210 protein-coding genes, 3 tRNA genes, 2 other RNA genes and 1 pseudogene (2 of these 216 only partly in view) are annotated in these 229,403 nt (G+C 61.9%); 153 read left to right on the top strand and 63 right to left on the bottom strand.

The window, feature by feature from the left end; genetic code table 11:
- Positions 1-565, top strand: the 3' portion of a protein-coding gene (locus ACYU81_RS11160) for an outer membrane protein (protein ID WP_460987673.1). Its footprint begins 89 nt before the window's first position; the window shows 565 of its 654 coding nt (coding positions 90-654); its start codon lies off the left edge, out of view; the stop codon is at positions 563-565.
- 50 nt (positions 566-615) lie between these two features.
- Here the strand turns inward: ACYU81_RS11160 and pyrF are convergent, their stop codons facing one another.
- Entirely contained in the window at positions 616-1,290 is a 675-nt protein-coding gene (gene pyrF, locus ACYU81_RS11165) for an orotidine-5'-phosphate decarboxylase (protein ID WP_196225707.1), read from the bottom strand.
- Entirely contained in the window at positions 1,287-1,622 is a 336-nt protein-coding gene (locus ACYU81_RS11170) for a hypothetical protein (protein WP_449471517.1), read from the bottom strand. Before ACYU81_RS11170 ends, pyrF begins: the two co-directional genes overlap by 4 nt.
- 167 nt (positions 1,623-1,789) lie before the next feature.
- Here ACYU81_RS11170 and ku point away from each other — a divergent pair, with 167 nt between their 5' ends.
- The 3 genes from ku to ACYU81_RS11185 are packed head-to-tail and all read left to right on the top strand — an operon-like array spanning position 1,790 to position 5,400.
- Positions 1,790-2,656: a non-homologous end joining protein Ku gene (gene ku, locus ACYU81_RS11175; protein WP_460987674.1), complete on the top strand. Its 867-nt coding sequence runs from the start codon at positions 1,790-1,792 to the stop codon at positions 2,654-2,656.
- 3 nt (positions 2,657-2,659) lie between these two features.
- Complete coding sequence (gene ligD, locus ACYU81_RS11180; protein ID WP_460987675.1) at positions 2,660-5,155, top strand: DNA ligase D; 2,496 nt, start codon at positions 2,660-2,662, stop codon at positions 5,153-5,155.
- 59 nt (positions 5,156-5,214) lie between these two features.
- A complete protein-coding gene (locus tag ACYU81_RS11185) occupies positions 5,215-5,400 on the top strand; it encodes a hypothetical protein (RefSeq protein ID WP_449471522.1) in 186 nt (61 codons plus the stop codon).
- A 103-nt stretch (positions 5,401-5,503) separates the two neighbouring features.
- Here the strand turns inward: ACYU81_RS11185 and ACYU81_RS11190 are convergent, their stop codons facing one another.
- Positions 5,504-5,890: an EF-hand domain-containing protein gene (locus tag ACYU81_RS11190; protein ID WP_460987676.1), complete on the bottom strand. Its 387-nt coding sequence runs from the start codon at positions 5,888-5,890 to the stop codon at positions 5,504-5,506.
- A gap of 267 nt (positions 5,891-6,157) precedes the next feature.
- Here ACYU81_RS11190 and purB point away from each other — a divergent pair, with 267 nt between their 5' ends.
- On the top strand, positions 6,158-7,474 hold the full coding sequence (gene purB / locus ACYU81_RS11195; protein ID WP_460987677.1) for an adenylosuccinate lyase: 1,317 nt from the start codon (positions 6,158-6,160) through the stop codon (positions 7,472-7,474).
- A gap of 120 nt (positions 7,475-7,594) precedes the next feature.
- Here purB and ACYU81_RS11200 read toward each other — a convergent pair whose 3' ends face one another.
- From ACYU81_RS11200 to ACYU81_RS11210, 3 genes are all read right to left on the bottom strand, one after another.
- Complete coding sequence (locus ACYU81_RS11200) at positions 7,595-8,629, bottom strand: SDR family oxidoreductase (RefSeq protein WP_460987678.1); 1,035 nt, start codon at positions 8,627-8,629, stop codon at positions 7,595-7,597.
- Positions 8,630-9,303: 674 nt separating this feature from the next.
- Positions 9,304-9,380 (bottom strand) — tRNA-Pro (locus ACYU81_RS11205).
- Positions 9,381-9,479: 99 nt separating this feature from the next.
- Entirely contained in the window at positions 9,480-9,761 is a 282-nt protein-coding gene (locus ACYU81_RS11210) for a JAB domain-containing protein (RefSeq protein ID WP_460987679.1), read from the bottom strand.
- A gap of 187 nt (positions 9,762-9,948) precedes the next feature.
- On the opposite strand from ACYU81_RS11210, the gene thyA reads away from it, so the two are divergent.
- From thyA to ACYU81_RS11230, 4 genes are all read left to right on the top strand, one after another.
- A complete protein-coding gene (gene thyA / locus ACYU81_RS11215; protein ID WP_460987680.1) occupies positions 9,949-10,896 on the top strand; it encodes a thymidylate synthase in 948 nt (315 codons plus the stop codon).
- A 105-nt stretch (positions 10,897-11,001) separates the two neighbouring features.
- Positions 11,002-12,354 (top strand): thiamine pyrophosphate-dependent enzyme, encoded by a 1,353-nt coding sequence (locus ACYU81_RS11220; protein WP_460987681.1) that lies wholly within the window; start codon positions 11,002-11,004, stop codon positions 12,352-12,354.
- Positions 12,355-12,598: 244 nt separating this feature from the next.
- Positions 12,599-13,603 carry an alpha-ketoacid dehydrogenase subunit beta gene (locus ACYU81_RS11225; protein WP_460988177.1) on the top strand — a complete coding sequence of 335 codons (1,005 nt, stop codon included), beginning with the start codon at positions 12,599-12,601 and terminating at the stop codon, positions 13,601-13,603.
- Positions 13,604-13,606: 3 nt separating this feature from the next.
- Positions 13,607-15,106 carry a dihydrolipoamide acetyltransferase family protein gene (locus ACYU81_RS11230; RefSeq protein WP_460987682.1) on the top strand — a complete coding sequence of 500 codons (1,500 nt, stop codon included), beginning with the start codon at positions 13,607-13,609 and terminating at the stop codon, positions 15,104-15,106.
- A gap of 144 nt (positions 15,107-15,250) precedes the next feature.
- On the opposite strand, the gene ACYU81_RS11235 is transcribed toward ACYU81_RS11230, so the two are convergent.
- Positions 15,251-15,718 carry a hypothetical protein gene (locus ACYU81_RS11235; protein ID WP_449474600.1) on the bottom strand — a complete coding sequence of 156 codons (468 nt, stop codon included), beginning with the start codon at positions 15,716-15,718 and terminating at the stop codon, positions 15,251-15,253.
- 159 nt (positions 15,719-15,877) lie between these two features.
- Here ACYU81_RS11235 and ACYU81_RS11240 point away from each other — a divergent pair, with 159 nt between their 5' ends.
- Together ACYU81_RS11240 and ACYU81_RS11245 are read left to right on the top strand one after the other, a co-directional pair.
- Complete coding sequence (locus tag ACYU81_RS11240; RefSeq protein WP_460987683.1) at positions 15,878-17,032, top strand: AI-2E family transporter; 1,155 nt, start codon at positions 15,878-15,880, stop codon at positions 17,030-17,032.
- Positions 17,033-17,073: 41 nt separating this feature from the next.
- Positions 17,074-17,150 (top strand) — tRNA-Asp (locus ACYU81_RS11245).
- Between the two features lie 196 nt (positions 17,151-17,346).
- On the opposite strand, the gene ACYU81_RS11250 is transcribed toward ACYU81_RS11245, so the two are convergent.
- The 5 genes from ACYU81_RS11250 to ACYU81_RS11270 form a co-directional block, all read right to left on the bottom strand.
- Positions 17,347-17,586 carry a DUF2842 domain-containing protein gene (locus ACYU81_RS11250; RefSeq protein ID WP_460987684.1) on the bottom strand — a complete coding sequence of 80 codons (240 nt, stop codon included), beginning with the start codon at positions 17,584-17,586 and terminating at the stop codon, positions 17,347-17,349.
- Positions 17,583-18,161, bottom strand: a complete 579-nt coding sequence (locus ACYU81_RS11255; protein WP_449471533.1) for a 5-formyltetrahydrofolate cyclo-ligase — start codon at positions 18,159-18,161, stop codon at positions 17,583-17,585. Before ACYU81_RS11255 ends, ACYU81_RS11250 begins: the two co-directional genes overlap by 4 nt.
- An 88-nt stretch (positions 18,162-18,249) precedes the next feature.
- Positions 18,250-18,406, bottom strand: a non-coding RNA gene (gene ssrS / locus ACYU81_RS11260) — 6S RNA.
- A gap of 11 nt (positions 18,407-18,417) precedes the next feature.
- Positions 18,418-18,753, bottom strand: coding sequence for a cell division protein ZapA (locus ACYU81_RS11265; protein WP_460987685.1), 336 nt, complete (start codon positions 18,751-18,753; stop codon positions 18,418-18,420).
- Entirely contained in the window at positions 18,746-18,943 is a 198-nt protein-coding gene (locus tag ACYU81_RS11270) for a hypothetical protein (protein WP_460987686.1), read from the bottom strand. Before ACYU81_RS11270 ends, ACYU81_RS11265 begins: the two co-directional genes overlap by 8 nt.
- Positions 18,944-19,117: 174 nt before the next feature.
- Between ACYU81_RS11270 and tkt the strand changes: the two genes are divergently transcribed.
- The 4 genes from tkt (at position 19,118) to ACYU81_RS11290 (ending at position 24,460) form a co-directional block, all read left to right on the top strand.
- The gene (gene tkt, locus ACYU81_RS11275) at positions 19,118-21,085 is read left to right on the top strand and encodes a transketolase (protein ID WP_460987687.1); all 1,968 of its coding nucleotides are present in this window, start codon (positions 19,118-19,120) and stop codon (positions 21,083-21,085) included.
- A 29-nt stretch (positions 21,086-21,114) separates the two neighbouring features.
- Positions 21,115-22,125 carry a type I glyceraldehyde-3-phosphate dehydrogenase gene (gene gap / locus ACYU81_RS11280; RefSeq protein ID WP_460987688.1) on the top strand — a complete coding sequence of 337 codons (1,011 nt, stop codon included), beginning with the start codon at positions 21,115-21,117 and terminating at the stop codon, positions 22,123-22,125.
- A 138-nt stretch (positions 22,126-22,263) separates the two neighbouring features.
- Positions 22,264-23,469, top strand: coding sequence for a phosphoglycerate kinase (locus ACYU81_RS11285; RefSeq protein WP_460987689.1), 1,206 nt, complete (start codon positions 22,264-22,266; stop codon positions 23,467-23,469).
- Positions 23,470-23,563: 94 nt separating this feature from the next.
- Positions 23,564-24,460, top strand: a complete 897-nt coding sequence (locus ACYU81_RS11290; RefSeq protein ID WP_460988179.1) for a fructose bisphosphate aldolase — start codon at positions 23,564-23,566, stop codon at positions 24,458-24,460.
- Positions 24,461-24,752: 292 nt separating this feature from the next.
- Here the strand turns inward: ACYU81_RS11290 and hisC are convergent, their stop codons facing one another.
- Together hisC and ACYU81_RS11300 are read right to left on the bottom strand one after the other, a co-directional pair.
- The gene (gene hisC, locus ACYU81_RS11295; protein ID WP_460987690.1) at positions 24,753-25,808 is read right to left on the bottom strand and encodes a histidinol-phosphate transaminase; all 1,056 of its coding nucleotides are present in this window, start codon (positions 25,806-25,808) and stop codon (positions 24,753-24,755) included.
- Positions 25,809-26,052: 244 nt separating this feature from the next.
- Complete coding sequence (locus ACYU81_RS11300) at positions 26,053-26,340, bottom strand: hypothetical protein (RefSeq protein ID WP_460987691.1); 288 nt, start codon at positions 26,338-26,340, stop codon at positions 26,053-26,055.
- A 231-nt stretch (positions 26,341-26,571) separates the two neighbouring features.
- Here ACYU81_RS11300 and thiE point away from each other — a divergent pair, with 231 nt between their 5' ends.
- From thiE to ACYU81_RS11420, 24 genes are all read left to right on the top strand, one after another.
- Positions 26,572-27,264 carry a thiamine phosphate synthase gene (gene thiE / locus ACYU81_RS11305; RefSeq protein WP_449471544.1) on the top strand — a complete coding sequence of 231 codons (693 nt, stop codon included), beginning with the start codon at positions 26,572-26,574 and terminating at the stop codon, positions 27,262-27,264.
- Between the two features lie 178 nt (positions 27,265-27,442).
- Positions 27,443-28,540 (top strand): L,D-transpeptidase family protein, encoded by a 1,098-nt coding sequence (locus ACYU81_RS11310; protein ID WP_460987692.1) that lies wholly within the window; start codon positions 27,443-27,445, stop codon positions 28,538-28,540.
- Positions 28,537-29,121 carry a M23 family metallopeptidase gene (locus tag ACYU81_RS11315; protein WP_460987693.1) on the top strand — a complete coding sequence of 195 codons (585 nt, stop codon included), beginning with the start codon at positions 28,537-28,539 and terminating at the stop codon, positions 29,119-29,121. The genes ACYU81_RS11310 and ACYU81_RS11315 overlap by 4 nt, the downstream gene beginning before the upstream one ends.
- Positions 29,122-29,219: 98 nt before the next feature.
- Positions 29,220-29,783: an elongation factor P gene (gene efp, locus ACYU81_RS11320; protein WP_449471547.1), complete on the top strand. Its 564-nt coding sequence runs from the start codon at positions 29,220-29,222 to the stop codon at positions 29,781-29,783.
- A gap of 137 nt (positions 29,784-29,920) precedes the next feature.
- Complete coding sequence (locus ACYU81_RS11325; RefSeq protein WP_460987694.1) at positions 29,921-30,736, top strand: inositol monophosphatase family protein; 816 nt, start codon at positions 29,921-29,923, stop codon at positions 30,734-30,736.
- Between the two features lie 126 nt (positions 30,737-30,862).
- The gene (locus ACYU81_RS11330; RefSeq protein WP_097091191.1) at positions 30,863-31,237 is read left to right on the top strand and encodes an NADH-quinone oxidoreductase subunit A; all 375 of its coding nucleotides are present in this window, start codon (positions 30,863-30,865) and stop codon (positions 31,235-31,237) included.
- Positions 31,228-31,782: a NuoB/complex I 20 kDa subunit family protein gene (locus ACYU81_RS11335; protein ID WP_380800685.1), complete on the top strand. Its 555-nt coding sequence runs from the start codon at positions 31,228-31,230 to the stop codon at positions 31,780-31,782. Before ACYU81_RS11330 ends, ACYU81_RS11335 begins: the two co-directional genes overlap by 10 nt.
- 1 nt (position 31,783) lies before the next feature.
- A complete protein-coding gene (locus tag ACYU81_RS11340; RefSeq protein WP_460987695.1) occupies positions 31,784-32,695 on the top strand; it encodes an NADH-quinone oxidoreductase subunit C in 912 nt (303 codons plus the stop codon).
- Positions 32,695-33,930, top strand: a complete 1,236-nt coding sequence (locus tag ACYU81_RS11345) for an NADH-quinone oxidoreductase subunit D (protein WP_449471551.1) — start codon at positions 32,695-32,697, stop codon at positions 33,928-33,930. Before ACYU81_RS11340 ends, ACYU81_RS11345 begins: the two co-directional genes overlap by 1 nt.
- Positions 33,930-34,598, top strand: coding sequence for an NADH-quinone oxidoreductase subunit NuoE (gene nuoE, locus ACYU81_RS11350; protein WP_460987696.1), 669 nt, complete (start codon positions 33,930-33,932; stop codon positions 34,596-34,598). Before ACYU81_RS11345 ends, nuoE begins: the two co-directional genes overlap by 1 nt.
- A gap of 109 nt (positions 34,599-34,707) precedes the next feature.
- Positions 34,708-36,024: an NADH-quinone oxidoreductase subunit NuoF gene (gene nuoF, locus ACYU81_RS11355; protein ID WP_460987697.1), complete on the top strand. Its 1,317-nt coding sequence runs from the start codon at positions 34,708-34,710 to the stop codon at positions 36,022-36,024.
- Positions 36,025-36,026: 2 nt separating this feature from the next.
- Positions 36,027-38,033 (top strand): NADH-quinone oxidoreductase subunit NuoG, encoded by a 2,007-nt coding sequence (gene nuoG, locus ACYU81_RS11360; RefSeq protein WP_460987698.1) that lies wholly within the window; start codon positions 36,027-36,029, stop codon positions 38,031-38,033.
- Positions 38,030-39,073, top strand: a complete 1,044-nt coding sequence (gene nuoH, locus ACYU81_RS11365) for an NADH-quinone oxidoreductase subunit NuoH (RefSeq protein WP_449471556.1) — start codon at positions 38,030-38,032, stop codon at positions 39,071-39,073. Before nuoG ends, nuoH begins: the two co-directional genes overlap by 4 nt.
- A 1-nt stretch (position 39,074) precedes the next feature.
- Positions 39,075-39,578 (top strand): hypothetical protein, encoded by a 504-nt coding sequence (locus ACYU81_RS11370; protein WP_460987699.1) that lies wholly within the window; start codon positions 39,075-39,077, stop codon positions 39,576-39,578.
- Positions 39,575-40,057 (top strand): NADH-quinone oxidoreductase subunit NuoI, encoded by a 483-nt coding sequence (nuoI, locus tag ACYU81_RS11375; RefSeq protein WP_449471558.1) that lies wholly within the window; start codon positions 39,575-39,577, stop codon positions 40,055-40,057. Before ACYU81_RS11370 ends, nuoI begins: the two co-directional genes overlap by 4 nt.
- 33 nt (positions 40,058-40,090) lie before the next feature.
- On the top strand, positions 40,091-40,702 hold the full coding sequence (locus ACYU81_RS11380) for an NADH-quinone oxidoreductase subunit J (protein ID WP_460987700.1): 612 nt from the start codon (positions 40,091-40,093) through the stop codon (positions 40,700-40,702).
- Positions 40,699-41,004 carry an NADH-quinone oxidoreductase subunit NuoK gene (nuoK, locus tag ACYU81_RS11385; protein WP_004211745.1) on the top strand — a complete coding sequence of 102 codons (306 nt, stop codon included), beginning with the start codon at positions 40,699-40,701 and terminating at the stop codon, positions 41,002-41,004. The genes ACYU81_RS11380 and nuoK overlap by 4 nt, the downstream gene beginning before the upstream one ends.
- 6 nt (positions 41,005-41,010) lie before the next feature.
- Positions 41,011-43,047, top strand: a complete 2,037-nt coding sequence (gene nuoL, locus ACYU81_RS11390; RefSeq protein WP_460987701.1) for an NADH-quinone oxidoreductase subunit L — start codon at positions 41,011-41,013, stop codon at positions 43,045-43,047.
- Positions 43,047-44,621: an NADH-quinone oxidoreductase subunit M gene (locus ACYU81_RS11395; RefSeq protein WP_449471562.1), complete on the top strand. Its 1,575-nt coding sequence runs from the start codon at positions 43,047-43,049 to the stop codon at positions 44,619-44,621. Before nuoL ends, ACYU81_RS11395 begins: the two co-directional genes overlap by 1 nt.
- Entirely contained in the window at positions 44,621-46,057 is a 1,437-nt protein-coding gene (gene nuoN, locus ACYU81_RS11400; protein ID WP_460987702.1) for an NADH-quinone oxidoreductase subunit NuoN, read from the top strand. The genes ACYU81_RS11395 and nuoN overlap by 1 nt, the downstream gene beginning before the upstream one ends.
- A 5-nt stretch (positions 46,058-46,062) precedes the next feature.
- Positions 46,063-46,761 carry a biotin--[acetyl-CoA-carboxylase] ligase gene (locus ACYU81_RS11405; RefSeq protein WP_460988181.1) on the top strand — a complete coding sequence of 233 codons (699 nt, stop codon included), beginning with the start codon at positions 46,063-46,065 and terminating at the stop codon, positions 46,759-46,761.
- 16 nt (positions 46,762-46,777) lie between these two features.
- Positions 46,778-47,557 carry a type III pantothenate kinase gene (locus tag ACYU81_RS11410; RefSeq protein WP_460987703.1) on the top strand — a complete coding sequence of 260 codons (780 nt, stop codon included), beginning with the start codon at positions 46,778-46,780 and terminating at the stop codon, positions 47,555-47,557.
- Positions 47,557-49,194, top strand: a complete 1,638-nt coding sequence (locus tag ACYU81_RS11415; protein ID WP_460987704.1) for a ribonuclease J — start codon at positions 47,557-47,559, stop codon at positions 49,192-49,194. Before ACYU81_RS11410 ends, ACYU81_RS11415 begins: the two co-directional genes overlap by 1 nt.
- Before the next feature lie 11 nt (positions 49,195-49,205).
- A complete protein-coding gene (locus ACYU81_RS11420) occupies positions 49,206-49,466 on the top strand; it encodes a DUF1467 family protein (RefSeq protein WP_460987705.1) in 261 nt (86 codons plus the stop codon).
- Positions 49,467-49,580: 114 nt separating this feature from the next.
- Here the strand turns inward: ACYU81_RS11420 and ACYU81_RS11425 are convergent, their stop codons facing one another.
- Entirely contained in the window at positions 49,581-50,234 is a 654-nt protein-coding gene (locus tag ACYU81_RS11425) for a response regulator (RefSeq protein WP_460987706.1), read from the bottom strand.
- Positions 50,234-51,943 (bottom strand): sensor histidine kinase, encoded by a 1,710-nt coding sequence (locus ACYU81_RS11430; RefSeq protein WP_460987707.1) that lies wholly within the window; start codon positions 51,941-51,943, stop codon positions 50,234-50,236. The genes ACYU81_RS11425 and ACYU81_RS11430 overlap by 1 nt, the downstream gene beginning before the upstream one ends.
- A gap of 131 nt (positions 51,944-52,074) precedes the next feature.
- On the opposite strand from ACYU81_RS11430, the gene recO reads away from it, so the two are divergent.
- From recO to ACYU81_RS11490, 12 genes are all read left to right on the top strand, one after another.
- The gene (recO, locus tag ACYU81_RS11435; protein WP_460987708.1) at positions 52,075-52,809 is read left to right on the top strand and encodes a DNA repair protein RecO; all 735 of its coding nucleotides are present in this window, start codon (positions 52,075-52,077) and stop codon (positions 52,807-52,809) included.
- Between the two features lie 52 nt (positions 52,810-52,861).
- The gene (leuB, locus tag ACYU81_RS11440; protein ID WP_460987709.1) at positions 52,862-53,908 is read left to right on the top strand and encodes a 3-isopropylmalate dehydrogenase; all 1,047 of its coding nucleotides are present in this window, start codon (positions 52,862-52,864) and stop codon (positions 53,906-53,908) included.
- 10 nt (positions 53,909-53,918) lie between these two features.
- Positions 53,919-55,127 carry an O-succinylhomoserine sulfhydrylase gene (gene metZ, locus ACYU81_RS11445; RefSeq protein ID WP_460987710.1) on the top strand — a complete coding sequence of 403 codons (1,209 nt, stop codon included), beginning with the start codon at positions 53,919-53,921 and terminating at the stop codon, positions 55,125-55,127.
- 33 nt (positions 55,128-55,160) lie between these two features.
- Entirely contained in the window at positions 55,161-55,559 is a 399-nt protein-coding gene (apaG, locus tag ACYU81_RS11450) for a Co2+/Mg2+ efflux protein ApaG (RefSeq protein WP_449471576.1), read from the top strand.
- Positions 55,556-56,347, top strand: a complete 792-nt coding sequence (locus ACYU81_RS11455; protein WP_460987711.1) for a LysR family transcriptional regulator — start codon at positions 55,556-55,558, stop codon at positions 56,345-56,347. The genes apaG and ACYU81_RS11455 overlap by 4 nt, the downstream gene beginning before the upstream one ends.
- A 65-nt stretch (positions 56,348-56,412) precedes the next feature.
- Positions 56,413-56,970: a tetratricopeptide repeat protein gene (locus ACYU81_RS11460; RefSeq protein ID WP_460987712.1), complete on the top strand. Its 558-nt coding sequence runs from the start codon at positions 56,413-56,415 to the stop codon at positions 56,968-56,970.
- Positions 56,971-57,689: 719 nt separating this feature from the next.
- Positions 57,690-65,906, top strand: coding sequence for a VCBS domain-containing protein (locus tag ACYU81_RS11465; protein WP_460987713.1), 8,217 nt, complete (start codon positions 57,690-57,692; stop codon positions 65,904-65,906).
- A 47-nt stretch (positions 65,907-65,953) separates the two neighbouring features.
- Positions 65,954-66,661: an OmpA family protein gene (locus ACYU81_RS11470; protein ID WP_460987714.1), complete on the top strand. Its 708-nt coding sequence runs from the start codon at positions 65,954-65,956 to the stop codon at positions 66,659-66,661.
- A gap of 13 nt (positions 66,662-66,674) precedes the next feature.
- Complete coding sequence (locus ACYU81_RS11475) at positions 66,675-68,069, top strand: TolC family protein (RefSeq protein ID WP_460987715.1); 1,395 nt, start codon at positions 66,675-66,677, stop codon at positions 68,067-68,069.
- Positions 68,070-68,122: 53 nt separating this feature from the next.
- Complete coding sequence (locus ACYU81_RS11480) at positions 68,123-70,282, top strand: type I secretion system permease/ATPase (RefSeq protein WP_460987716.1); 2,160 nt, start codon at positions 68,123-68,125, stop codon at positions 70,280-70,282.
- Between the two features lie 71 nt (positions 70,283-70,353).
- Positions 70,354-71,298 carry a cell wall hydrolase gene (locus tag ACYU81_RS11485; protein ID WP_460987717.1) on the top strand — a complete coding sequence of 315 codons (945 nt, stop codon included), beginning with the start codon at positions 70,354-70,356 and terminating at the stop codon, positions 71,296-71,298.
- On the top strand, positions 71,295-72,569 hold the full coding sequence (locus ACYU81_RS11490; RefSeq protein WP_196225756.1) for an HlyD family type I secretion periplasmic adaptor subunit: 1,275 nt from the start codon (positions 71,295-71,297) through the stop codon (positions 72,567-72,569). Before ACYU81_RS11485 ends, ACYU81_RS11490 begins: the two co-directional genes overlap by 4 nt.
- Before the next feature lie 9 nt (positions 72,570-72,578).
- On the opposite strand, the gene ACYU81_RS11495 is transcribed toward ACYU81_RS11490, so the two are convergent.
- From ACYU81_RS11495 to ACYU81_RS11505, 3 genes are all read right to left on the bottom strand, one after another.
- The gene (locus tag ACYU81_RS11495) at positions 72,579-73,604 is read right to left on the bottom strand and encodes a transglutaminase-like cysteine peptidase (RefSeq protein WP_460987718.1); all 1,026 of its coding nucleotides are present in this window, start codon (positions 73,602-73,604) and stop codon (positions 72,579-72,581) included.
- Positions 73,605-73,720: 116 nt separating this feature from the next.
- Positions 73,721-75,694 (bottom strand): DNA topoisomerase IV subunit B, encoded by a 1,974-nt coding sequence (parE, locus tag ACYU81_RS11500; RefSeq protein ID WP_460987719.1) that lies wholly within the window; start codon positions 75,692-75,694, stop codon positions 73,721-73,723.
- A gap of 104 nt (positions 75,695-75,798) precedes the next feature.
- Positions 75,799-76,479: a GcrA family cell cycle regulator gene (locus ACYU81_RS11505; protein ID WP_449471591.1), complete on the bottom strand. Its 681-nt coding sequence runs from the start codon at positions 76,477-76,479 to the stop codon at positions 75,799-75,801.
- 115 nt (positions 76,480-76,594) lie between these two features.
- Here ACYU81_RS11505 and ACYU81_RS11510 point away from each other — a divergent pair, with 115 nt between their 5' ends.
- Complete coding sequence (locus ACYU81_RS11510; protein WP_460987720.1) at positions 76,595-77,443, top strand: ABC transporter permease; 849 nt, start codon at positions 76,595-76,597, stop codon at positions 77,441-77,443.
- A 21-nt stretch (positions 77,444-77,464) separates the two neighbouring features.
- Here ACYU81_RS11510 and ACYU81_RS11515 read toward each other — a convergent pair whose 3' ends face one another.
- Together ACYU81_RS11515 and ACYU81_RS11520 are read right to left on the bottom strand one after the other, a co-directional pair.
- On the bottom strand, positions 77,465-77,590 hold the full coding sequence (locus ACYU81_RS11515) for a hypothetical protein (protein ID WP_460987722.1): 126 nt from the start codon (positions 77,588-77,590) through the stop codon (positions 77,465-77,467).
- Entirely contained in the window at positions 77,590-78,906 is a 1,317-nt protein-coding gene (locus tag ACYU81_RS11520; RefSeq protein ID WP_460987723.1) for a UDP-glucose dehydrogenase family protein, read from the bottom strand. The genes ACYU81_RS11515 and ACYU81_RS11520 overlap by 1 nt, the downstream gene beginning before the upstream one ends.
- Positions 78,907-79,066: 160 nt before the next feature.
- On the opposite strand from ACYU81_RS11520, the gene wecB reads away from it, so the two are divergent.
- The 4 genes from wecB to ACYU81_RS11540 all read left to right on the top strand — a co-directional run bounded on the left by wecB (position 79,067) and on the right by ACYU81_RS11540 (position 84,588).
- Complete coding sequence (gene wecB / locus ACYU81_RS11525; RefSeq protein ID WP_449471597.1) at positions 79,067-80,212, top strand: non-hydrolyzing UDP-N-acetylglucosamine 2-epimerase; 1,146 nt, start codon at positions 79,067-79,069, stop codon at positions 80,210-80,212.
- 136 nt (positions 80,213-80,348) lie between these two features.
- Complete coding sequence (gene wecC / locus ACYU81_RS11530) at positions 80,349-81,644, top strand: UDP-N-acetyl-D-mannosamine dehydrogenase (protein WP_460987724.1); 1,296 nt, start codon at positions 80,349-80,351, stop codon at positions 81,642-81,644.
- Between the two features lie 122 nt (positions 81,645-81,766).
- Positions 81,767-82,477 carry a polysaccharide biosynthesis/export family protein gene (locus ACYU81_RS11535; RefSeq protein WP_460987725.1) on the top strand — a complete coding sequence of 237 codons (711 nt, stop codon included), beginning with the start codon at positions 81,767-81,769 and terminating at the stop codon, positions 82,475-82,477.
- On the top strand, positions 82,477-84,588 hold the full coding sequence (locus ACYU81_RS11540; protein WP_460987726.1) for a GumC family protein: 2,112 nt from the start codon (positions 82,477-82,479) through the stop codon (positions 84,586-84,588). The genes ACYU81_RS11535 and ACYU81_RS11540 overlap by 1 nt, the downstream gene beginning before the upstream one ends.
- A 135-nt stretch (positions 84,589-84,723) precedes the next feature.
- Here the strand turns inward: ACYU81_RS11540 and ACYU81_RS11545 are convergent, their stop codons facing one another.
- Entirely contained in the window at positions 84,724-87,396 is a 2,673-nt protein-coding gene (locus tag ACYU81_RS11545; protein ID WP_460987727.1) for a coiled-coil domain-containing protein, read from the bottom strand.
- Positions 87,397-87,475: 79 nt separating this feature from the next.
- On the opposite strand from ACYU81_RS11545, the gene ACYU81_RS11550 reads away from it, so the two are divergent.
- The 4 genes from ACYU81_RS11550 (at position 87,476) to ACYU81_RS11565 (ending at position 91,542) form a co-directional block, all read left to right on the top strand.
- Positions 87,476-87,778, top strand: a complete 303-nt coding sequence (locus ACYU81_RS11550; protein ID WP_449471605.1) for an Hpt domain-containing protein — start codon at positions 87,476-87,478, stop codon at positions 87,776-87,778.
- Positions 87,779-87,856: 78 nt separating this feature from the next.
- Positions 87,857-89,023 carry a hypothetical protein gene (locus tag ACYU81_RS11555; RefSeq protein WP_460987728.1) on the top strand — a complete coding sequence of 389 codons (1,167 nt, stop codon included), beginning with the start codon at positions 87,857-87,859 and terminating at the stop codon, positions 89,021-89,023.
- Between the two features lie 45 nt (positions 89,024-89,068).
- Positions 89,069-90,160, top strand: coding sequence for a DUF2336 domain-containing protein (locus ACYU81_RS11560; RefSeq protein ID WP_460987729.1), 1,092 nt, complete (start codon positions 89,069-89,071; stop codon positions 90,158-90,160).
- Positions 90,160-91,542 carry a sensor histidine kinase gene (locus ACYU81_RS11565; protein ID WP_460987730.1) on the top strand — a complete coding sequence of 461 codons (1,383 nt, stop codon included), beginning with the start codon at positions 90,160-90,162 and terminating at the stop codon, positions 91,540-91,542. The genes ACYU81_RS11560 and ACYU81_RS11565 overlap by 1 nt, the downstream gene beginning before the upstream one ends.
- A 53-nt stretch (positions 91,543-91,595) precedes the next feature.
- Here ACYU81_RS11565 and ACYU81_RS11570 read toward each other — a convergent pair whose 3' ends face one another.
- On the bottom strand, positions 91,596-92,882 hold the full coding sequence (locus ACYU81_RS11570) for a citrate synthase (protein ID WP_449471612.1): 1,287 nt from the start codon (positions 92,880-92,882) through the stop codon (positions 91,596-91,598).
- A 10-nt stretch (positions 92,883-92,892) separates the two neighbouring features.
- On the bottom strand, positions 92,893-94,356 hold the full coding sequence (gene gltX / locus ACYU81_RS11575) for a glutamate--tRNA ligase (RefSeq protein WP_460987731.1): 1,464 nt from the start codon (positions 94,354-94,356) through the stop codon (positions 92,893-92,895).
- Between the two features lie 36 nt (positions 94,357-94,392).
- Between gltX and ACYU81_RS11580 the strand changes: the two genes are divergently transcribed.
- Positions 94,393-96,567 carry a ComEC/Rec2 family competence protein gene (locus tag ACYU81_RS11580; RefSeq protein ID WP_460987732.1) on the top strand — a complete coding sequence of 725 codons (2,175 nt, stop codon included), beginning with the start codon at positions 94,393-94,395 and terminating at the stop codon, positions 96,565-96,567.
- Here ACYU81_RS11580 and lexA read toward each other — a convergent pair.
- Positions 96,528-97,199, bottom strand: a complete 672-nt coding sequence (gene lexA / locus ACYU81_RS11585; RefSeq protein ID WP_460987733.1) for a transcriptional repressor LexA — start codon at positions 97,197-97,199, stop codon at positions 96,528-96,530. The two genes, ACYU81_RS11580 and lexA, sit on opposite strands and share 40 nt — an antisense overlap.
- A 152-nt stretch (positions 97,200-97,351) precedes the next feature.
- Between lexA and ACYU81_RS11590 the strand changes: the two genes are divergently transcribed.
- Complete coding sequence (locus tag ACYU81_RS11590; RefSeq protein ID WP_196225777.1) at positions 97,352-97,504, top strand: hypothetical protein; 153 nt, start codon at positions 97,352-97,354, stop codon at positions 97,502-97,504.
- 54 nt (positions 97,505-97,558) lie between these two features.
- Here the strand turns inward: ACYU81_RS11590 and ACYU81_RS11595 are convergent, their stop codons facing one another.
- The 5 genes from ACYU81_RS11595 to ACYU81_RS11615 form a co-directional block, all read right to left on the bottom strand.
- Positions 97,559-98,737 (bottom strand): molybdopterin molybdotransferase MoeA, encoded by a 1,179-nt coding sequence (locus ACYU81_RS11595; RefSeq protein ID WP_460987734.1) that lies wholly within the window; start codon positions 98,735-98,737, stop codon positions 97,559-97,561.
- Positions 98,734-99,204: a cyclic pyranopterin monophosphate synthase MoaC gene (gene moaC / locus ACYU81_RS11600; RefSeq protein ID WP_460987735.1), complete on the bottom strand. Its 471-nt coding sequence runs from the start codon at positions 99,202-99,204 to the stop codon at positions 98,734-98,736. Before moaC ends, ACYU81_RS11595 begins: the two co-directional genes overlap by 4 nt.
- The gene (gene trpC / locus ACYU81_RS11605) at positions 99,201-99,992 is read right to left on the bottom strand and encodes an indole-3-glycerol phosphate synthase TrpC (RefSeq protein ID WP_460987736.1); all 792 of its coding nucleotides are present in this window, start codon (positions 99,990-99,992) and stop codon (positions 99,201-99,203) included. The genes moaC and trpC overlap by 4 nt, the downstream gene beginning before the upstream one ends.
- On the bottom strand, positions 99,989-100,981 hold the full coding sequence (trpD, locus tag ACYU81_RS11610) for an anthranilate phosphoribosyltransferase (RefSeq protein ID WP_449474603.1): 993 nt from the start codon (positions 100,979-100,981) through the stop codon (positions 99,989-99,991). The genes trpC and trpD overlap by 4 nt, the downstream gene beginning before the upstream one ends.
- 114 nt (positions 100,982-101,095) lie before the next feature.
- Positions 101,096-101,686, bottom strand: coding sequence for an anthranilate synthase component II (locus ACYU81_RS11615; protein ID WP_460987737.1), 591 nt, complete (start codon positions 101,684-101,686; stop codon positions 101,096-101,098).
- Between the two features lie 103 nt (positions 101,687-101,789).
- Here ACYU81_RS11615 and ACYU81_RS11620 point away from each other — a divergent pair, with 103 nt between their 5' ends.
- The 7 genes from ACYU81_RS11620 (at position 101,790) to ACYU81_RS11650 (ending at position 110,035) form a co-directional block, all read left to right on the top strand.
- Entirely contained in the window at positions 101,790-102,206 is a 417-nt protein-coding gene (locus tag ACYU81_RS11620; RefSeq protein ID WP_460987738.1) for a DUF6766 family protein, read from the top strand.
- A gap of 67 nt (positions 102,207-102,273) precedes the next feature.
- Positions 102,274-102,786 (top strand): hemerythrin domain-containing protein, encoded by a 513-nt coding sequence (locus ACYU81_RS11625; protein WP_460987739.1) that lies wholly within the window; start codon positions 102,274-102,276, stop codon positions 102,784-102,786.
- A 5-nt stretch (positions 102,787-102,791) separates the two neighbouring features.
- Positions 102,792-103,136, top strand: a transfer-messenger RNA (tmRNA) gene (ssrA, locus tag ACYU81_RS11630).
- Between the two features lie 306 nt (positions 103,137-103,442).
- Complete coding sequence (locus ACYU81_RS11635; protein ID WP_449471698.1) at positions 103,443-103,826, top strand: tetratricopeptide repeat protein; 384 nt, start codon at positions 103,443-103,445, stop codon at positions 103,824-103,826.
- Between the two features lie 269 nt (positions 103,827-104,095).
- Positions 104,096-105,688: a hypothetical protein gene (locus tag ACYU81_RS11640; RefSeq protein WP_460987740.1), complete on the top strand. Its 1,593-nt coding sequence runs from the start codon at positions 104,096-104,098 to the stop codon at positions 105,686-105,688.
- 91 nt (positions 105,689-105,779) lie between these two features.
- The gene (locus tag ACYU81_RS11645; RefSeq protein WP_460987741.1) at positions 105,780-108,458 is read left to right on the top strand and encodes a TonB-dependent receptor domain-containing protein; all 2,679 of its coding nucleotides are present in this window, start codon (positions 105,780-105,782) and stop codon (positions 108,456-108,458) included.
- Positions 108,459-108,547: 89 nt separating this feature from the next.
- Positions 108,548-110,035, top strand: coding sequence for a CYTH and CHAD domain-containing protein (locus tag ACYU81_RS11650; protein WP_460987742.1), 1,488 nt, complete (start codon positions 108,548-108,550; stop codon positions 110,033-110,035).
- Between the two features lie 3 nt (positions 110,036-110,038).
- Here ACYU81_RS11650 and ACYU81_RS11655 read toward each other — a convergent pair whose 3' ends face one another.
- A complete protein-coding gene (locus tag ACYU81_RS11655) occupies positions 110,039-110,686 on the bottom strand; it encodes a prolyl hydroxylase family protein (RefSeq protein ID WP_460987743.1) in 648 nt (215 codons plus the stop codon).
- A 168-nt stretch (positions 110,687-110,854) separates the two neighbouring features.
- Between ACYU81_RS11655 and ACYU81_RS11660 the strand changes: the two genes are divergently transcribed.
- From ACYU81_RS11660 to ACYU81_RS11720, 13 genes and pseudogenes are all read left to right on the top strand, one after another.
- Positions 110,855-111,679: a type II secretion system protein N gene (locus tag ACYU81_RS11660; protein WP_460987744.1), complete on the top strand. Its 825-nt coding sequence runs from the start codon at positions 110,855-110,857 to the stop codon at positions 111,677-111,679.
- Positions 111,676-113,856: a type II secretion system secretin GspD gene (gene gspD / locus ACYU81_RS11665; protein WP_460987745.1), complete on the top strand. Its 2,181-nt coding sequence runs from the start codon at positions 111,676-111,678 to the stop codon at positions 113,854-113,856. The genes ACYU81_RS11660 and gspD overlap by 4 nt, the downstream gene beginning before the upstream one ends.
- A gap of 103 nt (positions 113,857-113,959) precedes the next feature.
- Positions 113,960-115,498: a type II secretion system ATPase GspE gene (gene gspE, locus ACYU81_RS11670; protein ID WP_449471706.1), complete on the top strand. Its 1,539-nt coding sequence runs from the start codon at positions 113,960-113,962 to the stop codon at positions 115,496-115,498.
- Positions 115,491-116,708 carry a type II secretion system inner membrane protein GspF gene (gene gspF / locus ACYU81_RS11675; protein ID WP_460987746.1) on the top strand — a complete coding sequence of 406 codons (1,218 nt, stop codon included), beginning with the start codon at positions 115,491-115,493 and terminating at the stop codon, positions 116,706-116,708. Before gspE ends, gspF begins: the two co-directional genes overlap by 8 nt.
- Positions 116,709-116,717: 9 nt before the next feature.
- The gene (gene gspG / locus ACYU81_RS11680; RefSeq protein WP_460987747.1) at positions 116,718-117,254 is read left to right on the top strand and encodes a type II secretion system major pseudopilin GspG; all 537 of its coding nucleotides are present in this window, start codon (positions 116,718-116,720) and stop codon (positions 117,252-117,254) included.
- Positions 117,255-117,321: 67 nt separating this feature from the next.
- Positions 117,322-117,780: a GspH/FimT family pseudopilin gene (locus ACYU81_RS11685; protein WP_460988184.1), complete on the top strand. Its 459-nt coding sequence runs from the start codon at positions 117,322-117,324 to the stop codon at positions 117,778-117,780.
- An 85-nt stretch (positions 117,781-117,865) separates the two neighbouring features.
- Positions 117,866-118,219: pseudogene (gspI, locus tag ACYU81_RS11690) on the top strand (type II secretion system minor pseudopilin GspI); the annotation flags it as partial.
- Positions 118,216-118,941 carry a type II secretion system minor pseudopilin GspJ gene (gene gspJ / locus ACYU81_RS11695; RefSeq protein WP_460987748.1) on the top strand — a complete coding sequence of 242 codons (726 nt, stop codon included), beginning with the start codon at positions 118,216-118,218 and terminating at the stop codon, positions 118,939-118,941. The pseudogene gspI and the gene gspJ, both read left to right, overlap by 4 nt.
- Positions 118,934-119,923 carry a type II secretion system minor pseudopilin GspK gene (gene gspK / locus ACYU81_RS11700; protein WP_460987749.1) on the top strand — a complete coding sequence of 330 codons (990 nt, stop codon included), beginning with the start codon at positions 118,934-118,936 and terminating at the stop codon, positions 119,921-119,923. The genes gspJ and gspK overlap by 8 nt, the downstream gene beginning before the upstream one ends.
- Entirely contained in the window at positions 119,920-121,029 is a 1,110-nt protein-coding gene (gene gspL, locus ACYU81_RS11705; protein WP_460987750.1) for a type II secretion system protein GspL, read from the top strand. Before gspK ends, gspL begins: the two co-directional genes overlap by 4 nt.
- Entirely contained in the window at positions 121,026-121,511 is a 486-nt protein-coding gene (gspM, locus tag ACYU81_RS11710) for a type II secretion system protein GspM (protein ID WP_460987751.1), read from the top strand. Before gspL ends, gspM begins: the two co-directional genes overlap by 4 nt.
- Positions 121,508-122,230, top strand: coding sequence for a type II secretion system protein N (gspN, locus tag ACYU81_RS11715; protein ID WP_449471713.1), 723 nt, complete (start codon positions 121,508-121,510; stop codon positions 122,228-122,230). The genes gspM and gspN overlap by 4 nt, the downstream gene beginning before the upstream one ends.
- The gene (locus ACYU81_RS11720) at positions 122,227-122,976 is read left to right on the top strand and encodes a prepilin peptidase (protein WP_460987752.1); all 750 of its coding nucleotides are present in this window, start codon (positions 122,227-122,229) and stop codon (positions 122,974-122,976) included. The genes gspN and ACYU81_RS11720 overlap by 4 nt, the downstream gene beginning before the upstream one ends.
- 12 nt (positions 122,977-122,988) lie before the next feature.
- Here the strand turns inward: ACYU81_RS11720 and ACYU81_RS11725 are convergent, their stop codons facing one another.
- The 7 genes from ACYU81_RS11725 to ACYU81_RS11755 all read right to left on the bottom strand — a co-directional run bounded on the left by ACYU81_RS11725 (position 122,989) and on the right by ACYU81_RS11755 (position 131,824).
- Entirely contained in the window at positions 122,989-123,375 is a 387-nt protein-coding gene (locus tag ACYU81_RS11725; RefSeq protein WP_460987753.1) for an energy transducer TonB, read from the bottom strand.
- A gap of 407 nt (positions 123,376-123,782) precedes the next feature.
- A complete protein-coding gene (locus ACYU81_RS11730; RefSeq protein ID WP_449471718.1) occupies positions 123,783-124,073 on the bottom strand; it encodes a hypothetical protein in 291 nt (96 codons plus the stop codon).
- Positions 124,074-124,469: 396 nt separating this feature from the next.
- Positions 124,470-125,723 (bottom strand): cytochrome b/b6 domain-containing protein, encoded by a 1,254-nt coding sequence (locus ACYU81_RS11735; protein ID WP_460987754.1) that lies wholly within the window; start codon positions 125,721-125,723, stop codon positions 124,470-124,472.
- Between the two features lie 72 nt (positions 125,724-125,795).
- Complete coding sequence (locus ACYU81_RS11740; protein ID WP_460987755.1) at positions 125,796-127,130, bottom strand: MFS transporter; 1,335 nt, start codon at positions 127,128-127,130, stop codon at positions 125,796-125,798.
- A gap of 47 nt (positions 127,131-127,177) precedes the next feature.
- Positions 127,178-129,328 (bottom strand): acetate--CoA ligase family protein, encoded by a 2,151-nt coding sequence (locus ACYU81_RS11745; RefSeq protein ID WP_460987756.1) that lies wholly within the window; start codon positions 129,326-129,328, stop codon positions 127,178-127,180.
- A 69-nt stretch (positions 129,329-129,397) separates the two neighbouring features.
- Positions 129,398-130,258 (bottom strand): p-hydroxycinnamoyl CoA hydratase/lyase, encoded by an 861-nt coding sequence (locus ACYU81_RS11750; RefSeq protein ID WP_449471723.1) that lies wholly within the window; start codon positions 130,256-130,258, stop codon positions 129,398-129,400.
- Positions 130,259-130,372: 114 nt separating this feature from the next.
- Positions 130,373-131,824: an aldehyde dehydrogenase gene (locus ACYU81_RS11755; protein WP_460987757.1), complete on the bottom strand. Its 1,452-nt coding sequence runs from the start codon at positions 131,822-131,824 to the stop codon at positions 130,373-130,375.
- A gap of 74 nt (positions 131,825-131,898) precedes the next feature.
- Here ACYU81_RS11755 and ACYU81_RS11760 point away from each other — a divergent pair, with 74 nt between their 5' ends.
- The 4 genes from ACYU81_RS11760 to ACYU81_RS11775 all read left to right on the top strand — a co-directional run bounded on the left by ACYU81_RS11760 (position 131,899) and on the right by ACYU81_RS11775 (position 137,181).
- A complete protein-coding gene (locus tag ACYU81_RS11760; RefSeq protein WP_449471726.1) occupies positions 131,899-132,378 on the top strand; it encodes a MarR family winged helix-turn-helix transcriptional regulator in 480 nt (159 codons plus the stop codon).
- Positions 132,379-132,461: 83 nt separating this feature from the next.
- Positions 132,462-133,610, top strand: a complete 1,149-nt coding sequence (locus ACYU81_RS11765; RefSeq protein WP_460987758.1) for a helix-turn-helix transcriptional regulator — start codon at positions 132,462-132,464, stop codon at positions 133,608-133,610.
- Positions 133,594-134,970 carry a serine hydrolase domain-containing protein gene (locus tag ACYU81_RS11770; protein WP_460987759.1) on the top strand — a complete coding sequence of 459 codons (1,377 nt, stop codon included), beginning with the start codon at positions 133,594-133,596 and terminating at the stop codon, positions 134,968-134,970. Before ACYU81_RS11765 ends, ACYU81_RS11770 begins: the two co-directional genes overlap by 17 nt.
- A gap of 33 nt (positions 134,971-135,003) precedes the next feature.
- Positions 135,004-137,181, top strand: coding sequence for a TonB-dependent receptor (locus tag ACYU81_RS11775; RefSeq protein WP_460987760.1), 2,178 nt, complete (start codon positions 135,004-135,006; stop codon positions 137,179-137,181).
- A 222-nt stretch (positions 137,182-137,403) separates the two neighbouring features.
- On the opposite strand, the gene pabB is transcribed toward ACYU81_RS11775, so the two are convergent.
- A complete protein-coding gene (pabB, locus tag ACYU81_RS11780) occupies positions 137,404-138,612 on the bottom strand; it encodes an aminodeoxychorismate synthase component I (RefSeq protein ID WP_460987761.1) in 1,209 nt (402 codons plus the stop codon).
- A 310-nt stretch (positions 138,613-138,922) separates the two neighbouring features.
- On the opposite strand from pabB, the gene ACYU81_RS11785 reads away from it, so the two are divergent.
- The 6 genes from ACYU81_RS11785 to ACYU81_RS11810 all read left to right on the top strand — a co-directional run bounded on the left by ACYU81_RS11785 (position 138,923) and on the right by ACYU81_RS11810 (position 145,315).
- Entirely contained in the window at positions 138,923-139,855 is a 933-nt protein-coding gene (locus ACYU81_RS11785) for an AraC family transcriptional regulator (RefSeq protein ID WP_449471735.1), read from the top strand.
- A gap of 82 nt (positions 139,856-139,937) precedes the next feature.
- Positions 139,938-140,696 carry an SDR family NAD(P)-dependent oxidoreductase gene (locus tag ACYU81_RS11790; RefSeq protein WP_460987762.1) on the top strand — a complete coding sequence of 253 codons (759 nt, stop codon included), beginning with the start codon at positions 139,938-139,940 and terminating at the stop codon, positions 140,694-140,696.
- A gap of 154 nt (positions 140,697-140,850) precedes the next feature.
- Positions 140,851-143,448: a TonB-dependent receptor gene (locus tag ACYU81_RS11795; RefSeq protein WP_460987763.1), complete on the top strand. Its 2,598-nt coding sequence runs from the start codon at positions 140,851-140,853 to the stop codon at positions 143,446-143,448.
- A gap of 35 nt (positions 143,449-143,483) precedes the next feature.
- A complete protein-coding gene (locus ACYU81_RS11800) occupies positions 143,484-144,020 on the top strand; it encodes a 2,4'-dihydroxyacetophenone dioxygenase family protein (protein WP_460987764.1) in 537 nt (178 codons plus the stop codon).
- Between the two features lie 103 nt (positions 144,021-144,123).
- Positions 144,124-144,528, top strand: coding sequence for a nuclear transport factor 2 family protein (locus ACYU81_RS11805; protein WP_449471742.1), 405 nt, complete (start codon positions 144,124-144,126; stop codon positions 144,526-144,528).
- A gap of 37 nt (positions 144,529-144,565) precedes the next feature.
- Entirely contained in the window at positions 144,566-145,315 is a 750-nt protein-coding gene (locus ACYU81_RS11810) for an IclR family transcriptional regulator (protein ID WP_449471744.1), read from the top strand.
- 190 nt (positions 145,316-145,505) lie between these two features.
- On the opposite strand, the gene desA is transcribed toward ACYU81_RS11810, so the two are convergent.
- Both desA and ACYU81_RS11820 read right to left on the bottom strand, forming a co-directional pair.
- Positions 145,506-146,900 carry a syringate O-demethylase gene (desA, locus tag ACYU81_RS11815; RefSeq protein WP_460987765.1) on the bottom strand — a complete coding sequence of 465 codons (1,395 nt, stop codon included), beginning with the start codon at positions 146,898-146,900 and terminating at the stop codon, positions 145,506-145,508.
- Positions 146,897-147,631 carry an alpha/beta fold hydrolase gene (locus tag ACYU81_RS11820; protein ID WP_460987766.1) on the bottom strand — a complete coding sequence of 245 codons (735 nt, stop codon included), beginning with the start codon at positions 147,629-147,631 and terminating at the stop codon, positions 146,897-146,899. Before ACYU81_RS11820 ends, desA begins: the two co-directional genes overlap by 4 nt.
- 134 nt (positions 147,632-147,765) lie before the next feature.
- Between ACYU81_RS11820 and ACYU81_RS11825 the strand changes: the two genes are divergently transcribed.
- Genes ACYU81_RS11825 through ACYU81_RS11840 form a run of 4 tightly spaced genes read left to right on the top strand, consistent with a single transcriptional unit; the run spans position 147,766 to position 150,750 of the window.
- Positions 147,766-148,644 carry a methylenetetrahydrofolate reductase gene (locus ACYU81_RS11825; RefSeq protein ID WP_460987767.1) on the top strand — a complete coding sequence of 293 codons (879 nt, stop codon included), beginning with the start codon at positions 147,766-147,768 and terminating at the stop codon, positions 148,642-148,644.
- A gap of 25 nt (positions 148,645-148,669) precedes the next feature.
- A complete protein-coding gene (purU, locus tag ACYU81_RS11830) occupies positions 148,670-149,530 on the top strand; it encodes a formyltetrahydrofolate deformylase (protein ID WP_460987768.1) in 861 nt (286 codons plus the stop codon).
- A complete protein-coding gene (locus ACYU81_RS11835; protein WP_460987769.1) occupies positions 149,499-150,404 on the top strand; it encodes a bifunctional 5,10-methylenetetrahydrofolate dehydrogenase/5,10-methenyltetrahydrofolate cyclohydrolase in 906 nt (301 codons plus the stop codon). Before purU ends, ACYU81_RS11835 begins: the two co-directional genes overlap by 32 nt.
- 25 nt (positions 150,405-150,429) lie before the next feature.
- Entirely contained in the window at positions 150,430-150,750 is a 321-nt protein-coding gene (locus tag ACYU81_RS11840; protein ID WP_460987771.1) for a dihydroneopterin aldolase, read from the top strand.
- A 175-nt stretch (positions 150,751-150,925) separates the two neighbouring features.
- On the opposite strand, the gene ACYU81_RS11845 is transcribed toward ACYU81_RS11840, so the two are convergent.
- Both ACYU81_RS11845 and ACYU81_RS11850 read right to left on the bottom strand, forming a co-directional pair.
- A complete protein-coding gene (locus tag ACYU81_RS11845) occupies positions 150,926-152,539 on the bottom strand; it encodes a GNAT family N-acetyltransferase (protein ID WP_460987772.1) in 1,614 nt (537 codons plus the stop codon).
- A gap of 85 nt (positions 152,540-152,624) precedes the next feature.
- Complete coding sequence (locus ACYU81_RS11850; RefSeq protein WP_460987773.1) at positions 152,625-153,845, bottom strand: NADP-dependent isocitrate dehydrogenase; 1,221 nt, start codon at positions 153,843-153,845, stop codon at positions 152,625-152,627.
- 165 nt (positions 153,846-154,010) lie between these two features.
- Here ACYU81_RS11850 and ACYU81_RS11855 point away from each other — a divergent pair, with 165 nt between their 5' ends.
- The gene (locus tag ACYU81_RS11855) at positions 154,011-154,745 is read left to right on the top strand and encodes a phosphatidylserine decarboxylase (RefSeq protein ID WP_449471760.1); all 735 of its coding nucleotides are present in this window, start codon (positions 154,011-154,013) and stop codon (positions 154,743-154,745) included.
- Complete coding sequence (locus tag ACYU81_RS11860; RefSeq protein ID WP_460987774.1) at positions 154,742-155,521, top strand: CDP-alcohol phosphatidyltransferase family protein; 780 nt, start codon at positions 154,742-154,744, stop codon at positions 155,519-155,521. The genes ACYU81_RS11855 and ACYU81_RS11860 overlap by 4 nt, the downstream gene beginning before the upstream one ends.
- 9 nt (positions 155,522-155,530) lie before the next feature.
- On the opposite strand, the gene ACYU81_RS11865 is transcribed toward ACYU81_RS11860, so the two are convergent.
- Positions 155,531-155,758, bottom strand: a complete 228-nt coding sequence (locus ACYU81_RS11865; protein ID WP_196226556.1) for a hypothetical protein — start codon at positions 155,756-155,758, stop codon at positions 155,531-155,533.
- 245 nt (positions 155,759-156,003) lie between these two features.
- Here ACYU81_RS11865 and rpsB point away from each other — a divergent pair, with 245 nt between their 5' ends.
- The 12 genes from rpsB to rpmE all read left to right on the top strand — a co-directional run bounded on the left by rpsB (position 156,004) and on the right by rpmE (position 167,337).
- Positions 156,004-156,762 carry a 30S ribosomal protein S2 gene (gene rpsB / locus ACYU81_RS11870; RefSeq protein ID WP_196224072.1) on the top strand — a complete coding sequence of 253 codons (759 nt, stop codon included), beginning with the start codon at positions 156,004-156,006 and terminating at the stop codon, positions 156,760-156,762.
- A 116-nt stretch (positions 156,763-156,878) separates the two neighbouring features.
- Positions 156,879-157,805: a translation elongation factor Ts gene (tsf, locus tag ACYU81_RS11875; protein WP_460987775.1), complete on the top strand. Its 927-nt coding sequence runs from the start codon at positions 156,879-156,881 to the stop codon at positions 157,803-157,805.
- A 160-nt stretch (positions 157,806-157,965) separates the two neighbouring features.
- Positions 157,966-158,691: a UMP kinase gene (gene pyrH, locus ACYU81_RS11880; protein ID WP_196224070.1), complete on the top strand. Its 726-nt coding sequence runs from the start codon at positions 157,966-157,968 to the stop codon at positions 158,689-158,691.
- Between the two features lie 6 nt (positions 158,692-158,697).
- Positions 158,698-159,255 carry a ribosome recycling factor gene (gene frr / locus ACYU81_RS11885; protein WP_460987776.1) on the top strand — a complete coding sequence of 186 codons (558 nt, stop codon included), beginning with the start codon at positions 158,698-158,700 and terminating at the stop codon, positions 159,253-159,255.
- 43 nt (positions 159,256-159,298) lie between these two features.
- Positions 159,299-160,042, top strand: coding sequence for an isoprenyl transferase (locus ACYU81_RS11890; protein ID WP_460987777.1), 744 nt, complete (start codon positions 159,299-159,301; stop codon positions 160,040-160,042).
- Positions 160,043-160,045: 3 nt separating this feature from the next.
- Positions 160,046-160,816, top strand: coding sequence for a phosphatidate cytidylyltransferase (locus tag ACYU81_RS11895; RefSeq protein WP_460987778.1), 771 nt, complete (start codon positions 160,046-160,048; stop codon positions 160,814-160,816).
- Positions 160,813-161,973, top strand: coding sequence for a 1-deoxy-D-xylulose-5-phosphate reductoisomerase (locus ACYU81_RS11900; protein ID WP_460987779.1), 1,161 nt, complete (start codon positions 160,813-160,815; stop codon positions 161,971-161,973). Before ACYU81_RS11895 ends, ACYU81_RS11900 begins: the two co-directional genes overlap by 4 nt.
- Positions 161,970-163,103 carry an RIP metalloprotease RseP gene (gene rseP / locus ACYU81_RS11905; protein WP_460987780.1) on the top strand — a complete coding sequence of 378 codons (1,134 nt, stop codon included), beginning with the start codon at positions 161,970-161,972 and terminating at the stop codon, positions 163,101-163,103. The genes ACYU81_RS11900 and rseP overlap by 4 nt, the downstream gene beginning before the upstream one ends.
- A 91-nt stretch (positions 163,104-163,194) precedes the next feature.
- A complete protein-coding gene (gene bamA / locus ACYU81_RS11910) occupies positions 163,195-165,855 on the top strand; it encodes an outer membrane protein assembly factor BamA (protein WP_460987781.1) in 2,661 nt (886 codons plus the stop codon).
- Positions 165,855-166,517 (top strand): OmpH/Skp family outer membrane protein, encoded by a 663-nt coding sequence (locus ACYU81_RS11915; protein ID WP_196224063.1) that lies wholly within the window; start codon positions 165,855-165,857, stop codon positions 166,515-166,517. The genes bamA and ACYU81_RS11915 overlap by 1 nt, the downstream gene beginning before the upstream one ends.
- Before the next feature lie 8 nt (positions 166,518-166,525).
- Complete coding sequence (fabZ, locus tag ACYU81_RS11920; protein WP_460987782.1) at positions 166,526-167,008, top strand: 3-hydroxyacyl-ACP dehydratase FabZ; 483 nt, start codon at positions 166,526-166,528, stop codon at positions 167,006-167,008.
- 104 nt (positions 167,009-167,112) lie between these two features.
- A complete protein-coding gene (gene rpmE / locus ACYU81_RS11925; RefSeq protein ID WP_066861944.1) occupies positions 167,113-167,337 on the top strand; it encodes a 50S ribosomal protein L31 in 225 nt (74 codons plus the stop codon).
- A gap of 210 nt (positions 167,338-167,547) precedes the next feature.
- Here rpmE and aroB read toward each other — a convergent pair whose 3' ends face one another.
- Together aroB and ACYU81_RS11935 are read right to left on the bottom strand one after the other, a co-directional pair.
- Entirely contained in the window at positions 167,548-168,657 is a 1,110-nt protein-coding gene (gene aroB / locus ACYU81_RS11930; protein ID WP_460987783.1) for a 3-dehydroquinate synthase, read from the bottom strand.
- Complete coding sequence (locus tag ACYU81_RS11935; protein WP_460987784.1) at positions 168,648-169,196, bottom strand: shikimate kinase; 549 nt, start codon at positions 169,194-169,196, stop codon at positions 168,648-168,650. Before ACYU81_RS11935 ends, aroB begins: the two co-directional genes overlap by 10 nt.
- Before the next feature lie 82 nt (positions 169,197-169,278).
- On the opposite strand from ACYU81_RS11935, the gene ACYU81_RS11940 reads away from it, so the two are divergent.
- From ACYU81_RS11940 to ACYU81_RS11955, 4 genes are read left to right on the top strand one after another with little or no spacing between them, the layout of a single operon-like run.
- Complete coding sequence (locus tag ACYU81_RS11940; protein ID WP_460987785.1) at positions 169,279-169,467, top strand: hypothetical protein; 189 nt, start codon at positions 169,279-169,281, stop codon at positions 169,465-169,467.
- Between the two features lie 4 nt (positions 169,468-169,471).
- Positions 169,472-171,274, top strand: coding sequence for a hypothetical protein (locus tag ACYU81_RS11945; RefSeq protein WP_460987786.1), 1,803 nt, complete (start codon positions 169,472-169,474; stop codon positions 171,272-171,274).
- A 4-nt stretch (positions 171,275-171,278) separates the two neighbouring features.
- Positions 171,279-172,196, top strand: a complete 918-nt coding sequence (locus tag ACYU81_RS11950) for a tyrosine recombinase (protein ID WP_460987787.1) — start codon at positions 171,279-171,281, stop codon at positions 172,194-172,196.
- Between the two features lie 11 nt (positions 172,197-172,207).
- Complete coding sequence (locus ACYU81_RS11955) at positions 172,208-173,152, top strand: acetyl-CoA carboxylase carboxyltransferase subunit alpha (protein WP_460987788.1); 945 nt, start codon at positions 172,208-172,210, stop codon at positions 173,150-173,152.
- 374 nt (positions 173,153-173,526) lie between these two features.
- Here ACYU81_RS11955 and ACYU81_RS11960 read toward each other — a convergent pair whose 3' ends face one another.
- Together ACYU81_RS11960 and ACYU81_RS11965 are read right to left on the bottom strand one after the other, a co-directional pair.
- Positions 173,527-173,688, bottom strand: coding sequence for a Flp family type IVb pilin (locus ACYU81_RS11960; RefSeq protein ID WP_196224054.1), 162 nt, complete (start codon positions 173,686-173,688; stop codon positions 173,527-173,529).
- Positions 173,689-173,824: 136 nt separating this feature from the next.
- Complete coding sequence (locus ACYU81_RS11965) at positions 173,825-174,010, bottom strand: Flp family type IVb pilin (RefSeq protein WP_460987789.1); 186 nt, start codon at positions 174,008-174,010, stop codon at positions 173,825-173,827.
- Positions 174,011-174,090: 80 nt separating this feature from the next.
- On the opposite strand from ACYU81_RS11965, the gene ACYU81_RS11970 reads away from it, so the two are divergent.
- Positions 174,091-174,498 (top strand): (deoxy)nucleoside triphosphate pyrophosphohydrolase, encoded by a 408-nt coding sequence (locus ACYU81_RS11970; RefSeq protein ID WP_449471791.1) that lies wholly within the window; start codon positions 174,091-174,093, stop codon positions 174,496-174,498.
- 36 nt (positions 174,499-174,534) lie between these two features.
- On the opposite strand, the gene bfr is transcribed toward ACYU81_RS11970, so the two are convergent.
- The 3 genes from bfr to ACYU81_RS11985 form a co-directional block, all read right to left on the bottom strand.
- A complete protein-coding gene (gene bfr / locus ACYU81_RS11975) occupies positions 174,535-175,014 on the bottom strand; it encodes a bacterioferritin (RefSeq protein ID WP_196224051.1) in 480 nt (159 codons plus the stop codon).
- 158 nt (positions 175,015-175,172) lie between these two features.
- Positions 175,173-175,343, bottom strand: coding sequence for a (2Fe-2S)-binding protein (locus ACYU81_RS11980; RefSeq protein ID WP_460987790.1), 171 nt, complete (start codon positions 175,341-175,343; stop codon positions 175,173-175,175).
- A 55-nt stretch (positions 175,344-175,398) separates the two neighbouring features.
- Complete coding sequence (locus tag ACYU81_RS11985; RefSeq protein ID WP_460987791.1) at positions 175,399-176,643, bottom strand: DUF418 domain-containing protein; 1,245 nt, start codon at positions 176,641-176,643, stop codon at positions 175,399-175,401.
- A 59-nt stretch (positions 176,644-176,702) separates the two neighbouring features.
- Between ACYU81_RS11985 and ACYU81_RS11990 the strand changes: the two genes are divergently transcribed.
- Entirely contained in the window at positions 176,703-177,470 is a 768-nt protein-coding gene (locus tag ACYU81_RS11990; protein ID WP_460987792.1) for a methyltransferase domain-containing protein, read from the top strand.
- Positions 177,471-177,508: 38 nt separating this feature from the next.
- Here the strand turns inward: ACYU81_RS11990 and purL are convergent, their stop codons facing one another.
- Positions 177,509-179,686: a phosphoribosylformylglycinamidine synthase subunit PurL gene (purL, locus tag ACYU81_RS11995; RefSeq protein WP_460987793.1), complete on the bottom strand. Its 2,178-nt coding sequence runs from the start codon at positions 179,684-179,686 to the stop codon at positions 177,509-177,511.
- A gap of 107 nt (positions 179,687-179,793) precedes the next feature.
- Between purL and ACYU81_RS12000 the strand changes: the two genes are divergently transcribed.
- Positions 179,794-180,237 (top strand): DUF805 domain-containing protein, encoded by a 444-nt coding sequence (locus tag ACYU81_RS12000; RefSeq protein ID WP_460987794.1) that lies wholly within the window; start codon positions 179,794-179,796, stop codon positions 180,235-180,237.
- A 49-nt stretch (positions 180,238-180,286) separates the two neighbouring features.
- Here ACYU81_RS12000 and ACYU81_RS12005 read toward each other — a convergent pair whose 3' ends face one another.
- Positions 180,287-180,670 carry a hypothetical protein gene (locus ACYU81_RS12005; protein WP_460987795.1) on the bottom strand — a complete coding sequence of 128 codons (384 nt, stop codon included), beginning with the start codon at positions 180,668-180,670 and terminating at the stop codon, positions 180,287-180,289.
- A gap of 170 nt (positions 180,671-180,840) precedes the next feature.
- Here ACYU81_RS12005 and ACYU81_RS12010 point away from each other — a divergent pair, with 170 nt between their 5' ends.
- The 5 genes from ACYU81_RS12010 (at position 180,841) to queA (ending at position 184,488) form a co-directional block, all read left to right on the top strand.
- Positions 180,841-181,101, top strand: coding sequence for an exodeoxyribonuclease VII small subunit (locus tag ACYU81_RS12010; RefSeq protein WP_196224044.1), 261 nt, complete (start codon positions 180,841-180,843; stop codon positions 181,099-181,101).
- Between the two features lie 11 nt (positions 181,102-181,112).
- Complete coding sequence (locus ACYU81_RS12015) at positions 181,113-182,021, top strand: polyprenyl synthetase family protein (RefSeq protein WP_460987796.1); 909 nt, start codon at positions 181,113-181,115, stop codon at positions 182,019-182,021.
- A gap of 3 nt (positions 182,022-182,024) precedes the next feature.
- Entirely contained in the window at positions 182,025-182,537 is a 513-nt protein-coding gene (gene coaD / locus ACYU81_RS12020; protein ID WP_460987797.1) for a pantetheine-phosphate adenylyltransferase, read from the top strand.
- Positions 182,538-182,631: 94 nt separating this feature from the next.
- Positions 182,632-183,390, top strand: coding sequence for a peptidylprolyl isomerase (locus ACYU81_RS12025; protein WP_460987798.1), 759 nt, complete (start codon positions 182,632-182,634; stop codon positions 183,388-183,390).
- A 69-nt stretch (positions 183,391-183,459) separates the two neighbouring features.
- Complete coding sequence (gene queA, locus ACYU81_RS12030) at positions 183,460-184,488, top strand: tRNA preQ1(34) S-adenosylmethionine ribosyltransferase-isomerase QueA (protein ID WP_460987799.1); 1,029 nt, start codon at positions 183,460-183,462, stop codon at positions 184,486-184,488.
- A 14-nt stretch (positions 184,489-184,502) separates the two neighbouring features.
- Here the strand turns inward: queA and ACYU81_RS12035 are convergent, their stop codons facing one another.
- Together ACYU81_RS12035 and ACYU81_RS12040 are read right to left on the bottom strand one after the other, a co-directional pair.
- Positions 184,503-184,841 carry a DMT family protein gene (locus ACYU81_RS12035; protein ID WP_460987801.1) on the bottom strand — a complete coding sequence of 113 codons (339 nt, stop codon included), beginning with the start codon at positions 184,839-184,841 and terminating at the stop codon, positions 184,503-184,505.
- Between the two features lie 199 nt (positions 184,842-185,040).
- Positions 185,041-185,961, bottom strand: a complete 921-nt coding sequence (locus tag ACYU81_RS12040) for a DUF2171 domain-containing protein (protein ID WP_460987802.1) — start codon at positions 185,959-185,961, stop codon at positions 185,041-185,043.
- Between the two features lie 199 nt (positions 185,962-186,160).
- Here ACYU81_RS12040 and ACYU81_RS12045 point away from each other — a divergent pair.
- The 3 genes from ACYU81_RS12045 (at position 186,161) to ACYU81_RS12055 (ending at position 187,498) form a co-directional block, all read left to right on the top strand.
- A tRNA-Ala gene (locus tag ACYU81_RS12045) sits at positions 186,161-186,236 on the top strand.
- Positions 186,237-186,304: 68 nt separating this feature from the next.
- The gene (locus ACYU81_RS12050) at positions 186,305-187,075 is read left to right on the top strand and encodes an NUDIX hydrolase (protein WP_460987803.1); all 771 of its coding nucleotides are present in this window, start codon (positions 186,305-186,307) and stop codon (positions 187,073-187,075) included.
- A gap of 150 nt (positions 187,076-187,225) precedes the next feature.
- Positions 187,226-187,498: a DUF4242 domain-containing protein gene (locus ACYU81_RS12055; protein WP_196224035.1), complete on the top strand. Its 273-nt coding sequence runs from the start codon at positions 187,226-187,228 to the stop codon at positions 187,496-187,498.
- Here the strand turns inward: ACYU81_RS12055 and trpE are convergent, their stop codons facing one another.
- Positions 187,499-189,040 carry an anthranilate synthase component I gene (gene trpE, locus ACYU81_RS12060; protein WP_460987804.1) on the bottom strand — a complete coding sequence of 514 codons (1,542 nt, stop codon included), beginning with the start codon at positions 189,038-189,040 and terminating at the stop codon, positions 187,499-187,501.
- Complete coding sequence (locus tag ACYU81_RS12065; RefSeq protein WP_460987805.1) at positions 189,024-190,976, bottom strand: peptidylprolyl isomerase; 1,953 nt, start codon at positions 190,974-190,976, stop codon at positions 189,024-189,026. The genes trpE and ACYU81_RS12065 overlap by 17 nt, the downstream gene beginning before the upstream one ends.
- A 171-nt stretch (positions 190,977-191,147) precedes the next feature.
- Here ACYU81_RS12065 and tpiA point away from each other — a divergent pair, with 171 nt between their 5' ends.
- The 3 genes from tpiA (at position 191,148) to ACYU81_RS12080 (ending at position 194,227) form a co-directional block, all read left to right on the top strand.
- Positions 191,148-191,891, top strand: a complete 744-nt coding sequence (gene tpiA / locus ACYU81_RS12070) for a triose-phosphate isomerase (RefSeq protein ID WP_460987806.1) — start codon at positions 191,148-191,150, stop codon at positions 191,889-191,891.
- 235 nt (positions 191,892-192,126) lie between these two features.
- Entirely contained in the window at positions 192,127-192,504 is a 378-nt protein-coding gene (gene secG / locus ACYU81_RS12075) for a preprotein translocase subunit SecG (RefSeq protein ID WP_460987807.1), read from the top strand.
- Between the two features lie 91 nt (positions 192,505-192,595).
- A complete protein-coding gene (locus ACYU81_RS12080; protein ID WP_449471834.1) occupies positions 192,596-194,227 on the top strand; it encodes a CTP synthase in 1,632 nt (543 codons plus the stop codon).
- Positions 194,228-194,455: 228 nt separating this feature from the next.
- Here ACYU81_RS12080 and ACYU81_RS12085 read toward each other — a convergent pair whose 3' ends face one another.
- Positions 194,456-195,727, bottom strand: coding sequence for a serine hydrolase domain-containing protein (locus tag ACYU81_RS12085; RefSeq protein WP_460987808.1), 1,272 nt, complete (start codon positions 195,725-195,727; stop codon positions 194,456-194,458).
- A gap of 211 nt (positions 195,728-195,938) precedes the next feature.
- Between ACYU81_RS12085 and rimP the strand changes: the two genes are divergently transcribed.
- From rimP to ligA, 13 genes are all read left to right on the top strand, one after another.
- Positions 195,939-196,463, top strand: coding sequence for a ribosome maturation protein RimP (rimP, locus tag ACYU81_RS12090; RefSeq protein ID WP_460987809.1), 525 nt, complete (start codon positions 195,939-195,941; stop codon positions 196,461-196,463).
- Positions 196,464-196,475: 12 nt separating this feature from the next.
- Positions 196,476-198,047 (top strand): transcription termination factor NusA, encoded by a 1,572-nt coding sequence (nusA, locus tag ACYU81_RS12095; RefSeq protein WP_449471839.1) that lies wholly within the window; start codon positions 196,476-196,478, stop codon positions 198,045-198,047.
- A gap of 7 nt (positions 198,048-198,054) precedes the next feature.
- Positions 198,055-198,291 (top strand): tautomerase family protein, encoded by a 237-nt coding sequence (locus ACYU81_RS12100; protein WP_460987810.1) that lies wholly within the window; start codon positions 198,055-198,057, stop codon positions 198,289-198,291.
- A 174-nt stretch (positions 198,292-198,465) separates the two neighbouring features.
- A complete protein-coding gene (locus tag ACYU81_RS12105; protein WP_460987811.1) occupies positions 198,466-199,122 on the top strand; it encodes a DUF448 domain-containing protein in 657 nt (218 codons plus the stop codon).
- 68 nt (positions 199,123-199,190) lie between these two features.
- Positions 199,191-201,779, top strand: coding sequence for a translation initiation factor IF-2 (gene infB, locus ACYU81_RS12110; RefSeq protein ID WP_460987812.1), 2,589 nt, complete (start codon positions 199,191-199,193; stop codon positions 201,777-201,779).
- Between the two features lie 127 nt (positions 201,780-201,906).
- Positions 201,907-202,305 (top strand): 30S ribosome-binding factor RbfA, encoded by a 399-nt coding sequence (gene rbfA, locus ACYU81_RS12115; RefSeq protein WP_449471844.1) that lies wholly within the window; start codon positions 201,907-201,909, stop codon positions 202,303-202,305.
- Positions 202,306-202,322: 17 nt separating this feature from the next.
- Complete coding sequence (truB, locus tag ACYU81_RS12120; protein ID WP_460987813.1) at positions 202,323-203,369, top strand: tRNA pseudouridine(55) synthase TruB; 1,047 nt, start codon at positions 202,323-202,325, stop codon at positions 203,367-203,369.
- Positions 203,370-203,388: 19 nt separating this feature from the next.
- Entirely contained in the window at positions 203,389-203,658 is a 270-nt protein-coding gene (rpsO, locus tag ACYU81_RS12125) for a 30S ribosomal protein S15 (RefSeq protein WP_460987814.1), read from the top strand.
- A 277-nt stretch (positions 203,659-203,935) separates the two neighbouring features.
- Positions 203,936-206,245: a polyribonucleotide nucleotidyltransferase gene (gene pnp / locus ACYU81_RS12130; RefSeq protein WP_460987815.1), complete on the top strand. Its 2,310-nt coding sequence runs from the start codon at positions 203,936-203,938 to the stop codon at positions 206,243-206,245.
- A 145-nt stretch (positions 206,246-206,390) separates the two neighbouring features.
- Positions 206,391-207,407, top strand: a complete 1,017-nt coding sequence (locus ACYU81_RS12135) for a sensor histidine kinase (protein ID WP_460987816.1) — start codon at positions 206,391-206,393, stop codon at positions 207,405-207,407.
- A 67-nt stretch (positions 207,408-207,474) separates the two neighbouring features.
- On the top strand, positions 207,475-208,260 hold the full coding sequence (locus ACYU81_RS12140) for an outer membrane protein assembly factor BamD (RefSeq protein WP_196226413.1): 786 nt from the start codon (positions 207,475-207,477) through the stop codon (positions 208,258-208,260).
- A 110-nt stretch (positions 208,261-208,370) separates the two neighbouring features.
- On the top strand, positions 208,371-210,032 hold the full coding sequence (gene recN, locus ACYU81_RS12145) for a DNA repair protein RecN (RefSeq protein WP_460987817.1): 1,662 nt from the start codon (positions 208,371-208,373) through the stop codon (positions 210,030-210,032).
- Positions 210,033-210,092: 60 nt separating this feature from the next.
- On the top strand, positions 210,093-212,237 hold the full coding sequence (gene ligA, locus ACYU81_RS12150; protein ID WP_460987818.1) for an NAD-dependent DNA ligase LigA: 2,145 nt from the start codon (positions 210,093-210,095) through the stop codon (positions 212,235-212,237).
- A 122-nt stretch (positions 212,238-212,359) separates the two neighbouring features.
- Here ligA and yghU read toward each other — a convergent pair whose 3' ends face one another.
- Complete coding sequence (yghU, locus tag ACYU81_RS12155) at positions 212,360-213,235, bottom strand: glutathione-dependent disulfide-bond oxidoreductase (RefSeq protein ID WP_460987819.1); 876 nt, start codon at positions 213,233-213,235, stop codon at positions 212,360-212,362.
- Between the two features lie 46 nt (positions 213,236-213,281).
- Positions 213,282-213,545: a hypothetical protein gene (locus tag ACYU81_RS12160; protein ID WP_460987820.1), complete on the bottom strand. Its 264-nt coding sequence runs from the start codon at positions 213,543-213,545 to the stop codon at positions 213,282-213,284.
- Positions 213,546-213,640: 95 nt separating this feature from the next.
- Between ACYU81_RS12160 and groES the strand changes: the two genes are divergently transcribed.
- The 3 genes from groES to ACYU81_RS12175 all read left to right on the top strand — a co-directional run bounded on the left by groES (position 213,641) and on the right by ACYU81_RS12175 (position 218,184).
- Positions 213,641-213,928: a co-chaperone GroES gene (gene groES / locus ACYU81_RS12165; protein WP_167302842.1), complete on the top strand. Its 288-nt coding sequence runs from the start codon at positions 213,641-213,643 to the stop codon at positions 213,926-213,928.
- A 111-nt stretch (positions 213,929-214,039) separates the two neighbouring features.
- Complete coding sequence (groL, locus tag ACYU81_RS12170) at positions 214,040-215,686, top strand: chaperonin GroEL (RefSeq protein ID WP_460987821.1); 1,647 nt, start codon at positions 214,040-214,042, stop codon at positions 215,684-215,686.
- 506 nt (positions 215,687-216,192) lie between these two features.
- Positions 216,193-218,184, top strand: coding sequence for a putative bifunctional diguanylate cyclase/phosphodiesterase (locus ACYU81_RS12175; RefSeq protein ID WP_460987822.1), 1,992 nt, complete (start codon positions 216,193-216,195; stop codon positions 218,182-218,184).
- A gap of 3 nt (positions 218,185-218,187) precedes the next feature.
- Here the strand turns inward: ACYU81_RS12175 and ACYU81_RS12180 are convergent, their stop codons facing one another.
- The gene (locus ACYU81_RS12180) at positions 218,188-219,144 is read right to left on the bottom strand and encodes a crotonase/enoyl-CoA hydratase family protein (protein ID WP_460987823.1); all 957 of its coding nucleotides are present in this window, start codon (positions 219,142-219,144) and stop codon (positions 218,188-218,190) included.
- Between the two features lie 238 nt (positions 219,145-219,382).
- Here ACYU81_RS12180 and ACYU81_RS12185 point away from each other — a divergent pair, with 238 nt between their 5' ends.
- Together ACYU81_RS12185 and tgt are read left to right on the top strand one after the other, a co-directional pair.
- Positions 219,383-219,562, top strand: coding sequence for a hypothetical protein (locus ACYU81_RS12185; protein WP_449471859.1), 180 nt, complete (start codon positions 219,383-219,385; stop codon positions 219,560-219,562).
- A gap of 61 nt (positions 219,563-219,623) precedes the next feature.
- Positions 219,624-220,754, top strand: a complete 1,131-nt coding sequence (gene tgt / locus ACYU81_RS12190) for a tRNA guanosine(34) transglycosylase Tgt (protein ID WP_460987824.1) — start codon at positions 219,624-219,626, stop codon at positions 220,752-220,754.
- A 3-nt stretch (positions 220,755-220,757) separates the two neighbouring features.
- Here tgt and ACYU81_RS12195 read toward each other — a convergent pair whose 3' ends face one another.
- The gene (locus ACYU81_RS12195; protein WP_460987825.1) at positions 220,758-222,308 is read right to left on the bottom strand and encodes a sensor histidine kinase; all 1,551 of its coding nucleotides are present in this window, start codon (positions 222,306-222,308) and stop codon (positions 220,758-220,760) included.
- Between the two features lie 191 nt (positions 222,309-222,499).
- Positions 222,500-222,724: a NepR family anti-sigma factor gene (locus ACYU81_RS12200; RefSeq protein WP_449471862.1), complete on the bottom strand. Its 225-nt coding sequence runs from the start codon at positions 222,722-222,724 to the stop codon at positions 222,500-222,502.
- 297 nt (positions 222,725-223,021) lie between these two features.
- Between ACYU81_RS12200 and ACYU81_RS12205 the strand changes: the two genes are divergently transcribed.
- The 7 genes from ACYU81_RS12205 to prsR form a co-directional block, all read left to right on the top strand.
- Entirely contained in the window at positions 223,022-223,816 is a 795-nt protein-coding gene (locus ACYU81_RS12205; RefSeq protein WP_449471864.1) for a response regulator, read from the top strand.
- 95 nt (positions 223,817-223,911) lie between these two features.
- Entirely contained in the window at positions 223,912-224,052 is a 141-nt protein-coding gene (locus ACYU81_RS12210; protein ID WP_196226406.1) for a hypothetical protein, read from the top strand.
- A 107-nt stretch (positions 224,053-224,159) separates the two neighbouring features.
- A complete protein-coding gene (locus ACYU81_RS12215; protein WP_449471865.1) occupies positions 224,160-224,828 on the top strand; it encodes a sigma-70 family RNA polymerase sigma factor in 669 nt (222 codons plus the stop codon).
- Between the two features lie 51 nt (positions 224,829-224,879).
- A complete protein-coding gene (locus tag ACYU81_RS12220) occupies positions 224,880-225,149 on the top strand; it encodes a hypothetical protein (RefSeq protein WP_460987826.1) in 270 nt (89 codons plus the stop codon).
- A 177-nt stretch (positions 225,150-225,326) separates the two neighbouring features.
- Entirely contained in the window at positions 225,327-226,715 is a 1,389-nt protein-coding gene (locus tag ACYU81_RS12225) for a TIGR03013 family XrtA/PEP-CTERM system glycosyltransferase (RefSeq protein ID WP_460987827.1), read from the top strand.
- 9 nt (positions 226,716-226,724) lie between these two features.
- On the top strand, positions 226,725-228,797 hold the full coding sequence (prsK, locus tag ACYU81_RS12230) for an XrtA/PEP-CTERM system histidine kinase PrsK (RefSeq protein WP_460987828.1): 2,073 nt from the start codon (positions 226,725-226,727) through the stop codon (positions 228,795-228,797).
- Positions 228,797-229,403, top strand: partial view of a PEP-CTERM-box response regulator transcription factor gene (prsR, locus tag ACYU81_RS12235; protein ID WP_460987829.1) — the 5' end (the start) only. It continues 725 nt past the right edge of the window; the window shows 607 of its 1,332 coding nt (coding positions 1-607); the start codon lies at positions 228,797-228,799; the stop codon falls past the right edge of the window. The genes prsK and prsR overlap by 1 nt, the downstream gene beginning before the upstream one ends.

Here is a 229,403-nt window from a genome sequence, read left to right on the forward strand (position 1 = left end):
TCCAAGGGTCGAAGCCATTTTGGGCTATGATCATACCGGCGCAGGTAGCAGCGTGGACAATGACAATAGCAGAGATGATCAGTCGATCGACGGGCTGCTGTATGGCGTAGGCGCAGGCTACGATGTCAATCTCGGCAGCGCTGTCGTAGGTGTCGAGGGCGAATTCACGGATTCGACCGCCAAGAGCAGCAGAAACCCCTTCACCAGCCAGTTCGGTTTCGGCCGTGTCAGCCAGGGCCGTGACCTATACGTCGGCGCCCGTGCTGGCATACTCGCCAGCCCCAACACCCTTGTCTATGTGAAGGGTGGCTACACCAACACCAAGCTGAACGTGCTCGCAGGCGACACCGACGAAACGACCGATACCTCCTTCAAGCTCGACGGCTGGAGGATTGGTGGCGGCGTTGAACGCGCCTTCAACCAAAATATGTTCGGAAAGCTGGAGTATCGCTACTCAAAATATGACAGCGCGCACATCGACTTCATGAATGGCGCGACGAGCAGCGAATTCGACATCGATACGGATCGTCATCAGGTCGTGGCCAGCGTAGGCTGGCGCTTCTGACGGGACGGGGGGGGATCGGTTTTGCTGATCCTCCCGTCACGCCTTTCCCTCTATAAAGTCGCTTCGATTTCCCGTGCGGCCATATCAGGGTTTTCCGCGAGGCTGATCGGCCGTCCCACGACAAGGATGGATGCGCCCCGGTCCAATGCTTCCCGAGGTGTGACCGCGCGCTTCTGATCACCCAGGGCGCCGCCTTGTGGCCGGACGCCAGGCACAACGAAAAAGCCATCGGGCCAGGCACGTTTGGCTAGCGCGACTTCTTCCCCGGAACAGACGATGCCGTCCAGTCCAGCACTCCGCGCCAGGTCGGCAAGCCGTGTCACCTGATCCTCAGCCTTGCCGCCCACCCCGATATCCACAAGGTCGCTATTATCCAGGCTGGTGAGCACGGTTACCGCGACGACCTTTGTATTGACGCCCGCAGCTGCTTTGGCATCCTCCAACATGGCGCGCCCGCCCGCTGCATGCACGGTCAGGATCGCTGGCTCGAGGCCATGGAGCGCCTGAACGGCCTTTGCGACCGTATTCGGAATATCGTGCAGTTTCAGGTCGAGAAAGATCGGCAGATCGAATTTCATCATTTCCCGCACGCCGTGGTGGCCATGTGCACAGAAGAATTCGAGCCCCAGTTTCAAACCGCCTACATGTCCGCGCACACGCCGGGCCAGATCCTGGGCTTTGGTGAGGTCGGGCGTATCAATGGCGACGTAAATGGGGCTGCTCATGCTGTTCCTGTAGCGGGTAGGGAAGGAGAAGAAATGGAAAGGTCGTCGGCGATGCTGGCAGGCGGTAAGGTGGGAGCAGCCGTGGCGGTTGCCGCGATCAGCGCCCGCTCCGTGCTTTCCAGCTTCCTCTTCATCCGCCAACGCGTGGTGCGGGCCATGATCCAGAAGGGAACGGCGCCCACCAGAAAGGCGATGAGTATGGGAAACCAGATACGCGTCTCCCACACGATATCGCCCCATATCTTGATTTCGGTAGGCCGGTTGTTCGCCTTGCAGAACAGGGCAATCGCGACGGCCAAGACAACCCAGAAGGCAGTCCGCAGGAATTGCATTCGGCATGTCCTCTAGCTGATAATCGAACCAGCTTAGGCCATTTCGGCGTAGTTCGGAAGCGCCTCGTCGGATTTGCTGGTGTCGTGAGGACAGAAAGTCGCCGGATTGCATGCCGGAACCCTTGTGCCCGCCTGCGCATTTTCCTTGCGGCAAGGAGGTTCAAGACATGGCGGCGCGCGCATATTGGCAGGGACAAATCAGGCTGGCCCTCGTGTCCATTCCCGTCGAAATCTATGCGGCCACCAAGTCTGGCGCCCAGATAGCATTCCATCAGATCCACGAGCCAAGCGGCAAGCGCGTGCGCTACGAAAAAACGGTTCCCGGCCTTGGCCCAGTCAAGCCAGAGGACATTGTGAAGGGCTATGAAGTCAGCAAGGGCGACTATGTGCTGCTTCAGCCCGAGGAGATTGATGCGGTCAAGCTGGAGAGCAAGAAAACGCTCGAACTCACGCAATTTGTGGACGCTGACGAGATCGACGTCCTCTATTATGAGCGGCCCTATTATGTCGTGCCCGCGGATGATCTTGCCGAAGAAGCGTTTATCGTCCTGCGCGAGGCATTGCGGCGCGCGAAGAAGGTTGGATTGGGCCAACTCGCAATGCGCGGCCGGGAATATATCGTTTCGCTAAAGCCTTGCGGGCGGGGTATGGTGCTGGAGACGCTTCGCTATGCCGATGAGGTCAACCGTGCCCAGTCCTACTTCCGCGAAATTGAGGATGTGAAGCCCGATCCGGAACTGCTCGACCTTGCCGAAGCACTCATCGAAAAGAAGACTGCGCCGTTCAAACCCGACAGCTTCCATGACCGTTATGTCGATGCGCTTGAGCGGCTGATCGAAAAGAAGAAGAAGGCCAAGGGCCGCCGCATCATCGAGGACGAGGATGAGGCTCCAGTCAAGCGCAGCGGCAACGTGATCGATTTGATGGCGGCGCTGAAGAAATCCGTCGATACCGGGGCGAAACGCGCGCCCGCCAAGAAACCGGCCGCGCGCCGCGCCGCCAGCACCAAGGCTACCACCCGCAAGCGGGCGTGACATATGGCCGAAGCCGACCCCCTCAAGGAATATAATCGCAAGCGCGATTTCACCCGAACGAAGGAACCGGCGGGAAAACGGACGCGCACGAGCGGCAACAGCTTCATCGTGCAGAAGCATGACGCCACGCGTTTACATTATGATTTCCGGCTGGAAGTGGATGGTGTCCTGAAAAGCTGGGCGGTGACACGCGGCCCTAGCCTTGACCCCGCCGACAAGCGGCTTGCCGTTCGCACGGAAGATCATCCGTTATCCTATGCGAGCTTTGAAGGCACAATTCCAAAAGGCGAATATGGCGGCGGCACCGTGATGCTGTGGGATGAGGGCACCTGGGAACCAGTCCCCGGGAAAAGCGCGAAGGATCTGGAGAAAGGACATCTTCACTTCATTCTTCACGGCCAGCGGATGAAGGGAGAGTGGCTTCTGATCCGCCTGAAACCCCGACCGGGCGAAGGCAAAAGGGAGAATTGGCTGCTTCGCAAGATCGACGATGCCTATGCTGGCCCCGCCGAGGATCTGGTCGGGCGTGAACTGACCAGCATCACGAGTGGCAGGACCATGGGTGAGATTGCCGCCAACGCGCCAGCGATCTCGCTAAAGGGCAAGCGCGGAAAAGCTTTTGATGCCGCCATGGACCAAGCGAAGAGGGCGACGCCGGTTCAGCCTTCCGCCAAGCGCCGCCGACAGGAAAAAGTACCGCCATTTCAAGCGCCACAGCTCGCTACGCTGGTCGATGCTGTGCCTACCGGCAATGGTTGGCTGCACGAGATCAAATATGACGGTTATCGCGCCTTGGTCAGCGTTTCCGGCAGTCGTGTTCAGCTGTTCACGCGCACCGGTCTCGACTGGACTGACCGCTTCGCGCCACTCGCGATGGAAATAGGCGGCATGAACCTTCCGCCCATGCTGATAGATGGAGAAATCGTCGCACTCGGGGTCGATGGAAACCCGGACTTTTCCACATTGCAGCAGGTGTTGAAGGGCGAGGGTAAAGGCGCCCTCCACCTCTTCGCCTTCGATCTTCTTTCGCTGGAGGGAGAGGATCTGACATGGCAGCCCAACAGTGCCCGTAAGGAAAAGCTCGCGGCTCTGCTGGGTCAGGGTAGCGCGCATGTGCATTTCTCCGATCATATTATCGGCGCTGGCGAAAAGCTGTTCCGGACGATGTGCGAGGCTGGACAGGAAGGCATAATCTGCAAACGAGCGGATGCTCCTTATCGGGGCGCCCGAACGAAGAACTGGCTCAAGGTCAAATGCACCCGTCGGCAGGAATTTGTGATTGTCGGATGGACTCCCAGTTCCGCAAGCGGGCGCGCGATCCGCAATATCCTTCTTGCGCAGAATGATGATCAGGGACTCGTCTACGCGGGCAAGGTCGGCACGGGTTTCAATGCGCGGAACAGTGATCAACTGCTTGGCCAACTGGAGGCACGAGCCCGCCAATCCCCTGCCTTGAACGTACCACGCAGCGAGACGCGGGGTGCCAAATGGGTGCGCCCTGACCTGGTCGCCGAAATCGCTTTCGCGGAATTCACCAGCGACAATGTCGTGCGCCACGGCAGCTTCCTTGGGCTTCGCGAGGACAAGAAGGCGGGCGAAGTAGCTCGGGAGAAGGTGATGGCTGTACCTGAACAGGGAAGCGACGTTCATGTCTCAAACCGTGACCGGCTGATCTTTCCGGAGGCGAAGGTGACCAAGGGGCAGTTGGCTGACTATTATGAAGCAGCCGGGGCGATCATGCTGCCCTGGATTGCGCATCGCCCGATCAGCCTGGTGCGCTGCCCACAGGGAAGGGCGAAGAAATGCTTTTTCCAAAAGCATGACAGCGGCAGTTTTGGTGACCATGTGAAGCACGTCCCCATTCGCGAGAAGGACGGTAATGAGCAGGACTATCTTTATGTGGACGATATCGATGGGCTAATAGCTTGCGTTCAAATGGGTACGATTGAATTCCATGGCTGGGGTTCCCGGGTGGAGGATGTCGAAAAGCCTGACCGGCTGATCTTTGACCTCGATCCGGACGAAGGTCTCGACTTTGAGGATGTGAAGAAGGCCGCCCGCGACATTCGCCGCACGCTTGAGGACATAGGGCTCACCAGCTTTCCCATGTTATCCGGTGGGAAGGGCGTGCATGTGGTTGTCCCGCTTACGCCCGAAGCCGAATGGCCGCAGGTCAAGGATTTCGCAGACCGCTTCGCGAGGGCACTTGCCGCCGCCGAACCCGATCGTTTCACGGCAACGATGAGCAAGGCCAAGAGGAAGGGCCGGATCTTCATCGATTGGCTGCGCAATCAGCGGGGGGCTACGGCAGTGCTTCCCTATGTCGTCAGGGCGCGCGAAAATGCTCCGGTGGCGGTGCCCGTCAACTGGAACGAACTGGAGGATATTGATCGGCCGGGGGCTTTCACTATCGCGGACGTGGATGAATTGGTCGTCCGCGCGGCGTCACGAGAGATGCGGGGATGGGGAGAAGCGCGGCAGACGCTGCCCGATTATTGAACTGATATCTGACAGCTATCTTTTCTCCGGCGCGACCTTGTTGCATAAGCCGATTCACCATGACCAAGTCCGACAAAGACGCGCCCGATGCGGGCGCCCCCGAACAGGCAACAGAAGCAAAGCCCGATCTCGCAACGGCTGCACGAAAGACAGCGGGCCGAGGCGTGTGGATGGGCACCGCAGTCGGCATAGGATCGGCCGCCATCGTTGCAGCGCTTCTGTATACGAATAAAAAACGCGGCTGATTGCTTGGCTAAAAGGGAGGCGGCATGGCCTTCGCTCCACGCCGCCTCATGCTGTGACCCATAGACCGGGTTCTTGTCAGCTTCGATAATAGTGGCGCGGTGATTAAGCGGCGCCGCGGCTCAGATAGGTGATGAGTTCGGGCTTGCTCACTGATGTGCTTTTGTCCGCATCGGCTGTCTTGAATGCCCCATCAGCCCAAGTTGTGACGTCAGCGGCGGATAGTTTTTCACCGCTGCTTTTCATCTCCTGATCCTTGAGCGCAACCATCCAACGCGAAAACTCGGCCTTGTCGAGTTGACCGTCACCATTGGCATCATAGGCCGGGAATTCGCTATCGACGATGGATGCGACGGTATCTGTCTGTGTTGCCGCCGGGCTTTGAGGAGATATGCTCGCACCTGCCTGCGGGCTACCGGGCACAGAGCCAACCTGTCCGATGGCCGGAACGGCGGCAGTCAGCGCAACAGACAATATAAGGCCGCGTAACATCATTTTCTCCCTCGGCAGCGGTCGAGCAGGTCAGTTGCTCGATAGCTTGACCCATGAATACATGAGTGACGACTGTGTTTCCTGAATATCCATTCAGAGTCGGCAATTCGCCTGCGAAACCGGCTCATCCCGTCCTTGAACGCTGCGATATTCGGGGTAAAAAGTTGCTGGTACAGACGCGCGAACCAAATGAGGGCGCGATTTGCCCTTGAATGGCTGGACTGCTAGGCGGCGCGCGAACTTTTATCAGCAATCAGGATTCGTTCGATGGTCCCGCGCTACGCCCGCCCGAAAATGACAGCTCTCTGGGAGCCCGAGGCTCGATTTCGCATTTGGTTCGAGATCGAGGCGCACGCCACCGAAGCGCTCGGTGAATTGGGCGTGGTGCCCAAATCAGCTGCCAAGGCGCTGTGGGACTGGTGGGCGACCAACCCGACCATAGACGTGCCAGCGATCGACGCCATCGAGGCCGTTACCAAGCATGACGTCATCGCCTTCCTGACCTGGGTTGCTGAGCAGGTCGGCGACGAAGCGCGCTTCATGCATCAGGGCATGACCTCTTCCGACGTGCTGGACACCTGCCTTGCCGTGCAGCTTTCCCGTGCGGCTGACATCCTGATCGAGGATCTGGATCAGCTGCTCGACGTCATCAAGCGCCGCGCGTTTGAACATAAACTGACGCCGACGATCGGGCGCAGTCACGGCATTCATGCCGAGCCGGTCACCTTCGGTCTCAAGATGGCCGAGGCCTATGCCGAGTTCAGCCGGTGCCGGACCCGCCTCATCGCGGCGCGTGAAGAAATCGCGACCTGTGCTGTTTCCGGCGCGGTAGGCACGTTCGCGAATATCGATCCGCGTGTCGAAGAACATGTCGCGGCCAAGTTGGGGCTGGCGGTCGAACCTGTTTCGACCCAGGTCATTCCTCGTGATCGCCACGCGATGTTCTTTGCCACCCTGGGCGTTATCGCAAGCTCGATAGAACGGCTGGCCGTTGAGGTCCGGCATCTGCAACGCACCGAAGTGCTAGAGGCGGAGGAGTATTTCTCCCCGGGCCAGAAGGGCAGTTCTGCAATGCCGCACAAGCGCAATCCGGTTCTGACTGAAAATCTGACGGGCCTTGCGCGCATGGTGCGCAGCTATGCGCTGCCCGCGATGGAAAATGTCGCCCTGTGGCATGAGCGCGACATCAGCCATTCGTCGGTTGAACGCTATATCGGTCCTGATGCTACCATCACGCTCGACTTTGCCCTGGGCCGTATGACCGGCGTCATCGACAAGCTGCTCGTCTATCCCGAACGCATGATGAAGAACCTCGACAAGATGGGCGGTCTTGTTCATTCGCAGCGGGTGTTGCTGGCGCTGACGCAGGCGGGCGTTTCGCGCGAGGACAGCTATCGCTATGTCCAGCGCAACGCGATGAAGGTCTGGGAATCGGATGGCCAGCTTTCGCTTCTCGAACTGCTGAAGGCCGATCCGGAAGTATCCGCAGCTCTTACCGCTGAGCAGATCGAAGAGAAATTCGACCTCGGCTATCACTTCAAACAGGTGGACACCATCTTCCGCCGAGTGTTTGGAGAGGCCTGACGGGCCTTTAAAAGCTCATATGATAAAAGGGCGCGGAAACGCGCCCTTTTTCTGTGCTGTCGGGATGCAGTAAAAAACTACGGGCGGTCGGCAGCAGCGCATGTTGCGCGGCTAACACCTCTATGGTTGAAGTTTTTTGTCAACCCGATCTAGAATCGATCGCGCTGTCGCCAGAACCGCTTCTTCTACGGGTCTAAATGACACCCCCGTCAGTTCGGGCACATAGTCCGCATTAGCAATGGAGCGAATACCAACTTCCGCGCGAATAGTTCGCACGCCCGGCACGAACAACTTCATTAACCCGACCAAAAAGGGAGAAAGGTCTGACTGCGGTATTTTATCCTTAAGCTGTGGGTACTCCTTACTAAGAAGCTGGGCTATCTCCCCAAACGACATGGTTCCGCTGCTTCCAATCAGGCGTCGCCCACCCGCCTCTTTCAAGGTCATGGCAACAACATGCAATTCTGCAAGGTCGCGGACATCCACCAGAGGGTTGGCTATCGGGAGCGTCTTCGGCATGGTGCCTTCCAGCATCATCTTGATGATCTCGGTCGATGTGCTGCCATCCTTACCCATAATAGGCCCAACCACGACTCCGGGATTAATGACCACTAACTTTTCTCGCCCTGCCTTCTCTACCCAGTCCCATGCCGCAAGTTCGGCCCTGGTCTTGGAAACACTATAAGGGTGAGTTCCAGACCACTCTGGATCGGTCCAGTCGTTCTCAGAAAAGTGAAACTCCGTTTTCGGGCGTCCGGCACGATACATCATCGCGGCGATTGATGACGTCAATACAACGCGTTTGACATTTGCCTTAAGCGCCGCATTCAACACACGCATTGTTCCGCCAAGCGCCTCTGGCACCAATGCTTCTTTGTGACGGGGCTGATCAAGCGGGAAAGGCGACGCAACATGCTGTACATAATCGCAACCTTCTACAGCAGCCTCCCATCCATCATCTGATGTCAAATTGGCAATAGCAAAGCTGAGATTGTCGACATTCGCTCCAGCTTCAAGCAAATCATTGCGAACGCGATCTTCCTTTGTCGATGAGCGTAAGGTTCCTCTTACTTTATAGCCCTTACGCAGCAAAGCTAATGCCACATACTTGGCAACAAACCCGCTTACTCCGGTAACAAGTACTGTTTCTCTCACTTCACTCTCCGGCCATAATATTGTGGGCCATACCCGCCGTTAACAACATGATTCGACGATAAAGCAGTAAACCGCAATAAAGTCGCTTTACCCCATTCCGTGTTAGGCGGCGTAGCCAAACTGGCTACTTCGCCAACTTCCAAATTAGGTGGCCTGTGAGGAAGTAGGTCGCGATGATGCCGATCGCCGCAAGCAAGCCTGTAAAGCCAGAAACGACCGTGCTGCGGAACGTCCACGCCCGGAAGCGAGCAGGCGCCGCTGCACGATTGCGCTCGTCATGGCTATCGAGACCACCGCGACGATCATAACGAGGATTGCCAGCACTTCCATATATTCATGCTCGCACTGAACCCCGTTCCGACAATGATTGCTGCACGGGTTAGCGGTTGACGTGGTAAACTTCCCCTAATTCAGGCTGCTTTTTGGAGGCCGACTTGAGCCGTGGCGATCTCAACGAGGCGGAGTGGCGCGTACTGAAGGACTTGCTGCCGATCGAGCCTGACAACCGTGGACGGCTCGCTTGCTGATCGAAGTGGATTGTCGGGCGAGCGAGACCGGAACTGGGGGTTGGGCATATGTCAGGGATATGCCGCTGCCATCGCCAACAGATGCTTAATAGAAGGAAGTGCGTGGCTGTCGCTGCATCTGTTTAAAAATAAACAGAAAAAAGAATGTGGTCGGGGAGAGAGGATTCGAACCTCCGGCCCCTGCCTCCCGAAGACAGTGCTCTACCAGGCTGAGCTACTCCCCGACCGATAGCGGCATTGCTTGCAACGCCGCTGGGCAGGCGGGGTCTATAGAGGGGGCTTTTCGGGCTGGCAAGCGGCTGGGGGTGCTTTTTTTGACATGGTCATAATAGGCCTGCCGCGCGAAAGCTGAACTGGTTCGCGGTGCCCCGGATTATATGATCGGCAAGCTTGACCTCCATGGGCCGGAAGCGGCGAGCAATGGTTCGTGACAGGCGAATGTCGCTCCAACATGGATAGGGGGAGCATTGGTCGGGGCGATGCTGTTCGATTGCCAGCCAGTGGCTACCGCGCAGCAACAGTTCCTGCACGATACAACGCCAATCTTCATTGCTATCCACGCGGTGCACGGGGCGCCAATCATCGTTGAGGAGCAGGAATTGCATGCTTGCGGTTATAGTCATTACGACAGGATGCGGCCGGGCCGATCAGTGATCACTGCCAACTGTCTCCACTGTGGAGGGGAAGGCGGGTAGAATGATCCGAAGCGAAAGCAAGATTGGCTAGCGGCGATCCGCTCGGCTAAAGCGGGGGCGGCGAGTTTGGAATCGTCGCAGCAGGAAAGAACCCCCGTTGACCAGTACCGTCACCCCGGCCGAAGCGCATTATGAACAGCAATATCTGGACCTGATGCGCCGTATCTGGACGGAGGGGGACGAGCGGATCGACCGGACGGGAGTGGGCACGCGATCTCTGCTGGGCGCGAGCATGCGTTTTTCGCTGGCTGATGATGCGGTGCCGTTGCTGACGACCAAGCGCGTTTACTGGAAAGTGGCGGCGCGGGAGATGCTGTGGTTCCTGACGGGCGATACCAATATCCGTGAGCTTGTGCGTCAAGGGGTGCATATCTGGACGGACTGGCCGCTGGATGCCTATCGCAAGGCTACAGGCGAGGACATTAGCCGGGACGATTTTGAAGCGCGGATTATCGAGGATGCGGCCTTTGCGGGACGGTGGGGCGATCTGGGGCCGGTCTATGGGGCGCAGTGGGTGAACTGGCCGCGCTATGAAGCGGTTGGTGACGGGCTGTTCCGGCGGGCGGAGAAGGGGCATAACCAGATTGCTGAACTGGTCGAGGGGATCAGGAATAACCCGGGGTCGCGGCGCTTGCTTTTTACCGGGTGGAATGTTGCGGAAGTGGCGCAGATGGCTCTGCCGCCTTGTCATATGACCTATCAGTTCCAGGTGTCGAATGGGCGGCTCAACGGGCTGCTGTTCCAGCGCAGTTGTGACCTTGGCCTTGGATTTGCGTTCAACATCTTCGGGCTGTCGATGATCACGCGGATGTTGGCGCAGCAATGTGATCTGGAGCCGGGGGAAGTCGTCTGGCACGGTGGTGACGTGCATCTTTACCTCAATCATGCCGAACTGGTTGAGGAGCAGATCAGCCGTACGCCGGAAGGCGCCCCGAAGCTGAGGATAAAGAGGCGGCCGGAGAGCATTTTCGATTATCGGATCGAGGATTTCGAAGTGGTGGATTATGCGCCGCAGAGTCACATTGCGGCGCCGGTGGCGGTTTGAATCCAAGAAGGAAATAGCGAGAAAACGGAACTCTTGCTTTTTGCGAGCGTTGTAATATTATAATTGCAATAAGCAATAATATTGCAAATGCGAGTAGGAGGCAGGATGGGCGACCGGGAAGGTTCGGGCGCTGAGAGGCCGGTCGCTAAAGGCGGCCAAACAGGCGACGGCGGCGATCGCGGCGGAGAGCAGCTTTCGGCGGGCGGCCGAAACCTGCCACCGTTGCGGTTGCATGTGCCGGAACCTCAATTTCGGCCAGGCGATGAAGCAGATTTCAGTCATTTCGACATTCCCCCCGCCGGAACCTCGCGCAGGCCCGATGAGGCCGCGGACGCGGGTACGATGCGGGAAATGGCCTATGACCTTGTCCGCGTGCTGGATGAGGAAGGGCGCGCGGTGGGGCCGTGGGACCCGAAGCTGCCACCCGAGATGCTGCTCCGCATGCTGCGCGGCATGGCGCTGACCCGCGCTTTCGATGGGCGCATGTTCCGCGCGCAGCGGCAGGGCAAGACCAGTTTTTACATGAAATCGACCGGGGAGGAGGCGGTGTCGATCGGCGCGGCGGCGGCGCTGGCGAGCGATGACATGTGCTTCCCCAGCTACCGCCAGCAGGGGATATTGATCGCGCGCGGCTGGTCGCTTGTGGACATGATGAACCAGATTTATTCGAATAAGGGCGACCGGCTGAAAGGGCGGCAGCTGCCGATCATGTATTCGGCGCGGGAGGCGGGGTTCTTCTCGATCTCCGGCAACCTTGCCACCCAATATCCGCAGGCGGTGGGCTGGGCCATGGCGAGCGCGGCGCGCGGTGACACGCGGATCGCGGCGACATGGTGCGGGGAAGGATCGACGGCGGAGGGGGATTTTCATTCCGCCTGCACCTTTGCCAGCGTGTATCGTGCGCCGGTGATCCTGAACGTCGTCAATAACCAGTGGGCGATCAGCAGCTTTTCCGGCTTTGCGGGCGCGGAGGCCACGACCTTCGCGGCGCGGGCGATCGGCTATGGCATTGCGGGGCTGCGAATCGACGGCAATGACGCGCTGGCGGTCTATGCCGCGACGCGCTGGGCTGCGGATCGGGCGCGGGCCAATCATGGGCCGACGCTGATCGAGCATTTCACCTATCGCACCGAGGGGCACAGCACGTCCGATGATCCGAGCGCCTATCGGTCTGCGGATGAAGGGAGTCACTGGCCGCTGGGCGATCCGATCGCGCGGTTGAAGCAGCATTGCATTGCGATCGGCATCTGGGACGAGGAACGACAGGCGGCGATGGACAAGGAACTGGCCGAGCAGGTGCGTGAGGCTGCGAAGGAAGCGGAGAAGAACGGGATTTTGGGGCATGGGCTTCATCAGCCGATGGAGAGCATGTTTGAAGACGTGTTCGAGGAGATGCCCTGGCATCTGCGGGAGCAGCAGCGGCAGATGCTGGATGAAGCTAAGGCGGCTGGGTTGTGAGGGGGGAAGCGCTTTTTGATCTCGTCATCCCAGCGGAAGCTGGGATCTCGTTTGGTTACGTTCAGCCTGATGGCGAAGAGATGCCAGCTTTCGCTGGCATGACGAAGAGAGAGATGGGCGGGGCGCCTGCCCCTCTCCAAGCTTCGCTAGCCAACTGGCTGGCAAGCTTCGCTATCTCGGCCAGAGTCACGTGCCTCTGGCCGACCCCTGAAGGGGCGAGGAGATGAGCCAAGACACCCGCCAGATGAGCATGATCCAGGCGATCAACAGCGCCTTGGACGTGATGATGGAGCGTGATCCCGATGTCGTCGTGATGGGGGAGGATGTCGGCTATTTTGGCGGCGTTTTCCGGGCGACGGCGGGGTTGCAGAAGAAATTTGGCAAGAATCGGGTGTTCGACACGCCGATCACCGAGACCGGGATCATCGGCGTCGCAGTGGGCATGGGCGCCTATGGGTTGCGGCCAGTGCCGGAAATCCAGTTCGCCGACTATATCTACCCCGCGCTTGATCAGTTGGTGAGCGAGGCGGCGCGGCTGCGTTACCGGTCGGCGGGGGAGTTTATCGCGCCGATGACGGTGCGGTCGCCCTTTGGCGGCGGGATTTTCGGGGGGCAGACGCACAGCCAGTCGCCCGAGGGCATCTTTACCCATGTGTCGGGGATAAAGACTGTCATTCCGTCGACCCCCTATGACGCCAAGGGGCTGCTGATCGCCGCGATTGAGGATAATGATCCGGTGATCTTCTTCGAACCCAAACGCATCTATAATGGGCCGTTCGATGGCCATTATGACCGGCCTGCGAAGAGTTGGGCGGGGCATCCCGGGGCGATGGTGCCGGAGGGCTATTATCGGGTGCCGCTGGGGCAGGCGCGCACGGTGCGGGCAGGCGAGGCGCTGACCATCCTCTGCTACGGCACAATGGAGCATGTGATCGAGAGCACTGTCTTGGAGATGGGCGTGGATGCCGAGATCATCGATCTGCGGACGCTGGTGCCGCTGGATATCGAAGCGATCGAGCAGTCGGTGAAGAAGACCGGCCGCTGCCTGATCGTGCATGAGGCGACGCGGACCAGCGGCTTTGGCGCGGAGTTGAGCGCACTGGTGCAGGAGCGGTGCTTCTATCATCTGGAGGCGCCGATCGAACGAGTGACGGGTTTCGACACGCCCTATCCGCATAGTTTGGAATGGGCCTATTTTCCTGGGCCGGTGCGGATCAGGGAAGCGATCAACAAGATCATGAGGGATTGAGCGATGCCCCTGTTCACGTTCAGGCTACCCGACATCGGCGAAGGCATTTCCGAGGCGGAGATTGTCGGCTGGCATGTGAAGGTCGGCGACCGGGTGGAGGAAGATCAGCCGATTGCCGACATGATGACTGATAAGGCTACGGTGGAGATGGAGAGCCCGGTCGCGGGGGTGGTGAAGCGGCTGGCCGGGGAGGCGGGTGAGCAGGTCGCGATCGGGGCCATGCTGGTGGAGATTGAGGTTGAGGTTGAGGGGGAGGTCGCTTCCGTTGGGGAGGCTCCGATGCCTTCGGAAGAGGTGATTGAGGCGGAGACGGCGGGAAGGCGCGAGGTGGCTGGTTCGTCGGTGAATGGGATTGTTTCGTCGGTTGAGCGGGTTGAAGCTGCGGGGGAAGGATCCTCTTCGCAGGATAAGGCTGAAAAGCCCTCTCCCCTTCAGGGGAGAGGGTTGGGAGAGGGGGAGCTAGGCGAAACGTCCGCGGGAGAAAAAGCTGAAAAGCCCCTCCCCTTCAGGGGAGGGGTTGGGGTGGGGGATCAGAGGGATATGCCCAGTTCGCAGGGCAGCCCCCTCTCCCCAGCCCACTCCCCTGAAGGGGAGAGGGAGCAGGGCGGTCCGTGCCTCCCAGCGGTCCCGGAAGGGGAGAGGGAGAAGGTGCTCGCCTCACCGGCCGTCCGTGCTCGCGCCAAGGAACTCGGGATAGACCTCGCCCAAGTGAAGCCCACCGGCGATCATATCCGCCATTCGGACCTCGACGCTTTCCTCCTTTACGGCGCTGGGCAGGGCTATCGGCCTGCGGGGCAGCGCGCGCGACGGGAGGATGAGGTGGTGAAGGTCATCGGCCTGCGCCGCCGGATTGCCGAGAATATGGCCGCGTCGAAGCGGCATATTCCGCACTTTTCCTATGTCGAGGAAATCGACGTCACCGAGCTGGAGCGGATGCGCGCGCAGTTGAATGGCGAGCGCGGGGATCGGCCGAAGCTGACGATGTTGCCGCTGTTGATCGTGGCGATTTGCCGGGCGCTGCCGGACTTTCCGATGCTGAACGCCCGCTATGATGACGAAGCGGGTGTCGTGACCCGTTTTGGCGCGGTGCATATGGGGATCGCGACGCAGACGGACGCGGGATTGATGGTGCCGGTGATCCGGGACGCGCAGGATCGGAATATCTGGCAATTGGCGAGCGAGATCGGGCGGCTGGCAGAGGCCGCGCGGTCCGGCAAGGCGAAGGCAGAGGAGCTTTCCGGATCGACTCTGACGCTGACGTCGTTGGGTGCGCTGGGCGGGGTAGCGACGACGCCGGTGATCAATCGGCCGGAGGTGGCGATTATTGGCCCAAATCGGGTGATCGAGCGGCCGGTGTTTCGTGGGCGGGAGGTTGTGGCGGCGAAGCTGATGAACCTGTCGATCAGTTGCGACCATCGTGTGGTGGATGGATGGGATGCGGCGAGTTTTGTGCAGGCGGTGAAGCGGTTGCTGGAGACGCCGGTTTTGTTGTTTGCGGAGTGAGTGAATATACGCCCCTCCCTTTCAAGGGAGGGGTTGGGGTGGGGGCGAGCGAAGCGAGCCAGCAACCGATCGAAAAGGCAGAACGCCGCTGGCGCGGCGACCCACCCCCGTCCCCTCCCTTGAAAGGGAGGGGCTTTTTTTGGTTCACCGCATTGTCGCCCGGTAGCTCAGACGCGCGGTCTCGCCCGGCGACAGGCGTGTGGGGCTGGTCCAGCGAATATGGGTGATGTCGGCGGGAACGGCCCTGCGGACGCCGCCTAGCGGGGTGGGCAGCCAAAGCTCGTCCAGGCGGCCCCAGCGTTGGCCGCCGTCCACCGATACTTGCATCGATGGATCGGGCGCCGTGAGGAGGGTGCCACGGGGAACGGCGTTGGTGAGGGCTATGCCCTGAACTGGTCCGCGCCCTTCGTTTCGACAGTTGACGACGAAGAGCAGCTGGTCGCCCGGCGCCGCGCGCGTGGCGCTGGCGAGGGTGCGGCGGGCGCGGCCGTTGATGTCGGTATGGACGCGCTCCACAAACATCTGGGTTTCCATGCGCAGGTCCGTACGGGCCAGTGATGTGGCGGGCAGCATCGCCCATCCAGCCATGCCCAGCAGCGCCAGTTTACGCATCATCCGTTCAAAGCCCCGATCCCCGTTTCGCTATTGCTTAGGACAGGGGAGCGAAAATTTGGTTAATGGGCCTTAGTCATGTCAGGGCCGATGAATGAAATTGACGGGCTGTGGCGGGCCGGTACACATTGTCGACATGCGGGCAGGATCGATCGTTCAGTGACACCTCATGAACAGCTGGAAATCAACCGGCGGCGGGATCGGCTGCTGGCGTCCATCGCGTTGACGACGGGTGTTGGGCTGCTCCTTGCCTTGCCGTTCGCCCTGCGCGAGGGGGCGGAGTTTTTCCTGCCACTGACGGCAGCGATCGTGATCGCCATTGCGCTGGTGCCGTTCCTGGAATGGATGGAGCGGCGTCGGGTGCCTTCGGCCGTGGCGGCGCTGGCGGCGGTGATTGCGTTCCTGGTGGTGGCGAATACCGCGCTGGTGCTGATCGTGGTGCCGGCGACCGACTGGTTCAGGCTGCTGCCGCAGCGCTTGCCCAAGATTCAGGACAATCTGGCGCCGCTGATCGACTTTTATTCCCAGTTGCAGCATTTCGTGGATGAAACCGTGCAGATGCTGGCGACGGGGCCTGTGGCGGCGGCCCAGACGGCGGCGGTGGATGCTCCGCGATCGCTGTTGCAGTTTGCCGCGACCTCCGCGCCTTCCGCGATCATCCAGATGGTGTTCGCGCTGCTCATCATCTATTTTTTCCTCGCCGGTTGGACGCGGCTTCGGCGGCGGACGATCAACAGCCGGGGCAGTTTCGACGGCGCGATGGCGGTGGCGCGGGTGATCCAGAATGTGGTCGATGCGACGTCCGCCTATGTGTTGACGATCGCGACGATCAACCTGTGCCTGGGGCTGGCGGTTGCGTTTGCGCTGTGGCTGATCGGCATGCCGTCGCCGCTGATGTGGGGCGGGATCGTGGCGCTGCTGAATTTCGTGCCCTATTTCGGGCCGATGCTGGCTGCGGCATTGCTGGCGCTAGGTGGCCTCATGGTGTTTGACGACGTGTGGCGGGCGCTGGCGCCTGCGGTGACGCAGATCGGCTTTCACCTGGTGGAGGCGAATGTGATCACGCCGATGGTGCTGGGGCGGCGGTTGACGATGAACCCGCTGCTGATTCTGGTGTCGCTGACTTTTTGGGGATGGGTGTGGGGGACGCCGGGCGCGCTGCTGGGCGTGCCGCTGCTGATCATCATCCAGACCGTGGTGGCGGCTGCTGGAACCCCGGATATCGCGGGTTTCCTGTTTGAGCGCGGGACGCTGACGGTGGCGCTGCGCGAAGAAAATGACGAGAAAGAAGAAAGTGGCGAAAGAGCCGGTTGACAGGTCCGGCGGTCCCGCATAGATGCCCGCCCACACCGAACGCGGGTGTAGCTCAGTTGGTTAGAGCGCCGGCCTGTCACGCCGGAGGTCGCGGGTTCGAGCCCCGTCACTCGCGCCACTCTTTTTGAAGAGTGGATGGTCCTTAAGGGCCGGAAATTCACAATAATTTGATAGGCGTCATGCCAGCGGAAGGTGGCATCTCAAGCCTTTACGTGCGGCCTGGCCTCACGAGATCCCAGCCTGCGCTGGGATGACGGAAGTGGCGCTATTAGCGACGGGGTTAGACGCCTTGGCCGCGCCGAAAATATGGCGCGTCAGCCGCGCCGCCAGCGGCCCGTTTCCATCCAGGCGAGCAGGCGCTTCAGGGGCAGAACCCAAATCCAGATGATGCCGAGGAAGACATAGACCGGCACCTGCACGATCATCGGCAGGCTGCCGATGAGCCCCGACAGGCTGCCGACGAGGACTGCCCAAAGCGTGATGAGCCCGACGATGGCGAGCATGCCGACGGGCTTGCGCCAGCTGGGTTCGTAGGGAGCGGGTTGGCGGTTCACGCGTCGGGTCCTTCGATCAATTCGACTTCGGTGAGGATGATGTGGAGCGGTAGGTCCCACGGGTCGGCAGGCAGGGCGTCCTGTTCCTGCACCGACCAGGCGAGGCCGATCCGCAGCGCATCGGGGTGGCGAGCGAAGGCGCGGTCATAATAGCCGCCGCCCTGGCCCAGCCGGTTCATCGCACGGTCGAAGCCGAGCAGCGGGGCGATGATGACATCCGGCGCGACGGGCGGGCCGCTGGGTTCGGGATGGTGGGTGCCGTAGAGGCCGGGGTGAAGCTGATCCTCCGGCGTCCAGGCGAGGAATTCCATGCTGCCGAGCCGGTCTATGACGCGGGGGAGGGCGAGGGTCTTGCCCAGCCCTGCGAGTTGCGGGGCGAGGCGCTGGGCGGGCGCTTCGTCGTCCAGGCCCATGTAGAGCGCGACCGTCTGCGCATTATCCAGCCTGCGGGCGAGCGGCGAGGGGAGCGCCTTGAAGGCGAGCCGGTGCGCCAGCGGATCGAGCGATTGCACGAAGGCGCGGCGGTGTGTCCGGGCGAGGGTGCGCAGGGCGGTCTTGTCGAGGTCTTCGCTCATGGGGCCGCGTTTAGACCTGGAGGAGGGGGCTGGAAACCGGTTTCTCGACTGCGCTCGAAACGAACGGAGCTTAGGGAACGAGGAGGGTGACGGGACCGCCTTGGCCGTTTGCTGGAATATCCTCTGACGCCTCAACGTCAGGTGGGGACCATGTAGATCGGGCCTGGACCCGCCCAGGGACAGCCCCCTTGGATGTGATTATCGCCTCAGGGATGTTCGCTAAAGCTCGTACGAGGCAGTACCCGTCGTCCCTTATCTAGGCGTCCGGCGGCGGTGCGGCAAGCCTGTCGCTCAGCTTTTCTATGCGGGCAGCGAGCGCCTCGATCGCGCGGGCAGCCGCGTCATCGTTGTCATCGAGGGCCAGGCTCTGCTGACGGCCGATCGCCTCCCGCTTCAGGTCGTTAAGTTCGTCGGCGAGGAAGAGGGCGGCGAACAGCAGGGTGCGCACTTCGGTAAGGCCCGGCGTGTTCTGCTGCGCAAGGCGCGCCTTGCGTTCGATCAGGCTGGCGAGATGGGCAAGATGGGCTTCCTCACCATCGCGGCATCGGATCGCATAATGACGCCCGGCGATCTGAAGGTTCGTTTCAGCCACGCGAATCCCCTTTAAGATCGGCGATCAGTTCATCGAGCGACCGGAGCGCCGCGCGCGCGGCGACGGGGTCCATGCCGGAGGAGGCGGAAGAGGCCGGACCCGCGACCGCGAGACCCTGCACATCCTGTTCCAGCCGACTTACCGCGCGCTCCAGTGCGCCGATAGCCTGCATCATGCGATCGCTTGCCATGACCCACGCATAAACAAAGTTTTCGCCTTGCAAAAGCCGTGATTGGACGGCTTGGCGCTCTCCACGGTCCTGCCACGGTTGACGCTTTGGGTGCAACGCGACAAAGGGGACCGGATTTCGATTCGTCGGCTCAGCAGGGGGCCGCTTAGTCAAGCAGGAAAGAAGCCAGCCTAGATGACCGTATCCGAAAAGTCGCTCGCCAGCGCCATCCGGGCGCTTTCCATGGACGCAGTGCAGGCGGCGAACAGCGGCCATCCGGGCATGCCGATGGGCATGGCGGACGTCGCGACGGTATTGTTCAAGGACTATATCAAGTTCGATCCGACCCAGCCCAAATGGGCCGACCGCGACCGTTTCGTGCTGTCGGCGGGCCATGGATCGATGCTGATCTACTCGCTGCTGCACCTCACCGGCTATGCGCGCCCGACGATTGAGGACATCCGCAATTTCCGTCAGCTGCACAGCCCTTGCGCGGGTCATCCGGAAAATTTTGAGCTGGCGGGCGTGGAAGCGACCACCGGGCCGTTGGGTTCGGGTCTCGCTACCGCCGTCGGTATGGCGATTGCCGAACGGCACCTGAATGCCCAGTTCGGCGACGACCTGGTCGATCACCGCACCTGGGTGATCGCAGGCGACGGTTGCCTGATGGAAGGCATCAACCATGAAGCCATCGGCCTTGCCGGGCACCTCAACCTTGGCCAGCTGATCGTCCTGTGGGACGATAACAAGATCACTATCGACGGTTCGGTCGACCTGTCGAGCAGCGAAGATGTGCGGGCGCGCTATGTCGCGACAGGATGGCATGTCGTGTCGTGCGACGGTCATGACGTTGCCGATGTGCGGCGCGCGATCGACGAGGCGCTGGCCGATCCGCGTCCGTCGCTGGTCGCCTGCGCCACCAAGATCGGCTATGGCGCGCCTAACAAGGCAGGCACGTCGGGCGTGCATGGTTCGGCGCTGGGCGTTGAGGAAGTTGCGGCGGCTCGCGAGTTTCTGGGCTGGACGGCCGAGCCCTTCATCATCCCTGACGATATTGCCGCCGAGTGGCGCCGCATTGGTTCGCAGGGCTCGGACGTGCGGGCCGCCTGGGAAGGCCGTCTGGCTGACAATGGCCAGAAGGCGGAATTTGAGCGCCGGATGGCTGGCGAGCTGCCCGCCGACTTCTCGCTCAACAGCTACATCGACACGTTGATCGCCAATCCGCAGAAGGTCGCGACCCGCCGGGCAAGCGAGCTGGCGCTGGGCGCGATCAATGATCTGCTGCCCGAGACGCTGGGTGGTTCGGCAGATTTGACCGGGTCGAACAATACCAAGACCAAATCGACGGGGCCGCTGACGAAGGACGACTATTCCGGCCGCTATGTCTATTATGGCATTCGCGAATTCGGCATGGCCTGCGCGATGAACGGCATGGCGCTGCACGGCGGCGTCATTCCCTATGGCGGCACTTTCCTTGTCTTTTCCGACTATATGCGTGGCGGCATCCGTCTGGCCGCGCTTCAGGAGCAGCGCGTCATCCATGTGCTGACCCATGACTCGATCGGTCTGGGCGAAGATGGCCCAACCCATCAGCCGATCGAACATGTCATGTCGCTGCGTATGATCCCCAATCTGGATGTGTACCGCCCGGCGGATATTGTCGAGACGGCGGAATGCTGGGAATTGGCGCTGAAGGACCAACAAGGTCCTTCGGTGTTGGCGCTGACCCGCCAGAATCTGCCGCAACTGCGGACGGAAAAGAGCGAAAATCTGTCGGCGAAGGGCGCCTATCGCCTGCGCGCCGCGACGGGCAGCCGCAAGGTGGTGCTGATCGCGACCGGCTCCGAAGTTGAAATCGCCGTGGCGACCGCCGACCTGCTCGAAGCACAGGGCATTGGCGCGGACGTGGTTTCGATGCCGAGTTGGGCGCATTTCGATGCGCAGCCGCAGGCGTATAAGGATGATCTCCTTCCGCACCATGTGCTGCGCTGCTCGATTGAGGCAGGGACGACCTTCGGCTGGGAACGCTATGTCGGCATCGCTGGCTTGCGTTTCGGCATCGACACATTCGGTGCTTCGGCTCCGGCAGACGCGCTTTACGACCATTTCGGCCTGACGGCCGCCAAGATCGCGCCGCAGGTTGCGGCCGCGCTCGATCATTAAGAACAACTACCAATCAGGAGGCTAGAACAGTGGCAACGAAGGTAGCAATTAACGGTTTCGGACGTATCGGCCGGCTGGTGGCGCGCGCAATCTTGTCGCGCACCGACCATGACCTGGAGCTGGTGAGCATCAACGATCTGGGTGATGCCAAGGCGAACGCCCTGCTGTTCAAGCGTGACTCGGTTCATGGCAATTGGGCTGGCGACGTCAGCGTCGATGGCGATGCGCTGATCATCAACGGCAAGCGCATTGCAGTGACCGCCGAGCGCGACCCCGCCAAGCTGCCGCACGCGGCGCAGGGCGTGGAAATCGCCCTCGAATGCACCGGCATCTTCGCGTCCAAGGAAAAGGCGAGCGCGCATCTGACCGCTGGCGCCAAGCGTGTCATCATTTCCGCCCCCGCGACCGGCGTCGACAAGACCATCGTGTTCGGCGTGAACCACGATGCGCTGGGTGCTGACGATATCGTCATTTCGAACGCCAGCTGCACCACCAACTGCCTGGCGCCGCTCGCCAAGGTCCTGCACGACGCCATCGGCATCGAAAAGGGCTTCATGACGACGATCCACAGCTACACCAACGATCAGAACACGCTGGATCAGCTGCACAGCGACATGCGTCGCGCTCGTGCCGCTGCGCTGTCGATGATCCCGACCACCACCGGCGCCGCGCGCGCCGTGGGTGAGGTTCTGCCGGAGCTCAAGGGCAAGCTGGACGGTTCGTCGGTGCGCGTGCCGACGCCGAACGTCTCGGTCGTGGACTTGAAGTTCATCGCCAAGCGCAGCACCACCAAGGATGAAGTGAACCAGCTGCTGAAGGCTGCTTCGGAAGCTGGTCCGCTCAAGGGTGTGCTCGGCTATTCGGACGAGCCGCTGGTGTCGATCGACTACAATGGCGATGCGCGCAGCTCGACTGTCGACAGTCTGGAAACCGCCGTTATCGACGGTAATCTGGTGCGCGTGCTCAGCTGGTACGACAATGAATGGGGTTTTTCGAACCGCATGATCGATACGACCGGCGTGGTCGCCGGGCTGCTGTAAGAGAAGCGGGGCGGGCCAAAACCCGCCCTTTTTCGTCATCCCAGCGAACGCTGGGATCTTGTTTTATTAAGGCCCCTGCCAAGAGGCAAATAGTCCCAGCGTTCGCTGGGATGACGGGCAGGGGCGGCTGGGAGCATCATGGTGGCCAAGCCCTTCAAGACGCTGGACGATATGGGCGACATCCGCGGCAAGACCGTGCTGGTGCGCGAAGATTTGAACGTGCCGATGCAGGACGGATCGGTGAGCGACGACACGCGCTTGCGGGCGGCGATGCCGACGATCCTGGAGCTGGCGGATCGCGGCGCCAAGGTGCTGATCCTGGCCCATTTCGGACGGCCCAAGGGGCAGAAGAATCCGGAATATTCGCTGTCGAAGATCACCCGGCCGCTGACGCAGGTGTTGGGGCGTGACGTGCAGTTCATTCCCGATTGCTGCGGCGAAGCGGCGGTCGATGGCATCGCGGTGATGCGTCCGGGTGACATTTCGATCCTGGAAAATACGCGTTTTCATCCCGGCGAGGAAAAGAATGATCCGGCGCTGGTCGATGCAATGGCCGCGATCGGCGATCTCTATGTGAACGACGCTTTCTCCGCCGCGCACCGGGCGCATGCCTCGACTGAGGGTCTTGCGCACAAGCTGCCTGCCTTTGCGGGCCGTTCCATGGAAAAGGAACTGGACGCGCTGCAGGCTGCGCTGGGCGAGCCGGTGAAGCCGGTCGCGGCGGTCGTCGGCGGGGCCAAGGTTTCGACCAAGCTCGATGTGCTGAACAACCTCGTCGCCAAGGTCGATCATCTGATCATCGGCGGCGGCATGGCCAACACCTTCCTCCACGCGCGTGGCGTCGATGTCGGCAAGTCGCTGTGCGAGAAGGATCTGGCGGAGACGGCCGAGGCGATCTTTGACAAGGCCGAGGCTGCGGGTTGCACCATTCACCTGCCCTATGATGTGGTGGTGGCGAAGGAATTTGCGGCTAATCCGCCGTCGCTGCGGACATGCAATGTGCATGAGGTCGCCGCCGACGAGATGATCCTGGACGTGGGGCCTGCCGCCGTCGAGGCGCTGGGCGACGCGCTCAAGAACTGCCGGACTTTGGTGTGGAACGGGCCGCTGGGCGCGTTCGAGATCGCGCCGTTCGACAAGGCGACGGTGGCACTGGCCAAGACGGCGGCGGCGCTGACCAAGGAAGGGCAGTTGACGTCCGTGGCGGGCGGCGGTGATACCGTGGCGGCGCTCAACCATGCGGGCGTGGCGGGCGACTTTACGTTCGTCTCCACGGCGGGCGGCGCTTTCCTCGAATGGATGGAAGGCAAGGACCTGCCGGGCGTCAGCGCATTGATGGTGTGAACTTCGAAGGCCGCTGTCCAAAAGGATGGCGGCCTTTTCCTCTTTCCGATGCCGCCGATGGGGCGGTGTAACCCTACAGAGAAAGTATGTGCAGATGCTGGATCAGGACATGATGAACAAGATTGCTGGCGGGAATGGCTTTATCGCCGCGCTCGACCAGAGCGGTGGATCGACGCCCAAGGCGCTCAAAGGCTATGGCATCGAAGAGGGTGCCTGGTCGAACGATGAGGAGATGTTCGGCCTCATCCACGACATGCGCAGCCGCATCATCACCTCGCCCTGCTTTAGCGGCGAAAAGGTGATCGGTGCTATCCTGTTCGAGCGTACGATGGATGGTCAGGCGGGCGGCAAGTCCGTGCCGCAGGCGCTGATCGAGCGTGGCGTCGTGCCTTTCATCAAGATCGACAAGGGCCTGGAAGACGAGGCGAACGGCGTTCAGATGATGAAGCCGATGCCGGAACTCGATGCGCTGCTGAAGCGGGCCAAGTCGCTCGGCGTGTTCGGGACCAAGGAGCGTTCGGTTATCAATCTCGCCAACCGCGAGGGCATTGCCGCGATCGTCAAACAGCAGTTCGAGGTAGGCGCGCAGGTTCTCGCCGCCGGCCTGATGCCGATGCTGGAGCCCGAGATCAACATCAAGAGCCCCGAACGCGCCGACGCCGGCCAGATCCTGCTTGAGGAACTGCTCAAGGGCCTGGACGCGCTGCCGGAAGGCCAGAAGGTGATGCTGAAGCTGTCGCTCCCGGCAAAGGCTGGCCTGTTCGACGCGCTGGTCGACCATCCCAAGGTGCTGCGCGTCGTCGCGCTGTCGGGCGGCTTCTCGCGCGCCGAGGCTTGCGCCGAACTGGCGAAGAATCGCGGCATCATCGCCAGCTTCAGCCGCGCGCTGCTGAACGACCTGCGCCACCAGATGAGCGAGGATGAGTTCAACGCTTCGCTGGGTCAGGCGATCGACGAAATCTACACCGCTTCGACCAAGAAGGCGGCGTGATGTGAGATGAGGGCTGCTGGCGATATGCGCCGGGCAGCCGTCATTTGCGACACTGCCGAAGACCGGGCCACCCACCCAAGAGGACATAGAGCAGCGAGGGCTGTAGCCGAGAGCGTCTGCCAATAGTTTTGGCGATGCGGCGCCCGTTTTTGAAGGTGGCCGGAGATGACCTCGACGCGTGGACCCGCGTCATTGAGGTACGACTCTTTGGATAGCGGTCTTGTTGCCCTGTCCGCCATGGACGCGAAAATAAGCGGCCCGGTTGGTGGAAAGGCGTGGGATGAGGTGGGGGTCACGTCAGTCGTTCTAAACAATCGAGCGGCAGACGAATTTCCTCGCGGGTTCCTACCGTAATTCGGAGATAGTTGCTGATGCGAGGCAAATTGAAATGCCGCACAAGTATAGCCGCTTCGCGGAGCCGCCCCGCGAGCGTAGCTCCATCGTGCCGGGGATGGCATGCTAATATAAAATTGGCGGCCGATGGCAGCACCTCAAATCCGAGCGCTTCGAGGCCATCGACCATTACATTGCGCGCCTGCATGATTTGCTTTCGGCAGAGTTGGAAATAGGCTTCGTCGCGCAGCGAGGCGATGGCGCCGACTTGAGCCAAACGATCGATCGGGTATGAGTTAAAGCTATCCTTCACTCGCACAAGCGCATCGATCAAGGCGCGATCGCCAACCGCATAGCCGACACGAAGCCCAGCCAGTCCACGCGACTTGGACATGGTGCGAACGACCAAAAGATTAGGATGATCGGCGATGAGCGGGATCGCCGTCTCTCCGCCAAAATCGACATAGGCCTCGTCAATAACCACCGGCACGTTCGGATGTCGTTCCAGGAGACGAGCAATCTCCGCAAGGCTGACGGCGATGCCCGTGGGCGCGTTAGGATTGGGGAATATGATCCCGCCGTTGCCGGAGCGATACTCATCAATGCGCAGGCGCAATACCACGTCCAGCGGCACCGTCTCGTAATCGATCCCGTACAGGCGACAGTAGACGGGGTAGAAGCTGTAAGTGATGTCCGGGAACAATATCGGCGCATCATGCTTAAGTAGGCCAGAAAAGGTGTGGGCCAGCACCTCATCAGAGCCATTGCCTACAAAAACCTGGTCGCCATCCACATCATGATAGGCGGCGATTGCAGTCCGCAAGGCTGATGACTGAGGGTCAGGATACAATCTGAGGGCAGAGGTCGCCTCTTGCCTGATCGCCGTCAGTACAGAAGGGGCCGGTCCCATTGGCAATTCATTAGTGTTAAGTTTCACCAGGCCCGGAATAGGAGGCTGCTCTCCCGGCACATACGGCTGGAGATCGTGAACGAACTGGCTCCAAAAACGGCTCATCGCGATGGTGCTAATAGCGAAGGGCTCTTAACTCAATCCATAGGTTGAGCGCGATCTGAATGACAGGTTCTCCGAAGCAGGATTTCCGGCAAACGGTTTTTGACGGTCTACCGCTCGGCGGTTTGTCGGTCTTGAATCGACCAGCGGGGCATGAACCGCGACTGGCGGCGCGGGAGCGGCGCAGCGGGGTCGATTGGGAATGTCTGCTCTTAGGACGATCCAGCAAAAAGCGAAACGCCGATAGTCAAATCCCGCCGGTGTAAATCAGCAAATACGGGAACAGGGCGAAGAAGGCGAGAGTAGAGATCGCCGCCAACGGCTGCGCCGCTCGGAAACTATTACATGTCCAACCTGACAGCATTAATGTCGCTGCGACGCAGGCCGGGAATACCATATAATAATCGATCTGGCCCGAGTTAGGATATACTCTCTCCCCGTGGGTGTAGATGCCATAAATGCCACTTCGCCCTATGTAAAACAGTCCGAACCAAAGCGCAGTGGTGATTGCAGCTATCATATTGGCTTTCCGCATTTGGTTTGCTTAGTGATAATGGGGGGCATCCGCAATCGGTCGGTGTCCGACCGTCTGCCCATCCCGGCGGGTCAACAAACTAGCGTCTTCCGACATCCGGATAGCGGCGACCCCGCCAATGACGGTAGTTCCATCCCGAGTAGCCGATCCTGATCATGGCAGGACAAGCCGCCGGGACTGAACGCAGTTCCATTCTTTTCCTTAAGCGGCGAAACGCGCTAAGGGCTGCGCATGACCGATTTTACTGACGAAGAGCTGGCGCTCGATCCGCATTTTGCCGACCAGTTCGACAAGGGCTTCCGCCCGGCCTGCCAGCTTTACCTCATATCGCCGCCCGCGATCGACGAGGGTTTCGGGGCGCAGTTGGCCGAGGCTTTGGACGGCGGCAAGGTTGCGGCTTTCCAGTTGCGGCTGAAGGGCGTGGATGAGGACGCGATCGCCCTCGCGGCAGAGCCGTTGCAAAAGCTGTGTGCGGAGCGGGAGGTCGCCTTTATCATCAACGACAGTATAGCGCTGGCCAAGCGGCTGGGCGCGGATGGCGTGCATTTGGGGCAGGGGGACGGCGACCCGCGAGAGGCGCGCAAGATATTGGGGCCGAAGGTGCAGATTGGCGTGACCTGCCATGACAGCCGTCACCTTGCGATGGAAGCGGGTGAGGCGGGGGCGGACTATGTCGCGTTCGGGGCCTTCTATCCCACGACGACCAAGGAAACGCATCACCGGCCGGAGCCGTCGATCCTTGGCTGGTGGACGACCCTGTTCGAGCTGCCTTGCGTGGCGATCGGGGGGATTACGGCGGATAATGCCGCGCCGCTGGTCGAGGCGGGTGCGGACTTTCTGGCGGTGAGCAGCGCGGTGTGGGCGCATCCGGACGGGCCGCGCGCGGGCGTTGCGGCATTTTCGGCTGTGCTGGGAGGGGCTTAGAGAAGCGTGGCTTTATGGATCAGCGCCACTTCCTGATGCCGTTCGCCCGAACGGACGTAGTGATTTAGATCGAACATAATGTGCTCTAAATAGGTCTCGCCGGATGCTAGTTAATGGCGGGAGGCAGCTTTCCTGAGCTTTGCGCGTTCCTCTTCCCGAATAACGGGAGAGTATCGCCTTGAAGACATATCTGCTCGCGCTCACGCTGCTCTGCTCGGCTTGCAAGGTTGCCGTCACCGACGCCAATGAAAGCGGGACAATGGCTCCCGGAGATCAGAAAAAGGTAGCGCAGGGCGCGGCGGTTAAGCCGGTCGGCGATCCTTATGCCTTCTCCATAGTGCCCGAGCCGGGCGGTGCGCCTGCTCGCGCGGAGTCGATCTTGCAGGCGCAGGTGGCGCTTGACCGGGCGGGATTTTCTCCTGGCGCGCTGGATGGGAAGGAGGGCATGTCCTTCACCGCCGCGCTGAAGGGATTTCAAGAGGCGAAGGGCCTGCCGGAAACCGGCAAATATGATGAGGCGACTGCGAAGGCGTTGCTGGGGGACAAGCCGCCGACCGCTACATGGCTGGTGACGATCCCTGAGGGCTTTGCGCGTGGTCCGTTCACCGCGATCCCCAAGGAATATGCCGATCAGGCGAAGCTGCCTGCACTCGGTTATCGCAATTTGATCGAGAAGTTGGCCGAGCGGTTCCATACCAAGCCCGAGGTGCTGGTGGCGTTGAATGCGCCCAATACAAAGCTTGGACCGGGGGCTACGGTGCGAGTGCCAGCCGTGGGCAATCAGCCGGTGGCGCAGATTGAGGGCGATGAGCGCGGCTGGGGCAATACGCTAGCCAGCCTGGCGGTCGCCAAGGATCAGCCGCAGGCCGATCATATCGTGGTCGACAAGTCCGAAGGCGTGCTGCGCGTTTTTGACAAGGCCAACAAGCTGATCGCGCAATTCCCGGCGACCATGGGATCGGCACATGATCCGTTGCCGCTCGGCACCTGGGAGATCAAGGGGATCAGCCGTAATCCCGATTTCCATTATAATCCCGACCTGTTCTGGGATGCCGATGCGAAGGATGAGAAGGCGGTGTTGAAGCCGGGGCCTAATGGTCCGGTGGGCGTCGTTTGGATTGATCTGTCCAAGCGGCATTATGGTATTCATGGCACGCCTGAACCGCAGACCATCGGGCGCACCGAAAGCCATGGCTGCATCCGCCTGACCAACTGGGATGCGGCGCGGCTGGCGCAGATGGTGAAGAGCGGGGTGAAGGCGGTGTTCCAGGGATGAGGAGGCCGGGGCGGCGAGGATTTTTGGGCATCATAGTCGCCGTCCTGCTGCTGTTACTGTTCCTGAAAATGTGCGTACGGATCGTTCCGGGTGGCCCGGAAAGGACGGCTTTGCCGCCTGAGCGTCCGGCTGCGGCAGAGGCTGGGCCGCTGCTGATCCCGGTTGAGGGTGTGCCGCCGACTGCGCTGACCGACACTTTTACGCAGGCGAGGGCAGGCGGCGCGCGGCCGCATGATGCGATCGACATCATGGCGGCGCGGGGGCGGGCTGTGCTGGCGGCTTCGGATGGTCGTATCGAGAAGCTGTTCACGAGCGCGGATGGCGGGCTGACCATCTATGAGCGATCGCCTGACGGTCGGCGGATCTTTTATTATGCGCATCTGGATGGCTATGCCGCCGGATTGGCAGAGGGCCAGAGCGTGCGGCGGGGGCAGAAGATCGCCACCGTCGGCAGCACCGGCAATGCCGATCCGTCAGCGCCGCACCTCCATTTTGCCGTGAATGAGATCGCGCCGGGCGAGCCATGGTACGGGGGACGGGCGATCAATCCCTACCCCTTGCTCGCGCGGCCGATCCGATGAGCCTACTTGCCCTTCGCGGCGGCACGATGTAGAGGCGCGCCCAGCCTTTTAAACAGGCCGGCTCTTTTCACCTTCAGACATATAGGCAGGCTCTTCCCATGAAGATCAGTGGCGTCGAGATTCGTCCCGGCAACAATATCGAATATGACGGAAGCCTGTGGCGTGCCGTCAAGATCCAGCACACGCAACCCGGCAAGGGCGGCGCCTATATGCAGGTGGAACTCAAAAACCTGATCGACGGGCGCAAGAATAACGTCCGTTTCCGCTCGGCCGAGACGGTTGAGCGCATCCGGCTCGATACCAAGGATTTCCAGTATCTTTATGCCGAGGGCGACATGCTCGTCTTCATGGATACCGAGACCTATGAGCAGATCAACTTACCGCAGGATCTGGTGGGCGAGGCGTCTGCCTTCCTGCAGGATGGCATGATGGTCATGCTGGAAATGTATGAAGAGCGCCCGATTTCCGTGCAGCTGCCCGAAACGGTCGAGGCGACCGTGGTCGAGGCTGACGCCGTGGTGAAGGGGCAGACTGCTTCGGCGAGCTACAAGCCCGCGATCCTGGACAATGGCGTGCGCGTCATGGTGCCGCCGCATATCGTTACCGGAACACGCATCATCGTCGATGTGTATGAGCGGGAATATGTGAAGCGGGCGGAATGAACTGCTAATTGTTCCCTCTCTCCTTCAGGGGAGAGGGTGCCGAGCGCAGCGAAGGCGGGAGAGGGACCGCAGCTGAGCATATGTTGTTCCCCTCTCCCCGACCCTCTCCCCTGAAGGGGAGAGGGGGAGTATTGTTTATGGTATCCCATTCCGGCCTTCTCACCGTCATGGAACGCGCCGCGCGCAAGGCCGGCGCGAAGCTGCGCCGCGACTTTGGCGAAGTCGAACATCTGCAGGTGTCACGCAAGGGACCGGCCGACTTCGTGTCCAAGGCCGATCAGCAAGCCGAGCGCACTTTGGTCGAAGAGCTGCAAAAAGCACGGCCGGATTGGGGATTCCTGCTGGAAGAAGGCGGGGTGATCGAGGGTGATCCCAACAAGCCGCGCTGGATCATCGACCCGCTCGACGGCACCAGCAACTTCCTCCACGGTATCCCGCACTTCGCGATCTCCATCGCCGTCGAAGAGCCGCTTTATGGCGGCAACAAGCGGGAAGTGACGACCGGTCTTATCTACCAGCCGGCGACTGACGAAAGCTATTGGGCGGAAAAGAGCCGGGGCGCGTGGCGGCATGACCAGCGTTTGCGGGTATCGGCCCGCCGCGACCTGGGCGACTGCCTGATCGCGACCGGCATTCCCTTCATGGGCCATGGCGACATGGCGCAGTGGACTCGCATCTTTGGCGCGGTCGCGCCCTCCGTCGCGGGGATTCGTCGCTTCGGTGCGGCTTCGCTCGATTTGGCGCATGTGGCGTCCGGTCGTTATGACGGCTTCTGGGAAAGCGGGCTTCAGCCCTGGGACGTGGCGGCTGGATTGCTGCTGGTACGTGAGGCGGGCGGGTTCGCCACCGATTTCAGGGGCGGCGATCAGCCGATCGAGCGCCGCGAAGTGATCGCGGGCAATGATGCCATCCACAGCAAATTGCACAAGCTTGTAGCGGGTGCGCTGCGCTGAGGCAGGCATTTGTTTCTGCGTAAGAGAAGCAGACTGTTGCGAATCATTCTCACACCTCGGGGCCTTGCTTCGCTTATGCGGCAGGCCTAAAGCGCGCCCATAGTCATTTTCGCCCAGGGGATTCCGTTGGTCGATCTAGCCCAATATCTGCCGATCCTTATCTTTCTCGGGATCGCATTGCTGCTTTCCGGGGCATTCGTGTTCCTGCCGATGCTTGTCGGCCGCCTGACCGGCGCGCATCAGCCTGACCCGGCGAAGCTGTCGGAATATGAGTGCGGTTTTCCAGCGTTCGAAGAACCGCGCAGTCAGTTCGACGTGCGCTTCTACCTGGTCGCGATCCTCTTCATCATCTTCGATCTGGAAGCCGCCTTCCTCTATCCCTGGGCGGTCAGCCTGGATCAGATCGGCTGGGCCGGCTGGGCGACGATGATGATCTTCATAGCGGAGCTGGTGCTGGGCCTCGTTTATGCGTGGAAGAAGGGAGCCCTAGATTGGGAGTAGAACTGACCAGTCCCGCGCCCGGCACGATGTTGCCCGCGGGGACGCAGCCCGACCAGAATTTCTTCAACGCACTGAACAGTGAGGTCAGTGACAAGGGGTTCCTCGTCACGTCGACCGAAGAGCTGTTCCAATGGGCTCGCACGGGTTCGCTGTGGTGGATGACGTTCGGCCTTGCCTGTTGCGCGGTGGAGATGATCCACGTCAACATGCCGCGTTACGATATGGAGCGGTTCGGCGCTGCGCCGCGCGCATCGCCGCGCCAGTCGGACGTGATGATCGTCGCGGGAACGCTGTGTAACAAGATGGCTCCGGCGTTGCGCAAGGTTTACGACCAGATGTCCAATCCGAAATATGTGATTTCGATGGGCAGCTGCGCGAACGGCGGCGGCTATTATCATTACAGTTATTCGGTCGTGCGCGGCTGTGACCGGATCGTGCCGGTCGACATCTATGTGCCGGGCTGTCCGCCGACTGCCGAAGCGCTGCTTTATGGCGTGATGCAGTTGCAGCGGAAGATCCGCCGCATCGGGACGATTGAGCGCTGATATGGGTCATTCTGCACCGAAGATCGTGAACCCGGAAGGGCTCGCGGAGAAGATTGCCGGGCTGTTGGGTCCGATGCTGATCGAAGCGGTCGATCACGCGGATGAGCTGAGCTTCACCGTCGTGCGCGATCGGCTGGCCGAGGCGCTGGATGCGCTGCGCGTACAGGGCGAATATCAGCAGCTGATGGAGATTGCGGGCGTCGATTATCCGGAGCGGGCCGAGCGCTTCGAAGTCTGCTATCATCTGCTGTCCGTCACGCAGAACCATCGCATCCGCGTCAAGGTATCGACCGACGAGGATAAGCCGGTTCCTACCGTCACGCACATCTGGCCTGTTGCAGGCTGGCTGGAGCGTGAGGTGTTCGACATGTACGGCGTGATCTTCGAGGGCAATGCCGACCTGCGTCGCATCCTGACGGATTACGGGTTCAAGGGTCATCCGCTGCGCAAGGACTTCCCGCTGACCGGCTATGTCGAGATGTGGTATTCCGAGGAAGACAAGCGCGTCGTCTACAAGCCGGTGCAGCTGGCCCAGGATTTCCGCCAGTTCGATTTCATGAGCCCATGGGAAGGCGCGCAATATGTGCTGCCGGGTGATGAGAAGGCGCCGCAGGCTCCGGGTGCGCCCACGCCTGCCGCCGCTCCGCCGCCGCCCGCCGTAGCGCCCAAGGGCGCGCCTGCTGGCGAGACGCCCAAGATGACGGAAAAGAAGGCAGATACCGGCGCGGGCGAAGCTGCGAACACGGAAGCCGCCAAGGCGACCGATGAGAAGCCGCTTGCCGAAGACGCGCAGACGACGCCGGTGCGCCGATCCCGTGCTGCGAAGGCCGAAACCGGAGAAGCGGACACCGCCAAGCCGAAGCGCCCGCGCAAGCCGAAAACTCCCGCCAAGGATGAGGGGGGTGACGCCTGATGTCCACCTATCTCGAAGAACTCGACCATAAGACCAGTGCGGACGATCCGACGCTGGGCGATACCGAGATCCAGAATTACACGATCAACTTCGGTCCCCAGCATCCGGCAGCGCACGGCGTGCTTCGCCTGGTCATGGAACTGGACGGCGAAATCGTGGAGCGCTGCGATCCGCATGTCGGGCTGCTCCATCGCGGCACCGAGAAGCTGATCGAATATAAGACCTATCTTCAGGCTCTGCCCTATTTCGACCGGCTGGACTATTGCTCGCCGATGGGGATGGAGCACAGCTATGTGCTGGCGATCGAGAAGCTGCTGAACCTGGAAGTACCGCTGCGCGCGCAATATCTGCGTGTGTTCTTCGCGGAACTGACGCGGATCAAGAACCACATGCTGAACCTGGGTTCGCACGTCATGGACGTCGGCGCGATGACGCCGAACCTGTGGCTGTTCGAACTGCGCGAAGATTGCATGAATTTCTATGAGCGGGCTTCGGGCGCGCGTATGCATGCGGCCTATTTCCGGCCGGGCGGCGTCCATCAGGATGTGCCGCTGAAGCTGCTCACCGACATTGCCGATTGGCTGGACACGCGCCTGCCGCGCCTGTTCGAGGACGCGATTTCGCTGGTCGCGGACAACCGCATCTTCAAGCAGCGTAACGTCGATATTGCCGTGGTGAGCAAGGAAGACGCGCTGAAATGGGGCTTTTCCGGCCCGATGCTGCGCGGTTCGGGCATCCCCTGGGATTTGCGCAAGTCGCAGCCTTATGACGTTTATGACCGGATGGACTTCGATATTCCGGTCGGCACCAATTTCGACTGCTATGACCGTTTCATGGTCCGTGTCGAGGAAGTGCGCCAGTCGGCACGCATCATGAAGCAGTGCCTGAATGAGATGCCGGAAGGCCCTGTGATATCGTTTGATCGCAAGGTGGCGCCGCCGCGCCGGGGCGAGATGAAGCGCTCGATGGAAGCGCTGATCCACCACTTCAAGCTGTACACTGAGGGCTTCCATGTTCCGGCGGGCGAGGTCTATGTGGCGACCGAAAGCCCCAAGGGTGAGTTTGGCGTCTATCTGGTGAGCGACGGGACGAACTCGCCCTATCGCTGCAAGATCCGCCCGACGGCCTTCTCGCACCTGCAGGCGATGGATTTCATGATGAAGGGCCACATGCTGGCCGACACCACCGCCGTCCTTGGCGCGATGGACATCGTGTTCGGAGAATGTGACCGCTAATGGCTGACGCAGTTCATATCCCTGACGAAGCGGAAACGCGCGCGCGCTGGGGCGCTTTCGCGTGGACGGCTGACAATGCCGAGCAGGCGAAGAAGGTCATCGCGCGCTATCCTGCCGGTCGTCAGCAGTCGGCGGTGATGCCGCTGCTCGATCTCGCCCAGCGGCAGGTCGGCGCGGAGACGCAGACCAATGGCTGGCTGCCGGTGCCGGTGATGGAATATATCGCCGACCAGCTCGAAATGCCCTATATGCGGGTTTACGAGGTCGCGACCTTCTACACCATGTACAATCTGGCTCCGGTCGGCCGCTATCATGTGCAGGTTTGCGGCACGACGCCCTGCATGTTGCGCGGTTCCGACGATGTGTTTTCGGCCTGCAAGAACAAGGGTCTGGTGAAAGGCGGGACGACGCCGGACGGGCTGTTCACGCTGAGCGAGGTCGAGTGTCTGGGTGCCTGCGCCAACGCGCCGATGGTGCAGATCAACGACGATAATTTCGAAGACCTGACCTATGACAGTATGAGCGCGATCCTTGACGATCTCGCCGCTGGCAAGCAGCCCAAGATTGGGCCGCAGATTGAGCGTCAGACGAGCTGCCCAGAGGGTGGTCCGACGACCCTCAACGAAATGGTTTCGGAAAATCACGATTATCGGGGGAAGTGGGCGTAATGGCTTATCCCTGTTCCGTCACCCCAGCGGAAGCTGGGGTCTCCATCCTCAGCGCGCGCACGCCTGAGATGCCAGCTTTCGCTGGCATGACGAATGCTGGAGGCCGCGCATGAGCGACGTCATCGCACCCCTTGCCGACAAGGACCGCATCTTCACCAACGTCTATGGCTTCCAGGATTGGGGCATCGACGCGGCGATGAAGCGTGGCGACTGGGATAATACCAAAAAGCTGCTGGAGATCGGCCAGGACGAGATCATTGAGCGCATCAAGGCGTCCGGTCTGCGTGGCCGTGGCGGCGCGGGCTTCCCGACTGGCATGAAGTGGAGCTTCATGCCCAAGGAAAGCAAGGATGGCCGTCCGAGCTTCCTTGTCATCAATGCGGATGAATCTGAGCCGGGTTCGTGCAAGGACCGCGAGATTATCCGCCACGATCCGCACAAGCTGATCGAAGGTGCGCTGATCGCCGGTTTCGCGATGCGGGCGCGCGCCGCCTATATCTATATTCGCGGCGAGTTCATTTATGAGGCGAAGGTGCTCTTCGCCGCCGTTGAGCAGGCTTATGAAAAGGGCTTCCTCGGCAAGAACGCATGCGGTTCCGGTTATGATTTCGACGTCTTCGTCCATCGCGGCGCGGGCGCCTATATCTGCGGCGAGGAAACCGCGCAGATCGAGAGTCTGGAAGGCAAGAAGGGCCAGCCGCGCCTGAAGCCGCCTTTCCCGGCCGGTGCGGGCCTTTATGGCTGCCCGACGACGGTGAACAATGTGGAATCGATCGCGGTTTCGCCGACGATCCTGCGCCGTGGGTCCGAATGGTTTTCCAGCTTCGGCCGCGAAGGGAACAAGGGCACGAAGCTGTTCCAGATCAGCGGCCATGTGAACAAGCCCTGCGTCGTCGAAGAATCGATGGGCATCAGCTTCAAGGAACTGATCGACCGGCATTGCGGCGGCATTCGCGGCGGCTGGGACAATCTGTTGGCGGTGATTCCTGGTGGTTCTTCGGTGCCGCTGGTTCCGGCTGCACAGATCATGGATGCGCCGATGGACTTTGATGGCCTCAAGGCGGTGGGCTCCGGCCTTGGCACCGCCGCCGTCATCGTCATGGACAAGTCGACCGACATCGTCCGCGCGATCAGCCGTCTCTCCTACTTCTACAAGCATGAGAGCTGCGGTCAGTGCACGCCCTGCCGCGAAGGCACGGGCTGGATGTGGCGCGTGATGGAGCGGCTACGCTCGGGTGAAGCGGACATTGGCGAGATCGACATGCTCCAGCAGGTTACCAAGCAGGTCGAAGGCCACACCATCTGCGCCCTCGGCGACGCGGCGGCTTGGCCGATTCAGGGCTTGATCCGGCACTTCCGTCCCGAGATCGAGCGGCGGATCAATGAGAATAAGGGTAGCGCCCCCGTCATGGAGGCAGCGGAGTAATCATGCCCAAGGTCAAAGTAGACGGCGTAGAACTCGAAGTTCCGGCGGGCGCGACGGTCCTGCAGGCGTGCGAGATGGCGGGGAAGGAAATCCCGCGTTTCTGCTATCATGAGCGCCTATCCATCGCGGGCAATTGCCGCATGTGCCTGGTCGAGGTGAAGCCCGGGCCGCCCAAGCCGCAGGCGTCGTGCGCGCTGCCGGCTGCGGACAATCAGGAAATCTTCACCCAGACCGAGATGGTCAAGAAGGCGCGCGAAGGGGTGATGGAGTTTCTCCTCATCAACCATCCGCTCGACTGCCCGATCTGCGACCAGGGTGGCGAGTGCGACCTTCAGGACCAGTCGGTCGCCTACGGGCGTGGCGGCAGTCGCTTTGATGAAAACAAGCGCGCTGTTACCGAGAAATATATGGGTCCGATCGTCAAGACGGTCATGACCCGCTGCATCCAGTGCACCCGCTGCGTACGCTTTGCCGAGGAAGTTGCGGGCGTGCCGGAAATCGGCGCCATTTATCGCGGTGAGAATATGCAGATCACCACCTATCTCGAACATGCCGCCAAAAGCGAGCTGTCGGGCAATGTGGTCGATCTGTGCCCGGTGGGCGCGCTGACGTCCAAGCCCTATGCCTTTGAGGCGCGTCCGTGGGAGTTGCGCAAGACTCCGGCGATCGACGTGATGGATGCGGTGGGCACGAACATCCGGCTCGACAGCCGTGGCCGTCAGGTGCTGCGCGCCGTGCCGCGCATCAATGATGATGTGAACGAGGAGTGGGCGAGCGACAAGACCCGGCACAATGTCGATGGTCTGGTGCGCAAGCGGCTCGACAAGCCCTTCGTCCGCAAGGATGGCAAGCTGGTTCCGGCGACCTGGAATGAGGCTTTCGCTGCGATCGCGGCGGTTCAGCATGGCGGCTCGGTTGCGGCGCTGGCCGGAGACCTGCTCGATTGCGAAACCATGTTCGCGAGCAAGGTACTGGTCGAGAAGCTGGGCGGTTCGATGCTCGAAGGGCGTCAGTCGGGGCTCGCTTATGATGTGTCGAGCCTGTCGGCGGTGAACTTCAACACGACGCTAAACGGTATCGAAACAGCGGACGTGATCCTGCTGGTCGGCACCAATTTGCGCTGGGAAGCGCCGCTGGTGAACACCCGCATTCGCAAGGCGATCAAGAGGGGGGCGAAGGTATTTGCGCTCGGCCCGCAAGTCGATCTTACCTATAAGGTCGAGTGGCTGGGCAATGATGCGTCGTTGCTGGCAAAGCTGCCTGAAGCGGTAACGCAAGCGTTCGGCAAGGCGGCGCGTCCGGCGATGATCGTCGGCGGCGGCGTGCTGGGGAAGGACGGCGCGCATGGCGATACGCTGGCGCTGGTCGAGACGCTTGGCCTGATCAAGGACGGTTGGAACGGCTATAATGTCCTGCACTTCGCGGCGGCGCGCATGGGCGGGCTGATGCTCGGCTATGCGACGCAGGGCGGGATCAAGGCTGTGGCTGCGGCCAAGCCGAAGCTGCTCTTCTCGCTGGGTGCGGACGAGGTCGATTATTCGGCCTTTGACGACAGCTTCAAGGTCTATGTCGGCCACCATGGCGACAAGGGTGCGCATGCGGCGGACGTGATCCTGCCGGGCGCGAGCTATGCCGAGAAGGCGGGCACCTACGTCAATCTGGAAGGTCGGGTGCAGCGCGGCGAAAAGGCCGTGTTCGCACCGGGCGATGCGCGTGAGGACTGGTCTATCCTGCGCGCGCTGTCCGAGGTGCTGGATGCTACGCTGCCATTCGACAGCTTCGATGCGCTGCGGGCGGAAATGGCCAAGGCGGTTCCAGCATTGGGCGTTGAGGGCCTCGCCGATTATGGCTGGTCGGTCCCGTCGCTGCCGACCGGGGCCAGCGGTGAGTTTGGCTCGCCGATCAAGGATTTCTACCTGACCAACGCCATCTGCCGCGCTAGTCCGACGATGCAGCAATGCTCGGCCGAGCTGGTCCACGGTGAGAGCTTCGCGGAGGCCGCAGAGTGACCGCTTTCTTCCAAAATTGGGGGCTTCCCTTTAACGGCGCGTGGCTGCTGTCCACGGTCATCGGCATTTTGGTGATTGCCCTGCCGCTGATGCTGGCGGTGGCGATGATCATCTATGCCGACCGCAAGATCTGGGCGGCGATGGCGCTGCGCCGGGGGCCGAACGTTGTAGGTCCTTTCGGCTTGCTCCAGTCCTTTGCGGACGGGGCGAAGGTGTTCCTGCAGGAAACCATCATTCCTTCGGCCGCCAACCGTGCGCTGTTCCTGATCGCGCCGATCATTACTTTCACGGTGGCCTTGATTGCCTGGGCGGTGATCCCGTTCCAGGCGGGCGTGGTGCTGGCGAACATCAATGTCGGCCTGCTCTATATTCTCGCGATCAGTTCGCTGGGCGTCTATGGCATCGTGCTCGCGGGTTGGGCGTCCAACTCCAAATATCCCTTCTACTCCGCGATCCGCGCAAGCGCGCAAATGATCAGTTATGAAGTTTCGATCGGCTTCATCCTGGTTTGCGTGGTGCTGTGGGCAGGCAGCTTCAACTTGACGACCATCGTGGAAAGCCAGCGCGGCTATTATGGCTTCATCAACGGCCATGCGTTCAATCCGCTGCTGTTCCCGATGGCGATCATGTTCCTGATATCGGCGATGGCGGAAACGGGCCGTGCCCCGTTCGACCTGACCGAAGCCGAAAGCGAGCTGGTCGCGGGCTATCAGACCGAATATTCGTCCATGTCGTTCGCGCTCTATTGGCTCGGCGAATATGCAAACGTGCTGCTGATGTGCGCGCTGAACGCAATCCTGTTCTGGGGTGGTTATCTGCCCCCGCTCGATTGGGCGCCGCTTTATTATGTGCCCGGGATCATCTGGCTGTTTGCCAAGATCCTGTTCTTCTTCTTCGTCTTCTCCTGGGTGAAGGCGACGGTGCCCCGTTACCGCTATGATCAGCTGATGCGGTTGGGCTGGAAGGTATTCCTGCCAACATCGCTCTTCTTTGTGTTCCTGGTATCGGGCTTCCTCATGCTGACGCGCTATGGGGGATAAAATGAACTATAGTGCTATTTCAGTCTTGATGGTTGCCTTGATGAGCCAGCCGCTTGCTGCGGCGATTTCTGAAAAGTCAGGCCAAGGCTTCAACTGCAGCTTTCAAACTGGTTTAGCGAGTTCTGAGAAACTTACCTTATGGTATGGCCAAATGAGCCGAACCAATGTCAAGACGCCTCAGTTCGTCGATGCGGGTAAGCTGTTTGTTCGTGGCGGCATGGCCGAAGGCAACCGGATGACATTTTGGGTGTCAGATGAATGGCCCGACAGGTTCACTGTTAATTACTTCGAACCGAGCGGGAAGGGTGGCCCTCCGTCTGCGCTCTTGAGCATCTTTAGCCGTTCCAACGATGGTAAGCTCGTTCTCGCTGATATCAGCCATTTCGATCCCAAGGCCGAAAGCTCGCAGGAGGGAAAGATCACTCCCATTAGAACTTATCGCGGCCTCTGCGAGGTGAAGCTCGACGTAACGCTGTCCGCTTTCACAAATGGTGTGCAACAATGATTGGCTACTACGTCAAATCCTTCACCCTCTGGGAGTTTGTGAAGGCGCATTGGCTGACCTTGAAATATTTTTTCAAGCCCAAAGCGACGATCAACTACCCCTATGAGAAGAACCCGATTTCGCCGCGGTTCCGGGGGGAGCATGCTTTGCGCCGTTATCCCAATGGTGAAGAGCGCTGCATCGCGTGCAAGCTGTGCGAGGCCGTGTGTCCGGCGCAGGCGATCACGATCGAGGCGCAGCCGCGTGACGATGGCAGCCGTCGCACGACGCGCTACGACATTGACATGACGAAGTGCATCTATTGCGGCTTCTGTCAGGAAGCCTGCCCGGTAGATGCCATCGTAGAAGGTCCGAACTTCGAGTTTTCAACGGAAACTCGCGAGGAGCTCATCTACGACAAGGCGAAGCTTCTTGAAAATGGCGACAAATGGGAACGCGCGCTTGCCGCGAACCTTGCCGCCGATGCACCCTATCGTTAAGCCGCGACCCGATCGAAGAGGATATATGATCCTGTGATTCACGTGCTTGCCTTTTACCTGTTCGCCACTTTGGTGGTGTGCAGCGGCGCGCTGACGATCCTGTCGCGCAATCCGGTTCATTCGGTGCTGTGGCTGATCCTCGCGTTCTTCAACGCGGCGGGCCTGATGGTGCTGCTGGGTGCCGAGTTCATCGCGATGCTGCTCATCATCGTCTACGTGGGCGCGGTCGCCGTGTTGTTCCTGTTCGTCGTCATGATGCTCGACATCGACTTCGCGGAATTGCGGGCTGGGTTCGTCGATTATCTGCCCTTTGGCATGCTGGTCGCCCTGGTTTTGCTGGCCGAGATTGTGCTGGGGATCGGCATCTGGAGCGCGGGGCCGATCGAGCTGGCGCAGCGCGCCGCCCCGATGAACCCTGAGGTTTCCAATATCCAGGCGATCGGGACGCTGCTCTACACGCGCTACATCTTCCTGTTCGAAGCGGCAGGCATCGTGCTGCTGGTGGCGATGATCGGCGCGATCGTGTTGACCCATCGTGCTCGCGGCGGCGTAAAGGGCCAGAATATTGCCCGTCAGAACCGCCGCCGTCCGCAGGATGCCGTGCGCAACGTCAATCAGCCCGTAGGGCAGGGGGTGGAGCTGTGATCGGCCTTCAGCATTATATGGTGGTCAGCGCGATCCTGTTCGTGATGGGGGTGCTGGGCATCTTCATCAACCGTAAGAATGTCATCATCATCCTGATGGCGATCGAGCTGATCCTCTTGAGCGTGAACATCAACCTCGTCGCCTTTAGCGCCTTCCTGGGCGACCTGGTGGGGCAGGTGTTCAGCATGTTCGTGCTGACTGTCGCGGCGGGTGAGGCGGCCATCGGCCTTGCCATCCTCGTCATCTATTTCCGTGGTCGCGGCACCATTGCCGTCGATGATGTCAACCGGATGAAGGGCTAAAGCTCGATGATCCAGCTTATCGTCCTTCTTCCGCTCATCGCGGCTGTCATCGTGGGTCTTGGCAACAAGGCGCTGGGCAAGCTGCCTGCGAAGATCATCACTACGGGCGCGCTATTCGTTTCCTGCGCGCTTAGCTGGCCGATCTTCATCGCCTTCCTGACCGGGCATGCGGAACCTTATGTGGCGCCTGCCTTTACCTGGATTCAGTCGGGTAGTTTTGATGCTCAATGGGCGCTGCGCGTTGACGCGATGACGGCGGTCATGCTGGTGGTGATCACCAGCGTGTCGAGCCTCGTCCACCTCTATAGCTGGGGCTATATGGAGGAGGAGCCGGATCAGCCGCGCTTCTTCGCCTATCTGTCGCTCTTCACCTTCGCGATGCTGATGCTCGTGACGGCCAACAACCTGCTCCAGATGTTTTTTGGCTGGGAAGGCGTCGGCCTTGCCTCCTATCTGCTGATCGGCTTCTGGTTCCGTAAACCGAGCGCGAACGCTGCCGCGATCAAGGCATTCGTCGTCAACCGCGTCGGCGACCTTGGCTTCATGCTGGGCATTTTCGGCACCTATCTGGTGTTCAACACCATATCGATCCCGGAAATCCTCGCCGCCGCGCCGTCCATGGCCGGTTCGACCATCGGGTTCCTCGGATATCGCTTCGACACGATGACCGTGCTCTGCCTGCTGCTATTCATCGGCGCGATGGGCAAGTCGGCGCAGCTTGGCCTCCACACCTGGTTGCCGGACGCGATGGAAGGCCCGACGCCGGTGTCGGCGCTGATCCACGCGGCGACCATGGTGACGGCGGGCGTGTTCATGGTGTGTCGCCTGTCGCCGATGTTCGAAACCTCGCCGACGGCGCTGGGCTTCGTCACCTTCATCGGCGCGGCGACCTGTTTGTTCGCGGCGACGGTCGGCACGGTACAGAATGACATCAAGCGCGTGATCGCCTATTCGACCTGCTCGCAGCTGGGCTACATGTTCTTTGCGGCGGGTGTTGGCGCTTATGGCGCGGCGATGTTCCACCTGTTCACGCACGCCTTCTTCAAGGCGCTGCTGTTCCTGGGGGCTGGTTCAGTCATCCACGCGATGCACCATGAGCAGGACATGCGTTATTATGGCAACCTGAGGAAGGAGATCCCGATCACCTTCTGGACGATGACATTGGGTACGCTGGCGATCACGGGTGTGGGCATTCCGCTGCTTGGTTATGGGTTTGCAGGCTTCTATTCGAAGGACGCAATCCTGGAGTCGGCCTTCGCGGCGGGCGGCAATGGCGTGGGGGCGTTCCTTGTCGGCACCTTCGCGGCGCTGCTGACCAGCTTCTACAGCTGGCGTCTGGTGTTCCTGACCTTCTTCGGCAAGCCGCGCTGGGCCGCTTCGGAGCATATCCAGCATGCGGTGCATGGCCACCATGAATCGCCGGACGAAGAGACAACCCATGATGACCATGGCCATCATGGGCCGGAGTTGACCGGCACGGCGGGCTATCATCCGCATGAAAGCCCTTGGGTCATGCTGCTGCCGCTGGTGCTGTTGAGCCTGGGCGCGGTGTTCGCGGGCTTCATCTTCCATGACCAGTTCATCGGGGCTGAAGGCGGCGTCGAGTTCTGGAAGGGGGCGCTGGCGTTCGACAGTCACCTGATGCATGCGAGCCATGAGGTGCCCAACTGGGTCAAGTTCGCGCCGTTCACGGTGATGCTGACCGGCTTCGTCATTGCGTGGCTCAGCTACATCAAGAATACCGATTGGCCGCGCCGTTTCGTGGCGGAGTTCGGGGTTCTGTACCAGTTCCTGCTCAACAAATGGTATTTTGACGAGCTGTATCACTTCCTGTTCGTCAAGCCTGCCTTTGCCATCGGCCGCTTCTTCTGGAAGTTTGGTGACGTCGGCTTCATCGACCGCTTCGGGCCGAACGGGCTCGCCGCGCTGGTCGTACAGGGCAATAAAGTCACCCGTCGGCTTCAGTCCGGCTACCTCTACACATACGCGCTGGTGATGCTGATCGGCCTCGCCGCGGCCGCAACCTGGGCGATGACACGATAATGGACGGCTTCCCCATCCTTTCCCTGATGATGGCAGTGCCGATGGCGGGGGCCATCGCCTGTCTCTATGCGGGTGCGAACCAAGCGCGTTGGATCGCGTTATTGGCGACGCTGGTCGATCTGGCGCTGGGCGTGTTGCTCTGGGCGAATTTCGACCAGTCGGGCGGCGCGGCGCAGTGGCAGTTCCAGGAATATGCGCCGATCTTCGGCCGTTTCGCCTGGGCGCTGGGGATCGACGGCATCGCGCTGGTGCTGATCATGTTGACCGTGTTCCTGATGCCGATCTGTATCGGGGCGAGCTGGCAGGCGATCGAAAAGCGCGTCGGCGAATATATGGCGGCCTTCCTGTTCATGGAGGTGCTGATGATCGGCGTCTTCACGGCGCAGGATCTGTACCTCTTCTACGTAATGTTCGAAGCTGGCCTGATCCCGATGTATCTGATCATCGGCATCTGGGGCGGCGCGGATCGCATCTACGCCAGCTACAAATTCTTCCTCTACACGCTGCTCGGATCGGTGCTGATGCTGATCGCGATGATGTGGATGGTCCACGACGCGGGCACCACCGACATCCCGACGTTGATGGCCTATAATTTCGATCCGCATGTGCAGGTCTGGCTGTTCCTGGCCTTCTTTGCGAGCTTTGCTGTCAAGATGCCGATGTGGCCGGTCCACACCTGGCTGCCGGATGCGCACGTTCAGGCGCCGACGGCCGGTTCGGTCATTCTGGCGGGCGTGCTGCTGAAGATGGGCGGCTACGGCTTCATCCGCTTCTCGCTGCCCATGTTCCCGGAAGCTTCGGCGCAGCTGGCGTGGCTGGTGTGGGGCCTGTCGATGGTGGCGGTGGTTTACACCAGCCTCGTCGCGCTGGTGCAGACCGACATGAAGAAGCTGATCGCCTATTCCTCGGTTGCGCATATGGCGATCGTGACGGTCGGCCTGTTCGCCTTCAACCAAGCGGGCATCGAAGGCGCGATGATGGTGATGCTGGGCCATGGCCTGGTGTCTGGCGCGCTGTTCTTGTGCGTCGGCGTCATCTATGACCGTCTGCATACCCGCGAGATTTCGCGCTATGGCGGCCTTAGCATCAACATGCCGAAATATGCGGTGCTGTTCCTGCTGTTCACCATGGCGTCCGTGGGTCTGCCGGGTACGAGCAACTTTGTGGGTGAGTTCCTGGCGCTGATGGGCATCTATCAGGCTTCCAGCTGGGTCGCGTTGGTTTGCACGACGGGCATCATCCTGGGCGCGGCCTATATGCTCTATCTCTACCGCCGCATTGCCTATGGCGAGCAGAAGAATGCCGACGCTGCGGCGATGCCGGATCTGTCGATGCGGGAAATGTGGCTGCTGGCGCCGATCGCTGCTGCCGTCCTGTGGATGGGTATCTATCCGGAGAGTTTCCTGGCGCCGATGCGGTCTGACATTCGGGCGCTGGAAGCCCGTATTGCCTCTGCGGCTCCGGTGGGCGATTCTAGGATCAAGATGGGTCCGGCTGTCCCACCGGCGGCGGCTCATCAGGGCGAAGACCATAGTGCAATGTCCCATGAAAAAGCGTCGGGGGAGGCGCACTGATGATTGATTCCGCTTCCCTTCTTGCCGTTCTGCCAGAGCTTGTCCTTACGGCGGGTGGGCTGGTCCTCCTGCTGATCGCCGCTTTTGGCGGTGACGGGACGGCGCGCGTCGTCAACTGGCTGTCGGTGCTGACGCTGCTCGTCGCCGGTTTGGTGCTGCCGGTTTCCCTGGCGCATGGGCCACTCGCCTTTGACGGGCTGGTGCGTGCCGATGCATTTTCGGTTTTCGCCAAGGCACTTATTTATGGTTCGGCGGGTGCCGCAATCTTGCTGGCGCCGCGCTACTTCCTCGTCGATGGCGCGTTGCGGCCGGAATATCCCGTCCTGATCCTGTTCAGCAGCATCGGCATGGGCATGATGGTGTCGGCCGGTGATTTGCTGACCCTCTATGTCGGGTTGGAGATGCAGAGCCTGGCCGCCTATGTGCTGGCGAGCTTCATGCGTCAGGATGAGCGGTCCTCTGAGGCGGGTCTCAAATATTTCGTGCTCGGGTCGCTAGCGAGTGGCATCCTGCTCTATGGCACGGCGCTGCTTTATGGCTTTACCGGCAGCACGAGCTTTGATGGCATCGCCGTCGCGTTGGGCGATGGCGTCGGTAAGGGCGAGCTGTTCGGCATGGTGTTCCTGCTGGCTGGTCTTGCCTTCAAGATGAGCGCGGTGCCGTTCCATATGTGGACGCCCGACGTTTATGAAGGTGCGCCGACGCCGGTTACGACCTTCTTCGGCAGCGCGCCCAAGGTGGCTGCTATGGCGCTGACGGTACGTGTTGCGATCGAGGCGCTTGGTCCTGCCGGCCTCGACTGGCAGCAGATCGTGATCTTCGTGGCGCTGGCTTCGATTATCTTCGGCGCGGTGGCGGCCATCGGCCAGACCAACATCAAGCGTCTGATGGCCTATTCGTCGATCAACAATGTCGGCTTCGCGCTGATCGGCCTTGCCGCGGCGACGCCTGCGGGCGTGGCGGCGACGATGAGCTATATGGCGATCTATGTCGTGATGACGATCGGCGGCTTTGCCTGTATCTTGCAGATGCGGGACGCCGAAGGACGTCCGGTGGAAAGCATCGCGAGCCTTGCGGGTCTGTCACAGTCGCGTAAGGGCTTGGCTGCTGCGCTGGCGATCTTCATGTTCTCCATGGCCGGTATCCCGCCGCTGTTCGGCTTCTGGGCGAAGTTCCTGGTGTTCGATGCGGCGGTGGCTGCGGGGCTGACCGCGCTGGCGGCATTCGGCATCGCGGCTTCGGTGATTGGCGCATTCTATTATCTGAAGATCATCAAGACGATGTATTTCGATGAGCCTGCCGCAGCTTACGAAGCGCGGGGCGGGGCGGTCGAGAATATCATCCTGACTGCCTGCGCGGCTGTGATCGTGGTCGGATATCTGTTGAACCCCGTGCTGGACAAGGCAAGCGCAGCAGCGGCGGCGTCGCTATTCTGAGCGATATTCGCTTCGTCGAAGAGACTGGCTCCACCAACGCCGACATGCTGGCGTTGGCGGAGCAGGGCGTGGCCGAAGGGACGTGGCTGCGCGCGGGACGACAAGTGGGTGGCCGTGGTCGCATGGGCCGGACTTGGGAAAGTCCTGCGGGCAATCTTTATTGTTCCACGCTGGTTCGGCTGAGAGCGGGGGATCCGCCTGCCCATCTGCTGGCTCTGGTCGCAGCGAACGCGGTGCATGCGCTGGTTGCACCATTGTGCGAGGGGCAAGCGCGGATCAAATGGCCCAATGACGTTCTGGTCGATGGCGCGAAGATCGCGGGTATTCTGCTCGAACGTGCGGGAGATGCCATCGTCGTGGGGATCGGCATCAATGTGGAGGGCCACCCGGTTGGGCTGGACCGGCCTGTTACCAGTCTGGCGGCGCAGGGGGCCGAGGATGCAGAAGCTGGCCCGCTTCTGGAGAGATTGGCGGAATTATTCGAACATTGGCTGGCCATCTGGCGCGCGCAAGGGCTGGAGCCGGTGCGGGCGCATTGGTTGCTGAACGCGCATCCCAGCGGCACGGCGATGCGGGTCGTTCAGCCTGACGGCGAGACCGTCGAGGGCAGTTTCGATACGCTTGATCAGCAAGGGATGCTGATCCTCCGCTTGGCGAATGGCGATACCCGTGCCATTCATGCGGGCGACATCCTTCTCATCTGATATCCGGGGACGGGCCATGCTTCTCGCGATCGACGCGGGCAATACCAATGTGGTTTTCGCACTGCTTGACGGGCGGGAAATTCGCGCGCGTTGGCGGATCGCGACCGACCCGCGACGGACGGCGGATGAATATGCCGTGTGGCTGAACCAGTTGCTGATGCTGGAAGGCTATGCCCTTGCGGATGTCGATGCGGTCATCATCGCCACCGTTGTTCCACGCGCGCTGCATAATCTTCAGGTGCTGGCGGAGAAATATTTCAAGACGGCCGCGCTGGTCGCGGGGCAGGCGCCGGTCGAATGGGGCATTGAACTGGACGTGGCGGAGCCCGCTTCCGTGGGAGCCGACCGGGTTGTAAACGCCATCGCCGCCCATCATTTGTACGAAGGCGATTTGATCGTCATCGATTTTGGAACCGCGACTACCTTCGACGTCATCGATTATCAGGGGACTTACAAGGGCGGCATCATTGTGCCGGGGATCAACCTGTCGCTCGATGCATTGGTCGCGGCCGCTGCCAAGCTTCCGAAAATTGCCATCGCGCCACCGGAGAACCGATCGGTTATCGGTCGTACGACGGAAGCGCAGATGCATATCGGCGTTTTCTGGGGCTATGTCGCGATGATGGAGGGGCTGGTTGCCCGAACGCGGGCGGAGATTGGCCGCCCGGCCAAAGTGATTTCAACAGGGGGCCTGGCTGTCCTGTTTGATGAGAATAGTGAAATTTTCGATGCGATCGCGCCGGACCTGACCATTTTGGGTCTCGCGCTGTTGCACGAACGGAGTTTGAAGAACTGATGATACCTAAAGACGAGCTGCTCTTCCTGGCCCTTGGCGGGTCGGGAGAGATTGGCATGAACGTCAATCTATATGGTTGCCAGGGCAAGTGGGTGATGGTCGATCTTGGCCTGACCTTCGCCGACCCGGCTTATCCCGGCGTTGATCTGGTGCTGCCCGATCTGTCCTTCATCGAGGAGCGGCGCGACGACCTGCTCGGCATCGTGCTCACCCATGGGCATGAAGATCATATCGGGGCCATCCCCTATCTGGCAGCTGACCTTGGCGTGCCGCTTTATGCGACGCCCTTCACGGCGGGCCTTATCAGGCTGAAGCTGGAGGAAGAGGGGCTGACCAAAGAGGTCAAGCTGAATGTCATCGACAATGAAGGCAGCTTTGCACTGGGGCCGTTCGGGTTCCGCTATGTGCCGCTGGCGCATTCGATCCCCGAGGGCAATGCCGTGCTGATCGACACGCCTTATGGACGTGTTTTCCACACGGGCGATTGGAAGATCGATGAGAAGCCATTGCTGGGCCAGCCTTCGACGCCGGAGGAGCTGACCGCGATCGGCGATGAAGGCGTGCTGGCGCTCGTGTGCGACAGTACGAATGTATTCAATTCCGAGGCGAGCGGCTCCGAAGCTGATGTGCGCGAAGGGCTGATGCAGACGATCACCGGCGCGAAGGGGCGGGTGCTGGTTACTACTTTCGCTTCCAATGCGGCGCGTTTGCAGACGCTCGGCGAAGTGGCGAATGCAGTCGGACGCAAGCTGTGCGTGGCCGGGCGATCGCTGGACCGGATCATCTCGACCGCTAAGGCAGCAGGATATCTCAAGGATTTCCCGCCGACGGTCGATTGGGATGACGCGATGGCGCTCCCCCGCAACGAGGTGATGATCATCGCCACGGGCGGGCAGGGTGAAGCGCGTGCGGCCTTGTCTCGCGTTGCTTTCGACAGTCATCCGATCAAGCTGGACACCGGGGACTTGGTGGTTTTCTCGTCCAAGCAGATACCGGGTAATGAGATCGCGATTGGGCGTATTCAAAATGCTTTGGCGACCAAGGGCGTGCTGATGGTGACGGATCGCCAAGCTGAGGTCCATGTTTCGGGCCACCCGGGGCGACCCGAACTTGAAGCCATGTATCGCTGGGTCCGGCCGCAGATTTTGCTGCCCGTCCATGGCGAGCGGCGGCACATGGCGGAGCAGGCGCGGCTTGGTCTGACAAGTGGCGTCCCCAGCGCCATCGTGCAGTCCAATGGTGATATGTTGAGGCTGGCGCCCAATGGTCCCGAGATCATCGGGCATGAGGCCACGGGGCGGCTCGTTCTGGATGGCGATGTGATCCTGCCTGCGGACGGTTCCACGATGAACGAGCGCCGCAAGGTCGCGCTGCATGGGCAGATCAGCGTGGCGGTGGCGCTGGACCGTAAGGGCAAGCTGATGGGTGAGCCCGCGTTGCGTACCCAAGGCGTGCCGGTGGAAGAGGATAAGACAGCGTTCTTGGCGGAGGCGGCTGACGAGGCGGCGCAGGCTGTGTCGAAGGGGCCGCTAGAGGAAGAGGCGTTGCGCGAGCGGGTACGGCTGGCGGTGCGGCGGACGGCCACGCGCTGGACAGGTAAGAAGCCGGTGGTGGACGTCCTGCTCATTCGCGCCTAAGGCTCCGCATCATGAACTGGTACGCAATCCTGGCTATTTATGTGCTGTTCTGGGTGATCAGCGCGTTCATCGTTCTGCCTTTCGGCATCCGGACGCCCGACGAAACGGGTGAGGTGATGCTGAAAGGACAGGCTGACAGCGCGCCCAGCAACTTCCGGCCAGGTGTCGTTGCGTTACGTGCGACGGTCCTGTCGGCGCTATTGTTCGGGCTATATTATGCCAATTATGTCGAGGGCTGGGTCACGCTGGAGCGGCTGACGTATCCTTCGTGATGGCCGTAAGATAGCGTTGGTGCAGAGACCGTCGCGAGCTTTGGCAAGCGCAGTCCGAACGGATGAGTTGTCCGGACAGCTCACTTGATGCTCTGGTGGCGGTAGCTGACCGGTTCAGTGCAGGCCGACCGCCGGTATAGCGCTGTCCATCGACAACATCATGATGATCAGCTCCGACCGGGATTTGATGCCGAGCTTCTGAAAGATGCTGTGCAGGTGCACCTTGACCGTTCCTTCGGTCAGGCCGCACCGCGCGGCGATTTCGCGATTGCGGAGGCCGGCCCGGATAAGTCCGGCGATCTCCATTTCCCTGTCGGTCAGGCTGGAAAGCGCGTTGTTGTCGTTGGGCGGGGCCGAGATGCTGTGCACAAGGGCCTGTTCCATCACGGCGGGCGCAATGCTTTTGTTGCCGCCCAGAACCTGCGTGATGCAGGAGAGCAGTTCATTGGGATCGCTGTCCTTCAACACCACGCCATCCACGCCGAGCTTAATCGCCTCCAGCGTCTGATCAGGGCGGATGTGGACGGTCATGAAGATCACGGGAACATTGCTACCGCTGTCGCGGATGGCAGACAGGATCGCGAGGCCGCCACCGTCCTTCATGCTCACATCCAGGACCAGCAGGTCCGGCTGATCATCCTGAAGGCGGGAGATGGCTTCACTGACAGAACGCGCGCAGAAGACGACGTCATGCCCGTGCGAACTCAGAAACTGCGCCATGCCATCCAGGAAGATGGGGTGGTCGTCGACTATCGCAATCTGAGCCATCATATTGGGGACCTCGGCAAGGATGAAGGTAATCTAATCGAAATTAATGAATTCATGCTTAAGTTGTGGAAATAGGCGGTCCCGCCGATCTTGCCCAACCGTTTCATGATGGACTGCGATTGCAGTTCGAAGTCGCCAGTATAGCTTTGCTGCTCGATCCCCCGGTCGCCCGGATTGTCCTTGAGCGCGATCATTATCTCATCATCGGCCTGAGCAAGTGAGACGGTAATATGCTGGGCGGCGGCGTGCTTTACGGCGTTGGCGGTAGCCTCCCGGAGTAGGAACTCCACTTCCGCTGCCGTTTCAGATGTGACCATCATGGGATGGTCTACCGGGTTCAGCCGACACTCAATTCCCCATTGCAGGGCAATGAAGCGGCAGCAGCTTTCGACATCGCGGACCAGATCGACATCGTCCGGGCTGTTCCCGGTCACATTGAGCAGGCGGCGCAGATGAGCCTGTTCGGCGGTGACGAGTTCTTCCATCGCATGTAATTCGGCCAGGTGATGCGGGGCATCGATAGCGGCAAGCCCATGTTGCGCGGTCACAAGGCGAACGCGAAGGGCGGCAAGGGTCTGAAGAACGCTGTCGTGCAGATCGCGGCTGAGCGCGAGCCGTGCTTCGGCAAAGGTTCGATCGCGCCAGGCGAGCAGGAAAAAATGCCTTTCCAGGAAGAGCTCTAGCCCCTCTTGGATGCGGAGCGCGCGGAGCAGGGCGGCAGGGGACCAGCCATGGCGCGTGCCGACGAAAATTCGGCCGCGCAGCTCACCGGCCTGAACCTGAAAGCTCAAACCCTGCCCTGCGCCCAGCAGGTCGGATATCGCTTCCGTCAGGTGAGAAGCCTTTTCATTGCGCGTGATGCCGAGGCGGTTGCGCAGCAACAGGCGGCTCGATTGACCGGAATAGAGAAAGGGCGCTTCCGGCGGTGCGATGCCCAGCAATGCTTCGACCTGGGGCTGCGGCAGGCTGATGGCATGGACGCCGTCGCCATTGATAAGCTCGCAGTTGATGGGGCCATCGTCCATCTGCCAGACGAGAGCGCAATAGCGGGCCGCCATCAGTTCCGATATCTGCTCCACCACGAAGCGCGGAAGAGATTTTTGGAAAGACAGCCCGACGGCCTGCAATCGTTCCGACCAATCGATGAGCCGCCTTTCCAGGATCGACATGCTGAGCATCGCCGCGGCGATGGTGCAGCCGATGATCACCGTGATCCCATCGATCGCCCGGTCCACCTCCGCCACATGGCGTTCGGCGGCCCACGTTTCGTAGGAACCCCGTGCCAGGAAAGCGAGAACCAGGCAAAGGGCAAGGACGATTATCGAGCCGCGGCCAAAGCGCTCCGACGCCGACCAGGCAACGAAAAACAGGCACGCGAGGGCTGCGATCTGCAAAGGCTGGCATAGGGCGATCACCGTCAGGAAGATGATCGCGTCGAGGATCAGTGACAGGGGCCGGAGCAGCAAGCCAAGCGGCGGCGCCAGCATATGCTGCACAATGCCGAACACGGTCCAGAGCCAGACGCCGCCGTGGAAAACTGTGATGGTGCGCGCGAAGTCAGGTTCGTTGTTGAACATCGCGCCGATCTGCCACGTGGCGGCAACGGCAAAGGCGACGCGGGATACTGCAAAACCCAGCGTCGGCGATCGACCCAACCAGAGCACCAGGCGATCCATCGCGGAAGATGACGCCTTGGGCATATTCAACATGGTGGCTTGTCCCCCGACTCCCACAAGGATGTTTCACCACAGGCAGGCAATAGAAACAACCTATATCGACCCCGGCATCTGGCGCGCGCCCAGCAGTGGCGCCAAGGGCTCGGCACGGTTAAGGATGACGCATGGCGGTGCTGATCACTCCTGCCCTGGTTTGCGGGGTCCGTTCCCATGGTGAACATGGAGCCATTGCGCGCCTTCTGACGCCGGATCACGGACTGTTGGCGGGCTATGTGCGTGGAGGCCGATCTCGCGCCTTGCGGCCGGTGCTGCTGCCGGGAAATAGCGTGAAGGCGGAGTTCCGGGCTCGGACCGAAGAGCAGCTTGCCGGGCTGACCGTCGAAATGGAGCATAGCCGCGCACCTTTGCTATCCGAGCCCTTGCCTGCCGCGGCGATCGACTGGGTCTGCGCGCTGACGGCGGCGGCTCTGCCGGAAGGGACGCCATATCCGACGCTCTATCAGGCTTTGGATGGCGTGCTGGGCGCGATCGACGCGGCGCCCGCCGCGCGGGGATGGGCGGCGGCGCTGGTGCGCTACGAACTGTTGTTGTTGGCAGAACTGGGCTTTGGCCTCGATTTTGGCCGGTGCGCAGCGACAGGTGGTGCCGAAGATCTGGCCTTCGTAAGCCCGCGCAGCGCGGCGGCGGTCAGCAGGGCGGGCGCTGCGGGATATGAGAGTAGGTTGCTGCCGCTGCCGTCTTTTCTGCTGGAGGGAGGCAGCGGCGATTGGCCCGGCATATTGGACGGATTACGGCTGACCGGCTTCTTTCTGGAACGGTCGGTGCTGACCGATTGGAGGGCTGACACGCTGGCCGCGCGCGAAAGGCTGGTCGACAGGTTGAAAAGAGCGGTTGCGTGAGGCGCGGCGGCTTCATAAGGGGCGGCCACGACATTGAAGGAGTTTTCGCGCCATGTTGATCGCCCTGTTCCCCGGAGATGGTATCGGCCCAGAGATCATTGCGCAGGCACGGCGCGTGCTCGACGCCTTGGCGATTGATGGCCTGACCTATGAGGAAGGGCTGGTTGGCGGCGCTGCTTACAAGGCCGTGGGCCACCCGTTGCCGCCCGAGACGCTGGATATCGCACGCCGCGCGGACGCCATCCTGTTTGGCGCGGTCGGCGATCCCGATTGCGACTCGCTGGAGCGGCATTTGCGGCCCGAGCAGGCGATCCTTGGCCTGCGTAAGGCGCTGGGGCTGTTTTCGAACCTGCGGCCCGCGAAGGTCTTTCCGGAACTGGCGGACGCGTCTGCCCTGAAGAAGGAGGTGGCGAGCGCCATCGACCTGTTGATCGTGCGCGAAACCAATGGCGACGTCTATTTCGGTGAAAAGGGCATGCGCAAGACCGCGAACGGCTTGCGCGAAGGCTATGACGTCATGTCCTATAATGAAGAGGAGGTGCGCAAGATCGCGCATCAGGGCTTCCAGGCTGCGCGCGCAGGCCGGGGCAAGCTCTGCTCGGTGGACAAGGCCAATGTTCTGGAAACCAGCCAGCTGTGGCGTGACGTGATGATCGAGGTTTCGGCTGAATATCCCGACGTTGCCCTGTCTCACATGTATGTCGATAATGCCGCGATGCAGCTGGTGCGCGATCCGGGCCAATTCGATGTGATCGTTACGGGCAACATGTTCGGCGATATCCTGTCGGATCAGGCGAGCATGTGCGTCGGATCGATCGGCATGCTGGCATCAGCGACCCTCAACGACAGCAAGCAGGGCCTGTACGAGCCGATCCATGGGTCCGCTCCCGACATCGCCGGGCAGGGCAAGGCCAATCCGCTGGCAACGGTCCTGTCGGCGGGGATGATGCTGCGCTACTCGCTGGGCATGCCGGAACAGGCTGACCGGATCGAGGCTGCGGTTGCCAAGGCGCTTGCCAATGGCGCGCGCAGCCCCGACCTTGGCGGAAGCATGACTACGGTCGAGATGGGCGACGCGGTGCTGGCGGCTCTGAAGTAAGGAAGAAGCGATGAAGCGCAGGAGCGGGCAGGACCCGGCGATCACCAAGAATTGGCGACCCGCTACGCTTGCGGTGCGGGGCGGCAGCGCGCGCAGCGAATGGGGCGAAACGTCCGAAGCGCTGTTTCTGACCAGCGGCTATTGCTACGATCGCGCCGAAGACGCTGCGGCGCGCTTCGCGGGCGAGCAGCAGGGCATGACCTACAGCCGCCTGCAAAACCCGACTGTCGAGATGCTGGAAAAGCGCATCGCGCTGCTGGAAGGCGCCGAAGCGTGCCGTGCGACCGCCACCGGCATGGCGGCGATGACGGCGGCACTTCTGTGTCAGTTGTCGGCGGGCGACCATGTGGTGGCTGGCAAGGCGCTGTTCGGGTCATGCCGCTGGCTGACGGACACGCTGCTGCCCAAGTTCGGGATAGAGACGACCACCGTCGATGCGACCGACAATGCTGCCTGGGAAGCGGCTGTGCGGCCCAATACGAAGGTTTTCTTCTTCGAAACGCCCGCCAACCCCACGATGGATGTCGTGGACCTGGAGGCGGTGTGCGGCATCGCGAAGAAGCATGGCATCGTCAGCGTGGTCGACAATGCTTTCGCGACGCCAGCGCTTCAGCGACCGATGGAATTCGGGGCGGATGTGGTCGCCTATAGCGCGACCAAGATGATGGACGGGCAAGGCCGTGTCCTGGCCGGTGCGATCTGTGGCACCGAAGATTTCATCATCAACACGCTGCTGCCGTTCCACCGCAACACCGGACCGACGCTGAGCGCGTTCAACGCCTGGGTGGTGCTGAAGGGGTTGGAGACGCTGGACCTGCGCATCCGCCGCCAGAGCGAGAACGCCCTTAAGGTAGCGAAGTTTCTGGAGGGCCGGGTAGCGAAGGTCCTTTATCCGGGGCTGGAAAGCCATCCGCAATATGCTCTGGCCGCAAAGCAGATGGAGATGGCAGGGCCTATCTTCTCGCTCTATGTCGGTGGCGGACGGAAAGAGGCCCATGGCTTGCTGAACGGGCTGGAGTTGGTCGATATCAGCAATAATATCGGCGATTCCCGGTCGCTGATGACCCATCCCGCTTCGACGACGCATTTCGGCATGGCCGAAGAGGCGCGGCTGGAGGTTGGCATCACCGAGGATATGCTGCGCCTGAATGTCGGCCTTGAAGATGCGGATGATGTGATCGAGGATCTTGATCGCGCTCTGAAGTCGATAGGCCGTTGACGAAAGCAGGGGGAAAGGCGCATTTCTTTTAACGTGAACGCGCTCTTTCCCTTTCATGCGACCACACGTGATATCAACGTGCATGTTGCCGTTACGTTCCTGCCGGAACAGTCAGAGCCTGACCGGGGGCGCTGGTTCTGGGCCTACCATATCCGTATCGAAAATAGCGGGGATCAGCCCGTGCAGTTGCTGACGCGCCACTGGGTGATCACTGATGGGCGTGGCGTACAGCATCGGGTGGATGGCGATGGCGTCGTGGGCGAGCAGCCGGTGGTGCAACCGGGGAAAAGCTATGACTATGTTTCGGGTTGCCCCCTCAACACGCCGACAGGATCGATGCGCGGGCATTATCATATGATCGGCGCCAGCGGGGAGACGTTCGACATCGCTATCCCTCATTTCGCGCTCGTAGCTCCGGCGATTGCCGAATGAAGCGTACGCATTTGCCGTTGAACGGTCTACGCGTGCTGGATGCGGCTGCGCGGCATTTGTCATTCACCCGGGCGGCCGATGAACTGGCGGTGACCCCGGCAGCCGTTGGCCAGCAGATACGGGCGCTGGAGGACTTGCTGGGCGTTGTCCTGTTCCGCCGGACGCCGAAAGGTCTGGAACTGACCCCGGAAACCGAAGCGGGCCTTGAAGCCTTGCGCGCGGGCTTTCTGGAGTTTGAAGAAGCCGTGCGAGCGATGCAGGCGGGACAATCCAGTTCTTCGCTGACCATTGCCGCCCCACGCGATGTCACGGCGAAGTGGCTACAACCGAGGCTGGCCAGCTATGCGGCGAACCAGCCCGACCTCAGATTCGCGTTGGTAGCGGCGGACGAGACGCTGGATTTCACGGAGGCTAATCTGGACCTCGCATTGCGGCTGGCCGACGGGCCAGGCGAACATGAAGGGGTGAAGCTGGGCGAGGCGAGTTTCGTTACGGTCGAAGCGGCTGGGGGAAGTCCGGCGCATCGCGTCGATTGGCCGGGCTGTCCCACGGCAAGCGAACCGGCGGCGATCCGGGTTGCTGACGCCGGGCTCGCCATCGAAGCCGCGATCAACGGCTTTGGACGAGCAACCGTGCCGCTGCTGCTCGCACAGGCCGATATCGAGGCGGGTAGGGTGCGGCAAGTGGGGGAGCCGGAGGGGTCTACGCTGGCCTATTGGTTGATCGCGCCGCTGCCTCAATGGCGGCAGAAGAAGGTGAAGGCGCTGATCGAGGCGCTTCTCTCCTGAACCGAGGCTTTCGCTTCCGGCCTTTTGCTGGGGCGAGACCGTCGTGCGCATCGAGGAGTAGGAGGATGACCTTTCGCGGCTTCAACCATAGCGGGCGAGCATGTGCGCTGCTGCTGCTTTGCCTGGCGCCTCCCGCATGGGGGCAAGCACCCTATGTTGCCGATGTTACCGAGGCGCGAGAGAAGCAATGGCGATCATTGGTGGCGGAAGCGCAGACCGCTTACACAGGCGGACGACTGTCTGAAGGCACAGAACCCGCGCGCAAGGCGCTGGCGCTGGCTGATGAACTGTTCGGTGCTGATGATCCGCGTACGCTGATTTCCGCAAATGATCTGGCTCTATTGCTGGAAGGAATGGGCTATCATCGCGAGGCTGAACAATTGCTCCGCCGAGTATTCGACAGCTATTTGCGCACGCGGGGCGAAGATGACCCCAATTGCCAGATGGCGCTGGAAAACCTGATCGATTTCTATCTGGCGCGCAAACGGACGGACGCGGCTGGGCCGTTGGTGGGCTATGCGTTGGATCTTTTTCGCCGGACAACAGGCACCGCCAGCCAGCGCACGCAGCGCATGGAAAAAATAGCGGCGCAAATGCCAAGCCTGATCCAGTTATTCCGGTGAACTGACGATCGCGTTTCCGCCTCCATTCGCCGACTATATCGATGATTATAGCCCTTAGGGTGAATTGCTAAACCATCCGCCGCTGCTATCCCCACTCCACCATCGGACGGCGGCGTTCATTTCCCCCAATGTCTGGTCAGTGCGTGCATTGGCGTGAGTTGGGGGACTGGGCGCTGACACCGGATATAATTCCGTTGGGTCGCAAAAATGAGCGGGCGGCTGGCCGAAGGGCTGGCCGTCCGGTTATCGTTTCCGAGACATTCCTGGCCACCAGGACACCCGAAAGTAGCTCTATAGCTTCAGCGATGCCTTCCGAGTCGTTGCCGGACAGCACTCCGATCATTAGCCTGCATTAAATGCAGGGTATAAGACCAATGATATACTGTATGTGAAATGCCTATATCTCTAGTAATAGAGCATGGGTTATTTTTCGGCTGCTATCGTATTTAAATGGTTAACAAAAGTTGATTTTTGGTGACTCTATTTATCCCCGCCTAATATGATCGCTCATCGGGTCAGAAGCATAAGACGATAGTATTAATCCGGGGCGGGGAGGGCCAATAAGGCCTTGCCAACGGAAGATCGCAGACAATGGGCAATAGCTGATCCGCTAATGCCATGAGTCGATGAAGATGGAATTTCTCGATGCATGCGCGTTGAGGAAGCGGTCTTCTGCGCACTTCTTTGAACCGTCCCATGACGACAGGTGGGATGGAAAGATGGATTTCGAGCGCGAATGGAATGTCGATGCCGCCGCCGACCGTCAGCAGGCGCATGACCCGGTATTGGATGCACTCGCTGCTCGGGTGAAGGGGCACCATATCCAGCCAGGCACAATGCGCACGGTGGCCGCTGGCCCGGATGGCGTTGTCGTCCTTCCTGCCGGAACCGACATCAATCAAATAGAGGTTGATGGCCGCAACCTGATCGTCACGTTGCCGGACGGCACTCAGATGGTGATCCTGGATGGCGCGGTCGTAATGCCGCACATCGTTGTCGGCGACGTGGAAATCCCTTCGGTCAACCTTGCGGCGCTGTTGATCGGCGAGGAACCGCAGCCCGCTGCTGGTCCGGCTCGCAGTTCTGGCGGCAATTTCCTGGCAGCCGAGGGCGACGTGGGAAATCCTCACGGCCTGGGCGATCTGCTCCCACCGACCGAATTGGCCTTTACGCAGCCCGAAGAGCGGGAAATCCTCCCTATCGCGCCGAATGAGGAAGATCATGTGCCTGAACTGGAGGTCCCCACCTCCGGCCCTGGCACTGTCGTGGACGAGTCCGGCCTGGGAACGGTAAACCGTCCTGGCGGATCTCCTGGTTCGAACGAACCGGCCCCGGTCGAGACGACAGCCGGCACCATCACCTATGTCGCGGTCGATACACCCGCGACGATCAGCATCAACGGCCAGGTCGTCACTGGACCGGGGCAAACGATCACCGGCGCCCACGGCACGCTGACGATCACCAGTGTTGCTTCAGGTACGATCGAATACAGCTATACATTAGCCGACAATACTTCGGGCGATACCGTGACCGATAATTTCACGGTAACGGTTACCGATGCTGACGGGGACAGCGTCACCAAGACGCTGGTGGTCAACGTTATCGACGATGTGCCTACCGCGCACGATGACGTGGCTCACCAGGGTACAGAGGGTGCGCCGGTCGTCATCAACGCCTTTGCCAACGATGTGTTCGGCGCAGATGGGGTCGATATCGACAATAATCCCGCCGTGCGCGTGACGATTGTCAACGGTCCAGCAGAAGGAGCGGTGGCGTACGACCCCGCGACCGGACTGTTCACCTTCACCCCGGCAGCCGGTCAGGAAGGCACGGCAACCTTTGTCTACCAGATTCAGGATGGCGATGGTGATATCTCCCAGGCGACAGTCACTGTCACCCTGGAGCCCGATTCTACGCCGACCGTGGAGGTTCAGGCTGGGTCGGACACGCTGGTCGATGAGTCTGCGCTCAATCCCAATGGTTCCAATGCTGTGTCCCCGGCGGAGACCGCCGCTGGAACGTTGATCGTCACGACCGGAAACGACACGGTCGGCTCGTTGGTCATCAATAATGTCGATGTGACCAATGGCGGGACCGTACAGGGCAGCTTCGGCACCCTGATCGTCACTGGATCCCCGGCGTCGGGATACAGCTATAGCTATACGTTGGAAACGGCCACGTCGGGCGACAATACGAAGGATAGCTTCGCCGTCACCGTCACCGATAGCGATGGAGACACCGCAGGCACGACGCTGACTATCGACATCGTGGATGACCAGCCACAGGCCATTGATGATGTCGGTAATGTTGTCGTCGAAGACGGCGCCACCAACAGCCTGTCGGGCAATGTGCTGACCAACGACGTGTCTGGTGCGGACACGCCCAAGAGCTTTGTTGCCTGGGGTGCGGACGCAGCGGTGGTGGCGCAGCTCAACAGCTACGGCACGCTGGTGCAGAACAGCGATGGCAGCTGGAGCTATGTTCTGGACAACAGCCGGGCGGCGACACAGGCGCTGGGCAGCGGGTTCAGCCAGGACTTCACGCTCCATTACACGATGCAGGATGCCGATGGCGACCAGTCGCCCGCGACCCTGACGATCACGGTCAAGGGCGCGGATGACAGCGCGACCGTGGTGACGGCATCGGCGGAGGGTCCGGACGCGACCGTCTATGAGGCGGGCCTGCCGAGCGGCACGGCGCATGACGGCAGCCATGTGACCAGCGGCAGCTTCACGGTGTCTGCGACCGACGGGATCGCGAGCATCACGGTGGGGGGCACGAGCTTCACCCTGGCGCAGATGCAGGCGTTCGGCACGACCAATGGCGTTGTGAACACGGGCGAGGGGACGCTGCTGCTGACCGGCTATAATGCCGGGACGGGGGCTGTGAGCTACAGCTACACGCTGCTGGCGACGATCGACAATGACAGCAAGGCGGGCGCGACCCTCACCGAATATGACGACAGCGTCACGGTGAGCGTGACCGGCATCAGCGGCACCAGCGGCAGCGACACGCTGGTCGTGCGGATCGTCGATGATACGCCGCATGCGGTCAATGATGCGGGCGGCACGCTGACCGAGGATGTGGCGGGGAGCCTGTCTGGCAATGTGCTGACCAACGACGTGTCTGGCGCGGACACGCCCAAGAGCTTTGTCGCCTGGGGTGCGGACGCAGCGGTGGTGGCGCAGCTCAACAGCTACGGCACGCTGGTGCAGAACAGCGATGGCAGCTGGAGCTATGTTCTGGACAACAGCCGGGCGGCGACACAGGCGCTGGGCAGCGGGTTCAGCCAGGACTTCACGCTCCATTATACGATGCAGGACGCGGACGGCGACCAGTCGCCCGCGACCCTGACGATCACGGTGAAGGGCGCGGACGACAGCGCGACCGTGGTGACGGCCTCGCTGAACGGCCCTGACGCGACCGTCTATGAGGCGGGCCTGCCGAGCGGCACGGCGCATGACGGCAGCCATGTGACCAGCGGCAGCTTCACGGTGTCTGCGACCGACGGGATCGCGAGCATCACGGTGGGGGGCACGAGCTTCACCCTGACGCAGATGCAGGCGTTCGGCACGACCAATGGCGTTGTGAACACGGGCGAGGGGACGCTGCTGCTGACCGGCTACAATGCCGGGACGGGGGCTGTGAGCTACAGCTACACGCTGCTCGCGACGATCGACAATGACAGCAAGGCGGGCGCGACCCTCACCGAATATGACGACAGCGTCACGGTGAGCGTGACCGGCATCAGCGGCACCAGCGGCAGCGACACGCTGATCGTGCGGATCGTCGATGATGCGCCGCATGCGGTCAATGATGCGGGCGGCACGCTGACCGAGGATGTGGCGGGGAGCCTGTCTGGCAATGTGCTGACCAACGACGTGTCTGGCGCGGACACGCCCAAGAGCTTTGTCGCCTGGGGTGCGGACGCAGCGGTGGTGGCGCAGCTCAACAGCTACGGCACGCTGGTGCAGAACAGCGACGGCAGCTGGAGCTATGTGCTGGATAACAGCCGGGCGGCGACGCAGGCGCTGGGCAGCGGGTTCAGCCAGGACTTCACGCTCCATTACACGATGCAGGATGCCGATGGCGACCAGTCGCCCGCGACCCTGACGATCACGGTCAAGGGCGCGGATGACAGCGCGACCGTGGTGACGGCATCGGCGGAGGGTCCGGACGCGACCGTCTATGAGGCGGGCCTGCCGAGCGGCACGGCGCATGACGGCAGCCATGTGACCAGCGGCAGCTTCACGGTGTCTGCGACCGACGGGATCGCGAGCATCACGGTGGGGGGCACGAGCTTCACCCTGGCGCAGATGCAGGCGTTCGGCACGACCAATGGCGTTGTGAACACGGGCGAGGGGACGCTGCTGCTGACCGGCTATAATGCCGGGACGGGGGCTGTGAGCTACAGCTACACGCTGCTGGCGACGATCGACAATGACAGCAAGGCGGGCGCGACCCTCACCGAATATGACGACAGCGTCACGGTGAGCGTGACCGGCATCAGCGGCACCAGCGGCAGCGACACGCTGGTCGTGCGGATCGTCGATGATACGCCGCATGCGGTCAATGATGCGGGCGGCACGCTGACCGAGGATGTGGCGGGGAGCCTGTCTGGCAATGTGCTGACCAACGACGTGTCTGGCGCGGACACGCCCAAGAGCTTTGTCGCCTGGGGTGCGGACGCAGCGGTGGTGGCGCAGCTCAACAGCTACGGCACGCTGGTGCAGAACAGCGATGGCAGCTGGAGCTATGTTCTGGACAACAGCCGGGCGGCGACACAGGCGCTGGGCAGCGGGTTCAGCCAGGACTTCACGCTCCATTATACGATGCAGGACGCGGACGGCGACCAGTCGCCCGCGACCCTGACGATCACGGTGAAGGGCGCGGACGACAGCGCGACCGTGGTGACGGCCTCGCTGAACGGCCCTGACGCGACCGTCTATGAGGCGGGCCTGCCGAGCGGCACGGCGCATGACGGCAGCCATGTGACCAGCGGCAGCTTCACGGTGTCTGCGACCGACGGGATCGCGAGCATCACGGTGGGGGGCACGAGCTTCACCCTGACGCAGATGCAGGCGTTCGGCACGACCAATGGCGTTGTGAACACGGGCGAGGGGACGCTGCTGCTGACCGGCTACAATGCCGGGACGGGGGCTGTGAGCTACAGCTACACGCTGCTCGCGACGATCGACAATGACAGCAAGGCGGGCGCGACCCTCACCGAATATGACGACAGCGTCACGGTGAGCGTGACCGGCATCAGCGGCACCAGCGGCAGCGACACGCTGATCGTGCGGATCGTCGATGATGCGCCGCATGCGGTCAATGATGCGGGCGGCACGCTGACCGAGGATGTGGCGGGGAGCCTGTCTGGCAATGTGCTGACCAACGACGTGTCTGGCGCGGACACGCCCAAGAGCTTTGTCGCCTGGGGTGCGGACGCAGCGGTGGTGGCGCAGCTCAACAGCTACGGCACGCTGGTGCAGAACAGCGACGGCAGCTGGAGCTATGTGCTGGATAACAGCCGGGCGGCGACGCAGGCGCTGGGCAGCGGGTTCAGCCAGGACTTCACGCTCCATTACACGATGCAGGATGCCGATGGCGACCAGTCGCCCGCGACCCTGACGATCACGGTCAAGGGCGCGGATGACAGCGCGACCGTGGTGACGGCATCGGCGGAGGGTCCGGACGCGACCGTCTATGAGGCGGGCCTGCCGAGCGGCACGGCGCATGACGGCAGCCATGTGACCAGCGGCAGCTTCACGGTGTCTGCGACCGACGGGATCGCGAGCATCACGGTGGGGGGCACGAGCTTCACCCTGGCGCAGATGCAGGCGTTCGGCACGACCAATGGCGTTGTGAACACGGGCGAGGGGACGCTGCTGCTGACCGGCTATAATGCCGGGACGGGGGCTGTGAGCTACAGCTACACGCTGCTGGCGACGATCGACAATGACAGCAAGGCGGGCGCGACCCTCACCGAATATGACGACAGCGTCACGGTGAGCGTGACCGGCATCAGCGGCACCAGCGGCAGCGACACGCTGATCGTGCGGATCGTCGATGATGCGCCGCATGCGGTCAATGATGCGGACAGCGTGACGGAGGGTCTTGGCAACAAGGCCGACGGCAATGTGTTCACTGGGGTTGGCGGCACGGACGCTAATTCGACCGATGGCACGGCGGACACGATTGGCGCGGATGGCGCGGCGCCTGGCGGTGCGGTCACGGGGGCTCGGGTGAGCACCGAAGCTGGTGGCGGTGCGCTGACGGGGGTGAGCGCTGCGGGCACGACGATCAGTGGCACCTATGGCGATCTGCTGATCAAGTCGGATGGCAGCTATACCTATACGCTCAAGACCGCGTCGATCCCGGCGGGCGTGACGAGCGAGACCTTCACCTACCAGATCAAGGATGGGGATGGCGACACAGACCTGGCCCAGCTGGTGATCAGCTTGAACCAGGATGGCCGCGTGCCCGATGTGACGGGCGACACGAGCACGGTCTATGAGGATGGCCTGGCCGATGGGTTGCAGCATGGTGCGGCCAGCGAGACCGACACGACCGGCCAGTTCACGGTCAATGCCAATGGCGAGAGCTACACGCTGACGCTCGATGGCGATCTCAACCCAGCGCAGGCGATCACGGCGGTGGGGCAGCAGGTGTTCACGAGCAAGGGCGTGCTGACGATCACCTCGATCTCGGCGCCAGATGTGAACGGCGTCGTGACCTATGGCTACAGCTATACGCTGGATCATGCGCTGACGCACAGCGGCCAGGGCGAGATCAACCCGCTGACCGACACGATCAGCATGACGGTGACCGACGCCACTGGCGACAGCGATGCGACGCCTGGATCCATCGTCGTCTCTATCGTGGATGATGTTCCGACATTGTCTTCCGTCACGGATTTGTCGGTAGCGAATTCCATTCACACCTATAGCGGGAATGATATCAACTTCACCTATGGTGCCGATCAGGCGGGCAGCATCACGCTCACCCACCTGACTGACATAGCGGGCATCGTTTACACGGGCGATGGCACCGGCGTGGTGACGGCCAGCGTGAACGGCAATCCCTATTTCACGGTATCCGTTGATCAGGCGACAGGCGATTATACGGTGGACGTGCTGACTACACGACCAGTGGTCGATACGCCGCTCAGCTTCAGCAATATTGCGCCTGGCAATTACACGACGGTTACCCTGCCCGGCGGGCAGGTGTTCGACGGCGTTTCTTACGGTAGCGCAACGACGACCGCTCAAGCCTTCACCAACGATGGGTCGACGATCAATCCGTCGGGCAACGGTTTTGGCGTGGCGAACAACCTCATCAATGACAATGAAGGCTTCCTGTTCAGTAATCACGACTCTTCGTCCCTGAGCTTCGACGTTAATTTCCAGCCGAACACATCGACGGTGACGGTGAGCTGGGCGACCTATGCGGGCGGCACGCCGACAGCTGGTGCGTTGCCACTTCAAACCGGGACTTTCCTCGTCACGAAGGATGCTGACGGGATCACCCATGTCGATATCGATCCGACACTCGATTTCGATCACATGGTTGTCCGCTTCGATTACAGCGAGAGCGGCAATCCAGCGGCGCGCGTTGAAAATTTCAGCGTAACGCAGCAGGTCATTCCTGACGATCAGGTGCTGCAGTTCGCAGTCACGGTGAAGGACGCAGATGGCGACATTGTCACCAGCACGACACCCACCACCACGATTGATGTTACGTTCCAAGGCGGAGCGCCGGTTCCGCCGGTCGCGATAGATCTGGACGGCGACGGTCTGGAATTTGTCGATCGTTCGCTGGGTGTCACCCACGATTATGGCAGCGGCACGGTCAGCACGGCCTGGGTCTCTTCCGACGACGGCCTGCTCGCTCATGCGACGGGCGGTTCTTACGACATCGTCTTCGCGGACGATGCGCCGGGGGCGAAGAGCGATCTGGAGGGTCTGCGCCTTGCATATGACGGTAATGGCGATGGTGTGTTCGACGCCCATGATGCCGCCTATTCCGAATTCGGCGTCTGGCAGGATTTGAACAGCAACGGTGTGGTCGATGGCGGCGAGTTCAAGTCGCTGGCCGACATGGGCATCGCATCGATCAAGCTGACCTCTGATGGCCAGAGCTATCAGGCGGCGGGCGGCGACGTGACAGTGCTGGGGGAAGCGACCTTCACCCGTACTGACGGCACGACGGGCACTGTCGGTGACGTGGTGTTCGCCACCTCCAAGGATGTCGATCTCGCCAAGACGGAAAGCACCACCAGCGGCTTCAACCAGGCGCTGATAGCGGCGAGCCTGGTGGCGGTGGCCGGTGCTGTCGAGACGTTGGAGCAGGCGCCTGCCCCGGTCGTCGCTCAGGCCGAGACGACGGTGGATACCGCACCGACGGCTACAACCAGCACGGCGTCCGAGCCTGCCAACGAAGGCGACGCAAGCACATCGGTGTCGAGCGAAAGCCAGGATAGCCATGTTGCGGATCAGCCGGTCGAGCAGACGAGCCACAGCGGCAGCGACGATTCGGCTCCAGATCATTCAACGCTTTCGGGCGGCGATGATGCACCGGTTCATGCCGCCAATGATGATGGCCAAGCGCAGCCCGCGCTGGACGATCATCAGGGTTTGCTCGCCCAGGCGGTTAATCTCCCGGTCTTCGACGGCAATGCGGCGGCGCTCGTTGCGGCGCATGACGCGGCTCCGAATGCTCAAGCAGCACAGGTGGTAGCCGAAGCTTTGGGCCATGCGGGGACGCCAAACATCGATGCGCTGCTGGCAGCGTTGCCAGGGGGCGAGCATGCGCCGGTGCTGCTCAACCCCGTTGCGGGCGACGCCGCCGATGCAGGCCATCTGATGGCGATGGCGGCCAGTGTCTTCGATGCGGCGATGGTCGCGCATGAAGCGATGGCGGTCGCTCACGGGTGATCGCCATGGTTCGGATTTCTCGCGGGAATATTTGGGGGAGAATGATTATGCGGAACAGGTTGAGAAGCATCGCTTCCTTCGGCCTAGCGGCGGGGATGATGTCGACGGGGGCCTTGGCGGCACCCGCTTCGCCCCTGATGCAGATGGGCAATTCGGAGCTCAAAGGCGCGCTCAAGAGCCGTTATGACACGGCCGTTGCGGCGGCGGGCGACGCAAGCTTACGGGCAGCGCAGGACAGCCGCTGGACCTGGGCCGTGGAGGCCAAGAACCAGTGCGGCATCGCGCTGGGCTTCATGAAATCCGGCACTAAGGATGCGGACAGCATCAATAAGTGCGACGACTTTGTGGCACGCCTTTCGGCGCCGCCACCGCCGCCGGTGCCGACCGCAGCTTCAGCCCCACCCGCGCTGGACTGCACGGCACCGGCGGTGTCCATCTTCTTCGACTGGAACATGGACACGCCGCTGCCCGAGGGCGCGGCGACGATCAACCAGATCACGCAATCGGCCGCCCAGTGCGGTTGGACGCGGTTTGGCGTCACCGGCTACACCGATACGTCGGGCGGCAAGGGTTATAATGACGGCCTGTCGCTGCGCCGGGCGCAGAATGTCGCCGGGCTGATGAGCCAGGGTGGCATCGCGATGGACGCGATGACCGTCAGCGGGCTGGGCGAGACCCAGCTGAAAATCGAAACTGCCGACAATGTGCGCGAACCGATGAACCGTCGGGTCGAAGTCACTGCCAGCACCAATTGAGGGGAGCGCAATCATGACAATCCTGCGCAAGACATGCGGCAGCCTGATGGCGCTGTGCGCCGCGACCATGGCAACGACCGGTTGGGCACAGACCACGGATCTGAAGAGCGCCATTGCGGCCGCGATCGACAGTCATCCGGAAATCAACCAGGCGATCCAGAACAAGGAAGCGATCGAGTTCGAACGGGAACAGGCGAAGGGGTTGTATCTGCCCCGGGTCAGCGTGGAAGGATCGGCTGGCATTCGTCGGTTGGAGAATAACACGCGCCGGACGCTTGGCCTTGGCGACCAGACGCTCTACCCGCTGGAAGCAAGTGTGCTGGCCGAAGAAACGCTGTTCGATTCGGGCTATCGCGGCGCTGAAAAGCGGCGTCAGGCCGCGCGGATCGACGGAGCTGCGCTGCGTGTCGGTGAACGGTCACAGTTCGTCGCGCTGAACGTCACGCGGCAGTATCTGGATTATATGCTGCAACAGCGGGTCGTCGCGGCGGCTGAGGACAATATCGCTTTCCATCGCAAGCTGCTCGGCGATCTGGGCGAGGGCGTGTCGAAGGGATCGATCAGCATCGCCGACCAGCAGCAGGCCGAAGAGCGGCTGCAATCCGCGTTGGTCCGCAAGAGCGAAGCTGAGCAGGACCTGACCAACGCGGCGATCAGCTTTCGCACGCTGACCGGTCTTTCGATCGATCAGGTGTCGATGCCGGATGCGGTGACGAGCGCTGTACCGCCGACGCTGGACGAGGCGATTGCGGGCGCGCGCGCCAACAACCCGCTGATCCGGGAAGCTGAGGCTGACATCCAGGCGGCGCATGCAGTCGTCGACGAGGCGGAGTCCGAGCTTGGACCCAAGGTTGTGCTGGAAGGGCGCGGCCGCATCGGCGAGGATGTGGACGGCTTCCGTGGCAGCACCAATGACGTGCAGGGGCGTGTCGTCCTGCGCTGGCAGCTGTTCGATGGCGGTATCAACCGGGCGAAGGTCCAGGAAATGACCCGCCGCGCCAGCGAGGCGCGTTTCCGGCTCAGCCAGCGTCAGCGCGAGGCGGAAGATGATGTCCGTACTGCCTGGAACCGTTGGGATACCGAAAAGAAGCGGCTGAACGACTTGTCGCGTCAGGGCACGGTGTCTGATTCCCTGCTGGTGTCCTATCGCGAGCAGTTCAACGTCGGACGCCGTTCGCTGCTCGACGTGCTGGATACGCAGAATACCCGCTTCAATACGCAGGTGCGGACGGAAACCGCCCGCTTCTCTGAAATCTTCTCGCAATATCAGATCCTGGCGGCGACCAATCAGTTGCTCGACACTCTGGGGATAGCCCAGCCTTCGGGCGCCAATCCCTATGCGCGCAAGAAATATGATGTCCCGGATCTGCCGCCCGCCGAATTGCAGCGGCGGCGCTATCCGGGCTGAGTTTCCATCTTTGGGGTCACCCCGGCTTCGGCCGGGGTGGCGCGGGGTAAACAATGTTGGAACGAAGCACATTAAGTCTGGCCGAATGGCTGGACCATCAGAGTTCGCCCGGTGACGAGCTGACCGAATGCATCGCCCATGTGGCGCGGCATTTCGATCGATCGCCGGGAATCGTGGCTCTACGGGCGGGTCTTGCCGTTGATGAATCCGGGCGTTTGCCCTTTCATCAGGCGGAATCCGCGCTGGATCAGATCGGCCTGCTGAGCGACCATGTCCGCGGGCGGCTGGACAAATGGCGGCCCGCCAACCTGCCAGCCATCCTGCCGCTAAGGGGCGAGCGTTTTCTCCTCCTGCTGGACATCAAGCAGGGCGATGCGCTGGTTCAATTGCCGCATGCGAGCGAACCGGTTTGGGCGCGGCTTTCCGACCTGGAATCCTATTTCACCGGCGAGGCGCTGGCGGTCATGGCCGATCACGGCCGCGAACGGGCCGAGGAAAGGCCGTGGGATGAGCGGGCGCGGCAGCATTGGTTCTGGCGCGAAGTCTGGCGGGCGCGTGGGTCCTTTGGCTATGTCATGCTGGCGGCGGGGATCATCAACCTTCTCGCCTTCGCCTTGCCGCTGTTCACGATGAACGTCTATGACCGGATCATTCCGAACAAGGCGGCTTCCAGCCTGTGGGTATTGGGCGCGGGCGTCATGCTGGCCTTTGGGCTGGATTTTGCTTTGCGGCTCGCCCGGGCGCGGCTGGTTGACGAGGCTGGGCGGGAAATTGACGAACGGCTGTCGCAGCGCTTGTTCGAGAAGGTGATGAACGTGCCGCTCGCCAGCCGTGCGGGCAGCACTGGGGCGCTGGCACGGCGCGTTTCGGAATTCGAAAGCGTCCGCGAATTTTTCACGTCGACCACCGTGGTGCTGGTGGTGGATATCAGTTTCCTGTTCGTGTTTGTCGGCATCATCGCGCTGCTGGGTGGATGGCTCGCGGTCGTGCCTGTCGTCATGATCGGCATCATGGCCACGGCCGGATTCTTCCTTCAGCGCTCCATGGCCAGCCTGTCGCGTGATGCGCAAGCGGACTCGAGCCTGCAAAGCGCGGCGTTGGTGGAAGCGATCGGGGGCATCGAAACGCTGAAAGCATGCCGCGCCGAAGGACGGATGCTGGAGCGGTGGCGCCGTTACGCGAGGATGAGTGCTTCCACACAGGAAAAGCTGCGGCGGCTGAGCTCGACCAGCGTGACGCTCGCATCGCTATGCCAGCAAGTGACGAGCATCGCGCTGGTGATCGGCGGCTTCTACATGTTCGCGGCGGGCGAGATCACGATGGGTGCGATCATCGCCATCGTCATGCTGGCTGGCCGGTCATTGGCGCCTGTTGGACAGCTGGCCTTCGTCATCGTGCGAGCACGGCAGGCGATGACGACTTTGGGCAGCCTCCAGACCCTGATCGATCAGCCGGACGAGCGGCTGGACGGAGCGCGCGGAATCATCCCGAAGGTGCGCAAAGGGGCGATCGTCGCCAAGGGGCTGGAGTTCAGCTATCCGGGCGCCACTCAGCCCAGCCTCAAAGGCATCGACCTGCGAATCGAACCGGGCGAACGGATCGGTATCATCGGGCGCGTGGCGTCGGGCAAGTCGACGCTGGGGCGGGTGCTGTGCGGTCTTTATCCTCCGGGCGGCGGCATGCTGACCATCGATGATGTGGATAGCCGCCAATATCATCCGCACGAACTGCGTGCTGCCTTCCGCTATGTTGGGCAGGATGCGGAGCTGTTCAGCGGGTCGGTGCGGGAAAATCTGCTGCTGGGCGCGCGGGACGCCGACGATGAGAAGTTGCTGGACGCGCTGGAGCGTTCGGGCGCGTCGCGCTTCTTCGGGCGTGATGCCGCCGGGTTCGACCTTCATATCGGTGAGCGCGGCAGTCGCCTATCGGGCGGGCAGCGGAGCTTCCTGGTGTTGGCGCGGGCGTTAGTGGAGCCGACCAGGCTGCTCTTCCTCGATGAGCCGACCGGGGCGATGGATAATCAGACGGAAAATCTGTTTGTAGACCATCTGGCAAAGGCGCTGGAGCCCGAACAGACGCTGATCGTATCGACGCACCGCCATGCACTGCTGCGGATCGTGGATCGGTTGATCGTGATCGACCAGGGTGTGGTTCTGGCGGACGGGCCGCGCGATGAGGTTATCGGACAGCTTCAAAAAGGAGCGGTCCAATGATCGGGCGGACATGGAGGTTGCCAGCGTCTGAGGCTTGCATGCTCGGCCTCGGGGGGGCGCTTGTTGTAGCCTTGGCAGCAGGAACGGTCGGCTGGCGCGGGAACGACGCTCCCAAGGCTGCGGTCGAAACGAGGATCATCGACGGTGCGCCCGCCATACCCCGTCAGTATCGCGCGCTGGTGGAGATCACAGAGAGCGAAGCCGCGCCCTTGACGACTGGGCAGGAGGCGGCGGTGCAGAATGGCAGGCTCCGGTTTGCGTCCGGAGCCATTGCCGCAGCATCGCCTTTCCGAACGCTTCAATCCGCAGGCGAGGACAGGAGCCGCGCGCTGCAATGCCTGACGCAGGCGATCTATTACGAAGCAGCGGCCGAACCGGAAAGCGGCCAGCGCGCGGTGGCGCAGGTCGTTCTCAACCGTGTGCGTCATCCCGCCTTCGCCAAGACGGTGTGCGGCGTGGTGTATCAGCGCTTTAACGCGTCAGTGTGCCAGTTCAGTTTCGTATGTGACGGGTCACTTGCGCGGCGGCCTTTGGCCGTCCTCTGGAATAGGGCACAGCGGATCGCGGCGGCGGCGCTGGCGGGACAGGTCGAACCGAGCGTTGGCACGGCGACCCATTATCATGCCGATTATGTGTTTCCTGGATGGGCGCCGCATCTGGCGAAGCTGGTGAAGATTGGTGCGCACATCTTTTATCGCTGGCCGGGCGCGTGGGGGCTGCCGCGTGCTTTTACGGGGCGCTATGCCGGGGGTGAATATATCCCTGCCTTCGATCCATCGCAGATGGTGGGGATGAAAGAGCCGGAGATCGATTATCCTTCGGTTGCGGCACTGCCCGAACGCCGGGCGGCCAATGATGTGGGCGGGCGGATGGACCCGTCCAAGGGATGGAAGCTGTCCATTCCTGATCCTTCGCAAGGGGGCGGCGCTCTCACCAACATGCTCGCCGCGCAGGAAAAGGCGAAGGCGGTGGCGCTCGCTGCCGATGAACATGCAATGCAAGAGGCAAAACCATGATGGGGCGCTGGATCAGCTGGCTGCGGGGGCAGCCGGGCAACAAGCAGGTCATCCTGTATAGCGGTGGAGGCATGCTGGCGTTCCTTTTGTGGGCCAGCCTTGCTCCGGTGGATGAGGTGACGCACGGGCAGGGGCGGGTGATCCCGTCGAGCAAGGCGCAGGTCATCCAGTCCGCCGAGCCGACCACGATCGAGGAGATATTGGTCCGGTCGGGGCAGAAGGTCAGCAAGGGCCAGTTGCTGGTGCGTCTGGACGACGCGATGCTGGCGTCCGAACTGGGGCAGTTGCAGGCCGAGACGCGATCGCTGACGGCGCGGGCGGGACGGCTGGAGAAAGAAGGCACCGGTACGGGCGCCAACTGCGCCACGGGCGGCCCCGAATGTCAGCAGGAGCAGGCGCTGGCCGCAGTCCGCCAATCGGCGCTCCGCAGCAAGCAGGATGGGCTTTCGGCCCAGGTGGAACAGCGCCGCCGCGAACTGGGCGAGGCGCAGGCCACGATCGACAGCCTAGGTGGCAGCGTCCAGCTGGCGCGGCAGCGGGTGGCGATGTTGGAGCCGCTTGCGGCCAAGTCCATTGTCCCGCAGACCGAATTGCTCGACGCCCGGCGTGAACTGGTGGATGCGCAAGGGCGGCTCAACGCGGCGCAGCAACAGGCGTCGCGTGCATCGGCCGCGATCCGCGAGGCGCAGGCGCAGCTGTCCGAGGCGAATTTTCAATTCAAGCAGGATGCGCTGAACGAACGTAGTCAGTTGGAGGCCAAGATTGCGGTCAATAGCGAGTCCCTGCGCGGTGCGAAGGGCCGAGCACAGCGCGCGGAAATTCGTTCGCCCGTCGATGGCGTGGTCAACGATGTGCAGGTGACGACCATCGGCGGCTTCGTGACTGCCGGTCAAAAGATCATGCAGATCGTCCCCATCGGTGACAAGCTGCTGGTGGAGGCGCGGGTGAAGCCGAACGACATCGCCTTCATTAAGACCGGCGACCGCGCGGTCGTGAAGGTCACCGCCTATGACTTTTCCATCTATGGGGGCCTGAGCGGCACCGTGCAGCAGGTGTCGGCCGACAGCGTCTATGATGAAGCGACGCGGGAGGCCTATTTCACGGTGGTCGTGGAAACCGACCGCGCGTGGTTGGGCACGGGCGCGCACAAGCTGCCTATCACGCCCGGCATGGTGTGCGACGTGGAGATATTGACGGGCCGCAAGTCGGTGTTGGCCTATTTGCTCAAGCCCATCATGAAGGCGCGGTCGGAGGCTCTGCGGGAGAGGTAGTAAGCGTGCTCAGCGGGCGGCGAACTGGACCGGCTGCGGCTTCGTTACGCGATAGCCGTGGGTCCAGCGGCCATAGGCGTTGAAGCTCATGATCGGCCGATAGTCGCTGACCTCTGAAGAAGGCAGCACCCGATCCGTCATATTGTCTAGGACCATCAGGTCGCTGCCTACACGCACTGCCAGCACCGCGTGATCGGCCTGCCTCACTAGATCGCGTGCGATGACGAGGAACATGGCGTGGCGATCGAAGCCAGCCGCTTGCAGAAGCTGCATCTTGGCGATGGCGTAATCTTCGCAATCGCCAGCCCCGCGTTGGAGCGACTGGCTGGCTGAAGCCCAGCTGTCGCGGCCCTGCCGATCGTCAACGAAGCGCAGGCGACTGTTGACCCAGCGATTTACCATTTCCACCTGCCGTAGCCCGGCGGCGGCGCGCGCCGACCGCAAGAGGCTGGCCGACAGGACCGTAGCCGGAGCGGAGCGGGCAGCGGCGGCCCATTTGTCGTCGAGCGGCGTCCGGCTGACTGCCATCGCCACCGATCCAAAGATGTCCGGCTGTCCCGCGCGCGGCGCTGGAGCCGATGGCAGGGGGGTGGGCTTGGGCATGGCGAAGGTGGCCGCAGGCGCTGTGATGAGGTCGCGCATGAAGGTGGGCACGAGGTCGGGTTGCTTATAGCTGAGTGCAGGCTGGCTGAGCGTCAGACGGATGCCTTGCAGTTCCCATCCGGGCATCCGCGACAACGTCCGGTCAACGCGGCTGTCGTTGACGATAGCTTGCGGTTCCGCGACTGGCGGCGCCCAGTTGAAGGATGACGTGCTGCCCTGCTGCGCGCTGATGGCTGCGAGGCGGCTCATGCCGCCTGCGAGCAGGGTGGACGCCAGGCGATCGGCCTGTCCATAGTCTGCGCCCTTCAACGCGGCGCTGGTGATGCCGGTCGGCGTAAGGGTTTGCGCAAGCGCGGCGCCGCTCTGAACCGACAGCAGCAGAGCCGGTGCGGCAAGCGGTGTGATGCGAAGGATCTGGGCGAAGCCTGACATGCTTGCCCGTATCGCGCGGAAGATTGAACATCCCGTCGCCCGCAGTGGTTAATGCTGCGGTAGCCACGAAATCTGGAGGGGGCACTGTCGCGCGGCGATGCTTGCCCGCGAGAGGGTTAGGCGTCGATTGCTTCTTCGTCCACCGTGGCCGCATTTTCCTGGATGAAGGCGAAGCGGTGGGCGGGGTTGGTTCCCATCAGGCGCTCGACCAGTTCGCGCACTTGCTGGCGATCCTCGATGTCGTCGGGCAGGGTGATGCGGATGAGGCTGCGGGTCTTGGGGTCCATGGTGGTTTCGCGCAGCTGGCCCGGATTCATCTCGCCCAATCCCTTGAAGCGGCTGACTTCGACCTTCTTGCCCTTGAACTCGGTGCGCAACAATTCTTCGCGATGGGCATCGTCGCGGGCGTAGAGGCTCTTGCCCCCGGCGACGAGGCGATAAAGCGGCGGCTGGGCGAGATAGAGGTGCCCGCGCCGCACCAGTTCCGGCATTTCCTGGAAGAAGAAGGTCATGAGCAGCGTCGCGATATGCGCGCCGTCGACGTCGGCGTCGGTCATGATGACGACGCGCTCATAACGCAGATTGTCGGGATTGCAGTCCTTCCGCGTGCCGCAACCAAAGGCCAGGATCATGTCGGCGATTTCCTGGTTCGCCAGGATCTTTGCATTGTTGGCGGAAGCGACGTTCAGGATCTTGCCTCGTAGGGGCAGGATAGCCTGCGTCTTGCGGTCGCGCGCTTGTTTGGCCGACCCGCCTGCCGAATCGCCTTCCACCAGGAAGATTTCCGTGCCTTCGGGATCGTCGGTCGAGCAATCGGTGAGCTTGCCCGGCAATCGCAGCTTGCGGGCAGAGGTCGCGGTCTTGCGCTTGACCTCCTTTTCCGCCTTGCGCTTGAGGCGCTCGTCCATGCGGTCGATGACATAGGCGAGCAGCGCCTTGCCGCGCTCCATATGGTCGGACAGATAATGGTCGAAATGATCGCGCACCGCGTTCTCGACGAGGCGAGCGGCTTCCGGGCTGGTCAGGCGATCCTTGGTCTGGCTCTGGAATTGCGGATCGCGGATGAAAACGGACAACATGATTTCCGAAGAGGTCACGATGTCGTCTGCGGTAATGTCCTTCGCCTTCTTGTTGCCGACCAGTTCGGCGAAGGCGCGGATACCTTTGACCAAAGCGGCGCGCACCCCGGTCTCGTGCGTGCCGCCGTCGGGTGTAGGGATGGTGTTGCAGTACCAGCTGTAACTGCCGTCCGACCAAAGCGGCCAGGCGATCGCCCATTCGACGCGGCCTGCGGTGTCAGGAAAATCCTGGCTGCCAGAGAAGAAGGCGCTGGTGGCGCATTCGCGTGTGCCGATCTGTTCCTTCAAATGATCGGCTAAACCGCCGGGGAACTGGAACACGGCCTCGGCTGGCGTGTCGTCGCTTATGAGTTCGGGCGCGCATTTCCAGCGGATTTCGACGCCTGCGAACAGATAGGCCTTGGAACGGGCGAGGCGGTAAAGGCGGGCGGGCTTGAACTTTTGCTCGCCGAAAATCTCTTGATCGGGAATGAAGCTGACCGATGTGCCCCGCCGATTAGGTGCCCCGCCGATCTTCTGAAGGCCGCTGGTGGGCAGGCCCTGCGCGAAGCTCTGGCGGAACAATTCCTTGTTGAGCGCGACTTCGACCACGGTCACGATCGAAAGCGCATTCACCACGCTGATGCCGACGCCATGCAGGCCGCCGGAGGTCGCATAAGCCTTGTCGGTGAACTTGCCGCCAGAGTGAAGCGTGGTGAGGATCACCTCCAGCGCCGATTTGCCGGGAAATTTAGGGTGCATGCCGACGGGAATGCCGCGGCCATTGTCGGTAATGGTCAGCTTATTGCCGGGTTCCAGCGTGACCTCGATACGGGTGGCATGTCCCGCAACCGCCTCGTCCATGCTGTTATCGAGCACTTCGCTGGCGAGATGATGGAGCGCGCGCTCGTCCGTACCGCCGATATACATGCCCGGACGGCGGCGAACCGGCTCCAGGCCTTCGAGCACTTCGATGGAGGATGCATCGTAATCGGAGGAGGAAAGCGGCTGGCTCGCGAACAGATCGGACATGCGCACAAGCTATAAGCGGGTCGGCGGCGGGCGCAAGCAGGAGCTATGAAGAAGGGGCCAGTCTCATCGACCGGCCCCTTCAAATTTCAAAGCTGAACGCAGGGTCAGCGAACGCGCGGACCGCCGAAAGGCAGGGGCGGAGGCGGACGGCGCGTGCCACGCGGCAGCTGAGCCTGATAGGCGCGGCCGCAATGTTCCACGCAATAAGGGAAGCCGGGGTTCACGGTCTCGCCACAGAAGTGGAAGTCCGGTTCGCCCGGATGGCCCATCGGCCACTTGCAGATACGCTCGGTCAGGTCGAGCAGCGACGTCTTGCCTGCGATTTCCGGGCTAGGCTTGGCAGGGACCAGGCGGCGGGGAGGGGCAGGCGGGATCGGTGCCTGCTGGTCGCCGGGACCCTGGCGAAGGAAGCCGCCCGGACCAACCGATATGATGCGTGGCTGCGGCGCGGGTGCAGGAGCGTCTGCGGCAGGAGCTGCGGCAGACTGTGCGGGCGCGGGCGCAACCGACGGCGCGGGGCGTGCGGGCGCGGGCGCGCTATGTTGCACGGGCGCGGCAGGTTTGGGCGCTTCGGCCTCAGGTGCAGGCTTGCGGACGGGGGCAGCCTTTTTGGGCGCCTCGTTCGGCTTTACGGGCGAAGGGCGCGATTGCAGGCCAAGGCGGTGCGCCTTGCCGATCACGGCATTTCGGCTGACACCGCCCAGTTCGTCCGCGATCTGGCTGGCGGTCAGGCCTTTTTCCCACATTCCCTTGAGCTGGTCGATACGCTCGTCGGTCCAGGACAATGAATGACTCCTCAAATTCTCTGGCTAGCGCCCTATATGGGACGCGCCTGCACAGGTTAAAGCCCATGCACAACGCCCTTGCGGCACAACAGACCAGCCGATAGTCGATCGAAGCATGAACGAACAGCCCCAATTTTCCGTATCCGCCTCTTCGCCTCCTCCTTTTCATGAGCCGGGTGAGCTTGTCATCCGCAACGTCAACTGGGCGGGCACCCGAGCGCTCTACCAGAAAGAGGTTCGCCGCTTCATGAAGGTGCAGCTCCAGACCATCTGGGCGCCTGCCGTCACCACGCTGATGTTCCTCATCATTTTCTCGATCGCGTTGGGCGGGGCGAACCGGCAGGTTCTGGGCGTCCCCTTTGCGGACTTCATCGCGCCGGGGCTCATGATCATGGGCATGATGAACAATGCCTTTGCCAACAGCAGCTTCTCGCTGCTCGCTGGCAAGATGCAGGGTACGCTGATCGACTATCTGATGCCGCCGCTTTCCAATAGCGAGTTGCTATTGGCTCTGGTCGGTGCGGCGGTGACGCGGGCTTGTTGTGTAGGGCTGGCGCTGTGGGGGGCGATGGCGCTGTGGCCGGGCGTCCATGTAACACCGGCGCATCCCTGGGCGATCGTCTGGTTTGGGCTGATGGGGGCGGCACTGACAGCGTTTATCGGGGTACTGACATCGATTTGGGCGGAAAAGTTCGATCATGCCGCCGCGATCACCAATTTCGTGATCGGGCCGATGACGCTGCTGTCGGGCACCTTCTATTCCATTGACCGGCTGGCGCCCGTGTTCCGCGCAATCAGCCATGCAAATCCGTTTTTCTACGCGATATCGGGCTTTCGTTATGGCTTCGTCGCGGCGGCGGATGGGGATGTTGTCGTGGGGAGCATCGTGCTGTTGGTGCTCAACGTGGCTCTGGCACTGCTGTGCTATGTGCTGTTGAAGCGTGGATGGAAGCTCAAAGCCTGATTTAGCCTCGGCGTTAATGGATCAGATGAACCCGGCTATCACGGGAATGGTCAGGGTCATGACGAACAGGCCCCCTGCCGCGATCAGCCAATGATGGAGACGGGGAAGGCCGATGTCATCCCGGCCCCCCTCCGGTTGAACATTCATCAGATGACGCCTTTGCCGCCCACGCGGGTTAGGGCAAAGCCTGCTGCTTCGGCTTCGCTGCGCGGATAGATGTTGCGTAGGTCAATAAGCAGAGGCTTGTTCATCGAAGCGGCAAGACGCTTGAGATCGAGCGCGCGGAAAATGTCCCATTCCGTGACCAGCACGAGTGCGTCGGCGCCAGTCGCGGCCTCGTAGGCGTCTTTCGCCATGGTGACGCCTGACATCATCGGCCGGGCGACTTCCATGCCTTCCGGATCATAGGCGACGATCCGGGCGCCCACATCTTCCAGGGCCTGTACGATGGCGAGGCTGGGCGCATCGCGCATGTCGTCAGTGTTAGGTTTGAAGGTGAGGCCGAGCAGGGCAACGGTCTTGCCGCGCGCTTCGCCGTCCAACGCTTTCACGATCTTGCGGCCCATCGCGCGCTTGCGCAGGTCGTTGACCTGCACCACCGTTTCCACGATGCGGATCGGCGTGTCGTAATCCTGCCCCGTCTTCACCAGCGCGAGCGTGTCCTTCGGGAAGCAGGAGCCGCCATAGCCGGGGCCTGCATGGAGGAATTTGCTGCCGATCCGGTTGTCGAGGCCAATGCCGCGCGACACGTCCTGCACCTCGGCGCCGACAGCTTCGCACAAGTCGGCCATCTCGTTAATGAAGGTGATCTTCGTCGCGAGGAAGGCGTTGGCGGCATATTTGATCAATTCCGCCGTGCGCCGTCCAGTGAACATGACGGGTGCCTGATTGAGGTTCAGCGGCCGGTAAATCTGCGCCATGACGGTCATGGCCCGTTCGTTGCCGGTGGTGCCCACGACGACGCGATCCGGCCGCTTGAAATCGCTGATCGCGGCGCCTTCACGGAGGAATTCCGGGTTGGAGATCACCTGGATATCGAGGTCCGGGCGTACTTCCTGGACGATGCGCTCAACCTCGTCACCGGTGCCAACTGGCACGGTCGATTTGGTGACGATGACCGTCGGGCCGTCCACGGCTTCGGCAATTTCGCGTGCGGCGGCATAGACGTAGCTGAGGTCCGCATGGCCATCGCCGCGGCGTGAGGGCGTACCCACGGCGATGAAGATCGCGTCCGCGCCCTTGACCCCCGCAGCGAGGTCGGTGGTGAAGGTCAGTCGGTCGGCCGCAGCATTGTTGGCGACGAGCTGATCAAGGCCGGGTTCGTAGATCGGCATACGGCCGGACAAGATCGCATCGATCTTGCCAGCGTCCTTGTCGACGCACACGACGTCATGGCCGAAATCGGCGAAACAGGCGCCTGATACCAGGCCGACATATCCCGTGCCGATCATCGTGATCTTCATAAACTACCCGCTGCCTCGTCCGAAAAAATGAAGGATTGACTGCGCCCTAGCATAGGTCATCGCACCTGCGAAAGCGCGCGTCGGAATTACCTCTTGTTCAGGGGATGGTTACGATTTGCTGGCAGGGGGTAGCCTTAAAGGCTCGCATCAGGGGGCAAAGATGAAAGTTGCGGTGGTATTCGGGACCCGCCCCGAAGCGATAAAACTGTTTCCCGTCATTCACGCGTTGCGCGCGAGGGATCATGTCGACGTGCGCGTGATCGTCACGGCGCAGCATAGAGGGTTGCTGGATCAGGTACTCGACATTGCGGGTATCAAGCCGGACATCGACCTCGACGTCATGACGCCGAACCAGACTCTGGATGGTCTCACGGCGAAGCTGATCGTCGATCTGGGCAAGGCGTTCGATGCGGAGAAGCCGGATCGGATCGTCGTGCATGGTGACACGCTGACGACCATGGTAGCGAGTCTTGCCGCCTACTATCGGCAAATTCCGGTCGCGCATGTGGAAGCGGGATTGCGCAGTGGGGATATTTATCATCCCTGGCCTGAAGAGGTGAACCGGCGCGTCGTCGCTTGCGTGGCCGACATGAACTTTGCGCCCACCGGCGCGGCGGCCGATGCCCTGATGCGGGAAAATCGCGATGCGGCGAGCATCCACATCACCGGCAACACGGTGATCGACGCGCTGCTTGCGACGCGCGAGCGGATTGCGGGCACGCCAGCCCTCGCGGCGGGCCTTGATGAACTGGCTTCGCGCTTCTCAGGAAAGCGCATCATCGCCGTCACCAGCCATCGACGGGAAAATTTCGGCGGGGGCATGGAAGCGATTGCCCGATCCATCGCCGACATTGCGGCTCGTCCGGATGTGGCGGTGATCTTCCCCGTTCATCCCAATCCCAATGTGCGCCCGATTATGGAGGCGGTCCTTGGGAAGCTGCCGAACGTCGCGATGATCGAACCGCTCGACTATCCGCATTTCGTGCGTCTGCTCGACATGTGCCATCTGGTCCTGACCGACAGCGGCGGCGTGCAGGAGGAGGCGCCCTCGCTTGGCAAGCCGGTGCTGGTGATGCGCGAAACAACCGAGCGACCTGAGGGCGTGGAGGCCGGGACGGCCAAGCTGGTGGGCACCGACCGTGCCCGCATTGTTGGTGAGGTGTTGGCGTTGCTCGACGATGACGAGGCATACCGGGCGATGGCACGGGCGCATAATCCCTTCGGCGATGGCCGCGCGGCGCAGCGGATCGCGGCTGTCATCGCGTCGGGAAGCGTCGAGGCGGAAGGTCTGGAGGAGGCGGCATAGCTTGGCCGCGCCCGTCTGCTGATCCTGCGTTCGCCAACAGTTTTCGACCTCATCGTCCGGGGATCGTTCGTTACCGGAATCTTCAGCATTTGCCTTCAAAAACAGGGGCAACTGATAGATTTTCCGGGATTATTGCATGCCTATCGACAAGCAGCAGAAGGTTTCCGTCATCGGGCTGGGTTATATCGGGCTGCCGACTGCGGCCCTTATCGCCCGCGGCGGAGCGCATGTCGTGGGCGTCGATGTCAGCGCTCATGTCGTTGAAACCGTCAATTCGGGCCGAGTGCATATAGAGGAAGTCGATCTGGATGGCCTGGTGCAGGGCGTGGTCGCGCGCGGGAACCTGCGGGCTAGCCTGACTGTCGAACCGAGCGACGTTTTCATCATCGCTGTTCCCACGCCGGTAGCGGAAGATCGCGCGCCGGATATCTCCTATGTGCTGAACGCGGCGCGAACCGTTGCTGAGGTACTGAAAGCGGGCAACACGGTAATATTGGAGTCCACATCACCCGTCGGCACCACTGAGGCCATGCGGGACCTGTTCGCGAAGATTCGCCCTGACCTCAAAATGCCAGGACCGGGCACGGCCGGGGACGTCGCAATCGCCTATTGCCCGGAGCGCGTTCTGCCGGGCCGCATTCTGGTCGAATTGATCGACAATGACCGTTGCATCGGCGGCATAACGCCGCGATGCGCGCGCAAGGCATTGGCCTTTTACCGTCAGTTCGTGCGGGGAGCCTGCATCACGACCAGCGCGCGTGCCGCCGAGATGGTGAAGCTCGTCGAAAACAGCTTCCGCGACGTCAATATCGCCTTCGCCAACGAATTGTCCGTCATTGCGGAAGGCATGGACATTGACGTGTGGGAAGTGATCCGCCTCGCCAACCGTCACCCGCGCGTGAACATCCTTCAACCCGGACCGGGAGTGGGCGGGCACTGTATCGCAGTGGACCCCTGGTTCATCGTCCATGGCGATCCGGAGAATAGCCGCCTGATCCGCGCCGCGCGCGAGGTGAATGATGCAAAGACCGACCATGTCGTTGCAAAGGTATCGGACCTGATAGACGAGTTTCCGGGCGAGGACGTCGCCTGCCTCGGCCTGGCCTTCAAAGCAAATATCGACGATTTCCGCGAAAGTCCCGCCGTGAAAGTGGCAAGCCGTCTGGCCCGCCGTTACGGCCGCCGCATCAAGTTGGTTGAGCCTTACGCGCAGGCTTTGCCCATGGAGTTTGCGGGCACCGGGGCGGAACTCATCGATCTCGATACGGCTCTGGAACAATGCGGCGTTTTCGTCATTCTGGTTGATCATGATATGTTCAAATCAGTCCCGGTGGACGAGCGTTTTGGCAAGGCGGTTTACGATACGCGCGGCGTATGGCCGGACCAGCCGCGCCGCCTGCCGCACGATCAGCCGGGGCGTATGGCGGGTTGACCGAGAGCTGCTTGGCCCAGAGCGCCTTGGCCGCAGTTGCCATGGCCATTTAGCCTCGCTAACCCCGCCCAAGCGTTTCGCCCCTCGGCGGACTGTTTGAAAGGCGTGGGGAATTTTCACCAATGGGCTGGCCGACCAACAGGAAGCATAGGGCTCTGGCCATCATTCTGGCCTCTGCCTCGCTTGGCGGCTGTGCAACGGTTGAAGACGCCCCCCGAGAAGCGGCCGCCTATGCGGTGATACCCGCCCCGCAGGCTGTCGGCCTGGACTATCACATCGTTCCTGATGATGTGCTGCGGGTGCAGATATATCATGAACCCGGCCTGTCGCTGGAGGATGCGGCGGTCACGGCGGCGGGTATGGTGCGTCTGCCGTTGATTGGCGATGTGCCGGTCGCAGGCTTGTCCGCCAGCGAGGCCTCAGACGTGATCGCTGGAAAGCTCGGCGAGCGTTATCTGGTTTCCCCTCAAGTTACCGTCTTCGTCAAAAAGGCCGTCGGTCGTCGCATCACTGTGGATGGCGAGGTGAGGCAGCCAGGGCTTTATCCCGTCGAAGGACGCGTCGGGTTGCTGCAAGCTGTCGCGTTGGCGAGGGGGCCGAGCCGCCTTGCCAGCCTGAAGCAGATCGTCGTCGTTCGTCTGGTGGAAGGCGAACGGAAAGCGGCGATGTTCGACTTGAACGCGATCCGCCGGGGCGAGGCGCTGGACCCTGAAATTCTGCCGGGCGATACGATCATAGTTGGGCTATCACGAGCGAAGGCCATTCTGGGCGGGACATTGCTGGCGCTGCCTGTGCTGGGGGCGGCCTTTGTGTCTCTCGACGGAGAGCATTGATGGCAGGCCGTACGATCCGCATCGATAACGACCATGCGCCCTTTGGACCGGAGGGACGCAGCGCTCGCATTGTGACGGCCGCCCGCGCTGCCTGGACGGCGATATGGCGTCATCGTATCATCCTGTTGGTCACCATGGCGCTTTGTGTGCTGGCGGGCACCATTTTCATACTTCTTTCGACGCCTGATTACCGCGCTACAGCTTCGGTCGAGGTCGAGGACGTACCCGCAGGCGCGGCGGGAGCAGGAGCAATCCAGCGCCCGGCCGCGCCCGCTGACAATGAAGCGCTGATGCAGACCGAGTTGGAGGTGCTCCGCAGCCGCGCCTTGGCCGAAGATGTGGCCCGCGAGTTGGCGTTGGTCGGCAGCCGAACCTTTTTTGATGGTATGAATGAACGGCGCCCCGAGCGCGGGTCCGGATCGCTCAGCCAGCGACAGGTCGAAACCGAAGCCATCATCGGCCTTCTGCGCGACAACCTGGAAGTGGAGTTGCCCGGCAAAAGCCGTGTCATCCGCATCAGCTTCACAAGTGCCGATCCCATATTATCGGCGCGGGTCGCGAACAGCTATGCCGACAGTCTGATCAGAGCGGACCTGAAGCGCGGATTTGAATCCGGCGTTCAGGCGCGACGTTTTCTGTTGGGGGAGCTGGACAGTGCGAGACGGGATCTGGAGCGCGCCGAACGAGACCTTGCCGCCTATGCCGCTCAGACCGGGGTGCCTTCAGCGACGGATGTGGATGGAGGCGAAAGGTCCGCCGACTCGAACGGTACGACCGCGACGCGGCTTGCGCAGTTGAATGCCTTTCGCGCTCAGGCGACCGCAGATCGCATCGCAGCGCAGAAGCGTTGGGAAAGCGCCCGCCTGTCCAGTGTCGAGACGCTGCCTGAAGTGCTGAACAACGGCGCGATGCAGCAGCTGATGACGCAACGGGCGCAAGCGCGGGCAGCGGTGGTGGAGGAGCGGCAGTTTCGCAAGGACGCCCATCCCGAAATGCGGGAGGCCCGGGCACGGCTGGCCGCGCTGGACGATCAGGCGATTGTAATGGCGAACAGCATCCGCGCCTCCTTGCACGAGCAGTTTGAAGTTGCCGTACATGGTGAGAAGCAGATCGAGGCTGAGATCGCAGGCGTGGAGCGCCAGGCGCAGGCAGAGCGTGGACGGGGCGTGCAGATGAGCATCCTCGAGCGCTCGGTCGATACATATCGGCTGCTGCATGACAGCCTGCTTCAGCGTTATCGTGACATGGCATCGCAAGCTGGTTTTCAGGCGGGGCGCATACAGCCGTTGGACCGTGCCGCCGTCCCTTCACGGCCATCGTCGCCGAATATCGGCATCACGATGCTGATGGCTTCGCTTGGCGGTCTGTTGCTGGGTTTGCTGATGGTCGCGGGACGCCATGTGTTCGATGACGCCGTGACGTCTGCCGATACGCTGGCGGAGCGTGCGAACATGCCGCTGCTGGGGACGGTTCCGGTTACCGACAAGCCGGCTGCGGAAACCTATGTGCCGATTGCATCCTCGCTGTTGCTCGCATCCTCGGCGGGGTTGCCTGCTTCCATCCTGATCACCAGCGCGCAGGAAGGTGAAGGCAAATCTTCGACCGTCCACGCACTGGCTCTCGCCCTTGCCAAGCTCGATCGCCGAGTGCTGGTGATCGACGCTGACATGCGTCGGCCGCGACAGCATGGCCTGTTCCATGTCACGCCCGAACGCGGCCTCAGCGAAGTCATGACGGGACAGGCCAAGGCGGAGGATGTGATCGTCGGTAGCGATGTCCCTGGGGTATCGCTTCTGCCTAGCGGCGCGATCCCGCCTAATCCCGCTGAACTTCTATCTACGTCCGCGTTGGACGTGCTGCTCGCGGCCGTTCAGGGACGTTATGACACGGTGCTGATTGATGCACCTCCGATCTTGGGTGTCCCGGATACTTCGCTACTCGCGTCGAAGGCGGAGGCGACGGTGCTGATCGTGGAGTGGGGGCGCAACCATCATGGTGGCCTGAGAGTGGCTGTAGACCGCTTGCGCCGGGCGGGCGGCGCCATCATTGGCGCAGTGCTGACCAAGCAACAGGGCCGCGCGTTTGAATATGAGTATCATAGGAACGGGTAGGGGCTGACTGTCTCCGTCGCTCTTCATCGAGTGAGGGGCCGGACTTGCGATGCCAGCTAGGGCATCACCCTTTTGACGCCCGGCATGGTCCGGTTCCATCCTCGCGATGGCTTCCTCGGTCTTTGTCCGCGAATTTTACTGACGCAGCCGTTCAATCGCCTGAGCTAGCGCGACGTAGAGCTTGCCCATATCGGACGAAAGCACCGCCACCCCAAGCGCATTGCCGTCCCGCGCGGAAAGGATGATCCGCAGCATGGATTCAAAATCGTGGATGTAGCGGTTCACATGCTCCTGGAACTCGGCATCATTGTCATAGTGCAGGGCGATCTCACGCGATTCCCCTGCATCCAGCAACTTGACCGCCCGGCGGGTGAAAACACCGCGATCGCCCTTGAGATAGGAGGCCCAGGCCGAGTCTGTCACGTCGTTCGACAGGATTTTGGCGACGTCGATCGAGGTGCTGTTGAGCGATTCGATAAGCAGGGCCGATCGGCGCGCAAAATGATCGCGGTCGCGGTCTTCGGCGGCCCGCTCCGCTTCCTCGATCCGGGATTGAACGCTCGCACTTGTGTCGGCAATTGTCAGCAGCTGCCGCGTAAGGCGATCGGATGCCTGGTGCGCAGCGCGAACAGCCTCCTCCGCGACCTGAGCGAGCTTTTCGATCTGCGCCGTTACCTTGTCATCGACTGCCTGCTGAAGGGCGGCCTCGCTGGCTTCAGCAAGAGACTGCGCGGCGTCCGGGATGGCACGGCCTAGTGCTTGGCGCGCTCGCTCGGCAGCTTGATCGGCGGTATCCTTGACGCGCAGCAATGCGGTCACCAGCAATGGGCCAGCGCCTTCGGTGATTCGCGTCGCGTCCTGATGAGCGTGATCGAGGGCTGTGCGGAGCTTCTCAACCAGTTCGCGGTTGGCCTCCACCCCGCTTTGCGTGCTTTCCAGCCATTCGGTAAGGCGGCGGCCCTGACCGCGTAGCAGTTCCTCAGCCTCTTGGGTGCGGCCGACCAGCGCTTCGGAAATGGCCTCCAGCCGCTCCATTTCCGGTGCCGCGCTATCAAGCAGTTCGCGGCTCGTGGAAATGCGCGTGTCGAAGCGCTGCAATGCGGCGGGGAAGGTTTCGTCCAGCTCCCGGACGCTAGAATCAAGGGCGACAAGTAGGGTTTCCGCACAGCTGATCAGCTTTTCCGCCGTAACCCCACCGGCAGCCAGGGCGTCATCGATCCGCTGCGTTTCGACGGTAAGGCGGGAAAGTGCCTCGGTAAGCCGATCGTTGCGGGACAAGGCGCTTTCTTCCAGCGCGGCAAAACGTGACTGCGCGCTTTCGATGGCCTCGCCAAGCGTCGCATGCAGGCCGGACACGAGCGCGCGTTGTCCTTCGACCAGATCGTTGATCTGGTGGAGGCGGCTTTCGACCTCGCTCATGTGATCGGAAATGGCCGAGACGGTTTCGTCGCCGATGCTCTGGATATCGCCGCGTGAGCGCGTCACCAGCGCGTCGAGAGCCTCCGCCTGTCGCGCCAGACCCTCTTCAGTGAAGGTCACGCCTTCCTTCGCGCGGGCGAAGGCGGCTTCAGTGCGTTCACGAAGTTGAGTTTCGATCTGTTCGGAGTCATGTGACAGAGCAGCGAGAGCGTTCTGGCTCGTCGCGGCAATGCCCGCCTGAGCCGTTTCAACGAGCGCGCGGAGCGCCTCAGCTTGCGCCGTCAGATCACGATCGGCCGCCGCCATGCTCTGCTGTGCATGCGCCACAGTCGTTTCAAGGCGCTGCCGCACGTCCCCTTCAACCCGGTCAAGGTTTTGCGTGAGCAATTCGATCGTCGCTTCGGCACTATTGGTTATGCCAGCGCGTGCGCGTTCCAGCAGGCTGGCGAGGGTGCTTGCCTGCCGATCCAGTTCAGCTGCTCCTTCCTGCATCGTCAGGCGGGCGCTTTGCGCTGTGGCGTCGATCCGCCCAGCCGCAATGTCGGCCATGCCGTTCACTTCCTCGGTCGCGGAGCGGGTAGCCTCCTGCAACTGGGTGAGCTGGCTCGACAGGCTCTTCGTAGCGGTCAGTGTGCGGGCGCGGGCATCGTCGGACAGTTCGCCAAGAGCGTGAAGCCGAGCCTCCAGCGTGTCGATCCGTTCCGCCAGCGCATGGCCGTTATCGATGATCTGCGCTGCCATGCGACTGGCCCGATCCTCCAGTTCCGGCATGGCAGAGATCAGGGCATCCATGCGCGTAACGAGGGCGGCTCCTGCGCGCTCGGCAGCTTCCGCCTTTTCGGTCGTGCTGTGGGCGCGACTGGCGATAAGTTCGGCAGAGGCCTCCATATTGCTGCTGGCGGCCGCGCCATAGCTGTCGAGCAGTTCGGCCTGGTCCTGCATGGCCTCTCGGGCGGTAGCCAGCTGATTGTTAATGCGGCTGAGCCGGGCTTCCAGCTGCTCCGCCTCCGCGTGTAGCGCGCGCGCCGTGTCGAGATAGCGGCGCGACTCGGCTCGGCTGGTGCGAGCGAGCAGCAGATAGCAGACGCCAAGCCCCACGACCGGCAGCAATATGGTCGTGATCAGGCCAGGCCACGCAGCAGGGCCTGCCTGCCATTGGTTCGTCGAGACTGTCGCCCATCCAGCAAAGCCAAGCCACAGCAGAGCTGCGAAGCCGAATATGGCCTGCGTCCGCCGACTGAAAGGATCGCCGTGCTCCTCCGCCTCGACGTCTTCATCGCTGTCATCGACGACCTGCTCCAACAGCAGTGTATCGTCCTTCCGCGACTCGTCAGAAGTCGCGATGCTTTTGTCTCGCCAAAATTCGACGATGGTGCTGCCCCCGGTCATGACCCCATCCTACCATCTTTTCAGCGCAACAAAATGCCCTGTTACCAAAACTTAACGCAAGCCCGATAGCGTTCGGCCCATGTCATACGATCCTGGTGCCCTGAATGCTGCTCTTGCTGCCGCTGTCGGCGAAGATTTCACGCTGATCGCGGACCTTCGTGTGGCCTTCATGGAAAGCGCCGAACGCCAGCTGGACCTCCTCCGCAATGCGCAGTCCGACGCGAACTGGGAAGTCGCATCATGGCGGCTGAAGGGGTTGGCGGCGAGTTTTGGCCTTACGCACCTCATGGCATTGGCTGATGAGGCAGCGGATTGTGCAAGGGGCGATCCCCGCATTCTTCGTCAATTGCGGATGGCGATTGACCGTCTTCAGCAGACCTGAATCGCAGCATGCTTGCGTGATGGCGGCAGCCTTGCGAAAAGGCAGGTTCACACAAGAACGGGTCAGTTCCATCTCAGCATGACTTTTGCGGCCATTCTCAGCGCCAGCCGGGCGTCCAGCGATTCTTCGGCGGCCCTCCGCGCCAGCCTGCATTTTGCGGGGCAGACGCTGGTCGAATATCAGGCGCGCCAAGCTGCCCGGGCGGGGGCAGATCGCATCATGATACTTGTGAGTGTCATAACGCCCGCCCTTTCACAGGCGGTGGACAGGTTGAGTGCCGACGGGATTTCCGTCGCCCTGGTTCGCGATATGGTGTCCATGGTCCGGGACGCGCCGCGCGATGCAGATGTGGTTCTGGTTGCTGACGGGGTCGTCATTGCACAGGGTCATTTCGATGCCATAGCCGAGCGGGAGGGCAACGCCCTTCTGGTCACGGATGACAGTCATGCCAGCGCTCCGCTGGAAAGGATCGATGCAGGTCAGCGATGGGCTGGCCTGGCCCGGATCAGTCCAGACCTGCTTTTCGGCACGCTCGACATGATCGGTGACTGGGACCTGTCGCTGACACTCGTTCGAGCGGCCGTGCAGAATGGCGCTCGCCGAATCACTGTTCCACAGGATGATCTGCTGACGGGGCGCGTAGCGCTGGTCGATGGGCAGGCGCAGGCGGATCTGGTCGCTCAAGCGGTGATGTCCGCTGGTTCGTCGGCGAAGAGAATGCGGGGCTTGGCTGAACATTATATTTTGTGCCCTGCCGCTCGATTGTTCAGCCCCGCCCTGATGCGCACCCAAGTCCCGGCGGCACAAGTGCGCATTGCAGCCATGGCTTTGGGTGCGATTGCCCTAGTGCCGATAGAGTTGCTTTGGCCCGCGACGGGGTTCCTTTTGTTATTGCTGGCATTAGGGCTCGCGGAAATCGCGGATCGGCTGGATGAACTGGCCCTCCGATCGCCACCGGCTGGATGGACCGCATTCGTTGTCCCCTTCTTCGCGGTTGGCGGTATATCCCTCGCAGGAGGGAGCGTGCTTGCGACATGCCTCGCGCTGCTGCTTGCCATCATTCAATTTGCTGACCGCTGGAACAGGACGGGGGGAGCGAGGGCCTGGATGATCTTCACGCCCGCAAGCGCGGTGATCCTTCTGTTACTGACGACTTCGCTGGGCGCGGCGATGATGGGTTTTCAAGTCGCAATGCTGGCCGCCATAGCATCCGCAGGTGCGATCATCCTGCGCAAACCCGCCTGATATATTTCACGCATAGGGTTTAGTGCATTTTAAGGACGTGCGGCTATGTTGGCCGCCATGAGTGCCTTTTCGTTCCTTACCGGACCAACGGCGGCGGACAGTTGGCCTGCGGCACGCGTCCTGGCCGGCATGTCCGCCGTGCCCGTGGGTCATGCCATTGATCTGGCATTTTTCTTTCCCAATGAAGGGCGGGAACGTCACGATGCGCTGATGGCCGAAACGCGGCGCCATCTGGGCGGCTGCGTCACTGGCATCGAACATGCCCTGCGATTCGCTCTCGACCGGCCAGACGTGACGAGCCTGCTGGCGCAGCAGCCCGAAGCGATTTGCTGGCCGACCATTTGCGCTCAGCCAACATTGCTCGGCCCGGCGTTGCTCTCCCACATGCAGATGCGTGCAGGTGTTACGCTATTGCTGCGGCAATTTGGTCAGCCCGATGATCGATTGGACGAGACGGAAGCAGAGATCATCTTTCCCACCGATGATCCAACCGTGACGGAAGCGCTTGCCGCCCTTGCCATGGCGGAGGGACGTTGGCTGACGCTGGGCGGGGAAGACGAGCCAATGCAGCCGGATATTCCTGCCGAACATTATGCGGAACTCCTATGGACGGCCGCCGCTTGCCTGATGGCTGTCGTTCAGCGGACGTCGTTATTGGATGCTGGGGAAATCCTGCCCGCGGTCGAAAGAGCGGGGTGGGCCTTATTGGCTGAACATGACGAGAGTCGGAGTCCGATCGCAGCGGCAGACAGGTTGGTGCGCCGCCTGGGCGAACGTGCCGACATGCCCGAATTGCTGGGCGCTGCTCTGGGCCAGCGGCGATTCCTGCTATTTGCGTCCCTCGCGGCTCGGCGATTGCGCATGGATAGCGCGCATGTTGCCGACATATTGGTGATGGGGCCGGTTTCTGAACTGGCAGCGCTGTGCCGATCGTTAGGGGGATCGGATGCCGACTATCGTCATCTGCTGATGGCATTGCGGCCTGTCCGGCCTTCGCTCACGGACGCTGCGATCATCGTGGAGGCGGAGCGGTATCAAGCGTTGACAGAGGCGCAGGCGGACGGTTTGGTGAACGCGTTACGCGCGCCTCGGGCACTGCGTGCGAAAATCGATCATCTGCGGCGGATCACTGTCTGATGAATATGCCGGTGCATCCTGCCATTATCCGCGCGACTGTAGCGGCGAATGGATTGCTGTTGAGCGCGGATGCGCCTTTGCTGGCCTTGCAGCGTGAGGCGGGCTCCGATCTTGGCGCGGTGTTGGCTATCCCTCAGTTGGCAGCACTGGCGCGGCTTGCGTCGCGCCTTTCTGTTACCGTTTCACGATCGGTAACGGCGGCGGCCGAGCGCGGTGACATCGACATGTGGGTGCGGGCAAAGCCTGAAGCTGACGGCGTACAAATATCCGTGATCGAATGGAATGAGCGGCCAGCAACTGCTGCTCCTGCCGATATGGTGCGTCGGGAAGCAGACATTGCGGCCGTCTCGGAAGGCTGGACCTGGCAAATCGACACGCAACTGCGGTTCCAGATGGTTTTGGAAGGAGCAGGGCCGGAAAGTGCCTTGCCCCAGCAGCCTCCGATACCCGGTAGCCGTCTGACCAGCTATTTCGAATTGCGGCCGGATGAGGAGGGTGACCTGGCCATTCTGCGCGGATTTGCGCAGCGTCGCGCCTTCCGTGACCAGATCGCGACCTTGATTGCCGAACCTGAGCAATGCTTTCGGCTTTCGGGCTTCCCGATGTTCGATCTGGCGGGGCAGCTATTGGGTTACCGGGGCAAGGCATTTCCATTGGACCGAGCCATTCTGGCCCCTCATGTGCCGCCTGCGCCCGCCGTTGTCATATATCCGGCAGAGTTCGGGCGGCGCCTGGATCGTTCCCTGCGCCAGCCATTGGGCCGGATCATCGCCAATGCGGATTCGATCAACGCGCAGTTCGATGGGCCGTTGCGCCCGGACTATGCGGGTTATGCTTCCGACATCGCGGCAGCCGGACGTCATCTGATGGCGTTGATCGATGATCTGGCGGACTTGCAGGCGATCGACAGGCTGGACTTCACCGTTGCGACCGAGGATGTGGACCTGGCCGATATTGGACGACGGGCCGCAGGGCTGTTTGTGGTCAAGGCGATGAGCCGCAAGATCAAGCTTTTCCCACCAGAGGCGGAGCACAAAACCGTTGCGACGGGTGAATTCCGGCGCGCGCTGCAAATCCTGATGAACCTCGTCGGCAACGCCGTGCGCTACGCGCCCGAGGATAGCGAAGTGCGGATAGAGACTGGCGTCGATGACGGACGAGCCTGGATCGCTGTCATGGATCAAGGAGCAGGTGTCCCGGAAGATAGTCGAGAGCGCATCTTCCAAAAGTTCGAACGGCTCGGCCGGAGTGATCCTGGCGGTAGCGGTCTTGGCCTCTATATCTCTCGCCGACTTGCGCTTGCCATGGGTGGAGACATTCAGATCGGCGATGCCCATGGTGGGGGTGCGCGATTTACGCTGACGCTACCGGCAAGCAGCTAGAATAAAAAACGGCGCCGATTTGGCGCCGTTCCTTTTTTATCGGCTGACCGCGATTAGCGTTGGCTAACCGGGACATAGTCGCGCTCTGCCGGGCCGGTGTAGAGCTGGCGGGGACGACCAATCTTCTGCGCTGGGTCAGAAATCATTTCATTCCACTGCGCGACCCAGCCAACCGTGCGGGCGAGGGCGAAGAGCACCGTGAACATCTCGGTCGGGAAGCCGATCGCCGACAGGATCACGCCCGAATAGAAGTCCACATTCGGGTAGAGCTTCTTTTCGATGAAGTAAGGATCGTTGAGTGCGATCTGCTCCAGTTCCTTGGCGACGTCAAAGACGGGATCGTTGACGCCCAGCTTTGCCAGGACGTCCTTTGCCGTCTTCTGCATGACGGTCGCGCGCGGATCGTAGTTCTTGTACACGCGATGGCCAAAGCCCATCAGGCGGAACGGATCATCCTTGTTCTTGGCGCGGGCGATATATTCCGGAATGCGGTCCACCGTGCCGATCTCGCGAAGCATGTTGAGCGCGGCTTCGTTCGCGCCGCCATGGGCCGGACCCCAGAGGCAGGCGATGCCAGCGGCGATGCAAGCGAAGGGGTTGGCGCCCGACGAGCCAGCGAGACGGACGGTCGACGTCGATGCGTTCTGCTCATGGTCAGCATGCAGGATGAAGATCTTGTCCATCGCGTCCACGATGACCGGATCGGGCTCATATTCCTCGGCGGGGACCGAGAAGGTCATCCGCAGGAAATTGGCGGTGTAGCTGAGGTCGTTGCGGGGATAGACGAAAGGCTGTCCCACCGAATATTTGTACGCCATGGCCGCGATTGTCGGCATCTTGGCGATCAGGCGGTGGCTGGCGATCTTGCGCTGTTCCGGATCATTGATGTCCGTCGAGTCATGGTAGAATGCGGACAGAGCGCCGACCACGCCGCACATGATCGCCATGGGGTGCGCGTCGCGGCGGAAGCCACGATAGAAGGTGGTGAGCTGTTCGTGCACCATGGTGTGGCGCGTGATTGTGCGGGTGAAATCTTCCAGATCCGCCTTCGAAGGCAGTTCGCCATTCAGCAGGAGGTAGCTGACTTCCATGAAGCTTGATTGTTCTGCCAGCTGATCGATGGGGTAGCCGCGATGCAGCAGGATGCCGGCGTCGCCATCGATATAGGTCAGGCCGGAATCGCAGCTGGCCGTAGAGGTGAAGCCCGGATCATAGGTGAACATGCCGGTGTTGGCGTAGAGCTTGCGAACGTCGATAACCTTGGGGCCGACGGAACCGCTCAGGATACCATAGTCCTTGGTATCGCCGCCGACTGTCAAAGTGGCATTATTGTCCGACATCTCGTTCTCCTTAATTGCCAACAGCGCGCGATGCCTGCCTGGCATCCGCGAGCCGCTCCAAGCTCCTGTCTTTTCCAAGAAGGAAAAGGACATCAAATATCCCCGGCGAAACCGTGCGACCGGTTAGCGCCGCGCGTAGAGGTTGAGCGACTTTGCCCAGCCCCAATCCGACTTCCTCTGCCACGCGGCGGATCGCTTCCTCGATCGCTTCGACCGTCCAGGATGGGACGGAATCAAGAGCGTCGGCGGTCTTCCCCAGCAGCTCGCGCGCCGAGTCGTCTAGCAGAGCAATTGCCTTGTCGTCAAAATCCAGCGGGCCTGCCTTGAACAGGAACTCGGCGCCCTCGGCAATCTCGTTAAGTGTCTTCGCGCGTGGCTTGAGCGAAGGCATGGCTTGCGCAAGAAGCGCCATCGCCTCGACCGACGGGGTCGTGCCGAGCCGTTGCGCCACGCGCGGCATGACCAGTTCCGCCAGGCGCTGGTCGTCGGCCTCGCGCAGGTAGAATGCATTGAGATTTTCAAGCTTCTTGATGTCGAAGCGGGAGGGCGATCGGCCGACGCCGCTTATGTCGAAGAGTTCGATTGCGCGATCTCGTGAGATGGTTTCTTCATCGCCATAGCCCCAGCCGAGACGCAGAAGATAATTGAGCACGGCTTCGGGCAGCATGCCCATCTCGTCGCGATAGGCATCGACACCCAGCGCTCCGTGCCGCTTCGATAGCTTTGCGCCGTCCGATCCGTGGATCAAAGGAATATGGGCATAGACTGGCTCTTCCCAGCCCATCGCCTTAATAATGCCGAGCTGGCGAAACGCATTGTTCAGATGATCGTCGCCACGGATCACATGTGTGACGCCCATGTCGTTATCATCGACAACCACGGCGAGCATATAGGTCGGCGTTCCGTCGGAGCGGAGCAGGATCATGTCATCCAGTTCCGCATTCTGCACGACTACCCGGCCCTGGACCGCGTCGTCGATGACCGTTTCGCCTTCGCGCGGCGCCTTGAGCCGGATGACGAACGGGGCATCGGCCGGAGCTTCCGAAGGATCGCGGTCCCGCCAGCGGCCATCATAACGCATCGGCTGCTTTGCGGCGCGCTGCTGTTCGCGCAGTTCAGCCAGTTCTTCGGGGGTCGCGTAGCAGCGATACGCATGGCCAGCGGCGAGCAACTGGTTAGCGACCTCTGCGTGCCGCTGCGATCGCTCAAACTGAAAGACGGCGGGCTCATCACCTGCAAGGCCGAGCCAGTCAAGGCCGTCGAAGATCGCGGCTACAGCTTCCTCTGTCGAACGGGCGCGATCGGTATCTTCGATGCGCAACAGGAACTTGCCGCCATGGTGCCGGGCGAATAACCAGTTGAACAACGCGGTGCGCGCGCCGCCGATGTGAAGAAATCCCGTGGGCGATGGCGCGAAACGGGTTACCACCTGCTTGTTCAAACCCGTTGCACTCACCGCTTTATTCCTCGACATCCGCCTTGCTCATTCATGAACGCGACGCCCCCTAGCATGGCTTTTGAGCCACGACAAACGTCCGTTGCGCCGATAATAAGGCGCAGCGGCCATCAGCTTTTCGCGCGCTTGGAACAGGCACTGGAGGCTGAGCGGGAGCAACTTGCGTTTTGGGTGCCGGTGGGCCTTGGATTGGGCATAGCGGCTTGGTTCTTTCTACCTAACCAGCTGACATGGCTATCTTTTTGCTGTTGCGCGATTGCGATTGCGAGTGGCGGGCTGATGTTGCCGGAGGGCGGCCGGATACGCCATGCGATCATATTGGGCGGTCTGCTTGCTGCGTCAGGTTGCCTGTTGATATGGGGGAAAGCCCTGATTGTCGGCACGACCCCATTGCCGCGTGCCGCATTTGTGGAAGTGACTGGCGAAGTCAGGTCAGCCGACACGGTGCCCGCGCAGCAGATGAGTCGCGTATCGATCCGTCCGATCGACATGCCTGCGCTGCCTTCCCTGATCCGGGTGAACATAGCTGCGGCGGACCTACCCGCAGGGGTTGGCAAAGGTGCCATCATTCGCTTTCGCGCCCGGTTGATGCCTCCTGCCGAAGCGAGCCTGCCCGGCAGCTATGATTTTTCGCGTCGCGCTTATTTTCAGGGGATTGGGGCAACAGGACGCGCGCTCAAGCCCATCGTCGTGCTACGACCATCAACGGAGGCGCCGCCTCTGCGCAATCGTCTTTTCGCGCATATATTGAAGAATGCAAATGGCGACGGAGCGGGGATCGCCGCAGCGCTGGCGACGGGGGATCAGGGCGCGATCAGCGAGGCGGACGCCGACGCGATGCGCCGCAGCGGTCTTGCCCATCTGCTCTCGATCAGCGGGTTGCACGTCACCGCCCTCATCGGCGCGGTCATTTTCCTGCTGATGCGGATCATGGCACTCAGCCGACGTGCGGCGTTGGACTGGCCGTTGATGCTGATCGCTGCGGCCGGTGGTGCGCTGGCGGGCCTGGGATATACTTTGCTGACGGGCGCGGAAGTGCCGACGGTTCGATCCTGCGTCGCGGCACTGCTGGTGCTGGGAGGGCTTGCGCTTGGGCGCGAAGCCATCACCTTGCGGCTGATAGCCGCCGGTGCACTGGTGGTTCTGTTGGCATGGCCAGAGGCGCTGGCGGGGCCAAGCTTCCAGATGAGTTTCGCCGCAGTTATCGCTATTGTTGCCTTGGGCGAACATCACCGCTTTCGGGCGTTCGCGGCATCCCGTGACGAGCCAGCGCTTCGGCGACTGGGTCGCCACCTTGCCGTCCTGCTTCTCTCCGGCTTTGCGGTGGAAATGGTTCTGGCGCCGATCGCGTTGTTCCACTTTCACAAGGCCGGGATGATAGGCGCTTTTGCAAACCTTGTGGCTATTCCCCTGACGACCTTTGTCGTCATGCCGTTGGAAGCGTTGGCCCTGCTGCTGGATGTTGCCGGTCTGGGTGCTCCAGCCTGGTGGCTGACCTCCCGCGCGCTCGACGTGCTGTTGCTGATCGCGCATTGGGTGGCGGCAAGTCCTTGGGCGATCGTCACTGCGCCCTCGGTGTCCAACGTGATTTTCGGGATCATCGTGCTGGGCGGCCTTTGGTGCCTGCTGTGGCGAAGCGCTTGGCGGTGGGCGGGAATGGTCCCCGTGACGCTGGGGATGGCCATTATTATGATGAGTTCGCCCCCCGACATTCTGGTTACAGCGGATGGGCGCCATGTGGCCGTTCGCGGGCAAGACGGCGGCATGGCTATTCTGCGCGAACGGGCCGGAGACTATGTCCGCGATATGATTGCAGAGAGTGCAGGCTATGGAGGTCCGCTGGGCGCTCTTGCAGACTTGCCCGAGGCGCGTTGTTCCATGGACTTGTGCATGGTGGCCCTAACCGGAGGAGGGCGCATATGGCAGCTATTGGTGACGAGAAGCGGGGTTGTCGTACCCAAGGACATCCTGGCACGCGATTGCGCGCGCGCCGACATCGTTATCGCTGACCGCCGCCTGCCGCCATGGTGTCGGCCCCGCTGGCTGAAAGCCGACCGGCGGTTGTTGGCACATACCGGCGGGCTGGCAATCGATCTTGATGGAGGAACCGTGCGAACCGGGAAAACAGTGGGCGACGCACATCCGTGGGTCGCCCGGCCTTCCTATCTTCCGGCTCGCCGCCGATCCGATCAGTTGTACCGTCGCAGCAGACCAGCCAGCTTTCCTTGAATGCGCACCTGCTGCGAATCGTAGATTTGCGGCTCATAAGCATTGTTGGCCGGATCGAGCCTGACCTTAGGTCCCTGGCGATGATAATATTTCAGCGTCGCCTCGCTATCCTCGATCAGTGCGACCACGATTTGCCCCTCGCGCGCGACTTCAGTGCGCTGGATCAGTGCAAAGTCGCCGTCGAGGATGCCCGCATCGATCATCGAATCGCCCGAAACCTCAAGAGCATAATGGTCTCCGGCACCCAGTAGAGCCGCAGGAACGGACAGCATATTCTGTCCTTCCATGGCTTCGATCGGAACGCCTGCGGCAATCCGCCCGTGAAGGGGGATGTCGATCACGTCATTGGCTGCGACCGGGGGCTTGGCCGACAGTTGCGGTTTGGGTGTCGCTGCGACCTTAGGAGCGCGATGCATCGCTTCAGGAAGTTTCAAAACCTCCAGTGCTCGTGCCCGATTTGGCAGGCGGCGGATGAATCCGCGTTCTTCCAGCGCATTAATCAACCGGTGAATCCCGGATTTCGATCGAAGATCGAGCGCTTCCTTCATCTCCTCAAACGAAGGCGAAACCCCGCCTTCCTCGAGCCGAGTTTGAATGAAGCTGAGCAATTCCTGTTGCTTGGGCGTCAGCATGCCGACTTATCCTCCATGGAACGGATGGAGAACGCATAGGAAACGTAAGGAGGCAAGTCAAGCAGGGTTGCGCCAAGCGTAACGAAAGGAACGGACCCGCGTCACAGCCGTTCAGTAGCGGCCTTCCCAAAGAGGGTGAATAGGAGAGTAAGATGGCGAACCAGAACGATCAGGACAAACAGCGCCGCCAGCAAGGTGGTGACCGCTCAAGCCAGGGCGGGCGTCAGCAGCAGCAGGAAAATCGCCAGGGTCAAATGGGCGAAAGCCGCAAGGACAAGAGCGATCACAGCAAGCAGCAGCGCTGATCTACGTTTGGTTGGATCAAGGGGAGGGGCCGCTTTGCGGCCCCTTTCTCATTGTCAGAGCGGAACGATGGTTACCTTGTCGCCTACGGCAGCCGGGAGTGAGTTGGCCGGTCGAAGGATCAGGCAGTCCGCTTGAGCCAGGGCTGCGGTAGCGGCGCTGTCCTGCGAGGTAACCGAGACCAACCCAGCACCAGTGAGGTAGGCGCGAAGATAGTCGTCGCGCTCTCCTGTCGCTGGAAGTGGGGCCGCGAGTTCCGCGATCATTGTACGCGGGAGCGGGCTGGCGGCTCCGGCCATGTGCCGGACGAGCGGCAGCAGGAACAGCGTCGCTGTCACGAAGGCGGACACCGGGTTGCCGGGAAGGCCGAGGAATAGAGTGTCACCCAGCTTTCCCGCCATGAGCGGCTTGCCGGGGCGCATGCGAATCTTCCAGAAATCCAGAGTGCCGCCTGCCGCCTGGAAAGCTGGCCTCACCAAGTCGTGATCGCCAACCGAGGCGCCTCCAGTCGAGACGATGATGTCGGCGCCGACGGCTTCTTTGAGCGACCGGACCATTGCGTCGAGATCGTCGGGAACGATGCCGACGTCGATCACCTCCGCGCCTGCCTGACCTAGCATGGCCGCCAGCATGGGCGCGTTGGAGGATGGCAAGCGGCCAGAGGGCGTGGGCGCTCCAGGGGGAACGAGTTCATTGCCGGTAGAGATCAGGGCAACGCGCGGACGGGCGCCGACCGGGAGGGTTCCGTGGCCCCCAAGAACGGCGAGAGCAATCTGCGCGGGACCCAATGCGGCACCGGCAGGGAGCAATAGATGATTTGCGCCAAAGTCGCTTGCCGCCGGGCGCACATTTCGTCCTGTGGGTAATGGAGAGCCGAGGGGATGCACGAGCTGGCCGTCCAGCTGCGCATCTTCCTGGATCAGGACGGTATCGGCGCCGGGCGGCAGTGGTGCGCCGGTGAAGATGCGGCAGCATTCCCCCGGAGCCAAAGCAGAGTGAAGGGAGCCGCCCGCCGTGCTTTCAGCGGTTAGGCGCCAAGGGCCAGGCCATTCTGCCGCACGAATGGCGTAACCGTCCATGGCCGATAGATCCGCCCAAGGCTGATCGCGCAGAGCAAAGATGTCCCTTGCGAGCCATCGGCCTGCACAGTGGGAAACCGGGGCGTCCTCTTCCGGCAAGCGGCGGCCCAACGCAAGCAGGCGCGCCTGAGCCTCCGCGACCGGGAGCAGGCTCATTCGGCGCGCCAGTCGCCCGACTTGCCACCCGACTTTGCGAGCAACCGGACATTGCCGATGATCATGCCCTTATCGAGCGCCTTTGCCATGTCGTAGATGGTCAGCAGCGTGGCAGAGGTAGCGGTAAGTGCTTCCATCTCAACGCCGGTTTGGCCCGCGCTTCTGGCGGTAGCGGTCACGGTGACGCCCTCTGTTTCCAGATCGAAGTCGATCGTAACAGAGGTCAGGGCGATGGGATGACAGAGGGGGATGAGGTCGGCGGTACGCTTTGCCGCCATGATGCCTGCTACGCGCGCTACGGCCAGAACATCGCCTTTCTTCACCAGACCCTGAGCGATGGCGGCCGCAGCTTTGGCACTCATAGCGATGTGGCCGGTGGCGATGGCTTCACGGGCGGTCACGGCCTTGGCGGAAACATCGACCATATGGGCCGATCCGTCCTCATCAAGATGGGTGAGCTTGCTCATTCGCCGGTAAGTAGAGCGTGGGTAGCGGCTTCGACATCGGGCTGGCGCATCAGGCTTTCGCCCACCAGGAAGCAGCGGACGCCATGTTCGGACATGGCCACCAGATCGGCGTGGCTACCGAGGCCGCTTTCGGCGACGAAGGTGCAGCCTTCCGGGGCCTGGCCGACCAGTTCATAGGTGCGGGCGAAATCGACGCTGAAGTCTCGCAGGTCGCGGTTGTTGACGCCGATGAGGCGCGAGCGGAGCTTGAGCGCACGTTCCAGTTCATGGGCATCATGGACTTCGACGAGGGCATCCATGCCAAGGCCAAGCGCGGCATCCTCTATTTCCGCCATCTGATTGTCGTCCAGCGCGGCGGCGATGATGAGGATGGCATCGGCTCCGAGCGAGCGGCTTTCCAGGACCTGCCAGGGATCGACCATGAAATCCTTGCGCAGGACTGGCAACGCGCAGGCGGAACGGGCGGCCATGAGATAATCGTCATGGCCTTGAAAATAGGGTTCGTCCGTGAGGACCGAGAGACAGGCGGCGCCAGCGGCTGCATAGGCCTGCGCATGGGCGGGCGGGTCGAAATTCTCGCGGATCAGGCCCTTGGAGGGGCTGGCCTTCTTGATTTCCGCGATGAGCCCAAAGCCCGAGCGGGCGGCACTGTCGAGCGCCTGGCGGAAACCGCGCGGGGGTGTCTGCTCGGCGGCGCGGGCGTGGAGCGTCGAGACGGTGATCGCTGCCTTGCGGCGGGCCACTTCCTCGCGTTTCGTGTCGCAGATTTCGATCAGCTTGTTCGTCATTTATAGGCAATCCAGCAATTGAGCAGCGCGTTAGCAAGCCCGCGGTCGATGGTTTCGGCAGCTTCCTCGACACCCTCGCGCAGATCGGTAACGGCGTCCGCTACGAGAAGGGCAGCGGCTGCGTTAAGCAGCACGGCGTCGCGATAGGCGCCCGGCTCACCCTGAAGCAGGGCACGCAGGGCGGCGGCGTTATGAGCGGGGTCACCGCCGCGTATCGCCTCAACCGGGTGCGTAGGCAGTCCGGCGTCGGCCGGGGTGAGGCGGCGCATTGCGACGATGCCCTGCGCGGTGACTTCGGCGACGTCGTTGCCGCCCGCGAGGGACAGTTCGTCGAGGCCCTCATCACCCGAAACGATCATGGCGCGATCGACGCCAAGTTCCGCCAGCGCCTCGGCATAGATGGGAACATAGGCGGGGCGGGCGATGCCGACTAGCTGACGGCGCACACCGGCAGGATTGGCGAGCGGACCCATCAGGTTGAAGATGGTGCGCTGGCCGATGGCCTTGCGGATCGGGCCGAAGCGTTTGAGCGCGGGGTGATGCTTCTGCGCGAAGAGGAAGCAGATGCCGAGATCGGCCAGCGTTGCCTCCGCCGTATCGGCGACGCGATCAAGATCGAGGCCGAGCGCTTCGAGCGTGTCGGCGGCCCCGGCCTTGGATGAAGCGGCGCGGTTGCCATGCTTGGCGACGGGCACTCCGGCGGCGGCTACCACAAGACTCACTGCTGTCGAGACGTTGAGCGTGTGGTGGCCATCTCCGCCTGTGCCGCAGACGTCGATTGCGCCTGCGGGGGCGGCGATGGGGATCATGCGCGCGCGCATGGCGCGGGCGGCGGCGGCGATCTCTGTTGCAGACTCGCCGCGCTGAGCCATGGTGACGAGGAAGGCGGCGATCTCTGCCTCTGGCAGGTTGCCGTCGAACAACAGGTCGAAGGCGGCGGCGGCCTCGGTTGCGCTCAATGGCGCTGCGGGATCGGGCAGGCGGGTCATCGCCTTTGCCTTAATCACGACGCTGCGTCGGAGTCGAGGGGAGGGCGCGGGAAAGTCTTTCGCGCATGACATGGCTAAGCCCTGTGCTTCGTTCGCTCCGCCGGGAAACCGAAATCAGGCGGCTGCGCGCTCCTTTACCGGAATCCCGGCGATCCGCATGAAGTTCGCCAGCATCTCATGCCCATATTCGGTGGCGATGCTTTCCGGATGGAACTGGACCGAGTGGATCGGAAGGCTTTGATGGCGGAAGCCCATGACCGAGCCGTCCTCACTGGTCGCATTCACGACGAGGCTTTGTGGAATGCCATCCACGATGAGCGAGTGATAGCGGGTCGCGGTGAAGGGGGAAGGAATGCCGGCGAAAAGGCCCGTGCCGTCATGGGTGACTGGGGAGGTCTTGCCATGCATCAGGCCGCCGCGCACGACTTGCCCGCCGAAATGCTGACCGATCGCTTGATGGCCGAGGCATACGCCCAGCAGGGGTGCGCCCGCGTCGGCGGCGGCCGCTACGAGTTCAAGGCTGACGCCTGCCTCATTGGGCGTGCAGGGGCCGGGCGAAAGCAGGAAGGCGCTGGCGCCGCTGGAGAGGGCCTGGCCTGCCGAAATGGCATCGTTGCGGACGACCTCCACCTCTGCGCCCAACTCCATGAGGTAATGGACCAGATTCCAGGTAAAGCTGTCATAATTGTCGATGACGAGGATCATGGGACCATGGCTATAAACAGCGAAGCGCGCCGGGCCAATCGGAATCGGCGTTTGTAGCTGGCTGAACCGGCTACATGCTTTTGCGTTGTCCCTCCGGAGTGACATGAGGGAGGATGGTATGAAGCGCTACGCCTATGGTTGGATCACGGCCCTGTTCTTTCTGGCGTCGATCGTGGGTCATTGGGTGTTTGGCTGGTGGGCCTATGTGGATGACGCAAAGACGCACGGGCAGGTGCCTGAACTGGCGGCCTATGCCATCGAGATGGGCCGGGATACGTTCGAGAATTGGCAGTCGGAATTTCTCCAGCTGATCTGGCAGGTCGTGGGCTTGGCCTATTTCCTCTATGTCGGCTCGCCAGCCTCCAAGGAGAATGACGACCGGTTGGAAGTGAAGGTAGACGAGCTGCTGAAAATGGCCGGGGGCAAGGATGCCGAGCGGTTGATCAACGAAATCGACAGTCGTTATCTGCGCGCCGGTGGTCATGCGAAGCCGCACGGTCATGATCTGGGCTATGAATGATAGCGGGACGGAACCCGGAGGCTTGTCAGCCGCTTCTTGACGATATGTGTTCGTGAGGAGGACGGAAATGGCCAAAGCTGAGTTTACCGATGCGATCGCCCTGTTGAAAGCTGATCACCGCAAGGTCGAGGACTTGTTCGAGCAGTTCGAAAAGGCGAGGGCCGCAAACCGGAAGCAGGAAATCGCGCATCAGATCTGCACCGAGCTGAAGATTCACACTATGATCGAGGAGGAGATTTTCTACCCCGCCTTTCGTGGCAAGATCGAGGACGACACGCTTGATGAAGCCTATGTCGAGCATGACGGCGCGAAGGTGCTGGTGAATGATATCGAGGCCGGATCGCCGGAAGATGATTTCTACGATGCCAAGGTCAAGGTGCTGTCCGAAGAGATCAAGCATCATGTGAAGGAAGAGGAAAGGCAGTCTGACGGCATGTTCGCCCAGTGCCGCAAGACGGATGTGGATCTGGTCGTGCTGCGTGACAGGATGATGGCGCGCAAGCAGGAACTGATGGCGCAGGCGAAGGCCAGCGGACTGCCGGTCGCCAAGCCCAAGGCCGTTCATCTGGTCGCGGCCTGACCGAAAAGGTTGATAAATGGGGCGCGCTGCCCCATATGGGTTTTGCCGGGTTCGCCCGGCTATGGTGATAAATCGTGTCGTGTAATAGGCGCAGCGGACCCGGGGGCAGTACCCGGCGGCTCCACCACATATCCCGGCTTGTACGGGGTGTCTGACGGGGCCGAACTAGGATCGACGTGTGTTGAAAGGCGATGTCTTCACCCGGCCTGAGTAAGCCGTAAAAATGTTCAAAACACGTAAGTGCCAACGATAACGAGGCTCTTGCTCTTGCTGCGTAATTGATGGCCTCACGGCCTGACATTACCCAAAAAGAACGCGGTTGAACCCACCGGGCAACAGAAGGGAATTCAGCGGCTTCCGGAGGAGCCGGGCAACAGAATCCTCCGGACCTTCCTTCATTTAAGTGATTTTGGCGGCCGTCCTGCGTGGCGGGTGGCGCTGGCTATGGGCTGGCAGGCTGAATCTGTAGCTGCGAATCGGATGTCATGAACCAAGACGGTTCAATTACAGTTTTATGACAGTTAGAAGAAAAACTTATAACATATTGAATTATAGGAAGTAAAAATCATTTTTTGGGTGCAGTTCGCTGCTTGTTTAGATGTCATCAAGATGAAATAATCCCGGCTATTATAGAAAGTTTTTTCGGGAGAAATTGGATGATGAAGGTAGCGGCGATCGTCGGGCTGATGCTGGCGGGGGGCATGTCAGGCGCGGCCGTGGCTGCATCCGATGAAGTGGTTGTGGTCGGTGTTCCCGATGGGCAATTGGCCGCTCCGGCCTTGGTGGCGAAGGATTATGAAAGAGCCGCCCGCCGCCTTGCGCCTATGTGGCCGGACGGGGCGAACGATCCGGCTCGGTTGATCAACCTTGGCAACGCTTATGCGGGACTAGGGAGGATGAAGGATGCGCGAGAGGCTTATGGGGCCGCCCGCTTTGCGCCGGAATCGACGTTGCTGCTCGCGAATGGCGAAGAAGCATCGTCGCGGGATGTTGCCCGCCGCGCGCTCGGCCGCCTTGAAGCGAGCTACGCCATGCGCTGACATCGGCCCGTTAAGTCATGAACAGTGGGGCGTCGTCCGGTGGGACGGCGCCTTTCTTTTTGCGTGGACGGCTTTCGCAATCATCAAAGTGAAACAAGAGTCTCTGAACTGTCATTTTAAAGTCACTCTGCCGTCACGGAAGCAAAATGTCTCTGTCATCTGGCGCGCCTAGCTGCGGCGACTGAGGGCGGCAGGGGGCGTTGTCCGATTCGTGAATCCCCTTCGCTCCGCATCTTAACACAAACCGGCATCGCCGGAGCGGAGACGACATGGTCAAGACTAATCGTATCACTACCATCCTGATGGCGGGTTGCGCCTGCGCTGCTCTGAGCGCTTGCGGCGCGGACGATATCGCTTCGCCGGGCGAGGGGACGATCGTCCTGCCCGCGCCGACGCCTTCGCCGAGTCCGACGCCGACGCCCACTCCTACGCCGGGCAATGTGACCGCTGCGGCCGACTGTCCGACTATCTCGGGTGCGGACCAGTTGACCAACCTTGGCACCATCAGCGATGGCACCAACACGTGGCGCAATTGCGGCTTCCCCGCGCGTTTCAACAGCTCGACCGCGATCGCCAAGACGGCGGGCGTCATCTATTCGCTGCCCGGCCGCGTTGATGTCGGCACCGATCAGGGCGCTGCGAGCACCGGGAGCAACGTCACGCTGACGATCGATCCGGGCGTTGTGGTGTTCGCTGGCACTGGCAGCGCATTCCTGGCCGTCAATCGCGGCAACAAGATCAATGCTGTCGGCACGGCGGCACAGCCCATCGTCTTCACCAGCCGCGAGAATGTCACCGGGTCGGCGACCGATCAGTCGTCGGGCCAGTGGGGTGGCATCGTGTTGCTCGGCCGCGCCAAGATCACCGACTGCGATCAGGCGCCCAATGCGGCTCCGGGCACCACCGCGTGTCAGCGCGACACCGAAGGCACGACCGGCGCGCTCTATGGCGGCGACAATGACGCCGACAATTCGGGCCGCATGAGCTATGTCCAGATTCGTTATTCCGGCTTCGTGCTGGCGAATGGCAAGGAACTTCAGGGTCTGACTCCTTCGGGCGTCGGCACCGGCACGCAGCTTGACCATATCCAGGTCCACAACAGCTCGGACGACGGCATCGAGGCTTTCGGTGGTTCGACCCACATGAAATATCTGGTGCTGACCGGCAATGAAGACGACAATCTGGACACGGATGTCGGCTTCCGCGGCACGGCGCAGTTCGTTATCTCCGTGCAGCGTGCGAACAACAATATCGGCGATACCTTCACCGAGACGGACTCGAACGGTTCGACGACGGGCACGAGCTTCTCCGAAGACGCGCTGCCTCGCCAATATCTGAAGGTAGCGAACTTCACGCACATCCAGCGGTCGAACACCGGCGATGATGGCGCGACCATGATGCTTCGGGGCGGTGCTGACCTTGCCATGGTGAACGGCATCATCGTCAGTCCTGATCAGAGCTGCCTGCGCATCAACAGCGCCGCCACGGTACGTGACGCTGACGCGGGGCTGCAGGATGCGGGGAAGCCGCGTTACCTGTCGGTAGTGATGCAGTGCAACGCTACCCCGTTCAAGGGCACCGGCGGCGTCGATGCGGCGACGGTCCAGTCGATCTTCTCGACCGATCCGAACAGCAGCTTTGCCTATACGCCGTCGTTGACCAGCCTATTCATCAACGGCGCGACGGAAACGGCCCGCACTGCGATCGACCCCAAGACGATCGACAGCAACTTCACCACCACCAACTATATCGGCGCGGTGAAGGACAGCAACGACACCTGGTATGCGGGCTGGACCTGCAACTCGGTTACGGCGAGCTTCGGCAGCAGCAGCAAGAACTGCACCGCCATCCCGACCACCTGATCGACCTGACCCTGAACAGGGGCGGGGGAGCGTGCATCAGCCGCTTCCCCGCCCTCTTTACAAAGAATTTTCCCAAGGGGGACTCCTAGCCATGTCGAAGCCGCTCAGCCTGGCGCGCATGCTCCTGATTTCGACCGCCCTTTCCGCTCCGGCGGTGATGGCGCAGACCACCACCGATACAGCGTCCACGTCAGGCGTGCCGACCGCATCCGAGGAAGCCGATGCACAGACCGGCAATGTCGATGTGTCCGTGCCGGGTTCCGACATCATCGTGACCGGCCGCCGCACCAGCAACGTGTCGCAGGCCGCTCCGCAGGTGGTGACTGTCCTGTCGGCCGCCGACATCAAGCGCACGGGCGAGGGCGACATCGCCGGGTCATTGCAGCGCGTGACCGGCCTGTCGGTCGTGTCGGGCGGATATGTCTATGTGCGTGGCCTTGGTGACCGCTATTCGCTGGCGCTGCTCAATGGGTCGCCGCTGCCGAGCCCGGAACCGCTGAAGCGCGTTGTGCCGCTCGACATCTTCCCGACCAGCGTCATCGCGTCCACGATGGTGCAGAAAAGCTATTCGGCCAACTTCCCTGGCGAGTTTGGCGGCGGCGTCATCAACCTGACGACCAAGGCTATCCCGGTTGAAAGCTATCTTGAGCTGGGAATTGGAAGTTCGGCGAATACCGAAACGTCGGGCAACATGGGCTACACCTATTATGGGTCGAAGTCGGACTGGACCGGCTTTGACGATGGGTCGCGCGACGTGCCGCCATTGCTGGCGCAGGCGTTTGGTAGCGGGGTGCCCTTCTCCAACATGACGCGCGGTGACCTGCAGGCGATTTCGATGCAGTTCCTGAATGCGAAGACTTCCGTACTCCAGCGGACCAACAGCCTGCCGTTCAACTTTTCGGGTTCGCTGAACGCCGGAACGGCGATGGATGTGGGTAGTGATGGGCGGTTGGGCGTGCTGTTCACCGCATCCTACAGCAACAAGTGGCGGACACGCTCCTCGCTGCAGCAGGCGTCGATCAATCTGGAGCAGGCGCCGGGCAAGAACGGCGTTCAGGTGTCGACGGATAATGAGGTGACGTTCAACAGCCTGTTCGGGCTGGGCCTGGAACTGGGCGATCAGAAGATCCGCTGGACCAACGTCTATATCCGCGACACGCTGAAGCGCGGCGCCCTGACGCTGGGGCAGAATGACGGCGCGATCGCGGGCGCAGATTATATGAAGCAGAATACCGCCTGGTATGAGCGGCAGCTGATCGACACCCAGATGGTCGGCGAGTTCAAGCTGATGGAGGGGCTCAGCCTCGACCTGCGCGGCGGTTATGCCAATTCGCAGCGGGAAGCGCCCTATGAGCGGGAGTTCGAATATGTGCGGACTAATCGCGATCTGGCGGTTGATCTGGTCGGCGACCGTTTCGTCAACGCGCTGAACCGCCAGCGGGGCGATGCGTCGATCACCTTCAGCGACCTTAACGAAGACCTGTGGTCGGCGGGTTGGGATTTGAGCTACAAATTCTCGCCCGATCTGACCGCAACGGTGGGCTATGCGTTCAGCGATACGAAGCGCACGTCTTCGCGCTATGAGCTGCATTTCGACGCGACCAACCTGCCGATCGCCGTGCAGCAGCTGCGGCCCGATTATCTGCTGTCGGATGCGTCGATCCAGTTGTTCGACATGTCGCTGCTGGACTTTTCGGGCAACTATCCGGTCTATGATGCGGCGCTGCGCACGCATGCCGGATATGCGCAGGTGAAGGTGCAGCCGATCGCAGGCGTCACTGTGGATGCAGGTGTGCGTTATGAAAAGGGCCGCCAGTCGGTGACGGGCGTGGACGTCTATAATACGGGCGTTGAGCCGGTGAACGCCATCAACAAGGAATATTGGCTGCCCGCCGCGACCATCACCTTTGAAGCGGCGAAGGGTTTGCAGTTCCGCATGAGCGGTTCCAAGACGATTGCACGCCCACAGTTCCGCGAGCTGATCGCCCAGCCTTATATCGATACCGATTCCAACCGCTTCTATCGCGGCAACCCCTTCCTGCAGGATAGTGAGCTGTGGAACGCAGACCTGCGCGCGGAATGGTATATGGGCCGGGATGAGCGGCTTACGGCGGCGGCGTTCTGGAAGAAGATCGACAATCCGATCGAGACCTACACGACGATCAACGACAAATATGATGTGACGACCAGCTTCGCCAATGCGCCCGAAGCAACGTTGTACGGTGTCGAGTTCGAGGCGCAGAAATATCTGCCGCTCGACAATATGAGCAGCCCGTTCTTCCAGACCCGGCGGATCGTGTTGATCGGCAACTATACCTACACCCAGTCGAAGCTGAAAGTGAGCGAAGGGGATACGACCATCCCCTACAGCTATACCGCTGGCCCGCTGCCCGCCGCGTCCGACTATTTCCAGGATGGCGTGCCGCTGACCGGCCAGTCGGATCATCTGGTCAATTTGCAACTCGGTCTTGAGGACACTGACAGACTGTCGCAGCAGACGCTGCTGCTGACCTATGCCAGCCCGCGCGTTACGAGCCGTGGTCCCAACCTTCAGCCCGACATCAAGGAAAAGCCGGGCCTGACTCTGGACTTCGTGGCGCGGCAGGGCGTGACCCTGCCGGGCGGGGTGAAGAGCGAGTTCAAGTTCGAGGCGCGGAACATCACGGGGCGCAAGTTCCAGGAGTTCCAGGAACTGGGCGGCAACAAGGTATTCTACAATCGCTATAAGATCGGCACGACCTTCGCGGCTTCGCTGACCGTCGCGCTCTGATTTAACTTTCTTTGATGAGGCTTGGCGGCCGATCCGCTTCGCGCGGATCGGCCGTTTTGCCATCTGTGATTCGCGCGTTTTCCTGCGCCGTGTTAGGGGTTGGCCTGAAGCGGAGGCAGGCGGTGAAGCAGGAAGTCGAGCTGAAACTGGAGCTGTCGCAGCAGGCGGCGGAGGCCTTCGAGCAATTGGCGCTGCTGCCCGCTGAGGGAAGCCGGGCGCAACTTCAGGCCGTCTATTTCGATACGCCCGACAGGCAGTTGGATGCGCGAGGATATACGCTGCGCATCCGCCGATCAGGGGAGGAGCGCGTCCAGACCGTCAAGGCCGGTAGTGAAGATCGGGGCGGAGCCCTTTTCTCGCGGGCGGAATGGGAAATGCCGGTCAGGCAGGATGAGCCGGCGATCGATAGTCGCACACCCATTGCGGGCGTTCTGGGTGATGCAGCGGAGATGATCGAGCCCGCGTTCAATGTCGAGGTCGAGCGGCGCACATGGCTGATTGCCGAGGGTGCCGCGGAGATCGAATTGGTGCTCGACAGGGGATGGGTCCGCGCGGGTGAGCGGCAGTCGCCCATCTGTGAAATCGAACTGGAGCTGAAGGCAGGAGCGCCCGCCGCCCTCTTTGCGCTCGCAAGGCGGATAGAGGCGGCAGTGCCGGTGCGGCTGGGCGTCGCGGCAAAGTCGGAACGAGGCTATCGGCTGCTGGCTCCCGCGCCCGCCTGTTTCAAGGCGGAGAGACTGGCGCTGAAGCCCGATGTCAGTGCGCAGGCGGCGTTTCAGGCCATTATGCGCAACTGTGTGCGGCAATACCGGCTAAACGAAGATCTGCTACTCGACCATTATGATCCACAGGCTGTGCATCAGGCGCGCGTAGCCGTGCGGCGGCTGCGTTCGGCGCTGACGCTGTTCAGATCAATGCTGACGGCGCAAGACGTGACCCGATTTCAAGATGAGCTTCGCTGGCTGGCGCAGCTGCTGGGAGAGGCGCGTGATCTGGATGTGCTGATCGAACGGATGAAGCCGGGCGAACTGCACGAGCAACTAGCTGCTGTTCGCTCAGTGATCCATGCGAAGGTGATCGATGCGCTGGAATCTGATCAGGCGCGGGGCTTGATGATCGACATCGTGGAATGGCTGACGCTTGGCATGGGCGGGCCGGATGCTGGGGGCCGCAGGTTGCGCGATGAGGCTGCGGAGGCGTTTGCCGCACGCCGTTTGCAGCATTTTCATCGCTGGCAGATGAAGCATGCACGGCATCTGGCGAAGCTGGATGACGCGCACCGTCACGAAGTGCGCAAGAAGGCGAAGAAGCTGCGCTACGCCGCCGAATTTTTCGGGGGTCTATTCGACGCCAAGAAACAGCGGCGACGGCACGCGCGCTACATCGATGCGCTGGAGGGGTTGCAGGACGAACTGGGCGCGCTCAATGATCTGGTCAACGTGCGCGCCTTGTTGGCGCAGTATGGCCTGCCGGTCGATGCCGATCTGGTGAAGAGCGGTCGGAGCAAGAAGAAGCTGCTGGCGGCGGCCGGCAAAGCCTATGATGAATTGGCGGATGCCAAGCATTTCTGGCGCTGAAGCTCAGGCCCAGGGTTTTTCGCGATACCATTTGGTGATGATGTGTTTAACGCCGCTGCGTACCTTCATCCCGTGGTGCAGGCTGGCCCCATTATAGCGTCCGGGTTCAAGGCGATTGTTCCAGGCGAGCAGCTTGCCGCGCTCCGGCTGCACCGTCTTGCCGATCTTGATGAAGCGGGTCGCGCCGCCTGCGGGGGGCTGGTTGAGATAGACCATCAGCGTCCATGTACGGTTGCCCGATACTGAGCAGTAGCGGGCGAAGTCGAGGCCAGCAGGATCGAAATAGTCGGTATGCGCCTTGAATTCCTGACCCACGGCGTAACGTTGCCCCTGTATCGGTTCGCCGAAACATGGGTCGATCCCGGCGAAAGCGGCGAGTTTTTCATCTATGGCCCCGATGAAGGGATCGGTGTTGTCGAGATCGCAGGTATCGCTGGTGCGGAAGCCTGTGTCGCCATTGGCGTCGGCGATGGTGGAAGGGCGACGGCGCGCCTCGATCCGTGTGATCAGGCCATCGCATTCTTCCGCTGTCAGGAAATCGCGCTGGATGAAGAGCGTCAGATCGCGGCTGGGCACCCGCTGGACGCGTGGATGGGATGCGATCCAGGCCGGATCGGCATCGGCTGATTTCACAGTCGGTTGGTTAGGCATGGACGGCCTTTTAGGGCGAGAAAGCAGCCTTTCTGCTATCGCTCGGCGCTCGAAATGCAAGTGTCATCGCTTGCGGATTGCCGTTGTCATGGATAGGTCACATTTCTGTCATCCGGCAGTAAAAACAATTGCCTAGCAGCGCGGGTATCAAGGGGGATTACCAGGTTCATGCGCGTGGCGTTTCGCAGTAACTTTCAGGACCTTAGCAGCCGCCTCGCGCCGATCGACTGGGCGCGGGTTGCCGAGAAGCTGTTGCTGGGCCTGCTGGCGCTGCAATGTGCAAGGCTGGTTTGGGCCGTGCTGACGCCGGTCGGGAGCTTTGGACCGTGGGAAGGGCGGCAAGCGCAATTTCCGGATTTCGCGGCGCGCCAAACATTATTTTCCAGTTTTGATCCCTTTTACCGGGCTGGACCGCAGCAGGCGGCGAGCGGTGGGGTCGTGACCTCGCTGGCGCTGACCGTCTACGGCATCCGGTTGAACGAGGGGTCGGGGCTGGGATCGGCCATCATTGCCGGACCCGATGGGGTGCAGAACAGCTTTGCCGTGGGTGATGAGATATTGCCGGGCGTGCTGCTGAAGGGCGTGGCGTTCGATCATGTCACCATCGACCGGGGCGGATCGGAAGAGCAGATATTCCTCGACCAGTCGCAGCCCGCATCTGCGTCGGCCGCGCCGGGAGCGGGGGGCGTTGTAAGCCCCGTGGCCGGGATCGACAATCCGACGGCGGACGGGCTGAAGCGTGATGTCGGCTTTGCGCCGCGCATGCAGAATGGCCGGATCACGGGGCTCATCCTGACCGCCAAGGGGCCAACCTTCCAAAATGCCGGGTTTCAGCCCGGCGATATCGTCACCCAGGTCGATGGGCAGCCGGTCGGCTCGCCCAGCGATCTCCAGGTGCTGCAAGGCAAAATCATGCCCGGCGCGCGCATTTCCCTGACCGTCGAGCGGGGCGCCAGCCTTTCGACGATCAACCTTACTCTGCAAGGCCAATGACCAGAAAATTCCTTCTTTCCGCCGCGACCGCCCTCGCTCTGGCCTCGCCTGTCGGATCGCCCGTCATGGCACAGCAGACGCTGAATGTGCGCGACGCCGATATTCGCGCCTTCATTCAGGACGCCGCGCGTGTGACGGGGCGGACCTTCATCATAGACAACCGGGTTCAGGGGAAGGTTTCGGTCGTGACCGACCGGCCGCTGTCGCGATCGGAATATTTCGAGATTTTCCTGTCTACCTTGCGGGCGAATGGGTTGGTGGCGGTGCCAGCGCCGGGTGGTGCTTATCGCATTCAGCCTGCTGATGGGGCGGCCGGGCAACCTAGCGTCGTCGGACGGGGGGCTAATCGCAATCAGTTCGTGACCGAGGTCTTCCGCCTGCGCTCAATCGATGCGGCGAGCGCGCTGGAGACTTTGCGGCCGCTGGTCAGCAAGGACGGTTCGGTGACCGCCAATCGCGCCGGGAACAGCGTGGTCGTTGCCGACTATGCCGACAATATTGGGCGTATTCGCCAGGTGCTTGCGCGAATCGATCGCGATACGGCGGCGACGCAGACGGTGATGCTGCGGAATGCGGGCGCGCGGGAAATCGCGACTTCGCTTCAGGCGCTGGTGCAAAGCGGCGGCGAAGGGGCGCAGCGGGCGGCGACTATCGTGCCGATCGACAGCAGCAATTCGGTCGCGATCCGGGGCGATGCCGGGACGGTGACGCGACTGGCGCAGATGGCACGCGATCTTGATCGGCAGGCGGCGAGCGGGACGGAGATCCGCGTTTATTGGTTGGAACATGCGGATGCCGAAAAGCTGTTGCCTGTGTTGCAGCAGTTGGTTGGACAATCGTCCAGCTCTGCCGTGACGGCTTCGGTACCGGCGTCCAATGGGGCTGCTCCGGTTGCGGCGGGGCCTGCGGTGAGTTCGGCCGGTTCTTCGGGTGGCGGTATTTCGACGCGGGGTCCTGCGATCGTTACCCGCTATGAAGGGGCCAATGCGATCATCGTGGCGGCCAATAGCGACGTGCAGCGCATGCTTGGCGAGACCGTCCGGCAACTTGATACGAGGCGGGAGCAGGTTCTGGTCGAGGCGATCATCGTCGAGATCAGCGATGCCGCCGCCAAGAAGCTGGGTGTGCAGTTCCTGATTGGGAGCACCAAGACGGGCTTTGCTGCGACCAATTACTCCAACGCTTCTCCCAATTTGCTGACGCTGGCCGGGGCGATTGGCGCGAACGAGTTGGGCAAGACGACCACGACGGTCGTCAACGGCGGCGTGACCACGACGACCACCTCGACCGAGAATAGCAACTTGTCGAACACCTTGCAGCAGGCGGCGGTCGATAGCCTGATGAACGCGACGGGCGGCTTTGGCGGGGTTGCGACGCAGATCGGGCGGAACGGGATTTTCGGGGCGATCATCAACGCGGTCAGGTCCGACACTGACAGCAATATTCTGTCCACGCCTTCGGTGATGACGCTGGACAATCAGAAGGCGTCGATCCTGGTTGGGCAGCAGGTGCCGATAACGACCGGCGAGGCGCTCAGCCAGAATTTCGACAATCAGTTCCGCACCGTCCAACGGCAGGATGTGGGCATCAAGCTGGAAGTGAAGCCGCAGATCAACACGGGCGGCGCGATCAAGCTGTTCCTGAGGCAGGAAGTGTCGAGCGTCGCCGGGCCGGTGTCCAACAATAATAGCGACCTCATCATCAACAAGCGTGAGATCGAGACGACGGTCACGGTGGATGATGGCGAGATTTTGGCGCTTGGCGGCTTGCTGGACGATAATGAGCGTAAGACGATCGAGCGTATTCCGCTGCTGTCCGACATTCCGGGGCTGGGCGAGCTGTTCAAGTCGCGCAGCAAGAGCCGGAGCAAGACTAACCTCATGGTCTTCATCCGGCCCACCATCCTGCGCTCGAAAGAGGATGCACAGCGCCTGACGCAGCAACGCTATGGCTATGTGCGTGACATGCAGTTGGCGCGGAACCCCGATCAGGAACCGAGCATCGACGAACTGGTGCGCGACTATATGGGCGCGGAACCGCCAGCCGCTGTGACGCAGGCGGGCGATGCGGTGGCGCAGCCAAGTGCTGCCCCGGCGCAAGTGATTGAACCGACGGTGCGGCAATCGAGCGGCGTGGTGCGGCCGGTGGACGGTGCGGCGAATGGAGATCGGCGGTGAACGACCTACTTCCACGACCGTTCTGGCTGAACTTGTCGAAGCCCTTCCCTTCTTTTCAAGTAAGAAAAGCCCGTCGACAAGCTCGGGGCGAACGGGGGATGAAGTGAGCGGGCCTGCCGAACCGTTAAACCTTCCGCACAGTGCCCCCCGCGCTGTCGACATTCCCTATGTCTTTGCGCGCAAGCATGGCGTGGTCATGCTGCCGTTGGACGGAGACCGGCTTACGATCGCAGTTCGGGAGGCGAGCGATCCGCGCATATTGCTGGAAGTGCGGCGGCATTTGGCGCGTAGTTTCGATGTGCGGTTCGTTGATGGCGCGCAGTTTGACCGGCACCTGTCCGACCATTATGCGATGGAGGGTAGCGCTGCCGCCATGGCAGGGTCGTTGGAAGTCGGCGCGGATGAGCTGGATATTCTTGCCGCCGACATTCCGACTGCCGACGACTTGCTCGACAGCGCCGATGATGCGCCTGCAATCCGGCTGATCAATGGCATCATCGCTGAAGCAGCGCGGCAGGGCGTTTCGGATATTCATATCGAGCCTTATGAAACCGGCCTGATCGTGCGGATGCGGATCGACGGAGTGCTGCGCGAGACTTTGCGGATGCCGCCCCATGTCGCGCCGGTGGTGGTGAGCCGGATCAAGGTGATGGCGCGGCTGGACATTGCCGAGCGGCGCGTGCCGCAGGATGGGCGCATTGGGCTGACGCTGGGCGGCAAGCTGCTGGACGTGCGCGTTTCGACACTGCCGAGCCGGGCGGGGGAGCGGGTGGTGCTGCGTATTCTCGACAAGGAGAATGCGGGCATGAACCTTGACCTGCTGGGCATGGCGGGGGCGGCGGATCGGATTTTTCGTGAAGGATTGCACGAACCGAACGGGATTATTCTGGTCACGGGGCCGACCGGGTCGGGGAAGACGACTACGCTCTATGCGGGGCTGCGGCAGTTGAACGATGGGACGCGCAATATTCTTACCGTGGAGGACCCGGTCGAATATGCGGTCGAAGGGGTCGGGCAGACTCAGGTCAATGCGAAGGTCGGATTGACCTTTGCCGCCGGGCTGCGCGCGATTTTGCGGCAGGACCCTGATGTGGTGATGGTCGGCGAAATCCGTGATCGGGAGACGGCGGAGATCGCGGTGCAGGCGTCGCTGACGGGTCATCTGGTGCTATCGACCGTGCATACCAATGATGCGGTGGGCGCGATCACGCGGATGCGGGACATGCGGGTGGAGCCGTTCCTGCTCGCCTCGACCTTGCGCGCCGTTATCGCGCAGCGGCTGGTGCGACGGCTTTGCCAGCATTGCCGGGAGCCGGTGCAGGCGGACAAGTCGGCTAGCGCTTTGCTTGGTTTCGATCCCGGAACGATCATTTACCGGGCGCGAGGGTGCGAGGAGTGCAACGGTAGCGGCTATAAGGGCCGGATCGGGGTGTTCGAGGCGATCCGCGTGGATGACACGATTCGCCGCCTGATCAATGATGGCGGCGACGAGTCCCTGATCGCGCGGCACGCTTTCCTCAATGCGCCCAATCTGGGGTCGGCGGCGCGGGCGCTGGTGCGCGATGGGCAGACTACGGCGGAGGAAGCCATCCGCGTGTCGCGGCGCGATGCGGCGGAGGTGGAAACCATCGTCGATGGCTGAGTTCGACTATTTGGTCATCGATCCGGCGGGCAAGGAACGCAGCGGTAAGGTGAAGGCCGAGACGATCGAGGATGCGCGGGCCAAGCTGGACGCGCGCAAACTGTTTATCGTGCGGATCGAGCCCGGCGTGGTGGAGAAGGCGGCGAAGCGCGCTGGATTGTCGCTGCGCGCGCCCAGGCTGTCGGCGAAGGAACTGACGCTGTTTACGCGCCAGTTATCGACGTTGATCCAGGTCAGTCCGCTGGAGGAATCCCTGCGCACTATCGGGAGGCAGAGCGAGCAGGAGCATGTGCGCGCGATCGTCAGCAAGGTGCATTCAGGCGTGCTGGAAGGACGGCGGCTGGCGGACGCGCTGGGAGCCGAGCCGAAGAGCTTTCCGGCGCTGTATCGGGCGATGGTTTCTGCGGGTGAAAGCTCGGGCAGCCTGCCGACGATCATGGAGCGGCTGTCCGACCTAATGGAGCGGCAGGCGGTGATCCGGTCGAAAGTGCTGATCGCTATCGCTTATCCGAGCGTGCTGGCAGCCTTTGCCGTCTGCGTCGTGGCGGCGCTGATGATCTTCGTCGTGCCCAAGGTCGTGGAGCAGTTCGATACGGTGGGACAAGACCTGCCGCTGCTGACACGCATGGTGATGGGGATTTCGGCCTTTCTGGCGGGCTATTGGTGGCTGTTGGCGATCCTGATTGGACTGGGTGCCCTTGGTTTCTGGCGCGCATTGAAGATTGAGGCGTTCCGCTATCGGTTCGATGGCGTGTTGCTGCGGTTGCCGCTGCTGGGACGGTTGATCCGCGACCTTCATGCGGCGCGGATGGCGCGGACGCTGTCCACGATGGTGGCGAGCCGTCTGCCGCTGATGGAAGGCCTGACGTTGACCACGCAGACGGTGCACAATCGGGTGTTGCGGCAGGCTTCCGAGCAGATTGTCGAGGCCATTCGTGGGGGCGGGAGCCTGTCGGCAGCGCTGCGGCGGGCTGGGGTGTTTCCGCCGCTGCTGGTTTATCTGGCGGCGAGCGGCGAGAGTGCGGGGCGGCTGGATACGATGCTGGAGCGGGCGGCCGATTATCTGGAGCGGGAGTTCGACAGCTTCACCTCCGCCGCGCTGGCGATGCTGGAGCCGGTGATCATCATATTAATGGGTGGGATCGTGGCGGTGATTATCTTGTCGATCCTGCTGCCTATCCTGCAATTGCAGAGCCTTACGGGGGCTTGAGGAGTGATTATGTCTAGATTGAAGCCAGACTCCGTTCGCCCTGAGCCTATCGAAGGGCATTCCTTTACTTCAAAAGAAAAGGGCTTCGACAAGCTCAGCCCGAACGGGGAGGGGTTGGTTCGTCGGCCGATCGAAAATGGCTTCACACTGGTTGAGCTGATGGTGGTGATCGTCATCATCGGACTGCTGGCGACGATCGTTGCGATCAACGTCATTCCGGCGACGGACACGGCGCGGGTGGAGAAGGCGAAGGCGGATATTGCGACGATCGAGCAGGCGCTAGAGCAGTATCGGCTCGATAATCTGAGCTATCCTTCGCAGACCGACGGGTTGCAGGCGCTGATCAATCCGCCCGCATCGCTGGCGCAGCCGCAGCGGTATCGCCGGGGCGGGTATATCAAGAAGCTGCCGCAGGATCCGTGGGGTCGCGCCTATAATTATGCGGTGCCGGGGCGGAAGGGTGCGTTCGATATCAGTTCGCTGGGTGCGGACGGCCAGCCGGGCGGCGAGAGCGAGAATGCGGATATTTATTCCAGCGAGCTTTGAGGCGCGGCTTGTTCCGTTCTTGGGGAGCTTCGGCAAAGCCTGTGCTGAGCCTGTCGGAGGGCTCAGCCTGAACGAGGATAAGCGCCCTATCGCCAACGGCTTTACCCTCATCGAGCTGATGGTCGTGTTGACGATCATCGGTTTCATTTCGGCTGCGGTGGTGCTTGCCATGCCGGACCCGCGCGGGCGGGTTGTCGAGGATGCCGATCGCTTTGCCGCGCGCGTTGCGGCCGCGCGCGACGAAGCGGTTGTTACCGCGCAGCCGATGGGGGTGTGGGTTTCCGCGTCGGGCTATGGCTTTCAGCGCCGTGATGGGGCGCAGTGGGTGCCGTTGGAGGAGAAGCCGTTCGTGACGGCCAACTGGAAGGCCGGGACGCGGGCGCTAGTTGGCAAGGATGGGCGGCAGCAGATTGGGTTTGATGGGACCGGGCTGCCGACCGACGCCATGACAGTGACTTTGACGCGGGAGGCGGAGCGGGTTTCCGTGACCGTCGATATGGCGGGGAAGGTCATGGTCGGTGGGTAGGCTTGGTATCTTCGGTAGCTCTGCTGGAAGAAAAGAAGGGGCTTCGACAAGCTCAGCCCGAACGGGTGAAAGGTCGGCTCCAACGGGTGAGCGAGGCTTTACGCTGTTGGAGATGTTGGTGGCGTTGGCGGTGTTCAGTCTGGCTGCGTTGGCGCTGGTGCGGTTGCAGGGGGTGACGTTGCGGACGGCGGCGGATCTCGACAGTAAGGCGCTGGGGCAGATTGTCGCGCGCAACCTGATGGTGGAGGTGCAGACCGATCCTTCGCCGCCCTCGCTGGGCAGTGAAGAGGGCGATGTCGATAATGGCGGGCGGCGCTGGCATTGGGTGCGGGCGGTTAAGGCCACGAACGACAAGCGGTTGTTGCAGGTCGATTTGACGGTGAATGGACAGGCGGGGTCTTCGCCGGTCGTGCTTAGCTTTGTGCGGGTGGTGCAGTGATGCGCGCCATAGCCAGCAGGGATTTCAGTCGCGCATCAGGCTGCTCGACCCTTAGACAGGGCTCAGGACAGGCTTCACTCGAAGCGAACGGAGGGCCGGGCGGGCAGGCGGGCTTTACGTTGATAGAGCTGCTCGTCGCGCTGATGATATTCGCGATGCTGGCGGCGGCGGGCGTGCTCCTGCTGGGGAATAGCGTGTCGGCGCAGGCTCAGGTCAAGGCGCGGCTGGACGACATGGCGGCCGTGCAGCGGGCAGGCGGCGCGCTGGCTGCCGATCTTGGGCAGGCGGTGCCGCGTATCAGCCGCACGGAAGCGGGGACGCTGGCGCCTGCATTCTGGTCGCATCGTGAGGGCGAGGCCGTGCCGGTGATGCAGTTTGTGCGCGGCGGCTGGGACAATCTGGGCGATTTGCCCCGGCCTTCCTTGCAGAAGGTGGAATATTGGGTGCGGCAAGGGCGACTGGAGCGGCGGACCTATGTGCAGGTTGACGGCGCGGCTGGGGACGAGCCAGCTACGCTGCTGGACCATGTGGATGATGTCGCGCTGCGCTTTCGCGATGCGCAGGGGGAGTGGCGTGGCGAGTGGATACCGACGCAGCCGGACCTGATGCCGCGGGCGGTGGAGATGACGGTGACGCGCACGGGGGAGGCGCCTGTCACCTTGCGCTTACTGGTCGGGCCGGGGCCTGCGGAGAAGCTGGAAGGGGAGATGGTTGGTGCCTGATCCTGGGAAAAGGGGCGAGCGGGGGGCCGCGTTGCTGACCGTATTGCTGCTGGTCGCGGTGATGGCTGTGGTTGCCTCTACGGCGTTGGAGCGGTTGGCGCTGGCTACGCGGATGACTGGGAATAGTGGCGCGGTGGATCAGGCGCGCGCCTTTGCCGATGCCGGGGCGGAGATGGCGCGGTTGCGGATCGGTGATCTGGTCGCGGCCAATCCGGGCAAGACGACGTTGGCGGGAAACTGGATGGGGACGCCGCAGCCGGTCGCTGTTCCCGGTGGAGTGGCGAGTGCACGGGTGAGTGATGCGGGCAATTGCTTCAACCTCAACAGCGTGGTGGCTGGCGAGAATGAGTCCAATTTGAAGGTGCGTCCGGTCGGCGTGTCGCAATTTCAGGCGCTGTTGCAGGCGCTCGGCGTCGATGTGCGGCAGGCGCAGGTGGCGGCAGCGTCGCTGGCCGACTGGATCGACAGCGACAGCGTGTCGCAGCCGGGCGGCGCGGAGGACGAGGTTTATGCGCAGGCGGCGCGGCCCTATCGCACGGCGAATCGCTTCATGGTGGATGCCAGCGAGCTTCGCGCTGTGCATGGGGTGACGCCGGCCATCTATGATCTGGCGCGGCCTTGGGTGTGTGCGCTGCCGACGGCGGATTTGTCGCCGATCAACGTCAATACGCTGCTGCCCGGTCAGGCGGTGCTGTTCGCGATGCTGTTGCAAGGACAGGTGAGCGTGGCGCAGGCGCGGCAATATCTGGCGCAGCGGCCAGTCGAGGGTTACGGCAGCACGGTGCAATTCTGGGCGCCGTTTGCTGCCCAAGGCATCAATCCGCTTGAGGAAGCGGCCAATCAGGTCAAGTTGACGACAGGATTTTTCGGGGTGGACGTGACGGTGGACGTTGGGGGAACGCAGGTGGTGGAGCGGGCGATGATTGATGCCCGGCAGAGCCCGGCGAGGTTGATCCGCCGTAGCTGGGGAAGCGGCGCGTGAGCGTGCGGGATGGACTGATCGTGGCGCTGCCCGAAGCGGGCGCGCCGCTGTGGATGCGCGTTGTCGATGGCGCTGTGGCGCGGAGCGGCAGGGGGGCAAACTGGCTGGCCGCTTGTGGCTTGACGGCGCTGCCTGCCGATGCGGTGGTGATGCTGGTGCCGCCTGCTTCGATGGTGACTTTGTATTGGGCGGAGTATCCCGAGCTTGCGCCCCGGCAGGGTAGGGCGGCGGCGCGGCTGGCGGCGCTGGCGGGGGGGATCGTGCCTTCCGACCAGCTGTTTGCAGCGGGGGATGAGAATGACGATCCGGCGCGGCCGCATGTCGTTGCGGTCGCGGCGAGGAGTGACATGCAGCATTGGCTGCTCTGGGCGCAGCATCATGGGCTGGACCCGGACATCATCGTGCCTGCGCCGTTATTGTTGCCGGAGCCTGTCGAGGGTTTTGTGCGTGGCGCGCTGGATGGCGAGGCGGTGTTGCGGGGCAAGGACGTTGCTTTTGGCGGCGATCTGGCTTCGGTGCTGGCGGCCGATGCGGCGATTGAGGATGTGCCTGCCGATCTGTTGCAGGCGCGGGCGGTTGAGGCTTTGGAGCGGCCTCCGCTGGACCTGCGGCAGGGGGATTTTGCCAAGCGGGTGCGGCGGGTGGCTGATAAGGCGGTGCTGCGTCGCATCCTGCTGTGGAGCGGGCTGATCCTGCTCATCAGCCTGATGATTTCGTTGACGGTTCTGGTGCGGCAGCATGTGGCGGCGAGCAATCTGGATGCGGAGAGTCTGGCGCTGGCGCGGCAGGTGGTGCCGGGTGCGGGTGACTTGACGCAGGCCGAGGCGGAGATTGAGCGGCAGCTGGCGGAGCGCGGGGCGGGGGCTTATGCCTTTACCGCGCCGGTTGCGGGCTTGCTGAGCGCCTTGCAGGAGGCGCCGGGCGTGTCGATGACGGCGCTGTCGCGCGATCCGGACGGGATGATCCGGGCGACGCTGGCAGCAGCGAAGGTGGATGAGATCAATACGGTGCTGCTGGCGTTGCAGAGCGCGGGCTTCACCATCACGGCGACGCCTTCGCAGGATCCGGGCGGGCGAGCGCTGGCTGATATTACGGTGCGATCATGATGGAATCGGTAAGAACCATGTGGGTCGAGAGATCGCCGCGCGAGCAATGGATGCTGGGCGTGATGTTCGCCCTGCTGGCGGTGGTGGTGCTGTGGCTGGGCGTGGTGGGGCCGCTGGCTTCGGCGCAGCGGTCGGCCCGTGAGGGGCTGCTCGCCGCGACCGATCGCAATGCGGCGATGCGGGCGAAGGTGAAGTTGCTCAAGACATTGCCGCGACGGGTTGCGGCGAGTTCCGGGACGGCGATCGACCAGCTTGTGAGCCAGAGCGCGGGCGAGGCGGGTTTGACGCTGGAGCGGGCGGAGGCGCAGGGCAGCGCGCGGATCGAGATTGCGATGGCGTCTGTGCGGCCGGTGGCGCTGTTTTCCTGGCTGGCGGCGCTGGAGGCGCAGGGCGTGCGCGTGGAGACGATGAGCGCGCGGCCTTCCCCGACGGCGGGTAGCGTTTCGGTGCAGGCGGTGCTTGTGCGGGGGGCTGGGCAATGACGCGGCTGGGCTGGTCGCGGCGGACGCGGGTTGCGATCGTGCTGTTATTGGCGTTCGGGCTTATCCTGTTCATGCCGATGCGGATTGCGCTGGGGCTTTCTGGGCTGGAACGACTGGGCGTCGCCGCGCGGGAGGTGCGAGGGACGCTTTGGAGCGGGCGGATCGATCAGCTGATGCTGGGCACGATGCCGGTCGGGTCGGTGAATGCCGCTTTATCGCCGGTGTCTTTGCTGATGGGGCGGGCGCGGTTCGACATATGGCGGCGGCAGGGCGCGGCGGATGATCTGAGCGGCGCGCTGACCGTGGGTTTCGGGCGCGTGGGCATTGATGATGTGACGGGGACTGTGCCGCTCGGGCGCAGCTTTGCGCCGCTGCCGATCGCGAGTTTGGCGATGGAGGATGTGACCGCTTATTTTTCCGGCGATCGCTGCGGCCATGCCGAGGGTCGGGTGCGGGCGCAGATGGCGGGGCAGTTCCCGGGTCTCAACCTGACGCAAGGGCTGTCCGGCGTGGCGAGTTGTGATGGCGAGGCGTTGCTGCTGCCGCTGGTGAGCCAGTCTGGGCTGGAGAAGATCAACCTGCGGATATGGCGGTCAGGGCGCTATGTTGCCGAGATGCGGGTGGAGACGGCGGATGCGGCGCTCGGCGATGCGCTGGCGAAGGTTGGCTTTGCGGGGACAAGCGGCGCGCGGGTGCTGAAGGTCGAAGGAACGCTGTGATCGATCCGCTGTGGGCGGGGCTGGGCGCGGTTGCAGGGGCGATCGCGGGCAGCTTTTTGGGAACGCTGATATTGCGTTGGCCCGAGGGTCGCGGCGTCATGCGCGGACGGTCGACCTGCGATAGCTGCGGGCGGGTGTTGAGCGCGGTCGACCTTGTCCCGATGATAAGTGCGCTGCTGTTGCGAGGCAGGTGTAGGACTTGCGGCGGGAAGATCGCAACGCTGCACGGGCGCATGGAGGCGGGGTGCGCGGTGATCGGGGCGCTCGCCTGCGGTCTGGCGCCGGGGCTGGTGGGGGCTGGATGGGCTTTGCTTGGATGGCTGCTGCTGACATTGGCGATCCTGGATTGGCGGCATTTCTGGTTGCCGGACGCGCTGACGTTGCCGTTGGCATTCCTTGGATTGACACTGGGCCTGTGGGTGACGGATGCGGCGCTGTCCGATCGAGTGATCGGAGCTGCGGCAGGTTATGGCGTTCTGCTGGCGGTGGCGGTCAGCTATCGGATGGCGCGGGGGCGCGAAGGATTGGGCCTGGGCGATGCAAAGCTGATGGGCGGTCTTGGGGCCTGGTTCGGATGGCAGGCGCTGCCGTTCATCCTGCTGATGGCTGCGGGGATTGGTCTGGTGGCGGTGCTGGCAAGTGTCGCGTTGGGCCGCAAGATAACGGCAGCGACGCGGGTGCCGCTCGGCACATGTCTGGCGGTCGCGGCCTTCCCCGGGTGGTGGGTGTCGATGCTGGTTGTCTAGTTGCTGTCGCTTTTAGCGCACACGCCAGCGATAATCCTCTTCCCGCACCTCAGTGACGGCATATCCTTCGGGATCGCGAGCAGGGCGAAAACGGTATCGTTCCATGATGACGCGACACGTCATTGCGTCGATCTCCGGATATCCGCTTCCTTCGATAACTTCGCATCTGTCGACCTGTCCCGAAGGACCGATGGCGTATCGCACGCCGATCGTCACGCGGCCTACGCCGCGTAAGGATCCAGGGAAATCCGAATTGCGAAAGCGGCCGCCGGTTTGGCGCGCTCGCGAGAAATCGCCTCCCTCGCCATCCCCCCGGCCAGTGCCGGTTCCCGTGCCGCCGAACCCGCTGCCAGAGCCGGGAGTAGCGCTACTACCCGCGCCGCCTGCGCCGCTCGTCATGGCGGTTGTCGGCGAGATGGGTAGGGTTGGAGCAAGGGTATTTATCATGGGTGACGGGGCAACAACGCTGGAAGGGCGCAGCGGTTTATCTCGCACCCTCTTGGCGCGTGGAAGAGATCCGGACGCAGCGCCGCCTTCGCGTTTGGATTCGCGAGCTTCTTTAGGCGGGGGAGGTTTGGGTTGGTCCGGCATGGCGGGCTTCAGATCGAACAACGCCAAGGGGGTGCTATCTATCGCCGAGCGTAATAGCGAAGGCGCTCGAAGGCCAATTATCAATGCATAGCCGATCACGGCATTCACCAAGAGCGCCGCAATAGCGGGGACGATTCTGTCCCGGCCCTGCCATCGCTGCGCCCAAGATGCTGTCATGTCATTGAATGCCGCGCGCAACGCGCGACGATATGGCGTCAGCGGTAAACGCGGTTGCCGTTGCGATCGATATAATATTCGCGACCGCGACGGTCACGTTCCCACCGGCGTTGTCCATCGGACGTGGCCGCACCTACGACAGCACCACCGGCAGCACCGATCGCCGCGCCTTCGGCAACGCCAAGCCCGGGCACGATCGCACCTGCTACCGCACCACCGACTGCGCCGATGCCTGCACCCCGCAGTCCATCGCGCGTCGTTTCACGAGAACAGCCGCCAACGCTGGCAGCGGCTGCCAATCCTGCCATCAATAAGAATGTGTTACGCATGGTTCGTCTCCACAATTGCCCAACATCAAACGACAGAGACGCAAGTTAGTTCGATCCATATCTCACAAACGTGCCGAACGGCGCTGAAATTACGAGCGTTCGATGTGTATCTATGAGAGAGTGGTGACCCGTACGGGAGGGGTTGGACTCAATAAAGAATAGCCGCAAAACGGCCTCAGCCTCTCCGCCTGATCCTATCGGCGTCAGCCGGTTAGTCATTCAGGCGGCCGAGATCGACTACAATCGTCGTTCCCAAGCGGCGCAGACGTCATTTACGGAAAATCATGTCGGCTTGCCCCTAAAAGCGGTGCGACGTGAGAGAAGAATGGCAATTTTTCGTCTTTAGCAAACTGAATGATAGGGCGCTCCCTGGAAATTGTGTCGAAACCCGCATCATCACTGATCCTGCCGGTGCGCGGTCAAGGCGAAGTTTACCGTGACCTTCGCAGCGATCGTTTCATCGGTGGCTGAACCGACATCAAACATGTTCCGGTCAAGATCTGCTCGGCCTTCGGCTCTGGCCGTGTCGCCATCCTGATGCAGCGTGAAGCGTAACGTGACCGGGCGGAGGCGTCCGTTCAGGTCAAGCGTGCCTCTGGCTTCGTACAGGTCGCCGCCCTGTGGTCGGAAGCCTTTGGCGCGGAACACAGCATGCGGATGCGCCGCTATGTCGAAATAATCGGGGCCTCGCAGCGTTTCGTCGCGTTGTGCGTCGCCCGTGACGGCGGAGGCCAGGTCGATCGTCACCAGGATTGCGCTGCCGGGCAAATCGTCTGGGCTGTAGCTGATGTCCGATTTCCAGTGAAGGAAGGCCCCGTCCACCGCCACGCCGCTCCACATGGCGATAAAGCCGAGCTTTCCCTGCCCCACGACGCGCCACCGCGCCAAGGGAAGGTGTTGTGAATTGGCCGTAGGCACCGGCGTAGCTTTTGGGGCCGTCGGGGTCGTGGCAGGCCGCTGCGCTGGGGCGGAAACGGGTGAAGGTGGCGCTATCTTGATTGGCGTGGGCGTCCCTTTCTGCTGCGCCACGGCTCTGGTGGGCGTTCCGGTAAGAAAGAATGATGCCGCACCTGCCAATGCGACTGTTCCTAGCGCAACCAGCAGCGCAAGCCCCGGCGCCAAGCCCGGGATCATGCGAGCAAGCAGATCCTCGCGCTTGTAAAATTGATGGCGAATAGCTCCAGCGACATGCAGCACGACCAATCCGGCCAGGACATAAGCGGCCAGGCGATGCGTGTCATAGGCTATTCCATTGAGGCCAAAAGGGATCGGCAGGTGCGGCCAGGCAATCGTGCCGAACAGCAGCGTCGGCACCCGCAGCTTGCTGGTTGAGACCAGCGCCCAGCCGCTGATCGGGGCGAGCAGCATGACGGCATAGAGCAATTGATGCGTCACCTTTGCCGCGAACGCAGATATCCGATCATCCGCCAGTGCCGGGGGGCGGGGGTGGGCCAGGCGGATGCCAACCCGCAGAAGGGTGAGTAGCAGGATGACGATCCCGATCGACTTGTGCAGCTGATAGGCGGCAAATTGGCCCAACCCCGGCGCGATGCCGGACAATTGCCAGCCCAGGATGAGCTGAAAGCTCAGGGCTGCCGCGATCGACCAATGCAACGCGATCGCCGTCATGGAATAGCGCTGTGGCGACATGGGCAGTTTTTTCCTTATGGCGATGTCAGAGAAGAGCGCGAGCGGCGGTCGGGAAATGAGGGGAACAGCTGTTCATTCGTAAACCTTGGACGAATTGCCGTGCCGTCCTCCAGTCACGAGAAGGGCTAATGCGCATGCCGCGATCAGCGACCCTGATGCCATGGTCAGCGCTACGGCGGGAAGCTTGAAATCGAGAGTGAAAAGGAAACCAGCAAGGATGGGACCCAAAGCAGCTCCTCCACGGCCGAAGCCGATCACTATTCCCGTGCCGCCCGCCCGGACGGCCGTTGGGAAAGATTGCGCAATGATAGCATAGAGACCGACGACGGCCGCGTTGGTGAAATATCCCGCAGCCGCAGCTACCAGGGCCAAGCCGAAAAGGCTGGCTTGTCCCTGTCCGAAGACGGTCACCATTGCCATCGACAGTAGGAGGGCGGCGATCACTAATGTGCGGACGTCCAGCCGCCAACTGAGGGCACTGAGCGAAAGCGCGCCCAGCAAGCCGCCTACATTGGCCCATACCAGCACGCCACCAGCGGACGAGGGTGCATAACCCATGTCCACGACGATCTTGGGCACCCATTTGAGGATGAAGTAAAAGGTCATGATGTGAAAGAAATAGGCGGCCGTCAGCAGCACGGTCGTGCGTGCGAGGCCGGGACTGAACAGCGCGGCAAAGGACGTCTTGGGCGCCGCTGCATTTGAAGCAAGCAAAGCATCCAGTGCATCGTGTCCCATCCGGCCCATCAGCTGATTGATCCGGTCCAGCGCATTGGCCGGGCGTCGTTGAAGGAGGAAGCCGATCGATTCAGGGAGCAGCAGGAAAGTCAGCGGCAAGAAGATTGCAGTGACGACTCCTCCCAGCAGGAATATGTCGCGCCATTCGCCCGACATCAGCAGCATCGAAGCGGCCGAGCCGCCAAGTATCGCGCCGATCGGATAGCCCGCCGCCATGAGGGCAACGGCCAGGCTGCGGGTGCGCGCGTTGGCAAGCTCTGCGACGATGGCGTTGGTGCAAGCCAGCATGCCGCCGATGCCGAGGCCAGTGACAAGCCGTATCACCGACAGGGAGACAACGCTGAATGAAAAGGTCGCGGCCAACATCCCCGTCGCCATGACCACGAGGCAGAGCAGGATGGTGGGCCGACGGCCGATGCGATCAGCCAGGCCGCCGAGCAGCACGGACCCCACAGCCATGCCGATCAGTTCCATCGAAAGCACGACGCCCAATGCGGCGCGGTCGATGCCCCACTCCGCGGCAATGCCGGGTGATGCGAAGCTGATTGCCAGAACATCAAAGCCATCAAGCGCGTTCAGCATGATGCACAGCGCTACAGCCGCGATTTGCAGGCGGCCCATGGGCGCTTCATCAAGCGATCGCCTGATGTCCGTTCCGTTCTGCGCCATCCTCACCTCCCCTGAAATGATTGTCGATCTGGTTATTGCCTTGTTGGTCAGGCGTCTTCCGGTGCGGTCAGCATGAGGGCGTCGAGGGCGATTGCGCCTTTACCCTGCGGATAGACGATCACCGGATTAATATCGATCTCCCGAATTGAAGGTTCGGCGAGAAGGATGCGGCCAAGTTTATGGATAATCCCCGCTGCCGCCTCCACATCCAGCGCGGGCGATCCGCGAAAGCCGCGCAGCAGCGGCGCTTGCTTGAGCTTATGCAGTTCAGCGGCGATGGCATCGACCGAGAGGCCGGGGGTGATCAGGCGCACGTCCTGAAGGATTTCCGCCGTGACCCCGCCGAACCCGCACAGGATGACCGGTCCCCAGTCAGGATCGTTCTTCGCGCCGATGATAAGCTCGACGCCGCGTTCGCCCATGGCTTCGATCAGGACACCGTCGAGCGCGATGGTCGCATCATAGGCGGCGACATCGGCATATAACTGGTCCCAGCCCGCGCGCAGTTCGTCGGCGTTGGAGAGGTTCAACACCACGCCGCCCGCATCGCTCTTGTGGCTTAGACGGGCGGACTGTGCCTTGAGCGCGACCGGATAGCCGACCGCTTGCGCAGCGCGGAGTGCGTCGTCGATGCTGGTGCAGAAGGCGCCCTTCGGGAACGGGATGCCGAGCCGGGCGAGGATCGTCTTGGCGCGATATTCCGGGATGACGCCGCTGTGCCCGGCGAGGCCGGAGGCGGGCAGGGGGGTGGTCGGCGCTTCGCTGAAGTCCCGGCGCGCATGGTCGTTGAGGCGCTTCAGAGCGCGGAAGGCGCGTTCGGTCGAAGGGAAATAGGGGATGCCAAGCGCGCGCAACTGATCAAGATAATTGGACGGAACCGGCGCGCCTTCGTCCAGCCCGGCGAAGATGATCGGCTTGTCCGGCCGCAATTCGTCAACGGCGCTCAGGATGGGCGGCAGCTTGATGCCGACGGTCACGGGATCGGTCTGGATAATGCCCGCGACGATGCTGCCGAACCGGTCGTCGGCGAACAGCGCCGCCAGCGTCCGGCGATAGAGATCGGGATCGACGAGGCCCTGCGCGGTCAGGTCCAGCGGGTTGGAGACGGGCACGAAGTCGGGCAGCGCCGCGCGCAGGGCAGGGGCATTGCCGTCATTCACCTGCGGCAGGTCGAGGCCGATCGCTTCGCACAGGTCGAGGGTCAGCGCCTTGAACGCGCCGCTTTCGCCTAGCACCGCGACGCCGCCAGCCGGGATGGTTGGGCAGCGCACGGCGATCTCGGCAATGTCGCCCAGTTCCTCCAGCGTCTCGGCGAGGATGACGCCCGCGCGCTCCACCTTGACGCGCATGACCTGATAGTCGCCTGCCATCGCCCCGGTATGGGTGGCGGCGGATTCACGTGCGGCGGCCGACCGGCCCGGGTGCAGGAGGACGATGGTCTTGCCCAGCGCGCGGGCGCGGCGGGCGGCGGCGAGAAAACGCTGGGGCTGCCGGAACTGTTCCACGATCATGGCGATGACGCGCGTGGAACTGTCCTCCAGCAGGTAATCGACATAATCTTCGACGCCCGATGCGGCTTCGTTGCCGGTCGAGATCGAGAAGGACAGGCCCAAATCGCGCGACGCGAGCGTGGTACACAACACGCAAGCCATCGCCCCGCTTTGCGACACGACGCCGATGCCGGGAGGATCGCCCAGCCGCTTCGCGTCGGTTTCAACGAAGGTCAGTGGTACGCGTTCGATGAAGTTGGTCATGCCAAGGCAGTTTGGCCCTTCGACGACCATGCCGCTTTCAGCCGCGATGCGGGCAATCTCCCGTTGCTCCGCTAAACCCTCTTCACCACCTTCGGCAAATCCGGCGGAAAAGATGACGGCGGCACCGACATTGCGCGCGGCCAACGCCTTCACCGTATCGAGCACCGCAGCGCGCGGTATGGCGAGGACAGCGGCGTCGACGCCATCAGGCAAAGCATCGACCGACGGCAGGCATGGCCGTCCGCCGATCTCTGCGCGCTTGGGATTGATGAGGTGGATGTCGCCTGAAAAGCCATTGCGCATGAGGTTGGACAGGACGGATGCGCCCAGCGCACCCGGTTTGTCCGATGCGCCGACGATCGCCACCGATCGCGGGCGCAGCAGCCGGTCGAGCGCATTGCCGGTGCGGGCGGTGACGGGCGGATTGAGGGTGTCGGCCGTCATGGGTCCGTCTCTCCAAAAAACTATTTGGGCGGGCCGACTTTTCGGTCGGTCCCGCCAGTTTACCGCTGTTCAGGCCTGCTGTTTCGACTTGTCATAAGCGCCAAGGCCCGGCTTGTAGCTCTTGTCGTCGATGAACTGCCTGATGCCTTCCTTGCGGCCTTCATTGTCGAAGCTGTTGGCCGCTTCCTGCGCGCGGATCAGATAATCCTCGGCATTGTCATAGGTCATCTCGCGCACCCGGCGGATGGCGTCCTTGGTCGCCTTGAGCGCCACGGGGTTCTTGGTCAGCAGCGTCTGCGCAACCTGCGACACCCGGCCCTTCAGTGCGCCAAGCGGCAGCGCTTCATTGACGAAGCCCCATTCCGCCGCCGTCTTGCCGTCCACATTCTCCCCCATCAGGGCGTGGTACATGGCGTTGCGGAAGCTGGTAAGTTCCGTAGCTACCTTGGCCGCGCCGCCGCCGGGCAGGATGCCCCAATTGATTTCGCTGAGGCCGAACTGCGCTTCCTCCGCCGCGAAGGCGAGGTCGCAGGCGAAGAGCGGGCCGTAGCCGCCGCCAAAGCACCAGCCGTTGACCATGGCGATGGTAGGTTTTTGATACCAACGCAGGCGGCGCCACCAGCCATAGCTTTCCCGCTGCGCGTCGCGCGTGCCCTTCAGGCCCTGCGCTTCGGTTTCCCGGAAATATTCCTTGAGGTCCATGCCCGCGCTCCACGCCGTACCCTCGCCAGTCAGGACGAGGACGCCGACATCGTCGCGAAACTCCAGCTCATCGAGCACGCGCATCATCTGGCGATTGAGGCGCGGGGACATGCAATTGCGCTTGTCCGGGCGGTTGAGGCTGACCCAGGCGACGCCGTCCTCCACCGTGAAGGCGACGGTTTCGATTTCGGCCTGCTCGACGCCATCGGCTTGCAGGAAATTGGTCATGGTAAAGTCCTTGTTCTGGTCGTCATGCCAGCGAAAGCTGGCATCTCGTGCGGCTGGATCGTGCCTCTCCGCTTGAGATCCCAGCTTCCGCTGGGATGACGAAGGGAGTGAGCGTTAAATCGGATAATGGCCGGGCTGGGTCTCCATCGTGATCCAGCGCAATTCGGTGAAGCTGTCGATGCCCGCGCGGCCGCCGAACTTGCCATAGCCTGATGCCTTGACGCCGCCGAAGGGCATTTGCGCTTCGTCATGGACGGTCGGGCCGTTCACATGGCAGATGCCGGACTGGATTTGCCGCGCGACCCTGAGGCCGCGTGCCGTGTCGCGGGTAAAGACCGATGCGGACAGGCCATATTCGGTGTCGTTGGCGAGTTCGATCGCATCCGCTTCGTCGCGGGCACGGATGATGCCGACGACCGGGCCGAAGCTCTCATCGCGGAACAGCTTCATCTGCGGCGTGACTCGGTCGATGACATGGGCGGGCATCAAGACGCCATTCGCCTCGCCGCCGTTCAGTTGTGTCGCGCCTGCCGCCAACGCATCATCGATAAGCGTACGGACATGAGCAACTGTCTTGTTGTCGACCACCGCGCCGAGCGGCGTCTTGCCCTCACGCGGGTCGCCCACCGCCATGGTGCCGACCTTTGCCTGAAACTTCCCTACAAAGGCGTCGGCGATGGCATCGACCACGATGATCCGCTCGGTCGACATGCAAATCTGGCCCTGGTTCATGAAAGCGCCGAACGCGGCGGCCTTTACTGCTTCGTCAAGATCGGCATCCTCCAGCACGATTAGCGGCGCCTTGCCGCCCAGTTCCAGCACCACAGGCTTCAGATGCTCAGCGCAGCGTTTCGCGATGATCCGGCCGACCGGCGTCGATCCGGTGAAGTTCACCCGGCGCACGGCTGGATGGTCAATCATCGCGCCGACCACATCGGCCGCGTCCTGCGGCGCGTTGGTTATCAGGTTGACGATGCCGCCGGTGAACCCCGCTTCCACAAAGGCCTGGACGATCAGGCCATGGGTGCGCGGGCATTGTTCCGATGCCTTGAGCACCACGCTGTTGCCGCAGGCGAGCGGCACGGCGATGGCGCGGGTGGCGAGGATGATCGGCGCATTCCACGGCGCCATCGACAGCACCACGCCCGCCGGTTCCCGGATCGCCATGGCGATGCAGCCGGGCTTGTCGGACGGGATCACCTCTCCGCCGATCTGGGTGGTGAGGGCAGCCGCTTCGCGCACCATAGAGCTGGATAGCATCAGGTTGAAGCGAGCCCAGCCCTCGGTCGCGCCGATTTCCTCCATCATCGCGTTGATGAAATCGTCCACGCGGGCATCGAGGGCGTCGGCGGCCTTCATCAGCAAGGCGCGGCGGGCATTGGGGCCGGTTTGCGACCAGGCGGGGAATGCTGCCTTGGCGGCATCGACCGCGGCAATGGCGTCTTCGACGCTGGCGGCGGCGGCACGGGTGGCGACGGCGCCAGTGACCGGGTTCAACCGTTCGAAAGTCGATGCGGCACTGCGCGATTCGCCGCCGATAATAAGGGAAATTTCCGATGTGGACATGTGTCAGGTCCTCTCCTAATGTTATGTTGCATATCAATGTTGATTGTTCTAAGCAATAACATTATGAGAGAGTCATGAGCATGAGTCCTTCAGGCAACAGGCTGATCAATCCCGTCGCTTCGCGGCTGGGATATCGGCTGCGGCGTTCCTCCTCCGCGATGATGGCGACGCTGGGCGCGGGGTTGGAATTGGTCGGGTTGCGGCCGGTGGAAGCGACGATCCTCCTGACGATCGGCGCCAATCCGGGCTGCATCCAAAGCGACATCGGCCGCATGCTGGGGATTAAGCGCGCTAATATGGTGCCGCTGATCACTGGCCTCATCCAAAAGGATTTGGTGCAGAAGTCGCCGGTAGACGGACGTTCCTTCGCCCTGAGCCTGACCGCCGAGGGAGAGGATGTGCGCAGTGAGGCGGACGCGATCATGACCGCGCATGAACGCCGTTACACACGCTTGCTGACGCCCGAATATCAGGACGCTCTGCGCATCGTGCTGGACGTCCTGGAGCAGGAAGAAAATGCCACGCATGAGGAGGGGGAAGCGGCAGTCATCTAGGCCGCGCCATCTCCGCAGTGCGTACGTCATTTGGGAGCCTAACGCCGCAGCAAAAATAATGCGCGGCAAGCAGGGAGGATGCAATGGAGGCTAATTTCAGCGCGCAGATACTGCCCGCCCTTTACGGATGCTGCGACCGTCCAGAAAACTGGAGGCCGCTGTTGGACCAGATTTGTGCTGGCCTTGGCGTTCGCAGCGCGGCGGTGCAGATTTACCGGCAGGAGGGCGGCCATCTGATACAGCGGTGGCAGGAGCGGGATAGCTATTCCCACGCGAACGCCGCCCTGCATGACCGGTGGATCAACAATCCAGACAATCCCCGGCTCGCCATCGTCCCGCGCGATCGCCTGGAAGCACAGCTCTCCGTCCGCACCGACGCGCAGCGTTTCGATTCCACATCGCCGCAATTGCAGGAGACGCGGCATCGCCTGGCACAGATTGGCCTTAGGGGCGGGTCGGGCCTGCTGTTCGAATTCGAACCCTCGCGCTGGTTCAGCCTGATCCTGCACAGGCAGATCAGCGACACGGTGGAGCGGGACGGCAAGGATGCTGCTTTCCTGTCGGACATCGCGCCGCATCTTCTGACCCTGTCGCGCGTCTCGGCCACCGTGCGGGCGGCGCGTGCCGCGCAAGCCACATTAGCCTCGATCATGGATCGTCTGCGCCCCGGTGTCATTCTCTGCACCGCCAGCGGCGAGGTCCGCTGGCACAATCTCGCGGCGGCCACGATGCTGGCGAACGGCGCGCCGCTGACGCTGGACCATGGCCAACTGCGCGGGGTGTCGGCCGAAAGCCGCCAGCGGCTGGCGCGGCTTCTGTCGTCTCCTTGCGATGACGACATGGTCACGGCGGCGTTCGGCGAGCTGGACGACAGCATGGTGCAGGCGATTGCACTGCCCAACGGTGCGTTCAAGGCGACGGTGGCGCAGGGATGGGATGATGACCGGGACGGCGTGGCGCTGATCCTGATCGATCCGTCACAGGCGCCGATGTTGTCGGCCGGGCACGTCACCTCGCTATTTGGCCTGACGCCTGCGGAGGCGCGATTGGCCGTCGCCTTGTCACAGGGCACATCGATCAACGCCTATGCCGATCGCCGTGGCGTGTCGGTCGGCACGGTGCGCATTCAGATGAAGCGCATCCTGGAAAAGACCGACAGTCGCCGTCAGGCGGACCTTGTCGCCAAGCTGTACGGTTCCGTCATCGCTCAGGTGCATGGCAATTTGCACTGAGCGGCGGTTGCGCGGCGTATCCCATTTGGGAGCCGCGATCTTCAAATCATCGGTCCAGAAAAAGCACGAAGCGACCGACAATCATCATTCGTCCAAAGCAGAGGATGTGCGTGTGCACAAAGCATCAGGGTATCTTGTGAGTTTCGTTGCTGGCGCCATATGCGCGGCGGCTCAGCCTGTGTCGGCGCAGCAGACGTTGCCGCCCGTGCTGGCCGACGGACAACCATCCACGGTGCCGGTTGCCGTCCAGATCGCCCGCTGGCACATGCTGGATGGCGATATCAATTCCTTGACCTTCCGCAGCATGGACCGGCTGTTCACCACGCGCATCGTCGCCCATGCGGGGACGCCCTGGCGGCTGCCGCGCGCCGACGCGCCGCTGGATGTCAGCTACACTTTCGAGGGTAAGCGCTACACGGCGCAGGATTTCCTGGATCGCACCTACACCAACGCGCTGCTGGTGATGAAGGACGGCAAGATCGTCAGCGAAATCTACCGCAACAACAGCGACGAAAACAGCCGCTTCATCGGCTGGTCCATGACGAAGTCGGTCACGTCGCTGCTGGTTGGCTGTGCGCTGTCGGAAGGGCGGATCAAGTCGCTGGACGATGACATCACCGCTTACCTGCCCGAATTGAAGGGCGGCGGATATGACGGCGTAACCATTCGGCAGATCCTGCAGATGCGGTCTGGCGTTGATTATGAGGAACGCTACGACTTCGCCAATCCCGGCATCGCGGCGCGCAATCATGTCGACGCGCTGGTCAAGAATGTCGCGCGCTTTGCCGATGCCGCGCGGACGGTGAAGCGGCTGCATGCACCGGGCAGCGTGTTCCAGTACAAGACGCTCGACACCGCTGTGCTTGGCTGGTTGATCGAACGGGTCAGCGGCACGACCGTCGCGGGCTATACCGCGCAGAAATTGTGGGAACCGCTGGGCGCGGAGCAGGACGGCTTCTACATCATGGATGGGCAGCCGGGCACCGGCCGCGAATTCAGCGGCGCTGGCTTCAACGCCACGCTGCGCGACTATGGGCGGATCGGCCAGATGATGCTGGACGGCGGCCGCGCCAACGGGCGGCAGGTGGTGCCCGCCGACTGGGTCCGCACATCGACGGCGCCGTCCGCGCCAGCCGATGACAAGATGCCAGGCATTCCGACCGGCTATGCGATGCAATGGTGGCTGCTGGACAATAGTGGCGCTTACAGCGCGGTGGGATTGCAAGGCCAATATATCTACGTCGATCCGCGATCCCGCACCGTCGTCGTCAAGATCAGCTATTTTCCGCCCGGCGATGAAAAGCCGACGGCGGAAACCGGCGCTTTCCTGAAGGCCGTGTCGGCCTGGTCTCCGAAATGACCGGAAGAACATCCAAAAAATAGGGAGGGAAGAATGAAACGCATATTGCTGACGGGCTCCACCGCCATCATGTCCTTGTGGACGTCATCCGCCTGGGCGCAGGAAGCGGCCCCGCAGGCGGGATCGTCCAACACGCTGGGCGAGATCGTCGTGACGGCCCAGCGCCGGACGGAAAATCTGCAGAAGGTGCCGGTTGCCGCCAGTGCGCTGGACGCTAATGACCTGAAGGCGAACGCCGTCGTGCGCCTCAACGACCTTCAAAATGCAACGCCTGCGCTGTCGATTTCCGACGCGGGTATCACGTCGGCGGTCAACATTCGCGGCATCGGCCTTGCCAGCAACTCGCCCAATGTGACCGCAGGTGTCGCCACCTATATCGACGGGCTGTTCCAGCCGCCGATCGTCCAGGCGAACAGCTTCTATGATCTGGCGAGCGTTGAAGTGTTGCGCGGTCCGCAGGGAACTTTGGTCGGCAGCAACTCGACCGGTGGCGCGATCTTCATCAATTCGCGCAATCCTGATCTGAATGGCATCAATGGCTATGCGGAAGGCCGCGCTGGCAACCGGGGGAATTTCGGGCTGGAAGGCGCGGTCAACGTGCCGCTATCCTCCACGCTGGCTGTGCGCGGCGCTGGATTCTACCGGGGCCATGATAGCTATTTCAAGGATGTCGGCCCCTTCAACAACAAGGCGGGCAAGCTCGACGAAAAGGGCGGGCGGCTGGGCGTGCTGTGGCAGCCGGGCAATTTCCGCGCGCTGCTGAAGGTTCAGTATAATGATCGCGACATTGGCGGCTATGCCTATCGTCCGATCCAGGGGACGGAATTTGGTTCCTACCGGACCGGCGACATTTACACGCTGAACTACGACACACCGGTGGCGATCCGTGAAAAGGCGTTTATTTCCAGCCTGGAACTGCGGCAGGAATTCGCCAGCGGCATCGTGCTGCGGTCGATCAGCGGTTATCAGAGCAAGAAGATCGAAGGTGTCAACGATGTCGATGCCTCGCCTGCTCCAGAGGGCATCGCCCAGGACTATTATGCTCGCGAACGGCAATATAGTCAGGAAATCAACCTTATCTCTCCCACCGGCGAAACGCTGGAATGGATATTGGGCGGCTATTTCCAACGGAACGAAATCAAGGTGCGTATCCGCGAAACGACCTTTGGCTTTCCGACCGACATCGACCCGGACAACAAGCGCACCACGACGGGCATCTTCGCGCAGGGCAGCTACCGCGTGACGCCTGATGTCCAGTTGCAGCTGGGCGCGCGCTATTCGCACTATAAGGCAAGCGGCGTGGGCGATGTGCGCATTGGCGCTGGCATCCCCGGCTTCCCGCCCGGCGGTTTGCCGGTGGCGAGCCTTGCGGGATCGCATAAGGATGGTCGCGTGACGGGTAAGGCGGCGATCAACTGGACGGTCAATGATGACCATCTGCTCTACGCCTTCGTCGCTCGCGGCTATAAGCCCGGCGGCTTCAACGCGGTGGATTCCGAGTTCCGGCCGGAAATGGTGTGGAACTATGAAATTGGCTGGAAGGCGAGCCTGTTCGACAAGCATGTCCGCACGCAGATTTCGGCTTTCTACAATGACTATTCCGATTTCCAGTTCGAAGTGATCGAACCGACGACCGGCTTCAACGGCGTCCAGAATATCTCGCAAGGCAAGATTAAGGGCATTGAAGCCCAGTTGCAGAGCAAGTTCGGCGGCTTCAGTCTCGACGCCAATGTCGCTTATGTCCATTCGAAGCTGGCCGGCCTGACCTTCATCAATATCCGCGCCCTTCCGCCCGGGAGCTTGGGTCCGCAATGCCCGCCGGGTGTCGGCTCGGCGCCTCCGGCTTGCTACAACTATACTCCCGACATCGTCACCACCGATGGCGGCCCCAACCTCTATTCGCCCAAATGGACCTACGGCGGCACGGCGGCCTATGAATTCCAGCTGGGAGACGAGGTGACTTTGACCCCGCGCGTCAGCTATTCCTATGTCGGCCCGCGCTTCACCAATCTCGCTTATTCACCGGTGACCGACCGGATCAAAGGCTATGGCCTGCTGTCCGGCCTTGTCACCCTGCGCACCGGCCAGTTCCATATCGAGGCCTATGGCACCAACCTGACCGGCAAGCGCTATGTCAGCGGCCAGTTTGGTCTCAATGAATTTTACGGTGCGCCGCGCGAATATGGCATTCGCGCAGGCTTCACCTTCTGAAGTTGAGGGAAACCCGCCGCCATCGGGTGGCGGGTTTCAGGATTGGTGCTTTGGAGCTTGTTCGATCCGGCCAGATTGAACAAGCTCCACTTACCCCGGCAGCATCGCCGCAAGCAAATCCTAGAGCATGATCCGATCAGACTGGATCGGATCATGCTCCATTTGTCTTTTGTTTCCGCATTTTCCGAGCCAGCAGATGATGCCATCTGCTTCGAAAATGCTCTAGTCAAGAAATCGTGCCTTGGTCAGGCATTCCTCCCATTCCGCGAGGGGATCGGAGTCAGCGACGATGCCGGACCCGAGGTCGATCGTCAGCCGCCGTTCTGCCGGTGAGACGGTCAGGGTACGGATCGCGACGTTGAAACGCGCGTCACCGTCCGGGGTGAAATGGCCGATTGATCCTGTGTAGATGCCGCGCGGTCTGTCTTCCAGCTGTGCAATCACTTGCGCCGCACGGATCTTGGGCGCTCCAGTGATTGAGCCGCAGGGGAACAGGGCGGCGAGGATGTCGAAAGCGTCCACATCCTCGCGGCGACGCGCCGTCACGGCAGAGACCATCTGGTGGACCGTCGGATAGGTTTCGACCGAGAAAAGCTGCGGCACCTTCACCGATCCAGGCTCCGCCACCCGCGACAGATCATTGCGCATCAGGTCGACGATCATCAGATTTTCGGCGCGCTGTTTGGGATCAGCGGCGAGCGACTGCGCGGCAGCGGCGTCCGCTCCGGGATCGGCATGTCGCTCCGCCGTACCCTTCATCGGACGACAGGCGATGTCGCGCCCAGTCACCGTGAAGAACAACTCCGGCGAGAAGGAGAAGATGAGGTCTGCGCCAGTGGATATGATCGCGCCATAAGGAGCACGCTGGCGCTGCCGCAGCCGGGTGTAGAGCGCCAGCGGATCACCGTCGAAGTCCATCCCGGCGCGGAAAGTGAGGTTGGCCTGATACAGATCGCCTGCACGAATGAGTTCGAGCAGGTCTGCGATCCGCCCCATATGCTGCTCTTTCGTGCTGGAGGGCGTCAGTGGCCCCATGCGGAACGTCGCATCGGTGGGGAGCAGGTTTGCGAACATTTGTGACGGAAGCACCAATGGGGTCCCGAATATCCCGAACCAGAGGAGCGGCCCGCAGGAGGGGGTAACCGGCATGGCGGGATCGAAGGCGGCAGCGGCATCATAGCTGACAAACCCGGCGGCGTGTGCGCCTTGTCTCGTAGCTGCGCGCACCGCTTCCAGTGCAGGTGCGACTTCCGAGAGCGTCGCAGCCTCGATCACTTGCATCGGATGGGTGAAGAGTGTGACGTCGCCGTTGGGCGAGGATGCGTCGTCTAAAAGCACATAGGGTTGATCGAAGGCCGACAGGAAACCCAAGGCCTTCACACCACATTCTGGTCGGGCCGATTGCGGCGGCACAGTAAGAAGATGGTTCATTGCACGCTCCACCTCGCACGCGCCGAGAAATCTTCGGCCTCCGAACGAGCTTTAGGTCTGCTGTGGCCCCACATCGCGCCGTGGCGATCATTCGAACTGATCCGCAGATATTCATTTTTTCTAAGTCTTGGTCTGAAGATATATTCCACGGGAGGGAATGTAGCGGAGATAAAATCATATTTATCAGTCTCTTGAAAATGATAATGACCCCATCACCTGCAACGAGCAGGATGAAGGCCATGGGGACGACGACCGCCACTATTTCCTTCTCATAATTTATGTGAAACTGTTCCAGTCAGGAGAGCGGTGGATGATCGAGCAATTCTCGACGCAGGACGTCGCCAGGCGTGATCGCTTGGCTTACTGGAACAGGATCGCCTCTGGCCGGTCCGCCGGGCTGATGATCGACAGTTCCAATCGCGAATTTCTAGGTCAGCTTGGCTGTTGGACGCTGGGCGACCTCACCATTTTCAAGGCGCGGGCGGAATCGTCGGTCGTGTCGCGCAGCGCCCGCCACCACGGCGAAGAGCGGCTGCTGGTGCACCTCCAGACCCTTGGCCTCAGTGAGCAGCGCCAATCCGGCCGCGAATGCGTACTGCGGCCCGGCGACCTTTCCATCTGCACCACCGCAGCGCCGATGCGGATCGAGGTTGCATCCCATGAAATGATGGTGGTCGATGTCGCCCGCCATGAACTGGAACAGCGGGTGCCGCAGCTGGACCTCCATATCGGCAGTCCGACGCCCGGCAATTCGCCGACCGTCCACAGCTTTCACCAACTCGCCCTTGCCCTGTGGCGAGAGGCGGAGAGCCGTGCCGCGCCGCCCGATCCAAGCTGGGCCGAGGGCGCCGAAACGCTGATGCTGGACCTGCTGGGCCTTGCCTTGCGCAGCGCTGTGCGCGGCGGTCCCAATGTCGATGGCCGGGGACTGGCGCGGGTCAAGGCGATAGTGGAGGCACGGCTGGGCGATCCGAACCTCGACACGGAATCCATCGCGCGCGAAGTCGGCATATCCCCGCGAACGATCCAAACCTGGTTCGCGGCCGAAAGCACGACGCTACGCGCCTATATATTGGACCGGCGGCTGGAACGGGCGCTGGAAATGCTTGCGGCCGACCGGGCGGCGAACATCACCGCGATCGCCCTCGAGCTCGGCTTCAACGACCCTGCTTATTTCGCGCGCTGCTTCCGCAAGCGGCACGGCTATTCACCTCGCGAAGGGCGCCAGATCGCGCGCGCCTGACCAGCGGTAATTTCCAAAGATCGTCCATCGGCCGCTCCGATCGCAGGAGCGCGCCTACCATCAGCATGCAGGAGTGACGCAGATGACCAACGGATTGCTTGCCGGGAAAACGGGCTTTGTCACTGGCGCTGCCAGCGGCATTGGGCGCGGCATCGCCAAGGTGCTGGCGGCGGAAGGAGCCAACGTCGTGTTGAGTGACCTTGCCTCCTCAGCCGAGGAAGGCGCGCAAGCGGTCGCGGAGATCGAAGCGGCGGGCGGCGTCGCATGCTTCATGGCGGCCGATGTTACCAGCGCGGCGGATATCGACGCGCTGATTGCGCAGACGCGCGAGATCAACGGGCGTATCGACTTCGCCGTTAATAATGCGGGCATCGGCCTTAAATCCATGTTGGCGGACAGCAGCGATGACCTGTGGGACAAGATGAACGATGTGAATCTCAAAAGCTGTTTCCGCGTCATGCGCGGCGCTTTGACCGTCATGCGGGGGCAGGGTGGCGGCTGCATCGTCAACGTCTCATCCATCGCGGGAGCGGTGGGCTTGCGCGAAGCAGGCGTCTATGCGGCGACCAAGCATGCGATCCTTGGTCTGACGCGAACGGCGGCGGGGGAGAATGGCGACGTCAATGTGCGCGTTAATGCCATCCTGCCCAACGCGATCCGCTCCAAGCTGCTCGACGGCACTTCGCCCGAGTTCCTGGAAGCGCTGCTTGCGCCCCAGGCGATCAAGCGGCTGGGCGAGCCGGAGGAGTGCGGGCACCTTGCGGCCTTCCTGCTGTCGGACAGGGCGGCCTTCATCACCGGCGCGTGCATCCCGATCGATGGCGGCTATCTGGCAAACTGACCAAGGCGATAATTCGCATCCGTGAAAAATTCGCGGAAATGAATCAAATTGCGCTGGAGTCCTGATCGGTAGCGCTCCAGTGCAAGCGGGAGAGGCGGGTTTCTGTCATTTCGATGGGGAGCGCGAAAAGCGTCCATTGCCGAGGGGAGGAACCATGATCAAGATGATAGCCGCATTGCCCGTTGCGTCGGTGCTGGCCATAGCGGCCGGGACTTTGACGCCGGGGTACGCCCAGGAAGCGACGCCCGCACCCACTGGCACCGCCGCCACGCCCGATCCAGTGCCTGCCGCTGAGGAAGTGCCCCAGACCGGTGGCGTTCAGGACATCGTCGTCACGGCCCAGCGTCGTTCAGAAAATGTGCAGAAGGTGCCGATCGCGATTACCGCCTTCACCAACGATGCATTGCAGGAGCGCGCGGTGCAGAGCGTCGCGTCGCTTTCGGGCCTAGCCCCCAATGTGACATTCGATGCGGGTACGCCCTTTTCCGGGTCGTCATCGGTGCTGGCAGCCTATGTCCGCGGCATCGGATCGAACGACTTCGCGTTCAACATCGATCCGGGCGTCGGCGTCTATCTGGACGGCGTCTATTTGGCACGTTCGGTCGGCGCGAACCAAGAACTGGGGGACGTCGAGCGGATCGAAGTGCTTAAAGGTCCGCAGGGCACGCTGTTCGGCCGCAACACCATCGGCGGCGCGATTTCCATTGTCACCCATGATCCGGGCGACAAGTTCCGCTTCATTGGCGATGCGACGGTGGGCAGCTACAGGCTGTTCCAGGCGCGCGGCACGGCGGACATTCCGATCAGCGACACGCTGGCGAGCTCGGTGTCCTTTTCCGTCAAGACGCGCAACGGCTATTTTAAGCGCAAGCCTTTCCCGGGCGCGCAGCCGGGCACCTATCAGGTCGAACCGGCGACCGCCTATTCCGCGTCCGGTTATGAAAATGCCGGGATCGGCCGTGAGGGCGGCGAAGATGCCTGGAGCCTGCGCACCAAGCTGCGCTGGGAACCGAGCGATGCCGTGCGCGTGTCGTTGACCGGGGACTATAGCAACAGCAAGCAGGAACAGCTCCCCAACACGCTGCTGGCGACCACGCCCAATGTCGCGGGCGGCGCGTTCGATGTGTTCGCGGGCAGCTATAACTGCGCCATTGCGGGCCAATCCACCGGGTGCGGCAACGGCCCGCCGTCTTTCGTCTATGCCTTTCGGCGTGCCGGGCGCACCGGCTTGTTTGACCTGCCCGCGATCTTCGGCGTCAACGCCGACGCCAATCCCGACAACAACCGCCTACCTTACGACGATCGCTTTGTGACGGGGGACAAGGACAGCAGCTACGCAACGGGATCCAACTTCTCGCGCATGCAATCCTACGGCGCCGCAGGAACGATCGAATATGATCTGTCCGACAGCCTGACGCTGAAATCCATTACGGCTTATCGCGAACTGCACTGGAAGGCGGGGCTGGATAATGACGGGTCGCCGCTCAACATGCTTCAGATCAGTTTCGAGATGAACCAGAAGCAGTTCAGCCAGGAGTTCCAGATGCTAGGCAACGCGCTGGACGAACGGCTGAAGTATGTTCTTGGCGCTTATTATTTCGAAGAGTCGGGCAACCTTCATGAATATGTGACCTTCGCCGAAGGGTTGCTGTCTATCGACGGCAACAACCTTCTGAGCACCAAGAATGGCGCTGTGTTCGGGCAGTTGGACTTTAAGCCGATCGACCTCATCGGCATCACGGTCGGCGCGCGCTATACCAAGGAAAAGAAGTCGTTCGAAGGGTTTCAGACCGATCTCAACGGCCTGACCTACAAGATCCTGAACGGCTTTGGCGTCCCGCCCTGCGCATCGCTGACCCCGATCAGCGACGATTGCCGGATCGCGGCAGGCTTCCCCAACGCCAACGCCCCGCTGCAGCTTTATCCCGGTGGCGTGAACCGCAAGACCTTTGACAATTTCTCGCCCAAGATCGGCGTCCAGCTTTATCCCAGCGATGACCTCATGGCCTATGCTTCCTGGTCGAAAGGGTACAAGACCGGCGGTTGGACGACGCGCCTATCGAACCCGCTGCCCGATGCTCCGAACTTTGACGAGGAAAAGGCGACGACTTGGGAAATCGGGCTCAAGTCGAAGCTGTTCGACCGGCGTCTGCAGCTAAACTTCGCGGCCTTCACCACCAACTATAAGGGCATCCAGCTGAACTTCCAGCAGGGCGTGTCCCCCACCATCCAGAACGCCGGTGACGCCCGCATCAAGGGCTTCGAGGCCGAAGCGGTCTTCGCGCCCATCCGCGCCTTCGCCCTGACGACATCGCTCGGCTATATCGACGCCAAATATACCTCGGTACTGCCGGGCGCGGTTGTCGCGCCCAGCGTGATCCAGGGCGGTGTGTTCGTGGGTGCCGAACTGCCCAAGACGCCGCATTGGAAGGTCAATGTCAGCCCGCGCGTCGAGCTGGATGTGGGCAGCAGCGGCGCGAAGCTCATAATGTTGGCCGACTGGACCTACACGTCGCAGATGCGCAACGACACCGAAGGGACCTTCCTGCTCAACCGCAAGGCTTCGAACGTCGTCAATGCCAACGTCACGCTGCGCCTGCCTGACGACCGCTACAGCGTCACGGTGGGCGGCACTAACGTCTTCAACGAACGTTTCCTGACCACGGGTCAGGCGCAGATCGCCGGGGGGCAATTCTACGGCACCTATAATCGTCCGGCCGAATGGTATGCCAGGCTGGGCGTGAAGTTCTGATCAACCCCACATAACGGAAACAGGATCGCATCATCATGTCCACTGTAATGACCGCCCCCCCATCGACCGCCTTCAAGATCGTCGATGTCCCCGAAAACCTGTCTCATGTGATTGAGGCGCATGGCGTCAAGGGCAGCTTCATCGGGCCGTCGGAGGAGGAAAGTCCTTGGGTGCCGTTCGGCCCCAACGCCGCCATTCGTCACCTCGCGTTCGACGTCCGCCAGAACATCTATTGCAATGTGCTCTGGTTGAAAGGACCGGGCGTCGTCGGCACGCACAAGCATCGAGGGCGGCTGGTCATGATGTGCCTGGAAGGCAGCCTGCGCTATCTGGAGCATGATTGGGTCGCAGGCCCAGGCGACTTCTTCTTGGAAGTGCCCGGCGAACGGCACACACTGGTCAGCGAGCATCCCCAGGGTGGCAAGCTGTGGGGATGGATGCAGGGGCCGATCGAATTCTACGACGAGGATGGCAAGTTCGTGGAGACGGCCGACGTATGGTGGTTCATCAACCATTATGAGAGCTACTGCCGGGAAAACAACTTGCCCATCAACCCGCAACTCTACCTCTGAGCGGGGGCGTCCGCCGGGAGGAGCAGCCCGCCTCCCGGCGGATGGATTGCAAAATGACCAGGAGCAGGCCCCTGCCACGTAACGCCGCAGCGCCGAAGACCTCATGAGCTTCCCAACCCCTGACCAGCGCCGCGCAATCGAGTGGGATTGTACCCGTCTCGTCCACCATTATGCCAATCTCAACGATGCGGCGAAATGGGAAGCCGCAGCCCATTTGTTCACGGATGATGGCCGGTTATCCCGGCCAACCGCGCCCGATCAGCCGATTGTTGGCCGCGAAGCTATATTGGCCGCCTTCCTCGCCCGCCCGCCGCGTACCACCCGCCATGTCTGCGCGAATGTCGTCATCGACGTTCTCAGCACAGATGAGGCCACAGGCGAAAGCGCTATGCTGTTGTTCGTCGGCCCAGGCACGCCGTTGGTGGGATCATTCAAGGACAGGTTCATCCGCACCACTGGAGGATGGCGTTTCCTGGAACGCAGCGGATCGCTCATCTTTTCGGCATGAGGCTATTCCATTTCATTCCTGATGCTAAAGTCGGGCCATGAACGAACAGACGCTATCGCCCACCGTCAAATCCGCCATGCGCACGATCGACATCATCGAATATGTCGTCTCGTGCCGCCGCCCACTAGTGGCGCAGGAGATCGCGCAGGCTCTGTCGATCCCTGTCAGCAGCCTGTCCTACCTGCTCGCGACGCTGACGGAGCGCGGCTATCTGCAACGCGAAGGTCGCCGCTACAGCGCCGGGCCGGGGTTGGCCCGGTTACAGGGGCCGACGCCTGCCTTCTCGCTCGCCGAACGGGCCGCGCCGCTGGTGCGGTCGCTCCGCGTCCAGCTGAACGAGACCAGCTCCTTCTTCGTGCGCAAGGGGTGGGAGATGGAAGCGCTGATCACCGAAACCAGCGACCATGCGCTGCGCTATGCCGTGCAGACCGGCCGTCGCACGCCGCTCCACTGTTTTTCGGCGGGCAAGGCCTTGCTTGCGGCGATGCCGGACGAAGAATTCGAACGCTATCTGGAGGAAAGCCGTCGCGAGGCGCTGACTCCCACGACGATCACGGATGCGGATGCCCTGCGGCAGGAGATCAGGCTGGTGCGGCAAACGGGCGTGGCGCGCACACGGGAAGAAAGCACGCCCGGCATTTACGGCTTGGCCTATGTGGCGCGCGCGGATGGGGAAGTGGCCGGGGCGTTCAGCGTCGCCGTGCCGGTAGTGCGGTTCGATGAGGAACTCGACCGGCGCGTGGTGTCCGCGCTGACACGGACGGCGGCCTTGTTCGATATTGCTTGAAGCATGCCGCTGATCCCGGCGCCGTTCGCGCTCAGGGCAAACGGGTGAAGGATATACGCCGTGCTCCTGCGAAGGCAGGAGCCCAGGTCCAAGCGCCGAATTAGGCTCTTGCCTTTGCAGGAGCACAGCAGCACTGCCCCCAAAAAATCCGGCGGGATGCCGGGAGAAAAACACCCCGCCGGTTGGATGATCAGGCGGTCTTGCGGGTCCGCCATCCATCCGCATAGCTGTCACGCGCGACTTCGGAATAGGGCGCGGGGCTGACAGTGGCGTGGATTTCGACCTGGATATGCGGCTCGACGGTCGGCTTGCTGGTGCCGCCATCGGGTTCGCCCCACAGCAGCGTCACCTTCGTGCCGGGCTCGGCATATTCGGCGTCCAACATCGCCAGCGTCAGCATGCGGCCTTCATTGGCGCTGTAGCCGACCCAGGTGGACAGGCCGACCTGCTTGCCATCGACCAGCACCGAGTCATAGGGGTGCATCGAATAGACCGCCGAGGGGAATTCGAAATATTTCGCGCGGTCGCCCTTCTGGAAAGCGGAGCTGATGACGCGGGCGACGTCTTGGCTGTCGAGCGCCAGCGTCACCTTCTTGCGATGCGGTCCGGCCGCGATCTTCTCCAGCGCTTCGCGGCCGATAAAATCATGATCGAACTTCACGAACAGACCATAACCGAGATCCCAGGGGGTCAGATAATAGCCATCGATGCTGTCGGGGACATAGCTGCCGCCGATCGACGCCTTGGCTTCGTAGGAGTTGGCGGTCAGCCATTCGCGATAGGGCTTGAGCGCTTCGCCGCTGTAGACGGCAGGCAGCGGGGAGGGGATCCAGCCCGATTCCAGCGTGTTGGACGAATAGGTCCGGCCACCGACCAGCGTCAGGCCGAAGGGTTCGCCCGCCTTGATCAGCGCCTGGCGCACGGTTTCGCGCTCGGCCCAGGGACCGAACAGCTCATAACCCGGCTGGCCCGCCATGCCGTGGCGGAGCGCGCGCACCTTGCAACCGGCGATGTCGAGCGTGGTCATGTGGAAGAATTTGAGGTCGGGCGGGGTCTGGCCCATTGCCGCCTCAAGGGTCTGCATCGCATTCGGCCCTTGCAGCTGATAGCGGTAGGACTTGCGGTTTTCCGGGTCGGGACGGACGGCGGTGCGCTCGTCGCGTTCGACGGTTACGTTCCACTTGCCGGTCTGGGCGTGATATTCCACCCACTCGATGGCGGGGGCGCGGCCGACCAGGTTGAAGCGGTTTTCCTCAAGGTAGAAGAGGATCACGTCGCCGATGACATAGCCGTCGGGCGTGACCGGCACCCACTGCTTGGCGCGATCGGGAATGAAGCCCTTGAAGCTGTTGATGCCGAGATGGTTCAGCATCGCGAAGGCGTCCGGCCCGCTGACTTCCAGATCGACCATGTGATAGGACTGGTTGAACAGCACGGCCCTCTGCGCCCATGCGGTCTGTTCGTTGCGCCAGTTGGAATATTCCGCAGGAACGCCCGGATAGGCATTGGGGCCGGTCTGCTGGTTGCGCAGGAAGTGAACGAGGTCACCCTTGCCTTCGACCAGATTTTGCAGGCTTTCAGTCATTCATCGTCTCCCATCATGGTATTGGAGCCGACGGGCATGTCCAGCCAGTCGGCTATGGCTTCGTTAAGGGCATCAGGCGCTTCGGCGGGCAGCATGTGGCCCGACTTGGCGATGATCTTGAGATGCGCACCGGGGATGCGCGCGGCGATGGAGCGGTGCTGTTCGGGCGGGCTCCATTCATCAGCGTCGCCCACCGCGACCAGCGTTGGACAGTCGATGTTGGGCAGCAGCGATTCGACCTCCGGGCGGCCGAGAAGGGCGGCGATCTGCGCAGCGTAGGTGTCGATGCCCGCCTGCGTCGCCATCAGGTGCAGCGGCGCGATCAACTCTTGATCGGCGCGGCGGGCAGGGGCGACCATGGGGGGAAGCCAGCGGTCCACCAGTGCGGCCATGCCCTCCGCCCGGCCGAGCGCCAGCAGGGTGTGGCGCTTCTCTGCCTCTCCTTCACGGACGGTGTGTGTGCCGGTGCTAATCAGAGCGAGCTTTTCCACGCGCTCAGGGGCAAGCCGCACAACCTCTAGTGCGACCCGTGCGCCCATAGAATGGCCGAGCAGCGCCATCTTCTCGGGGCCAGAGGCGATCACGCGCTGCGCCATCTCCGCGATGCTGTCACACGCGCCAAAGCCATCGATTGCGAAGGCGTCGGGGAAACGCTTCAGCTGCGCGCCAAACATGCGGGAATCGCAGAGAAGGCCGGGCAGAAGGACAAGATTTGCGGTGGAAGCGGACACGATGAAATCGCCTTAATTCGTATTCGTGAAATTTCCTATATACGAATTAAAGGAAAGGCGCTAGAGAAGAAATGGCAAAAAGATCGAGTGGCCGACGCTGCTCGGCAAAGCCCAAACACTTCAGGAGAGCGGTCATGGCGGGCGCGGCGACGATCCACCCGAACTGGGAACAGCATATCCCCAAGCGGATCACGGATGGCTATTCGATCGAGATGACGGCCAAGGATTGCGACGCCCTGCGTTCCGCCGCGTCGATGCTGGCGCCGGAAACGCCGATCGCCATAACTTTCCTGCCGGGCGAGACGATCGATGCGCGGATCGACGCGGCGAAGCTGGTCCGTGACCTTGGCTTTGAACCCATGTCGCATCTGTCGGCGCGGCGGATCGGGTCCTTTGAGGAGCTGGAACAGACGGTGCGCCGGTCGGCCGAGGAAGCAGGCGTGCGCCGCATGTTCCTGGTGGCGGGCGATCCTCCCGTTCCTGCGGGGCCGTTCGAGGATGCGCTTTCGTTGCTTCGCACCGGCCTGTTCGAAACGCATGGCGTGAAGGCGATCGGTATTGCGGGGCATCCGGAAGGACATCCGGTGATGGACGAAGAGGCCCGGTGGAGCGCGCTTCTGGCGAAGTGCGCGGAGGTGTCGGATCGCGGCATGGCCCCGCTGATCGTCACTCAGTTCGGATTCGACGCGACGCCGGTCCTGGACTGGCTGATCGAGCTGCGGCGGCGGGGTATCGATGCCCCGGTGCGGATCGGCGTGCCGGGACCGGCGGGGATCAAGACGCTGCTGCGCTTTGCTGCCCATTGCGGCGTGGGCGCCTCTGCGTCGGTGCTAGCCAAATACGGAATTTCCCTGTCGCGCCTTCTGGGCGCTGCTGGCCCAGACCGGCTGGTGGGCGACATCGCGGCTGGCCTGCATCCCGGTCACGGCCCCGTGCGGCTGCACTTCTATCCGTTCGGCGGCCTGGCGCGGACGGCGGAGTGGATCGGGCAACACCGGTCGAGCCAGAATTAACGCACATCATCCATAGGGGGATCGATTGACCCAGACCTGCATCCTGACCTTGTCCTGCGCCGACCGGCCGGGCCTGGTCGCTACCGTCGCCGCCTTCCTCGCCTCGCATGGTGGGAATATCCTTGAAGCCCAGCAGTTCGACGATCGCGAAAGTGGGCTGTTCTTCATGCGCGTTGTGGCCGAACTGGCAGAGCCGTGGAATGACATCGGCAAGCTGAGCGCGGCGTTCTCCACCGTCGCCGCCGAACATGAGATGGATTGGAGCCTGCGCGACGCGGCGGAGCGGCGGCGGGTACTGCTGCTGGTGTCGAAATTCGACCATTGCCTCGGCGATCTTCTCTACCGCCACCGCATCGGCGAATTGCCGATGGATGTGGTCGGCATAGTGTCCAACCATCCGATGGCTGCGCTCAACACTACGATGATCGGCGATATTCCCTATCATCACCTGCCCGTTACCAAAGACACGAAGGCGCAGCAGGAAGCGCAGATCAAGGCGGTGGTCGAGGAAACCGGCGCGGAACTGATCGTGCTGGCCCGCTACATGCAGATATTGTCGGACGATCTGGCCGCTTATTTGTCTGGCCGCTGCATTAACATTCACCACAGCTTCCTGCCCGGCTTCAAAGGCGCCAAGCCTTATCATCAGGCGCATGCGCGCGGCGTCAAGATGATCGGCGCGACCGCGCATTATGTCACCGCCGACCTCGATGAAGGGCCGATCATCCATCAGGATGTCGAGCGGATCAGCCATGCCGACAGCCCCGACGACCTCGTTCGCAAGGGCCGCGACATCGAACGGCGCGTGCTGGCGACGGCGGTTGAATATCATCTGGAAGACAGGGTTCTGGTCAATGACAGCCGCACAGTCGTTTTCCGCAACTGATCCGCGCGTGGCCCTGACCATCGACGGCAAGGCGCTCGCCCGCACAATCGGCGCGGAGACGGCACGCCAAGCGGCGGAGCTGCATGCGCGCACCGGGGTACTGCCGACGCTCGCCGTCGTGCTGGTGGGCGATGATCCGGCAAGCCAGGTCTATGTCCGCCGCAAGGTCAAGGAGACGAAGGCAGCGGGCATGCGGTCGATCGAGCATCGGCTGGACACTTCCATCGCGCAAGCCGAGTTGCTGTCGCTGATAGCGTCGCTTAATGCCGACCCGGGCGTTCATGGCATATTGGTGCAGTTGCCTCTCCCCCGGCAGATCGACGCGACGCGGGTGCTGGACGCGATCGATCCGGCCAAAGATGTGGATGGGTTTCACCCCGTCAACGTCGGGCGGCTGTCGACCGGGATTGGTGGGCTGGTGCCGTGCACGCCGCTTGGCTGCATGCGCCTGCTCGACACGGTGGTGGATGACTATCGCGGCCTCAACGCCGTAGTCATCGGCAAGTCGAACATCGTCGGCAAGCCTGTCGCCATGCTGCTGCTGGAACGCGAATGCACGGTGACCGTCACGCATATCGCAACCAAGGGCCTGGCCGACATCGTGCGCACTGCCGATATCGTCGTTGCCGCCGCCGGCAGTCCGCGCCTCGTGCGAGGAGATTGGGTGAAGCCGGGCGCGATCGTGATCGATGTCGGCATCACCCGCGTGATGAACGAGGATGGGAAGGAAAAGCTGGTGGGCGATTGTGCCTTTGACGAACTCGGTCATGCTGGAGCGGTGACGCCAGTGCCGGGCGGGGTGGGGCCGATGACCATCGCCTGCCTGCTTGCCAACACGGTGCAGGCTGCCAAGCGGGCAGCGGCTCTTGGTTGAGTCCTGCTCCACGACGCGGGTCGCCGTGCGCGACCTGCCACTGATGGCGGACATCGGCATCAATCCCGACGAGATCGGCACGTTCCAGCCGCTGGTGGTCAGCATCACGCTGCTGGTCGATCCGGTGACGGAGGACATGTTGGGGGCGACGATCGACTATCGCCGCGTCCACGAACTGGCGCGGATGCTGGCAGAAAAACGCATCGGGCTGATCGAGACGTTTGGCGCGGAACTGGCGCGATCCTGCCTCGCCTTCGACCATGTGCGGCAGGCCGAGGTGGTGATCGACAAGCCCCGCGCGCTGCCTTCGGGGATGGCGTCGGTCACGATATCGATGTCGAAGTGAGGCGCTGATAGGCATGAGACGATCATGCCTTGAAACAGCTCATATTCTCCCCGTTCGGGCTGAGCTTGTCGAAGCCCCTTTCTTGTTCTTAAGGGCAGGAAAGCCCAAAACCATCCCTTCGAGACATTCCTTTGCATGAGGTGGGGAGCGAAAAGGTAGCCAAGCTTCGATCCTCTCACCCACCACCAGGCGCATTGTGGCCGCCAGCGGGCACCGGGCCGCCGCTGGGGGCATGGGCATGATCGGGGCTGCTGTCCCAGTCGATATGATAAAGGTCGAACCGGCGATCGCGGAGGTTGCGCACCGTGCCTTCCGCTCGCGCCCAGCTGAGGTCGGCTAGGTTGACGTCGGCCATGGTCAGCGTTTCGACATTCTCGGTGGACTCCGCCGCTATGCCATCCCGGGCGAAGGGTAGGTCGCAGGGTGTCAGGATGGCGCTTTGCGCATATTGGATGTCCATGTTGTCGACGTTGGGCAGATTGCCGACATTGCCGGACATGACGACATAGCATTGGTTTTCGATCGCCCGCGCCTGCGCGCAGTAGCGCACCCGCATATAGCCAAGGCGCGAGTCGGTGCAGAAGGGAACGAAGATGATGCGCGCGCCCTGATCCACGAGGCGGCGGGCGAGTTCGGGAAATTCGCTGTCATAGCAGATGAGGACGCCGATCGGGCCGCAATCGGTCTGGATCACGTCCAGCGAATCGCCGCCCTTGATGTTCCACCAGAAAGCTTCGTTGGGGGTCGGGTGGATTTTTTCCTGCGTATGCACCGATCCATCGCGCAGGGCGACATAGGCGATGTTCTGGATATCGCCATCGTCTGCGCGCGTCGGGTGAGAGCCGCCTATGATGTTGATATTATATTCCAGCGCCATGCGCGTCAGTTCCTTCGTCAGACGCGGTGTGTAGCCGGTGAGCTTGTCGATCGCTTCCAGTGGAGACAGTTTCTTGGTTTCGAAGGAGAGCAGGGGGAGGGTGAACAGTTCCGGAAAGACGATGAAGTCGGAACGATAATCTGCTGCAACATCAACGAAATATTCGATGTTGCGGATAAATTCATCGAAGTCGGCAACCGCGCGGGCCTGAAGCTGGCAGGTGGCTAGGCGAACGCTTTCGACGCCGCGCGGCACCCGCATTTCGGGCGCTTCGTCGGGATCGACATAGGGGTTGCGCCAGACAAGATGCGCGGCGTGGCCGTCCGACTGCTTGTCTTCGGGCAGATAGTTTTCGAGAACGCCGAGCGGTTCGAACTGGTTCTTGAGCTGGAAGCTGATGACCTGGTCGCGCAGCCTGCCCTGGACCACCTTTTCCAAATAATCGGCGGGACCGTCCACGCGGCGCTTGGCGCGCATGTAGCCCGGCATGCGTCCGGCGATAACGATGCCGTGCAGGTCCAGCTCTTCGGCCAGTTCCTTGCGTTCGTCATAGAGGCGCTGGCCGATGCGAAGCCCGCGCAGCTTTGGATCGACCGCCATTTCATAGCCGTAGAGCCATTCACCAGCCGCGCTGTGCCGGGTGCCGAAGCCGTTGGCGGTGATTTCTTCCCAATCATGGAAGGAAAAGGCCATCGACCGGCTGACGCGCATGGTCGCGCAATAGCCGACGATCTTGTTGTCATAGAGGGCGACGAAGCAGCCGTTCGGGAAATTGTTGATCTGGCCGCGCAGGGTTGCGAGTGAATAGTTGGCCATGCCGGGATAGACGCGGGCGATCAGCCTTTGGATGCCGCGAACATCGGCGGGCACCGCGGTGCGGACCTCCAGCCGTTTGCGTGTTGCTGTCGTCATCGCCGATCTCCCGCCATGGAAAAGGCGGCGCCGTTGGACGGCACCGCCTTATTCCGTTTCCGTACTGAATGCCTAAAAGGCTGGATCAGTTCCAATTGCCCATGGCGGTTTCGAGGTTCGCGCGGATCGCCTCGAAGAACTGCTCGGTGGTCATCCATGCCTGATCCGGACCGATCAGCAAGGCAAGATCCTTGGTCATCGCGCCGCTTTCCACGGTTTCGATGCAGACCCGTTCCAGCGTTTCGGCGAACTTCGTGACTTCCGGCGTGTCGTCGAACTTGCCGCGATAGGCCAGACCCTGCGTCCAGGCGAAGATCGACGCGATCGGGTTGGTCGACGTCTGCTTGCCCTGCTGGTGCTGGCGATAGTGGCGGGTGACGGTGCCGTGCGCGGCTTCCGCTTCGACGGTCTTGCCATCGGGCGAGAGGAGGACGGAGGTCATGAGGCCCAGCGAGCCGAAGCCCTGCGCGACGGTGTCGGACTGCACGTCGCCGTCATAATTCTTGCACGCCCACACGAACTTGCCGCTCCACTTCAGGGCAGAGGCGACCATGTCGTCGATCAGGCGGTGTTCGTAGACGATGCCCTGCGCCTTGAACTGATCGGCAAATTCCTTGTCGAACACTTCCTGGAACAGATCCTTGAAGCGGCCGTCATAAGCCTTGAGAATGGTGTTCTTGGTCGACAGGTACAGCGGCCATCCGCGATCGAGCGCATAGTTCATGCTGGCGCGAGCGAAGTCGCGGATCGAATCGTCCAGATTGTACATGCCCATGGCGACGCCCGGGCTGGGGAAGTTGAAGACGTCCTTCTCGATCTTCTCGCCATTCGCGCCGTCCCAGATCATGCGCAGCTTGCCGGGGCCGGGAACCAGGAAGTCGGTGGCGCGATACTGGTCGCCGAACGCGTGACGGCCGATGACGATCGGGTCGGTCCAGCCGGGAACCAGGCGGGGCACGTTCTTGATGACGATCGGTTCGCGGAACACGACGCCGCCCAGGATGTTGCGGATCGTGCCATTGGGCGACTTCCACATTTCCTTGAGGCCGAATTCCTCGACGCGCGCTTCGTCCGGGGTGATGGTGGCGCACTTCACGCCGACGCCATATTGCTTGACGGCATTGGCGCAATCGACGGTGATCTGGTCGTTGGTTTCGTCGCGCTTTTCGACGCTCAGGTCATAATATTTGAGGTCGATGTCGAGATAGGGGAGAATGAGGCGCTCACGAATCCACTGCCAGATGATCCGCGTCATTTCGTCGCCGTCGATCTCCACGACAGGGTTTTTGACCTTGATCTTCGCCATGCGCCTCTTCGCCTTCTTTGTTTGGATGCAATTGCGACACGCCCTAGGGAAAGCGGCGGCAATGTTCAACTGCGCATTGGCGGTCGCAGGACGTCAGGCTTGCCGTGCGTTCAGTGCAGGATCGGCCGTTGTCACTGCAAGTGACTGTCCCTAAAGACAGGTGCCATGGAAAATGACGAAATCTCCGTCGCCTTGGGCGGCAATGTGAAGTGGCGCTTCCCTTCGGTGCATCCGGAGGGGATGAAATTCGGCCTGATTGCTGCGGCAATTACGATAGTGCTGTTCCTGGTGGGCTGGACGATACCCGGCTGGCTGATGGTGATGGTGACGATCTGGGTGTTCGCTTTCTTCCGCGATCCGGTGCGCGCCGTGCCGCAGGATGAGCGGGCGATCGTTGCGCCCGCCGACGGCCTGGTGACTCTCATCCAGCGCGTGCCGCCGCCGCGTGAGATGGCTGGGGCGGATGGTCTTGGCGATCAGCCGATGATCCGCGTGTCGATCTTCATGAGTGTCTTCGACGTTCACATTAACCGCACACCGATCGGCGGGACGGTGAAGTCGGTAGTCTATATTTCGGGCAAGTTCCTGAATGCCGACCTCGACAAGGCGAGCGAGGATAATGAGCGGCAGCACATATTGGTGGAGCGCCATGACGGCGTGCGCGTCGGCTTCACCCAGATTGCGGGGCTGGTGGCGCGGCGGATCGTGCCGTTCGTGAAACCGGGCGACATGATCGCGGCGGGGCAGCGGATCGGGCTTATCCGCTTTGGCAGCCGCGTGGACGTATACCTTCCCGCTGGAACGGCGCCGCGCGTGGTGCTGGGTCAAAGGACCGTTGCAGGCGAGACCATCCTAGGCCAGATTGGCGACATGCGGGTCATTTCGGGTATCCAGCAATGAGACAGCGGCGCGCTATCCCGCGTGGGCTTCGCCGGGGCATCACGCTGCGGATGGTTGCGCCCAATGCCGTCACTGCAATGGCGCTATGCTTCGGCCTGACGGGCGTGCGCTATGGCATTTCCGGAGAATGGGAGAGGGCAGTCCTGTCCATCCTGATCGCGGGCGTGCTGGACGGGCTCGACGGTCGCATCGCTCGGCTGCTGCGTGGGGAAAGCCGATTCGGCGCGGAGTTGGATTCGCTTTCCGACTCCATCGCCTTTGGTGTTGCGCCAGCGTTGGTCCTGTACCTCTGGTCGCTGCATGCCATGCCGAAGTTCGGCTGGATATTCGCGCTGGCACATGCGCTGTCGTGCGCGTTGCGGCTTGCGCGTTTCAACGCCAATATCGATGCCGACATACAGCCGCATAAATCGGCTGGCTTTTTGACCGGGGTGCCGGCGCCTGCGGGAGCGGGTTTGGCGTTCGTGCCACTTTATCTGTGGCTGGTCACAGGGCAGGAAATTTTTCGGGCCTGGTATGTGGTTGCGCCTTGGACGGCCTTCATTGCCTTCCTGATGATCTCCAGCATTGCGACATATACCTGGTCGGCGCTGCGGCTCCGCAAGAGGATCAGATTGGAGGCGATCGCTGTCGCTGGCTTGCTCGCCGCGTTGCTGATCACGGATCCCTGGCTGACGCTGCTATTCCTGTGCGCCATATATCTCGTGACGATCCCGTTTGGGATGATGTCCTACGCTAAAGTCCGACGGCAACAAGCGACCGCCACCGGGACGTGACGAACCGGATCAGGCGGCGAAAGCGTGCGGCCGTGTTGCAGTGGGAGCAAGCGGACGGCTTGGCGCGGCACGGCGGCGGCTGATCCGCAGACGATACACTGGCGGCTCTTGAGGGATGGGCTCAAACAACAGGGCGGCTACCATCTTTTCATGATAGAGCGCGAACATCCCGATTATCACGCTGGCGGCGAGCAGAAAGGCCGCGAAGAAAACCGTAGCTGCAACAATGGTGAACATAAGATCGCTCACTCTTCCTGTGCTGAGAACCGTAGGTCCTGATTGAAGTCCAAACCGGCCGAACGTCCGATTTGTTCCCATGTTCTCTATATGTTCCACTTTGTAGGCGTCGTCAAGCCCTTGCATCGCGCGTGGCGCCGCGCTAAGGGCCGCGCCATTCCACATGGGAATCGCACATATCCGGTGCTGACGGCGTGACGCCCCAGTTCCTGATTCCCAGAGGTTAAACCGGAAGGAGAAATATTATGGCGGCTCCTGTCGTCACCATGCACCAATTGATCGAGGCTGGCGCCCACTTCGGCCACCAGACCCACCGTTGGAACCCGCGCATGAAGCCGTACATCTTCGGCGAGCGCAACGGCATCCACATCCTTGACCTGTCGCAGACCGTGCCGCTCTTCGGCCGCGCGCTGGACTTCGTGTCGGCGACCGTCGCCGCCGGTGGCAAGGTTCTGTTCGTCGGCACCAAGCGCCAGGCGCAGGACCCGATCGCTGAAGCTGCTCGCAAGTCTGGTCAGCATTTCGTCAACCATCGCTGGCTGGGCGGCATGCTCACCAACTGGAAGACCATTTCGGGTTCGATCAAGCGTCTGAAGACCCTTGAAGAGAAGCTGTCGGGCGACACCCACGGCTTCACCAAGAAGGAAGTCCTTCAGATGACCCGCGAGCGCGAGAAGCTCGAACTGTCGCTGGGCGGCATCCGCGACATGAACGGCATCCCCGATGTCATGTTCGTGATCGACGCCAACAAGGAAGAGCTGGCGATCAAGGAAGCCAACACGCTGGGTATCCCGGTCGTCGCGATCCTCGATTCGAACGTTTCGCCCGACGGTATCGCTTTCCCGGTTCCCGCGAACGATGACGCCAGCCGTGCGATCCGCCTCTACTGCGACGCCATCGCCGCCGCAGCCACCAAGGGCAACCGTGGTGCGCAGCAGGCTTCGGGCGTTGACCTTGGCGCTCTGGACGAGCCCGAAGTTGAAGAGGTCGCCGCTCAGGCCTGATCCCGCGGTCTTCGAACTGCAAGATTAAGAGGCTAGGGCGCGCTCCACCGGAACGCGCCCTAGTGCTTATTCGAACCCCGTTTATTTGAACCCCATCGAAATTTAGGAGCCGAAACATGGCCGAGATTACCGCTGCTGCCGTCAAGGAACTGCGCGACCGTTCGGGCGCGGGCATGATGGACTGCAAGAAGGCGCTCGCTGAAGCCAATGGCGACATGGAAGCCGCCGTCGATTGGCTGCGCGCCAAGGGCCTCGCCGCCGCGCAGAAGAAGTCGAGCCGCACCGCTGCCGAAGGCCTGGTCGGCGTTGCCGTCGCTGGCACCAAGGGCGTTGCCGTTGAAGTGAATAGCGAAACCGACTTCGTAGCGAAGAACGATCAGTTCCAGGACTTCGTTCGCACCGTGGCACAGGTCGCCCTGACCAGCGGCGCGACCGATGCAGAAGCGCTGTCGTCGCAGGCTCACCCGGCTGGTGGCACGATTTCCGAAAAGCTGGTGTCGAACATCGCCACCATCGGTGAGAACCAGACCCTGCGCCGCATCGGTCAGCTGGAAGTGAGCCAGGGCGTTGTTGTTCCTTACGTTCATAACGCTGCTGCGCCGGGCCTCGGCAAGATCGGTGTGCTGGTCGCGCTGGAGGGTGATGCGCCTGCTGACGTGCTGGAGCCGCTGGGCAAGCAGATCGCGATGCACATTGCTGCCGCTTTCCCGCTGGCGCTGTCGGCTGCTGACATCGATCCGGCTCTGCTGGAGCGTGAACGCGCCATCGCCGCTGAAAAGGCTGCCGAATCGGGCAAGCCCGCCGAGATCGTCGCGAAGATGGTTGATGGTTCGGTCGCCAAGTACGCCAAGGAAAATGCGCTGCTCAGCCAGCTGTTCGTGATGGACAACAAGACGCCGATCGCTGACGTTGTCGCCAAGGCGGCGAAGGATGCAGGCGCTTCGATCACGCTGAAGAACTATGTCCGTTTCCAGCTCGGCGAAGGCATCGAGAAGGAAACGAGCGACTTCGCTGCTGAAGTCGCTGCGGCCGCGGGCGTTTGATCCCGGCCTGACCTGATAAGGCGTTCGGTTCGGGCGGCGCTCGGGAGCAACGCTTCTCGACAAGCTGCCCAAGCACGCTAAGGACTTCACAGAATGGCGCGCGCTGCCTAAGGTGCGCGCCATTCCTTTGTCTGCTCCAATTGATGGAATTTTACCCCGCATGACTCGTCCGCCGTTCAAGCGCATCTTGCTGAAACTCTCGGGCGAAGTGCTGATGGGGCAGGGGCAATTCGGCATCGAGCCGGAAACCGTGAACCGTGTCGCATCCGAAATCGCTGCGGCGAAGGATGCGGGCTTTGAAATCTGCGTCGTTGTCGGCGGCGGCAACATCTTTCGTGGCCTGGCGGGAGCCGCCAAGGGCTTCGACCGCACAAGTGCGGACTATATGGGCATGCTCGCCACCGTCATGAACGCATTGGCGGTGCAGAATGCGCTCGAAAAGATCGGTTATGACACGCGCGTTCAATCGGCGATCCCGATGGCGACCGTGTGCGAACCCTATATTCGGCGCAAAGCGGTGCGGCACATGGAAAAGGGCCGGATCGTCATCTTCGCGGCGGGCACCGGCAGTCCTTTCTTCACCACCGATACGACCGCGGCACTGCGCGCGGCGGAGATGAACTGCGACGCGCTGTTCAAGGGCACCAGCGTGGACGGCATTTATAATGCCGACCCCAAGAAGGTAGCCGACGCGGCGCGTTATGATGAAATCAGCTTCGACAAGGTGCTGAACGACAATCTGAAGGTCATGGACGCAAGTGCCATTGCTCTCTGTCGCGAAAACAATATCCCCATCGTCGTCTTCAACATCCGCGAAACCGGTAATCTGACAAAGGTGCTGGCTGGGGACGGAGTTGCAACGATCGTGCAAAATCAGGAGCGCTGAAAGACCATGGCTCAATATGACAAGGCCGACCTCGAACGCCGCATGCACGGCGCCGTCGAATCGCTGAAGGGTGATCTGGCGGGTCTGCGTACCGGCCGGGCCAATATCCAGTTGCTCGATCCGGTCACGGTCGAAGTATATGGCGCGCATATGCCGCTTAATCAGGTGGCGACCGTCTCCGCTCCCGAACCGCGCATGCTATCGGTGCAGGTGTGGGATAAGAGCAATGTCGGCCCCTGTGACAAGGCGATCCGCTCGGCGGGCCTGGGCCTCAATCCGATCATGGACGGCCAGACGCTGCGCCTGCCGATCCCCGACCTGACCGAGGAACGGCGCAAGGAATTGGCCAAGCTCGCCAGCAAATATGCCGAGGGTGCCCGCGTCGCTGTCCGCAACGTTCGCCGCGATGGCATGGACCATCTGAAGGCTGACGAAAAGAAGGGCGAAATCAGCGAGGACGAACGCAAGCGGTTGGAGACAGAGGTGCAGAAGCTGACGGATAGCACCATCGCGGATATCGACGCTGTCACGGCGTCCAAGGAGAAGGAAATTCTCGGCCAGTAAGCCGGGACGCTCCCTCCGTGTTCATCGCTCGCGCGCAACTTTGATGGCCAGCCAAGCCAAATCCGACTTCGCTCATGACGGCGCGTCCGGCCATGGCGCGCGCCATGTCGCCATCATCATGGATGGTAATGGCCGCTGGGCGAAGAAGCGGTTCCTGCCGCGCATCGCGGGGCATCGGGCAGGCGTCGAAGCGGTCCGCAAGGTTGCTAGGGCCGCGCGAGACCTTGGGCTGGAATGTTTGACGCTCTACGCCTTCTCCTCGGAGAATTGGAAGCGGCCGGCAAATGAAGTGGCGGACCTTATGGGGCTGCTGCGGCGCTTCATCGAGTCGGACCTAGACGAATTTCACGCCAATGGCGTGCGGTTGCGGGTGATCGGCAACTATCAGGCGCTTGATCCGTGTCTCGTCGACCTGATCGAGCGAGCAGTGGCGCGAACCGCGTCCAACAACGGACCGATCATCGCGATCGCGCTTAATTATGGCGCGCAGGATGAAATGGTGCGAGCGGTCCAGACTATCGCGCAACGGGTGCGGGCTGGCGAAATCGATCCCGAAGCCGTTCGGTTGGAAGATGTTGAAGCCGGGCTGGACACGGCCGATCTGCCGCCGCTCGACCTGCTGATCCGGACGTCGGGAGAGCAGCGGCTGAGCAATTTCATGCTGTGGCAGGCGGCGTATGCTGAGCTATATTTTACCGATATGCTCTGGCCCGATTTCGATGCGAGGGCGCTTGCCGAGGCGCTTGACGCCTTCCGTTTGCGGGACCGCCGCTTCGGCGGGCTTTGACCGATGTCCAGTGAGCTTCGCACGCGCGCGGTCGTTGGACTGCTGCTTATAGCCCTGGCCTCCGCCGCCCTTTATTTCGGGGGCTTCTTCTTCTGGTTGCTGCTCGTCGTCGCTGGCGTGCTGATGCAGGGGGAGTGGGCGGACCTTACGGGCGCTTCGCCTGAGCATCGGCGGCTTTCGATGTTTGCGGTGTCCGTGCCACTGGCGCTGCTTTGTCCGCTGGCGGCGGGCCTATCGTGGACAGCCTTTACGCTTGCGGTTGCGGCTTTCTTCTTTGTCATGCTTGTCACGCGATCGGCCCGTCTTCCGCTGGGGATATTCTACGTTTTCGTGCCGGTGATGGCGCTTATCTTTCTGCGTCAGCAGCAGCCGGGCGGGCTTCTGCTCGCCTTCTGGACATTGTCGCTGGTGTGGGCGACCGACATTGGCGCTTATTTCGCGGGGCGTTCGATCGGCGGCCCGAAGCTGGCGCCAAGGGTAAGCCCGTCCAAGACCTGGGCGGGGCTGGGCGGGGGCGTGTTGGCGGCGTTGATCCTGGGTTTCGTCCTGCATCGTTTCGCAGGGTTGCCGATCCAGCTTGCCGCTGCGAGCGGGCTGCTGGCGGTGGCGGCGCAGCTCGGCGACCTGCTGGAAAGCGCGATGAAGCGCCGTGCGGGTGTCAAGGACAGCGGAAGCCTGCTGCCGGGCCATGGCGGCGTGATGGACCGTTTGGACGGGGTCGTTGCGGCGGCGCCGCTCGCTGCTGCCCTCTATCTTTTGCTGGTGTTCCCATGACGCGCAAGATTTCCATCTTTGGTGCGACAGGGTCTGTCGGCATGTCGACACTCGATCTGATCGAGCGTGATCGCGATGCGTTTGAGGTCGTGGCGCTGACCGCGCATAGCGACGTTGACGGGCTGGCTACGGTGGCGCGCCGGTGCAATGCCCAAATGGCTGTGATAGGCGACGCCGCGCGCTACGATGCGTTAAAGGCGGCGTTGCAGGGGTCCGGGATCAGGGTCTCCGCGGGCGAAGCTGCTCTGGTCGAGGCGGCAGAGGCGGGGGCGGACTGGACAATGGCTGCGATCGTCGGTTGTGCGGGCCTGCGCCCTACAATGGCGGCGCTGAAGGCGGGCGGCACGGTTGCCCTTGCCAACAAGGAATCGCTTGTATCGGCGGGTGCGCTGATGATGGACGCGGCGGAGCATTCGGGTGCTACACTGCTGCCGGTCGATAGCGAGCATAATGCTATTTTTCAGTGCCTTGCCGGAAGTCGTTTGGATGATGTAGCAAGGATCATCCTGACGGCGAGCGGCGGCCCGTTCCGCACGCGCAGCCGTGAAGAGATGCGTCACATAACGCCAGCGCAGGCCGTGGCGCATCCCAATTGGTCCATGGGCGCGAAGATCAGCGTTGATAGCGCCACGATGATGAACAAGGGCCTGGAACTGATCGAGGCGGCGCATCTGTTCCCCGTGGGGCTGGAGCGCATCGAGATTTTGGTTCATCCCCAATCGATCATCCATTCGATGGTAGAATATCGGGATCGCTCGACCCTGGCGCAGCTGGGATCGCCGGATATGCGCATTCCCATCGCCAGCGCGCTTGCCTGGCCCAATCGGATGGAAACGCCCTGCCAGCCACTGAACCTTGCACAGGCAGGACGGCTTGATTTTGAGGCACCCGACGACGTCCGCTTCCCCGCCCTTCGTCTGGCGCGGCAGGCGGCGGAACAGGGAGGGCTGGCGCCTGCGATCCTGAATGCCGCCAATGAAGTGGCGGTGGCGGCCTTCCTGAATAAGGCCATCGGCTTCCTTGATATCGCCATGATTGTGGAGGACGTTCTGAACCGCTATAGCGCGCCAGTGCCAAGCGGGATCGACGATGTGCTGGAAGCAGATGCACAGGCGCGACGCATGGCGGGCCAAGTGATGGAAAGATTGACGGCTTGATCCAAAATCCCGGGTTCCTGTTGACGGTCCTCGCCTTTGTAGCGGTCATCGGGCCGCTCGTTTTCGTGCATGAACTCGGCCATTATCTGGTCGGTCGCTGGTGCGGCGTGAAGGCGGAAGCCTTTTCGATCGGTTTCGGCCCGGAGATCGCAGCATGGGTGGACCGGCGCGGTACACGCTGGCGCATCGGCGCTTTGCCTCTGGGTGGTTATGTCCGCTTCAAGGGGGACATGAACGCCGCCAGCCAGGCAGATCCCGCATGCTTGCAGCTTCCCGCGAGCGAGCGCGCCGAAAGCTTTCCGGCCAAGCCGCTGTGGCAAAGGGCGGCGATCGTCGCCGCAGGCCCATTCATCAATTTCCTGTTCGCCATCCTGATCCTGTCCACATTCGCCTTCGCTTATGGCGAGAGCCGAACCCCGGCTGTCGTGGGGAAGGTGCAGCCAGCCAGCGCAGCGGCGGCGGCGGGTATCCAGCCCGGAGATCGTATCCTGTCGCTCAATGGGCGAGAGATGGCGACCTTCGATGACCTTCGCCTTTATGCGCAGATCCGTCCCGGTGAACCGGTGACGATCCTGCTCGAGCGGGCGGGTAAGACGGTCGAGAAGCGGGGCAGCGTCGGCGCCGTTCAGGAGCGTGACGGCTTCGGCAACAGTTTCAAGGTCGGGCGGTTGGGCATCGCTCCTGGACAGCCGGTGATAGAGCCGGTGGAGCTTTGGCGCGCGCCTGTCGTCGCTCTCAAGCAGACGGGCCAGATCATCCGTACGATGGTCGAGACGCTGGGGCAGATATTGGGCGGTGGCCGGTCGTATAAGGAACTGGGCGGACCACTCAAGATCGCGGAGGTTTCGGGTCAGGCCGCGACTTTGGGGGTCGAAAGCTTCGTATTCTTCATGGCCCTTATTTCGATTAACTTGGGGTTCATCAACCTGTTGCCAATTCCCATGCTGGATGGCGGGCATCTGCTGTTTTACGGGGCGGAGGCTATACAGCGCAGGCCCGTCAGTCCGCGCGTGCAGGAATGGGCGTATCGTTCGGGTCTGGCGATGCTCCTGGCCATGATGATGCTGGTGACTTTCAACGATTTATCTTCTTTCGGGCTCTGGGAACGCCTGTCCGGCTTGATCGGCTAAGCCGTATCGGGCAGGGAGGCGCGATTTAGCGCCGTGTTTCCCGGCGAACGAACATATGCTTTTTTGTAAAAGGGTAGAGCGGGTGACAGCGATGATGAGCAGCAAGAGACAGCGCCCGGTTGTCGCGGCCCTTCTGGCAACGACGATGATCGGCGGTTTGTCCGCGGTTCCCGTGCTGGCGCAGGACGCGCCGCAGCCCGCCGCGCCCGCGCCTGTCCCCGCCGTGGCGCCGGCTGCGGGAACCATCCGCAGCATCAGCGTGGTGGGGCAACAGCGGCTCGAACCCGATACAGTGCTGTCCTATACCAAGCTGCGCATTGGCCAGCCCTTTACGCAGGAGTCGCTCGATCAGGCGCTGCGCGACCTGTATGAAACCGAGCTGTTCGCCGACGTCCAAATCCGCAACGACAATGGTGCGCTGACGCTGGAGGTGAAGGAAAATCCGGTCATCAACCGCATCGTGCTAGAAGGCAACAAGCGGCTGAAGGAAGACAAGATCCGTCCCGAGATCAAGCTCGCACCTCGCCAGATCTACACCCGGTCGAAGGTTCGCGCCGACGTCGCCCGCATCATCGAACTCTATCGTCGTCAGGGCCGCTTTGCCGCGACGGTCGAGCCCAAGATGGTGCAGCTCGACCAGAACCGCGTCGACATTGTCTTCGAGATTTCCGAAGGGCCTAAGTCCAAGGTCCGCCAGATCAACATCATCGGGAACGAGAAGTTCAGCGACGGCGACCTGCGTAGCCAGATGGTGACGAAACAGTCGCGCTGGTTCCGCGTCTTCTCCTCGGGCACCAGCTACGATCCCGACCGCCTCGCCTATGACCAGCAGAAGCTGCGTCAATATTATCTGACCGAGGGCTATGCCGATTTCCGCGTGATTTCAGCCGTCGCGGAACTGACGCCCGACAAGCAGGACTTCATCATCACTTATGTGGTTGAGGAAGGAAAGCGCTATAAGTTCGGGGACGTGAAGGTCGAATCCGACATTCGCGACCTGTCGAGTGCGTCGCTCACCAAGACGCTGCCGATGAAGAAGGGCGATTGGTACAACGCAAAGCAGGTCGAGGATACTGTCGACACGCTGAGCGAGACGGCGGGCCTGTTCGGCTATGCCTTCGCCGACGTTCAGCCGGACTTCAATCGCGACAAGGACAGCCTGACGATGGGGATTAACTTCCGCATCGCCAACGCGCCGCGCGTCTATGTCGAGCGGGTGGACATCAACGGCAATACGCTGACCCAGGACAAGGTGGTCCGCCGCGAATTCCGTCTGGCGGAGGGCGACGCGTTCAACAGCTTCCTCGTCAAGCGCTCGAAGGACCGCATCAACTCGCTCGGTTTCTTTCAGGAGAAGCTCGACATCGAGCAGAAGCCCGGCTCCGCGCCCGATCGCATCGTGCTGGAAACCAACGTCCAGGAAAAATCGACGGGTGAACTGTCGCTGTCGGCGGGCTTCTCTTCGCTCGAACGCTTCATCGTTTCGGCATCGATCACGCAGCGCAATTTCCGTGGCAAGGGCCAGGAATTGCGCACCAGCGTCAATTATTCCAGCTATTCGAAGTCGGTCGAAGTGGGCTTCACCGAACCCTATTTCATGGACAAGAATATCGCGCTGGGTGGCGATATTTATCGTCGCGACCTGAACAGCTTCCGATACACGGGTAACGGAAACGATCGCGATACGACATATAAGCAGACGACGACGGGCTTCCAAATTCGCGCGGGCGTGCCGATCACCGAATATATGTCGCTGGCGCTGCGCTACAGCCTTAATCTGGATGATGTGAGTCTGGATAAGGACACTTATTACACCAATGGGGTGTGCGACCCGATTCTGGCTGGTCGTTACCTGTGCGACGCCATCGGCAAGCGTACCACTTCGTCGCTCGGCTACTCGCTAATCTTTGATAACCGAGACAACCGTATCCGTCCCACGCGAGGAAATAACCTTGTGCTTAATCAGGATTTTGCGGGGCTTGGTGGCAGCGTCAAATATATCCGCACCAGACTTAACGGTTCTAAATTCTGGCCGTTGGGTGGCGGCTTCATCTTCTCGCTGTCGGCGGAAGGCGGCTATATCCACTCGCTGGAAGGTGAGCGTCGGGATGCTAGCGGAGCTTTGGTTGACCCGGTCCGTTTGACGGATCGGTTCTTCCTCGGAAATCCGCAAATTCGTGGTTTTGATATCCGTGGCATAGGGCCGCGGATCAAACGTTACTCGTTGGTTACTGACCCGGACAGCCCCACTGGATTCTCGCGTAGCACGAGCAATAACAATGTCCGCGATGACGCATTAGGTGGCAAAATCTATTATTTGGCCCGCGCAGAGGTCGAAATCCCATTGGGCTCTGGCGCCCGCGAGATGGGGCTTCGTCCCTCCATTTTCGTCGATGCTGGGGCAGTGGCCGGGCTGCGTAATCCAGTCACGACGCCATTTGGCGGCTATTGTTCGCTGACGCCTGTGACAGGCTCGAACAATCCTGCGCTGCCGGCGGTACGTACTAATCAGAACAGACTTGGTGATTGCACCAATGTCGCGCCATCAGGTTATACCGCCGCTTATCTCGACGGCACCGGATTTGAAGAAGTTTATCTCGGCGACACGCTCAAACCGCGTGTTTCCGTGGGCTTTGGCGTCAACTGGAACTCGCCGTTCGGGCCGTTCCGCATCGACATTGCCAAGGCCCTGCTCAAGGAACCAGGGGACGACACTCAGCTCATCAGCTTTAACGTAGGGACTCAATTCTAATGAATAAGATGCTCAAGGCCGCGGCGCTTGCTCTTGCGCCCATGACTGCCATCGCGCTGACCAGCGTGCCTGCCGCAGCCCAGTCGAAGATTGGGATCGCTGTTGCAGACCTGCAGCGTGCGGTAGCGACCAGCTCGGCCTACACCACGGCTCGCTCACAGATTCAGACGACCTACAAGGCGCAGATCGACAGCTTCACCGCTCGCAAGAATGCGATCGACGCTGATCTGAAGGCCAAGGGCACCGCACTTGAAGCGGCGATGAAGGCTGCTGGCAACAAGCCCACGCCTGCGATCCAGACCCAGTATGAAGCCTATCAGAAGGCCGGGCAGAGCGGTCAGGCCGAACTGCAGCGCCTGGGCCAGCCGATCGCGCTCGCCAACGCCTATGTCGAAGAGCAGATTTCGGCAAAGCTGTCGGACGCGCTCAAGTCGGCGATGACGAAGGCCAAGGTTGACCTGATCCTGGCGCCCGACGCCACCGTGTCCTACCAGCCGACCGTCGACATCACGCAACAGGTCGTGACCGAACTCAACGCGCTGGTGCCGAGCGTCGGCATCGTGCCGCCCGCTGGCTGGCAACCCGGCGGCGCTCGTGGTCAGGCGCCGACGCCTGCCGCAGCGGCTCCCGCCAACCCGTCGCAGCAGCCGACCTCGCGCTGATCGCAGCGATGACGGGGGAAGTTGAAGTGGCCACCGCCGCCGTGGGTGCCATCGATATTCGTGGCATCATGGCGGCGCTGCCGCACCGCTATCCGATGCTGCTCGTCGACCGCGTGGCCTCTCTCGTGGTGCGAGAGAGGATTCACGCGGTCAAAGCCGTGTCGATCAACGAATCATTCTTCCAGGGGCATTTCCCTGGCCGACCAATCATGCCGGGCGTGTTGATCGTCGAGGCGATGGCGCAGGCTGCGGGCGTGCTGACGGTTGAAACGCTCGATCTGCGAGGATCGGGCAAGCTCGTTTATTTCATGAGCATCGACGGGGCGAAGTTCCGCAATCCGGTGGAGCCGGGTTGCTTGCTGGACCTTCACGTCGAATTGCTTCAGATTCGTGGCCGCGTCTGCAAGTTTGTGGGCAAGGCAACGGTGGATGGCAAGCTGTGCGCCGAGGCGAACTTCGTCGCGATGATCGCCGATCCGCCGGAGGACTAGGCCGGGAGGGGTTGCGTTCGCGCGTGATCCCATGTAACCGCGCGCCTTCGCAAGAATTCGCATCCATGGCCGGTCGGAAACCGGCCCATTGACGGAGCAGACTCATGAAGGCCAATACCCACCCCGATTACCACCTGATCACCGTCCAGATGACCGACGGCACCACCTTCCAGACCCGTTCGACCTGGGGCAAGGAAGGCGACACGCTGGCGCTCGACATCGACCCCAAGTCTCACCCGGCTTGGACGGGCGGCAACCGCCAGCTGGACACCGGCGGCCAGGTGGCGCGCTTCAACAAGCGCTTTGGCGGCCTGACGCTGAAGAAGTAATCGGTTCCTTCGTGGAACGAATGGGAAGGGCGCCTTATGGGCGCCCTTTTTTGTTGGGTGCGGCGGTGTTCCAAGACGTCCCCCTCCCTGAGGCGCGAGGGGTTAGGGGAGGGCGCGAGAGGAGTGAGCTTTTGAGTTCGCCCTAAAAGAAGCTACCTTGCGCTAGCCCACCCCCGGCCCCTCCCGCTTGCGGGAGGGGAGCAGTCAGTCTCAGCCTGCCGCCCGGTCCTCGTCGAGGAACGCGGCCACATCATCCAGCGCCACATCCTTTGACAGGAATGTCTTTCCAATCCCCCGCGCTAGCAGGAAGGGGAGGGTGCCTGCTGCCATCTTCTTGTCGTGCAGCATATGAGCAGCTAAAGCGGCGCCGTCGGCTTTCACATGAGCACTTGCAAGATCATGCGGCAGGTCAACGGACTTCAGATGCGCCGTCACCCGATCCGCATCCTCCACCGGACACAGGCCCCGCCGCGCAGAATAGCGGAAGGCGAGCGCCATGCCCGCCGCCACGCCTTCGCCATGCAGCAGCAGATCGGAAAAGCCCGTATCCGCCTCCAGCGCATGCCCAAAAGTATGGCCAAGGTTCAGCAGCGCGCGGCGACCGGATGTCTCCCGTTCGTCATCCGCAACGATAGCGGCCTTTGCTCGAACGCTTCGTTCGATTGCGTATTCGCGTGCGTCGCGGTCGCCTGCCAGCAGCTTCTGACCCTCCGCTTCACACCATGCGAAGAAATCCGGGTCGTCGATCAGCCCATATTTCACGACCTCTGCATAGCCAGCGCGGGTCTCGCGGGCGGGCAGGCTGTCGAGCGTCGACGGGTCGATGAGCACAAGGCTGGGTTGATAGAAGCTGCCGATCAGGTTCTTGCCCGCGCTCGCGTTGATCGCGGTTTTGCCGCCCACCGAGCTATCCACCTGGGCGAGCAGCGTGGTTGGCACCTGGATGAAGTGGCAGCCGCGCTTCAGGATGGACGCGGCGAACCCGACGAGATCACCGATCACCCCGCCGCCAAGCGCCACGACATGATCGCCGCGTTCCACTTCCAGAGCCAGCAATTGATCGAGCAATTGCTCAAGATGTCGCCAGCTTTTCGTCTGCTCGCCTGCGGGCAGGATGATGGGTTCGACGGAGATACTGGCGCCGCGCAGGCTGGTTTCGAGCCGGGGCAGTTGCGCCTTTGCGACATTGGCGTCCGTCACGACGATCAGTCGGCCGCTGCGGGCGTAGGGCGCAAGATGATCGGCCGCCCGGTCCAGCGCGCCTTGTTCGATCACGATATCGTAACTGCGCGCATCCAGCGCGACGCGAACTATTGCCATGCGGCCAGTTTCTCCAGGATACGCTCGACCGCCACTTCGTGCGGGGCGGCGATGCTCTTCACATGAATGGGCGCGAGCGCGTAGACGGGATTGCGCACCGCCGCCAGTTCGGTCAGCACGACGCGAGGGTCCTTGCCCTTCAGAAGAGGACGCCCTTCCCGCCGCGACACCCGATCGACCAAAGTGTCGATGTCGGCGTCTAGCCATATCGCAGTTCCCTGACCGAGGATAAGCGCGCGTGTCTCTTCCTGCATGAACGCGCCGCCGCCGGTTGCGATTATCTTTGGCTCGTCGTCCAGCAGCCGGGCGATCACCCGGCGTTCGCCATCGCGAAAATATCCTTCGCCATAGCGTTCGAACATTTCCGAAATCGTCATGCCAGCGGCCTTTTCGATCTCTTCGTCCGCGTCCACGAAGGCAAGGCCAAGCCGCGCCGCCAACCGGCGCCCCACCGTCGATTTGCCGACGCCCATCATCCCGATCAGGACGATGGAACCGCGCTTTGACTGCGGAGGCACGGATTTGCTGTTTCGCTGCATTGCGGAGGGGGCTATACATCCCCCCGTCGCAGAGGCAAATCGCAACTTTCCTCAACTTCACGGCTTGGCCGCACAAGGATTCATGAGAAGCAATCGTTCCTTCAGCACCTTCGAGAGCGGTTCGCGTCGTCGCGGCACGCGCTTGCCCATCATTCCCATCGTCCTGATCTTCCTGGTGATCGGTCTGGTCGCGCTGCTCTGGTCGCGCGGCGGAGAACGGCCGCAGCAGCGAGTGGAAAAGGCCATTCCCGCCGAAAAGCTGGGCAAATAAAGGCATGCGTCAAGACCGGTTGAATGCGAAATGGGCGCTTGGAACGCTCGCGCTCGCTCTCACGCTGCCGGTGATTGCGCAGGAGTCGCCTGAATCGCTCCTGCCCCCCGGCTTTGGAGAGGCGCCAGAGACGCCGCCCGCCGCCGGATCGCAAACGCCGCGTCCGGCTGCTCCGGTTCCGATGGTTCAGCCCTTGCCGTCCGGTAGTGCTATGGCTCCTGCCGACAATGCAGTGGGAAATGCTCCAGAGGAAGCGCTGTCAGAAGAAGAGCTGGCGGCGCAAAAGCAGAAATATGACCTTCCTGAAGGCGCGCATCGGTCGCTGGACCGAATTGGGCCGCTGACGCCCGAACGGCGCGGCCTGGCGCGTGATGCCTTCGGCGCACAGTCCGGGCAATTTCTCGCCACGCTGATGAAGGAAACGCGAGCGCCGATCACGTCGCGTTGGGCCTCTATCCTGCTGCGGCGTGCGCTGCTGTCCGCAACCGACACGCCTCGTGATATCGACGGCGCCGACTGGGTTGCGGAGCGGGCATGGTTGCTGCTGCGCATGGGTGAGGCTGATAGCGCGCGGCTGCTGGTGCAGAGCGTCGATTCGGACAAGTTCACGCCACGCCTCTATGCGGTGGCGATGCAGACTTATCTGGCCACGGCGGACCCGGCTGGCCTGTGCCCTCTGTCGGCTGGCGCGCTGCGTTACAGCAAGGAGCCGGGGTGGGACATGACGCGGGCGATCTGCCCGGCATTGTCGGGCGATCAGGGTTCGGCGAGCGCTGCGCTCAATCAGGCCCAACGGCGCGGCGTGGTGCGCGGCATAGATTACCGGCTCGCGGAAAAAGTCGTGGGCACCGGCTTTGACGCGCGACGATCGGTGAAGATCGAATGGGATGGGGTCGACGGGCTGACCGCATGGCGCTTTGGCCTGGCAACCGCGCTCAATGTGGAAATTCCCGAACCGCTCTATGCCACCGCCGGGCGCCACGTCCGCGCGTGGGAAGCGCGCGCACCTGCGCTTAGCGCGGTTCGTCGCCTGCCAGGCAGCGAGGCGGCAGCCCGGCTTGGCGTGTTTTCAAGCCAGGCTTTGGTAGGATTTTACAGCCAGCTTGGCGCTGACGGCGACGCGTCGCCTGAAATTGCCGACCGGGTCGACGCGTTGCGCACCGCCTATCGCGGTGGCTCGCCCGAAGAGCGGGTACAGGCCATGCGGACGCTGTGGCGGGACAATGGCAGGCCTGATTATGTCGGCCTGATCGCCACGGCCAAAGCCGCCGCCGCTTTGCCGGTCGCGAACGTTGATGCGCGAGAGGCCGCCAACCTGGTCGCGGCCATGCTGACCGCAGGTTATGATCGCAGCGCGGCGCGCTGGAGCGGGGTCGCTCGTCAGGCGGAGGGGGATGGCGCTGGCGACCTTTGGGCGTTGCTGGCGGTTGGCGCGCCCAGTTCAGTTGTCGATATCAGCGAAGGCCGGATTTCTTCCTTCGCGGACGAAGCTGGCGCGGAAAAAGGCCAGATGCTGATTGCTGCGCTGGCGGGCCTTGCTCGCATCAATTCGCAAGCAAGTGCTTCATTGGCAAAGGATAAGGGGCTCAACCTGACGGTGAACGGCCGGTGGGCGAGGGCGATCCATCAGGCGGCGGCGAGGGGGGAGAAAGCCACCGTCGCCCTGCTCGCGGCAGTAGGCATGCAAACGGCGGAGTGGAATCGTCTGCCGCCCGCCCATCTCTATCATATCGTCGCTGCTCTGCATCATGTCGGGCTTGATCCCGAAGCGCGGATGATCGCGGCGGAGGCGATTACGCGGATTTAATCCCATGGGAGAAGATGGTGCGCTGATCGGTCGTTTTCTGGAAATGATGGCGGCTGAACGGGGGGCGTCGCGCAACACCCTGCTGGCCTACCGCGCCGATCTGGAAGGCGCGGCGGCGATTTTGGGTGGCCTCTCGATCGCGACGAAGGAAACCGTAGGGGGGTTGGCCACAGCCTGGGCAGAGCTGGCGGCTTCGTCCGTTGCGCGAAAAGTCTCAGCACTGCGCGCATTTTACGGCTTTCTGGAAGAAGAGGGGTTGCGGGCCGACAATCCTTCCACGGCGCTACCACGCCCCGCAACGCGCAGGTCCCTGCCGAAGATATTGTCCGCGCAGGAAGTCGAATCACTCTTTGCCTTGATCGAACAGAAACTGGCGGTCGAGCATCCATCCGCGTTGGACCTTCGTTTGTCCGCCCTGATCGAGCTGTTATATGGTTCCGGTTTACGGGCTACCGAACTGGTGTCCTTGCCCCGTCGCGCGCTGGCAGCGGATCGGCCGTTCCTGATTTTGAAGGGCAAGGGCGCGCGCGAGCGACTGGTGCCGATATCGGATCGGGCGCGGGCCGCCGTTTCCACGTGGTTGCCGCATGTCCCTGCTGAAAGTCCCTGGCTGTTTCCGTCGGGGAAAACTTATCTTAGCCGCATTCGGCTCTATCAGTTGGTGAAGCAACTGGCCGCCGCCGCCGGTATCGCTCCACAGCGGGTCAGTCCCCACGTGCTGCGCCATGCCTTCGCCACGCACCTGCTGGAAGGGGGAGCGGACCTACGCGCGTTGCAGTCGATGCTTGGCCATGCCGATATCGGAACGACGCAAATCTACACCCATGTCGATAGCCGCCGGTTGGTCGAACTGGTCAACACCCGTCATCCCCTGGCGACAATGCGCCATCGTTTCGTTGACGAAGAAGCGTCTGCCCCCTAACGCCGTCGGCCATGGTTAGCTTTTTGGAATTTGAAAAACCTATCGCCGAGCTAGAGGCGCGTGTCATCGAATTGCGCGCTACGGCCAGCGCCGGTGATATCGATATCGGCGATGAGATCGATAAGCTTGAACAGCGCGCGACCAAGGTGCTTGTGGACACATATGCCAAGCTGACGCCTTGGCAGAAGACCCAGGTCGCCCGTCATCCCGACCGCCCGCATTTCAAGGATTATGTCGCGGGCATGTTCGACAATTTCATGCCCCTTGCCGGTGACCGCGCGTTTTCAGATGATCAGGCGATCATTGGCGGTCTGGCGATGCTGGGTGACCGCCGCGTCATGGTGATCGGTCATGAAAAGGGTGACGACACCGCCAGCCGCGTTCGGCACAATTTCGGGATGGCGAAGCCTGAAGGCTATCGCAAGGCGATCCGTCTGATGCAATTGGCTGACCGTTTTGGTCTGCCGGTCGTCACATTGGTTGACACATCGGGGGCGTTCCCGGGCGTACAGGCGGAAGAGCGCGGTCAGGCTGAGGCGATTGCCCGTTCGACCGAGCAGTGTTTGGCTCTAGGTGTGCCCATGGTCGCTGCGGTAGTGGGTGAGGGGGGCTCCGGCGGCGCGGTGGCGTTGGCCGCTGCGAACCGGGTTTTGATGTTCGAACATGCGGTCTATTCGGTCATATCGCCCGAAGGCTGCGCGTCGATCCTGTGGCGCACTGCCAACAAGGCGAGCGATGCCGCCACCGCCATGCAGGTTACCGCCCAGCATCTTAAGGATTTGGGCGTCATCGACCGGATCATCGCGGAACCTACGGGGGGGGCGCATCGTGAGCCGGTTCAGGCGATCGCCAGCCTGGGTGCCGCCATTGGCGAAGAGTTGGATTCCCTTGCCGGATTGAGCCCGCAGGATCTTCGTACTGACCGGGCTGATAAGTTCCTTGCCATCGGCGCTTGATCTAAAGGCTGCTTCCTTGGGAACATGCGTCCGGGACGTCGTTTCGTCTCGATAACGGGTTGAGCATGTCAGACGGTGACGTCCATCGACCTGTACGTCACGCGAATCACTGCACGGGGCGCCATTGCCATAAAGCAGTGTGCGTCCGCGTGGTGATCACCGAGGCAGGTGACGTGCAATCGATTAGCCGACGCATGGCTTATACAGATTATCTTTTGGAACGCTTCCCGACTCTCAACGCCTTGACCGTGCAAAGCGTGCTACGGTCTGCCCACGGGTCAAGATTATTACCTAACCCTTCAGAAGAGCCGATGAGAAGACATAAAAAAGGGCGGCGGGATCGCTCCCGCCGCCCTTTTTAAAAGGTTTCGAAATCAGTTCATGTTGGCCGAAACTTTATTGAAGGTGTTACCCAGCTTGCCGCCGAGGCTGGTCATTGCGCCGATGGCGGCGACAGCGATCAGAGCTGCGATCAGGCCATACTCGATGGCGGTTGCACCCTTTTCATTCTTCAGCATCTTGCGAACGAACTTCATGTGAAGTCTCCTTGACTAGAACAAATCCCGTTTAACTACCCGGCCGCCCCGCTTGAAATAGGTCAGCTATGGACGGTTTATGGGAGTTAGGTTGACAAAGATTTAATGGCGCGAAGGAAGTGTTAGATATTGATGGTTAATGCGCGAGAACCTCTGTGGAGACGTTGTTCCACATGTTTGTAGTTTTGGTCGCGACATTCGATATCGCCGCGAGTGCGGCAAGGCAGACCAGAGCCAGGATCAGCCCATATTCGACTGCGGTTGCTCCCCGTTGACACTGCAACAACCTCGATCGGGATAGGCGTTTGATCAACCCGCGCATTGCATCACCCGTTTATTGCAGACAGTCCCGTTTAGCCTTGTAAAAGAGCCAGAGTTAACAAACCCCTTTGCTGGACGAATATGACGACAATTCATCCCCTGTTGGTAGTGGCTGCAGCACTTGTCGATGCCGATGGCCGGGTGCTGCTTCAGCAACGCCCGCCTGGTAAGGCGATGGCGGGGCTGTGGGAATTTCCTGGGGGCAAGTTGGAGGAAAGCGAAACCCCGGAGGCTGCACTTGTCCGAGAGTTAGAAGAAGAACTCGGCATCCGCACGCACACAAGTTGCCTTGCGCCCGCAGCTTTCGCCAGTGAGGCGCTAGGAGATCGGCACTTGTTGCTTCTGCTCTATGTTTGCCGAAAATGGGAGGGCCTGCCCGAGGCGCGGCATGCCACGGAACTTAAATGGGTCAGGCCCAACCAGATGTATGCGCTGGATATGCCGCCGGCGGACCTGCCGTTGATTGGCCTGCTCGATTCGCTGATCTAAAATAGGGCGGGCTAACGGCATGGCCCGCCCGCCGAATCACTCTTCCCTGGCTTTGCTCTGCAGCTGAATGTAGTTCTGAATGCCCATGCGTTCGATCATTTCGAACTGGGTTTCCAGCGTATCGACATGCTCTTCCTCGCTTTCGAGGATCGACTGGAACAGGTCGCGGCTGACATAATCGCGCACTGTCTCGCAATGGGCGATGGCGTCCTTCAGAACGGGAAGTGCTTCATATTCCAGCTCAAGATCGGCCTTCAGCACTTCTTCGACCGTTTCGCCGATTTTCAGGCGGCCAAGCAGCTGGAAATTGGGCAAGCCGTCGAGGAAGAGGATGCGTTCCGCCACCTTGTCGGCATGCTTCATCTCATCGATCGACTCTTCATATTCGAATTTGGCGAGCTTCTCGATGCCCCAATGATCGAGCATACGGTAATGCAGGAAATATTGATTGATCGCGGTCAGCTCATTTTTGAGGACCTCGTTGAGATAGTCGATGACTTTTGAGTCACCCTTCATGGCGCTGTCCTCGGGCTATTGGAATGAAGCCGTAACTATAGGGCCATCGCGGGGCTTTGTTAACCGGAAAGCCGCAGAAAAGGGGGATTTTGCAAGCCGCTATTGCGTCGAGTTCGCGGCAAAAGAGGGACGTCCGCTGCGGATGTCACGCAATCGGATCAGGCGGTCGCGCGTTCGGCAGCTATCAGCGTGCGGGCGAAAGGTACGCATTGGCCGCATTTGGGCCGACGGCCGAGGTGAGCATAGGCGCTGCAAGGGGTATCGGCGCCGCTCCGCACGGCTTCCTTCAGATCCTTTTCGCGAATGGCATTGCAGACACAGACGACCATGAGGCTCTCCCTGACTCGGGAAATATCTCAGATGATAATGGGTCGCAATAGAATATTAGATGCTGTTGCGAATCTTTTGCGGTCTACCGCGAGCCAAGCTTCGCCACAGCCATTCCAGGGGTCCTACGGCGAATCGGGATAGCCAGGCTGTGGACCAAGCAAGCATGAACAGCCATCCACACAGCACCACCAGCGGCAGTTCCAACGGCCTGAGATGCGAAAATAGCCCTAGTCCCCATCCATAGAAGACAGCGCACATGATGAGACTGGTGCCGAGATAATTGCTGAGAGCGAGGCGCCCCGTGCGCGCGACGGCCATCGTCATGCGGCTCTGTCGATGTCGCGTGAAGACCCACAGAATCAGTGCCGCCCAGCCCGCCGCAAGCGGGATGCGAAAAGGAAATGACCAGGCAAGCGACACGCCTATGGACGGAACAACAGGGAAGTTTCGCCAAAGCAGCCACCCCGCGAGCGCCGCCATGGGTGGCAATCCGACCAGGAAACAATGGCGGGCAGTGCGCCAATATTGCTCCGCTTCCCATCGTCCGGTCAGGAAGCCGCCCTTCAGCATCGCCATGCCCATGAGCATGAACCCAAGAGTGTCGAATGCGCTCATGAAGAAGGTCCACCACCAATCGTGGACTAAAAGGTGTAAATGATGCGTCAGGATAGTTGCGAAGCTGCCGCGATAGGTGGCGATCTCCTGCCGGATGGCGGGGTCATCGGGGTTGGTGAATGGTCCGATATATTGCGCGAAGCTATCCCGGATGCTGGTGGTTCCGTTTGGCGCTAAGGCAGCGTCTGCCCATCCGTGGATGCTGAATATGAACAGCGCGCAGATCAGAAAATGCGCGAGGAAGAAGAAAAAGGCCCATTTGATGAGCGACAACGGTTCTTTGCGGACGAACAGCATCGCGATCAGCCCAATCAGGGCATAGTTCATCAATATGTCGCCCGCCCAAAGCAGCAGATAGTGGGCAAGGCCGAAGACAAATAGCCAAGCCGCCCGTATGATTTGCGCCCGTTGTCCGTCACGCCCCTCCATCTCCTCCCGATCGATCAGCAGCAGCATGGACGCGCCGAACAACATCGAAAAAAGAGCGCGCATCTTCCCGTCGAAAAACAGGAAGCTGATGAGCCAGAACAGTTTATCGCCCACGGACAGCGGGCCAACAGCGGTCGGATTGAAATAGGCCGTCTGCGGCAGGGCAAAGGCGCTGATGTTCATCCACAATATGCCCATGACGGCGCACCCGCGCAGCACGTCCATGGCGGCAATCCGGGATGAAGGAGGAGGCATGCGGCGAGGTTCCTTAAAGACGCTGGCAAAGTCGGCGGGGCTCTGTCATGCGACTAGCCATGAACAGCGGCCGCAAGCAACGGATAAGCGAAGCGTTCGGCGCGGCGGTCGGCCATTACGAAGATCATGCCGGTCCCCAACGCGCGGCGGCGGCGCTGGTCGCCGACCTTGCTCAGCGGCAGAAGCCCAGCGGAGTGGGGCGCATCCTGGAGATCGGTTGCGGCACGGGCCTGCTGACTCGCGATATTCAGCAGCGCTGGCCGAGGGCGGAGCTGCTGGTCACCGACATTTCGCCGGAAATGCTTGCTCGAACGGCTACAGGGGCGTTCGTCGCGGGGACGTTTCTTGCCATGGATGGCGAAGCGCCGCCGTTCGAGGGGGAGTGGTTCGACCTCATCCTGTCGAGCCTCGCCTTTCAATGGTTCGATGATCTGGAAGAGGCCATCGCTCGCCTGGTGGCGTTGTTGAGACCGGGTGGCAGCCTGATCTTTTCTACCATGGGAAAGGAGAGTTTTGGCCGTTGGCGAGCAGCTCATCAGGCTTGCGACCTTGTTCCCGGTGTGCCCGATTATCCCTCGCTCGATGACCTGTTCTCAATGCTGCGCCGATATGAGGATGCCTTCGCCTTTGATGAAACTTGTCCGCTCAATTGCACCGGGGCGCGTGGCCTGATTTCTCATTTGAAGGGCATTGGCGCGGTCGTATCGAGCGAGGGCCGGAAACCGCTTTCGCCGAAAGAACTGAAGAAGGTGATGGCTGCCTTCGATGCAGGAGGCGGCACTGACGCCTATCAGATATTGTTCGGACGGGTGACCCGGCCTGCCTGACATGACTCCTGCAGGGCAGGAGCCATGTGCGTTGGCACTTACAGTTCCGCGTCCATCAGGTTGGGGAAGAAACCCTCATGCGCAGAGCGCAGATCGGTCAGCTTCACGTCTGCCACATTGTCGCCGCCGACCGTGCCGATCCTGACTGCACCGGCAATTTCCGTACCCGCCGCCGCTGTTACGACATATCGGCCCTGATCTTCGCCAAAGGCCGCTGCGGTGTTCAATTCGATGTCGAGCTGCGCGCCCATTCCGCCTGCCAGAGCCATTTCGGCGATGGTAACCAGCAGGCCGCCATCTGAAATATCATGAACGGCACTGACCTTGCCTTGCGCGATCAACGTGCGGACAGCTTCGGCATTGGTTCGTTCGGCGGCCAAGTCTACCTTCGGCGCGTCGCCAGCTTCGCGGCCCTGAATTTCCCGCAGCCAAATGGACTGTCCAAGATGCGAGCCTGCGCCGCCGATGAGCCAGATTGCATCGCCTTCCTGCTTGAAGGCGACGGTCGCCATCACATCGACGTCCTTCAAAAGGCCGATGCCGCCGATGGCGGGGGTGGGCAGGATTGCCGAGCCGCCGCCCGTCGCCTTGGATTCATTGTAGAGGGAGACGTTGCCCGACACGATGGGGAAGTCGAGCGCGCGGCAGGCGTCGCCCATGCCTTCCAGACAGCCGGTGAGCTGCGCCATGATTTCCGGGCGTTGCGGATTGGCGAAGTTCAGGCAGTTCGTGACGGCAAGCGGTGTCGCGCCGACGGCCGAGATGTTGCGATAGCATTCGGCGATCGCCTGCTTTCCGCCCTCATAGGGATCAGCATAGCAATAGCGCGGGGTGCAGTCGGTGCTGATCGCGATGCCCTTTTGCGAGCCGTGGACGCGCACCACTGCCGCGTCGCCGCCGGGGCGCTGCACCGTGTCGGCGCCAACCATGTGGTCATATTGTTCCCAGATCCAGCGGCGGCTGGCAATGTCGGGAGAACCCATCAGCTTGACGAGATCGGCGCCGATGTCCGCGCTTTCGGCGATCTCGCCCAGCGGCTGGACGTTGGACCACAGCTTATATTCGTTCTTCGGCATCGACGGGCGATCGTAGAGCGGGGCGTCGTCGGCCAGCGGGGCAAGCGGAATGTTGCAGACCGTTTCGCCCTTGTGCACCAGAACCATGCGGCCCGTGTCGGTTACATGGCCGATCACGGCGAAATCCAGCTCCCACTTGCGGAAGATGGCTTCGGCGAAAGCTTCCTTGCCCGGCTGGAGTACCATGAGCATGCGCTCCTGGCTCTCCGAGAGCATCATTTCATAGGCCGTCATGCCGGTTTCCCGCTGCGGCACGTCGTCCATGTTGAGTTGAATGCCGACGCCGCCCTTGGACGCCATCTCGACCGAGGAGGAAGTGAGGCCCGCCGCGCCCATGTCCTGGATGGCGACGATTGCGTCGGACGCCATGAGTTCAAGGCAGGCTTCGATCAGTAGCTTCTCGGTGAAGGGGTCGCCGACCTGCACGGTCGGGCGCTTGGCGTCGGCGTCGTCGCCGAAATCCGCAGACGCCATGGTCGCGCCGTGAATGCCGTCGCGGCCGGTCTTCGATCCCACATAGACGATCGGGTTGCCGATGCCGCTGGCGGCCGAATAGAAGATCTTGTCGGTATCCGCGACGCCCACGGTCATCGCATTGACCAGGATGTTGCCGTCATAGGCCGGGTGGAAATTCACCTCGCCGCCCACGGTGGGCACGCCCACGCAATTGCCGTAGCCGCCGATGCCATGCACCACGCCGCTGATGAGATGCTTCATCTTCGGATGATCGGGGCGGCCAAAGCGCAGCGCGTTCATGTTCGCCACTGGACGCGCGCCCATGGTGAAGACGTCGCGCAGGATACCGCCTACGCCCGTTGCCGCGCCCTGATAGGGTTCGATGTAGGACGGGTGGTTGTGGCTCTCCATCTTGAAGATCGCCGCCTGCCCATCGCCGATGTCGACGACGCCTGCGTTCTCGCCGGGACCGCAAATGACTTGTGGGCCTTCGGTCGGCAGCTTCTTCAGGTGGATGCGGCTCGACTTGTAGGAGCAATGCTCCGACCACATGACCGAGAAGATGCCCAGTTCCGTCAGATTCGGCTCGCGGCCGAGGGCGTTCAGAACGCGGTCATATTCTTCCGGCGAAAGGCCATGTTCGGCGACGATTTCCGGGGTGATCTGAGTGGCTGTGGTCGACATGAGCGCGCCTTTAACCGGGGAGGGGCGGATAGACAATCCTTGGCCAGCCCAAGTCGGGAAAACATGCTATTTATATGCGTTGGAACACCGATCGGAGGACGGGACATATGGAATGGATGTTGTTGCCGCTGCGCCGCTATGCCCGTTTTTCCGGTCGTGCGCGGCCAAAGGAATATTGGATGTTCATCCTCTTCCTTCTGCTTTTCTTCATCGCGATCGGCATTGTCGAAGGGCTGCTGGGCCTGAGCACCACCGAACATTGGGTACGGCGCGGTCCCTGGTGGTTCGATACCGGCTATCACACGCGGGGAGGGCCGCTCACCGGCCTGTTTGGCCTGGCCATTCTAATCCCTTGGCTCGCCGTGGCGGTGCGGCGGTTGCATGACACGGATCGGAGCGGTTTTTGGCTGCTGATCATTTTCTTTCCGCTGATCGGAAGCCTGGTTCTGCTGGTCTTCTTCATCATGAGCGGGACGCGCGGTCCCAACCGCTTTGGTCCCGACCCCGTCGAGGTTGGTGAACCCGAACTGGTCGGCAGGATAGGAAAATGAAAAAGGCCGGGCTGTTGAGCCCGGCCTGTGAAAGACATGGAAATGTTGATCAGGCTTTGCAGCTAAGCCCGCTTTTGCCCGGAAGGGTGGCGGTGATCTGCTTGCCGCTGCCATCGACCGAATAGCCGCCTTCGGCCGTGAAGGGCTTGCCAGCTTCGGGGGCGACGAGCTTTGTCGGCGCGCCGTTCTTTTCAGTGCGCAGGTTCGCGGTCTTGTCGTCGCTCAGGAAGTCAACGAAAATGAGGCTGTTATCCTTGCAGCGATACTGGCGACTTACCTTCACCGAAGGCGGCAGTTCGACAGGTGCGGCATTCGCGAGCTGTTGAGCCATCGGATCGGCAGGGCCGCCGACGACTTCGGGTTCATCATTTTTGTTGCAAGCGGAGAGCATGCTGAGAGCAACGGCGGAAATCAGGGGGAGATAATATTTCATAGCGGTCCTTCTATGTGCACTTGCTGGCGCGAGCGTCAACGCAAAACTGCCAAAATCCCTCCAGTCTTGTGCGAGTTTGGATGACGCTTTTGTTACAAGCAGGCCCGGAATCGGCCTTGCGGCGTGGTGCAGGCTTGACCCGGCCACCTGCGCTCGCCAATGCATGGGGCATGGCCGAAGACAGCAAGACAGAACCGGGCGATTTGTCCCAATTGTCGTTTGAGGATGCGCTGCGGGCGCTGGAGTCGATCGTTCGCCGGCTGGAAAGCGGTGACGTGCCGCTCGACGAGTCGATCTCGCTCTATGCGCAGGGTGAAGAGCTGCGCAAGCGCTGCCTTGAACGCTTGCAGGCGGCAGAGGCCCGCATCCAGAAATTGACCATCGATCCCAGCGGCGCCGTCACGGGCGCCCAGCCTTTCGGCGCGGATTGAGCGCCGCGGCCATGGAGGGGCTGACCTCCGGTTCAGCGGTGGTGACTGTCCGGGCGGCTGCCGTCGCCGCGGACATTGATCACGCGTTTGAACTGTTGCTGACGGTTCCTGATGATCCGCGTGCGCGCCTCTATGAGGCCATGCGCCATGCGGCCATAGGGGGCGGCAAGAGATTGCGTCCCCTGTTGGTGCAGGCGGCGGGCGAGTTGTTCAACATCTCCCAGGATTCGCTGCTTCGCGTCGGCTTGGCTGTCGAATGCATCCATGTTTACTCGCTGGTGCATGACGATCTACCGGCGATGGATGATGATGACATGCGCCGGGGCAAGCCGACGATCCACAAGGCTTTTGATGAGGCGACGGCGATCCTGGCTGGGGACTGCCTTCATGATCTTGCCTTCGAAATATTGGCGGATGAAGAAACGCATCCGGACCCCTTCGTACGGGTGGAACTGGTAAAGGCGCTGGCGCTGTCCAGCGGTCCCGCAGGTATGGCGGGCGGACAGATGATGGATCTGGAGGCGGAAGGCACCAGCTTCGACCTCGTCACCGTAACGCGCCTTCAACAGCTGAAGACCGGGGCGCTCATCGCCTTTTGTGTGGACGCGGCGGCGATCATGGCGCGCATTCCGGCCGATGCTCGTACCAGCCTCCACGGCTATGCGCGGGACATCGGTTTGGCTTTCCAGATTGCCGACGATCTGCTGGACGTCGAAGGCGACGCCGATCTGGCGGGCAAGGCGCTGGGCAAGGATGCGGCGGCGGGCAAGGAAACCTTCGTGTCCCTGCTGGGTGTGGAGCGCGCGCGGGAGCAGGCGCGCTTGCTGGTGGAGCAGGCCAAGGCGCATCTTCATGGTTTCGGCGGGGAGGCCGATCTGCTGCGATCGATCGCAGACTATATCGTGGAAAGGGACCGGTAAGGCATGAACAGGCAGCGGGTGGGGGTCTATCCCGGCACGTTCGACCCGATCACTTTGGGTCACATGGACATTATTCGCCGAGGGGCCAAGCTGGTCGACAAGCTGGTGATCGGCGTGACCACCAACATTTCCAAATCGCCTATGTTCTCCGATGAAGAGCGGTTGGAGATGGTGCGCCGTGAATGCGCCGACATCGATACGGAGATCGTGGTCACTGGCTTTAATTCATTGCTGATGGACTTCGCCGAATCGCAGGGTGCCAGCGTCATCATCCGGGGCCTGCGCGCCGTTGCCGACTTCGAATATGAATATCAGATGGCGGGGATGAACCAGCAGATTAACCCGCGTGTCGAGACTGTATTTCTCATGGCCGATGTCTCGCTTCAGCCGATCGCATCGCGGCTGGTCAAGGAAATCGCGCTTTACGGCGGTCCGATCCACAAGTTCGTAAGCCCCGCGACATGCCAGCAGGTGGTGGCGCGGGTCGGCGAGATTGGAAAGAAGGGCGACCAATAACGGCCGCTCAGCCTTCGTTCAGTTGCCAATCGCGAAGAGCGCGTTATCAGAGCAGCTTCGCCACCAGGCTTTAGATATTAGGGAAAGCTCATCCATGCGGTTCAGTTCGGCGTTCAAGACCGTGGCGATCACTATCGCTCTCTATGCGTCGGGCGGCGTGGCGCTGGCCCAGGGTGGCGGAGGCGCTAATGCCGAAGAGGCAAAAAGGGCCGAGGCTGCTGCGCGGGCCGAGCAGAATGCCAAGTCGATGGGACAGGATCCCAGCGCGAAACTACCGCCCGCTTCGGTGCCCGTAGATCCCCAGGATGTCTGGGATCTTGACCTGTCGAGCGGCGGCCGTGTTCGCATCCAGCTTCGTCCCGATATCGCTCCCCAGCATGTGGAACGTATCAAGCAACTGACGCGCCAGGGCTTTTACAACGGTCTGAAATTTCACCGTGTGATCCCCGGCTTCATGGCGCAAGGCGGTGACCCGAAGAATGACGGAACCGGCGGATCATCGCTTCCCGACTTGCAGGCGGAATTCAACCCGATGCCGCATCTTCGCGGCACCGTGTCGATGGCCCGCGCGCAGGACGAAAACAGTGCCAACAGCCAGTTCTTCATCCTGTTCCTGCCCCGCATGCAGCTCGACAAGAAATATACGGTTTTCGGCCGCGTGATCGAAGGCATGCAATATGTCGATGCCATCACGCCGGGCGAGCCGCCCGCAAACCCGACCACGATCCTGCAGGCATCGATTGAAAGCGACGGCAAGCCGCCAGTCATGGCGCTTCCCACGCCGCCTGCGCCTTCCATTATTGCGCCCGCGCCCGCACCGGTGAAGAAAGCGTCATCACAGAAGAAGCGATAAGTCGCACCTGAAGTGGATCATGCCGATGTCGCATCGGCCTGATGGCCGTGCCTTGAGGACAGCGCCCGCATGCGCGTAGATCTTTTCGATTTCGAACTGCCGCCTGAAAGCATCGCGTTAAGGCCCGCGTCGCCACGCGACGCGGCGCGCCTGCTATTGGTCGATGGCGAAAAGCCTTTCGAAGATCGCACCGTTCGGGATTTGCCCGCCTTGCTGCGCGCCGGTGATGTGTTGGTGTTCAACGATACCAAGGTCATCCCCGCTCAATTGGAGGGCGTTCGCGGCCAGGCGAAGATTGGAGCAACCCTCCACAAGCGCCTTGGCCTGCGGCAATGGCAGGCGTTCCTTCGCAATGCCAAGCGAGTGCGTGAGGGGGACCAGATAGATTTCGGAGCAGGCGTCACGGCTCTGGCGGGCGGGCGCGATGACGATGGCGGGGTGACGCTGACCTTCGAGGGGGATGAGCCTGTCGAGGTGCTATTGGAGCGGGCGGGGCGCATGCCGTTGCCGCCTTATATCGCCAGCAAGCGGCCTACGGACGCCCGCGACCGCAGTGACTATCAGACCATGTTCGCTCGCGAGGACGGGGCGGTGGCGGCTCCGACGGCGGCTTTGCATTTTACGCCCGCGCTGATGGCGGCACTCAGTGAGGCGGGTGTCATGTCGGAAACGCTGACGCTTCATGTAGGGGCGGGTACGTTTCTGCCCGTGAAGGCGGAGGATACCGATGATCACCGGATGCATGCGGAATGGGGCCGGATCGAGCAAGCCGCCGCTGACCGGCTGAATGCTGCGCGCCAAGCTGGTGGTCGCCTTATAGCGGTGGGCACGACCAGCCTGCGCCTGCTTGAGAGTGCCTGCGGGGAAGATGGGGTGATCCGTCCGTTCGCGGACGAGACCCGCATATTCATAACACCGGGCTACCAGTTCCGCGCAGTGGATGGGCTAATGACCAACTTCCATCTGCCGCGATCGACCCTGTTTATGCTGGTAAGTGCCTTGATGGGGCGGGAACGCATGCAGGCGGCTTATGCTCATGCGATAGAAAGCGGATACCGCTTTTACTCCTATGGGGACTCGTCGCTTCTCCTGCCTTAATTCGCAAATCCGCTTTAGGATCGCCCTACGAACAGAAAGCCGACCGCCGCCATTATGCACAGAAAAGCGGCCGCGTGGCGCCAATGGAGCGGTTCGCCCAGAACCGTCACCATGAAGCCTCCGAAAACGATCAGGGCGATTGATTCCTGCGCGATCTTCAACTGACCTGGGCTCCACCCGCTGGCAAACCCAATGCGATTTGCGGGTACGGCGAAACAATATTCGACGAGCGCGATGCCCCAACTGATCAGGATGACCAACAGGATCGGCTTTCCCATCCCGCCCTTCAGATGCCAGTACCAAGCTATGGTCATGAAGAGGTTGGAAATGACCAGCAGCAATATGGTTGGCATGAAAGGGCCTCGTAACGCTTGCAGTTTGCGCTCTGGCATTGCTTGAGGCCCAAGGGCAAGGGCTTGATCGACCTTATATCATCCTCCCTCCATGCCGGACGCATTGAAGGTGGGGCCGGTTCACCGTTGCGGGGGAGCGCGTTCGGACAAGCAAAGGGTCCGGACATCCGCCGGACCCCTTGCCTATTTTTGTCTTCGATTAGCGATTGCGTTCCGTATCGCGCGAACTGACGCCGCCAGCGTTCCATCCGCTCTGTTCGCGCCCTTCGCCAAAGAGAACATTCTGCTCGCGTTCGGTTCGCCAAGCATGGTGCGCTTCATCGGCCGTCTTTTCCAGCGTCACCCTTTGTTCGTCCACCGACCTGATCCAGGACGAAGGTACGGAGTGGTGCACGCCGCTGGCATCCTGATCATTCTTGGTCAGGATGATGCGATCGCCACTTAACCGATCGACCGTTCCCACATGAGCGCCGTCGCTTCCGACGACTTCCATATGTTCGCGAACCTGTTGCACCGCCTGACGCTGTTCGGTGCGCCGCGTGCGCCAAGTGCCGAACTCGCTGTTGAAGCGATCGCGATGTTCCCGCTGATATTCAGCATAGTCGCGGTCCAGCTCATTCATCCGCTGTTGTCGCCACGCATAATAGTTGGCGTCATGATGCTCGCCATAGTCATGCGTGGGGCCGTAGGCGCGTACGCGATTGCCATGATCCTCGCTGCCATAACCGCTGCGTTCCCCTGTGTAGGGTGCATAGCCACGGTTCGGCAGATATTGGTTGCTGCGCGATGCCGAGGCGAACCCGATGCGGCTGCTTTCGTCGCGCGGGTCGCCATAGGGCCGGTTATAATATTCGTCATATTCGCGGCGGCGTTCTGCTTCCTCATCGCCGAACCAACTGCGGATTTCATCTCCCGCGCGATCGAAAAAGCCGCGCTCTTCCGGATCATACTGTTCTGGTGACCGCCGAGAATCCGGACCGCTGAACTGGCCGCGCGTGCCGTAGCGATAGCTACGATCATCGCGCCAGTCACGCTGTCCGCGATGGCGGTCGGATCCGCGATCCCAGTCGCTGCGAGCCCTGTCATCGTCGCCATAGCGACGTCCGCCTTGATAGCCCATCGTCCTTCTCCTTGGCTGCTGTTGCTACGGCCTAAAAGCCGTTGCATCACCAATGAGCAGCAGGGCGCATCGTTCCGGATGTTACGTGCGGGTAACATCGCTCTTCCGCACCGTGCTGCCGATGTTGCGGCAAGTCCCGGCTTTTCCGAAAAAGCCCGTTGCAAGGGAATCTCCGCTCGCTTATAGGCAGCGCTCCTTTGGGGCCGTAGCTCAGCTGGGAGAGCGCGTCGTTCGCAATGACGAGGTCAGGGGTTCGATCCCCCTCGGCTCCACCACCCCTCCAGTGACGGGGTGATCCAGAAGGACTTTACCATTAGCATTATACGCGCCTATGGCGGCTCTCATGGCATCGACCAAAAGTGAAGGCCGGGTAGCGGCGACAGCTGTAATCGTCCGCGACATGCCCGATGGGCCGCCGCATATTCTGATGATGGAACGCGCTGGGAGCATGGCTTTTGCCGCGGGAGCGCTGGTGTTTCCGGGAGGCGCGGTTGATGAGGCGGATCGGGAATTGGCCCGCGCCGTGGACGCGTCCGGCAACGTGGAGGAGACCGCCGCTCGGCTGGCGGCGATCCGTGAAACGCTGGAGGAAAGCGGCCTTGGCATCGGTTTTGGGGTGCGGCCCGATCCGGTGCAATTGTTCGAAATGCGGCGCGCCCTGACGGGAGGCGCAGGCCTTTTGGAGATCATCGAAGCGCATGGGATCAGGCTCGCCCTCGATCAATTGGTGCCATTCAGCCGCTGGCATCCTGCGGGCGCGGAAATGGCCGCGCGCATTTATGACACGCATTTCTATTTGGTACGCGCGCCAGAAGGACAGGTCGCAAGTGCGGATACGACTGAAAATGTCCGGTTGTTCTGGATGAGCGCGAGTGACACGATCGCTCTATGCGACGCGGGCGGCGGGCGCATCATTTTCCCGACCCGCCGTAATCTTGAGCGATTGGCCCTGTTCGACAGCTTCGCCGCGATGGCGGCCCACGCGGTGTGCTTTCCCGTCGAAAAGATCAGTCCCTGGCTGGAAGAGAGAGGCGGCGTGCGCCATCTCTGCATCCCCGATCATCTCGGTTATCCCGTGACCTCGGAACCGATGGAGCGTGTGCAGCGTGGTTAGGCCATGCGCTGTTTCAGATGGCGCGTTCCCGCTTATTTCAGCGATCTTCTAGCGCGACTGAAACTGGCGGGTGGCTATGCCGTTAGCGTCGTTATGGACTCGCGCCGCACACAGGCATAGATTCGGCGCTCTTCACGCATGGAGGTGGTCATGCCGCAGTTCGTGATAGAAAGAGAGATGCCCGGCGCGGGAAGGCTGCGGGGCGATGAGCTCAGGAACGCGTCACAAGGTTCGTGCAATGTGCTGCGCGAACTGGGACCCGAGATACAGTGGGTCCACAGCTATGTGACGGACGACAAGATCTATTGTCTCTACCGCGCGCCCAGCGAAGAGTTGATCCGGCAGCATGCCGAGCTTGCGGGGCTTCCCGCCAACAGCATCGCCAGAGTTCGGTCGACGATTGATCCCACGACCGCCGAATAGTTATTGCCCGAAGCCAGCCTGCCGCGCGAGATCGACGGCCTCCCGCGCTGCCGCGAGGAGTGCGCCACTCTTCGCCTCACATTCGCGCTGCTCATATTCCGGCGTGGAGTCGGCGACGATGCCCGCGCCTGCCTGGACGTGCATGATGCCATCCTTGAGCACGGCGGTGCGTAGCACGATGCAGCTGTCCATATTGCCGTCGGGTCCGAAATAGCCGACGCCGCCTGCATAGGCGCCGCGCGTCTCCGGCTCCAGTTCCGCGATGATCTCGCAAGCGCGGACTTTGGGCGCGCCCGAAACCGTGCCTGCCGGGAAGCCCGCGAAGAGGGCGTCCAGCGCATCCTTGTCCGGCGAAAGACGGCCGACGACATTCGACACGATGTGCATGACGTGGCTGTAAAATTCGACGCTGTAGCTGTCGGTGACCGTCACCGATCCGGCGGTAGCGACCCGCCCCACATCATTGCGCCCGAGGTCGAGCAGCATCAGATGTTCTGCCCGTTCCTTTGGATCGGCCAGCAGGCTTTCGCGATTGGCCGCATCTTCGACAGCGTTTTTGCCACGTGGCCGCGTTCCGGCGATCGGGCGGATGGTGACTTCGCCATCCCGTGCACGAACCAAAATCTCGGGGCTGGAACCGATCAGGGCAAAGCCGGGCAGATCGAGACAATAAAGAAAAGGCGAAGGATTTATCCGTCGCAGCGCTCGGTAAAGCGAGATTGGCGGAAGGGTGAAGGGGCTGGTGAAACGCTGGGCGAGCACCACCTGAAATATGTCGCCAGCCACGATATAGTCCTTGGCCCGCTCGACCATGGCCTTGTAGCGACCCGGCTCCAGCGCGGGGGTCACATCGACATCGGTAATGTCCTGGGGAGCAGGCGCGTGGGGCAAGGGCGCCGCCAGACGCGCCGCCGTTGCATCGATCCGCTCCAGAGCCTGCGCGATCGCCGCGTCGGCATCGCTGAAGCTGCCCTTCCAGACCGGGGCGACAAGATACAGCGCGTCAGCCAGCCGATCGAAGACAAGGATGATGGTCGGCCGCACGAACAGCATGTCAGGCAGTTCAAGCGGATTGGGCGCTGGCCGGGGCAGCTTTTCGACAAGGCCGACCGTCTCATAACCGAAATAGCCCACCAGACAGGCGAGGGCAGGGGGAAGCGCGGGGTCAAGATCAGCCCGGCATTCCGCCACAAGCGCGCGCAAGGCATCAAGCGCCCCCGCCGCTTCCGGAACAAATGCCTGTGGGTCAGTCGCCCAATGACGATTAATCTCCGCCGCCTGTCCCTCCGCGCGGAAGACAAGATCAGGCGCAAGACCGATCAGGCTATAGCGGCCGCGAACCGCACCGCCTTCGACCGATTCCAGCAGAAAGTCGCCGCGATCGGCCACAAACAGCTTGAGCGCGGCAGAAATCGGCGTGTCCGTGTCCGCGATCTGGCGGCGCCACACCAGCGCCGAATTGCCAGCGGCCAGTGCGGCATGAGCAGCCGCTATCCCGTCATTGCCTGCGCTGCCCGCAACCATGTTACTGTGCGCCGCCATTGGTGCTGGCAAGCGCGCGCTGGACGCTGGCGACAGCTGACGGGTTCCGGGTCACGCCAAGCTGCTTTTCGACCGCCCGTTCGAACTGCTGCCCATATTCCTGACCGACGACATCGCCAAGCTGGCTGCGGACCTGATCAAGCAGGGCGGTCTGGCCACCCGCATCGCCATGTTTGATACCGTTCAGCTGTACGATGAAATAGCCGCGATCCTGACCGATCGGCATCGTCTTGACGCTGTTCGTCGCCATGGAGAACAGGATCGCGACCTCGGCGGGGGGACGCTGACCTTCCCGCATGATGTCGGCGCGCCGCCCGCCCACTGTCTGAGGTGCGGGCAGGCGAACGCCAGCCTGGGCCACCGCGTCGGCAAGCTTCATGCCCTTGGCGACCTTCTCACGGATCTGCTCGGCTACAGCCTTCGCCTTGGCGTTGCCCTGCGCCAGTTTATACTGGGCCAGTACCAGCGGCTTAACCTTATCCAGCGGTGGCGGGGCGGCGGCGCGAATCTCGGCGGGCGCGGCGAGAGCGTAGCGCTGGTCGGGCGTAACGGGCACGAGTTGCGCGTCATCATCCTGGCTCATCTGGAACACGGGAGCCAGCAGCGGACGGACATCAGCGGGAGCCTGATAGGCCTGATCCTCGACCTGCTTGCCGTTGGCGATCAGGAAGGGCGTCGTTTCCAGCTTCAGCCCGTTGTCCTTCACCACTTCCTCAAAGCTGCCGCCGTCGGCGATCTGATCTTCCACCTTTCCGGTGAACTCGCTCAGCAGGCGCTTCTGCTTTTGCGAGCGGAGCGTCGTTGCGATTTCGTCGCGTACGGCTGACAGCGGCCGCGCGGGAACGGTCTTAACGTTCGATACGCGCAGGAGAATCCATCCGAGTGGTCCCCGGATCGGGCCGACAAGTTCGCCCTGCTTGGCCGCAAAGCCCGCATTTGCGATTGCGGCGGACGTTGTTGTGGTCAGGCTTTCACGGCTTTGATCCATTAGTGCTGACGCCTCCAGCCCTGCACTTTGCGCGGCGGCTGCAAGGGACTTGCCGCCCTTCACCTGCTCTGCAATCGTCTTCGCCGCAGCTTCGCTGGGCAGGATGAGCTGCTCGAAATTGCGGCTTTCCTTGGCGGCATAGCTCGCCTTGTTCTGATTATAGGAGGCGGCAATTTCGGCGTCAGTCGGCTGCGAGGCTTGCGCGAAGCGTTCGCCATCGATCACGGCGTAGCGAATGCGGCGCTGCTCTGGGATGGTGAAGCGCCCGGCATTTTGCTGATAGTAGGTGGCGAGCTGTGCGTCCGTGGGATCCTTAATGTCCGCAAAGGCTGTGGCGGGGACAGCAGCGATCGTCCCCTGGCGCGCCTCCAGCAGCAGCGAGGCATAGGGCAGGATGACGCTGTTCGGCAGTTTCACACCAAGGCCGAGCGGAGCGAGCATTTGCCGTTCGAGGATCTCGCGGGTGATGTCTTCGCGCAGGGCCTGTTCGGTGATGCGTTCGCGGAGCAGAAGCTGGCGGAAATTTTCCTGGCTGAACCTGCCTGCGGCGTCCTGAAAAGCAGGGATTTGGGCGATCTGCGCATCGACGAGACGCTTGGAGATGTGGACGCCCTGATCCTTCGCATATTCCTTCAGTGTCATCGCGGCGACCAGCTGATCATAAATCTGGCCAGCGGCGCCTTGGGCGAGGAAATCGCCGATCTGAAGACCCGGGGTGGCGCGGCGGGCATTTTCGAAGACGCGCTGAACCCGTTCCTGGAACTGGGGCAGGGTCAGTCGGGTGCCGCCTGCTTTCGCGACAGTCTCGCCGCCGCCGCCGAGAGAGGTGCCAAACTTGCCGCTCGTGACGTCGCCCATGATGAAGGCCGCCGCGATGACGCCTAGGAAAAGGAGCGCGAAGAGGGCGCCGAATTTCGAGTGGATGAAGCGGCGGAAGTTTGAAAGCATGAAGGAAGTCCAGAATAGAAAGACTTTTACGGGCGGCCCGCTTTAGGGGCGGATCGTCGCGGCGGCAAGTGCGGCTTGGCTGGACAAATGCCGTGCCTTTGTTCATCGGCCTGTCGGGGCTGGTCCGGCGCGGACTGGCGGATGGACGAATGACTGAAGGGGTATGGATTGATGGGCAGGCGCAAGCTGGTGGTCGGCAACTGGAAGATGAACGGCCTTCGTTCACAGCTGCCCGAAGTCGAAGCGATCGGCGCCCTGGCGGCTGAGCGTCCGGTGGTCGAGGTGGGGCTGTGCCTGCCCGCGACGCTGATCGCGGCGGCCGATCAGGTGAAGGGCGGCGCCTTTGTCGGCGCGCAGGATTGCCACATGAACGATAGCGGTGCGCATACTGGCTGCCTGTCGGCGGCGATGCTGGCCGAAGCGGGTGCGAGCTGGACGATTGTTGGCCATAGCGAACGGCGGCAGGATCAGGGCGAAACGGACGCCGATGTCGCGGGTAAGGCGCTGGCGGCTAAGGCTGCGGGTCTGAAGGTTATCCTGTGCGTCGGCGAAAGCCTTGAGGTACGCGACGCTGGCGGGGCCGAAGGCATTGTGTCGGCGCAGTTGCTGGCGTCGCTGCCGGAAGGCGCGGCGGCCGACTGGCTGGCGATCGCTTATGAGCCGATCTGGGCGATCGGCACGGGCCGCATCCCGACGATGGAAGCGGTCGAAACCATGCACAAGGCGCTGCGGGCGACGTTGGCTGGTCGGATCGGCGAGGGCGAAGCGGGTGCGATGCGCATCCTCTATGGCGGGTCGATGAATGGCGAGAATGCGGCCGAGTTGATGGCGATCGAGGATGTCGATGGCGGTCTGGTGGGCGGAGCGAGCCTGACCGCGGCGAAATTCGGGCCGGTGATTGCGGCTGCGGGTTAGGTAGGGCCGCTAGGCGATTGGAAGTGGAGTCCGGGTGGAGCTGGTGGGCCTGAAAGAAGAGGGCTTCGACAGGCTCAGCCCGAACGGGGAGAGGGTGGTCAGCAGGAGTAACTTTCAGCGGAGGCGTCTCCTGAGGTGATCTCCATAGCCACACGATGCTCCAGCGCCGGTTGCCCCGGCGGCGCTTCAACGCTATGGGCTCCACAACGCACCCCATTCGGACAGATATTCTCGCATGTTCACCTTTATCCTCGTCGTGCAGGCCATTGTCGCGGCTCTGCTTGTCACCGTCATCCTGATGCAGAAGTCGGAAGGCGGCGGTCTGGGCGTGGGTGGTAGCCCGGCGGGGTTGATGTCTGCGCGGGGCGCGGCGGACTTTCTGACGCGGTCGACGACGGTGCTGGCCACCATCTTCGTGCTGCTGTCGGTCGTTCTGGCGGTGATCGCATCGGTGCAGCATGCGCCGAGCGATATCGATACCTCGCTGGTGAAGCAGGCTCCGGCGGCTCCGTCGTCCCCTGCGCCGACCGGTAGTGCCGATCCGTTGGCCGGAGCAGCAGGCGCTGCGAGCAATGGCCAGGCGGCAAATGGCGCGGTTCCGCTCGCCAACTGATCTTTTCGATCACATTTTCGATCTTTTTTTGCTCGCGCGTGGATTCGCGCGCTTGCCCAACTTGTTTGTAAAAGGCTAAGCCTCCTCTCCCATGGCGCGGTATATTTTCATCACCGGCGGCGTGGTCTCCTCGCTTGGCAAGGGCCTTATGGCCGCATCGCTCGCAGCACTGCTGCAGGCGCGAGGTTTCCGTGTGCGTATCCGGAAGTTCGATCCCTATCTCAACGTCGATCCGGGCACGATGAGCCCGTATCAGCATGGCGAGGTCTATGTGACCGATGACGGGGCGGAAACCGACCTCGACCTTGGCCATTATGAGCGGTTTACGGGCGTTTCGGCACGCCAGTCGGACAATGTGACGCAGGGCCGCGTCTATCAGACGATCATTCAGCGCGAACGGCGCGGCGATTATCTGGGCGCGACGGTGCAGGTGATCCCGCACGTCACGGACGAGATCAAGGCGTTCGCGATAGCCGAGTCAGATGATCTGGATTTCGTGCTGTGCGAAATTGGCGGGACGGTCGGCGACATCGAATCGCTGCCGTTCATGGAAGCGATCCGTCAGCTGCATAATGACCTGGGTCGCCGCCAGTCGATCTTCGTCCATGTGACGCTGGTCCCCTATATCGCGGCGGCGGGCGAGCTGAAGACAAAGCCCACGCAGCACAGCGTGCGCGAACTGACGTCGCTGGGCATCCAGCCCGACATTTTGCTGTGCCGTTGCGAACATCCGCTGCCCGACAGCGAACGGGCGAAGATCGCGCTGTTCTGCAACGTCCGCAAGGAAGCGGTGATCCCCGCGCTCGACGCCAGCAGCATCTATGCGGTGCCCGCGCAATATCATGCCGAAGGGCTGGACGAGGAAGTGCTGCGCGCCTTCGGCATCGACGATGCGCCCAAGCCGACGCTCGATCGCTGGATGGACATCATGGACCGCCAGCAGAACCCCGAAGGCGAAGTGACGATCGGCGTCGTCGGCAAATATGTCGGCCTGCCGGACGCCTACAAGTCGCTCTACGAGGCGCTGACCCATGGCGGTTTCGCCAATCGGGTGAAGGTGAAGATCAAGTGGATCGACGCCGAACTGTTCGAGAAGGGCGATGATGTCGCCGCCAGCCTGGAGCCGATGCACGGCATTTTGGTCCCCGGCGGCTTTGGCGTGCGCGGGTCGGAAGGCAAGATCGCGTCGGTGAAGTTCGCTCGCGAACGCAATGTGCCCTTCTTTGGCATCTGCCTTGGCATGCAGATGGCCTGCATTGAAGGGGCGCGGAACACAGCCGGAATCGCGGAGGCGTCCACCACCGAATTTGGCGAGACGAGCGAGCCTGTCGTCGGCCTCATCACCGAATGGATGAGCAGCGAAGGCTTGCAGAAGCGCACGGCCGAAACCGACCTTGGTGGCACGATGCGGCTGGGCGCCTATCCCGCCAAGCTCACCGGCAACAGCGTGGTCGCGGGCATATATGGCGCGAGCGAGATCAGCGAGCGGCATCGCCATCGCTATGAGGTGAACGCCGGTTATCGCGAGGCTCTGGAGAAGGGTGGCCTCATCTTCTCGGGCATGTCGCCGGACGGCACCTTGCCGGAGATTGTCGAGCGGCCGGACCATCCCTGGTTCGTCGGCGTGCAGTTCCATCCGGAGCTGAAGTCCAAGCCGTTTGATCCGCATCCGCTGTTTGCTAGCTTTATTGAGGCGGCGGTGAAGCAGAGCCGGTTGGTGTGATCGGCTCGAGCCTTTTCTAAGCAGATGGAATCATCTGCTGGCTCGGAAAATGCGGCAGAATATAATCCTGGAGCATCCGGGCCGATGTAATCGGATCGGAATCTGCTCCAGGTCGAGGTCTGGCCGATATGGGCTACTGATTTTCTGGCTTCGTCACCCCGGACCTTGATCCGGGGTCCCGCCTAGCTCCGCGGTTAGACAAGCGAGCAGCTATTTGCTCGTCAGCTCTTATAATGTCCTGGCCGAGGCCAAATCCGCATGGACGGCCTTTGGCAGATTGATCGCGAAGTCGAAGACCGACAGGTTGTTGATCAAGCCGGTCACCCGAAGCCGCTGCGCGGGCGCGATGACGCCGATCGTCCCGGCGGCGCCCAGCCAGCCGAACAAGCCTTTGAACCCGCCATGGTCAGCAATGCAGCCGCCCGCGCCGAATCCGACCACACCAGGAATGCCGACATAGCCGCGCATGTTCACGCCCTGCGGCAGGAGGTTGGAGGTTCCAACCGTCACAGCGGTAGGCGGCAGGACCTCAGCTCTGCCCAAACGGCCTTCATTCGTCAGCATGGCCAGGAAACGGTCGTAATCATGGGCCGAGGAGATGAGGCCGCCCCCGCCCGAAGGAAATGCGGGCTTGTTCAGGAAGATGGAGGTCGGACCTGCATCGACCACGGCCAATTTGGCGCCTCTGCCCGTATAGCTTGTGACGAGACGCGCCTTCTTGTCTGCTGGCACATCGAAGAAGGTGCTGTTCATGCCAAGAGGTGCGAAGAACCGCTGCTCCAGAAACTGTTCAAAGGGCATGCCTGCCACCAGCTCTATGATGCGGCCCAGCAAATCCAGCCCGACCGAATAGCTCCAGGCTGTGCCGGGGTCTGAAAGAAGCGGAGCTGCCGCCAGCCGCTCGGCGAATTGCTTGAGGCTAGAGGGGGGCGCTTGCTCCAGTCGTTCAGCGTTGCTGAGCAGGTTCTGCTTCAGTCCCAGCTGTTGATATACCGCCTTGAGTGGCCCGCTCATCGAAGGCCCACCACCAAGGCCGGCAGTGTGGGTCAACAGGTGACGGATCGTCATGACAGAAGCGGCGGGGCGCGTTTCGAGGCTTTGGCCGGGGTTGGTCAGGACGCGCATATTCGCAAAGCCGGGGATGAAATCGGCAACAGGCTGATCGAGCTTCATCCGGCCCTCGGCGATCAGCAGCATCACCGCCATGCCGGTGATGGGTTTCGTCATCGAATAAACGCGGAACAGCGTGTGCTCATCCACCCGGCGCGGGTTGTCCAGGGCGATCGTTCCGCTGCTCACATAGGCTGGGCGATCAGTTGCGCGACCAATCGCCACGATTGCTCCGGGAGCGGCTGGTTCCCCGATCACGCCGTTCACCATGCCCCTAACCGCGGGGAAGCGTTCGGCAACGGCGCGCGCGCGTAACGGCGCGGCACTCATAAGACCGAGGCAGGCTGCTCCCTTCAGCAGATCGCGCCGTAAGAATACCGAATGTGGCATGGCCGTCCTCCCCCTTATTGTCGCTCTTTCTACGGTGTAGATGGTATACAGGACCGGTCACCGCTTCATCAAAATTCTGCCGCACGAATAATGTTGCAGCATTATATCTTCCCCCCTATATCGCCCTTGCTTCCTTACATCGTCAAACATGTCGGGGTCGCAGGCGGAACGCTTGCGGCGGCGGGAGCGCACATATTCTGTTGGAGACTGCATGGCGGACATCGCCGAACTGACCGCGCTGATCGAACCGGAGGTGAAAGCCTTGGGGTTCGACCTTGTGCGCGTGAAGCTGTTCGGGTCTGGCGATGAATATACGTTGCAGATCATGGCCGAGCGGCCGGCGACGAAGCAGCTTGTCATCGAGGATTGCGCTGCCATCTCGCGCCGCCTGTCCGACGTGCTGGATGAGGTTGATCCGATCGAGGAGGCCTATCGGCTGGAAGTTAGCTCGCCGGGTATCGATCGGCCGCTGACCCGCCTCCATGACTTCATGGAATGGGCGGGGCATGAGGCGAAGATCGCCACCAGCGAAACGGTGGCGGGGCGCAAGAGCTTTCGCGGCATCCTGAAGGGTGTCGAGGGTGATGATGTCCAGTTCCAGGATAACAAGGCCGGGGATGTCGCCATCCCCTTCGCGTTGGTCGGCGATGCCAAGCTGATACTGACCGACGCGCTCATTTCTGCTAGCATGCCGCTCTCCTCCGATGGGGCGGACGAGTTCGAAACCGAAGAGTAAGGGTTCACGACCATGGCCAACGCCATTTCCGCCAACAAGGCCGAGCTGCTCGCGATCGCGAACAGCGTCGCCACCGAGAAGATGATCGACAAGGCGATCGTCATCGAGGCGATGGAAGACGCGATCCAGCGCGCCGCTCGCGCGCGCTATGGTGCGGAGAATGACATCCGCGCGAAGCTGGACCCCGACAGCGGCGACCTGCGCCTGTGGCGCGTCGTCGAGGTGGTCGAGGCCGTGGACGACTATTTCAAGCAGGTGGACCTCAAGCAGGCGCAGAAGCTGAAGAAGGATGCCGTGATCGGCGACTTCATCGTCGATCCGCTGCCCCCGATCGACCTGGGCCGTATCGACGCCCAGTCCGCCAAGCAGGTGATCTTCCAGAAGGTCCGCGACGCCGAGCGCGAGCGTCAGCATGAGGAATTCAAGGACCGCGTGGGTGAGATCATCACCGGCGTCGTGAAATCCGTCGAGTTTGGCCATGTTGTGGTGAACCTTGGCCGCGCCGAGGGCGTGATCCGCCGCGACCAGCAGATCCCGCGCGAAGTCGTCCGCGTCGGCGACCGCATTCGCTCGGTGATCCTGAACGTGCGTCGCGAAAACCGTGGCCCGCAGATTTTCCTCAGCCGCGCGCATCCCGAGTTCATGAAGAAGCTGTTCGCGCAGGAAGTGCCCGAAATCTACGACGGCGTCATCACCATCATGGCAGCCGCCCGCGATCCGGGCTCGCGCGCCAAGATCGGCGTTATCAGCCGCGATTCGAGCATCGACCCCGTCGGCGCCTGCGTCGGCATGAAGGGTAGCCGCGTGCAGGCCGTCGTGCAGGAAATGCAGGGCGAGAAGATCGACATCATCCCCTGGTCGGAAGATACGGCGACCTTCGTCGTCAACGCGCTCCAGCCCGCGCAGGTCGCTCGCGTCGTTATCGACGAGGAAGAAGAGCGTATCGAAGTCGTCGTTCCCGACGATCAGTTGTCGCTCGCCATCGGCCGTCGCGGGCAGAATGTCCGTCTCGCCTCGCAGCTGACGGGCAAGGCCATCGACATCATGACCGAGGCCGACGCGTCCGAAAAGCGCCAGAAGGAATTCGTCTCCCGCTCCGAACTGTTCCAGAACGAGCTGGATGTGGACGAGACGCTGTCGCAGCTGCTGGTGGCCGAAGGCTTTGGCGAGCTGGAAGAAGTCGCCTATGTCGGCGTCGAGGAACTGGCGGCGATCGAAGGCTTCGACGAGGATCTGGCCGCCGAGCTGCAAAGCCGTGCGCAGGAAGCGCTGGACCGCCGCGAAGCCGCTGCCCGCGAGGAGCGTCAGGCGCTCGGCGTCGAGGATGCGTTGGCAGAGATGCCACACCTCACCGAAGCCATGCTGGTGACGCTGGGCAAGGCAGGCATCAAGACGCTGGATGATCTGGCCGATCTCGCGACGGACGAACTGGTCGCGAAGAAGCGCGTCGATCAGCGCCGCCGCCGCAGTGAGACGTCCGAGGACAAGGGCGGGATTCTCGCCGAATATGGCCTTAGTGAAGAGCAGGGCAATGAGATCATCATGGCCGCCCGCGCACACTGGTTTGAAGGCGAGGAAGCTTAAGCGCCCCATGCCTTTCGTCGATATCCGTCTGGCCGGAAACGCCACCCGTGAACAGAAGGCAGCGATCGTTGCCGACGTCACCCAGTCGCTCGTTGAGCGGCTGGGGAAGTCGGCCGCTGCCGTGCAGGTGGTGATTTCCGAAATCTCGACGGAGAATTATGGGTCGGGCGGACAGCTGATCGCTGACCGCGCGCTTGCCTCCAGCCCTGGGGAGGACGCCAATGCCGCGGTCACTTCCCGATGAGAGGCTGACGCCGTCATATAGCGCTGTCTTATCCTCGCTCTTCCCTTTCAAAAGAAAGGTTGGGGCGGGTACGATCGCGGCAGCAATCGCTAGCACCCGTTTTAGGGCTGAGGGCGTAGCGCGCTTCGCGCGACCCACCCCCATTCCCTCCCTTGAAAGGGAGGGGCTTTCCCAATGACCGAACGCAAATGCATCCTCTCAGGCGATCGGGCCGATCCCGAGACGCTGATCCGCCTCGCCGTCGGACCAGAAGGTCAGGTCCTTCCCGACATTCGCGCGAAGGCGCCGGGCCGTGGCGCGTGGATCGGCGTTCCGCGCGCTGAGCTTGAGCAGGCGCTCGCCAAGGGTAAGCTGACGGGTGCACTCGCGCGGGCATTCAAAACGGGTGAGTTGCAGATCCCGGACAATTTGCCGGACCTGATCGAAGATGGCCTGCGCAAGGCTTTGCTGGACCGCTTGGGGCTGGAGGCGAAGGCATCCATGGTCCTCACCGGATCGGAAAAGATCGACGTCGCCTGCCGTCAGGCCAAGGTTCAACTGCTGCTCCACGCCAGTGATGCCGCAGCCGACGGCAATCGAAAGCTCGACCAGGCGCTGCGGGTCGGACAGGAAGCCGAAGGCACCGAATTGGCGGGCGTCGTCTTGCCTGTGGACCGACAGGCCCTATCTATGGCAATGGGGCGGGACAATGTCGTCCATATCGCAGTGACCGACTCGCGTGCCGCGTCGCGTCTGCGTACGGCCATCGGCCGCTTGGAAAGCTATCTGGGTTGCGCTAGCGAGGCGCCCGTGCATGGGGAGCATGACTCCGCCGGTGTGCTGGGCGCCTGACGAGCATGGAATGAAGGCGCCGACGGGCCTTGCCGGTCGGATGTAAGTGAAGGGTACAGTTCAGTCGTATGAGTGACAGCAAGGAAGACAAGCCGGTTCTGGGCCGCAAGCCGCTGGGCATCAAGCGGACCGTTGAATCCGGCCAGGTGCAGCAGCAGTTCAGCCATGGCCGCAAGAATACGGTCGTGGTCGAGGTGAAGCGGCGCCGCATTCTGGGCAAGCCGGGTGAAGCCGGTGCGCCTGCGGCTGCGCCTCAGGCTGATCCGGCTCCGGCACCCGCCGCAGCGGCACCCGCGCCGCAGCAGCCGCAGGCTCGCGCGCCTCAGCCTGCCGCGCCCGCGCGTCCCGCTCCGCCGCAGAGCCTGATGTCGCGTCAGGAATTGCAGGTAAAGCTGCTGCGCGAGGCTGAAGAAGCCCGCATGACCGCGCTGGAAGATGCGCGTCGCCGCGAAGACGCGCAGCGTAATGCCGCGAGCGAGGATGAAAAGCGCCGCGCCGAGGAAAATCGCCTGGCTGCGGAAGCTGCTGAGGCTGAAGCCGCGCGCCGTGTCGAAGAAGAAGCCAAGGTCGCCGAGCAGAAGCCCGAGCCCGAAGCTCCTGCGGCGCCTGTCGCCGAGGAAAGCCCCGAAGCGCGTCCCGCTGCCGCTCCGGCTGCTACCGCTTCTGCTGCGCCGCCGCCGCGCCGCTTCACGCCGGTTACCCCGATCAAGCGTCCCGAACCGGCCAAGCCGGATCGGACCAAGCGTGCGGGCGAGGACAATCGCCGCCAGTCGGGCAAGCTGACCGTAACGCGCGCGCTTGCGGACGACGACAGCGCTCGTGCCCGTTCGCTCGCCGCATTGAAGCGTGCCCGCGAAAAGGAACGTCGCGCTCACTATGCCGGTGGCGCGCAGCAACGTGAAAAGCAGGTTCGCGACGTCGTCGTGCCCGAAAGCATCACGGTGCAGGAGCTCGCCAACCGTATGGCCGAAAAGGGTGCGGACCTGGTGAAGTCCCTGTTCAAGATGGGCACCGCCGTCACTCTGAATCAGCCGATCGATCAGGATACGGCGGAACTGCTGGTCGAGGAATTCGGCCACCGCATCCAGCGCGTTTCCGATGCCGACGTTGAAATCGGCATCGAGGGTGAAGTCGATGCGGCAGAGACGCTGAAGCCCCGCGCGCCAGTCGTGACCATCATGGGTCATGTCGATCATGGCAAGACATCGCTGCTTGACGCGCTGCGCGGCACAGATGTGGTCGCGGGCGAAAGCGGCGGCATCACCCAGCATATCGGCGCCTATCAGGTGACGACCAAGGGTGGCGACGTCATCACTTTCCTCGACACGCCGGGCCATGAGGCTTTCTCGGAAATGCGTGCGCGTGGCGCGAATGTCACCGACATCGTCATCCTGGTGGTGGCGGCCGATGACGGGCTGATGCCGCAGACGATCGAGGCCATCAACCATACCAAGGCGTCTGGTGTCCCGATGATCGTCGCGATCAATAAGTGCGACAAGCCGGAAGCCAATCCGCAGAAGGTGCGCGAGCGCCTGCTGAGCGAAGAGATTGTCGTCGAGGATATGGGTGGCGATGTGCAGGACGTGGAGGTTTCGGCGCTCAAAAAGACCGGCCTTGACGAACTGATCGAGAAAATCCTGCTCCAGGCGGAAGTCATGGAACTGGGGGCTAACCCCGATCGCCCTGCCGAAGGCAATGTGATCGAGGCGCAGCTCGACAAGGGCCGTGGCGCGGTTGCTACCGTGCTGGTCCGCAAGGGTACGCTCAAGGTCGGCGACACCTTCGTCATCGGCGCGGAGAGCGGCAAGGTTCGCGCTCTGGTCAATGACAAGGGTCAGAATGTGAAGGTCGCAGGGCCATCGACCCCGGTCGAGGTGCTGGGGCTTTCGGGTGTTCCTCTGGCGGGCGATCAACTCACGGTCGTCGAGAATGAGGCGCGCGCTCGCGAAGTTGCCGCCTATCGTCAGGAACAGGCGACCAAGAAGCGCACCACCAGCGCCCCGACCAGCTTTGAACATATGTTCTCGGCGCTCAACACGACCGTCATCGAATATCCGGTGGTGGTGAAGGGCGACGTGCAGGGTTCCGTCGAAGCTATTGTCACGGCGCTCAACCGCATTTCGACCGACGAGATCAAGGTCCGCGTCCTGCATTCAGGCGTTGGCGCGATCACCGAAAGCGACGTCACGCTGGCCGCTGCCAGCCGTGCGCCGCTGATCGGCTTCAACGTCCGTCCCAATGCCAAGGCGCGTCAGCTGGCGGAGCGCGAGAAGATTTCGCTGCGCTATTATGACGTGATCTACGACTTGCTTGAGGAAGTTCGCGGCGAAATGGCGGGCCAGCTGGCTCCAGAGCGCATCGAAACCATCGTCGGCCGGGCCGAGGTGCTTCAGGTGTTCCCGGCGGGCAAGAAGGACAAGGCGGCTGGTCTGCTCGTCCTCGACGGCATCATCCGCAAGGGGCTCAATGCGCGCCTTACCCGCGATGATGTCATCGTGTCGCGTACTCACATCGCTTCGCTGCGCCGCTTCAAGGACGATGTGTCCGAAGTGCGTGCGGGCATGGAGTGCGGTGCGGTGCTGCAAGACACGAACGACATCAAGGCCGGCGATACGCTGGAACTGTTCGAGGTCGAGGAACGCGCCCGGACGTTGTGATGATCTAGCTTTCCCCTTCCCGCAAGCGGGAGGGGGGCAGGGGGTGGGCTCGCCCTCTCCTGAACTGTAATGGCCGATGGGGAGAGCCCACCCCCGGCCCCTCCCGCCTGCGGGAGGGGAGGATATAATGCCCGCTCCTAATGAAGGCCCCTCCGTCCGCCTGCTGCGTGTGGGCGAACAGGTGCGCCATGTGCTGTCAGACATTCTCCAGCGCGACGACGTGCATGACGATGTTCTCGCCAAGCATGTCGTCAGCGTGACCGAGGTTCGCATGTCGCCAGACCTGCGGCATGCCACCGTGTTCGTGAAGTCGCTATTGGGTCAGGATGAGGAGGCGGTGCTGAAGGCGCTGCGTACCAATACGGCCTATCTCCAGCGCGAGGTGGCTCACCGGATTCGCCTGAAATATGCGGCCAAGCTCAAATTCCTGGCGGATGAGAGTTTTGACGAGGGTAGCCATATCGACAAGCTGCTGCGTGATCCCAAAGTCGCGCAGGATCTTGAACAGCCCGATGATGAGGGCTGACGCGCTGCGTTGATCCGATGCACGGCTGGATTATCCTCGATAAACCGCACGGGCTTGGCTCGACGCAGGCGGTCAGCGCGGTCAAGCGCGCCCTTCGCCAAAGTGGCGCGGGTAAGTGGAAGGTCGGCCATGGCGGCACGCTTGATCCGCTCGCTACCGGCGTGCTGCCGATCGCGGTGGGGGAAGCGACGAAGCTCGCCGGGCGGATGCTCGACAGCGATAAGATTTACGACTTCACGATAGCATTTGGCGCACAAACGGACACGCTGGACCTCGAAGGAAAGGTGATCGCTGAGAGAGATCACCTGCCCACGTTCGGCGAAGTGGAAGCGATACTGCCCCGCTTCACCGGCCCGATCGAACAGGCGCCGCCAGCCTATTCCGCGATCCTGATCGACGGGCAACGAGCATATGATCTTGCGCGCGCTGGGCAGGATGTTGAGATGAAGACGCGCGCCGTCACTATCCACGCGCTCACCATATCCTCTCTCCCGAGAGGGGGTCGATCAGAGGCACGTGACTCTGATCGAGATAGCGAAGTTTGCTCGCAAAGCGGGCTAGCGGAGCTTGGAGAGGTGCAGGTTGCGCCGAGCCCCTCTCCAACTCCGGCTAGGCAGCGAGCTGCCAAGCCTGCGTATCCTCTCCCCCTCTCGGGAGAGAGGATCAATGAAATCACCCTTCGCGCCCATGTCTCCAAGGGCACCTATATCCGCAGCCTCGCCCGCGACATCGCGATCGCGCTCGGCACGGTCGGCCATGTCACCATGCTCCGACGGGTGAAGGCAGGCCCGTTCACCCTCGAATCCGCTATTTCGCTGGACAAATTGGACGAAGCTGCTAGGGGCGGCGGCTTCGGCGGTCTTATGCTGCCGTTGACCGCAGGGCTGGACGACATCCCGGCTCTCGCAGTCTCTCCCGACGATGCATTGGCTCTCCGACAGGGGAAGGTGCTTGTGGGGAAACCGCATACCGGTCTCATGCTGGCGATGGAGGGCGACACGCCCGTCGCGCTGGTGGAGGCCAGTGGCCCGGAAATCCGGGTGGTGCGCGGCTTCAATCTCTAGATGTTACGAAAGGAAGCCGATGTCGATTACTGCTGAGCGCAAGGAAGCGCTGATCAAGGAACATGCCCGCGCCGAAGGCGACACCGGTTCGCCGGAAGTACAGGTCGCGATCCTTTCGGAGCGCATTTCGAACCTGACCGAGCATTTCAAGGGTCACCACAAGGATAACCACAGCCGTCGCGGCCTGCTGATGCTGGTCAACAAGCGCCGTTCGCTGCTGGACTATCTGAAGAAAAAAGATGGGTCGCGTTATACTGACCTGATCGCCAAGCTGGGCCTGCGCAAGTAAGCCTGCTAAAGAAGGAGCGGCCCCCATGTCGGGGCCGTTTCTGATTCTGACAACATGGCTCCGGGCAATTCGGCACGGCGCCATGAAACGGGGAACTTTCCCCACACCGTTCGGGCTGAGCGAAGTCGAAGCCCACTCCTTCTCTTGAAGAAAGAGAAAGAAAGCCCTTCGACAAGCTCAGGGCGAACGGAATGAGGAGTACGCTCCTCGCTCATGGGTCACTGGCCCAACAAAGGCCCCGCCCGGCAATAGGGCCAGGCGGGCGAAGGAAAAAAGCATGTTTGATGTAAAGAAAGTTTCAATCGAGCTGGGCGGAAAGACCCTCATGCTCGAAACCGGTCGTATTGCGCGTCAGGCCGACGCCGCCGTGCTGGCGACCTATGGCGAGACCGTGGTGCTGTGCGCCGTGACCGCCGCCAAGTCGGTGAAGGAAGGGCAGGACTTCTTCCCGCTGACCGTCCACTATCAGGAAAAATATTCTGCGGCCGGCCGTATCCCCGGCGGCTTCTTCAAGCGTGAGCGCGGCGCGACCGAAAAGGAAACGCTGACCAGCCGCCTGATCGACCGCCCGATCCGCCCGCTCTTCCCCGAAGGTTTCTACAACGAAATCAACGTCATCGCTCAGGTGCTGTCGTTCGATGGCGAGAGCGAGCCCGATATCGTGGCGATGATCGCCGCTTCGGCCGCGCTGACCCTGTCGGGCGTGCCCTTCATGGGCCCGATCGGCGCTGCCCGCGTCGGTTACAAGGATGGCGAATATCAGCTGAATCCGTCGATGGACGAGGTGAAGGCCGGCGAACTCGACCTGGTCCTGGCTGCCACTGGCAACGCCGTGATGATGGTCGAATCCGAAGCCAAGGAGCTTTCGGAAGACGTCATGCTCGGCGCCGTCCTGTTCGCCCATGAAGCGAGCAAGAAGGTTGTCGATGCGATCATCCAGCTGGCCGAAAAGGCTGCGAAGGATCCGTGGGAAGTCGCCAAGGGCGAGGACCTGGATGACCTGAAGAAGAAGCTCAAGAAGCTGATCGGCAAGGACATCACGGCCGCCTACAAGCTGACCGACAAGTCGGCGCGCTCGAATGCGATCAACGAAGCGCGTGCCAAGGCGAAGGCATTTTTCACCGAAGAAGGTCTCGATGCCCAGACCGTCATGGCCGGCATCAAGCTGACCAAGAAGCTGGAATCGGAAATCGTGCGCGGCGCCATCATCAAGGATGGCAAGCGCATCGACGGCCGCACCACGACGCAGATTCGCCCGATCGAAGCGATGGTCGGCTTCCTGCCGCGCACCCATGGTTCGGCGCTGTTCACCCGCGGTGAAACGCAGGCGATCTGCACCACCACGCTCGGCACCAAGGATGCTGAGCAGATGATCGACGGCCTGAACGGCGTCTATTATGAAAACTTCATGCTGCACTATAACTTTCCGCCCTATTCGGTCGGTGAAGTCGGCCGCTTCGGCGCGCCGGGCCGTCGTGAAGTGGGTCATGGCAAGCTGGCATGGCGTGCGCTGCACCCCGTGCTGCCCAGCAAGGATGAGTTCCCCTACACGATCCGCGTATTGTCGGACATCACCGAGTCCAACGGCTCGTCGTCGATGGCGACGGTCTGCGGCGGTTCACTCTCGATGATGGACGCCGGTGTTCCGCTGAAGCGTCCGGTGTCGGGCATCGCGATGGGCCTGATCCTCGACGGCAAGGATTTCGCTGTGCTCAGCGACATCCTCGGCGACGAAGATCATCTCGGCGACATGGACTTCAAAGTGGCGGGCACGGAAGCGGGCATCACCACCATGCAGATGGACATCAAGGTTGCCGGCATCACGCAGGAAATCTTTGAAGTCGCCCTGCGTCAGGCGAAGGAAGGCCGCGCCCACATTCTGGGTGAGATGAACAAGGCCCTGTCCTCGACCCGCACCGAGCTGTCGGCTCACGCTCCGCGCATCGAGACGATCCAGATCGACAAGTCGAAGATCCGCGACGTCATCGGCACCGGCGGTAAGGTCATTCGCGAGATCGTCGCGGAAACCGGCGCCAAGGTCGACATCGACGACGAGGGCATCATCAAGATCAGCTCGTCCGACATCGACCAGATCGAAGCCGCCAAGAAGTGGATCCTCGGAATCGTCGAGGAAGCGGAAGTCGGCAAGATCTACAACGGCAAGGTCGTCAACATCGTCGACTTCGGTGCGTTCGTGAATTTCATGGGTGGCAAGGACGGTCTCGTCCACGTCTCCGAAATGAAGAATGAGCGCGTCGAAAAGCCAACCGACGTCGTGTCGGAAGGCCAGGAAGTGAAGGTCAAGGTCCTGGAGATCGATCCGCGCGGCAAGGTTCGCCTGTCGATGCGCGTCGTCGATCAGGAAACCGGCGAAGAGCTGGAGGACACCCGTCCTGCCCGCGAACCGCGCGAACCCCGTGGTGATCGTGGCGATCGTGGCCGTGGCCCGCGTCGTGACGGTGGTGATCGTGGCGGCCGTGGTGGTGATCGCGGTCCGCGCCGTGACCGTGGCCCCCGCAGCGAAGGCCGTGGCGGCGATGACGACGGCTCCAACGCTGGTCTGCCGGACTTCCTGACTCAGGACTGATCGGTTCCAACCCATCAGGTTAAGCAAAATGAGAAGGGCGCCCCCGCCGGGCGCCCTTTTTCGTTAGAGCCCAAACTCCTTGACTTCGATCAATTGGAGATGGCCAAACTTCTGTTACTGTGCGGCGCGATTTCAGGGAGATAAGATGCAGCGTTCCAATGAAAGGTTCGTCGAGCGCCTGCCTCTCGTGCTTCGGCGGCCAGTATATGCCTATGCCGTATCGGCCCTGTTTTGTGGCATCGCCCTTGCCCTCAGGCTGTCCGCGCAGGACTTCCTGCCGATCGGCTATCCTTTCGTATCCTTCTTTCCCGCTGTCATCCTTTCGACCTTTTTGTTCGGGCTGCGTCCCGGGATATTTGCGGGCATAGTTTGCGGAATATTGTCCTGGTATTTCTTCATCCCAGCGGGTGAGGGCGGCATCCTTGATGGTGGCGTCATCCTCGCCCTTATTTTCTATGCGGCCGTGATCGCCATCGACATCGCGCTCATTCACCTGATGCAGCGGGCCAATTTCAACCTTGCCGTGGAACGGGAACGCAGCCGTACGCTGGCGGAAAACCGGGAACTTCTGTTCCACGAATTGCAGCATCGCGTTTCCAACAATTTGCAGGTCGTAGCCGCGATGCTGTCATTGCAGCGGCGCCATGTAGACGATGAACTGGCGAGCAGGGCGTTGGACGATGCCGCCAGCCGCCTCGCGCTGATTGGTCGGATCAGCCGTGCATTGTATGATCCGGCAGAGGATGGGCAGGACCTGCATGCCTTTCTGACGCGGCTGACGGCGGATGTGCTGGAGGCGAGCGGGCGGGATGACATTCGCGTTACCGTCAGCGCTCCACCGGGCCTGACGCTGGAATCCCATGTCGCCGTGCCGCTCGCGCTGATCGTGGCGGAGGCGGTGAGCAATGCCATTGAACATGGCTTGCCCCATCGTGGCGGGACGATCGAGGTGTCTCTGGAGGATTCGAGCGGGACTCTGTCGTTGAAGATTGCTGACGACGGCGACGGCCTCTCTCCCGATTTCGAGATCGAGAAGGGCAATTCCATCGGCTTGCGCATAGCAAGCGCGCTGGCGAGCCAGCTCAGCGGTCAGTTCGGCCTGCACGCGCGGCCGGAAGGCGGCGCGATCGTCCGGTTGGACCTGCCCGTGCAGGCGCGTTGAGAGCCTGAAGCGTCCGCACGCTATTCTGCCGCTTGGCGAGTGCCATTCGCTCCGCTATGACCCGGCCATGCTGACGAAAACCATGACGCGCATTGGCGCTGCTACCGCCCCGGTTCTGCTTGCCGCCTTGCTCGCCGGCTGCGCCACCTCGAAGAACAAGGCCGACACGCAATATGTCGCCCGTGACGTGTCCACGCTTTACAATGCGGGCAAATATCGGCTCGATCGCGGGCAATATAAGATGGCCGCCGCCCTGTTTGACGAGGTGGAACGCCAGCATCCTTATTCCCCCTGGGCGCGCCGGGCGCAGCTCATGTCCGCGTTCAGCTATTATATGAACAAGGACTATAGTGAATCGATCGCGGCGTCGCAGCGCTTTCTGGCGATTCATACGGGCAACAAGGACGCGCCCTACGCCTATTATCTGATCGCGCTCTGCTATTATGAGCAGATCGCCGACGTTACCCGCGACCAGAAGATCACGCAGCAGTCGCTGGATTCGTTGGGCGAATTGATCCGCCGCTATCCCGACACCCGTTATGCCGCCGATGCGCGGTTGAAGCTGGACCTGGTCAACGATCACCTCGCGGGCAAGGAAATGGAAGTCGGCCGTTTCTACCAGCGTCGAGGGCAGTGGTTGGCAGCGACGCTACGCTTCCGCGTGGTCATCGACAAATATCAGACGACCACCCACACGCCTGAAGCGCTGGAGCGTCTGGTCGAAAGCTATCTCTCGCTCGGCATTCCGGAGGAAGCGCAGAAGGCTGCGGCTGTTCTGGGCAAGAACTATCCCGGCTCCAAATGGTATGAGCGTAGCTACAAGCTCATGCGGGAACATGGCGCGAAGGCGTAATTGCCGATTTACCGTCACCCCAGCGGAAGCTGGGGTCTCAGGCCATTGGGCACGACCCGGCGGCACGAGATCCCAGCTTCCGCTGGGATGACGTCTGGAGATCGGCCGCATTGCTGACCAATCTTTCCATCCGCAACGTCGTCCTGATCGAGGCGCTGGACCTGGAGTTCGGCACGGGCCTTGGCGTGCTGACGGGGGAGACAGGCGCGGGCAAGTCTATCCTACTCGATTCGCTTGGGCTGGCGCTGGGGGCGAGGGCTGACAGTGGCCTCGTCCGCAGCGGAGAGGCGCAGGCCAGCGTCACCGCGACCTTCGACATTCCCTGCGCCGATCACAGGGCTGCCGAACTGCTCGGCAGTAACGGCATCGAACTTGATGCGGGCGAACCGCTCATCATCCGCCGCACGCTGAAGGCTGACGGGGGAAGCCGGGCATTCGTCAATGATCAGGCCTGTTCCGCCGCCTTGCTGCGTGACTTGGGCGGCACGCTGGTCGAGATACATGGGCAGCATGACGATCGCGGGTTGCTCAATCCGCGTGGGCATCGTCAGTTGCTGGACGTCTATGGCCGTTGCGACAGCGCCTCGGTGGCATTTGCCCACTCTGCCTGGCGCGCGGCGGCCGACCGGCTCGCGGAAAGTCGCGCGGCGGTCGAGGTGGCGGCGCGGGATCGCGACTATCTGACCCATGCTATTGAAGAATTGTCGCGTTTTGGCCCCGAACCCGGCGAGGAAGCGGCGCTGGCCGACGAGCGCGCGACCATGCAAAAGGGCGCACGGTTGTCCGATGACCTGTCGACGGTGACGGATTGCCTCACCGGCTCGGACGGTGGGTTGGCGCAGTTGCGGCAGGCGGCGCGACGGCTCGACCGCATGGTGGGTGAATATGAGCCACTTGCCGAAGTGCTCGCTGCCCTAGACCGGGCGGTGATTGAGGCGGGCGAGGCGGAGGACAGGCTGGCCAAGGCAGCGGATGCGCTCAGCTTTGATCCGGCGCGGTTGGACGCGATCGAAACGCGGCTGTTCGACCTGCGCGGATTGGCGCGTAAGCATCAGGTCGCCGCCGATGATCTTGCTGCGCTGCGTGATGAGATGGCGGCAAAACTGGCCGCCATCGAGGGCGGAGAGGAGCATATCGCCGTGCTGGAAGCCGACGTTGCGGCCAGCGCCGCCGCCTATCGCGACGCGGCGCAGGCGCTGTCCGCTCAGCGCAAGGATGCTGCCGCGCGGCTCGATGCGGCCGTGGCGGCGGAACTCGCGCCGCTGAAGCTCGACGCCGCGCGCTTCCGCACCACCGTCGCCGCGCTCGATGAAGGGCAGTGGAGCGCGCAGGGCATGGACCGGGTGGAGTTCGAGATTTCCACCAATCCCGGCGCGCCCTTTGCGCCTTTGGTGAAGATCGCATCGGGCGGCGAATTGTCACGCTTCATTCTGGCGCTCAAGGTCGCGCTGGCGGAGCGGGGCGGGGCGGATACGCTGATTTTTGACGAGATTGACCGGGGCGTCGGTGGGGCGGTGGCATCGGCCATTGGCGACCGTCTGGCGCGGCTGGCGCAGAGCAACCAGATACTTGTTGTCACCCACAGTCCGCAGGTGGCCGCGCGCGGCGCTGGCCATATGCTGATCGCCAAGGCCAGTGACGGCACGGTGACCCGTACTGGCGTCCATGCGCTGAGCGACGGCGAGCGGCGCGAGGAGATTGCCCGCATGCTCTCCGGCGCGGAAATCACCGCCGAGGCAAGGGCGCAGGCGGATCGGCTGCTCGAAGTCTGAACTGCTACGAGCAAATGATCGCTTCTCGACAAGCTCGCCCTGAACGGGGATGGAGCAGATATGAGTGACTCGATCGACCCGACCCTAATGACTGAAGCCGACGCCGCCAATCGCCTGATGCGGCTCGCCAGGGAAATTGCGCGGCACAATCGGCTCTACCATGATCAGGATCAGCCAGAGATCACGGACGCTGCTTATGATGCGCTGATCCGGGAGAATGGAGCGCTGGAGGCCGCTTTTCCGCAGCTCGTTCGCGCGGATTCGCCCAATGCGCAGGTCGGCGCCGCGCCCACTTCGGGATTGAAGAAGGTCCCACATGCGGTTCGCATGATGAGCCTCGACAATGGCTTTTCGGACGAGGACATCGCCGAATTTCTCGCGCGTGTCCGGCGTTTTCTGGCGCTGCCGGACGGGGAGCCTATCGCGCTGACGGCTGAACCGAAGATCGACGGTCTGTCCTGCTCGCTCCGCTATGAAAAGGGAGAGCTGCGGCTCGCCGCGACGCGTGGTGACGGCACGACCGGTGAGGATGTGACCGCCAATGTGCGCACCATCGGCGACATTCCCGACCGACTGACCGGCGAGGACGTGCCCGACCTGTTCGAGGTTCGGGGTGAGGTCTATATGGCGAAGGCCGACTTCGTGGCGCTCAATCAGCGCCTGCTGGCTGAGGCGGACGACCCGGAAAAGGCGCGGCAATTCGCTAACCCCCGCAACGCTGCCGCGGGATCGCTGCGGCAGAAGGACGCCGCCGTCACCGCCAGCCGCCCGCTGCGATTCCTCGCGCATGGTTGGGGCGAGGCGAGCAGCCTTCCGGCAGAGACTCAGCTTGGCGTCATGCAGGCAATCGCCCGCTGGGGCCTGCCGGTGTCGGACATGCTGACCTGCGTGGACTCGCTTGACGGATTGATCGCGCATTATCGCGGGATAGAGGCGGCGCGCGCGGACCTTCCGTTCGACATTGATGGCGTGGTCTACAAGGTGGATCGGCTCGATTGGCAACAGCGGCTGGGCTTTGTTGCCAAGGCGCCGCGCTGGGCGATCGCGCATAAATTCCCGGCGGAGCGGGCGCAAACTACGCTTGAAGCGATCGATATTCAGGTTGGTCGCACGGGCAAGCTGACCCCGGTCGGGCGGCTCACGCCTGTTACGGTGGGCGGCGTGGTCGTGTCCAACGTTACGCTGCACAATGCCGACGAGATCGAGCGCCTGGGTGTGCGGCCGGGCGACCGTATCGTGGTGCAGCGTGCCGGCGACGTCATCCCGCAGGTGGTGGATAATCTGACCCGCGATGAAGTGCGCCCCGCTTTCCTCTTCCCCGATCATTGCCCCGTATGCGGATCGGAAGCCGTGCGCGAAGAAGGAGAGGTTGATATCCGATGCACCGGCGGCCTGATCTGCGGGGCACAACGGTTCGAGCGGCTGCGTCATTTCGTCAGCCGTGGTGCGCTCGACATTGAAGGGCTGGGCGAGAAGAGTATTCAGGAATTTCTCGACCTTGGATGGATCACCGAACCGGCTGACATCTTCCGCCTCAAACAACATCGCGTCGCGCTGCTCGGGCGCGAGGGATGGAAGGAGAAGTCCGTCGATAACCTGTTCGCCGCGATCGAGGCGAAGCGCGTTCCAGACGCTGCGCGCCTGCTCTTCGGCCTTGGCATCCGGCACATCGGTGCGGTCACCGCTCGCGATCTGCTGAAGCGCTACACGAGCCTGCCCGGCGTTAAAGCGCTGGCCGAGGAGATTATCGCCTTACGCGATGCCACCATCTGCGCCGAGGGAGAGGAGGAAGCACGCTTCCGCAATCGGCTGGACAAGGCGATCGCGGAGATGATCGGCGTCGAAAATGTGGGTTCGGCGGTTGGCCATGCGCTCGCCGACTTCTTCCATGAACCGCATAATCGGGAGGCGTGGGACGACCTGCTGTCCGAAGTCTCGCCGCCCGACTATGTGGTTGAAACCACCGCCAGCGCGGTGACGGGCAAGATCGTGGTCTTCACCGGCAAGCTCGAAACCATGAGCCGGGATGAGGCCAAGGCGCAGGCCGAGCGCTTAGGTGCAAAGGCGGCCGGATCGGTCAGCGCCAAGACGGATCTGGTGGTCGCTGGCCCCGGCGCAGGATCGAAGCTGAAACAGGCTGCCTCGCTCGGGATCGAGGTGATCGATGAAGCGGCTTGGGCGGACATTGTGAAGGCGGCGGGGTAGGGGCAGCACTAGCCACCCCCGTCATCCCAGCGCACGCTGGGATCTCAGGAGGAGGCCGGGGAGCACAGGGTCGACGAGACCCCAGCCTTCGCTGGGGTGACGCGCTAAATGCTGCCGGGGCTTTAGCTACCCACCCCTTCCACCTTATCCTGCGTCTTCGTATCAAAATCGCTCGCATCGTGCCGCTCAAGCAACTGTTCCTCCAGCGGACCACTAGCACGGTTCACGATCCTGCCGCGCTTCACGGCAGGGCGCGCATCGATCTGCTTCGCCCAACGCTGCACATTGGCGTAGCTCTGTACGTCCAGAAATTCGCCCGCCCCCACATAGGTCCGGTCGAGTGCCACCCCGCCATACCAGGGCCAGATCGCGATATCCGCGATCGTAAACTCATCGCCAGCGACATATTCATTCTCGCTAAGCTGGCGGTCCAGCACGTCAAACTGCCGCTTGACCTCCATCGCATAGCGGTTGATGGCATATTCTATCTTTTCAGGTGCGTAGGCGAAGAAATGGCCAAAGCCGCCGCCCAACAGGGGTGCGCTGCCCATCTGCCAGAACAGCCAGGACAGAGTCGCGGTACGCTTCGCCGGGTCCGAGGGCAGGAACGCTCCGAACTTCTCGGCCAGATAGACCAGGATGGCGCCGGACTCGAAAACCCGCTGCGGCGGTGAAACGCTGTGATCCATCAGGGCAGGGATTTTGCTGTTCGGATTGACCGAGACAAAGCCGCTGCCGAACTGGTCACCGCCGCCGATGTTGATGAGCCAGGCGTCATATTCAGCGCCCGGATGGCCCGCCGCCAGCAACTCTTCCAGCATGATCGTGACCTTTTGCCCATTGGGCGTGCCCAGCGAGTAGAGTTGCAGCGGGTGCTTTCCGACCGGCAATTCCTTGTCATGGGTCGCGCCCGCGATCGGCCGGTTTATGTTGGCGAAGGCACCGCCATTGTCCTTGTCCCATGTCCAGACGCGGGGCGGAGTATAGCTTTCAATCATTTGGCAAAGTGCTCCCTTGGCGATGTCGCCTCGCACGTAGGAAGCATCATCCTGTGCCGCAACTGTTACGGGGGAGCTCAAGGGAAACGGTTTTGCCGCGCGCATTCGACCCGCCAATGGTCGCAACAATCCCGCGCATTGGCGCTGCATAGGTGACAAATGGCCTCCCAACGCGCACAAAGCGCACGCTTTCCGCCTGTGACGGAATGCATAAAAAATCTGCATCCATCTCTTGACCGGCAATTTCATCGCTCCATATTCCGCGGCGCTGGCACTCTTCAAAAGAGAGTGCTAACAGCATCTGGTTCATACGGGAGAAGGAACGGCGTTCAGCAGATTCGCGGATAGGGAAATCCCCGCGATTTGACGTCCGACCCAACCCAATAGAGGGAAAGGCAACTCAACATGGCATTTCGTCCGTTGCATGACCGCGTTCTCGTCCGCCGCGTAGAAGCGGAAGAGAAGACTGCCGGTGGCATCATCATCCCCGACACCGCCAAGGAAAAGCCGCAGGAAGGCGAAGTCGTTTCCGTCGGCACCGGCTCCAAGGCCGAAGATGGCAAGGTGACCCCGCTGGACGTCAAGGCTGGCGACCGCATCCTGTTCGGCAAGTGGTCGGGCACCGAGGTCAAGGTCGACGGTGAAGACCTGCTGATCATGAAGGAATCGGACATTCTGGGCGTCGTCGCCTAACCGATCATTGATGTCATCCCGGCGAAAGCCGGGATCTCAGGCCTTTAAACGCGGCGCTATGCCGCACCAGATCCCAGCTTTCGCTGGGATGACGGACAGAGGAACAAAATCATGGCTGCAAAAGACGTAAAGTTTTCGCGTGACGCTCGTGAGCGCATCCTGCGCGGCGTCGACATCCTGGCCGACGCGGTCAAGGTGACCCTGGGTCCCAAGGGCCGCAACGTCGTCATCGACAAGAGCTTCGGCGCCCCCCGCATCACCAAGGACGGCGTCAGCGTCGCCAAGGAAATCGAACTGAAGGACAAGTTCGAAAATATGGGCGCGCAGATGGTCCGCGAAGTTGCTTCGAAGACCAACGACATCGCCGGTGACGGCACCACCACTGCCACCGTTCTGGCCCAGGCGATTGTTCGCGAAGGCATGAAGTCGGTTGCCGCTGGCATGAACCCGATGGACCTGAAGCGCGGCATCGACCTCGCTGTCACCAAGGTCGTCGAGGACCTCAAGGGCCGTTCCAAGCCGGTTGCCGGCACGAAGGAAATCGCCCAGGTCGGCATCATTTCGGCTAATGGCGACACCGTCGTTGGCGAAAAGATCGCCGAAGCGATGGAGCGCGTCGGCAAGGAAGGCGTGATCACCGTCGAGGAAGCCAAGGGTCTGGAATTCGAGCTGGACGTCGTCGAAGGCATGCAGTTCGATCGCGGCTACCTGTCGCCTTACTTCGTCACGAATCCGGAAAAGATGGCAGTCGAACTGGCTGACCCGTACATCCTGATCCACGAAAAGAAGCTGTCGAACCTTCAGTCGATCCTGCCGATCCTCGAAGCGGTTGTTCAGTCGGGCCGTCCCCTTCTGATCATCGCCGAAGACATTGAAGGCGAAGCGCTGGCGACCCTGGTCGTCAACAAGCTGCGTGGCGGCCTGAAGGTCGCTGCGGTCAAGGCGCCTGGCTTCGGCGACCGCCGCAAGGCTATGCTGGAAGACATCGCCGTCCTGACCAAGGGCGAAGTGATTTCCGAAGACCTCGGCATCAAGCTCGAGAACGTGACGCTCGGCATGCTCGGCACCGCCAAGCGCGTCACCATCGACAAGGACAACACGACCATCGTCGATGGCGCCGGTGATGGCGAAGCGATCAAGGGCCGTACCGAGCAGATCCGTGCGCAGATCGAGACAACGACGTCCGACTACGACCGTGAAAAGCTGCAGGAACGTCTGGCCAAGCTGGCTGGCGGCGTTGCAGTTATCAAGGTCGGCGGTGCTTCGGAAGTCGAAGTCAAGGAGCGCAAGGACCGCGTCGACGACGCGCTGCACGCAACCCGCGCAGCCGTTGAAGAAGGCATCGTCCCCGGTGGCGGCACGGCTCTGCTGTACGCGACCAAGGCGCTCGAAGGCCTCAAGGGTGTGAACGACGACCAGACCCGTGGTATCGACATCATCCGTAAGGCTATCGAAGCGCCGCTGCGCCAGATCGCCCAGAATGCGGGCGTCGATGGTGCGGTTGTCGCTGGCAACCTGCTGCGCGAAAATGACGAGACTCAGGGCTTCAACGCCGCGACCGACACCTATGAGAACCTTGTCGCCGCTGGCGTCATCGATCCCACCAAGGTCGTTCGCGCTGCCCTGCAGGACGCGGCTTCGGTCGCCGGTCTGCTGATCACCACCGAAGCGTGCATCGCCGAAACGCCCGCCGACGACAAGGCGCCGATGGGCATGCCCGGCGGCGGCATGGGTGGCATGGGCGGCATGGACTTCTAAGTCCTTCGCTCACGCGAAAACGAGAAGGGCCGGTGGAGTGATCCACCGGCCTTTTTCTTTGGGGCTGCCGGAGCGAGGAAATTTCAGGCGTCGGGCCGTGGCTGATGCCATCGAGAATTGGCATTTCCCGCAAGAGGCATGGCGCAATTTCGCGACATGTTAGGGCATCATGCTTCAAATCGGCATAGCCTCCTATTGCCGTTCGCCCTGAGCCTATCGAAGGGTTCTATTTTTTTCAGGAAGAAGAGGGCTTCGACAAGCTCAGCCCGAACGGGGCAGGGTATTCGGATAAAAGCTATGCTGCTTCAGCTTGCGCAGGAGGGCTGGCGGGATTGCCCTTCCGAGCATTCTGTAGGGAAGTCTGAAGGTTAAGCGACCCGACAAAAGGGCGGAAAATGAAGGGAGCAGCCCCACATCCGACAGCCGCTCGAAACCTCCATTTCGGGCATCTTACCGGGTCTGAATTTACCAAATAGAAATCATGTTTGGCCAAAGATGACGGAGACGTGTCACGCCTCTTCCATCATTGGAGCGCAAAATTGCGCGCGCATCTCGCGCCCGATACTCAGCAGAGCGCTGAGGTGCAGGACAGCCTTGTCCAATCGCTCTACGCCTCGCCCAAATCGCTGATGATCGGCGCACTGGCTGGCGGAGCGCTCAGTTTCGTCGTCGCCTACCATGCTGGCCGCGCCGAAATCACCACGATTGCGGCGTTGATTTTCCTGGTTGCGGTGAGCCGGTCGATCTCCGCAGTCTATTTTCTGCGGCAGTTGGCGGATCATCAAGGACCCACGCAGCAAATATGGGGCCTTGCCTATGAACTGGGTGCGTGGGGCTATGCGGCGCTGCTTGGTCTGCTCGCTTTTGCCACTCTGGTCCTCACCGGCGACGCATCTTTGCACATATTGAGCGTGACGTTGGTCGCGGCCTATTCAGGCGGCATCGCGGGCCGCAATGCGGGCCGAATTCATATCGCCATCGGCCAGACATGTTTCGCGCTGCTGCCAACGTCCCTTGGTCTCTGCATCGCGGGGGGGCTCGGCTATTGGGTTCTGGCGACCATGCTGTTCCTGATGATCTTCGCCATGGCTGAGATCACGCGCACCACCCACAGAATCGTCGTGGAGGCATTGCAGGGCAATTATGAAAAGTCGCAGCTGGCGACGAAGTTCGAGCGGCTGGCGCGGTTCGACAGCCTGACCGGGGTCGAAAACCGCATGGCGATGCAGATGCGTTTGCGGGAATTGTTCGACAAGCGTCAGTCCGATCAGGATCCGATGGCCGTGTTCTGGATGGACCTTGACCGGTTCAAGGAGATCAACGATTCGCTCGGCCATATCATTGGCGATCAGCTGCTTTGCACGGTAGCTGCCCGGCTTTCCCATGCGCTTGATAGCCGTGGCCATGTCGCGCGCTTTGGTGGAGACGAATTTATCGTGATTTGCCCCGGCGCGGATCGCTCCATTGCCGAGCAGATCGCGCATGATGTGATGACAGAGTTCAGCCACGACTTCGACGTCAGCGGCTATCATCTGACGGTCACCGCATCGATGGGCATTGCGGTTGCGCCCGATGACGGGCGCGATAGCGAAGAACTGCTCCAGCACGCCGACATGGCTCTGTATGAGGCGAAACGCACAGGGCGGAACCGCCATGCGCAGTTCGACTGGACGATGAAGGAGCGCCAGAACCGGACCTATGAGCTGGAAATGGCGCTGCGCAGCGCCATGGCGAATGGTGAGCTGCTACTGCATTATCAGCCGATCTTTGACACCGTCACCGGCAAGATCGCCATCTGCGAAGCGTTGATGCGGTGGGATCATCCGACCATGGGCCGGATTTCGCCGGCCGAATTCATACCGGTCGCCGAAAGCAGCTCCCTCATCGAACCGATCACTGCATGGGCGCTGGAGCAGGCGTGCCGTGACGCCATGCTGTGGGACGATCATGTCCGCGTCGCCGTCAACATCTCGCCCGCGCTGATCAAGAGCGACGGGCTTCCGCGCGCTGTCATATCGGCGCTGATGGGATCGGGCCTGAAGGCCAAGCGGCTGGAACTGGAAGTGACGGAATCCATCTTCCTGGAGGATAGTGGCCGGACCAGCCTCATCCTGTCGGAGCTTCAGCGTATCGGGTTGCGGCTGGCCCTTGATGATTTTGGAACGGGCTATTCGTCGCTCGGCTATCTGCGCGACTATTCCTTCGACACGCTGAAGGTCGATCAGAGCTTCATGCGCAGCGTGGGTGAAGAGGGACGGGATCGCGCGATCGCTCAGTCGGTTGCCTATCTGGCCCATTCGCTGGACGTCGAAACGGTGGCGGAAGGTATCGAGACCGAAGAGCAGTTGCGTTATGCGCGTGAGATGGGCTTCACCAATGTGCAGGGCTTCGTCCTCAGCCGCCCCATGCCAGCCGAGGACCTGCTCAAGATGATGAGTGACATGCGGCGTGAGAAAAGCAACGTCGTCACGCTCATGCAGAGCCGTCGCCGCGCCTGACGGCTATTTGGTCAGGCGCGTCTGGGCCGAAGCGAGCCGACGCATCATGCGCAGGTCCTTGGGATCGAGCTTGAGCGCGGTTGCCGCCCAATTTTCCACAATGTCCTTAAGCTCGGCATAATCGAGGGGATCGACGCGGCGGCCCGCTTCGAACACGCCGACATGGCCCGCATGGTGCGGACGGTTGCCGGTGATATAGTCACGCACGGCCTGTTCGCCCTCTCCATCCTCGGCAAGGATGGTGACCACGCCCATGTCGTACATCTCTTCAGCGGTATAGACCTTGCCCGACAGGATCATGCGCTCCGCCATGCGACGGCCGAGCTTGCGCGCCAGAATGGAATAGGCGCCCATGCCGGGGAAGAGGCCGAAGAGCATTTCGGGCAAGCCGAAACGAGCGCTCCGCTCGGCCACGACGACGTCGAAGCAGAGAAGCGCCTCGAAGCCGCCGCCAAGTGCATCGCCCTGCGCCAACGCGATAGAGATTAGCGGCATGTCCGCATTGCGCCAGGCGCGATGGACAACGTCGATGCAGGCATGGCCATATTTGACGAGTCCGGGCAGGTCGCCCCGCTCGATGCAGCCAGCAAACAGCTCAAGGTCGCCGCCAAGGTTGAAAACGCCCGGAAAACGTGAGCCAAGCACCATATATTTGAGCGGCAGAGCGCCTTCATCAAACAGCCGCTTGGCCTCTGTCTGCCAGAGCCGGATGTCGCGCAGCATCGGCAAATTGTAGTTTGGCCGATTCGCGGGGGTCATGAACGCCCATAATGTGTCGGTTGATTCTTCAAAGCTGACGTCGACCTGACCCAGGTCGAACAGCATCGAATGGCCGTTTTCGCGTGCCTGAGGCGCAGCTTCCGTAGCGGCAAATGGCTGAATGCTTTCGACATGCAGATGCACGGGCGAAGCGTCCTCCACCTCATCACGTGCCGGATTAAAGCGTCCGGAATCAATCATCTGTGCCCCCGCATTTAGATACACGCCGAGGAAAACAATATTGTCAGACCTATGCAACCACCGCGAACCCGAAGAGTGCTTCATTAACCCTTTTTATCGCCGACTGTTGCCTCTAAGTAGCAGAAATGACGCGATCATTATGGTTAACGTTGTATTAATGCAACAAATGCCGTTAACCAATTTGTAGATGAAGATCGTCTCAGGGCTTTGTTAACCTTTATTAATTATGAAATGGTGCATGGACAGACATCGCACCGATCCACAGATTGTGACGCTCCTGCTTCATGATGAAGAGGGGACGAGCTGGACTCTTAACCTGGCGGCTGATTGCCTGTGCTTCATCGGCAATTACCGCCGTGTGGAGGGTTTCGACATCGATGCGATCGTGGCGTTCGACGGCCTGCGCAAGGCTGGTTGATCCCGCATAATTTTCAAAAAGCGGTTCCCACTTCTTCGCGCGATGTTCTAGAGCGCGCAGCGTGACTCAATCCCGCTTTTCCTTCGCTATCGCCGCAACGGACGGCAAGGCCCGCACGGGCACGATCCAGATGCGCCGTGGGGAGATCAGAACCCCCGCCTTCATGCCGGTGGGCACCGCCGCGACCGTAAAGGCCATGCGACCCGCCGAGGTCCGCGCGACTGGCGCCGACATCATCCTGGGCAATACCTATCATCTGATGCTGCGTCCGGGCGCCGAACGTGTGGCAAGGCTGGGCGGGCTGCATGGCTTCATGGGCTGGGACCGGCCGATCTTGACGGACAGCGGTGGTTATCAGGTGATGAGCCTGTCCGCGCTCACGAAGATGAGCGAGGAGGGGGTGGCCTTCGCCAGCCATATCGACGGGTCCCGTCATATGCTGACGCCCGAACGCTCGATGGAGATTCAGCGCCTGCTCGACAGCGACATCGTCATGGCGTTCGACGAATGCACGAAAAATGGCTGCACTCACGACGAAGCCGCGAACAGCATGGAGCGGTCGATGCGGTGGGCGAAGCGGTCGCGCGAGGGCTTTGACGCGGGCGGCGAACATGCGGCGCGCGCCGCGCTGTTCGGCATCCAGCAGGGGTCGCTTGACGAAAATCTCCGGCGTATTTCGGCGCAGAAGCTGATCGAGATCGGCTTTGACGGCTATGCTGTCGGCGGCCTGGCGGTCGGGGAGGGGCAGGAGGCGATGTTCGGCTGCCTCGACTATGCGCCCGATATGCTGCCGCAGGACAAGCCCCGCTACCTGATGGGGGTGGGGAAACCCGACGACATTGTTGGTGCCGTCGAACGCGGCATCGACATGTTCGATTGCGTCCTGCCGACGCGCAGTGGGCGCAACGGACAGGCTTTTACCTGGGCAGGCCCGCTCAATATTCGCAACGCCCGCTTTGCCGAGGATCTTTCGCCGCTCGATCCGCGCTGCACCTGCCCGGTTTGCGCAACATGGAGCCGCGCCTATCTGCATCATCTGGTAAAAGCCGGAGAAATGCTGGGCGCGATGCTGATGACCCAGCATAACATCCACTTTTACCAGTCATTGATGCAGGCGATCCGCGACAATATCGCACAAGGCCGGTTCGCTGCTTTCGCGGCGGATTTCCGGCGCGACTATCAGCGGGTCTGATGATCAGGGAATGACGGTGATGGCGATGGCATAGTCGCCAGCGACCGGATCATGATCCAGCGGAGCGCGCAACTGGCGGGAAAGGCCCGTCAGTACCCGGCCATAACGTTCCTCGATCCTTTCGCCCATCGTATCGGAAGCGCGCAATGCCGGGGAACTGACGTGAAGGATCGCGCGGTCTTCCCGTCCGGGTTCGGGCTGCACCGTTATGCGCATGCCTGTCTTGGGATCGGACAGCATCGCCAGTTCCACCAGTTCTGTCAGCAGGAAGGCGATGGGAACGGCAACGTCCTGACTGATGTGCAGATTGTCGCTGTCAATCTGGATGCCGAACCGACGCGCTTCTGCGGGAGCAGTGCCGCGCAGGCTGGCGGACAATTCGCTGACCAGTGACCGCACGCCAACGCCGCGATGCTCCTCCAATTCGGCGTAATGATTGCGATGCACGACCGATAATGCATCGACGCGGCGCTGAATGGAGGCATAGGCCTCCACGGCTTCAGGCTCGTGCGCGGCGCGGGCATGCAGGCTGATCAGGCTGGCGATGATCTGGAGGTTGTTCTTGACGCGATGATGCACCTCTCGCGTCAATTTACGCTGGGTTTCCAGACCCTCGGCCATCTCGGCCTCATGCGTTGCGACATCCTCGCTGATTTCGCGGAAGGTTTCGCCCAGCGCCACTATTTCCTGCGCGGGAGTGCGTATGCGGCGCATCGGCTCCAGCACTTCGCCGGGATGATAGGCGGCTACGGCGCGGCGCAGCGCGACTAGCGGCTGGATCAGCAATCGGTTGACCACGAACCAGCCGATCGCCGCCGCCGCGAACCACATTACCAGCGGCAGGAACAGCGAAAGCATGCGCGCAAGCGTGACCGGCGGATCGCGCAAGGTCATGGTGAGCAGAATGTCCGGCGGATCAAGCCGCGCGGACAGGCTGGTGCTTTTGCCCCGCAGATTGCCTGTTGGACGACTGACCACCAGAAGCTGATCGCCCTGCTGCAAGCTTAACTGACGGTTCTGGAGCGCGGTGGTCGGGCTGGCGATCGTTTCCAGGTAGGAGCGCGAATAATAGGCGATTGCCGCCACCTGCCGGTTGTCGCTGACCACGCGACTGACGAGATAGCCCGATGCTGGCAGCAGGAGCGCCGGGGCCGTGTGAAAACGTGCCGCCGTGGTCAGGCCGCGCGGTTCTGGCTGGGACGATCCGCAGATGCGGCGACCCTTTCGATCGTAGATATAATATCGGCCGCCTTCCCGGTCGTGGGACGTCAGGAAGACCGACAGCCGCTGGCACATTTCCGGCCCCTCGCTGCCGGTGGACAGCGCGTTGGCGGTAAGCATTAACGCCGTTCGATCCGAAGCAAGGTCTTCGGTCAACTTGCGAGCGCTCTGCGTCACGGACACTCGAAGCAGCGCTTCCTTTTCCAGGTCTGACGTCCGGATGGCCTGCAAGGACGCCACAAGGGCGATAAGGCCCAGCGGCAGCAGGGCAAGCGTCAGGATGAGGAACATCTTGACGCCGGTGGACTGGATCAGGCTGTTCAGGTTACGCATGAGCAATAAACTGGCTGGGACTGGCCGTCCCGTTCATGCGATAATCAGGAGTGTGTCGACAGGAAAGGTCTGGCGCACGCAAGCACGTACCGCCCAAGCAACGGGTCGGCCCGCGCATATTCCATTTTCGAAAAGCACCAGTCTGCCCTCCGTCCGGGACGCCTCAATGACGTCGATCCTTGAACCGACGCTTAGTCCAGCTTCCGCAGTAGGTCGAGCATTTCGGAGGGAATGTCTTCATCCACCGCACGCTGATAAACGGAGCGCAGCGCGTTGGCGACTTGTCCGTCACCCTTGGCCGGGGAGGACCGCCGTTTTCGGGGGGCGCTGCCAGTCACGCCCGAATCCGGGGTGTTGGCGCCGACATCTTTCTTGTCCCCTCCCTTCACATCCCGTTCCGTCGTTGAAGCAACCAAAATACGCCCCTCTGCAACGCTAACATGTCAATCGACATTTCTTTTGCGGCTTTCCCGCACGACGTCAATTGACCGCCAGCGGACCTTTACATCAAAATCCAGATTTCAGTTAAAAAACCGAACGGCAGTGAAACAAATCTTTTCGTCGTTGGTTCCGCACTTCGAAGCATTTTTTGTGGCCTTGTGAAAGGCAACCGAGAGGGGCGGGGGCTTGCCACATCGGCATCAGCAATCCATCCTTTCGCGCAGCGAGTGTTTAGTAGCAATGCGCCCTATGGGCTGGGAGAAGATTTACAGATGTCGCTTGGACAGCAACTGCACCCCCATCTTCCTTTCTTGCGCCGCTATGCCCGCGCCCTGACGGGCAGCCAGGGTCATGGTGACGCCTATGTGCGTGCGACGCTGGAAGCGATCGTCGCGGCGCCCGAAGAGTTTCCGGCCGATGTCGATCCGCGGCTTGGGCTTTACCGGACTTTCCACGCGATCTGGTCGTCATCCCATCTGGAGGACGGTCCGGTCCTGACGGGCAATGACGGGCAGGAAGCGGTCGCGCAGGCACGCCTCGCGCGGTTGACACCGCTCCCCCGACAGGCGCTGCTGCTGACGGCGCTGGAAGGTTTCACGGTCGATGACGTCGGCTATCTGATCGGTCTGGACCCGGCCGATGTCGAAGCCCTGGTGGAAGAAGCGCTTGGCGAGATCGAGGCGCAGACTCGCGCCAAAGTCCTGATCATCGAGGACGAGCCGATCATCGCCATGGACATCGAAACGATCGTCCGCGACCTTGGTCATGAAGTGACCGCAATCGCCGTGACCCGTGAAGACGCGGTGCGTGAAGCGCTGGCGGAGCGGCCGGGGCTGGTGCTGGCGGACATTCAGCTGGCGGACGATTCCAGCGGCATCGATGCGGTGAAAGACATCCTGGCAGAATTTTCCGTACCGGTTATTTTCATCACCGCTTTCCCGGAGCGTCTGCTGACGGGTGAACGGCCCGAACCGACATTCCTCATCACCAAGCCGTTCCAGCGTTCGACGGTCAAAGCGGCCATTTCGCAGGCCCTTTTCTTTGACGAGGCCACTGCCCCGGCATGATTGGGCAAAGCCGACATGCCATAAAAGACTGAATGAGTGGCGGAACCCGGCTCATCCCCCCGCGTTATTCATGCGTAACGATCGGGAGGTGAATTATGGCGGAAGAGGAAAAGCATGTTGCTGCCGAAGACGCCAGGTCAGGATCGACGCCACACATAGTCCGTTACATTCTCGGCATTTCGCTGCCTCTGGTAATTATTGGCATGCTGATCGTGCTGTGGAGCTATTACGGGTAAACAACATTGGTTCCGTGGAACAATGGGTATAGGATGCGGACGCACATATGGCTTTGACGGCTTCGGTTCATGAGGCGAGGGCGACAGCCAGTAAGAGGGTTGTTCCCATGAGCGAAGGGCTTGGCCAGGAGGCGGAGCACCAGGAAGAAGAGCGGCAGTCGCTCTCGGATTCGGATTTCAAACGTGAACTGGCTGCGGTGATCCCGCACTTGCGCGCGTTTGGCCGGTCCCTTTCGGGTAATCGCGATGTCGCCGATGACCTCGTTCAGGAAACGCTTTTGAAGGCATGGGCGGCGCGTGTCCGTTTCCAGGCGGGCACCAACATGCGCGCTTGGACGTTCATCATTTTGCGCAACCATTATCTGTCGCAGATGCGCCGCTCGCGCTTTCGTGGTGATTGGGATGACCTGACGGCTGATCGCATATTGGCGGCGCCCGCTGGTCAGGACAAGCATGTCGAGCTTTCCGACATGCAGCGTGCCCTGTTGCAATTGCCTCAGCCGCAGCGCGAGGCGCTCATCCTCGTCGGCGCGGGCGGCTTTGCCTACGAAGAGGCGGCCGAAATCTGCGGCGTCGCGGTTGGAACGATTAAGAGCCGGGTGGCGCGTGGACGCGCCGCGCTGGAACAGATTCTCGAAAGCGGCGATCTGCCCTCGCGGCGGACACAGGAAACCAGAGACACAGCCGTGCTGGACGAGATCATGGACGACGTCGATCGCCTCAGTCGGGGGCGTGAGATGAGGCAGAGTCCCGACCTGGATGCCGATGACGTATAAGGCCGGTTCCTGCCGACCTTCCCGGATGGGAAGGGGCATGGGAGAAGGACTATGGTTGAGGGTGGAAGGAGAGACCCTCCTCTGGACCGCGAACAGCGGGACCAGATGATCGAAACCAAGCGGTCTCGCGGTAGCACCGTGATTTTCGCGATCGTTGCGATTGCCCTGATCCTGGCTATCGGCTTCTTCTACCTGACAAAGGAACGCGAAAGTCGAGTGGGCGACACGCTGATCGAAGCGGCCGATTCCCCCGACAGCGCAGCGCATGTCGTCGGGGATGCTGCTCAAAATGAGGCGGAGCGGCTGAACAGCCGGAACTGACCTGCGGGCAGACGCGCTGGTAACGGAACAGGCTGCGGCGCAGGCCATCTTCAGAAAATCTTTGGGAATTTCCTCCACAGTCAGCGCATTGTCGGATTTCCTTACAGTCATTGTAAGCGATTCCGATGCCAACAAGGCTGCCTTTGCCAACGGCAGCGCCGGGAATGCGCGCGACTGATGATCAGGCTTTTCAAACATTATGTGCCGCATGCCGTGCTGTTGCTGGGACTGCTTGATCTTGTCCTGCTGCTGGGCGCGGCCGAGGCCGGATGGATATTGAGGGCTCGGCAGATCGGCATGGATGTCGATCAGATCACGACGCGCGCCGCGCCGTTGATCAGCTTCGCGCTGTCGATCCAGACTGCCATGATCGCGGTGGGCGTCTACGGTACGGAAGCGCTTCAGTCGATCCGTTTCGCCTTCGCGCGGCTGCTGGTGGCGATTTCGCTGGGCGTCATATTCCTGTCGGTCATGCATTTTGTGCTGCCCGACCTGACGCTTTGGCGGTCCAATTCTCTTTATGCCATGGCGCTTGCTATCGCTCTCTTGCTGGCGGTGCGGCTGCTGCTGGGGTCGATGCTCGGTGGTGAGGCGTTCAAGCGTCGGCTTGTCGTGCTGGGCGCGGGCAATCGCGCCAACCGCATCCGCGAACTGGAACAGCGCAAGGGGGCGGGATTCCTGATCGTCGGCTATATCGCGATGAATGACGGGACGCAGGTGATCCCCGAAGCGATCAACCGCAGCGCCATCTATAATTTGGCGGACTTCGTGGTGCGGCTGGCCGCCAGCGAGGTCGTGCTGGCGCTGGAGGAGCGACGCAACGCGCTCCCTTTGTCCGATCTCCTGCGTATCAAGACGACGGGCGTCCATGTGAACGAGATATCGACCTTCCTCGAACGGGAGACGGGCCGGGTCGATCTCGACAGCGTGAATCCCAGCTGGCTGATTTTTTCGGATGGTTTCTCCGCAGGCCGCCGCCTGTCCAGCATCGCCAAGCGGCTCTTCGACGTCATCGCCAGTTCCATCCTTCTGCTGCTGACTGGCCCTATCATCCTGATCGCGGCGATCCTGGTGAAGCTCGATAGTAAAGGCCCTGCTTTCTACCGGCAGCAGCGCGTCGGCCTGTTCGGCGAGGAATTCTGGATCGTGAAGCTGCGCACCATGCGGCAGGATGCGGAAGTCAGCGGGCAGGCGGTTTGGGCGGAAAAGGACGATCCCCGGATCACCCGGCTCGGCTACTGGCTCCGTAAGCTGCGCATTGATGAACTGCCGCAGACATGGACGGTGCTGAAGGGCGAGATGAGCTTCGTTGGTCCTCGCCCGGAGCGGCGCCAGTTCGTCGAGGATCTGGAACAGCATCTGCGTTATTATGCTGAGCGCCACATGGTGAAACCGGGCATCACCGGCTGGGCGCAGATCAACTATCCTTATGGCGCGTCGATCGAGGACAGCAGGAACAAGCTGGAATATGATCTCTACTACGCCAAAAATTATACGCCCTTCCTCGACCTGCTGATCCTGATCCAGACCCTGCGCGTCATCCTGTGGCCGGAAGGGGCGCGCTGAGGCGCGGCGATGGGAGCGCCGCTGCAATTTGTCGGAGATTGGGGCCACGCGCTGGCCGCCGTGCTGTTCGCGGCGGTGGGGATATTCGGCCTGCGCCGCCGGGAGCAAGCGGCAGACCAGCGGATGCTGGCCGTCGCCCTGCTGCTGACATCCTGCTGGTCGCTCTATGTATCCTTCGGCGGGGTCGACAAGCCGCTGACGGGCATTGGTGAGAATATCCGCAACGCGGCATGGCTGCTGTTGCTGTTCATGATGCTGCGCCGGGACGCGGCTGCACGCGCGGGATCGATGGTGGCGATCGGGTCGGTCTATGCCGCTGTGGCGGGGCTGATCCTGCTCCAGACCTTCACCGACCTCATCTGGCGGCAACTGCCCAGCGCCAGCGACCTGCATCACACATTGGTACAGGTGTCATTGAGCCTGCACATGATGACGGCGGTCGGCGGGCTGATGCTGGTCCACCATCTCTATATTAGTTGGCCTCCGCAGCAGCGGGGCCGGGTGGCGTTGCTGCTCGGCGCGCTGGCGGCGATGTGGACCTATGACTTCAATCTTTATGTGATCGGCTATTTCGCGATCGAGCGGGCGCATGCGCTGTATGCCCTTCGTGGTCCGCTGATGGCGCTGCTCGCTCCCGTGATTGCGGTGGGCATGCGGCGGGATATGGCGGCGCAGGTTCAACTGTCACGATTGCTGACCTTCCGTGCGCTGTCGCTTGTTTCGATGACGCTCTACATGATCCTCATCGCGGCGGCTGCGCTGGCGATCGAGTTGCTTGCTGGCCCCTATGCCCGGATCATCCAGATTGGCTGCGTCTTCTTCATGGCCGTCAGCGCGCTGGTGCTGCTCCCTTCGCCCCGGATACGGGCGCTGTGGAAGGTCCAGGTCGCCAAGCATTTCTTCCAGCATCGCTATGACTATCGCACCGAATGGATGCGTTTTGGCGAGACGATCGGCAGACCGGGCAACGACGCGCCGCCGCTGGGCGAACGGGTGGCGAAGGCAGTGGCCGACATCACCGATTCGCCCGCCGCCATATTGATGCTGCGCGCCGAGGACGGCTCCCTCGCGCTGGAAACCCATTGGAACTGGGATGGTGAGCTCGCTCATGATGCGACCGTGCCTGCGCCTTTCGCGCTGCTGGTTGAGCGGAGTGGCTGGATCATCGATATCGACCAGGATCTTGCGCGCCGTGAGGGCCGTGAAGCGCCCGGATGGATGCGGGCGGACGCGCGCGCTTGGGCGTTGGTCCCGCTGATCCATTTCGGCAAGCTGATCGGTGCCATCCTGCTGGCGCGGCCTGCGATGGACCGGCGGCTGGACTGGGAAGATCTCGACATGCTGCGCACGGCGGGGCGACAGGCGGCGAGCTATCTGAGTGAAGCGCAGGGGCAGCAGGCGCTGGACGATGTCCAGCGTTTCGATGAGTTTAACCGCCGCTTCGCCTTCATCATTCATGACATCAAGAATCTGGTGAGCCAGCTGTCCTTGCTCTCCCGAAATGCGGAGCGGCATGCCGATAATCCCGAATTTCGCGCGGACATGGTGCTGACGCTCAAGGAATCGGTGGGCAAGATGAACGACCTGCTGGCACGCCTGTCCCAGCATAATAAGGCGCGCACTGCCGAGCGCCAGCCCGTCTCCCTGCAAGAAATTGCGGAGAAGGTGGCCAGGAGCCGATCGCGCCAACATGAGGTTCGCCTGACGGGCGGCGCTCCGCTCGCCATGGCTGATCCGGCAAGGGTCGAGCAGATCATTGCCCACCTGCTGCAGAATGCGATCGACGCAAGCTCGGCGGGCGAGCCGGTCGAAATCCGGCTGGGCGGGGATGGCCGTTACTCGATGATTGAAGTGATCGATCAAGGCTGCGGCATGACCGCCGAATATGTGCGCCGTGATCTGTTCAAACCCTTTTCCTCCAGCAAGGCCGGGGGCTTTGGCATCGGCGCTTTCGAAGCGCGGGCGTTGGCGCAGGGAATGGACGGAAGCATCGAGGTGGAAAGCAAAGCGGGGCAGGGAAGCCGCTTCACGCTGCGGCTGCCGGTCGCGCCGTTGCATGGTACAGAGGGGATGGCCGCCTGATGAGCGACACGCGACCCAAATTGTTGATCGTGGAGGATGATCCCGGCCTGCAACGGCAGTTGCGTTGGGCCTATGAGGATTATCAGCTGTTCATCGCGGGCGACCGGGAGGAAGCGATCGAGATGTTGCGGGCAGAGGCGCCCGATGTCGTAACGCTGGACCTTGGCCTGCCGCCAGACCCGGACGGCACCAGCGAAGGTTTTGCGACGCTTGGCGAAATGCTCCAGATCAAGCCCGATACGAAGATCATCGTCGCCTCAGGTCATGGCGCGCGCGAAAGTGCCCTCAACGCCATTTCCGGTGGTGCCTATGATTTTTACCAGAAGCCGGTCGATATTGACGAGCTGGGGCTGATCGTCCGCCGCGCCTTCCACGTTCACGCGCTGGAGAGGGAAAATGCCCGGCTGGCTGAGGTCGCCCCTGAGCAAGCACGTGTGCTGGGGCGACTGATCACGGCTGCGCCGGAAATGCTGAAGGTCGCCCGCACCATCGAGCGGGTTGCCGGGGCACAGGTTTCGGTACTGCTGACCGGCGCGAGCGGAACGGGGAAGGAATTGCTGGCGCAGGGGCTGCATGATGCGAGCCCACGCCGGAATAACGCTTTTG

The sequence above is a fragment of the Sphingobium sp. TomTYG75 genome, from assembly GCF_054771635.1.

Bases quoted from the DNA above. Each gene is read 5' to 3' on its own strand.
- pyrF (WP_196225707.1), bottom strand. From the start codon at position 1,290: ATGAGCAGCCCCATTTACGTCGCCATTGATACGCCCGACCTCACCAAA.
- ACYU81_RS11170 (WP_449471517.1), bottom strand. From the start codon at position 1,622: ATGCAATTCCTGCGGACTGCCTTCTGGGTTGTCTTGGCCGTCGCGATT.
- ku (WP_460987674.1), top strand. From the start codon at position 1,790: ATGGCGGCGCGCGCATATTGGCAGGGACAAATCAGGCTGGCCCTCGTG.
- ligD (WP_460987675.1), top strand. From the start codon at position 2,660: ATGGCCGAAGCCGACCCCCTCAAGGAATATAATCGCAAGCGCGATTTC.
- ACYU81_RS11185 (WP_449471522.1), top strand. From the start codon at position 5,215: ATGACCAAGTCCGACAAAGACGCGCCCGATGCGGGCGCCCCCGAACAG.
- ACYU81_RS11190 (WP_460987676.1), bottom strand. From the start codon at position 5,890: ATGTTACGCGGCCTTATATTGTCTGTTGCGCTGACTGCCGCCGTTCCG.
- purB (WP_460987677.1), top strand. From the start codon at position 6,158: ATGGTCCCGCGCTACGCCCGCCCGAAAATGACAGCTCTCTGGGAGCCC.
- ACYU81_RS11210 (WP_460987679.1), bottom strand. From the start codon at position 9,761: ATGCAATTCCTGCTCCTCAACGATGATTGGCGCCCCGTGCACCGCGTG.
- ACYU81_RS11220 (WP_460987681.1), top strand. From the start codon at position 11,002: ATGGGCGACCGGGAAGGTTCGGGCGCTGAGAGGCCGGTCGCTAAAGGC.
- ACYU81_RS11225 (WP_460988177.1), top strand. From the start codon at position 12,599: ATGAGCATGATCCAGGCGATCAACAGCGCCTTGGACGTGATGATGGAG.
- ACYU81_RS11230 (WP_460987682.1), top strand. From the start codon at position 13,607: ATGCCCCTGTTCACGTTCAGGCTACCCGACATCGGCGAAGGCATTTCC.
- ACYU81_RS11235 (WP_449474600.1), bottom strand. From the start codon at position 15,718: ATGCGTAAACTGGCGCTGCTGGGCATGGCTGGATGGGCGATGCTGCCC.
- ACYU81_RS11255 (WP_449471533.1), bottom strand. From the start codon at position 18,161: ATGAGCGAAGACCTCGACAAGACCGCCCTGCGCACCCTCGCCCGGACA.
- ACYU81_RS11270 (WP_460987686.1), bottom strand. From the start codon at position 18,943: ATGGCAAGCGATCGCATGATGCAGGCTATCGGCGCACTGGAGCGCGCG.
- tkt (WP_460987687.1), top strand. From the start codon at position 19,118: ATGACCGTATCCGAAAAGTCGCTCGCCAGCGCCATCCGGGCGCTTTCC.
- ACYU81_RS11285 (WP_460987689.1), top strand. From the start codon at position 22,264: ATGGTGGCCAAGCCCTTCAAGACGCTGGACGATATGGGCGACATCCGC.
- ACYU81_RS11290 (WP_460988179.1), top strand. From the start codon at position 23,564: ATGCTGGATCAGGACATGATGAACAAGATTGCTGGCGGGAATGGCTTT.
- hisC (WP_460987690.1), bottom strand. From the start codon at position 25,808: ATGAGCCGTTTTTGGAGCCAGTTCGTTCACGATCTCCAGCCGTATGTG.
- ACYU81_RS11300 (WP_460987691.1), bottom strand. From the start codon at position 26,340: ATGCGGAAAGCCAATATGATAGCTGCAATCACCACTGCGCTTTGGTTC.
- thiE (WP_449471544.1), top strand. From the start codon at position 26,572: ATGACCGATTTTACTGACGAAGAGCTGGCGCTCGATCCGCATTTTGCC.
- ACYU81_RS11315 (WP_460987693.1), top strand. From the start codon at position 28,537: ATGAGGAGGCCGGGGCGGCGAGGATTTTTGGGCATCATAGTCGCCGTC.
- efp (WP_449471547.1), top strand. From the start codon at position 29,220: ATGAAGATCAGTGGCGTCGAGATTCGTCCCGGCAACAATATCGAATAT.
- ACYU81_RS11325 (WP_460987694.1), top strand. From the start codon at position 29,921: ATGGTATCCCATTCCGGCCTTCTCACCGTCATGGAACGCGCCGCGCGC.
- ACYU81_RS11340 (WP_460987695.1), top strand. From the start codon at position 31,784: ATGGGTCATTCTGCACCGAAGATCGTGAACCCGGAAGGGCTCGCGGAG.
- ACYU81_RS11345 (WP_449471551.1), top strand. From the start codon at position 32,695: ATGTCCACCTATCTCGAAGAACTCGACCATAAGACCAGTGCGGACGAT.
- nuoE (WP_460987696.1), top strand. From the start codon at position 33,930: ATGGCTGACGCAGTTCATATCCCTGACGAAGCGGAAACGCGCGCGCGC.
- nuoF (WP_460987697.1), top strand. From the start codon at position 34,708: ATGAGCGACGTCATCGCACCCCTTGCCGACAAGGACCGCATCTTCACC.
- nuoG (WP_460987698.1), top strand. From the start codon at position 36,027: ATGCCCAAGGTCAAAGTAGACGGCGTAGAACTCGAAGTTCCGGCGGGC.
- ACYU81_RS11370 (WP_460987699.1), top strand. From the start codon at position 39,075: ATGAACTATAGTGCTATTTCAGTCTTGATGGTTGCCTTGATGAGCCAG.
- nuoI (WP_449471558.1), top strand. From the start codon at position 39,575: ATGATTGGCTACTACGTCAAATCCTTCACCCTCTGGGAGTTTGTGAAG.
- nuoL (WP_460987701.1), top strand. From the start codon at position 41,011: ATGATCCAGCTTATCGTCCTTCTTCCGCTCATCGCGGCTGTCATCGTG.
- ACYU81_RS11395 (WP_449471562.1), top strand. From the start codon at position 43,047: ATGGACGGCTTCCCCATCCTTTCCCTGATGATGGCAGTGCCGATGGCG.
- nuoN (WP_460987702.1), top strand. From the start codon at position 44,621: ATGATTGATTCCGCTTCCCTTCTTGCCGTTCTGCCAGAGCTTGTCCTT.
- ACYU81_RS11410 (WP_460987703.1), top strand. From the start codon at position 46,778: ATGCTTCTCGCGATCGACGCGGGCAATACCAATGTGGTTTTCGCACTG.
- ACYU81_RS11415 (WP_460987704.1), top strand. From the start codon at position 47,557: ATGATACCTAAAGACGAGCTGCTCTTCCTGGCCCTTGGCGGGTCGGGA.
- ACYU81_RS11420 (WP_460987705.1), top strand. From the start codon at position 49,206: ATGAACTGGTACGCAATCCTGGCTATTTATGTGCTGTTCTGGGTGATC.
- ACYU81_RS11425 (WP_460987706.1), bottom strand. From the start codon at position 50,234: ATGGCTCAGATTGCGATAGTCGACGACCACCCCATCTTCCTGGATGGC.
- ACYU81_RS11430 (WP_460987707.1), bottom strand. From the start codon at position 51,943: ATGTTGAATATGCCCAAGGCGTCATCTTCCGCGATGGATCGCCTGGTG.
- recO (WP_460987708.1), top strand. From the start codon at position 52,075: ATGGCGGTGCTGATCACTCCTGCCCTGGTTTGCGGGGTCCGTTCCCAT.
- leuB (WP_460987709.1), top strand. From the start codon at position 52,862: ATGTTGATCGCCCTGTTCCCCGGAGATGGTATCGGCCCAGAGATCATT.
- metZ (WP_460987710.1), top strand. From the start codon at position 53,919: ATGAAGCGCAGGAGCGGGCAGGACCCGGCGATCACCAAGAATTGGCGA.
- ACYU81_RS11455 (WP_460987711.1), top strand. From the start codon at position 55,556: ATGAAGCGTACGCATTTGCCGTTGAACGGTCTACGCGTGCTGGATGCG.
- ACYU81_RS11460 (WP_460987712.1), top strand. From the start codon at position 56,413: ATGACCTTTCGCGGCTTCAACCATAGCGGGCGAGCATGTGCGCTGCTG.
- ACYU81_RS11465 (WP_460987713.1), top strand. From the start codon at position 57,690: ATGGATTTCGAGCGCGAATGGAATGTCGATGCCGCCGCCGACCGTCAG.
- ACYU81_RS11470 (WP_460987714.1), top strand. From the start codon at position 65,954: ATGCGGAACAGGTTGAGAAGCATCGCTTCCTTCGGCCTAGCGGCGGGG.
- ACYU81_RS11475 (WP_460987715.1), top strand. From the start codon at position 66,675: ATGACAATCCTGCGCAAGACATGCGGCAGCCTGATGGCGCTGTGCGCC.
- ACYU81_RS11480 (WP_460987716.1), top strand. From the start codon at position 68,123: ATGTTGGAACGAAGCACATTAAGTCTGGCCGAATGGCTGGACCATCAG.
- ACYU81_RS11490 (WP_196225756.1), top strand. From the start codon at position 71,295: ATGATGGGGCGCTGGATCAGCTGGCTGCGGGGGCAGCCGGGCAACAAG.
- ACYU81_RS11495 (WP_460987718.1), bottom strand. From the start codon at position 73,604: ATGTCAGGCTTCGCCCAGATCCTTCGCATCACACCGCTTGCCGCACCG.
- parE (WP_460987719.1), bottom strand. From the start codon at position 75,694: ATGTCCGATCTGTTCGCGAGCCAGCCGCTTTCCTCCTCCGATTACGAT.
- ACYU81_RS11510 (WP_460987720.1), top strand. From the start codon at position 76,595: ATGAACGAACAGCCCCAATTTTCCGTATCCGCCTCTTCGCCTCCTCCT.
- ACYU81_RS11515 (WP_460987722.1), bottom strand. From the start codon at position 77,590: ATGAATGTTCAACCGGAGGGGGGCCGGGATGACATCGGCCTTCCCCGT.
- ACYU81_RS11520 (WP_460987723.1), bottom strand. From the start codon at position 78,906: ATGAAGATCACGATGATCGGCACGGGATATGTCGGCCTGGTATCAGGC.
- wecB (WP_449471597.1), top strand. From the start codon at position 79,067: ATGAAAGTTGCGGTGGTATTCGGGACCCGCCCCGAAGCGATAAAACTG.
- wecC (WP_460987724.1), top strand. From the start codon at position 80,349: ATGCCTATCGACAAGCAGCAGAAGGTTTCCGTCATCGGGCTGGGTTAT.
- ACYU81_RS11535 (WP_460987725.1), top strand. From the start codon at position 81,767: ATGGGCTGGCCGACCAACAGGAAGCATAGGGCTCTGGCCATCATTCTG.
- ACYU81_RS11540 (WP_460987726.1), top strand. From the start codon at position 82,477: ATGGCAGGCCGTACGATCCGCATCGATAACGACCATGCGCCCTTTGGA.
- ACYU81_RS11545 (WP_460987727.1), bottom strand. From the start codon at position 87,396: ATGACCGGGGGCAGCACCATCGTCGAATTTTGGCGAGACAAAAGCATC.
- ACYU81_RS11550 (WP_449471605.1), top strand. From the start codon at position 87,476: ATGTCATACGATCCTGGTGCCCTGAATGCTGCTCTTGCTGCCGCTGTC.
- ACYU81_RS11555 (WP_460987728.1), top strand. From the start codon at position 87,857: ATGACTTTTGCGGCCATTCTCAGCGCCAGCCGGGCGTCCAGCGATTCT.
- ACYU81_RS11560 (WP_460987729.1), top strand. From the start codon at position 89,069: ATGTTGGCCGCCATGAGTGCCTTTTCGTTCCTTACCGGACCAACGGCG.
- ACYU81_RS11565 (WP_460987730.1), top strand. From the start codon at position 90,160: ATGAATATGCCGGTGCATCCTGCCATTATCCGCGCGACTGTAGCGGCG.
- ACYU81_RS11570 (WP_449471612.1), bottom strand. From the start codon at position 92,882: ATGTCGGACAATAATGCCACTTTGACAGTCGGCGGCGATACCAAGGAC.
- gltX (WP_460987731.1), bottom strand. From the start codon at position 94,356: ATGTCGAGGAATAAAGCGGTGAGTGCAACGGGTTTGAACAAGCAGGTG.
- ACYU81_RS11580 (WP_460987732.1), top strand. From the start codon at position 94,393: ATGGCTTTTGAGCCACGACAAACGTCCGTTGCGCCGATAATAAGGCGC.
- lexA (WP_460987733.1), bottom strand. From the start codon at position 97,199: ATGCTGACGCCCAAGCAACAGGAATTGCTCAGCTTCATTCAAACTCGG.
- ACYU81_RS11590 (WP_196225777.1), top strand. From the start codon at position 97,352: ATGGCGAACCAGAACGATCAGGACAAACAGCGCCGCCAGCAAGGTGGT.
- ACYU81_RS11595 (WP_460987734.1), bottom strand. From the start codon at position 98,737: ATGAGCCTGCTCCCGGTCGCGGAGGCTCAGGCGCGCCTGCTTGCGTTG.
- moaC (WP_460987735.1), bottom strand. From the start codon at position 99,204: ATGAGCAAGCTCACCCATCTTGATGAGGACGGATCGGCCCATATGGTC.
- trpC (WP_460987736.1), bottom strand. From the start codon at position 99,992: ATGACGAACAAGCTGATCGAAATCTGCGACACGAAACGCGAGGAAGTG.
- trpD (WP_449474603.1), bottom strand. From the start codon at position 100,981: ATGACCCGCCTGCCCGATCCCGCAGCGCCATTGAGCGCAACCGAGGCC.
- ACYU81_RS11615 (WP_460987737.1), bottom strand. From the start codon at position 101,686: ATGATCCTCGTCATCGACAATTATGACAGCTTTACCTGGAATCTGGTC.
- ACYU81_RS11620 (WP_460987738.1), top strand. From the start codon at position 101,790: ATGAGGGAGGATGGTATGAAGCGCTACGCCTATGGTTGGATCACGGCC.
- ACYU81_RS11625 (WP_460987739.1), top strand. From the start codon at position 102,274: ATGGCCAAAGCTGAGTTTACCGATGCGATCGCCCTGTTGAAAGCTGAT.
- ACYU81_RS11635 (WP_449471698.1), top strand. From the start codon at position 103,443: ATGATGAAGGTAGCGGCGATCGTCGGGCTGATGCTGGCGGGGGGCATG.
- ACYU81_RS11640 (WP_460987740.1), top strand. From the start codon at position 104,096: ATGGTCAAGACTAATCGTATCACTACCATCCTGATGGCGGGTTGCGCC.
- ACYU81_RS11645 (WP_460987741.1), top strand. From the start codon at position 105,780: ATGTCGAAGCCGCTCAGCCTGGCGCGCATGCTCCTGATTTCGACCGCC.
- ACYU81_RS11655 (WP_460987743.1), bottom strand. From the start codon at position 110,686: ATGCCTAACCAACCGACTGTGAAATCAGCCGATGCCGATCCGGCCTGG.
- ACYU81_RS11660 (WP_460987744.1), top strand. From the start codon at position 110,855: ATGCGCGTGGCGTTTCGCAGTAACTTTCAGGACCTTAGCAGCCGCCTC.
- gspD (WP_460987745.1), top strand. From the start codon at position 111,676: ATGACCAGAAAATTCCTTCTTTCCGCCGCGACCGCCCTCGCTCTGGCC.
- gspF (WP_460987746.1), top strand. From the start codon at position 115,491: ATGGCTGAGTTCGACTATTTGGTCATCGATCCGGCGGGCAAGGAACGC.
- gspG (WP_460987747.1), top strand. From the start codon at position 116,718: ATGTCTAGATTGAAGCCAGACTCCGTTCGCCCTGAGCCTATCGAAGGG.
- gspM (WP_460987751.1), top strand. From the start codon at position 121,026: ATGATGGAATCGGTAAGAACCATGTGGGTCGAGAGATCGCCGCGCGAG.
- gspN (WP_449471713.1), top strand. From the start codon at position 121,508: ATGACGCGGCTGGGCTGGTCGCGGCGGACGCGGGTTGCGATCGTGCTG.
- ACYU81_RS11725 (WP_460987753.1), bottom strand. From the start codon at position 123,375: ATGACGAGCGGCGCAGGCGGCGCGGGTAGTAGCGCTACTCCCGGCTCT.
- ACYU81_RS11730 (WP_449471718.1), bottom strand. From the start codon at position 124,073: ATGCGTAACACATTCTTATTGATGGCAGGATTGGCAGCCGCTGCCAGC.
- ACYU81_RS11735 (WP_460987754.1), bottom strand. From the start codon at position 125,723: ATGTCGCCACAGCGCTATTCCATGACGGCGATCGCGTTGCATTGGTCG.
- ACYU81_RS11740 (WP_460987755.1), bottom strand. From the start codon at position 127,130: ATGGCGCAGAACGGAACGGACATCAGGCGATCGCTTGATGAAGCGCCC.
- ACYU81_RS11745 (WP_460987756.1), bottom strand. From the start codon at position 129,328: ATGACGGCCGACACCCTCAATCCGCCCGTCACCGCCCGCACCGGCAAT.
- ACYU81_RS11750 (WP_449471723.1), bottom strand. From the start codon at position 130,258: ATGACCAATTTCCTGCAAGCCGATGGCGTCGAGCAGGCCGAAATCGAA.
- ACYU81_RS11755 (WP_460987757.1), bottom strand. From the start codon at position 131,824: ATGTCCACATCGGAAATTTCCCTTATTATCGGCGGCGAATCGCGCAGT.
- ACYU81_RS11760 (WP_449471726.1), top strand. From the start codon at position 131,899: ATGAGCATGAGTCCTTCAGGCAACAGGCTGATCAATCCCGTCGCTTCG.
- ACYU81_RS11765 (WP_460987758.1), top strand. From the start codon at position 132,462: ATGGAGGCTAATTTCAGCGCGCAGATACTGCCCGCCCTTTACGGATGC.
- ACYU81_RS11770 (WP_460987759.1), top strand. From the start codon at position 133,594: ATGGCAATTTGCACTGAGCGGCGGTTGCGCGGCGTATCCCATTTGGGA.
- ACYU81_RS11775 (WP_460987760.1), top strand. From the start codon at position 135,004: ATGAAACGCATATTGCTGACGGGCTCCACCGCCATCATGTCCTTGTGG.
- pabB (WP_460987761.1), bottom strand. From the start codon at position 138,612: ATGAACCATCTTCTTACTGTGCCGCCGCAATCGGCCCGACCAGAATGT.
- ACYU81_RS11785 (WP_449471735.1), top strand. From the start codon at position 138,923: ATGATCGAGCAATTCTCGACGCAGGACGTCGCCAGGCGTGATCGCTTG.
- ACYU81_RS11790 (WP_460987762.1), top strand. From the start codon at position 139,938: ATGACCAACGGATTGCTTGCCGGGAAAACGGGCTTTGTCACTGGCGCT.
- ACYU81_RS11795 (WP_460987763.1), top strand. From the start codon at position 140,851: ATGATCAAGATGATAGCCGCATTGCCCGTTGCGTCGGTGCTGGCCATA.
- ACYU81_RS11800 (WP_460987764.1), top strand. From the start codon at position 143,484: ATGTCCACTGTAATGACCGCCCCCCCATCGACCGCCTTCAAGATCGTC.
- ACYU81_RS11805 (WP_449471742.1), top strand. From the start codon at position 144,124: ATGAGCTTCCCAACCCCTGACCAGCGCCGCGCAATCGAGTGGGATTGT.
- ACYU81_RS11810 (WP_449471744.1), top strand. From the start codon at position 144,566: ATGAACGAACAGACGCTATCGCCCACCGTCAAATCCGCCATGCGCACG.
- desA (WP_460987765.1), bottom strand. From the start codon at position 146,900: ATGACTGAAAGCCTGCAAAATCTGGTCGAAGGCAAGGGTGACCTCGTT.
- ACYU81_RS11825 (WP_460987767.1), top strand. From the start codon at position 147,766: ATGGCGGGCGCGGCGACGATCCACCCGAACTGGGAACAGCATATCCCC.
- ACYU81_RS11835 (WP_460987769.1), top strand. From the start codon at position 149,499: ATGACAGCCGCACAGTCGTTTTCCGCAACTGATCCGCGCGTGGCCCTG.
- ACYU81_RS11845 (WP_460987772.1), bottom strand. From the start codon at position 152,539: ATGACGACAGCAACACGCAAACGGCTGGAGGTCCGCACCGCGGTGCCC.
- ACYU81_RS11850 (WP_460987773.1), bottom strand. From the start codon at position 153,845: ATGGCGAAGATCAAGGTCAAAAACCCTGTCGTGGAGATCGACGGCGAC.
- ACYU81_RS11855 (WP_449471760.1), top strand. From the start codon at position 154,011: ATGGAAAATGACGAAATCTCCGTCGCCTTGGGCGGCAATGTGAAGTGG.
- ACYU81_RS11860 (WP_460987774.1), top strand. From the start codon at position 154,742: ATGAGACAGCGGCGCGCTATCCCGCGTGGGCTTCGCCGGGGCATCACG.
- ACYU81_RS11865 (WP_196226556.1), bottom strand. From the start codon at position 155,758: ATGTTCACCATTGTTGCAGCTACGGTTTTCTTCGCGGCCTTTCTGCTC.
- rpsB (WP_196224072.1), top strand. From the start codon at position 156,004: ATGGCGGCTCCTGTCGTCACCATGCACCAATTGATCGAGGCTGGCGCC.
- tsf (WP_460987775.1), top strand. From the start codon at position 156,879: ATGGCCGAGATTACCGCTGCTGCCGTCAAGGAACTGCGCGACCGTTCG.
- pyrH (WP_196224070.1), top strand. From the start codon at position 157,966: ATGACTCGTCCGCCGTTCAAGCGCATCTTGCTGAAACTCTCGGGCGAA.
- frr (WP_460987776.1), top strand. From the start codon at position 158,698: ATGGCTCAATATGACAAGGCCGACCTCGAACGCCGCATGCACGGCGCC.
- ACYU81_RS11890 (WP_460987777.1), top strand. From the start codon at position 159,299: ATGGCCAGCCAAGCCAAATCCGACTTCGCTCATGACGGCGCGTCCGGC.
- ACYU81_RS11895 (WP_460987778.1), top strand. From the start codon at position 160,046: ATGTCCAGTGAGCTTCGCACGCGCGCGGTCGTTGGACTGCTGCTTATA.
- ACYU81_RS11900 (WP_460987779.1), top strand. From the start codon at position 160,813: ATGACGCGCAAGATTTCCATCTTTGGTGCGACAGGGTCTGTCGGCATG.
- bamA (WP_460987781.1), top strand. From the start codon at position 163,195: ATGATGAGCAGCAAGAGACAGCGCCCGGTTGTCGCGGCCCTTCTGGCA.
- ACYU81_RS11915 (WP_196224063.1), top strand. From the start codon at position 165,855: ATGAATAAGATGCTCAAGGCCGCGGCGCTTGCTCTTGCGCCCATGACT.
- fabZ (WP_460987782.1), top strand. From the start codon at position 166,526: ATGACGGGGGAAGTTGAAGTGGCCACCGCCGCCGTGGGTGCCATCGAT.
- rpmE (WP_066861944.1), top strand. From the start codon at position 167,113: ATGAAGGCCAATACCCACCCCGATTACCACCTGATCACCGTCCAGATG.
- aroB (WP_460987783.1), bottom strand. From the start codon at position 168,657: ATGGCAATAGTTCGCGTCGCGCTGGATGCGCGCAGTTACGATATCGTG.
- ACYU81_RS11935 (WP_460987784.1), bottom strand. From the start codon at position 169,196: ATGCAGCGAAACAGCAAATCCGTGCCTCCGCAGTCAAAGCGCGGTTCC.
- ACYU81_RS11940 (WP_460987785.1), top strand. From the start codon at position 169,279: ATGAGAAGCAATCGTTCCTTCAGCACCTTCGAGAGCGGTTCGCGTCGT.
- ACYU81_RS11945 (WP_460987786.1), top strand. From the start codon at position 169,472: ATGCGTCAAGACCGGTTGAATGCGAAATGGGCGCTTGGAACGCTCGCG.
- ACYU81_RS11950 (WP_460987787.1), top strand. From the start codon at position 171,279: ATGGGAGAAGATGGTGCGCTGATCGGTCGTTTTCTGGAAATGATGGCG.
- ACYU81_RS11955 (WP_460987788.1), top strand. From the start codon at position 172,208: ATGGTTAGCTTTTTGGAATTTGAAAAACCTATCGCCGAGCTAGAGGCG.
- ACYU81_RS11960 (WP_196224054.1), bottom strand. From the start codon at position 173,688: ATGAAGTTCGTTCGCAAGATGCTGAAGAATGAAAAGGGTGCAACCGCC.
- ACYU81_RS11965 (WP_460987789.1), bottom strand. From the start codon at position 174,010: ATGCGCGGGTTGATCAAACGCCTATCCCGATCGAGGTTGTTGCAGTGT.
- ACYU81_RS11970 (WP_449471791.1), top strand. From the start codon at position 174,091: ATGACGACAATTCATCCCCTGTTGGTAGTGGCTGCAGCACTTGTCGAT.
- bfr (WP_196224051.1), bottom strand. From the start codon at position 175,014: ATGAAGGGTGACTCAAAAGTCATCGACTATCTCAACGAGGTCCTCAAA.
- ACYU81_RS11980 (WP_460987790.1), bottom strand. From the start codon at position 175,343: ATGGTCGTCTGTGTCTGCAATGCCATTCGCGAAAAGGATCTGAAGGAA.
- ACYU81_RS11985 (WP_460987791.1), bottom strand. From the start codon at position 176,643: ATGCCTCCTCCTTCATCCCGGATTGCCGCCATGGACGTGCTGCGCGGG.
- ACYU81_RS11990 (WP_460987792.1), top strand. From the start codon at position 176,703: ATGAACAGCGGCCGCAAGCAACGGATAAGCGAAGCGTTCGGCGCGGCG.
- purL (WP_460987793.1), bottom strand. From the start codon at position 179,686: ATGTCGACCACAGCCACTCAGATCACCCCGGAAATCGTCGCCGAACAT.
- ACYU81_RS12000 (WP_460987794.1), top strand. From the start codon at position 179,794: ATGGAATGGATGTTGTTGCCGCTGCGCCGCTATGCCCGTTTTTCCGGT.
- ACYU81_RS12005 (WP_460987795.1), bottom strand. From the start codon at position 180,670: ATGAAATATTATCTCCCCCTGATTTCCGCCGTTGCTCTCAGCATGCTC.
- ACYU81_RS12010 (WP_196224044.1), top strand. From the start codon at position 180,841: ATGGCCGAAGACAGCAAGACAGAACCGGGCGATTTGTCCCAATTGTCG.
- ACYU81_RS12015 (WP_460987796.1), top strand. From the start codon at position 181,113: ATGGAGGGGCTGACCTCCGGTTCAGCGGTGGTGACTGTCCGGGCGGCT.
- coaD (WP_460987797.1), top strand. From the start codon at position 182,025: ATGAACAGGCAGCGGGTGGGGGTCTATCCCGGCACGTTCGACCCGATC.
- ACYU81_RS12025 (WP_460987798.1), top strand. From the start codon at position 182,632: ATGCGGTTCAGTTCGGCGTTCAAGACCGTGGCGATCACTATCGCTCTC.
- queA (WP_460987799.1), top strand. From the start codon at position 183,460: ATGCGCGTAGATCTTTTCGATTTCGAACTGCCGCCTGAAAGCATCGCG.
- ACYU81_RS12035 (WP_460987801.1), bottom strand. From the start codon at position 184,841: ATGCCAACCATATTGCTGCTGGTCATTTCCAACCTCTTCATGACCATA.
- ACYU81_RS12040 (WP_460987802.1), bottom strand. From the start codon at position 185,961: ATGGGCTATCAAGGCGGACGTCGCTATGGCGACGATGACAGGGCTCGC.
- ACYU81_RS12050 (WP_460987803.1), top strand. From the start codon at position 186,305: ATGGCATCGACCAAAAGTGAAGGCCGGGTAGCGGCGACAGCTGTAATC.
- ACYU81_RS12055 (WP_196224035.1), top strand. From the start codon at position 187,226: ATGCCGCAGTTCGTGATAGAAAGAGAGATGCCCGGCGCGGGAAGGCTG.
- trpE (WP_460987804.1), bottom strand. From the start codon at position 189,040: ATGGCGGCGCACAGTAACATGGTTGCGGGCAGCGCAGGCAATGACGGG.
- ACYU81_RS12065 (WP_460987805.1), bottom strand. From the start codon at position 190,976: ATGCTTTCAAACTTCCGCCGCTTCATCCACTCGAAATTCGGCGCCCTC.
- tpiA (WP_460987806.1), top strand. From the start codon at position 191,148: ATGGGCAGGCGCAAGCTGGTGGTCGGCAACTGGAAGATGAACGGCCTT.
- secG (WP_460987807.1), top strand. From the start codon at position 192,127: ATGTTCACCTTTATCCTCGTCGTGCAGGCCATTGTCGCGGCTCTGCTT.
- ACYU81_RS12080 (WP_449471834.1), top strand. From the start codon at position 192,596: ATGGCGCGGTATATTTTCATCACCGGCGGCGTGGTCTCCTCGCTTGGC.
- ACYU81_RS12085 (WP_460987808.1), bottom strand. From the start codon at position 195,727: ATGCCACATTCGGTATTCTTACGGCGCGATCTGCTGAAGGGAGCAGCC.
- rimP (WP_460987809.1), top strand. From the start codon at position 195,939: ATGGCGGACATCGCCGAACTGACCGCGCTGATCGAACCGGAGGTGAAA.
- nusA (WP_449471839.1), top strand. From the start codon at position 196,476: ATGGCCAACGCCATTTCCGCCAACAAGGCCGAGCTGCTCGCGATCGCG.
- ACYU81_RS12100 (WP_460987810.1), top strand. From the start codon at position 198,055: ATGCCTTTCGTCGATATCCGTCTGGCCGGAAACGCCACCCGTGAACAG.
- ACYU81_RS12105 (WP_460987811.1), top strand. From the start codon at position 198,466: ATGACCGAACGCAAATGCATCCTCTCAGGCGATCGGGCCGATCCCGAG.
- infB (WP_460987812.1), top strand. From the start codon at position 199,191: ATGAGTGACAGCAAGGAAGACAAGCCGGTTCTGGGCCGCAAGCCGCTG.
- rbfA (WP_449471844.1), top strand. From the start codon at position 201,907: ATGCCCGCTCCTAATGAAGGCCCCTCCGTCCGCCTGCTGCGTGTGGGC.
- truB (WP_460987813.1), top strand. From the start codon at position 202,323: ATGCACGGCTGGATTATCCTCGATAAACCGCACGGGCTTGGCTCGACG.
- rpsO (WP_460987814.1), top strand. From the start codon at position 203,389: ATGTCGATTACTGCTGAGCGCAAGGAAGCGCTGATCAAGGAACATGCC.
- pnp (WP_460987815.1), top strand. From the start codon at position 203,936: ATGTTTGATGTAAAGAAAGTTTCAATCGAGCTGGGCGGAAAGACCCTC.
- ACYU81_RS12135 (WP_460987816.1), top strand. From the start codon at position 206,391: ATGCAGCGTTCCAATGAAAGGTTCGTCGAGCGCCTGCCTCTCGTGCTT.
- ACYU81_RS12140 (WP_196226413.1), top strand. From the start codon at position 207,475: ATGCTGACGAAAACCATGACGCGCATTGGCGCTGCTACCGCCCCGGTT.
- ligA (WP_460987818.1), top strand. From the start codon at position 210,093: ATGAGTGACTCGATCGACCCGACCCTAATGACTGAAGCCGACGCCGCC.
- yghU (WP_460987819.1), bottom strand. From the start codon at position 213,235: ATGATTGAAAGCTATACTCCGCCCCGCGTCTGGACATGGGACAAGGAC.
- ACYU81_RS12160 (WP_460987820.1), bottom strand. From the start codon at position 213,545: ATGAACCAGATGCTGTTAGCACTCTCTTTTGAAGAGTGCCAGCGCCGC.
- groES (WP_167302842.1), top strand. From the start codon at position 213,641: ATGGCATTTCGTCCGTTGCATGACCGCGTTCTCGTCCGCCGCGTAGAA.
- groL (WP_460987821.1), top strand. From the start codon at position 214,040: ATGGCTGCAAAAGACGTAAAGTTTTCGCGTGACGCTCGTGAGCGCATC.
- ACYU81_RS12180 (WP_460987823.1), bottom strand. From the start codon at position 219,144: ATGATTGATTCCGGACGCTTTAATCCGGCACGTGATGAGGTGGAGGAC.
- ACYU81_RS12185 (WP_449471859.1), top strand. From the start codon at position 219,383: ATGGACAGACATCGCACCGATCCACAGATTGTGACGCTCCTGCTTCAT.
- ACYU81_RS12195 (WP_460987825.1), bottom strand. From the start codon at position 222,308: ATGCGTAACCTGAACAGCCTGATCCAGTCCACCGGCGTCAAGATGTTC.
- ACYU81_RS12205 (WP_449471864.1), top strand. From the start codon at position 223,022: ATGTCGCTTGGACAGCAACTGCACCCCCATCTTCCTTTCTTGCGCCGC.
- ACYU81_RS12210 (WP_196226406.1), top strand. From the start codon at position 223,912: ATGGCGGAAGAGGAAAAGCATGTTGCTGCCGAAGACGCCAGGTCAGGA.
- ACYU81_RS12215 (WP_449471865.1), top strand. From the start codon at position 224,160: ATGAGCGAAGGGCTTGGCCAGGAGGCGGAGCACCAGGAAGAAGAGCGG.
- ACYU81_RS12220 (WP_460987826.1), top strand. From the start codon at position 224,880: ATGGTTGAGGGTGGAAGGAGAGACCCTCCTCTGGACCGCGAACAGCGG.
- ACYU81_RS12225 (WP_460987827.1), top strand. From the start codon at position 225,327: ATGATCAGGCTTTTCAAACATTATGTGCCGCATGCCGTGCTGTTGCTG.
- prsK (WP_460987828.1), top strand. From the start codon at position 226,725: ATGGGAGCGCCGCTGCAATTTGTCGGAGATTGGGGCCACGCGCTGGCC.